This window comes from Shewanella zhuhaiensis (genome assembly GCF_022484835.1).
Lineage (GTDB): Bacteria > Pseudomonadota > Gammaproteobacteria > Enterobacterales > Shewanellaceae > Shewanella > Shewanella khirikhana.
On record NZ_JAKUDL010000002.1, the window covers coordinates 57,672 to 288,357 of the forward strand.

Consider the following 230,686-nt stretch of genomic DNA (forward strand, 5'->3'; position numbering starts at 1 on the left):
GCTGGTGGTCGAGCAGGGAAGTGAGTTCATTCATGGGGAAACCTCAGGCCGTGTTTGCAAAAATTTGGCGAATACAGATTACAAATTTTAAATGCAAAAAGCCGGCCACTGTTGAGTGACCGGCCGCAACCCGATGCCAAAGAAGGCTTATGCGTCTTGGTCGAGATCCTGCATTTCTTTTTCGAAGCGGGCGATATTGGCAGCCAGCTTCTCAGGATCGATTTTGTAGCGGCCTTCGGCGATAGCCTGCTTGATTTCGGCCACTTTCTTCTGGTCGACTTCAGGCAGCGATGCCAGCTTGGACTGGACACTTTGCAGTTGCTGGGCCTGACTGGTGATCACGAAAGAGTCTGCTTTTTGCGGCACCTGAGCCTGCGCAGTTTGTGCGGCAGAAGCCTGGGCACTGCGGGCGCTGGTCAGTGGGCTTGCGGTGTTGCCGACACGGTTGGCGGCGGCATTATTTTTGGGTAATTCGATGGCCATCGGGGGCTCCAGTGTTACGGATTCGGGTTTCTTAGCACTCTTATCGGCCGTAGCCAGCAAAGCTTTAGGGTATTTTACATTTTGACTTCCACTTCGCCAACGCCGATGACAGTGGCTTCCAACACCTTGTTTGAGTTGGTGTTTCTGATGCGAATTCGGTCACCTTCGTTACCATCCGCCAAGGCTTCGCCCAAGGTTTTTATCTCAAAGCTCGCAGTTTTTGCATAAATCGATACCGCATCGCCTTTGCAGACAAAACACAGATTGGCGGCAAAAATTGGCGAGTCCTGTGCAATACGGCGTTTGACCCGGGTGCCCAGCAACTGACCTGTATCGGCAAATTGCTGGCCGCGCAGCACGGTTTTATCAACATAGCGCACTTCAACGGCGGCTTCATCGAGCAAATCGCCACTTGCCAGGGGCCGTTTGGCCACCACCACGGGAAAGAGGATTTCGGCTCTTACCGAGAGAAACATTTGCCAGGGGTAGTCGAGATCCGGGCTGGTGCAGCTGATGCGTACGGTATTGTTGCGGGAGATGGGTCTGTCGCTGGCCAGGCGCGCACTGACGGGCCCCTCACAGCGGGGCAGGTTGACCCGGCTGTCGAGGCTTTGGGCCTGGATGCTTATCTTGGCTCCGGCCGGGGCGTCAATTTTTTTGGCAACCGCCTCTTCAGCCGCCGCGGCGATGGCCGATAAGTTGGGTTGTTGTGGGATCTGTGTAGCCGATGCCCCAGTTACCCATAAAAGGCTTGCCAAAAATTGTGCTAACTTTACTTTCATAATGAACAGACTAGCGTGTCACGCCAGAATACACCTATACTTTCTGTCAGGGCCGGACCACCTTTGTACAAGCTTGCTGGCATGGCTGTCAGAAGATTGACGAAGTTGGGGCACAGGTTGTCGGTGACAATTCGAAAGCAAGTTACATGCCTATGCTCCGCGGAGCCCGGGGCGCCATTCAATCAAGACAACTAAGGCGAAGTTATGTCGAGCATTCTTGAGTCAGTCAACAAGCGTACCCAACTGGTGGGACAAAACCGTCTGGAGTTGCTGCTGTTCAAATTGAACGGGCGTCAGCGTTTCGGGATCAACGTATTCAAGGTAAAAGAAGTCCTGCAGTGCCCCCCTTTGACCGGTCTGCCCAAACTCAATCCTTATGTGCGGGGCGTTGCCCACATCCGTGGCTCGACCATTTCGGTTATCGACTTAAGTGCGGCAACCGGTGGCCGCCCCATCGAGAACACCCAAAACTGCTTCATTATTATTTCTGAGTACAACCGCAGTGTGCAGGGCTTTTTGGTGAGCTCGGTCGAGCGCATCATCAACATGAATTGGGAAGCCATTATGCCGCCACCACAGGGGGCCGGGCGCTATTCCTACCTGACTGCGGTAACCGAGATTGAAGGCGAGCTGGTAGAAATTCTCGATGTGGAAAAAATCCTCGATGAAATCAGCCCGGTTAAGACCTCGATTTCTGAAGATGTGGACGCCACGCTGACCATCGACCGTGAGCAGCACTTCCACATTATGGTGATCGACGACTCTGCTGTAGCCCGCAAGCAAATTATCCGTTCACTGACTTCCCTTGAGCTGCAAATCGATACCGCCAAAGACGGTCGTGAAGCCCTGGAGAAGCTCAAAGCCATTGCCAGTGAAGTGAATAATGTGGCCGACGAAATCCCGCTGATCATCTCAGATATCGAGATGCCGGAGATGGATGGTTATACCCTGACGGCAGAAATTCGTGATGACCCCAAGCTCAAAGACATCAAGGTGATTTTGCACACCTCCCTTAGCGGCGTATTTAACCAGGCCATGGTGCAAAAGGTGGGCGCGAATGACTTTATTGCCAAGTTCAACCCTGATGAATTGGCAGCAGCGGTGAACAAACACCTGAGCTTATAACTGTGATGGCATTCCCCTTGGGTGGGGTTATACTCCACCAAGGGAGCTTGTGTTCCCTCAGGTGATAATGTATAAAGCAGCGCTTGTTTTTGGGGAATAAAATCAGAAGGTTAACAGGATGTTGCGTTAATCTTCTCCACTAAGTGCAGGATGGGATACAGTGTCGGACAAATCACTGGCTGAAGCGGAATATAATCAATTCAGGTTGTTCCTTGAGCAACACAGCGGCATAGTGCTTGGCGAAAACAAGCAGTATCTGGTCCGCAGCCGCCTGGCGCCTCTGATGGGCAAATACAACCTGCCATCCCTGTCTGAAGTGGTTAAGCATTCAATGAAACCCACCGAGCGGCAATTGCGTGCCGAGGTGATTGATGCCATGACCACCAACGAGACCCTTTGGTTTCGTGATAAGTACCCCTTCGAATTGCTCGGCAATACCCTGTTGCCCGAATACGCCCGTCTCGGCCGGCCGTTGAAAATCTGGTCTGCCGCCTGTTCATCAGGGCAAGAACCTTACTCACTGGCCATGACCATCCTCGAGTTTCAGCAAAAGCGTCCGGGTGGACTGCCGGGGAGCGCCAGCATTCAGGCAACCGACTTGTCGCCCTCCATGCTGGAGCGCTGCAAACAGGCTGAATACGACAGCCTGGCGCTGGGGCGTGGTCTTTCCGATGAGCGCAAACGGGCGTTTTTCGACTCCTTGCCCAACGGCAACATGCGGGTAAAAGACAACGTACGCCGCATGGTGAGCTTCCGCGCTCACAACCTGCTGGAAAGCTATACCTTGCTCGGCAAGTTCGACATCATCTTTTGCCGCAATGTGCTTATCTATTTTGCCCCTGAGGCAAAGGCAAAAATCCTGCGGCAATTTGCTGCCGCCCTGAATCCCAAGGGCATACTGTTTCTGGGAGCATCCGAGTCGATTGCCGGTTTGACCGATGAATTTGACATGGTGCGCTGCAACCCTGGTATCTACTATCAGAAAAAGACTTGATGCAGTAACAATAAGATTTTTAAAAGAAAACCGACCTTTTATGGGTCGGTTTTTTTATGCCTGCAGCATAGTCTATGGCGTTATCCAATATTTGGCACATGAATTGCTTTTGTTTTGCCATTCAGGCGTAGGAGGCAATTTTATGGCGATCAGTTTTGATAAGGCTCTTGGGGTGCATCAGTACACCCTCGGGATCCGCGCAGAGCGGGCAGAAGTGCTGTCGAGCAATATCGCCAACGCCGATACGCCCCATTACAAAGCCAGAGACGTCAATTTCGCCGATGCCCTTGCCGCCGCGCGCAGCCAGCAGCGCAGTATGCAAATGGCCCAAACCAGCGAAGGACACTTTGACTTGCAAGCATTGAGCCGCCAGCACGTCCAGTACCGTGTACCCAATCAGCCAGATACCGGGGACGGCAACACAGTGGACATCCAGCAGGAGCAGGCCGCCTTTATGCAAAACGCCATCGAATACCAAATGTCACTGGGCTTCCTTGAAGGCAAGTTCAATGGCATGAAAAAGGCCCTCAAAGGAGATTAATCATGAGCTTATTCAATATCTTCAATGTGTCGGGCTCGGGGATGACTGCACAGTCGGTTCGCCTCAACACCACAGCCAGTAACATCGCTAATGCCGATTCAGTGTCCAGCAGCGTCGATAAGACTTACAAAGCGCGGCATCCGGTGTTTGAAGCCGAGCTTGCCAAGGCCAGTCAGCAGCAACAGGTGTCCCGCGGCGTGAATGTCAAAGGCATTGTTGAGAGCGATAAGCCGCTGCAAAAGGAATATAACCCCGATCATCCCATGGCCGATGCCGATGGCTTTATTTACAAACCCAATGTGAACGTGATGGAAGAAATGGCTGACATGATTTCTGCCTCCCGTTCGTACCAGATGAATGCCCAGGTGGCAGAGGCGGCAAAAAGCATGCTGATGCAAACCCTGAGAATGGGCAAATAATCCGGTGGCGCTAAGGAGGTAAGCCGTGAGTTTTCTTAACTCTATTAATCAGGCCGCGGCGGCACAGTCTACCCAGAGCACCGGCAACCCGTTTTTGGACGGCGTGCGGCTTCAAAGTAAAGAAGCGGTACCCGAGGCCAAAAAGCAGGAGCTGACCCAGGAAGACTTTTTTGCGCTCTTGTCGCAGCAGTTGTCGATGCAGGACCCGTTCAAGCCGGTGGAAAACGACCAGATGATTGCCCAGATGGCATCATTCTCGACCGTGGATGGTATTGCCAAGCTGAACGACCACATTGTGAATCTCAATACCGTGATGACTTCAAGCCAGGCGCTGCAGGCATCCGGGCTGGTAGGGCAGAAGGTGCTGATCCCGTCGTCTACCGGCCATGTGTCCAGTGAAGATCCAACCGTGAAAGGCGTGATAAGTACGCCGTCCAAGATAGAAAGCATCACGGTGCGAATTGAGGACTCTAAGGGCCAGCTGGTCACCACCTACACGGTGGACGGCAGCGAAGGCGGCAATATCGATGTGAACTGGGATGGACTGGATGCCGAAGGCAAGCCCGTTCCAGAAGGAAACTACACCATCAAGGCCAGTGGCAAGGTCGATGGCAAGGCAGAGGAATTGCCTGTTTCAACCTATGCCCATGTGTCCAGCGTGTCACTGGGAACCGCGGCAACCGGCGCTATCTTGAATTTACGTGGCGTTGGTGGGATCAAACTATCGGATGTTCTGGCGGTAGCTGAAGGCTGAACCAGAATCAGGGGATTAGAGAGGTAACTGACTTATGTCTTTCAATATCGCACTCAGCGGCATCGCAGCCGCCCAGAAAGATCTGAACACCACGGCCAACAACATCGCCAACGTGAACACAACGGGCTTTAAAGAGTCCCGTGCCGAGTTTGCCGATGTGTATGCGGCGTCCATTTTCGCCAACAGCAAAACCCAGGTGGGTGGCGGTGTAACCACTACCCAGGTGGCGCAGCAGTTCCATCAGGGCAGCTTGCAGTTCACCAGTAATGCACTGGATATGGCCATTAGCGGCGGCGGCTTCTTTGTCACCTCTGCGGATCCATCCGCGCGCGACTACAGCTTTACCCGCGCTGGTGCCTTTAAGGTCGACAGCAACAATTACCTGGTGGATTCCTCCGGTAACTTCCTGCAAACCTTCCCGGTGGACAAGTTTGGTAACTCAACCTCGGTGAGCTTGACTACCACCCGTCCGGTGCAAATTCCTGACACCGCTGGTAGCCCTGTCATGTCAGAGAACGTGGGTATCGCGATGAACCTGAATGCCGGTGAGAAGACCAAGGATCCTGCCGCATTCGATCCGGACGACCCAACCACCTTCAACAACTCGACTTCATCGACCATTTACGACTCCCTCGGTGAGCCACACATTCTGACCACCTATTTTGTGCGTCCGAACGATGGCGCCTATACAGGTGAGAACAACTGGGTAGCTTACTATGCACTCGATGGTCAGCCGGTTAACATGAGCGGCGCTGCCGGCTCATACCAGGTTGATACCAATGGCGATGGTACCCCCGATGGCACAGCCAATGCCCAAACCACCGGCGGCTGGACCGGAGCGGTACTGACCTTTAACAGCACTGGTACCTTCACCGGCACTGACCCGGCCATTATCACTACCGAAGCTCTTGGGATCGGCGGTGCCGGGATTCTGGGCCCGGGTGCCGATGGCAGCCAGACAATTACCATTAACTTTGCCAATCCTACCCAATATGCATCGGCCTTCGAAGTGACCGAGCTGACCCAGGACGGAACTACCGTGGGCCGCCTGACCAACGTGGAAGTAGGTGAAGATGGTTTGATTAAAGCCGCGTACAGCAACGGCAGCACTGTGCCATTGGGCCGTGTTGCGCTGGTGCGCTTCCCCAACGAGCAGGGCCTGACTCAGGTAGGGAATACCTCCTGGAAAGAAAGCCTGGCATCGGGTACCGCTTTGGCCGGTGAGGCCAACAGTGGCACCTTCGGTTCCATTCGCTCAGCGGCGCTGGAGCAATCCAACGTGGATTTGACCACCGAGCTGGTTGACCTGATTTCAGCCCAGCGCAACTTCCAGGCCAACAGTCGGACCCTGGAAGTGAACAATACCCTGCAGCAAACTATTCTGCAGATCCGCTAAGCCAAATCCCCCTTTATTGCCGCCTTCGGGCGGCAATTTTTTGCCTGTGTTTTACCTTTCCGCAAGCCCAGTTTTCTTTGTTCCCGCCAATTCAAACGCTTAGTGGCCAATTTCTTGGCACGTAGTTTGCTTTTAAGCCGTTATGCTAATTCTTTGACGGAGCCCAGCGTGGACAAGTTTCTCTATATCGCCATGAGCGGTGCCAAGCAAAACCTCAATTCGCTGGCGGTGCGGGCCAATAACCTGGCCAACGCCAACACCGACGGTTTCAAGGCCGATTTGGAGCAGTCCCGTGCCATGCAGGCCTTCGGTGAAGGCTTGCCAACCCGGGTGTTTTCCATGACAGAAAACCCGCAGGCGAGCTTCCGTCACGGTCCGATTAACGCCACTGCCCGGGATCTGGATGTTGCCGTGAAAGGTGATGGTTGGATAGCCGTGGAAGATGCCGACGGCAATGAGGCTTACACCCGCGCAGGCAGCCTGAAATTTGACGAAACCGGCCTGCTGACCAACTCACAGGGACGACCTGTGATGGGTGATGCCGGCCCCATAGTGCTGCCGCTGCCCATCGACAAGGTGGAAATCGCCCAGGATGGCACCATTACTGTCCGGCCACAGGGCGCTACTGCCGAAGTGGTGGAAGAGGTGGCCCGTATCAAGCTGGTTAATCCCGGCAATCAAAACCTGATGCGCGGTGACGATGGCCTGTTCCGTCTGATGGATGGCACCACTGCACCGCTCGATGAAGCCGTGGCACTCGAAAGCCGCGCCGTGGAAGGCAGCAACGTTAACCCCGTCGAAGAGATGGTGGCCCTGATTGATATCCAGCGGCAATTTGAGCTGCAGGTAAAAATGATGAAAACCGCAGAAGAAAACGATAAGGCTTCTGCTCAACTCGTACGCATTGGCTAAGGAGACAGGATTATGCATCCCGCATTATGGATCAGTAAAACTGGCTTAGATGCACAGCAAACGGATATCGCCGTGATATCCAACAACGTCGCCAACGCCAGTACCGTCGGCTACAAAAAAAGCCGCGCCGTGTTCGAAGATTTGCTTTACCAAACAGTGAATCAGGCCGGTGGTATCAGCGCCTCCAACACCAAGCTGCCCAATGGTCTGAACATTGGCGCCGGTACCAAGGTGGTGGCCACCCAGAAAATGTTTACCCAGGGCAACATGCTCACTACCGACAATGCACTGGATCTGATGATTGAAGGTCCGGGCTTTTTCGAAGTGCAGCTGCCCGATGGCACCACCGCCTACACCCGTAACGGTCAGTTCTCGTTGGATGACACCGGCCAGATTGTGACCCCAGGCTCAGGCTATGTGCTGCAACCTGCCATCACCATTCCGGACAACGCCACCAGTATTACCGTATCGGCAGAGGGTGAAGTGTCGGTGAAAACCCCCGGCGCCGCCGAAAATCAGGTGGTTGGCCAGCTGACTATTTCAGACTTTATCAATCCGTCCGGCCTCGACCCCATCGGGCAGAACCTGTATCTGGAAACCGGTGCCAGCGGCACCCCCATTCAGGGTACTGCTTCGCTGGATGGCCTGGGTGCCATTCGTCAGGGGGCGCTTGAAACCTCCAACGTGAACGTGACCGAGGAACTGGTCAATCTTATCGAAAGTCAACGCATCTACGAGATGAACTCCAAGGTTATCTCTGCAGTGGATCAGATGCTGGCTTACGTGAACCAGAATCTGTAAGGAGTCTTGGCCATGTTTAGGACCTTGCTGCTTGGCGCTGCGTTGGTACTGGCCGGTTGTGCCAGCACCGACAAAAAGCCCATCCCCGACGACCCCTATTTCGCACCTGTCTATCCCGAAGAGGCGCCGGTGGCTCTGGAGCCAACGGGTTCCATCTTCATGGACTCTCAGGCGGCAAGCCTCTACACGGACATTCGTGCCCACCGGGTGGGTGACATCATCACTGTGGTGCTGACCGAATCGACCCAGGCAAGTAAAAGTGCCAACAACGAGATTAAAAAGGGCTCGGATTTAACCCTCGACCCCATCACCGCCATGGGCGGCCCGATAACCATCAAGGGCAGCCCGATAGACCTTGGCTACAAGGACAGTATGAACACCAAACGTGAGGCCGATGCCGATCAGAGCAACAGCCTCAGGGGCAATATCTCGGCCCATGTGATGCAGGTGCTGGCCAACGGCAATCTGGTTATTCGCGGTGAAAAATGGATAAGCATCAACAATGGCGATGAGTTTATCCGCGTCACCGGGGTTATCCGTGCCCAGGACATTACCCCTGACAACACCATTCAATCGACCCGGGTGGCCAACGCGCGTATCCAGTACAGCGGCACCGGCACCTTTGCCAACTCCCAGAACGTCGGATGGCTCAGTCAGTTCTTCCTGAGCGACTGGTGGCCCTTCTAAGGAGCAGTATCATGAAGATTAGACTTCTGTTGGCGGTGGCCCTGATGGCCATGGTGGTTCCGGCCAAGGCCGAACGTATTAAAGACATAGCTGCAGTGCAGGGTGTGCGCAGCAACCAGCTGATTGGTTATGGTCTGGTGGTGGGTCTGCCGGGCACCGGTGAAAAAGCAAGCTATACCGAGCAAACCTTTACCACCATGCTGAAAAATTTCGGCATCAACCTGCCATCCAACGTTAAACCCAAAATCAAGAACGTAGCGGTAGTGGCGGTGCATGCCGACATGCCCCCCTTTATCAAGCCTGGCCAGACCCTGGATGTGACTGTCTCCAGCATAGGTGAAGCTAAGAGCCTGCGTGGCGGTACCCTGCTGCAAACCTTCCTCAAAGGGGTGGATGGCAATATTTATGCGATTGCTCAGGGCAGCATGGTCGTAAGTGGCTTCAGCGCCGAGGGGCTGGACGGCTCCAAGGTTATCCAGAACACACCCACAGTGGGCCGTATTCCCAACGGTGCCCTGGTTGAACGTGCTGTGCCATCGGCCTTTGCCAACGGCGATTTTCTGACATTCAACCTGCACCGTGCGGACTTTTCCACCGCCAAGCGCATGGCCGATGCCATCAATGATTTACTTGGTCCGGACATGGCACGTGCCCTGGATGCGGCGTCTATTCAGGTGTATGCCCCGCGGGATGCCTCGCAGCGGGTTTCCTTTCTGGCAACCCTGGAAAATATTGAAGTGGAGCCTGCGGATGAGTCGGCCAAGATAATCGTTAACTCCCGCACCGGCACTATTGTGGTGGGGCAGAACGTCAAGTTGCTGCCGGCCGCGGTGACTCACGGTGGCCTGACCGTCACCATCGCCGAGAATCAACAGGTTTCTCAGCCCAATGCGCTGGCTGGCGGCGATACCGTGGTGACCGATCAGAGCACTATCGATGTGGCGCAGGACAACCGCCGGATGTTCCTCTTTAACCCCGGCACCAGCCTGGATGAGTTGGTTCGGGCGGTCAATATGGTGGGTGCGGCCCCTTCGGACGTACTGGCCATCCTTGAGGCGCTAAAGATGGCAGGCGCCTTGCATGGTGAGCTTATCGTTATCTGATTTTTGTCGGAAAATTGGCAAACCACCATGGAAAAGCTGTCAAACGCATCCCATTTCCTCGACATCGGTGGCCTGGACAAATTACGTGCCCAGGCCAAGGCCGATGACAAGGCGGCACTGAAAGAAGTCGCCAAGCAATTCGAGGGCATCTTCGTGCAGATGCTGATGAAAAGCATGCGCGATGCCAATGCGGTATTCCAGTCCGATAGCCCCTTCAACAGCCAGTACACCAAGTTTTACGAGGAAATGCGCGATCAGCAGATGGCGGTCGATATGTCACAAAAGGGCATATTGGGACTGGCCGATCTGATGGTGCAGCAGCTGTCTCCCAAGGACAGCCCCATTACGCCAGCCTCGATACTGGGCGGTGACAAACGCTTTGCCATGGGGGACGCCCCCATGATGCTGCGCCGTGAAACCGCTGAAAATGCAGGCGATACACATGATTTGACCAAGGCCCGGGCGGCAATTGAAAAGGATGCTGGGCGGCAAGCGCTTGCCTCCGCAATGCCCCTCGATGCCGCCCTGGTGGGGTTCCACGAGGCACCACAGCTGAACAATGCGGCAGTGGCTGCTTTCGATGATTTGGTTGCCGGCCGCGCCACTGCCTCTGAGCAGCTTGCCAGAGAGCGTGACAATGTTCGCTTCAACGACCGTAAAGAGTTTATCCGTACCCTGATGCCTCTGGCCGAAGCCGCTGCCAAGCGCTTGGGTACTCAGCCGGAAGTGCTGATTGCCCAGTCGGCACTGGAAACAGGTTGGGGCCAGAAGCTTATTCGCCGCCCCGATGGCAGCAGCGGCAATAACCTGTTCAACATCAAGGCCGACAAGCGTTGGCAAGGTGAGAAAGCTGCGGTGAACACCCTCGAATTTGAGCAGGGCGTGGCCGTGAAACAGCGTGCCGACTTCCGGGTTTACGACACCCTGGAGCAAAGTTTCGGCGACTTTGTTGAGTTTCTTAAGCGCACCGAGCGCTACAGCGAGGCCCTGAGTCAGGCCGCCAGACCCGCCGCCTTTGTGCAGGGTCTGCAGAATGCGGGCTACGCCACCGACCCCCAATATGCCGATAAGGTGATGAGGGTGATGCAGGCGGTGAGTTCTGAACTCAAAGCCATGGCCCTTGGCAACTAACCCTGAGAGGCGCAGATAACCATGAGCATTGATTTATTAAATATCGCCCGAACCGGGGTGCTGGCATCTCAGGCCCAGCTTGGGGTTACCAGTAACAACATTGCCAACGTGAATACCGAGGGCTACAACCGTCAGGTCGCGACCCAGGCAACTCACTTATCCCAGCGCTCCGGCAACAGCTTTTATGGCACGGGTACCTATGTCTCGAGCGTAAAGCGGGTGTACAACGAGTACGCTGCCCGCGAGCTGCGCATCGGTCAGACCGCCAAGGGCGCTGCCGAAGTCACCCACACCAAGATGAGTGAACTGGACCAGCTGTTCTCACAGATTGGCAAAGCCGTGCCTCAGTCGCTGAACGACCTTTTCTCCAACATCAACAGCCTGGCGGACTTGCCCGGCGATTTGGGGATCCGCGGTGGGGTATTAAGCTCTGCATCGCAAATGGCCAGCGCTATCAATGAGATGCAGCGTCAGCTCGAAGGGCAAATGAAACAGACCCACGAGCAAATTGACGCCATCACAACCCGTATCAATGAAATCAGTACCGAGCTTGCCAATATCAACCGCGAGCTGATGAAAACCATGGGCGAGGACATGCAACTGCTGGACAAGCAGGATGCGCTGATCATGGAGCTGAGCCAGTACGCCCAGGTGAATGTGATCCCGCTGGAAAACGGTGCCAAGAGCATTATGCTTGGCGGCGCCGTGATGCTGGTGTCATCCGAAGTGGCCATGAGTATGGGAACGGCCAAGGGCGACCCATACTCCGATGAGCTGAGGCTCACTGCCACTTCAGGATCCTCTACGCTGGTGGTGGACCCATCCAAGCTGGGCGGCCAGCTGTCGGCACTGTTTGAGTTTCGCGATAAAACCCTGATCCCGGCTGAAAATGAGCTGGGACAACTGGCGCTTGGGATCACCAATGCCTTCAATGAGGCGCAAAAAGCCGGTTTTGATATGAACGGCGAGATTGGCGGCGACCTGTTTTTGGATATCAACGACCCTCTGATTGCCCAGAGCCGGGTAGGGTCTTACTCCACCAACACAGGGACGGCGGCGCTGAGCGTCAACGTGGATGATGTTGGTGCACTGTCTGGCAGTGCCTATGAGCTTAAATACACAGCCCCCGGCACCTATGAGCTGACCGACACTATTACGGGAGTGGTGACGCCACTGACTTTGAGCGGCACCACCCTGACCGGCGGCGATGGCTTCTCCATCAATATTGACGCCGGTGCGTTGGCTGACGGCGATCGTTTCCAGATAAGACCCACCTCCGGCGCTGCAGCGCAGATGTCTGTCGTAATGACCGACCCGAAAGGCATTGCCGCCGCCGCACCCAAGGTGAGCGCCGATGCGGCCAACTCTGGCAATACCTCGGTCAAAGTTACCAGCATCGATAACCGCGCCGCGGCCAATTTCCCGGTCACCGGCAGTGAGCTGACCTTCAGCATCAACACAGGTGCCAATACCTATGATGTGACCGACGCCAGCGGCGCTGTGATTGCCACCGGGGTGGCTTACACGCCGCCTTCAATCAGTGCCTACGGTTTTACCTTTGAGGTGACCTCAAGCGGCGCCGCCACCGACAGCTTTACCTTCGATTTAAGCTACGCCGAAGGTGACAACAACAACGCTCTGGCCATGGCTGAAATGGCCGACGACAAGTTGATGAACGGCGGAAAGTCGACCCTGATTGACGTGTTTGAAAACACCAAGCAGGACATAGGCTCGCGCACCAAGGCCGCCGAAGTCAGGGTTGGCTCTGCTGAGGCGATTTATCAGCAGGCTTACAGCCGGGTGCAGGAAGTGTCCGGGGTGAACCTGGATGAAGAAGCCGCCAACCTGCTGCGTTTTCAACAGTCGTATCAGGCATCGGCCCGGATCATGACCACCGCCCAACAAATCTTTGACACCCTGTTCGCCTCGGTGCGTTAAGAGGATTGAGTGATGCGTATTTCTACCTCGCAAATGTTCACCCAGAACACCAACAACATTCTGCAAAAGCAGACTGATACCGCGAAACTGCTGGAACAGCTGTCCAGCGGCAAGAAGGTGAATACCTCTGGCGACGATCCTGTGGCGGCGCTGGGGATTGACAACCTTAACCAGCAGCAGGCGCTGGTGGATCAGTTTTTAAAGAATATCGATTACGCCAAAAACCACCTGGGCATTACCGAGAGCAAACTCGGCAGCGCCGAGGAGTTGGTCATGGGGCTGCGTGAACAGATCCTGCGTGGCGTTAACGGCGGACTTTCGCCAACAGAGCGGCAAATGATTGCCGATGAAATGCGCGGCAGCCTCGAAGAACTGCTGAACATTGCCAATACCCGCGATGAATCCGGCAATTACATGTTTGCCGGTTACAAAACCGACACCCCACCTTTTGCCTTCGATAACGCCGGCAATATGGTCTACAGCGGCGATTCCGGCGTACGTGATGCCATGATTTCCCGCGGCATCTCCATGGGCACCAATATTCCGGGCGATATGGCCTTTATGAAGGTGCCAAATGGGCTTGGTGATTATGCCGTCAATTATTTGTCGACCCAGGTGGGGGAGTTCAAGGTGCAGAGTGCGGCCATTGCCAATCCTGCCACCCATGTGGAAGACACCTATACCTTTAATTTTATTGATAATGGTGCTGGCGGCGTGAACCTGGAAGTGCGCGACAGCGCCAGTACGCTGGTGACCACCGTCAATAACTTCGACGCCAGCAATCCCGTGAGTTTCAACGGCATTGAGGTGAAGCTCGAGGGCACGCCCGCTGCCGGCGACAGCTTCAGCATGGCGCCACAGGCCGAAGTCAATATTTTCGAGACTATTAACAAGGCTATCGCCCTGATTGAGGACGATACACGCGTTAATTCTCCTGCGGGTATAGCCGAGTTGGCACAACTTTTGAATAACACTGATAGCGGATTGAATCAGCTCAGCACCGCCAGAAGCGTGGCAGGCAACAGTCTCAAGAGCCTTGAGAGTTACGCCGGACGACACGCCGAAGAGCAGGTCGTCAATACCTCGGCGCTGTCACTGCTGGAAGATCTGGATTACGCGTCCGCGATTACGGAGTTTGAGAAGCAACAGCTTGCCCTGAATGCCGTATCGAACGTGTTTAGCAGAGTGGGTTCTGTGTCGCTGTTTGACTATCTGTAACAGATGCACTGCCACTCACTGGAAGCAACTTTGTTAACTAAATTAGCCAAGCTCCAAGCCTTGGCGGTAACACTAGGAAGAGGAACTCAACATGGCTATTACTGTTAATACCAATGTGACCTCCATGAAGGCCCAGAAGAACCTGAACATGTCCAGTGGTCAGTTGGCGACTTCTATGGAGCGTCTGTCATCCGGTCTGCGCATCAACAGCGCCAAAGACGATGCTGCCGGTCTGGCGATTTCTAACCGCCTGAACAGCCAGGTGCGTGGTCTGGAAGTGGGCATGCGTAATGCCAACGACGGTATCTCCATCGCCCAGATTGCTGAAGGTGCGATGCAGGAACAGACCAACATGCTGCAGCGTATGCGTGACCTGTCTATCCAGGCAGAAAACGGCGCCAACAGCACCGACGACCTGCAGGCACTGCAGGATGAAATCAACCAGCTGATTTCTGAAATCACCGCTATTGGTAACTCTACCGCTTTCGGTAACACCAAGCTGATGACAGGTGACTTCTCTGCAGGTAAGAAATTCCAGGTAGGTCACCAGGAAGGCGAAGACGTGACTATCACTGTAAAAGAGAACAACTCAGCCTCTTTGTCTGTGAACTCCATTACCGTGATGACCTCAGCTGGCCGCGACTCGTCTCTGGCTCGTATCGATACTGCCATCAAGACCATCGATACCCAGCGCGCAGCCCTCGGTGCGGTACAAAACCGTCTGGCCCACAACATCAGCAACAGTGCCAACACCCAGGCCAACGTTGCCGATGCAAAGAGCCGTATCGTGGACGTGGACTTCGCTAAAGAAACCTCAGCCATGACCAAGAACCAGGTACTGCAACAAACCGGTTCGGCCATGTTGGCTCAGGCAAACCAGTTGCCGCAGGTTGCCCTGTCTCTGCTGGGTTAATAACGACAGGCATCAGAATGCGACGATGCCTGCCAGGCGGCAAAAAATTGCCGCAGGTCAGGCTAGTCGCGCTGTTTTTTTCGACAGCAAAATGTTGACTAAAAAAGAAAAATAAAAAATCTGCAGAATTTTTCAAAAAAGCCCTAAAGGATAAAAAGACGCTGCCGCTAAATATACTGTAACGAGTATGACCGCCTGGCTGAACAAGACAGGCTAGTCCTGAGCCAGGTAACCAAGAGGAATCGATCATGGCCATTACAGTAAACACCAACGTCACTTCAATGAAGGCACAAAAGAACCTGACTTTGTCTAACCGTGATCTGGCAACCTCCATGGAGCGTCTGTCCTCAGGTCTGCGGATCAACAGTGCCAAAGACGACGCGGCAGGTCTCGCCATCTCCAACCGCCTGAACAGCCAGGTACGTGGTTTGGAAGTGGGTATGCGTAACGCTAACGATGCTATCTCCATCGCCCAGATTTCTGAAGGTGCGATGCAGGAGCAAACCAACATGCTGCAGCGTATGCGTGACCTGGCTATCCAATCTGAAAACGGTGCCAACAGCTCAGCTGACTTGCAGGCTCTGAAAGACGAGATGGACCAGCTGGCGACCGAAATTACCGCTATCGGTAACACCACAGCCTTCGGTAACACCAAGCTGATGACCGGTACTTTCTCTGCCGGTAAGAAGTTCCAGGTAGGTCACCAGGATGGCGAAGATGTGACCATCACTGTGAAGAAGAACGATGCCACCACTTTGTCTGTGAATTCGCTGACTGTTCTGACCTCTGCCGGTCGTAACTCAGCCCTGGGCAAGATTGACGCGGCTATCAAGAACATCGATACCCAGCGCGCTTCCCTCGGTGCTATCCAGAACCGTCTGGCGCACAACATCAGCAACAGTGCCAACACCCAGGCCAACGTTGCCGACGCCAAGAGCCGTATCGTGGATGTGGACTTCGCCAAAGAAACCTCAGCCATGACCAAGAGCCAGGTACTGCAGCAGACAGGTTCTGCCATGCTGGCCCAGGCTAACCAACTGCCTCAGATTGCCCTGTCTCTGCTGTAATAACAGGCACTTGACGAGGAGGCGGGGGAGGTTCGGAGACGGATCTCCCTTTGCCGTATCTGAGGCGCTTGCCAAGATGTCATACTGTATGACAGCTGGAAGAGCGATTGGTGAGAGGTGAGGTATGGATATTGCATTAGCTGGCGCACAGTCGCCACAGCAGCAACAGCAAAGAGCTGAGCTTGCCGCAACTTCTGTCAAACCTTTGGCTCCAAAGGATGCGGAGCTTAAGCGACAGGATTTGGCACAGCCGGTAGACGGCGCTCAGAAAGCTAACGCTAAGGCTCAGGAAGAAGAGCGAAAAGCGAAGCAGGAAGAGCTCAATTCTCTGGCCGACGATATGTCGAGTATGATGTCCTTTATGCGTAAGGGCCTGGCGTTTCGCGTTGACGATAAGTCCGGCGAACCTGTGGTCAGTGTGTTGGACGTAGATTCGGGAGATGTCATCAGACAGATCCCCAGTGAAGAAGCACTCAAGCTTGCCCAGAAACTCACAGAGGTCACTGGCCTTTTGATGAAAACCGAGGCTTGAGAGCGATGTAAATAGAGGTTGTTATGGCATTAACTGCAACAGGTATTGGTTCCAATCTGCCGATTAACGACATGGTTTCGGCCATTGTTAACGCAGAGAAGACCCCGAAAGAGGCGCTGTTCAATCGGACAGAAGACACCATCAATGCCAAGGTTTCTGCCATAGGCACCTTAAAGAGCGAACTGGCCAAGTTTCAGGATGCCCTGAAAAAACTGCAAAAGGGCAGTGAGCTCAGTATTCGAAAGGTCAATACCGGCGACAGCCAGTATTTTAAAGCCACCGCCGACAAGTTTGCCCAAAATGGCACCTACGCCATCAAGGTAGAGCAGCTTGCCTATGCCCATAAAGTGGCAGGTACCAACACCGCCGCTGCCACCGATACAGTTGGTGAAGGTAGACTCGATTTTACCATCAATGGTGAGAGCTTTGGTGTCGATGTTGACGCTGCCGACGACCTCAATGCCATTGCCAAAAAAATCAATGATGCCAGCGACAACAAAGGTGTAGTCGCGACTGTTATCACCAGCGATGCTGGCAGCCGTCTGGTGTTTTCCTCTGAAGAAACCGGTACGGCCAACCAAATCAGCGTCACCGCAACCGACACCACAGGCACAGGGCTGAACGACATGTTCAATGGTGCCAGCCTGTCTGAGCTGCAGCCGGCTCAGGACGCCATTCTCTACGTTGATAACCAGAAAATCACCTCTGCCAGTAACGAAGTTAAAGGCGCCATTACCGGTGTTACCCTGGAGCTGACCAAAGCCGATGTGGGTGAGGTTGGAACCCTGACAATCAGTCAGGACGATGAAGCGGTAAAAGAGAATATTACCGGCTTTGTCGATGCCTACAATGCGCTGCTTGACTCCATTAACAAGCTCTCATCGTACGATGCCGACAAGAAAAAGGCAGCGGCGCTGCAGGGCGACTCGATGATCCGCTCACTTGAATCGCAGCTTCGCAAGATGATCAGCGAACGGGTTGATGTGGGCGGTAAAACCGTGGCCCTGTATGACATGGGCATCAAAACCGACAAATATGGCAAGCTGGAAATCGACAGCACCAAACTGGACAAAGCCATTTCTGAAGATATGGCGTCTCTGGAAGGGCTGTTTTCCACCGAAGATACCGGCCTTGCCAATCGCCTGTCTGATCTTGCCAACACCTATACCAAGGCTGGCGGCGTCATCAGCACCCGCAACGACACCTATAACAGTGAAAAGCAGCGCCTTGACGATCAACGTGAGGCATTCAGCCGTAAAATGGCGTCTCTGGAAGCCAGGCTGTTTAAGCAATTCAATAATATGGACCTTGTGGTCGCCAGCCTCAACCAACAAACCAATGGCCTGATTGACCGGTTGAATTCGCTCCCTGGCGTAATTAAGAGCTAAACTTAAGGACGAGGCATGACACAGGCAATCCGAGAGATTAACTCGCAGCTTCAGACACTGTTTGCGGCATTGGAAAACATCACGGCAGAAGATGAGCGTTGTGACGACTTGGTATCACAATTGCAAGAGACCATCGTCAAGCGTCAATTTTTATTGCAGAACCTGACCGATGCCGATGGTGGGGCCGACAAAGCCTTTCTGGAAGCACAGTTAATGCTTAGCCAGCGTTTTATGACGCAGGCCAGGGCACTGAAGGATCATCGGCAGCAAATTTTGCATGCCAGCAGTAAAAGTAAACGTCAACTCAATGTTTACAGAACAATCGATGCAAATAGGTAGGTACATATGAGAGGGTCACTGCAATCATATCGTAAGGTTTCGCTGGAAAGTGAAATTGCCGTTGCTTCCCCCCATCGTATCATTCAGATGATGTTTGCCGGTGCGCTGGAGCGTCTGGCACAAAGCCGTTATGCCATCGAGCAAAACGATTTGGAAAGCAAGGGTGTGTTTATCAATAAGGCCATCGGCATCATTACCGGGTTGTCCAACAGCCTGAATATGGAAGCCGGTGGGGAAATCGCCCGCAATCTGAACGAGCTTTACGATTTTATGCTGCGCAGAATAAGCGAGGCCAACCTCAACAATGACCCTCAGGCCATTGACGATGTGATGGCGGTGTTGCGGACCATCAAAGAGGGTTGGGATGCTATTCCCGCTGACCAACACCATCTGACGTCACACAGCGAAGCTGTTTGATTTTTGAGCAAAAAATACGCATAAAAAGAGGCGCACCCGGTGCGCCTTTTTTGACTCTAGCCAGAGAATTGACCAAAAGGGTCGGAACAGAGGGAAAATTGGTCTAGAATCAGAACCAAAAGAGTTTATTGTAAAGCAGAGACTTGCTTCTCGATTGCCGATAATACAATATTCGACATGGTGTGAATGACCGGCAGTTTTTCCCCGGAGTAACAGCATTGACGCCCTGTGAGCAACTAACACAAATAATTAATGCGATTCATTAGATATTCGAGCGTTACGGCCAACTGAATGATGCAGACAGACCAGAGAATCTTGCTTGTAGGAACCCAGACAGAGCGTTTGACCCGTCTTTCCTGCATTCTTGAATTTTTAGGCGAACAGCTGGTGTTCCAAGTCGCTTCCGGCGTGGAAGATCAGGTTAAAGAGACCCGCTTTCGGGCTCTGATTGCCGACCTTAACGAATTTCCCCTGGAAAAAGTCAAAGCCTTGGCTGCCCAGCTGCCGTGGCAGCCGATCCTGCTGCTTGGCGATATCGATACCGTCTCCGGTAACCTGATTGGTACCATAGAGGAGCCCTTCAACTATCCACAGCTGACCGAGCTTTTGCATTTCTGTCAGGTGTTTGGCCAGATGAAGCGCCCGGACGTACCTACCAGCGGTAACCAAACCAAGCTGTTCAGAAGCCTGGTAGGGCGCAGCGATGGCATCGTCAATGTACGTCACCTGATTAACCAGGTTGCGCCTTCTGACGCCACTGTGCTGGTGCTGGGGCAGTCCGGTACCGGTAAAGAGGTGGTGGCCCGCAATATTCACTACCTGTCTGAGCGCCGTGATGGCCCCTTTATTCCGGTTAACTGCGGCGCTATTCCACCCGAACTGCTTGAAAGTGAACTCTTTGGTCACGAAAAAGGCTCCTTTACCGGCGCCATCAGTGCCCGTAAAGGCCGGTTTGAGCTCGCCGAAGGTGGCACCCTGTTCCTCGATGAAATTGGCGACATGCCGCTTGCCATGCAGGTAAAACTGCTGCGGGTGCTGCAGGAGCGGGTTTTCGAGCGGGTAGGGGGCAGCAAGCCCATCCAGTCCAATGTGCGTGTGGTGGCAGCTACCCACAGAAATCTTGAAAAGATGATTGAAGAAAACGAGTTCCGTGAAGACCTCTTCTATCGCCTTAACGTATTCCCTATCGAAATGCCGGCGCTGTGCGAGCGTAAAGAAGATATTCCACTGCTGCTGCAGGAGCTGGTAAGCCGGGTCTTCAACGAAGGCCGTGGCAAGGTGCGCTTTACTCAGCGTGCCATTGAATCGCTTAAAGAACACGACTGGTCCGGTAACGTACGGGAACTGTCGAATCTGGTTGAGCGGCTGACAATCCTGTATCCGGGCGGCCTGGTTGACGTTAACGACTTGCCGGTTAAATATCGTCATATTGATGTGCCTGAATACTGTGTTGAAGTCAGTGAGGAAATGTTGGAGCGGGATGCACTGGCGTCGATTTTCAACGACGACGAGCCGGTTGAAATCCCCGAGACCCGTTTCCCCAGTGAGTTACCTCCGGAGGGGGTAAACCTGAAGGATCTGTTGGCAGAGCTTGAAATCGATATGATCCGTCAAGCACTGGAGCAGCAAGACAACGTTGTGGCCAGGGCGGCTGAAATGTTGGGAATACGCAGAACCACGCTTGTGGAAAAAATGCGTAAGTATGGAATGAGTAAGGATTAATCTCACACTTTAAGTAAAAGGATTTACGCCCCTTTCCCTTGGTGCCACTCTGGCACACTATCTGCATCCACCCCGTTAACAACGACTTTTTGACGGGGTGCGTATGTCAGCCAAAGCTTTAGCCAAGATTGCCGAATTTCCGCCGCAGGCTCGCCTGAAACAGGTGAACGCCGGCGTATCGGCGTCGTCTGAGCAAATGGCTCATATCCTCGAAGCCATGCCATCCGGCGTGGTCATTCTCAATGAAGAAGGCATAGTCACCCTGGCTAATCCGGTGGCGGCCTCCTTACTGGAGCGGCCGCTGGAAGGCGAGCGCTGGATCAATGTGATAAGCCGCGCCTTCTCACCTCAGGATGACGATGGCCACGAAGTGTCCCTTAAAAATGGTCGCCGGGTGAAGCTCGCGATTACGCCGCTGGAGCGCGGTCAGCTGATTGTGCTGACCGATTTGACCGAAACCCGGCTGCTGCAGCGCAATCTGGCGCACATGCAGCGATTGTCGGCGCTTGGCAAGATGGTGGCGACTCTGGCACATCAAATTCGTACGCCGCTCTCTGCCGCGCTGCTTTACGCCGCCAATCTTGGCAGTCCGCGCCTGAACAATGAGGCCCGGAGCAAGTTCCAGCAAAAGCTGGTGGACCGATTGAATGAGCTCGAGCGCCAGGTCAATGACATGCTGCTGATGGCACGCGGTAAGGTGGAAGCACCTATGGAGCCTATGGTGCTTGAGGATATTCTTGCGCCTGTGGTGGCCAGCTGTTCACCCATTGCCGAGTCCCGCGGCTGCGCAGTGAAATTGCAGGATGAAACCGGCGGTGTCTTGATGGCCGCAAGCCAGAGCGCGCTCAGCTCTGCCATCAATAATCTGGTGATGAATAGCCTCGAGGCCGGAGCCAAACACATTTTGCTCCACGGCAGCGTGCGCGATAACGCCTTGATGCTGGCGGTGGTGGACGATGGCAAGGGGCTGGAGTCCGGTACCGAGTCCCAGGTGATGGAGCCGTTTTTTACCACCAAAAGCCAGGGCACAGGCCTTGGACTGGCCGTGGTGCAAACCGTGGTACGCAACCACGGCGGCGAGCTCAAAATGCAGTGCGCGGCTAATCGTGGCTGCAGTGTCATGCTTAAATTTCCACTGATTACCCATGCCGAGGAGGTTCGCCATGGCTGAAGGCAAACTGTTGCTGGTTGAGGACGATGCCTCGTTGCGTGAGGCACTGCTCGACACCCTGATGTTGTCGCAGTTCGACTGCCAGGCGGCCGCCAGTGCAGAAGAGGCGATTATTGCACTCAAAGATCAGCGCTTTGATATGGTGATAAGCGACGTGCAGATGGAAGGTATCGGCGGCATGGGCCTGCTGGCTTACCTCAAACAACATCATCCCAAAATTCCGGTATTGTTGATGACGGCGTTCGCCACCATCGACAGCGCCGTCAGTGCCATTAAACTGGGCGCCGTGGACTACCTTGCCAAGCCCTTCGCCCCGGAAGTGCTGCTCAATCAGGTGACCCGTTACCTGCCACAAAACGCCGACAAGGGCGATCCTGTGGTGGCGGACGAGAAAAGCCTGGCGCTGCTGGCGCTGGCTGGCCGCGTGGCTAAATCCGATGCCTCTGTGATGATCCTCGGGCCATCCGGTTCGGGTAAAGAGGTGCTGGCACGCTATATCCACAACCACAGTCTACGGGCCGATGGGCCTTTTGTGGCAATTAACTGTGCCGCCATTCCAGAGAACATGCTCGAAGCCACCCTGTTTGGCTATGAAAAGGGCGCCTTTACCGGCGCCTATCAGGCCTGTCCGGGTAAGTTTGAGCAGGCCCAGGGTGGCACTTTGCTGCTGGATGAGATTTCAGAAATGGATCTGGGTCTGCAGGCTAAATTGCTGCGGGTGCTGCAAGAGCGTGAAGTCGAGCGTCTCGGTGGCCGCAAGACCATCAAGCTGGACGTGCGGGTATTGGCTACGTCTAACCGTGAACTTAAGGCCATGGCCGAGCGCGGTGATTTCCGCGAAGACCTGTACTATCGCATCAACGTATTTCCGCTGGCCTGGCCTGCGCTGAATCAACGCCCCAAAGATATTCTGCCACTGGCGCGCCACTTGCTTGGCCGCCATGCGGAAAAGCTCGGTACCTCAGTGCCTGAGCTGGATGAGTCGGCCTGTCGGCGCCTGCTGGCGCACCGCTGGCCGGGCAATGTGCGTGAACTCGATAACGTGGTGCAGCGGGCACTGATCTTGTCTGCCGGCGAGCTGATTTCGGCCCAGGACATCATTATTGACGCCATGGATGTGACCCAGATTGCCCAGGAAGAACCTGTGGCTCGCGCTGAGCCAGAGGGCCTTGGCGATGAGCTTAAGGCGCAGGAGCACGTGATTATTCTTGAAACCCTCAGTCAGTGCCGTGGCAGCCGCAAGCTGGTTGCCGAAAAGCTTGGCATAAGTGCCCGCACCCTGAGATACAAGATGGCCAGAATGCGGGAAATGGGCATTCAGCTGCCGGCTTAGGCGGTAAAATCAGCAAAAAAGCAGGCTTGGCCTGCTTTTTTTGTTTTTTGGCAAGCCTTTTGCTTTACACCTGTTACAGAGATTAATCCCGTCAAATTCATGGCGAAGGGAGCAGGATATGCAAATAGGTCCAACTTCATTTATGCAGGAAATGCAGGCACTGCGCAGCGAAATCAGCCCCCTCGGTGGCCAGGAGCTGCAACCCCTTCGTCAGGTGGGTAACACCAGCGGCGCCGATTTCGCCAGCTTATTGGCCCAGGCTGTGGGCCAGGTCAATGAACTGCAGCAAACCTCCTCAGGCCTTGCCACCCGCCTGGAAATGGGCGACACCCGCGTTACCCTTTCCGACACAGTGATTGCCCGCGAAAAAGCCAGTGTGGCTTTCGAAGCCACGGTGCAGGTGCGCAACAAGCTGGTGGAAGCCTACAAAGAAATCATGAGTATGCCCGTCTAAGTCGGCCATTGAAGGATAACCAACGTGAGCACTGATATGATTGTGAGCACCGACGACGGTATGAGCGGTGTACAACAGGAAAACAAGTCCGGCGTGTTGGGCGGCTTCGGCGGCACCGACATGATGCGCCAGATCACCATGATCCTCGCTCTGGCCATTTGTTTGGCGCTGGCGGTGTTTGTGATGATGTGGGCGCAGGAGCCTGAATACCGTCCGCTGGGTAAGTTTGAAGCCCAGGAGATGATCCAGGTGCTCGACGTACTCGATAAAAATAAGATCCCCTACAAGGTGGATTTTGATGTGCTGCGGGTGCCGGAAGACAAATACCAGGATATCCGTCTGCTGCTGAGTCGCGCCGGTGTCGATGCCGCTTCCGGCAGTGAGAAAGACTTCCTGACCCAGGACATGGGTTTTGGTGTCAGCCAGCGTATGGAGCAGGCGCGCCTGAAGCACAGCCAGGAGCAAAACCTCGCCCGTGCCATTGAAGAGCTTAAAAGCATCAGCCGCGCCAAGGTGATTCTGGCGCTGCCAAAAGAGAACGTGTTTGCCCGCAACAAGTCCAAGCCCAGCGCCACCGTGGTGGTGACAGTGCGCCGTGGCGGCCTCGGTCAGGAAGAAGTGGATGCCGTAGTGGACATAGTGGCTTCTGCGGTGCAGGGGCTTGAGCCTACCCGGGTGACAGTGACCGACTCCAACGGCCGCCTGCTCAATTCAGGTAGTCAGGATGGGGTTTCTGCCCGTGCCCGCCGTGAGCTTGAACTGGTAAAGCAAAAAGAAGCCGAATACCGCGCCAAGGTAGACGCTATTCTGATGCCCATCCTCGGGCCGGAAAACTTTACTTCCCAGGTGGATGTGACCATGGACTTTACCGCCGTGGAGCAAACCGCCAAACGTTTTAACCCTGATCTGCCCGCCGTTCGCAGTGAAATGACCCTGGAAACCCAGAGCACAGGTGAAGGCAGCATGGGGATCCCCGGCGCCCTGTCCAATCAGCCGCCGATGGAGTCGAACATTCCCCAGACTCTGAAAGAAGCGCAGGATCAACAGCAGGCCAACGGTAACTCTCACCGCGAAGCCACCCGTAACTATGAGCTAGACACCACCATCAGCCACACCCGTCAACAGATTGGCACAGTGCGCCGGGTGAGTGTGTCAGTAGCCGTGGATTTCAAGGCCGGCGATGCCAATGGCGAAGGTCAGGTGAGCCGCGTGCCCCGCACTGAGGCCGAGCTGGCCAATATCCGTCGTCTGCTTGAAGGCGCTGTGGGCTTTACTACTCAGCGCGGCGACAGCATCGAAGTGGTGACTGTGCCCTTTATGGATCAGCTTGTTGAAGAAATGCCCGAGCTGCCCATGTGGGAACAGCCCTGGTTCTGGAAGGCGATGAAGCTTGCATCCGGTTCGCTGGCGATTCTGGTGCTCATTCTGTTTGTGGTGCGGCCGCTGCTGAAGAAACTGCTGCTCGCCGACAAGGTAGACATGCCAGAAGATGGCCGTCTGGGGCATGAGCTGGCCGAAATTGAAGATCAGTTCGCCGCCGATACTCTGGGCATGCTCAACACCACCGAAGCCGAGTACAGTTATGCGGATGACGGCTCAATCCTTATCCCGAACCTGCATAAAGATGATGATATGATTAAGGCTATCCGCGCTCTGGTTGCCAACGAACCTGAGCTTTCCACTCAAGTCGTGAAGAATTGGTTGCAACAGGAAAATGGCTGAAAATAAAGAAAAATCTGAATCCGGGATCAAAGCAAGCGATCTGTCCGGCATTGAGAAAACCGCGATTCTGCTGCTGAGTCTCAGTGAAGCTGACGCCGCGTCGATTCTGAAACACCTCGAGCCCAAGCAGGTGCAGAAGGTGGGTATGGCCATGGCGGCGCTGGAAGACTTTGGGCAGGAAAAGGTGATCGCCGTCCATAAGCAGTTTTTGGATGATATTCAGAAGTTTTCCTCCATTGGCTTTAACAGCGAAGAGTTCGTGAGAAAGGCGCTGACCGCGGCGCTGGGTGAAGACAAGGCCGGCAACCTGATTGAGCAAATCATCATGGGCAGCGGTGCCAAGGGTCTTGACTCGCTCAAGTGGATGGATGCCCGTCAGGTGGCTTCTATTATTCAGAACGAACACCCACAAATTCAAACCATTGTGCTTTCTTATCTGGAGCCGGATCAGGCGGCGGAGATTTTCTCCCAGTTCCCTGAAAACACCCGTCTTGACCTCTTGATGCGTATCGCCAACCTCGAAGAGGTTCAACCGGCGGCATTGCAGGAGCTGAACGACATTATGGAGAAACAGTTTGCCGGTCAGGGCGGTGCCCAGGCGGCGAAGATGGGCGGTCTCAAGGCGGCAGCCAACATCATGAACTATCTGGATACTGCCATCGAAAGTCAGCTGATGGAAACCATGCGCGAAACCGACGAGGAAATGGCGCAGCAAATCCAGGATCTGATGTTTGTATTCGAAAACCTTATCGATGTGGACGACCGTGGTATTCAGGCCTTGCTGCGTGAAGTGCAGCAGGACGTACTGATGAAGGCCCTTAAAGGCGCCGACGATCAGCTCAAAGACAAAATCCTCGGCAATATGTCCAAACGGGCTGCCGAACTGCTGCGTGACGATCTTGAGGCCATGGGCCCTATCCGCATAAGCGAAGTTGAGCTGGCCCAGAAAGAAATTCTGTCCATTGCCAGACGCCTGTCTGACGCCGGTGAAATCATGCTCGGCGGTGGCGGCGGTGAAGAGTTCGTTTAATGACTGACACCAAGCGCCCCAAGACAGTCCTCAGAGGGGAAGAAAAGGACGAATTCAGCCATTGGCGCTTACCGGAGATGTCCGGTGATATGCCCAGGGCGCCGGAGAATATGCTTGGGCGTCGCCCCGGTGAAGTCTATGTGGCGCCCGAGGAGGAAGAGTTTCGTCCGCCGACCCTCGCTGAAATTGAGGCTATTCGTCAGGAAGCTGAACTTGAAGGTTTTGAAGCGGGAAAAGCTGACGGTTATGCCGAAGGGCTGGAAGCCGGACGCCTGCAGGGGCTCAAAGAAGGCCACGAAGAAGGCTTGCGTCAGGGCCAGGAGCAAGGGCTGTCTGAAGGCCTTGCCGAGGGCAAAGCCATGCTGGCCCGGTTTGAGTCGCTGCTTGGGCAGTTTTCGGCACCGCTTTCCCTGCTTGATAACGAAATTGAGCAGGAGCTGCTGGAGCTGTCGATGACACTCGCCAGGCAGATTTTGCTGCATGAGCTGAAAACCCACCCCGAACATATTCTGGCCGCCCTGCGTCAGGGCATCGACTGTCTGCCTGTGAAAGATCAACAAGTTAAAATTCGTCTGAATCCCGACGATTTAACGCTGGTCAATGGGCTTTATGAGCACAGCGAGCTTGAGCGCAAGCGCTGGGAGCTCGAATCGGATCCGCTGCTTGAGCGTGGTGAATTGGTGATTGACAGCCATCGCTCTCGGGTCGATATGCGTCTCGAAGAGCGAATTGCTGTCGCATTGGCGACGCCGGCCGAACGGCTCGAAGCCCTTGGACGTGATGCCAGGATCCAGCAGGAAAAACTGGCCCGCGATGAGGCGCCAACGGCTCAGGTGATGGCGGCAAGCGAGCCGCAGGATCAGATTGAACACAGCAGCGGCGCCGAACAAGCCAGCAACCGGGAGGGCGAAGATGATAGCCCGCAAACACCACCTGCTGAATAACTTAAAGCAGCTTAAACAAGCGCTGCCCATGTCGCATCCGGTCGCCGAAGGCCAGCTGGTGCGGGTGGTCGGGCTGACTCTGGAAGCCAGCGGTTGCCGTGCTCCGGTAGGCAGCCTGTGTGCCATCGATACCATTGGTGGCGAGCTGATTGCCGAAGTCATCGGCTTCGATGAACACCTTCTTTACCTGATGCCCATTGAAGAGCTCAAAGGGGTGCTGCCCGGTGCCCGGGTGCGGCCGCTTGGCGAGCAGGGCGGGATTGCCGTGGGTATGTCGCTGCTTGGCCGTGTGCTTGATGGCGGCGGTGAACCTTTGGATGGTCTTGGTCCCCTTGGCACTACAGATGTTGCCCCGCGCCATGGCCCAGCCATCAACCCCCTTGCCAGACGGCCAATCCACGAGCCCCTCGATGTGGGCATTCGTGCCATCAATGCCATGCTGACCGTAGGCAAAGGCCAGCGGATGGGATTGTTCGCCGGTTCCGGCGTGGGTAAGTCCGTGCTGCTTGGCATGATGACCCGCGGCACCACAGCGGATGTGATTGTGGTGGGCCTGGTTGGTGAACGTGGTCGCGAAGTAAAAGAATTTATTGAAGAAATTTTAGGTCCTGAAGGCCGTGCCCGCTCGGTGGTGGTGGCCGCGCCCGCCGATACCTCGCCGCTGATGCGTCTGCGTGCCTGTGAAACCTCCACCCGCATTGCCGAATACTTTCGCGATCTTGGCTTTAACGTATTGCTGCTGATGGATAGCCTGACCCGCTATGCGCAGGCCCAGCGGGAAATTGCCCTGGCCGTGGGTGAGCCGCCCGCCACCAAGGGTTACCCACCGTCAGTGTTTGCCAAGCTGCCAAGGCTTGTGGAACGTGCCGGAAATGGCGGTCCGGGTCAGGGCTCTATCACCGCCTTTTACACAGTGTTGACCGAGGGCGATGATTTGCAGGACCCGATTGCCGATGCGGCCAGGGCTATCCTCGATGGCCACATAGTGCTGTCGCGTACCCTCGCCGATTCGGGGCATTACCCTGCTATCGATATTGAAGCTTCCATCAGCCGTGTGGCGCCCATGGTGATTAGCCCGGCGCATCTTGAAGCCATGCGTAAGGTGAAGCAAACCTATTCGTTGTATCAGCAAAACCGTGATCTGATTTCCATCGGCGCCTATGCCCAGGGCAGTGATCCCCGCATCGACAACGCCATCAGGTTGCAGCCTGCCATGAACGCCTTCCTGCGTCAGGGAATGCGTGATGCCATCAGCATGGGTGACAGTGAAACCATGCTTGGCCAGCTTGCGGCCCAGTGCAGAGGGTAATCCATGGCACGCCCAGACCCATTACTCACCGTATTGAAATTGGCACAGGAAGCTGAAGAGCAAGCCGCGCTGGCGCTGCGCGCTGCGCAGTTGGACCTTGGCAAGCTGAAGCAGCAGCTCGATGCCCTCAATCATTATCGCCTCGACTATATGCGCCAGATAGCCGCCAAAGAAGGCACCAATATTGGTGCCAGCGCGTATCAACAGTTTCATCGGTTTATCAAGCAAATCGATCAGGCCATTGCCCAGCAGGTTCAGGCCGTGCAGGGCGCTGACAAGCAACTGGCACACAGGCGCCAAATCTGGATGGAGCGGCAACAAAAACGCAAGGCGGTTGAGTTGCTGCTTCAACACAAAGCCGATAAGCGCGAGGCAGTGGCGCTGCGTCAGGAGCAAAAACTGGCGGATGAATTTGCCATGCAGCAGTTTATCCGGCGCAGATCCTGAATCGATTGGCATGGCATTTGCTGTATTTTTGCCAAGTGAGTGAGATTTAAGCTAAACAGCATTGCAGATGGCACACACAGGCTTGCCATTCAATGCAGGGAGAGCCCTGATGCAACAAATCATGAATGTGCTTTTAAGCAGCCCTGAAGTTTCTCAGGGAGCATCAAAAGGTGCCCCAATGGGCGCCGACTCTACAGCTGAACGTGATGGAATGGATTTCGAATCTATCATCGCAAAAACAAATGCTTATGCTGAAAACCCTCGGGCAAAAGCAACCGGTCAAACCGCGGCGGAACAGTCGAAGGCGACCGGGGCTCAGGCACAGGCGCTTGGCAAGGCTGGCGATGCTGAAAGCGCGGATGATGTATCCAAGGTGCTTGCCCAAATCCAATTCTCCCGTCAGAGTGCCGATCCCGATGAGATTGCCGCCGACGGCGATTTGTTGCCGCAAGCGCTCGGCGAAGATGACATTCTGGCGCTGGTCATGCAGGCACTGACCGCCGATGGGCTTGGCAGTGATGACATCAAGGTCACAGACGACGTGGCAAATGACGCTGACGCCATCGCCACCGACAATTTGTTCGCACTCTTCAGCGATTTAATGAAAGGTGCCGATGCCGAGACACGGCAGCAACTGGCAGATTTACTCGGCGTAGAGGCTGATGCTTTGGCAAGCCTCGATGGCGAAGCCTTTGCAGCTTTGCTGCAAGCATCGCCGGCGCTGAAGGATGCGTTGGAGATGTTTGCTGCCGCCGGTTTGGATGAAGGTGTTTTTGGTAATCTGAGTCAAGCCACGTCAATGGCAACCCAGGTAAGCGCCTCGCCAGAGCAGGGCGCTGCCGCTCACATTAATGCAGACGGTGTAAGGGCGCTCAGTGCGCTGATTGCCGCTGCGCAAAAGGCGCCTGAGGGCACCCGGGGGCTGGAGATTGCCAAGAGCGCTGTGATGGCTGCACAGGGCAACCAAGCCGAGCCCACGGGTTCTGAGCTTGCCAGCTTGGCTGATGTTGAGCTTGCCGGATTGGCTGACGCTGACGGCGAGCCGATGCCAGGCTTGGATAGCAAACTCAAGGGCCGTGAAAACCTGCCACAGGCTTTGCTTGCCGACACGAAAACTGAACCTGCGAATACTCAGAAGGCCCAGAATCCTCTGCTTGCCGCCCTGGCGGATGCTGATAACCAGGCCGCTGCCGCCAATCTGCCGAAAGACAAAGCTGACGTTGCTGCCGCCGTGAAAGAGGCGCTGGCCATCTCATCTGCGCAGGGAACTGAAAACAGCGCCAAACTTATGCCGGAGCACAGGCTTTCTGGCCTTGAGCGCGTCGAAGCTCAGCCTGCGCAGGACACGGCCCCTCAGCAGGGATTTGAGCAGCGACTTACCCAACTGCAACGGGGAGACTTGAGTCAGGTGCAGCTGTCACTGCGTCACGGCAATGAGCGCCCTGTGACCACCGCCGACATGGTGGCAAGGTTTGCGCCTGTGATGAATGCGCAGCTGGTCGCCATGGTGCGCGATGGCGTACAGCAGGCAGAAATTCGCCTCGATCCGCCTGAGCTTGGTTCCTTGATGGTGCGTATTCAGGTTCAGGGCAGTGAAACCCAGGTGCAGTTCCATGTGAGTGCCGCACAAACCAAAGATGTGGTGGAGCAGGCACTGCCGCGCCTCAGGGAACTGCTGGCACAGCAGGGAATGGAGCTTACCGATGGTCAGGTGTCCCATGATAAACGGGGTAACGGCCAGTCGGGTGATGGTCGCAGCGCCGAAGAGCACTTTGCTGCCATGGATGAAATTCCAGCAGAAGAGTTACAATTAAGCGTAAATCAGACAACAAGTTATGCTTCGGGTATAGATTATTACGCCTAAGCAGGTAACCTATAGTCTTATCCGGAGTTGGCCGCGATGGCCTGTGACAGAAAGGAATAGCCGATGGCGGAAGAAGAATCTCTGCAACTTGAAGAAACCGGCGGCAAAAAGAGTAAAAAGCTGCTGTTTATCATTGTTGGCGTGGTCGTGGTTGCCGCCTTGGGTGTGGGAGGCTGGCTGTTTATGGGCTCGTCCGACCCGGCTCCCGCTGAAGGTGAAGTTGCCGCAGAAGGTCAGAGCACCGAAGCGGCCGAAGGCACCAATGCCCGTGAGGCATTCTATGTCGCCATGCCAAGACCGTTTTTATTTAATCTGCCCGGCCAGCCCCGCAGCCGTCTGGTGGAAATCAAGGTGCAGCTGATGGTGCGCGGCGCCGATGACGATGTGATGATCAAAAAGCATATCCCCTTGATTGAAGATGCGTTGCTGACCACCTTCAGCAGTGGTGACGTGCAAAAGCTTTCTACCCAGGCCGGTAAAGATGAGCTCAGACAGCTGGCGCTGCTCAACGTACAAAACACTCTGCAGCCGGTGACCGGTCGTAAGGTGGTCGAGAAAGTACTCTTTACCGGGTTTGTGATGCAATAGTGACAATTGTCCTTTGACAACAACTATATAAGGCAAAATTGTGACGGATTTACTTAGCCAAGACGAGATTGATGCGCTGCTTCACGGCGTAGACGATGTCGAAGAAGAAGAGGTCAGTGAAGCGGGGATAGCGGCCCGCAATTACGACTTTTCTTCTCAGGACAGGATCGTCCGTGGCCGTATGCCCACCCTCGAGATTGTGAACGAGCGTTTTGCCCGTCACCTGCGGATCAGCATGTTCAACATGATGCGCCGCGCGGCCGAGGTGTCCATCAACGGGGTGCAGATGCTCAAATTTGGTGAGTATGTGCATACCCTGTTTGTGCCAACCAGTTTGAATATGGTGCGTTTTCAGCCGCTTAAAGGTACTGCGCTGATCACCATGGAAGCCCGCTTGGTGTTTATTCTGGTGGACAACTTCTTTGGTGGCGACGGCCGTTTCCACGCCAAGATTGAAGGCCGAGAATTTACCCCCACTGAGCGTCGTATCGTTCAGCTGCTGTTGAAAATCATCTTCGAAGATTACAAAGATGCCTGGGCGCCGGTGATGGACGTCGAGTTCGAATACCTTGATGCCGAAGTGAACCCGGCGATGGCCAACATCGTCAGTCCCACCGAAGTGGTAGTGGTGAACTCGTTCCACATCGAAGTGGACGGTGGTGGCGGTGACTTCCACATCACTATGCCTTACTCGATGATAGAACCTATCCGTGAACTGCTTGATGCCGGTGTGCAGAGCGATAAGCAAGACACCGACATGCGCTGGTCGCAGGCACTGAAAGACGAAATCATGGACGTGGAAGTGGGCTTCGATGCCACCCTGGTTGAACATGAAATCAGCCTGCGGGATGTGATGGAACTCAGTGCCGGTGATGTGATCCCGGTGGAACTGCCAGAATTTGTGCTGATGAAAATTGAAGACTTGCCCACCTACCGCTGTAAGCTGGGTAAGTCGCGGGATCATCTGGCACTGAAGATTTGTGAAAAAATCCCTCGTCCTGAGACGGTAAAAACTGAATTGCAACTGGTGACCCGTAAGGGTAAAGCCCGAGATATCAATGACCTGTAAGGTGATGTGAGATGAGTACCGATGATGATTGGGCCGCAGCGATGGCCGAGCAGGCACTGGAAGAAGCCCAGGCCGCTGAATTTGAAGAACTGAAAGACGAAACCAAGCCGCTTTCCAGCGAAGAAGTCGCCAAGCTGGATACCATTATGGATATCCCTGTGACCATTTCCATGGAAGTGGGTCGCAGCTTTATCAGCATCCGTAACCTGCTGCAGCTCAACCAGGGCTCGGTGGTGGAGCTTGACCGTGTTGCCGGCGAGCCGCTGGATGTGATGGTCAACGGCACCCTTATCGCCCATGGTGAAGTGGTGGTGGTGAACGACAAGTTCGGTATTCGTCTGACCGACGTGATAAGCCAGACAGAGCGTATCAAAAAACTCAAATAAACCCAGAAGAGGGAGCCTGCGTGTCTTTAACCCTACTTTCAGTGGCCGCGACAACCTCACCCGGCGGCGCCGTCTCACAAGGCTATGCCAGTACGCTGGCCAGCATGGTTGGCGGCTTGATTTTGGTGCTGGTGGTGATTTTTGTGCTGGCCTATGTGGTCCGCAGGCTCAACCTGGTGCCCGCCAGTGGTGGTGTCATTAAAACTCTGGCCGCCAGTCCGCTTGGACAGCGTGAAAAGCTGGTGCTGGTTGAACTCGATGGTCAGCAGTACCTGCTGGGGGTGACGGCGCAGCAAGTCACCTTAATTGACAAGCTGGACGCCCCGGTCACCCTGCCGGAAGAAGGGTTTGCCCGCCGCCTGAAACTGGCTAAGGACAAACAGTCATGATGCGCCTTGCCCTGACTCTGATTGCCTTAATGACGCTTGCTGTTGCGCCTGCGATGGCAGCCGATGGCGTGCTCCCCGCCGTTACCGTTACCACCACTCCCGATGGTGGCACTCAATATTCGGTCACCCTGCAGATTTTAATGCTGATGACGGCGCTGAGCTTTCTGCCCGCCATGGTCATCATGCTCACTTCCTTTACCCGCATTATTGTGACGCTGTCGCTGCTGCGTCAGGCCATTGGCTTGCAGCAGGCGCCGTCCAACCAGGTGCTGATTGGCCTTAGTCTGTTTATGACCTTTTTCATCATGGCGCCTGTGTTCGATAAAATTTATGAGCAAGGGGTCAAACCCTACATGGATGAAACCCTGACCATAGATCAGGCGTTTGAGCGTGGTAAGGCACCACTGAAAGACTTTATGCTTGCCCAGGTGCGGATAACCGATCTGGAAACCTTCGTGAACATCGCAGGTTACGACAATATTAAAACCCCGGAGGAGGCGCCTATGTCGGTGCTGATCCCGGCCTTCATCACCAGTGAACTGAAAACTGCGTTCCAGATTGGCTTTATGCTGTTTGTGCCCTTTTTGGTGATTGATTTGGTAGTGGCCAGTATCCTGATGGCCATGGGTATGATGATGCTGTCGCCGATGATTGTGTCGCTGCCCTTTAAAATCATGTTGTTTGTGCTGGTGGATGGCTGGACCCTGGTAATGGGCACCCTGGCCAACAGCTTTGCGACCTGAGGCGCACCATGACTCCAGAAGCCCTGATTGATATCTTCCGTGAAGCCCTGGCCGTAATCGTAATGATGGTTTCGGTCATCATTGTGCCCGGGCTTATCGTGGGGCTGATTGTGGCCGTGTTTCAGGCGGCCACCTCTATTAACGAACAAACCTTAAGCTTCCTTCCCCGTTTGCTGGTGACCCTGTTCGGCCTGATGCTGGCCGGCCACTGGCTGGTGCGCACCATGATGGATTTCTTTATGGAGATGGTGCAGCTGATCCCACAGGTCGTTGGCTGATGGAAGTCTTACTCGATACGCTGATGGGTACCCTGAAGGCGTATCTGTGGCCGCTGTTTCGCATTTCCGCCATGTTCATGGTGATGCCGGTGTTCGGCGCCAATACCACCCCGGTGCGGGTTCGTTTGCTATTGTCCGTGGCGGTAACCTTTGCCATCAGTCCTATGTTGCCACCCATGCCCGAGGGCGAACTTTTCGCGTTAAGCTCGGTATTTGTCAGCGCTCAGCAAATTCTGATCGGCGTGGCCATGGGGATGGTTGCGCTGATGATGATGCAGATTTTTGTGCTCACCGGCCAAATCATAGGTATGCAAACCAGTTTGGGTTTCTCCTTTATGGTTGACCCGGGATCTGGGCAGCAAACCCCTGTATTGGGTAACTTTTTCCTGCTGCTGGCCACGCTGATTTTCCTTGCGGTGGATGGCCATCTTTTGATGATCCGTATGCTGGTGATGAGCTTCGATACCCTGCCTGTGTCCATCAGTGGCATCAGTATCGAAAACTATCGCGCGCTGGCGCTTTGGGGCAGCTACATGTTTGGCGCTGCGCTCACCATGTCGCTGTCGGCGATTGTGGCCTTGCTGCTTATTAACCTCTCTTTTGGGGTGATGACCCGCGCCGCGCCTCAGCTCAACATTTTCGCCATCGGTTTCCCGGTGGTGATGATTAGCGGCCTTTTCATTCTTTGGCTCACCCTGGCGCCTGTGATGTCCCACTTCCATGAAATCTGGGAAGCGGCACAGGTCTTGCTGTGTGATATCACCCATCTTCAGTGTCAGGTGAACTGACATGGCAGAGAACGATACCAGCCAGGAACGTACAGAGGAGCCCACAGGGAGGCGACTCGAACAGGCCCGGGAAAAAGGTCAGGTCGCCCGCTCCAAAGAACTTGGCACAGCTGCGGTATTGCTTGCTGCGGCCACCGGCTTTTTGATGATGGGCCCAAGCCTTGCCAAGGCGCTGCATAACGTGATGACCCTGGCCTTTAATCAAAGCCGTGAGCAGATCTTTGACACCAACTCCATGCTCAACATCTGGGCGCCGATTGCCAAAGAGTTGGTGCTGCCGGTGCTTGGTCTGGTGCTGGTGCTGGCGGCACTGGCCTTTGCCGGTAATATCGCCCTCGGCGGCATCACCTTCTCTAGCAATGGCATTCTTCCCAAGGGCAGTAAGATGAGCCCTATTGCCGGTTTTAAGCGGATGTTTGGGGTGCAGGCGCTGGTGGAACTCACCAAGGGGCTGGCCAAGTTCTCGGTGGTGGCGCTGGCAGCCTATGTGCTGCTGTCGTTTTATTTTATGGAGATTATTCAGCTCTCGGCGGAGCATCTGCCATCCAATGTTTACCATGCCCTCGATCTGCTGGTGTGGATGTTTCTGCTGCTGTGCTGCTCCATGCTGTTCATTGTGGTGATTGATGTGCCGTTTCAGATCTGGAACCACAAAAAACAGCTGAAAATGACCAAGCAGGAAGTTAAGGATGAATACAAGGACACCGAAGGTAAGCCTGAAGTAAAGGGCCGTATTCGGCAGATGCAACGTGAAATTGCCATGCGCCGTATGATGGCCGAGGTGCCCAAAGCCGATGTAATTGTGGTTAACCCAGAGCACTATGCAGTGGCGCTGAAATACGACGCCAAGCGTTCGCCAGCGCCGTTTGTGGTGGCCAAAGGCGTGGATACCGTAGCGTTCAAAATCCGTGAAATTGCCCGGGAATACGATGTGGCTATTGTATCGGCGCCGCCATTGGCGCGGGCGATTTACCACACCACCAAGCTTAACCAGCAGGTGCCCGATGGTCTCTTTACCGCAGTGGCGCAGGTGCTGGCGTATGTGTTCCAGCTAAGACAATACCGTAAAGGCCGCGGCCGTAAACCCACCCCCATCCCGCTTAACCAGCCTATTCCTGACGAGTTCAAATACTGAGCATTGAAGCGATTGTGTTCAGATCTTCCCTGATGTTGGCTTGGAACTTGCTATCCAGATGCAAAGCGTCAATTTTGGGTAGCGTCGAATGGATGTAATGGGCCAGCTTGGGCAGATTAAAAAGATAAAACCGGCAAATTTGCAGGGACTGGGCACACCAGCCCTGGTGCTTGCTGCCCTGGCAATGATTGTATTGCCCATGCCGGCGTTTTTGCTGGATATCCTGTTCTCGTTCAACATTGCCCTTGCGCTGGTGGTGCTGCTGGTAGCCATTTACACCAACAGGCCGCTGGATTTTGCTGCTTTCCCCACAGTGCTGTTGGTCGCTACCTTGCTGCGACTGGCGCTGAACGTCGCTTCTACCCGGGTGGTATTGCTTGAAGGCCACAATGGCGCCGACGCAGCCGGTAAAGTGATCGAAGCGTTCGGCTCGGTCGTGATTGGCGGCAACTATGCCGTGGGTCTGGTGGTGTTCTTAATCCTTATCATCATCAACTTTGCCGTAGTGACCAAGGGTGCTGGACGTATCTCCGAGGTGAGTGCCCGCTTCACCCTGGATGCCATGCCCGGCAAACAGATGGCCATCGATGCCGACCTTAACGCTGGTCTTATCAATCAGGAACAAGCCCGTACCCGCCGCGCCGAAGTGACCAAGGAAGCCGATTTCTACGGCGCCATGGACGGTGCGTCCAAGTTTGTGAAAGGTGACGCCATTGCCGGCATTTTGATTTTGGTGATCAACATCCTGGGCGGCTTCATTATCGGTATGGTGCAGCACGATCTGGATTTCTCCAGTGCCGTTGAAATCTACACCCTGCTGACCATAGGTGATGGTCTGGTTGCGCAAATCCCCGGCCTCTTGCTCTCGATTGCCGCGGCGCTGATGGTGACCCGCCAGAACGAAGAAGGTGACATGGGCGGCATGGTGATGAGTCAGATGTTTGACAATCCCAAGTCGCTGGCCATTGCAGCAGGGGTGCTGTTTGTTATGGGTATTGTGCCCGGCATGCCCCACATGGCGTTTCTGTCGTTTGCCCTGGCCACCGGAGCCGGTGCCTTTTTCCTCAATAAGCGCATCGAGAAGCGTAAAGCAGAAGCCCTGGAAGCAGCGGCCAGTGGCACTGTCGATAAACTGGATAATTCGCCCAAAGAGCTTGGCTGGGACGATGTGCGCCATGTAGACACCATAGGTCTTGAGGTGGGCTACCGCTTGATCCCATTGGTGGATAAAGGCCAGGGTGGTGAGCTGCTGTCCCGTATCAAGGGCGTACGCAAGAAGCTGTCGCAGGAACTTGGCTTTTTGGTGCCTGCGGTGCATATCCGTGACAATCTGGATTTGGCGCCCAGCACTTACCGGGTGTCACTGATGGGCGTGGTTGTAGGTGAAGCAGAAATCCGCCACGACTGCGAGCTTGCCATTAACCCAGGGCAGGTGTTCGGCCAGCTCGATGGCGTTGTGACCCGCGACCCGGCCTTCGGCCTTGAAGCGGTGTGGATTGCCCCTGAGCTGAAAGAACACGCCCAGACCCTGGGCTATACCGTGGTGGACGCCTCAACCGTGGTGGCAACCCATATCAGCCAGGTGCTGACCAATAATGCGTCCAAGCTGCTCGGCTACGAAGAAGTACAGCAGCTGATGGATATTCTCGCCAAGCATTCGCCCAAGCTGGTGGATGGTTTTATTCCCGATGTGATGTCCCTTGGCAACGTGGTGAAGGTGATGCAAAACCTGCTCAATGAAGGGGTATCGGTGCGGGATCTGCGCACTATAGTCCAGACACTGCTGGAATATGGTCCCAAGTCCAACGATACCGAAGTATTGACTGCGGCGGTACGTATTGCGCTTAAACGTATGATTGTTCAAGAAATCGCCGGCCCAGAGGCGGAGATCCCTGTCATAACTTTGGCGCCAGAGTTGGAACAGATGTTGCATCAGTCTATGCAGGCTTCCGGGGGCGACGGTCCCAACATCGAACCCGGATTGGCCGAGCGGATGCAACAGTCACTGGCTGACGCCGCTCAGCGGCAGGAAATGGTGGGGCAACCCGCTATCCTGCTGACCTCGGGAATGCTGCGCTCGACACTGTCGCGCTTTGTGAAATACACCATTCCCAACCTGAGGGTGATTTCCTACCAGGAAGTCCCCGATGAGAAGCAGATAAGAATTGTGTCAGCCGTGGGCCAGTAAGAGGGTAGTACAGTGAAAATCAAACGTTTTTTTGCAAAAGATATGCGCGCCGCTCTGGCCCAGGTCAAAGAAACCCTCGGCGCTGACGCCGTGATCATGTCCAACAAAAAAGTCACCGGTGGCATTGAGATTGTGGCTGCGGTGGATTACGACGAGCCCAAGCCGAACCTCGAGCAAAAGCCAGCCATGCCCAATCCGTTTGAGCAGGTTTCGGAAGATAAAGTCTCTTTGGGTGGCCGCCAGCCTGTGCGCGCCAGCCGTCAAAAAGTTAACGAAGCACCGGCCGATTCATTGCAGGCGCTGCTGGAGCGTCAACAAAGCCGCATGAATCAGCAAATGGGCCGTGTGGTGGAAGAAGATGATATGCCTGCCTGGGCCCGTGGCCTGGAAGCGCCCGCCGCGCCAAAGATGAAAGAGGCGCCCCGTCAGGCTACTTTTACCCCGGATGCGGACAAATCCCGCGCAGGTGGCCGCCAACAAATTGAGCTTGATGCCATGAAAGAAGAGCTGGCATCACTGCGTAATTTGCTGACTCATCAGGTTTCTTCTTTGATGATGGAGCAAAAAAAGCGCACCGATCCTGTGGGTGCCATGCTGGAAACCCGGCTGTTGGAGGCGGAGTTTTCACCTGCGGTCGCATCCAAGTTGGCTGGTCTCGCTCAGCACTATACACCGGCAGAGTTGGTGAAGGCATTGCCACAAAGCTTGGCAAATATGCTTGATAATCAAGGTGATGATATTGTTCGTCGCGGCGGTGTGGTGGCCTTTGTTGGTCCAACCGGCGTGGGTAAAACCACCTCGATTGCCAAAATTGCTGCCCGTTTTGCTGCGCATCACGGTGCCGATCAGGTGGCTTTAATCACCACAGATCATTATCGCATCGGAGCCTTTGAGCAATTGGCAACTTATGGCAAAATCATGGGATGTCCTGTGAAGCAAGCTCATGATCTCAATGAGTTGCAACAAATTCTTTATCAGCTGCGCAATCGCAAGCTAGTATTGATAGATACCGCAGGTATGGGCCAGCGAGATATGCGATTAGTTGAACAACTGGACAATTTGACAGCGAACAGTGCCTTGCCGATCCGCAGTTATCTGGTATTGTCAGCTACATCGCAGCGCCGGGTGCTTCAGGACGCCGTTAAGCACTTTAAGCGCATCCCTCTGTCGGGGGCTGTGCTGACCAAACTGGATGAATCCGTGTCTCTGGCAGGAGCACTGAGTATCCTTATTCAGAGTGGCCTGCCGCTGAGTTATGTAACCGACGGACAACGTGTGCCCGAGGATATGCAGGTGGCAGATACTCTGTCGCTGGCTAAGCAGGCGCTCGATGCCCTGAATGAACCTGAGTATCAGGGTATCGATAATAATTTATGGTCGGATAACACGACCTGTGCGTTTGAGTGAAGCTATGACCCGTGATCAAGCAAGCGGTTTACGTATGATGAATCAGCCATATAACGAAAAAGTAAAAGTCATTGCCGTCACTGGCGGCAAGGGTGGGGTAGGCAAAACCAGCGTTTCCATCAATACGGCTGTGGCTCTGGCAGAAAAGGGCAAGCGTGTGTTGGTGCTGGATGCTGACTTGGGTCTGGCCAACGTCGACGTCATGCTGGGGCTTCGCGCCGAGAAAAATCTTTCCCACGTGTTATCGGGCGATGCGGAGCTCGATGACATCATTCTCCGTGGTCCCAAGGGGATTGGTATAGTGCCAGCCACTTCCGGTACCCAGGCCATGGTGGAACTAACCTCTGCACAGCACGCCGGACTTATCCGCGCTTTCAGTGAAATGCGCACCCAGTTCGATGTACTGATTGTGGATACCGCAGCCGGTATCTCCGACATGGTACTGAGCTTCTCCCGCGCCGCACAGGATGTACTGGTGGTGGTGTGTGATGAGCCGACGTCTATCACAGATGCCTATGCCCTCATTAAGATCCTCAGCCGCGAACACGGTGTGTTCCGGTTCAAAATTGTTGCAAATATGGTGCGTAGTCTCCGGGAAGGTATGGAGTTATTTGCTAAACTCAGCAAGGTAACTGACCGCTTCCTGGATGTGGCACTGGAATTGGTTGCAACAATTCCCTTCGATGAAAACTTGCGAAAATCAGTACGTAAGCAAAAATTGATCGTAGAAGCCTATCCGAAGTCTCCAGCCGCGATTGCATATCACGGTTTGGCCAACAAGGTGCTGAGCTGGCCTATACCCCAGCAGCCCGGCGGTCATCTGGAGTTCTTCGTAGAGCGTCTGGTGCATCGTCCCGAGTATCAAGAGGACAGAGCGAGTGAATAAAGCCGCGGCGTATACCTCCATGGAGGATAAAACCTCCATCGTTGAACAGTACGCACCGCTGGTAAAAAGAATCGCGCACCATATGTTGGCCAGGCTGCCGGCATCCGTACAGTTGGACGACTTGCTCCAGGCAGGCATGATTGGCCTGCTGGAGGCCTCGACCAAGTTTGATGGTGGCAAAGGCGCCAAATTTGAAACCTTCGCCGGGATCCGCATTCGCGGCGCCATGCTGGATGAAATCCGCAAGGGCGACTGGGTGCCACGGTCAGTACACCGTAACCAGCGAAGGGTAGCCCAGGTCATTGATGAGTTAGAGCAGGAGCTGGGACGGGATGCCCGCGACAGCGAAATTGCCGAAAGACTTGATATGTCGCTGGATGAATACCATCATATTCTCAATGATGTTTCTGTAGGGAAAATCATAGGGATAGAAGATTTGGGCGTATCTCAGGATGTACTGGTTCCCGATGGGGAGCAAACAGACGACATCTATGACGATCTGGCGGGTAGCCAGTTTCAACAGGCCTTGGCAGATGCCATTCGCCAGTTGCCGGAGAGAGACGCATTGGTGTTATCGCTTTATTACGATGAAGCACTGAACTTAAAAGAAATAGGTGCCATTCTTGACGTCAGCGAGTCGCGGGTATGCCAGATCCACAGTCAGGCGATGCTCAGGCTCAAAGGCAAGCTCAAGCATTGGACACACGTATAATTCATTATCGAGCAGTTAGAGTGTCAGCTCACCGGAGGAAACCTTGGACAAGAATATGAAGATTCTTATCGTTGACGACTTTTCAACGATGAGACGTATCATCAAGAACTTGTTGCGAGACTTGGGATTCAATAACACCCAGGAAGCAGATGATGGCTCAACCGCCTTGCCAATGCTTCAGAAGGGCGATTTCGACTTTGTGGTTACCGATTGGAACATGCCCGGCATGCAGGGTATTGATTTGCTCAAGGCCATCCGCGCCGATGAGAGTCTGAAGCATATCCCTGTGCTGATGGTGACCGCCGAAGCCAAGCGTGAACAGATCATTGCTGCCGCTCAGGCTGGGGTAAATGGCTATGTAGTGAAGCCCTTTACCGCTGCGACACTGAAAGAGAAGCTGGATAAGATCTTCGAACGACTTGGTTGAGCAAGGATGAGCTATGCAGGCACAAACATCAGGGCTCATTAGTCTCGAACAGGCACAGGAACTCGTGACGCTGCTCAGCGGCGGCGAGCAGGAAAAAGCCGATTTGCTGATCCGCGAATTGGCGGCCCCCATTCAAAAGGAACTCTTTGACGAAGTCGGTAAACTGACTCGTCAGCTTCACAGCGCCCTGGTGGATTTTCAGCTCGACAGCCGCCTGGCGGAATTGGCCAGCGTCGATATTCCCGATGCCAAAGAGCGCCTCAATTATGTTATCGACATGACTGAGCAAGCCGCCAACAAGACCATGGATGCCGTGGAAGAGTGTCTGCCATTGGCCGATGCCTTAATCAACCATATTAAAACTGTCACACCAACTTGGGACAAACTGATGCGGCGTGACATTGAACTGACTGAATTCAAGAGCTTGTGCCACGACGTTCAGCAATTGATGACCCGTAGTGAACAAGACTCAGAGCGGCTGCGTGAGCTGCTCAATCAAATTTTGATGGCGCAGGACTTCCAGGATCTGACCGGACAAATGATCCGGCGAGTCATCGACTTGGTTCGGGAAGTTGAAAACAGCCTGGTCTCCATGTTGACCGTCTTTGGCGAGCAACCGGTAACAGAAATGACCCAGCGTACCAGCCCAAGCGTCAACACCATTGAAGCCGAAGGGCCGATTATGAACGCCGAGCTTCGTCAGGACGTGGTAACGGGTCAGGACGAAGTCGACGATCTGCTCTCCAGCCTGGGTTTCTGATAAGGAGTCAATTTAATGGCATTCGATGTTGATGAAGAGATTCTGCAGGACTTTCTGATTGAGGCCGGTGAGATTCTGGAGCTGTTGCAAGAGCAGTTGGTTGCCCTTGAAAACAACCCGGAAGACACAGATCTGCTCAACGCCATTTTCCGTGGCTTTCACACCGTAAAAGGTGGCGCTGGCTTCCTTAGCCTGGCGCCCATGGTGGATGTGTGCCACGAGTCGGAAAATACCTTCGATTTATTAAGAACGGGTAAGCGCCATGTCAGCGCCGAGCTGATGGATATCATCCTTCAGGCGGTCGATGCCATTAATACCATGTTCGCCCAGACCCAAGCCGGTCAGGAGCAGGAACCTGCATCGCCAGAGCTGCTGGATAAACTTAAGTTGCTGGCTTCGGGTGAGCCTTTGCCATCAGAAGGTGGCGCCAGCGAGCCCGACGCTGTTGAAGTGCCTGCAGAGCCCGAGCCTGAAATCCCGGGTGTTGACCTGTTTGATGCTCCCGCAGCAGGCGGCGATGATGTGCTTTTTGACGAAGCGCCCATTGCTGGCGTCGACTTATTCGATGAGCCAGCCGCCAGTGACGGTGGCATTGATGAAATAAACGAAGCCGAATTTGAAGCCTTGCTCGATGCCTTGCATGGCAGCGGTAAAGGCCCAAGCGTGGCAGACACAGCGCCCAAAGCGGCAAGCTCTGCACCTGCGGCTCCTGCTGCGGAGCCGGGCGGCGACGAAATTACCGACGATGAATTTGAAGCCCTGCTTGATGAGCTTCACGGCGCCGGAAAGTTCAAAGCCACCGAAGACAAAGCGCCTGCCAAGGTCGAGCCGAGTCCTGCTGATAACGTTGATACTGACGAAATCACCGATGACGAGTTCGAAAAGCTGCTTGATGAGCTGCACGGTAAAGGTGCTGGTCCCGGTGCGGAAACAGCTGCTGCGGCTGCGCCAGCAGCGCCGAAAGCCGCTGAAAAACCCGCTGCACCTAAAGCGCCGGCAGCGGCTGCCAAACCTGCCGCTGCGCCCAAAGCCGCGCCAGCGGCTGCGCCAAAACCTGTAGCAGCAGCGGAAAAACCTGCCGCACCGGCACCCGCCAAAGCGCCTGCACCTGCGGGTAACAGCGTGCCTCAGGGCGAAACCACGGTTCGGGTGGATACGGCGCGGCTCGATCAGATCATGAACATGGTCGGTGAGCTGGTACTGGTACGTAACCGCTTGGTGAGCCTTGGTGTCACCCGTGAAGATGAGGAAATGTCCAAGGCGCTCGCCAACCTGGATTTGGTCACAGCTGACCTGCAGGGCGCGGTAATGAAAACCCGCATGCAGCCCATCAAGAAGGTGTTTGGCCGTTTCCCCCGGGTTGTACGCGACCTGGCCCGTAGCCTCAACAAAGAAATTGACCTTATTCTGGTGGGTGAGGAAACCGACCTGGATAAAAACCTGGTGGAAGCTCTGGCCGATCCTTTGGTGCACCTTGTTCGTAACTCGGTTGACCACGGCATTGAGATGCCAGCAGATCGTGCTGCCAATGGCAAGCCCAGAACCGGTACCATCACCTTGTCTGCCAGTCAGGAAGGTGACCACATTCTTCTGAAAATTGAAGATGATGGCGCCGGTATGGATCCTGAAAAGCTTAAATCCATCGCCATCAGCCGTGGTGTGCTGGATGAAGACGCCGCCGCGCGTATGTCAGACCATGAAGCATACAATCTGATTTTCGCGCCCGGCTTCTCCACCAAGACCGAAATTTCCGACATTTCCGGCCGTGGTGTGGGCATGGACGTGGTGAAAACCCGTATCACGCAGCTCAACGGTACCGTGCATATTGACTCGGTAAAGGGCAAAGGCACCATCCTCGAGATTAAAGTGCCGTTGACCCTGGCGATTATGCCCACCCTGATGGTGGAAGTGGCCAAGCAGGTATTTGCCTTGCCATTGTCTAGTGTGAACGAGATTTTCCACTTGGATTTGACCAAAACCAATATCGTGGATGGTCAACTCACTGTGATTGTGCGCGAGAAGGCAGTGCCACTGTTTTATCTTGAAAACTGGCTGAGTCGCGTCAAACGTAACTTTAAGCATGGGGATAAAAAGCACGGGCATGTAGTTATTGTTCAGCTTGGCACCATGCAAATCGGCTTTGTGGTAGACGCCCTGATTGGTCAGGAAGAGGTGGTTATTAAGCCTCTGGGTGCATTGCTGCACGGTACTCCCGGCATGGCTGGCGCCACCATCACATCTGATGGCGGTATCGCACTGATTCTGGACGTGCCAGGCCTGCTTAAACACTATGCCAAAAGGAAATAAACGCGGCGAACGCATTTGGCAGGAACATAAATGACAATAAAAGTATTGGTCGTTGATGACTCAAGCTTTTTCCGTCGCAGGGTCAGCGAGATCATGAATCAGGACCCTGAGCTGGAAGTAGTCGCAACGGCAGCCAACGGCATGGAAGCCATCAGAATGGCACAGGAGCACAAGCCCCAGGTCATTACCATGGACATCGAAATGCCGGTAATGGACGGGATCACCGCCGTGAGAGAAATCATGGCCAAGGTTCCCACGCCAATTCTGATGTTTTCTTCGCTGACCCATGATGGGGCAAAAGCTACCCTGGACGCTCTGGATGCCGGGGCGCTCGACTTTTTGCCGAAACGTTTTGAAGACATAGCGACCAATAAGGATGAAGCCACCAAGCTGCTGCAGCAGCGGGTGAAGGCCTTGGGTAAGCGACGTGTGTTCAGACCGGTCACCTCAAGGCCTGCGGCGCCAGAACCCGTCGCAAGACCGACCCTTGGCTCACGGCCTCCGGCTCAGTTGCAGCCGCGTGCTGCGGCGCCTGCTCCGAGTGCACCCATTCGCGCCAGCGGTAAGAATTACCGACTGCTGGCCATAGGCACCTCCACAGGTGGACCGGTTGCACTGCAAAAGGTATTGACCCAGTTTCCGGCCAACTATCCGCTGCCGATATTGCTTATTCAGCATATGCCCGCAGCCTTTACTCCGGCGTTCGCACAGCGTCTTAACGGCTTGTGCCGGATCTCGGTAAAAGAAGCGGCCAATGGTGACGTACTGCAACCCGGCTGTGCCTATCTCGCACCCGGCGGCATGCAGATGATGATTGAAAAGTCCGGTGCCACCGGGCGGCTGAAAATCGTCGCTGGCAGCGCTGATATGAACTACAAACCCTGTGTTGACATCACCTTCGCATCTGCATCAAAAAGCTACGGCGGTGATGTGCTTGCTGTGGTGCTGACCGGCATGGGCGCCGACGGCCGTGAAGGGGCTCGAATGCTCAAGAATGTCGGCGCGACTATCTGGGCGCAGGATGAGGCCAGTTGTGTTGTGTATGGTATGCCTCAGGCTGTGACCGCAGCCGGGATTTCGACACAATCGATTTCCCTCGATAACATGGCGGACGCTATCTTAAAAGAGTCCGGCCGTGGCTGATAAAAGGGCTTCAATGCCCCTGTGGGGGCTGTTGTCGATTTTTTTGTTGGTGGTTATCTGTGCTGCGATGACCATTCTGTATCTGGATCTCAGGCACAAGTTTGCCAATTTGGAAGCCAAGAACAGAGAACTTGCGGCAAGCCAGGTGCTGCTGATGGTACCGGATGACCAGGCAGAAGCATTGGCAGCCTGGCTTGAGTCTCATCCACAGCAAACCGAGCAGTTGCTCAAGCGGGTTGAGACCAAAGCCAATGACGGGGCAAAAACAACCCCTGAAGCCAAGGCGGATGGCCCGTTGAAACCAGATACCGCCGTGCCCAATCAAGAGGCACTTCCCGATGCCTTGGTGCCAGAGGTCATTTCGGAAAACGATGATGGGGTAAAAGTGATAGTGCTGCCCCATGGTGGAATACGGGTTACCACCCGTGAAGAGAAAAACTGAATAACAATAACGAGTGCGCATCCGGGAGCCTGAGACTTGAAAGTCTGGACCATAGCAAACCAAAAAGGTGGCGTGGGTAAGACCACCACAGTAGCCAGCCTGGCAGGACTTCTTGCCAAGCAGGGCAAGCGAGTGCTGATGGTGGACACAGATCCCCATGCGTCCCTTGGATACTACCTGGGGATTGATTCCGAAGAAGTCCCCGGCTCGCTCTACGATGTCTTCGTCGACCATAAATCACTGACACGGGATCTTATCCGTCAGCACACAGTGCCAACACTGGTGGAAAACCTCGACCTCATTCCTGCCACCATGGCGCTGGCGACCCTCGACCGGGCGCTCGGCCATCAGGAGGGGATGGGGCTTGTGCTGCGTAATCTGCTCAAGTTGATGGAAGACGATTATGATGTCGCCTTGATTGACTGTCCGCCTGTACTGGGGGTGTTGATGGTCAATGCCCTGGCAGCCAGCCAACATATTGTTATTCCCGTTCAAACCGAGTTTCTGGCCATTAAGGGCCTGGATCGTATGATTAAAACTATGGAGCTGATGGGTCGCTCCAAAAATACCAAATACAGCTACACAGTGGTGCCGACCATGTACGACAGGCGCACCAAGGCGTCGCCTGCTGCGCTGGAAAAATTGGCGCAGCTCTATGGCGATACTTTATGGCCGGATGTGATCCCGGTTGATACCAAGTTTCGTGATGCCAGTCTTGCCCATTTACCTGCCTCTCACTACGCGCCGGGTTCACGTGGAATTAAGGCCTACGAGCGCCTGCTCGAGTTTCTGATGGCAGGGGAGTTTGACCATGTCAAAGTCCGTTGATGAGACAGTTGTCGACTTCTTTCGTTTGCTGCTGAGCGAGGAAACTGAGCCTGTCGGGCAGAACCCTGCCGCTTCCAAGCTTAAAGCAGGCACCGTAACAGATGGGCATGATGCTTCATCGCTGGTGACAGCCTCCAACCTTGAGGATGCCGCGCCAGCAGCCCTGAAAGCTGAAAAGACAGAGCCGGCACACAATCCCGCGGTGTCAGGCGCACCTGAAACTGCTAAGCGATTGGTACACACGTCTACACCAGTGGCAAGGGCCGAACCAGAGCTAAAAGCTGCGACAGAGATAAAAGCCTCGCCGCTACTTGCTACGCCCAAGATGGCGCCAAAGGCGACCGTCACGGATGCGACAGCCGGCACAGTCGATAAGGCTGTACTCGATAAGGCGGCGCTGGAGAAGCTGCTTGCGCCTGTGTTTGACACCAAAACGGCTACCCAAACCACGGCGCCGAAGGCAGATACTGCTGCTAACGCTGTGGTGGCGACAAAGGCGAAGGTAGAAATCTCAACGCCGGTTGAAGTGCAGCCAAAGGTTGAGGTTCCACCAGAGACTACGCCAGAGCAAAAGTTAGCGGCAGCACCGGTACCCGAAACTGAGGTGAGTTTACCTGTCAGTGACACGGATATCGGCGCCCCGGTATTGCAGACTCAAACCGGTGCCGCGCCGCCCAGTATTACAAAAGATTTGCAGGCAGAGCTCGATGATGAGTTTCAGGTACTATTCTTTAAGGTAGCGGGACTGACGCTTGCGGTGCCCTTGGTGAGTTTGGGCGGGATTGTGAAGGTTGATCGCATCAATCAAATCTTTGGCCGCCCCAACTGGTTTTTGGGGGTCCAGACCCACCGCGACTCCCAGCTGAACCTGGTGGACACCTGTGCGTGGGTTATGCCGGAAAAATACGACGAAGAACTGGCGCAAAGCGTAAATTATCAATATCTTGTATTATTAGAAGACAGTAACTGGGGATTGGCCTGTGAAACCTTGGTCAACTCAGTGCGGATTAAGCAATCCGAAGTCAACTGGCGAACCACCGCGGGGAAACGCCCCTGGCTTGCCGGTGTGGTAAAAGAGCAGATGTGCGGCATCTTGAATGTTCAGGCATTGATCCAGATGCTCAATGCGGGTTTAGGTTGTCAGGATCCTATTAACTGAGGTAGATATGACAGACTCAAGAAATGTGGCTGTAGCAGCCGGTAAGGATGACGCAGTATTACAGTGGGTAACCTTCAGGCTCGATAACGAGACCTACGGGATCAACGTAATGCAGGTGCAGGAAGTACTGCGTTACACCGAAATTGCACCGGTTCCTGGCGCTCCGCATTATGTTCTGGGGATCATTAACCTGCGCGGCAACGTGGTAACCGTTATCGATACCCGCTCCCGTTTTGGGTTGCAATCGTCTGAAGTGGATGATTCCACCCGTATTGTGATTATTGAGGCGGAAAAGCAGGTTATCGGTATTCTGGTCGACAGCGTGGCAGAAGTGGTTTACCTACGCCGCTCTGAAATCGACAACGCCCCCAACGTGGGCACCGAAGAGAGCGCCAAGTTTATCCAGGGTGTCAGCAACCGCGACAATGAGCTGCTGATCCTGGTGGATTTGGATAAACTGCTCTCTGACGAAGAGTGGGCAGAACTCTCTCAAATCTAAGGTGGTTTTGCGATAGGGCCGCCCCAATGGCGGCCTTTGGCGTATTTTAAGGAGTTGTAGCCTTCAATGGAAAATGGGTTTCTGATAGCTGCTCTTGTTTATGTTATCGCCTGTTTGGGATTGGTTTTGTTCCTGCAAAAGCAGCTTGGCAAACTCAGAACCAAGGTGGATGCGCTGGCGACCTTACTCAAAGAATCTGATAAGCAACGTGAAAGTGTTAAACGCGAGCTGCACGAACTCAGAAGTGGCACCATCGGCGTTGGCAAAAGGGTTCTTGAGCTTGAGAAAAAACTTGCCCAGCAAGACGCCCGCATTGATGAAACCCGTGAACAGGACCCTCAGGCAAGGCTATATACCCGTGCCATGAAGATGGTGTCTCTGGGGGCTGGGATTGATGAGTTGATGGCCGAATGCGAGCTCCCGAGAGCCGAAGCTGAGCTGTTATTGCGTCTTCACGGCAATCGCTGAAACATCACTCCTGGCCAGTTGCTGTGATTGCACCCTAAACACTTTTACAGCTCTTTGCCTAAGTTCTGCCGTTACTGGTCAATTAACTAAAAAAGCCGCAATAAGGCGGCTTTTTTAATGCAGCAAAACCTAAGCCGAAGCGCTTATTTTATGATGCAGTCTTGCCCATTCTTCCGGGTATCTGCCATCGAGCATATACACAAACGACAACAGCTCTGCTATCAGCACGAACAGTTCCCTTGGAATGGGTTCATCAAGCTCAAGGGTTGCCAAAAAATTCGCCAGCGCCGGGTCTTCGTGGACATGCACGCCACACTCTTTGGCTAGGGCGACAATCTCCTCTGCCAGCAGCGCCTCGCCCTTGGCGGTCACCCTGGGTGCACCGTCACCATCATATTGTAAGGCCACTGCAATTTTTTCATTTTGGCTCATAATCACCCCCGTAAATAATCACACCCGCAAATCGAAACTGAACTGTTCATCTGGCCGCAGGGAAGGGGGCACCTTGCCTTGTTGGCACTGAACTTGGCTAATGGTAAAACCCAGTGCCTGTAAGTGCTCACTCAGTATGGGGACAAAATTGCTGATCCTGCGTGTAAGCTGCGGCGCCGGGCTGATGAAGGTGACAGATAAGTCACTTTGACGCCGATTTACCTTTACCATCAGCTCACCTTCGGTAAGGGAGAATTTGAGTTTTAATTGCCAAAGGGATGCGCTGCTGTCGTCGGCGTTGCGGCGATTGTGCCTTTGGAAGAGGCCTTCAAGCGTTTGCTGTCGGTCGCCCAAAAGATAGGGCAGGGCAAAGTACCAGCCCGCTCTTTCACTGGATGCTGTCACCAGCTCGCGGCGACTGGTGGCAAGCTTGCTGATATCGTCAAGCAGTTCGTCAGAGGCCAATTGGGTTAAATCCTGGCTGCTGAGTCCCGCTTTTTTGGCAAGCAGCGAAATCCAGGTTTGTATCAGCGGGGTAAGTGGTTGCTCCTGCTTTAACGCCATACCACCAAGGAGTAACTGAAACACCATTGCAAGCGGCTGGGATTGAAACAGCTCGGCGATACTGAGAGGCTTTGGCAGCAGCGAACTGTTCGCGGCACTTTCGATAGCGCTTCGCATGGCGTCTGCGCCCATCAGTGCGTTGACCGGCAGCGGCTTTAACAGCGCGAGCAGGCGCCTTGCGGGCTCGAAGGTGCTGTGCTCTGTGGTGGTAGGATTTGCATCTGTTTGTGGCAAGAGTGCACCGGTTTTCTCCAACGCTGAGCTTAAGCGGTTTGCGGCTGTGTAAGTGCCCGCTTCGCGGCTTTGGCCTATTGTTGAGGTTATCGCTTCTGTGCCTGGTTGCTGTCCGGATGCATCTGTTGCGGTTCGTCCGGCAGCCGATGTGGCGAGCAGTTTCTTTTCCATGTTGACAAGAAGCGCCTGCGGTGTAGTTCGAAACCGGGCGTGCACTTCGCTGATTTGCGAAGAAATAGCCGTCAGAGAACTATCGTTTTGCGTAATCCGTGAGAGGGTTACCGGCAGTTCCTCGTCTATGGCATCGAGCAGTAACGAAAGTTCGCCGCCCCTGAGTCCAAGGCGCGCCCTGACGATACCGCTAGCTGCGCCTTTTGGCGCCGGAAACACCTGACCTGAATCAAATTTAAGCTTGCCAGCCTCTACCTTGGCGAGCCCCAGTAAATAACCCTGGCTGCCACGGGCCTGTGCAAGCAGCTTATGCCTGTCATTACCTGTTTTGGGAATGAGCGCCGCCAGTGCCGGCGGCAGCGGAAATGTGCCGGATTGGCCTACCCTGAACAGCACGGCATTGAGGTCGGTTGCAGACACTAACGCCTGCTGCGGTAAACGCAGTAGCAGCGGATGTTTCAGTAGCGCCTGCAGCTGCACACCATTAAGTGATTGAGTTATAGTAAAACTTGTGTTTGCGGTCTGCAGTGTGATGCCAGCGGCTGTACCGCTTATGGTCACTGGTATCGTGACCAATGACGAGCCGCCCGCGACATTACGGGGACCATGGGTAGCGGATAATGCTGGGATATCTGTCATTGTCAGGCTCATCTGCTTGCCGTGGGCAGTCATCAAATTTCACAAATTACTGATTGACCTTATCGTATGGGGAAGTATGCTTAGCCGTCAAAGCGAGGCAATACTTAAGGCTGAAGCCTGCTTTTCCGGGCCCTGTTATTCATATCGTCCGCCGAGCCGCTTTCTAAAGCCAATTCAGGCGAAGTAAACAGAGAGATTTATGAAGTTGAAATGGATTACCCTGCCACTGATGTTATTGGCGGGGTTCGCTCAGGCTGAGCAAACCGACAATACACCGCAGGAAATGGTTGAGGTTGTCTACAACGACCCCCGAGATCCGTTCGAAGGTTTCAACCGCGCCATGTGGGACCTTAACTACAATGTGCTGGACCGATACATCTATCGGCCTGTTGCCCACACCTATAAAGATTATGTGCCGCGGCCGGTAAAGTCGGGCGTGAACAATTTTGTGCGTAATCTTGAAGAGCCAAGTGCCTTGGTCAACAACACCCTGCAGGGTAAGTTTGGTTGGGCTGCCAACGCCGGTGGCCGCTTTGTGGTGAACTCCACGGTGGGGCTGCTTGGGGTAATTGATGTGGCAGATATGATGGGCATGCCACGCAAGCAGGATGACTTCAACGAAGTGCTGGGCTACTACGGCGTGCCAAACGGCCCATACTTTATGGCACCTTTTTTTGGGCCATATGTTACCCGCGAACTCGCGACCGATTGGGTCGATGGACTATACTTTCCTCTATCAGAGCTCACCATGTGGCAATCGGTGGTGAAATGGGGCCTCAAGAGCCTTCATACCCGTACCGAAGCCATTGATCAAGAGCGGCTTCTCGACAACGCTCTCGATCCTTACACCTTTGTCAAGGATGCCTATCTTCAGTATATGGATTACAAGGTGTATGATGGGAATGTCCCATCAAATCAAGATGATGATGAGCTGCTTGACGAATATTTGCAGGAGCTGGATTAGCAGCCTGAAACAGGCTCTCAACTGAGGTGATTTTCACCCGGCGCTATCAGCTCCCAGAGGGAAGTATATGGCGCTGAAAGACGTTTCTGTGTTGTTGGTTGAAGACGATCCTGTGTTTCGCAGGGTCGTCGCGTCATTTTTGGACAGTCGTGGCGCCATGGTCACCGAGGCGGACGACGGGGTTCAGGGGCTTGATTGGTTCCGGCGGCAAAACTTTGATGTGGTGCTGGCCGATTTGAGTATGCCCAATCTGGGTGGTCTTGATATGCTGCGGGAGATGTATCGGCTCGATCCCGCCATGCCTTCCATTGTTATTTCCGGCAATAACGTAATGGCCGATGTGGTCGAAGCACTGCGAATTGGTGCGTCAGACTATCTGGTTAAGCCGGTATCCGATCTCTATATCATCGAACAATCCATTCGCCAAAGCCTAGGCAATCAGGTGCAGCAGGGCAGTGAAATTCAGGATCTGGATGAGCTCTCTCGGGTTGAGCTTGAAGAAAATCTGAAGGTGCTCGAGCAAAATACCGAAGCTGCCAAACACATCCAAAAAGAGTTGTTTCCTGCATCCCAGGTGCTCTATCCCCAGGCTCGTATTGATTACAGCCTGTACAAGAACGATGGCATCAGCGCGTTTTTTATCGACTCCACCATGGCTGACAGTGAGCATTTGGTGTTTTACATGGCGCATTTTCATCCGGAAGATAACCGGGCTGCCTTTGCCAGTGTGCTGCTGCGAAGTTTTGTAAATCATAAGCTCAAGGCTTACCGCAACGGCGTGAGCAGTGCCGTGATTGAGCCCTATAACATGCTCAGCTATTTAAATGAGCGTATCGTAAAGTCTGGCCTCGAGATCACGGTTGATATTGTGTACGCCGCCATTGAGCTTAAGCACTTCCGGGCGTCTATTTCTCAGGCCGGGCATGGTTTGCGTTGTTACTTACGGAATGAAAAAGGATTATCGCCACTGGCGCTACCAGATGCGCTGCAACTCGGTTTACTCGACTGGGGCAAGCCAAGCAGTCAGTTTCGCTCGCTGCTGCCTGGAGAGAGCCTGTGCATCGCCACATCCGACCCAACTCACAGGGAGATGCTGCTGAACAACCGCTTCGAAGGACTGGTGTGCAGCGATGGAATACTGGCGGGGGGATATGTGCAGGCCAGTTTCAGCTGATTAGGCTCATATGCTCGGTGAGGTATTGATTGTTTTATCTCAGTTTTATCCCAAGCTCGATATTCGCTTGCGCATGCGTATAGCGGGATAAAACGCCAATCAAGTTTGACAGTATGTGTCAGCAGTGGGCCCAGATGAAATAAATCGCAGTATTGCGTTTGCGGCTGTCTTTTTAGATTCCGAGTCGCGATTGAACAAGAAGCCCAATTTAAACCAATAAAAAAGCCTCCCGATGGAGGCTTTTTTAATCCCGGCAAAAACTGCCGAATCAATATTAGCTGCGCTTCATCGCTTCATGCTCGCCTGTAACGGCAATTTCTTCTTCCAGCGCTTCTTCTTCGGTGTGATGAGTCTTGCTCTCAGCACCGTGCATCCAGTCAACCAGTTTGTCAGCCATGAAGTAAAGAATAACACCGGAAATGGCGGCGGTAATTGCGATACCAGCGAAGATAGACATGGCGTTGGCCAACTGCTCTTCTTTCTCACCGCCATGACCAATGAAGGAACCTACCACGCCAGCAATCTTGTTGGCTGCGGCGATAAACAGGAACCAGGCACCCATCATCAGCGATACGATACGCAGCGGAGCCAGTTTGGTCACCATAGACAGGCCGATAGGAGACAGACACAGTTCACCCATGGTGTGGAAGAAGTAGGCACCAACCAGCCACCACATGCTTGATTTGGCAGTTGGGTCACCGCCCATCTCAACAACGGCACCAATCATGAACAGGAAGCCGATACCCAGCAGGATAAGACCCAGGGCGAATTTAACCGGAGAGTTAGGCTCACGATCACCAAGACGAACCCAAATGGAAGCCACAACAGGGGCAAAAATTACAATGAACATGGCGTTCAGTGACTGGAACCAGGTAGTAGGTACTTCCCAGCTGCCAATCATACGGTCGGTAAAGTCGTTGGTGAACAGGTTCATCAGGCCGCCGGCCTGCTCGAAGCCTGCCCAGAAGATGATGGTGAACAGACCCATTACCATGATGACCTTGATGCGATCACGCTCAATTTTGGTCAGTGGCTCTTTACGTACCTGACCACGGGCTTCATCTTTTTGCTTTTCAAGCTTGGCAGCGGGCACAGTACCAATGTTGCCCAGCAGCTTTTGTGCGAACAGGAACTGGATAATCAGCGACAGCACCATACCGATACCGGCACAGATAAAGCCTGCCTGGAAGTTACCATCATAAGCCGTCACTACTGAGCCGACGATGATGCCGGAGAGGAATGCGCCTACGTTGATACCCATGTAGAAGATGGTGAAGGCGCCGTCACGGCGGTGATCGCCTTCCTGATACAGGTCACCCACCATGGTAGAGATGTTGGGCTTAAAGAGGCCGTTACCCAGAATAAGAACGCCCAAGCCCAGGTAGAAAACTTCAGTTTCCATGCCTTGAACCCATGCGTGTGGCGTACCCAGAATAAATTGACCAGCGGCCATCAGGGTACCACCAATCATGATGGCTTTACGTTGTCCGAGGAAGTTATCAGCGAGCCAGCCGCCGATAAGGGGGGTGAGATAAACCAGACCAGTGAAAGTACCGTAAAGAGAAATGGCATCGGCTTGACTCCAGCCCAGTCCGTGTCCGCCTTCGCTTTGTACTTTATCTACCAGATAGAGCACCAGAATGGCGCGCATGGCATAGTAACTGAATCGTTCCCAGAGTTCTGTGGTGAACAGGAGGAACAGCCCCTTAGGATGCCCGAGCATCGTACCTTGGGAATTTACGCTCATTAAGTCTTCCACCTTAAGCTTGTGATTGCCCGCAAGTATCGGTCTTGCAGAAAAATTAAACGATGCTTTCATTCCGGCTGGAAACACATTAGCTCAAGTGTTTGTGTTACTTGAAGTTTGTATGTCTCTTATTACCTGAAACGTTAAGGCACCTTTACGTGATTTTTATAATTACACCGACATTTGTCGGAATTTAGCCAAAAAGGCCACCTTTATATACCCTTTGAAGGCTGGATGTGTCAATTTTACCGGCGGTTCGCCGAGTTTAATTTAACCGATGGCGCCGGGTTTGGGGGCAATTGAACGATTGCTGAACAGACAATCTTGAGCGTTAAATTTTGGTTCAAAAGAAGGGTTGGTTTTGGTATGCTCTACGGCCGTGAAGGGACGTCACTCAACCGTAAAGAGACGACAGATGAAGGCTTGGTATCTCGTTTACTGTAAGCCCCGCAATGAAGCGCGGGCGCAGCAAAATCTCGCAATGCAAAACCTGGAAACTTATCTTCCGATGTATCGTCGGCAGGTGAGGACCAAGGGTGGTGAGGTTTCTGTCGCCGAATCTCCGTTATTTCCCAATTATCTGTTTCTGAATTTTGACCCCTCAGTCACCAGTGTCCGCAGTATCCATGCCACCCGCGGCGTAGCCCGTATCGTGGGCTGCCGTGAAGATATGACACCGGTGGAAGACTCACTTATTCGCGCCATTAAAAGGCGTGAACTGCAGCTCGAAAAGCTGCCTGAAGAAGTTGCATTGCGTTCCGGAGACAAGGTTAAATTCTGTGAAGGTCCTTTCACCGATTTGGAAGCCATCTTTCTTGAGCAGGATGGCCTTAAGCGCTGTTTGGTGTTGTTTGAGTTTATGGGACAGCAAAAGCAGCTTGATGTGGAACAGTCCAGCATTTCCCGTATATGTGCGTAAGCCCCCTCAAAGGTTGTAAGACATTTGCCATAGCAGCGTCTATAGTAGCTGTGGCTTTTGTCATTTTTATGGCTGGGAAAATTCAGTCAGTACAATTGGTTAGGGCTCACTGAAAGTTGGCGACAAAATCTTGTCACCAAAAGTGTTTAAAAATCGGACGCTTATCATGTTGTTTGGTCGTTTTTTCGACTGAAACACGACTGAACGTGGGGTAGAATCCCAAGGTTCGATAGTTTTTCGGCACAGAGATGAAACTGACTTTCACCTCTGTGCTTTATGAGTTGTGATATAGCCTCAAGCAAGTGCTTTGCATTAGGTGATTCACAACTCTCTGAAAATTCAAGATCTCGCATCGCGAGGGGCACGTTGGAAGCCGAAATCCATGGGCGGTAGCGTGCCTGAAGGGCAACGAACAGAATAGTTTCTGTTCGTTAGTGGACGCCGAAGCCCCTCTGGGGCGCCACGCGGACGGTAGCGTGGCTGAAGGGCGAGAATGGCGCAGCCATAAGCTCTCGAGCGAGAGGCATGGAGGCCGAACTGGCCCCTGTATATGATATGGACGTATTTGCGAACAGAACTGTTTCTGTTCGTTAGTGGACGCCGAAAATGATTGCCCGGAGCAATCACTAATAGCTTTAGCTGGCCCGGTGGGTGACATGCAGGACGCATGTCATAAGCCCCTCTGGGGCGCCATGCGGCTAGGTCGCGTGCCTGAATGTCACAGAACTGAAAAGTTCATGCTTGAGGTTGGGATAGCCTATTCCAACGCTAAAAATCTATTTCATTACGTTTAATCACCTAAAAACGGAGACATCTGGTGTTACAACAACTAAAACGACTGATGATTGCCAGCGTTGGTGCGCTGGTTTTGGTTGGGGGACCAAGCGCGGCGATAACTCCGTCACCGCAGATGATTGAACAGTTTAAAAACCTGCCCAAGTCTGAGCAGGAGCGTATTGCACGCCAGTACGGTATCGATCCGTCCATGCTTGGCGGTACTACCCAAGGTGGCAAAAGGCTGGAACAACCGGAGTTGATGTCTGAGCGACTGTCAGAACGGGGGTTGGACATCGAAGGTAAGACGAAAGCTAAAGACGACCAGGTAGATTTCTCACAGGATGCGTCAAAAGGCGAGCTTAAGCGTTTCGGATACGAACTGTTTGCCGGAGAGCCTTCCACTTTTGCGCCAGTTTCGGATGCGCCTGTACCTGCCGAATATCAAATTGGCCCGGGCGATACTCTCAATGTACAGCTCTACGGCAAAGAGAATAAGAATTTCAGCCTCACCGTTGGCCGTGACGGTACAGTGCAGTTCCCTGATTTAGGCCCCATTTCCTTGGTTGGCATGAGTTTCTCTGAAGCCCGTAGCCTGTTGCTGGATAAAATTGCCAAGTCGATGATTGGTATTCAGGCCAGCATCACCATGGGAGAGCTGCGCTCAATCCGAATTTTCGTTGCAGGTGATGCCTATAAGCCTGGCTCATACACGGTATCCAGCCTGTCAACTATTACCCAGGCGTTATTCGTTTCCGGCGGTATCAACGAGATTGGCTCGCTGCGTAACGTTCAGCTCAAGCGAAACGGTAAGCTGGTTGGTTCACTTGACCTTTACGATTTACTCCTTAAAGGTGATGCATCCAAAGACCTTCGTCTGCAGTCCGGTGACGTGGTGTTTATTCCTGCGGTTGGCGGCTTGGTGTCTGTTGACGGTGAAGTACGTCGCCCTGCCATTTATGAGCTTAAAAGGGGTGAGATTGTAAAAGATGTGGTCAGCATGGCAGCGGGACTCATGCCTGGTGCTTACCCCAAACAAAGTGTGCTTGAGCGTTTCGGCTCAGATGGTCTCAAAACACTCATCAATCTGGATTTAACTTCTGCCAAAGGTTTGTCTGTTTCTGCCAAGCCTGGAGACTACATCCGGGTTAAAAGCGCGTCAGCCCAATTCGATAATGCCATCACTGTCGTTGGTGCCGTAGTTCGCCCTGGTAAATATCAGTGGGCACAGGGTAAGCGCGTAAGTGACATTCTTCCTTCAATTTGGGGCGACTTAGAGGTTAACGCTGATCTTGACTTTGGCTTGGTTGTTCGCGAAGTCAATCAGTTCGGTGATATTGAGGTATTACAATTTGCCCCCGGACACGCAATCTCAACCCCTGCATCTTCTGAAAACCTTCAGCTTGCTGCCAGAGACAAAATTGTTATCTTCAGCTTCAGCGATGATACTCAAAACCGTTATGAGTTGAATCGTCTGGTAAAGAGCCGCGTGGCCAAGGTTAGTGAGCTTAAAGGTGACTCGCTTATCCAAGGGGATATCTTTAAAGCAGGTTTCAGTAGCATCAATCAGAAGAAGCTCAAGTCACGCACAGAATTGGCTGGGGTCGTAGTTGACCAGGATAAGGCAGAAGAAGAACAACTGGTTGCCGACGAAGTGGCAAAAATGCTGGCCAATTTGTTCGATGACCGCGACCTTATCCGCCTCTCCGGGGTGATGAGCCGTGAAGAATTGCTCTATCCAGTTGTTTCTAAGCTTACCAGTCAAAGCCGTGCAGGCCAGGGCGCAAAGCTTGTCTCTGTAGCCGGTCAGGTTCGTCACCCAGGTGTCTATCCGCTGAGTCAAAACGCATCGGTCAAATCGCTTGTAAAGGCCGCGGGTGGGCTTAAAGAAGGCGCATACACGGTACGTGCTGAGTTGAGTCGTACTAATATAGACGCGAATGGCTCTACTCTTGAGCATATCAACATCGATTTAGCAGCTGCTCTCTCGGGAGGAGAAGAGAACCTGGGCCTGCAAGGCCGAGACAGCCTTACTGTAATGACAACCCCTGAGTGGCAGGAAACTCAATCCGTAGAAATTCGCGGCGAAGTGAAGTTCCCAGGTGTTTACAGTATTCGCCGCGGTGAGACTCTGTCGGAAGTGATTGCAAGGGCGGGTGGGTATACCGATTTTGCCTACTTGCCTTCGGCGGTATTTGTGCGTGAGAGCGTGCGGAAGCAAGAGCAAATAGAAATTAAAAAGCTGGCTGACCAACTGCGCCGTGATCTGGCTACCCGTGGTGTTTCCAAAGATGGAAATGTTCTGAACTACAGCGAAGCTCAGTTAATGCTCAAAGACCTTGAGATGATTGAAGCTGTAGGCCGCCTTGTGGTGGATCTGCCGGCATTGTCTGTTGGCGTAACTGAAGCCGACATCCAACTCGAGCAGGATGACGTGCTCTATGTACCTTCAACTCGTCAAACCATTGCGGTGATGGGGGAAGTTCAGCATCCGACTTCTCATCGTTACAAAGATGGCATCACACTGCAGCAATACATAGCTATGTCAGGTGGAGCCCGTAAGCGTGCCGATGATGATCGTACTTATGTAATCAAAGCAAACGGTTCTGTAATGCTACCGAGAGGTTCATTCTGGTTCAGCGCCGAAGACGAGCTGATGGCTGGTGATACCATAATAGTGCCGCTGGATACTGAGTATAAAGATAACCTGACGCTATGGAGCCAGATTACTCAGATCATCTACAACACAGCAGTGGCAGTAGCAACGATTTCAGGGCTGTAACTCGTGAAGCGAGTTCAGGAACTAGGTTCTAGGACGCCTCTTAGAGGCGCTAGGACCTAGAATCTAAAACCTAAAGTCATAGGTATGAAATTCGAGAATCTTGACGTATGGAAGCGTGCATGCCGTTTATCTTGCTTTATCTATAAAGCACTTAAAGACTGTCGAGACTTTGGCCTTAGAGATCAGATGACACGTGCAGCAGTGTCTATTGCTTCAAATATTGCTGAGGGTGAAAAAAGAGAAACTCAGGCAGAGTCTGCAAGGTTTCTCTACTTTGCAAAGGGCTCTACAGGTGAACTTGTCACTCAGTTATATATTGCTATAGAGATCGGTGTTGTCGAGAAAGAATCAGGCTTGTTGCTAATAAAAGAAGCCAAGGAAATCTCTGCAATGATTGCAAGCTTGATAAAAATTCGAAAAGGCAGTGTGAAAGAAGATGCTGCTGATTACAATTTTAAACCTAGAACCTAGAACCTAGAACCTAGAACCTAGAACCTAGAACCTAGAACCTAGAACCTAGAACCTAGAACCTAGAACCTAGAACCTAAGAACATGACCAATCAAATTCAAAATCATCAAAACTACAGTGATGCCCAATTCCCGCAAATAGCGCGGGAAGACGAAATCGACTTACGCGAGCTTTTTTCTGTCATCTGGCAAGGCAAATGGCTCATCATCGCCATTACAGCACTATTTTCTATTGGCTCAGTAATCTTTGCCATCAATCAGCCCAATATTTATAAAGCTGACGCTTTGCTGGCACCTACAGAGGCAGAGCAGGGCAGTGGCGGTTTGGCCGCTCTCGCAGGCCAGTTTGGTGGCCTTGCCAGTATGGCGGGCATTAACCTCGGTGGCGGCGGAGGTGATAAAACTGATTTGGCAATACAGGTGATTAAGTCCCGTCAGTTCCTTGGCGACTTTATTCAAAAGCACCAGATACTGCCCGAGCTGATGGCTGTTGATGCCTGGAATATGGCCGATAATAGCCTGTCTTTCGACCCTGTACTTTATAACAGTGACACCAAATCCTGGGTAAGGGAAGTGAAAGCACCGTTAAAGCCTGAACCTTCAGTGCAAGAAGCCGCTAAGGAATTTTCGAAGATTTTATTTGTCAGCAAGGCCAAAGAAACTGGCATGATTACCGTATCTATTGAACACCAATCACCTTATATGGCCAAACAGTGGGTCGACTGGATTATTTCAGACATCAACCGTGTAATGAAAGAGCGTGATGTAGCCGAGGCCATGCGAAGCACTGAGTTTTTGAACAAGCAAATTGAACTGACTACTGTGGCAGATATCCGCGCGATTTTATATAAACTGATAGAAGAGCAGGCGAAAACCATTATGTTCGCCGAAGTGCGTGATGAATATGTATTTAAAACCTTGGACCCAGCCTTGGTACCCGAAGAAAAGGCCAAGCCGAAGAGAGCTCTGATTTGTGTATTGGGAACATTACTTGGTGGAATACTTGGCGTTGCTATTATATTAGTTCGGTTTGTATTTCGTAATGAATAACCTCGCACTTAGAACCTAGCTACTAGGTTAGTGCCTATTGGGGCCAGTTTGGCTAGTTAGGCGAAATCATGCAATTACATTGAGAATGTCAGTTTTGGCTTTCTCATTTTAACAAATATGTGTCTCAGACACAGAAAAAGTCTGAGATAAAACCCATGAATAATTTAAGTTAGGTATCGTAAATGAACCAGATTTTGCCATTGATTGGCCGTACTGATGCGTTGTTTACTCAAGATATTTACAGCCATGAAGTAGAACTGTCACGCATTGTTTCTGAGTCAAGTTTCCTGGTCATTGGCGGTGCTGGCTCAATTGGGCAAGCGGTAACTAAAGAAATTTTTAAACGTAATCCTAAGAAGTTGCATGTTGTTGATATCAGTGAAAACAATATGGTTGAGTTAGTTCGAGATATCCGCAGCTCATTTGGCTACATCGATGGTGATTTCCAGACATTTGCTTTAGACATTGGTTCTTTAGAGTACGACGCATTTATTAAAGCCGATGGTAAGTTTGATTATGTGCTGAATTTATCGGCGCTTAAGCATGTTAGAAGTGAAAAAGATCCTTATACATTGATGCGTATGATCGATGTCAACGTCCTTAATACAGACAAAACGATCCAACAGTCTATTGATGCTGGTGTGAAAAAATACTTCTGTGTCTCGACGGATAAAGCGGCAAACCCCGTCAATATGATGGGGGCGTCCAAACGCATTATGGAAATGTTCTTGATGCGTAAGAGTGAGCAAATTGCCATCTCAACTGCGCGTTTTGCTAACGTGGCCTTTTCTGATGGTTCACTGTTGCATGGTTTTAACCAACGTATCCAAAAAAATCAGCCGATTGTCGCACCAAACGATATCAAACGTTATTTTGTCACTCCTCAAGAATCGGGTGAGCTGTGTTTGATGTCGTGTATTTTTGGTGAAAATCGCGACATTTTCTTCCCGAAACTCAGTGAAGCATTGCATCTGATTACATTTGCAGACATTGCGGTGAAATACCTAAAGCAAAGAGGCTACGAGCCGCATTTATGCGCGGATGAAGATGAAGCGCGTGAACTCGCGAAAACGCTACCAGCACAAGGCAAATGGCCTTGTCTTTTCACCGAAAGTGATACAACGGGTGAAAAGGATTTCGAAGAGTTTTTCACTGATAAAGAAGTGCTTGATATGGCACGTTTTGAAAATTTGGGCATCATCAAAAATGAACCTCTGTATCAACCGGATCTGTTGAGTCTTTTTGAAGAACAAATTGCCCAAATGAAAGATCAACGAGCTTGGAGCAAAGAGCAGATTGTGGCGCTCTTCTTTACGATGATCCCTGACTTCGGTCATAAAGAAACGGGCAAATACCTCGATAGCAAGATGTAAGGGTGAAGAAGAATGAACGCACAGTTACTGGTTGAGTTTGTACGCGACCAATACCAAACCCAAGATTTTATTCCATTGCATGCCCCTACTTTTGCGGGCAATGAGAAAGCGTATGTAATGGAAACCATTGAAAGCACGTTTGTCTCCAGTGTCGGTAAGTTTGTCGATGAGTTTGAACGTAAAATGGAAGCGTTTACTGGTACTCCAAAGGCGGTGGCGACGGTCAACGGTACCGCCGCCTTGCACGCCGCCCTTTACATGGCAGGGGTTGAACGTGGTGATTTCGTGATCACACAAGCGCTGACGTTTGTTGCAACTTGCAATGCGCTTTATCACATGGGTGCCGAGCCGATTTTTGTGGATGTTTCTCCTGTAAGCTTGGGGCTTTGCCCTAAAGCGATGAGTGCTTTCTTAGAAGAGAATGCGCAAGTCACTGAGGCAGGTTGCATCCATAAGCAAACGGGCGGAAGAATCAAAGCCGTGGTGCCAATGCACACTTTTGGTCATCCGGTAGAATTGGATGAACTGGTTGCTGTTTGTTTGAAATGGAATATTTCGTTAGTCGAGGATGCTGCGGAAAGCCTAGGTTCGTTTTACAAGGGTAAGCACACAGGGACAATCGGTGATTTTGGCGCGGTGAGTTTCAACGGCAACAAAATCATTACAACAGGTGGTGGCGGTATGGTGCTTTGCGGGAGTGAAGAAGCGGGTAGACGCACTAAGCACGTGACTACGACAGCGAAAGTGCCGCACCCGTATGAGTTCTTCCATGATGAGCCAGGGTTTAACTACCGCATGCCGAACTTAAATGCGGCGCTGGGCTGCGCGCAGATGGAAGTGTTGGAAGGCTATCTGGCGCAAAAGCGCCAATTGGCACATCAATACCAAGCGTTTTTCGCCAGCAGCGATGTGACGTTTGTGGTCGAGCCAGAATACGCACAGTCAAACTACTGGCTCAACGCCATCATTTGCGCAGATACACAGCAGCGCAATGAACTGCTTGAGCAAACTAATGCCGCTGGCGTAATGACTCGCCCAATTTGGCAGTTAATGCACCGTTTACCAATGTTCGAACAAGCCCTGCGTGGGGATTTGACCCATTCAGAATTCATTGAAGCACACCTGATTAACTTACCGAGTACGCAGGTTGGCGCTTAGGTGAGGGAACGAACATGAGCGAAAATCAGAAAAAAGTCGCCGTTTTTACCGGAACAAGAGCAGAATATGGTCTGCTCTTTTGGCTTTTAAAAGACATCCAAGCCGATTCTGATCTTCAACTTCAATTGCTGGTATCTGGTATGCATTTATCGCCAGAGTTTGGTGAAACCTATCAGCAAATTGAGCGAGATGGTTTTCATATCGAAGAAAAAATCGAAATCCTGCTTTCCTCAGATTCAGCGGTAGGTACAGCTAAAAGCATGGGGCTGGGCGTACTGGGGTTTGCGGATGCTTTGGCAAGGCTTAAACCAGACGTACTGGTGATTCTTGGCGATCGTTTTGAAGCTTTGGCTGCGGCACAAACGGCCATGATTCTGCGTATTCCAGTGATTCATTTACATGGTGGGGAAATTACCGAGGGCGCGTATGACGACGCCATTCGTCATGCGATCACCAAGTTGAGCTATCTGCATGGTACTTCGACCGAAGCGTATCGTCAGCGCGTTATCCAGTTAGGGGAAGCACCGGAGCGTGTGAAAAATATCGGCGCTATTGGGCTTGACCACCTTAAACGCGCTCAGTTCATGAATGTGCCTGCTCTGGCGCAATCTCTCAACTTTGCTCTGACTCAGCGGTACTTCTTGGTGACCTACCATCCCGTTACCTTGGGTGAAGAAGCACCAGAAACCAGCTTTCAAGCGTTACTGGATGCACTGGATTCGTATCCTGAGCATCAAATTATTCTCACTTATCCGAATGCAGATGATGGTGGACGTCGTATCATCCCAATGCTTGAAGCGTATGCCGCCGCAAATCCCCAGCGTGTGCTTGCTGTTCCTTCTTTAGGGCAAGTGCGTTATCTCAGCGCGGTGAAACATGCTAGCGTTGTGATTGGCAACTCTTCCAGTGGCATTATTGAAGTGCCTGCTTTTGATGTACCGACGGTGAATATTGGCGTGCGTCAGCAAGGGCGTTTGGCCGCAAAAAGTGTCTTGCATTGCCGGGCATCTAAAGAAGAGATTGAACAAGCAATTCAAGCGGCCATTACCAGAGGCTATAAGGCTGACGGTGAAGTGATCGATAATCCTTATGGCCAAGGTGATAGCAGTGCGCAAGTGATTGCAATGATAAAATCACTTCATTTTGAACCTTGTAAGTCATTCTATGACTTACCCTTTGAACCGATTGAGTGAGGCAGCATGACTCTAATCATTGCAGAAGCGGGTGTGAACCATAATGGTGACGAAGCTTTGGCGTTTAAACTCGTCGACGCTGCGCATCAAGCTGGCGCCGATATTGTTAAGTTTCAAACCTTTAAAGCCAAAAACTTAGTTACAGAACAAGCTAAGCAAGCTGATTACCAAGTAGCGAATACAGGTAAGCAGGAGTCTCAACTTGCCATGTTAAGTCGCCTTGAACTTAGCTACGAAGTCCATCATCAGTTAGTAGCGTATTGTGGAAAATTGGGTATTGAATTTTTATCCACTGCTTTCGATATTGAAAGCCTTGAGTTTTTAGTAAATGATTTAAAACTCGCCCGATTAAAAATTCCTTCAGGTGAAATTACTAATGCCCCCTTGGTACTGCAACATGCGCGGACTGGCTGTGATTTAATAGTATCCACAGGTATGGCGACCCTGGCCGAGATAGAATCCGTTTTAGGTGTTATTGCGTTTGGTTATACTGCTCCCGTGGAAGCTCTGCCCTCGGTCGACGCATTTCAAGCCGCTTATTTTTCTGATGCAGGGAAAAAGGCACTTAGAGATAAAGTGACCGTTTTACATTGTACTACTGAATATCCAGCTCCGCTGGTCGATATTAATCTTCGCGCCATGGATACCTTAGCGTCTTCTTTTGGTTTGCCAGTCGGTTATTCAGATCACAGTGAAGGTATTGTTGTACCCATAGCGGCTGTTGCTCGTGGTGCTATCTTGATCGAAAAGCACTTTACGCTGGATAAAAATATGGAAGGGCCAGATCATAAAGCATCATTGGATCCACAAGAACTCAAAGCTATGGTTGACGCTATCCGCGCAGTAGAATTGACCTTGGGTGATGGTATTAAAGGACCAAGACCTTCTGAAATGAAAAATAAAGCCGCAGCGCGAAAGAGTATTGTTGCAGCTCGTGACATTGCAGCTGGTCAGATTATGAGCGCTGACGATCTGGCGGTTAAAAGGCCCGGTAGCGGGGTTAGTCCATATCAATTCTGGGAAATCCAAAACAAAACTGCTGCCAAAAGTTATAGAACTGGAGACTTAGTTTTTGAATAAAGCTGTTTTGGTGATAGGGGCTGGCGGCCACGCCGCTGTTGTGATTGACATTTTACGACAGCTCAACTGTACCGTACTGGGAATAGTGTCAAAAGAGCAACCAAAACCACTAGCGGTGTTTGAAGGCCTTACTTGGTATTCTTCAGATGATGACGTATTGTCCTTTGATAAGGATTCAGTATTGCTGGTGAATGCGATTGGTTCACTACCAGGACAGGAAGTACGGTTTAAAGTGCACCAGAAGTTTAAACAACACGGTTATAGTTTTATGACTCTGGTGTCACCTAAGGCTATTGTATCTGAATTCGCATTTTTAGCTGAAGGTGTTCAAGTAATGCCTGGATGTATCATCAATGCGAACGCTTCGATAGGTGTAGGAACTATCCTAAACTCTGGCTCTATAATCGAACATGATTGTGTGATTGGTAAGCATAATCACATTGCTCCAGGCGCAGTGTTAAGTGGTGCAGTCGATACCGGTGATTATGTTCATATATCCACCGGAGCAAGAGTTATTCAAGGTCTCCACATTGGTGAATGTACCCTTGTTGGCGCAGGAGCTACAGTCACAAAAAATCTAGATAGCAACAAAATTTTATACGTTGCTAGGCCATTTTTGCGATAAAGGATCTGTAAATGAGTTATGACTGGAAGGAAATTTTAATTAAACCTGAACAGCCTATTCTTGAAGCCCTGAGGAAGATAGACACAGGTTCACTTAGAACCGCACTAGTGGTTGACGATGCTTATCATTTGTTAGGGGTCGTAACAGATGGTGATGTTCGACGTGGGTTATTAAGAAATTTGAGTCTTTCTAGTCCAGTAAGTAGAGTAATGAATACTCAGCCCTGTACAGCTAAACTAGGGACTGCGCGGAAAGAACTTGTAAGGTATATGGAAGAAAAGCAATTACTTGCGATACCTTTACTCGACGGCGACACGGTAGCAGGTATAGAAACCTTACAAAGAGTTGGTCAGCAGGCTAAGTATAAAAACCCTGTTTTTTTAATGGCTGGAGGATTTGGCACAAGATTAAGGCCGTTAACGGATAATTGCCCTAAGCCGTTATTGAAAGTCGGCGACAAACCTATTTTGGAAATATTGTTGAATAGTTTTATCAAAGCAGGTTTTGAAAATTTCTATATTTCGACTCACTATATGCCTGAAATGATAAGAGACTATTTCGGCGATGGTTCAAAATGGAATATAAAAATAACATATGTGCATGAAGAGATCCCACTAGGTACAGGTGGTGCTTTAGGGTTATTACCGGATAGTGCGCCAAAATTACCATTGATTTTAATTAATGGCGACGTGTTGACCAATGTCGACTTTGAACGAGTTTTAGAGTTTCACAATAAGCATAGCTCTGCAGCGACTATGTGTGTGCGAGACTATGAATATCAAGTGCCGTTTGGTGTTATTAATGGTGACGGTAACAAAATCATCAGCATGGTCGAAAAACCAATTCAACGTTTTTTTGTCAATGCTGGTATTTATGTAGTTAGTCCGGAAGTTTGGCGTTCAGTTGAGCAGAATTTCAGGATAGATATGCCTTCGCTACTTGAACAATTTATTGATAAAAATGCAAATGTACTCATGTTTCCAATTCATGAATACTGGCTTGATATTGGTCGAATTGAAGATTACAACAGAGCTCAAACAGACGTTATGAATTTGGAGTTCTGAGATGAATTGTTATGCTGTTATTGGGATGGGTAGTATCGCCAAGCGCCATATTGCTAATCTAAAATTCTTACATCCAGAAGCTAAAATTTATTCAGTTTCTGCGAGTGGACGTAACAACGAAGTACCTGAATATGCAGATGCTGTTATTAGTTTGGATCAGTTGCTGGCAGAAAAACCAGTTTATGCCATTATTGCGTCGCCAGCACCTTACCATGTAACTACAGCTAAAATATTGATAGAAAAAGGTATACCTGTTCTTGTTGAAAAACCATTATCGGATAGCGTAAATGCATGTGATGAATTACTTGCCAGCATCCGAGAACTAGATGCAAATATGGTTTCGGTTGGCTATTGTTTGCGGTTTTTACCTTCAGCCCAAATCGTAAAACACTATCTGGATTCAGGTTCATTAGGCAATGTTTACAATATTGAATCTAATGTTGGGCAGTTTTTGCCTAGATGGCGTAAAGATAAAAATTATAGAGACTCTGTTTCAGCCCAAAAAGAACTTGGTGGCGGAGCCTTGCTAGAGCTCAGTCATGAGCTGGATTACCTATTTTGGTTTTTTGACGATTTGGAATTACAGCATAGTTGGCTGCGTACGACAGATGAGCTTGATTTAGGTGTTGAAGAAATAGCTGATCTGGTTCTTACAACCACATCTGGTACCTACATTTCAGTTCATCTTGATTTTATTCAAAAATCTACACAACGTAACTGTGAATTTATTGGTGAAAAAGGTAGATTGGTGTGGGATCTCATCGCAAACTCAGTCACATTATTTCATGCAACAGGAACTGAAACTTTGTATTCAGAACCGGAATACAATAAAAACGGTATGTATCTAGATATGTTGCAAGCTTTTGAAAACGTCAAAAATGCTGGCATATCACATCTAGCAACAGTTGAAACTGCTTCAAAGGTGGTCAAATTGATTGAGGATGCAAAACACTTTAATAAATCGGGAAGGATGGCGTGAGAACTATAGCATTCATCTTTGCAAGAGGGGGGTCAAAAGGGCTGCCTCAAAAAAACATCAAACCTCTAGATGGTAAGCCGCTTATCCAATATTCAATCGAAACAGCATTAGCTACAGCAGGTATTGAGCAAGTGTTTGTTTCCACTGACGACGTTGCGATAGCTTCTGTTGCGCGGGCTGTTGGTGCCGAAATTATTGAGCGTCCAGCAGAGCTTGCTACAGACACAAGTCCAGAATGGTTATCCTGGCGTCATGCTATTGACTACGTTCGAGCTAGTTATGGTGATTTTGATGTGTTTGTCAGCTTACCTGCCACTAGCCCGCTTCGTGATGAAACCGATATTAGTTCTGCCATAAAACAACTTTTAGATACTGGAGCCGATATCTGTATTTCCGTTACACCAGCAAATCGTAGTCCATATTTCAATATGGTGAAACAGAACGAGGATGGCTATGTGGAGTTAGTTAACAGGCCTACAACTGGTGTGTATAGAAGGCAAGATGCTCCTGAAGTTTTTGATATCACAACAGTAGTTTACGCCGCGAAACCTGAATTTGTTCTTGAAAAAAATGCGTTGTTTGATGGAAAAGTTACCAGTGTACTCGTTCCGAAAGACAGGGCTGTAGACATTGATGATATTTATGATTTCATGCTGGCAGAAGCGATAGTGAAGAGAAAATTAAATGATGCTTGAAGGAAAAAAAATAGTAGTGGCTGGTGCTGCAGGCTTACTGGGCGCTCAACTTGTCCATAAGCTGATACAGCAGGGCGCAGAGGTCATTGCAATCGATCGAGATCTAGCCAGTTTAAACGATAAGCTATCCAAGTCAGGAGTGGATATAAATAGCACAGCTTTGCAAAAATTTATATTGGACCTGTCTGAAGAGTCTGCTGTGATCAAATTTTTTGACTCGGCAGAGGGGATTACAGGAGCTGTTAATTGTTCTTATCCAAGAAACAAGAATTATGGTAAACACTTTTTTGAAGTTGCTCAGGCTGATTTTAATGAAAATATTTCTCTGAATCTTGGGTCTTCATTTTTATTTATGCAGCAATGTGCAAGATATTTTGAGCAACATCAGACAGAGTTTTCACTTGTCAATATATCTTCTGTTTATGGTGTCATCCCGCCAAAATTCAGTATTTACAACAACACCAAAATGACTATGCCAGTCGAATATGCCGCTATCAAGTCAGGTCTTATCCATTTGTCACGTTATGTGGCAAAATACGTCGCAAACAGTAAATTCAGAGTCAACCTAGTAAGTCCTGGCGGTATCTTCGACCATCAGCCTTACGATTTTCTTAAAGCCTATAAAGAGGAGACTCTAGGTAAAGGCATGTTGGACGTGTCTGATGTATTAGGGTCAATTGTTTTTCTACTTTCGTCGATGTCTGGTTTTGTTAATGGACAAAATATAATCGTTGATGATGGTTTCTCGATGTAATGGTGGTGGTACATATGGCTGATAAATTGAACGTAGCGATCATCGACTACGAGATGGGAAATGTGAAGTCGATCGAAAATGCGATTGCACATATTGGAGATTATAATGTTGTGATTACTGCCGATAGTAGTGTGATTTTAGCATCGGACATCATAATTTTACCTGGCGTAGGTGCTTTTCCTGATGCGATGAAAAAACTCTCTGAAAAGGGGTTGATCTCCGTGCTTGACAAAGCTGTGAGAGAGTTGAAAAAACCAACTATAGGTATTTGTCTTGGTATGCAGTTGTTGTTCGATGTTTCTGAAGAAAAGGAAATTACGAAGGGGCTAGGTTGGATTCCCGGTAGAGTAACTTATATGCATCCAGAGGGCAATTTAAGGGTTCCTCATATAGGTTGGAACTCTTTAATTTTGATGCCTGAGGATGTTATTTTTGATTATCTCCATACTGATAAAGACTTTTATTTCGTACACAGCCTTCACGTAGTGTGTGATGACCAGTACACCATGGCAAAGTTTGATTATGGGGGCATGATGACTGCTGCAGTGAGAAAAGATAACGTTGTAGGAATGCAGTTCCATCCTGAGAAAAGTCAGAAAAATGGTTTGCTAGCATTAAGTAGCTTCTTCAAATGGGCAAGTTCAATGGTTGGACAACGCAATGCTTAAAACGAGATTGATTCCTTGTATTATTACTAAAAATGATTTGGTTGTTCAAAGTTTTAACTTTAATAAGTATTTGCCCATAGGCAATGTAAAAACTGCGATTGAGTTTTTTGTCAATTGGGATGTTGATGAAATTGTTATTATCGATATCGATGCTACCAAAGAACTAAGAGCGCCTAATGTCGAATTAGTAACTTGGGCTGCTAAGGAGTGTTTCGTCCCTCTAACAGTTGGTGGAGGTATCAAAACATTAGAACATATCCAAAGCCTACTCAAAGCTGGTGCTGACAAAGTATGCATTAATTCTGTTGTGCGCAACGACCTTGGATTTATTACCGAGGCCTCAAAAATTTTCGGTGATCAGTGTATTACGGTATCTGTTGATGTAGCGAAAACTGACTCTGGTTATGCGGTGTATGATTATCTAAGCAAAACTGTGTGTGGTATTGCGCTGAAACATCATCTGCAAGAGATTGAAGCAGCCGGTGCGGGGGAGATCTTATTGAACTCGGTAGATCGCGACGGCAGTCGTATTGGTTATGACATTGAACTACTTAAAGAAGTTAGTTCTTCAGTTAATATTCCGGTTATCGCTTTAGGTGGTGTCGGCCGATTTGAGCATTTAGCTGATGCTGTCAATAAAGGTGGGTGCCAGGCTGTGGCAGCTGCGAACATTTTCCAGCACATGGAACACAGCACTATTGCAGCTAAAGCTCAAATGCGCAGTTCTGGGCTTAAAGTACGTTTGAGCTCCGAAGTAAAATATGAAGATTTTTCCTTGGATATCCTCGGACGGCCATTTTAAGGTGTTTGAAAAATGAAATTTTGTAACAGATGTTTGTATCCAGAAAATCATGCATTGAATTTGATTCTGGACGACCAAGGCGTGTGTAGTGGTTGCCGTGTCCATGAAGAAAAATATCAAATTGACTGGACAGTCAAAGAAAAAGAACTGGACGCTTTATTGTCTCAGTATAAAGGGCGAGCCGGAACATCTTATGACTGCGTCATCCCAGTTGTCGGGACTGGAGACGATTTTTTTGTCGTTGATCTAATAAAAAATAAGTATGGGTTAAATCCATTGCTTGTTACTTATAACACTCATTTCAGTACCAAAGTTGGTGTACGAAATCTAGCGCGTTTGATCACTGAACTGGACTGTGATCATATGATGTCTACAGTGGGACCCGACACCATCAAAGAGATAACCAAAATCACTTTGCAGAAGTTTGGCGATATGTACTGGCATGTTTTGGCAGGGAGTCAAACATTTCCGGTACAGGTAGCCACAAAGCTAGATATCCCATTAATTATCTGGGGTGTAAATGGTTGGTTGGATCAGGTGGGTATGTTTAGCCATCATGACCGTGTTGAGATGACAAAAAAAGTCAGAAAAGAACATGCGATGCGTTGTGTCGATGCGGAATCTTTAATTGGCGTTTCCGATAGAGTCACACACAAAGACCTACAGGCATTCACTTACCCTTCAGACGCTCAATTAGAGAAGTCCAGAGTTCGTGGTTTGTATATTGGTAACTATGTGTTTTGGGATTCTCAAAAACAAATAGAAAGTGCTATCAGCAAGTTTGGTTATGAGACCCATACCCAAGAACGTACATACAATACGTATGAATCAATTCATTGTTTCAATAATGCAAGCGTGCACGATTACGTTAAATATTTGAAATTTGGCTATGCCAAGGTTTCTGATCATGTCGCTCGTGATATACGCTTGAAGCGAATTAGTAAGTCTGAAGGCTTAGCACTGATAAAAAAATACATTGAAGTTAAACCTAAAGCGCTTGATTCTTTTCTAGATTGGGTTGGTTTGTCAGAAGAAGAATTTATTTCAATTGTTGACCAATTCCGTGATCCCTCTGCTTGGGAAAAAAATGAGGATGGCAGCTGGGTTTGTAAAGGTAGTGTTTTAGCGAATGAGATCAACCTAAAGACCGGTCAGGAACTTGAAGTAGTTGATCCTAGAGAATATAGGCTAACTGAGTTGCTTGAAGACCAATCATCATTCAATGACTACATTTTGTTAGGGCGGACTTATATGGATAAGCGCAACTATAAGGCTGTCGAGGGTTAAGATATGAAGTTTTGTTCAAATTGTGTTATGCCGGATACAAAGCCCGGAGTTTGGTTGGATGAGCGTGGTTTTTGTAACGCATGCCGCACTAAAGAAGTTAAAGCGACTATCGACTGGGATGCACGTTTTAAAGATCTTGAACTGATTGTTGAAGATATCAAAAAAGCTAATCATCCATTTTACGACTGTATTGTTGCTGTTAGTGGTGGCAAAGACAGTTGGTATCAGGCAGCTGTGCTAGCCGAACATTTTGGGTTGAAAGTACTCTGCGTAACACTCGCAGCGCACTTACCAACTACTGAGGGCATAGATAATTTAAATAATATGATCAAAGATCTGAACGTTGATCATATGAAAATTACCATCAAACCTAGTACCTTCAGAAAAATCCGTCAAAAATGCTTTTTACGCCAAGGTGAGCCTAATTGGGCTGAACACTGCGCAATGTTTTCAAGCGTTGTAAATACAGCTTTAATCTATGAAGTACCGCTTGTTGTTTGGGGGGAAGATATTGCCTTTGAATTCGGAGGTTTACAGCGTAGCGAGAGTAAGCCATCCGCTTTAGCCATCAACAAAAGCGATCTTGTCAAAGAGAAAACTGTATTTGATTGGCTCGATGATGATGTATCCGAACGAGATGTATTTTTCTACAAATATCCTGACTATAAAAAGCTTGAAGAAGCCGGTGTGCAAAGTATTTACTTGGGACACTTTGTGAAATGGTATGGTCGCCAGAATTATGAGTTTGTTCTGCCACGAGGATTTACAGGTCGGCGTGCTGGCCCGTTACCGGGCAATTACTTAGATTATGATAATATTGATGAGAAGCTTTGCGAAATAAACATATGGTTTAAGTATTTGAAATTCGGTTTCTGGCGCGCGACAGATCAAACTTGTTATGACATTTGGAATGATCGTCTTTCTCGTGAAGATGCTGTTAAGATTGTTAATAAACTACAAGATGAAAAGCCTTTTAACGATCTTGAAGATTTTTTAAACTTTCATATGATTACAAGTGAACAGTTTGATGAGACGGTAGAAAAATTTCGAAATAAGGAATTATGGGAGTTCGTTAATGGGCAGTGGAATCTGAAATTTTCTGTTGTGTAATTTATCATCATTGTTCAAGGTTATTATAAGTTAACCTTGAACAATAAGAGAAATAATATGAATGAATAAAGTACTGTTAGTTGGACTCAGCGTTTCATTTGCTCTATTTCTCGGTAGAGTATCTGGTTTCCTGAGAGATGTTATAGTAGCTTCTAGTTTTGGAATATCATTGAACGCTGATATGATAATCCTGTTGCTTACTATTCCTGATATTGTCGTTAATATATTAGTTGGGGGTGCTATTGGCTTAGTATTAATCCCAAGATTCAAGGGTCATAATTTTGATGATAGAAGTGCACTTTATATACAAGCTTTGCTTATCTCTTTTTTTGTTTTTTTAGCCATTAGTTTTTTTATATCGTTCTTTCCTACAACCTTGTTATCTTTGTTATCACCTGGAATTGTTAATGTGGTCAGCGAAGATTTTCTTCAGAGTCTTAACTTTGTTTTATACTCAATTCCATTAATAGTAATGTCAGGTGTAACTACAGCATTTTTGAATTCGAATGATAAATTTTTCGTAGCTGCATTGGGCACTCTTATTTTTAACGCCGTGGTAATACTTTTTATAATATTTTACTTTTACTTTGATTCTTATTTTGGTGTTATTAACTCTGTACTTATGTATGTTAGTATGGCTGTGATAGTTGCGGCATCTATAAGATTTCTACTTTTGTTTTACTATAGTAGACCAGATAGCTTTCATCTATCATCAGTTTTACGAACGGATTTGGTAGATAAAGAGTTGGCAAAGCAATACTCATTTTGTGTATTGGGTTGCGTAGCAACACTTAGCTTTCCTATATTGATAAGGGCATATATATCTTTGGATGGTGAAGGGTATTTGGCAATATCTAGCTTTGCTATGAAGCTGGTTGATTTACCGTTAGGCGTAGTATTAACAGTTTTTTCAATTGTATTCTTCCCTAAGCTATCTGAGACTTTGGAACCCCTACGTTTTTCGAATACATTTACTAATGTAACTTGTATAATCATTGCTATATCTATTGTTATCACACTAATATCATATAATTGCTCTACTTTCATCGTTGAGTTGGTTTACGGTAGAGGGAGTTTTACTCAAGAAGACATAAATACAGTTGCAATGTTTTTTAAGGTTTTTTCATTTTCGTTAGGACTACAAGGACTAATTAGTTTTATTATTGCTGCGTTTGCTGCTAAGAGGGATAACTCAACGCCATTATGGATATTAGCAATCAATATAGTTATTTGTATTGTCAGTATATATTTATTAGAACTTTCGTCGATAAATGCATTAATAGCTATGAATATTGGTTATTTGTCCATCGCAATTTCGTTGTTGGTCGTGTTGAATTTTAAACATTACGTAAAATTTTCCATTGTTGGAAAAGGTAACTTAATTATGTTATCAACTGCGTTTTTTACATCAGTGCTCTATAATTTTACGTTTAGTTATCAAGACTTTTCTTTCGTTTGGGTGTCTATTTTTACTGTAATATATATATCATTAAACCTTATTCCACTTTTACAATACGGGGTGCCAGGCTTGTATACGAGGTTAGTACGTGAATAGAATGAAGCTGATGCTAATAACAAATAGCCCACAAGTAGCTCAATTTGCTCAGAGCTGTGGAGTCGACAGAATATTTTTGGATTTGGAAAAAATAGGAAAATATGAGAGGCAGGGACATTTAGACACTGTTATTAGCGACCATTCATTGGAGGATGTCTCTAGATTACGCACGGTGTTAAGTAAATCTGAACTTTTAGTCAGAATTAACCCCATTCATGAGAATACTGAATACGAAATTGAATGCGTTTTGTCTTCAGGGGCTGACATAATAATGTTACCAATGTTTACTTCAGTCAGTGAAGTGAAATTTGTATCTGAGTTAATTGATAATAGGTGTCAGTTCATTCCGCTAGTTGAGACTGCAAAATCATCAAATTGTATCTTGGAAATCGCCAACGTTAAGGGCGTCACCGAGGTCTATATAGGTTTGAATGATTTACACCGAGATCTCGGTATGTCATTCATGTTTGAGCCATTAGCTACGGGGTTGTTGTCAGAGTTGGTTGAAAAAGTAAAACAATCTGGAAAACCATTCGGATTTGGGGGGATTGCGTGTATTGGACAAGGTGAACTACCTGCAGAGTTGGTTCTCTCTGAACACATAAGGCTTAATTCGTCTAGCGTTATTCTGGCAAGAGCTTTCCATAAGCGAGCGAAAAATATAGAAGAGTTAAGGGATGCCAATTTCGAATATAATTTATCTAGGCTCAGGGCCGAAGAACAAAAATTAAGAGGAGAGTCTCCAAGTGTTATTGATTTTTACAACGACCAGTTGATCTCTACTATTAATAGAATTGTGGGAAAAAACCTTGAAAAGAACATTTGATTTTTTTTGTGCGTTGTTAGCTATAATTATATTATTTCCTTTGTTAGTAATAGTTTCTATTTTGATAAAATTTGATGATTGCGGACCGATAATTTTTAGACAAAGTCGAGTAGGTAAAGGCGGTAAAGTTTTTCGAATATTTAAATTTAGAACGATGGTCGTTAATGCTGAATCTATAGGCTCTTATAGTACATCAATTGATGACCGAAGAATTACAAGGGTCGGCAGATTTCTGAGAAGGTCGAGTATCGATGAATTGCCTCAGTTATTTAACGTATTGTTCGGCGATATGAGTATCGTAGGACCGAGACCTAATGTAGAAGCTCAAGTCGAGTTATATCAAAAAGTTGATTGGGATAAAAGAAATTCGGTGATTCCAGGTATCACTGGGCTCTCCCAGTGTACCATCCGATCTTCTGGCAGCGAAAGGCAGCGACTAAAGTATGATCTTTTTTATGTTGAAAAAAGGAATTTCTATTTAGATTTGATCATTATTGCAAAAACAGTTAAGCAAGTAATTTTAAAGGGCGGCAATTAGAATGTGTGGTATTTTTGGGCATTTTTCGTTTAATGAAATAGAGATGGCAGAAGATACGATAAGGTCGATGGGAGATATTATCGATTATCGAGGCCCCGACGGCCAAGGAATATACTTTGGAGACAGAGTTGCCCTCGGGAATCAACGTCTTGCGATAATTGATATTGAAGGTGGGTCCCAACCTTTTTATTCCGATGATGGAAAAGTCGTAGTTGTTCAAAATGGTGAGATTTTTAATCACATCGAACTAGCTGAAGAATTGAGTAACACTAAGTTTAGCTGCAAAACTCATAGCGATACCGAAGTTATTTTGAATCTTTATCTTACATATGGCATAGACTTTGTTAGCCGGCTAAACGGTATGTTTGCGATAGCAATTTATGATGCTAGAATTGATGAGCTTTTTATTATCCGAGATAGAGTTGGAGAAAAGCCACTATATTACTATCAAGATGCGGATGACTTTATTTTTTCATCTGAAATCAAATCAATTCTTAATTTTCCTATAAAGCGAGAATTAGATTTACATGCATTGGATTGTTATCTGGCTTATAATTACGTTCCTGCGCCACTAACTATGTTTAAAGGCGTGATTCATATGCTTCCCGGCACCTATATTAAAGTATCTACCCACGGTTCAGAGAGTTATCAGTGGTGGAGTTTGGATGGTAGAACTCATGATAAAGTTACTGAGGAACAGTGGGTAGATCGCTTTAATGAAACAATAGATGATGCCGTAAGGTTGAGGTTAAGGTCTGACGTCCCTTTTGGCGCCTTTCTTTCAGGTGGCGTAGACTCTTCAACGGTTGTGGGTTTTATGGCTAAACATCTTGCCTACCCGGTCAAGACTTTTTCTATTGGTTTTAATGAAGACAAATATGATGAGTCCCCCTTTGCAATGGAAGCTGCCTTAAGATTTTCAACTGAGCATGAGTGCGAAAAAGTAAGTCCTAATTTGTTATCATACTGGGGCAAAGTAATATTCCATTGCGACCAACCACATGGAGATGTCTCATTTATTCCTACGTTCAAGGTAGCGGAATTAGCATCAAAGAAAGTCAAAATGGTCTTAACCGGAGATGGGGCCGATGAGTTATTTGCTGGTTATGATAAATACAGAGAGTTATTCGAATCTACCGATCCTAATCTGTCTGACGATGAGTTTTTTGATGCTTTTATAAACTCGCTGACGCTATTCAGCGAGGAATCAAGATCCAGGCTTTTAAACACTGCAACCCAGATAGATAACACCTTCGCTAACACTCGGGATCTAATCAGTCGTAGATTTTTTGAGCTAAATGATGACGATAGAATTAACAAAGTTCTCTATGTTGACACTATGTTACTCCTTAGTGGAAATAACTTGGTTAAGCCTGATAGGATGGGAATGGCCGTGTCTATAGAAAACAGATCCCCCTTTCTAGACTACAGGATGATAGAATTGGCATTTTCTATGCCAGGTTCAATGAAGTTAAATAATGGTGAAACTAAATATATTTATAAGAAAGCTGTAAGTCCTCTTATTGGTGAGGGTCTCGCATACAGGAAAAAGCAGATGTTTACCGTTCCTATAGGTGAATGGTTGAAATATGAACTTAAAGACATGGTATATGATTTGCTTCTATCTGATGAAGCTAAATCTCGAAATATTTTTGATTATAAATTTATTCTTTCAATGTATGAAGAACATTGTAAAGGGTTAAATAATTATACAAGGGAGATTCGAGCTTTAATGGCTCTTGAGGTCTGGTTTAGACAGTTTTTACCGGATTATCGGTATGAAGCTTAGTTGTCATTTGGAAAAGCATAGACTCTGCTCTATGCTTTTTTGTATTGTTTATGTAACTTTGGCAGGTTCTTTGAATGTCACGATGTTTGAGGATGTTTACAATGATGGTTTTTACTCACAAGTAAGCTATGTATTCGCAAATTATAATACTGGTTCAATATTCTCTCCATTGTTTGTTATCCATTCTTTTCGCTTATTTGTAGTTTTTCCATTCTATTTAGCTTACATAAATGGTTGGTCTGGTTATTCGGAGGCCCTAATTTATCTTGTTTATATGCTCCCTCTATTTTTGGCTAAAGATAGGGTGATCGTTTTCTCAGGTTTGTTATTGTTATTTTTTCCTTTGCTGCTTAGTTACCGAACCGTTCTAGGGATGCTTGGCTTAGGGTATCTTTATATATGTTTGTTTTTTGACAAAGGAAGATATTTTTTACTTATATTTTCTGCGCTTCTTGCTAATCTTAGTTCTGGAATTGTTGTGGGGTGGATATTCGGTGTAATGAGCTCTTTTAAGTATTTGAAAAGAAATTACCCTTTAATTATACCTGTTTTTATTGTTATGTTGATAGGCTTTCTAGGCTCCTTGGTTCACAAATACGAATTTATGTTCAGTTCAGCCGGTTCTGTCTCTAACGGTAGTTTTTTTGAAAGAAGTACATTCTATGTAGCTATAGAGCATCAGCAATATAGTAGACTCTTTATTTATAGTATTGTGACTATTGCTCTTTTATTCGTTGTACTATCCGGTGCATGCAGTTCTAGATTTTCTAATAGAGCGACTTTATTCTTCTTTGGAGGAATGCCGCTGATTTTTTTCGAGGGGGTAGGACTAATCTCTTATGCTCTGTGTCTTTTAATAGTTTTGGTTCGTGCGTTTGGGAATATATTTAGGAGAATCATGTGAATAAAGAGAGATATTATTCTTTAGATTATTTTAGAGGGCTTATGGCACTTTCTATCATGATTTTCCATTATTTGTCATGGCAGGGGGTAGAGTTAGCGAATTCAAGTTTAATAGGAAAGTTAGGAGTTTATGCTGTCGCCGTATTTTATATTTTAAGTGGAATGAGTTTAGGTGTTGTTTATCTTCGTCATAGTTCTTTTGTAATAAAAGATTTTTATTTAAAAAGGATTCTAAGAATATGGCCTCTTTATTTTTTTGCTGTGATAGTAACCATCTTTTATAAACTAGTTCAAAGTGTGATCCTCGGCGAGCAACTTCATTTGGATACAGTTGAGGTTCTTCTGAATGTTACGCTGCTCTTCGGCTTTTTTTCACCAGATAGTTATGTTCCAATTGGGGGGTGGTCTATAGGTAATGAAATGGTTTTTTATTTTCTCTTCCCATTAATTGTGCTACTCATTCAGAATCGGCTTTACAAAGCTCTATGGTTTTTATATTGTTCGTCTTTCGTAATATTTTTATATTATGCTCTTTCTCTCATAGAGCACGCAGGTAATATTTCTGAAACTTGGCATTTGTATGTTCATCCCGCAAATCATTTCTTCCTTTTCTTTTCGGGAGTTCTTATTGGTCATTATATAAGGCCCTCAGCAAGCGAAAGCCCTAGAATTTATTGGCTTACACTTGTGTCCTTTTTTTTCGTTTTTACCTTTTATCCAGTCGATATCGGTAAGTCGGAGTTGCTCGGAGGGTGGGGAAGAGTATTTTTGACTTCTTTAGTTTGTTTGTTTTTGCTTATTTACTATTATGTGAACCCAATTCTGTCTGGGTGGTCTCATCGTATTTTATCTTGGCTAGGCGATCATTGTTACTCCATATACATACTTCATCCTTTGGTGTATTTTCCTGTGGATTTTTTGCTTGGAGAAAACTTTAGTGCGGTATCGATATTTTGTGTTGCTTCATTCTCTACATTTCTTGTTTGTTTCCTTTCTTTTAAGTACATCGAGAAGCCATTTTTGAGACTAGGCTTTCGGTAGTTTAAGGTTTTGTGGTTGGATTATATATGGTTAAAAAAAACAAGGTTTTCCTTATTGCTTATGGCGGTGGACACATTAAGATGTTACTTCCAATTATTCGGCGACTTAGGTCGGAAGCTAATATTGAATTAGTAGTATTCGGATTGACTACTGCTTTGGCAGTATTGGATTCAGAAGGCGTTGACTACATTTCGTATTCCGATTTCTCAACCGATGACCACATCGCCCTAGGTAAACAGTTACTCGCTGGGGCCCAGCTAAGTTCCGCAATTCCAGAATATGAATCTTTCGCCTACCATGGAGTTAATTTTTCTGAGCTTAAAAATAACCATGGGACAGCTGCTTGGGATATCTGGATGGATAAGGGACGACAGTCCTTTTATCCAATAGAGTTTTTCAAAAGTGTTTTGAAGGACCTTTCACCTGACCTTGTTTTGGCTACTAATTCACCTCGTTCAGAAAAGGCTGCTCTTGACGCAGCGGCGTTTCTTGGAATATCTTCCATTTGTATGGTGGATATGTTTGCTCTGCAAGAGGCTGCATGGATTTGTAAACCAAACTACGCTACCAAAATCTGCGTTTTAAATGATTCAGTTAAGGATTTTTTTGTTAAAAATGGATGCGATTTCTCCAGGGTTGTTGTTACAGGGAACCCTGCTTTTGATGCGGTATACGACGAGCGTTATTTTGATAAAGGTCGAGAGCTTCGTAGCGTTCATGGCTTGAGCTCTAGTGATGTTCTGATACTTTATGCTTCTCAGCCTGAGCCCGTGATGCATCCTTTTTGTAATCGAGTCGGTGAACCAGATTTACCCAGAAATATAGAACATTATCTTAGGGACTATGTTCGAGATAAACAGGGTGTGTATTTGGCTGTGAGGTATCATCCAAGTGAAAACGTGCAGTTCATTTCGTCTGAAAACGTAATATATAGCAAGAAAATCGACGAGCTATATTCGATAGTCCACGCATCTGATGTAGTCGTAGTCACTGCCTCTACCGTCGGACTTGAAGCTAGTTTAGTAGGAAAGCAAGTTATTTCAGTGGATTGTTCTATTTTCACAGAAGATGCGCCTTTTAGTAAAATGGGTATTTCAAAAGGCGCGAGTAGTATAGAGGCTCTTGGTCAATTGCTTGATGAACAAATCAATTTTTTTTCTAGGCCAGAAGAACACAATTTTATTCACGGCTGCAAGGACGCTACAGGTGCAGTTTGTGCTGAGATCTATAAGATTTTAAATCTACGAAAATAATAACAGTCTGGTTCTTAGCTAAATGCCTTAATGTAATAGGTGGATTTTCCGATTTATTTGTACCTGTTTCATATTTTCCCACGTTCGTGTATCTTCTTTCTTATGTGAGTCTAAGGATTACAATCTATGGCCTTTCTACAACTCTTGTTTTCTCTAAATCGACTTCAAAAGCGCATTGTGAGTGTGGTCCTAGACTCTCTGTTTTTGGTCCTCTCATTTTGGTCCGCATTGATAATGAGACTTGACACATTCGATGTCTTTTCGATTGGTCAGTATTGGTTATTGGTCACATTTGTGTGCCCATTAAGTATTATCGCATTTATTAAACTTGGTTTATACCGAGCAGTATTGCGGTATTTAAGCTACCAAGCTTTGACCGCTGTTTCCATAGGTATTTTTATAAGCACTATAGCTATGTTAGCCTTAGCTTACGTTCTACAAGTGGATCTCCCTCGCACGGTACCCTTTATTTATTCAGTATTCGCACTTGTACTTGTCGGCGGGTCCCGTGCCATGATGAGATCAATGGTAGGTAGCGGTATTAACCGGCGCGGCGAGCCAGTAATCATATATGGTGCTGGAGTGAGCGGAAGGCAAACCGCAATGGCTCTTGCTCAAAGCCACGAGTACCATCCGTTTGCCTTTGTTGACGACGATGAAACCCTACATGGCACCGTCATTCAGGGGCTGCATGTGCATTCGCCATCCATTATCAGAAAGCTCATTAAGCAAAAGCAGGCGACCCGGGTGTTGCTGGCCATGCCAAGCGCAAGCCGCGCCCGCCGCCAGCAGATATTGCAAACGCTTGAGCCTTTGTCGGTAAAAGTGATGACTTTGCCTGCCATGGCCGATTTGGTCAGTGGTAATAAGCTTTTCAGTGACGTAAAAGAAGTTGAGATTGAGGACTTGCTTGGCCGCGACTCGGTTGCGCCTCGAACTGATTTGATGCAAGCCAATATCACCGGCAAGGTGGTGATGGTGACAGGCGCTGGTGGCTCGATTGGGTCGGAGCTTTGCCGGCAAATCATCCGCCTTTCACCCAGCAAACTGGTGCTGTTTGAACTGTCTGAATTCGGGCTTTATTCAATCGAGCGTGAGCTGCAGGCCATCAAGCATGAACTTGGCCTGAAAGTTGATATTTTCCCGATGATGGGCTCAGTACAGCGTCAAAACCGGGTTCAGGCGGTGATGGACGCCTTTAAGGTTCAAACCGTTTACCACGCTGCGGCATATAAGCACGTGCCTTTGGTAGAGCACAACGTGGTTGAAGGGGTTCGCAACAACGTATTTGGCACCCTTTATACCGCCGAGGCAGCGATTGCGGCCGGGGTCGAAACCTTTGTGCTGATTTCAACCGATAAAGCGGTGCGGCCTACCAACGTGATGGGCACCACCAAGCGGATGGCGGAGTTGGTATTGCAGGCGTTTTCTAAAAAGCAAAGTGCAACTCGCTTTTGTATGGTGCGCTTTGGTAATGTGCTTGGCTCCAGTGGTTCGGTTGTACCGCTGTTTCGCAAACAAATTGCCAATGGTGGCCCGGTTACTGTGACTCATCTGGAGATCACCCGCTTTTTCATGACCATCCCTGAAGCATCTCAGCTCGTTATTCAGGCTGGGGCTATGGGCAAGGGCGGCGATGTGTTCGTGCTGGATATGGGGCAGTCGATTAAGATTGTTGATTTGGCACGTAAAATGATTAGGCTGTCAGGCTTTGAGGTGAAGGATGACCTTAACCCTGATGGTGATATCGAGATCCAGTTCAGCGGCCTGCGCCCCGGCGAAAAGCTTTATGAAGAGCTGCTCATTGGTGACAACGTTGAAGGTACAGGACACGAGCGCATTATGACCGCGAGCGAAGTCTTTTTGACCTGGGATGAGCTTGAAGTGGTGCTTGATAAACTCGATATGGCCTGTCATGCGTTCGACCACGAGACCATTCGTGAGTTATTGCTTAAAGCGCCCACCGGCTTTAATCCCACAGACGGGATTTGCGATCTGGTGTGGTTGAATAAACAGAACGACCTGACCGCTACCAACCTCGAGTCAAATCTGGTGGCGATAAAAGGCGCATCGTAGTGCACCACTGCGTGGCGCCATAACGGCCTGCGGGCTTTCAGAACGCCACTTCGTGGCTACAGAACGGCCTGCGGCCTACGGGACGCCGCTTCGCCGCTACAGAGCGCCCGCGCTGCGGGCTTATGGAATCGAGCAGCAAGACTCTCGGCTTTCGGCTTTCTGCTTTCTCCGTACGCGCGACTGCATGGACGGAGGGCTTGGAACAACGCATGAGCTGTTATCGAGCGTTCGGTGAGTGAGCTTGCGTACGTTCGGTATTCGCAGAACCTAGAACCTAGAACCTAGAACCTAGAACCTAGAACCTAACACCTATGTTTCTTGTTTTAATCGTTTTTCGGCCGGGCATGCCCGGCTTTTGTTTTTCTGGGGAATCCGTTTATGGGAAGAGAATCGTCAAGGAAGTATTTTGGCACCGATGGTGTTCGCGGCAGGGTAGGTGAGTTTCCGATAACGCCCGATTTTGCACTTAAACTTGGTTGGGCGGCCGGGACTGTGATGGCTGCCTCCGGTACCAAAGAAGTGATTATCGGTAAGGATACGCGCCTGAGCGGCTATATGCTCGAGTCTGCCATGGAGGCGGGTTTTTGTGCCGCCGGTGTAAACGTGGCATTGACCGGGCCGTTGCCTAAGCCTGCTATCGCGTATCTGACCTCGACCTTTCGCGCCGATGCCGGGGTGGTGATAAGTGCTTCACATAATCCGTTTTACGATAATGGCATTAAGTTTTTCTCAAAAACCGGCACCAAGCTTAATGATGCGCAGGAGCTTGAGATTGAGCGCTTGTTGGTTGATGCAATAGAGAACCAGGCCATGGTTTGTGTTGACCCGGCAAAACTTGGCAAGGTGCGCCGTATCGAGGACGCCGCAGGCCGCTATATTGAATTTTGTAAGGGCACCTTCCCGAATACGTTGTCACTCGATGGCCTGACTCTGGTAGTAGACAGTGCCAATGGCGCGGCCTATCACATTGCCAAAAAGGTGTATCAGGAGCTGGGCGCCCGCGTTATCAGCATTAACGACAAGCCCGATGGCGTAAACATTAACGATCACTGCGGTGCAACCCACATGGACAGCCTGCAAACGGCCGTGATGCTGCACGAAGCGGATTTGGGTATTGCGCTTGATGGTGATGCCGACCGCCTGATGATGGTCGACAGCAGTGGCGCTGTTGTTGATGGTGACGAGCTTTTGTACATACTTGCCAAGTCAGCAAAGGCGCGTAACGAAGCCTTTGGTGGTGTGGTGGGTACCCTGATGTCAAACCTTGGCTTTGAGCAGGCACTGACTGGGCTTGGCATTCCATTCAAGCGCGCCAAGGTTGGCGACCGTTACGTAGTGGAACTTTTGAAAGAAACCGGCTGGCGCCTTGGCGGTGAAAACTCGGGCCATATTTTAACGCTCGACTTTGCTACTACCGGTGATGCCATTGTTGCCTCATTGCAGGTGCTGCGCGCCTTGCTTGAGTCGGGCCAGACCATAGCGCAGGCGCGTGCCGGATTGGTGATGTTCCCGCAGGTGCTGATTAATGTACGCTTAACTGGCGATGCAGCAGTAGCCCTCGAGCATCCGTCAGTTAAAGATGCCGTTGCCACTGCAACGTTTGAGCTCGGTCAAAGTGGACGGGTCCTACTGCGTAAGTCCGGTACCGAACCACTTATTCGGGTAATGGTAGAGGCCAAAGAGGCTGTGAAAGCCAATCAATATGCCGAGCTTATTGCCAATGCGGTTAAGGCAGCTGGCGAGGCCAGCTGACAGAGCGCCCGCGCAGCGGGCGTACAGAACGGCCTGCGGCTGCCGAGCGCCCTATGGGCTTTTAGAACGCCTCTTCGTGGCTACAGAATACAGAACGGCCAGCGGCCTACAGAGCGCCCGCAATGCGGGCTTCTGGAATCTGGAAGGGTGAAACACGCTCTGCAGTTTCTGTAGCGCGCGACTGCATGGACGCAGGAGTTAGGAAGTAGGATAACGCAGGAGTAGTTATCGAGCGTTTGGTGAGTGAGCTAGCGAACGTTCACTATAGGCAGAACCTAGAACCTAGAACCTAGAACCTAGAACCTAGAACCTAGAACCTAGAACCTAGTACCTAGAACCTAGAATTTAAAAGAGTAGCCTTCTGCATTTATGAGGTTGTCCATGAACATTCTTGTCACCGGTGGCTGCGGTTTTATCGGCTCAGCGCTTATCCGGTATTTAATCAAGAATACTGCCCACACGGTGGTGAACGTCGATAAGCTGACCTATGCAGCTAATTTGAGTTCGCTTGCCGAAGTGGCCGATAACAGCAGATACCGGCTCGAAGTTGTTGATATAGTTAATTATGCTGAACTTGAAAGGATATTTGCAGCCTTTCAGCCCGATGCGGTAATGCATTTAGCGGCGGAGTCCCATGTCGACCGTTCTATCTCCGGCCCCGCTGACTTTATTCAAACAAACATAGTGGGCACCTTTACCTTGCTCGAAGTGGCCCGAGCGTATTGGACTGGGCTTGATGACATGCGCAAGGCGGCTTTTCGCTTCCACCATATCTCCACCGATGAGGTCTATGGTGATTTGCCCCATCCGGATGAGTTTAGCCGCGAGATTGCGCTTGACTCGGGGCCCGTGACGGGGGAGCCGAATGCCGACACCCAGAATCCGTATCCCGAATTGCCCTTATTTACAGAAACCACGCCCTATGCGCCCAGTAGTCCCTATTCGGCTTCTAAAGCCGCTAGCGATCATCTGGTGCGGGCCTGGCATCGCACTTATGGTATGCCGGTGGTGCTAAGCAATTGCTCTAATAACTATGGTCCTCATCAGTATCCGGAAAAGCTCATACCGCTGGTGATCCTGAACGCATTGCAAGGCAAACCGTTGCCTGTATACGGCAAGGGCGATCAAATTCGCGACTGGCTGTATGTGGACGATCATGTCCGGGCGCTCTATAGGGTCTTGACCCACGGAAACGTGGGCGAAACTTATAACATCGGCGGCCACAACGAAAAGCAAAACCTCGATGTGGTGCATACGATTTGTGACCTTTTGGACGAGATGGTGCCAAAGGCGGGCTCCTATCGTGAGCAAATTACCTATGTGGCGGACAGGCCCGGCCACGATCGTCGCTATGCCATCGATGCCAGCAAGATGAGTACGATGTTGGATTGGCAGCCACAAGAGACTTTTGAATCAGGCATTCGCAAGACAGTGCAGTGGTATCTGGATAATGAGCAGTGGGCCAACAACGTTAAGAGTGGCGTCTACCAAAACTGGATTGAGCAGCAATACGGAGCAAAGCGTTAATGAAAGGAATTATTCTCGCTGGTGGCTCGGGTACGCGGCTTTATCCCATCACGATGGGAGTCTCTAAGCAGCTTCTTCCGGTTTACGATAAGCCAATGATTTACTATCCATTATCGGTATTAATGCTGGCCGGAATTTGTGAGGTTCTGATTATCACCACTCCAGAAGACCAAGCAGGTTTTCAGCGTCTACTTGGTGATGGCAGCCAATTCGGTATCACGCTGCAATATGCCTTGCAGCCAAGCCCCGATGGTCTTGCCCAAGCCTTCATCATAGGTGAAGCCTTTATTGGTAACGATTCTGTATGCCTCGTTCTTGGCGATAATATATTTTATGGCCAAAGTTTTTCGCGCCAGTTGCACGACGCCGCGCGCTCTGAGGGTGCTACGGTATTTGCCTACCATGTGACTAACCCCCAGCGGTTTGGTGTGGTCGAGTTTGACAGCGCCGGCCGCGCTGTCAGCATCGAAGAGAAGCCTTTGTCGCCCAAATCTCACTATGCAGTTACGGGGCTGTATTTTTATGATAATCAGGTGATTGAGATAGCCAAATCCCTCACACCCTCGGCCCGGGGTGAGCTTGAAATCACCGACATCAATAATGCCTATCTGACAAGGGGTCAGCTTAATGTCAGTTTGCTCGGACGGGGATTTGCCTGGCTTGATACCGGCACCCATGATGCGCTGATGGAAGCCGGGCATTTCGTGCAAACCATCGAAAAGCGCCAGGGGCTCAAGATTGCCTGTCTCGAAGAAATTGCCTATCGGCAGGGTTGGATAAGCGCCGAGCAGATGAAAGAGCAGGCATCGGCGCTAAGCCATAGCGGCTATGGTGAGTATCTGTTGCAGTTACTGACGTTTGAGCCACAGCCCATCAGGGGGAGCTCGTCTTTGGAGGCTGCAGTTATGCCTACCAATACGGCGAGTGATGATTAGTCCATGAAAGTAGCGATTTTTGGCGCAACTGGCCAGGTGGGGCGGGCGCTCAAGGCGTGTAAACCATCGACCTGCCAGCTTTTGACACCCACGAAAGCCGAGGTGGATTTTTTGCGCCCCGAGTCCTTGTTTGGGTATATAAAAGACCATAAACCGGCGCTTATTATCAACTGCGCCGCCTACACAGCCGTTGATAAGGCTGAATCCGAGCAAGCTATCTGCAGGGTGATAAACGCAGATGCCTGTGGGCATCTTGCCCGCGCCGCCGCTGAAATTAATGCAGCAATTATTCATCTTTCTACCGATTATGTGTTTGATGGGCATCTTAGTCGCCCTTATCGCGAGGATGATGAGCCTGCGCCCTTGTCTGTGTATGGGCAAAGCAAGTGGCAAGGTGAGCAGCTGATTGCAGCCCATGCTGAGCGACATCTGATTGTGCGAACCTCCTGGATTTTTGACGGGCAGGGTAAAAATTTCGTCAATACCATGCTCTCACTTGCCGCCATTAAGCCTGAGCTTAGGATTGTAAGTGACCAACTTGGCGCGCCGACTCCGGCATCGTCCCTGGCGCTGGCGATATGGCAGCTTGCGCTGCGTGCCCAGCAAAGCGACTGCCCTTGGGGAACCTATCATTTTAGCGGTGCGCCTTTTATCAGTTGGTACGGGTTTGCCAAGGCCATTTTTTCTGAGGCGCAGCGCCTTGGTGTGATTAAGCCCAGTCCAGCGCTGATACCCATCAGCGCCGCTGAATTTGGCGCTGCGGCACTTCGGCCCGCCAATTCGCGGCTTGATTGCGCTAAAATCGACGCAACTTTTGCAATAAAGTCCGCCGATTGGCGTTTGGCGTTAACCGGGATGCTTGAATCAAAAGCCCGTCAGGCAGAGTAGTGAGGCGGCTTGGGTTCATGCTCAGGCCAGTGTTCAGTCCAGTGTTCAGGCAAGTGTTCAGGTCAGGGTTCAATTAAGTGTTCAGGTTAATGCGCTGGTTAATGTTCAGGTTAATAGTGTTGAGTGGTAGGAGCGTGTCATGCAGGTGTTAGCCACCGCGATAGCAGAGGTTAAGCTTATCATCCCCAAGGTATTCAGGGACGAGCGGGGCTATTTTTTGGAGTCCTTTCAACAGCAGCGGTTTGCCGAATCGGTTGCGCCCGTGGATTTTGTGCAGGATAACCTGTCGCATTCGGTCAAGGGGTCGCTTCGCGGGTTGCACTGGCAGGAGCAGCATCCTCAGGATAAGTTGATATCGGTCCTGCAGGGCGAAATCTTTGATGTCGCGGTGGATATCCGCAAAGGCTCGCCTACCTATGGCAAGTGGGTTGGAGAGGTTCTGTCCAGTGATAACCATAAGCAGATTTTTATCCCTAAAGGCTTTGCCCACGGTTTTTATGTGCTTTCAGAAACGGCCTTGGTGAGCTACAAATGCAGCGACTTTTATCATCCAGCATCCGAGCGTTGTATCCGCTGGGATGACCCTGTGCTTGCCATAGACTGGCCGCTTTCAAGGTCGCCGCTTATTTCAGAGAAAGACAATTTGGGTATGGCTTTCGTGGATTTGTAAGCTGTCCTCTCATTAATTCCCGCCTGAATTTCATTTTTATCCTGTTTGTCATATGCTTGCTGCAAATGGTATGGCATGCTTTTGCCGTGTGCGTACGTTAAATGTTCGGAGCAAGGATGAAGGTAACCGTATTTGGTGTTGGCTATGTTGGCCTGGTGCAGGGTGCTGTGCTGGCTGAAGTGGGCCACGACGTGCTGTGCGTTGATATAGATGAAGCCAAAATCATCGGGCTGCAGCAGGGGCATATTCCCATCTATGAGCCGGGGCTTGAGACTCTGGTGAAAGAGCAGATGGCGCAGCATCGCCTGACCTTTACCACAGATACTCAGGCCGGTGTTAATCACGGCGAGGTGATTTTTATCGCCGTGGGTACACCACCTGATGAAGATGGCAGCGCCGATTTGGTTCACGTGCTTGGGGTAGCCAAGGACATAGGCCTGCATATGTTTGACCCCAAAATTGTGGTGAACAAGAGCACAGTGCCGGTTGGAACCGCTGATAGGGTGCGGGATGCCATTGCAGCCGAACTTGCCTCGCGGGATCTGAATATTTGCATCGAAGTGGTGTCGAACCCTGAGTTCTTAAAAGAGGGGGCGGCGCTGGATGATTGTCGCCGCCCTGACCGCATTATTGTCGGTACCCACAGCGATGAAGTGGAAGAGGTGATGCGTGAACTCTACGCGCCTTTTAACCGCAGTCGCGACCGCATGCTGTTTATGGATGTACGCAGCGCCGAACTCACCAAGTACGCTGCCAACTGCATGTTGGCGACCAAAATCTCCTTTATGAACGAGATGGCTAATATTGCCGAGCATCTCGGTGCCGATATTGAAATGGTGCGCAAGGGCATAGGCTCAGATCCGCGCATCGGCTATCAGTTTATCTATCCTGGCTGCGGTTACGGCGGCTCCTGTTTCCCGAAAGATGTGAAAGCGCTGGTGAAAACATCCGAAAAAATCGGTGTTGATGCACGGGTGCTGAAATCGGTTGAAGCGGTAAATCATCAGCAAAAACAGCGTTTACCTGAACTGGTGAAGCAGCACTTTGGTGACGATCTCACCGGGCTGGTATTTGCGCTATGGGGGCTGTCTTTCAAGCCTCAAACCGATGACATGCGTGAGGCGCCAAGCCGGGTGGTCATTGAAGCGATTATCGCGGCCGGTGGCACTGTGCAGGCATTCGACCCTGAAGCCATGACAGAAGCCCAGCGCATTTACGGTGTACGTGACGAGCTTAAGCTGCTGGGCACCAAGGAAGCGGCCCTCAGCGGCGCCGATGGTCTTATTGTTTGTACCGAGTGGCTGAGTTTCAGAGCGCCTGATTTCAGCGAAATCAAACGCCTTTTGAAGCAGCCGGTGATTTTCGATGGCCGCAACCTGTACGATCCGGCCCGGCTTGAGGCCAAGGGCATTGCCTATTACGGCATTGGCCGCGGCCGCTCGGTTAAGCATGCCGATGTGCGCAAGGTACTCGGATGCAAGGTACTCTGATGCAAGGTACTCTGATGCAAGGTACTCTGATGCAAGGTACTCTGATGATTGATGGCCGTGTAAGGGGAATTAAGTGAGTCACTCCGGCACAGTATTGGTAACGGGCGCTGCTGGCTTTATTGGCGCCGCGGCATGCAAAAGGCTGCTTGCCGAAGGGCATAGGGTTTATGGCATCGATAATCTTAACGATTACTACGATGTCTCGTTAAAGCAGGCGCGCCTCGCCGGGCTTGAAGCGCATGCTGAATTTCAGTTTCAGCGGATGGAGCTGGCTGACCGCAGCGCGATAGCAACACTTTTCGATACTTTAAAGCCTGATTGGGTGTTGCATCTTGGTGCTCAGGCCGGGGTGCGTTACTCCATCGACAATCCCCACGCGTACGCCGATGCCAATTTGGTGGGGCACCTCAACATTCTCGAAGGGTGCCGCCAAAGCGGAGTAAAGCATCTGGTGTATGCTTCATCAAGCTCCGTGTATGGGCTGAATAAAAAGCTGCCCTTCGCAACGACTGATTCGGTCGACCACCCCATTTCCCTCTATGCGGCCACCAAAAAAGCCAATGAGCTGATGTCCCACAGCTATGCCCATCTTTACGGTGTACCTTGCACCGGCTTGAGGTTCTTTACCGTCTATGGCCCTTGGGGCAGGCCGGATATGGCACCCATGCTGTTTGCCAGAGCAATTATGGCGGGAGAGCCCATCAAGGTGTTTAATCAGGGCGATATGAGCCGCGACTTTACCTTTATCGACGACATCATTGAAGGCGTGGTGGGTGTGTTGCCGCTGCCGCCGCAGGTATCGCCAGCTTGGTCGGTGGAAAGCGGCAAAAGCTCGGAAAGTTCAGCGCCATTCCGGGTACTGAATATCGGCCACGGCAGCCCTGTGTCTTTGATGCACTTTATTGAAACCCTTGAAAATGCCCTTGGCCGTAAGGCCATCAAGCAGTTTTTACCGATGCAGGATGGCGATGTGAAAGCCACCTGGGCCGATACCGAAGACTTATTTGCTATCACGGGCGTGCGCCCGAAGGTCGCAATTGAAGAGGGGGTAAAGGCCTTTGCCGACTGGTATCTTGGCTTCTACCATCCCTGACTATCAGTGTTAAACAAAAACGCGCCTTCGGGCGCGTTTTTGTTTATTGCCCACAGCGTTATGGCTGTTTGCCAAGGCGATAGTGGTCAGCAAGGGCGCCCGTGATGCGTTTGCCTTCACGGTCCAGCATAAACAGCTGATTTTCACCTACCTGATACCAGGCGCCGCTTTCAAGTTGGATAGCGCCGCCGCTGGTGTTCCAGCTGAAACTGCCACGCTCTTCAAATACCTTGGGCTCGGCTCCGGCTTCCTGCTCACCCAGATACTGAGTCTCGAGCAGATAAGTGCCATCACCATTGAGTACCAGGCGGGTGCTTATGCCTTCACAGCTGGCGCAGGGAAGCACGCCTTCATAGCTGCCGGGCCAGTCCAGGGAGGTGCGGCTGCTGTCACCAACTGGCAGGGCTTCTGCGCTGTTTGGTGTTTCGATCGAGACCGCAGGCCCTGGCGGAGTGTCTTGTTGCTGTTGAGCAGGGGGCTGCTCTTGAGCTGAAGGCTCTTTTGTCGCTGAAGGCTCTGAGCAAGCGCCAAGCGCCAGTGGCAGGAGGGCAATCCACAGTGTCTGTTTAAACGCTTTCATCTTAACGCCTTGATAACAGTATTTATTTCAAGGGTTCAGCTTAAGCTATCACTGGGGTGGCTGCAACCGACCTCAGGTTGATTTTCCGCTGTAGTCAGCCCAAGTTCAGTTTCGATAATCGCAAAGGGGTCAGCCAGTGGCTCTTGCCAATAGAGCTGCCTGTGGTGGTGGCGCAGCTCGGCCGAGCTGGCTCTGGTGAGGCAGTCCTGTTGCTGCAGCAGTGCAATCAGCTCATCCGGGGTGTGCACCACGGGGCCGGGGGGCTCCAGCGCATCGGCGAAATGATAGGCATTGCGGCAGCACTGCCTGTATTCGGCTTCATCGAACCGATAAAACGCCAGCGGCACGTCAAACAGCAGTGCATCGATATAAAGCGATGAATAGTCGCTGATAAGCAAGGATAGCTCGGGCAGTAAATCGTACACATCTTCCCGGCTGCTGATGTCCACTATTTGCGGGTGCGACGGCAGTTTGATGCCTTTTTTTACATCGTTGGGGTGTAAACGCAGCAGCAGTGTGGCGTTCAATCGCTCAAGGATGGGGGCAAGCGTTGCCGCCGGCAGCAGCGTATCCAGCCCATGTTTTGTGCCGCCATCGCGCCAGGAGGGTGCGTAGAGAATAAGCCTTGGGCGCCAGCTGGCAGGCCGTGCAGGTTTGGCCGTTGGATAGCGCTGATAAAAGGCGCTTCTTGGGTAAGCTGCGAGCTTTATGTCACTTTCTGCCAGCCTGAATGCCGAGGCAAAGCATGCTCTTACCGGCTCGCTTGGCGCCAACATCAGATCTGGCCTTAAGTATTCCTGATGGTACTTGAGCCGTTTCAACAGCCCATAAGGGGGCTGAAAGCGCTCGGCCATGGGGCCTGTGGTTATATCAAATTCAATCGCTTTCATCGGCGAGCCGTGCCACAGATTTATCCTGCGGGCACCTTTTCCAAGCCATTGATTAATATCGCCAACATAGGCGCTGTACAGGTAAGTGCCTGCGGTCAGCGCGTGCCAGATCCCCTTAAGTGACCAGCGCTCTGCGGCATGAAGACCCTGTTCGTTTAACCTTGCAGCCAGTTCGCTGTCACCGGTTATCCAGATAACCTTAAGCTGCTGTAGCATCGACAGGTGCAAATACAGGTATTTACTGTTATCGGTAAAACGATTTTGGTATGCGCCGACGCACACTTTACCCGCTTGTCTTGGGAACAGGCCGCTTAAGCCGTAGAGCAGTTTGCAAAGCAGCCTGGCACCATAAAAAGTCAGTGTTTTTACCCCGAAACCTGCCATATCCAGCCTCCCGAATCCTTTTGCGTACCGATTTCAGCTCACAGATGAGGCGCCCCCAAACTGGCGCGGATCTCGGTGGTGGACACATATTCGGTGCGGGGCAGGTACAGGACTCTACACAGGGCTGAGAGATGGTCGAACTTGCCCTGCCAGTCATCGCCCATGGCAAATACGTCCACGCCATAGCCACTGATATCCCGGACTTTTTGGTCCCAATGGGTTTCGGGAATGACCATTGAAACAAAGCGGCAGGCGGCAACAATTTCGGCCCGCTGCTGATAGCTGAAAAACGCCGCCTTGCCTTTGATGGCATTGAACTCGTCGGTAGATACGCCAACAATCAGCCGGTCTCCCAGCGCTGCCAGACGGGCAAACAGGCGCACATGGCCGTAATGGAATAAATCGTAGGTGCCGTAGGTGATGATGGTAGTCATGGTAAGGCTCCTTATTGGGCTCGGTGGCCTGAATTCATATGGCTGTCATTGGCCGTCTCAAGCGGCTGCCGGCCTGCATGGGCAAACTGGATATCTGCGGTAAGGGGTTGTGGTTCCAACAGGGCTGACATCTCTGCCTCCCCGGCTTTATGCGCCGGGTTTAGCGATGCTTTCAGGTGCAGATACAGCCATTGCCACAGGCGTTTTGCCCGCCCGAGTCCGGAAAGCGCAGCAAACTCCTGATTGACCAGCAGTTGCTCTTCTGCTGGCGCATCCGCCAGCAGGCCAAGTTGCAGCGGGCCAAAGAGACCGGGCTTTTGCTCCGGCTGGTGTTTTGAGCCGGTTTGACGGGGCAGCTTGATAGGTTTGGCCTTGCCAGCAGGGCTGGCTGATGCCAGCGCAGACTGGGAGACATTCGCGGGACCAAGCAGGGTGGTTGCTCCCCGCAGCAGTTGTGAGATACTCGGCAGCGGTGCAGGCAAACTTAGCTGCAGCGCCCGTGCCGTCAGCGCTGCCAGCGGCCACAGTGGCAACAGGCCAAGCAGGGTCAGGCCCGTCAGGGTGCTTTGAATAGATGCTCTTTCCTGCCGGACGCGGCGACTGTCCCCCAGCAGGGCTGGGTCGAATACGTCAATGGCGCCGCCACTCACCGGGTCGATAAGCAGGCCGCGGGAGACAATTTTGTTTTTAAGATACAAGCCCTTGCCAAGGGCTGAGTCGGCGAGGATCAGGCTGTCGTTGATGACCACATCCCGGGCGGCAATCATCCCATCACCGAGCACATTGATGCCCTCCAGACGCACGCTGGCATCCAGCGAGCAGTCATCGCCGATAATCCCAAAACCCTGCTGAAAGTGCAGCCCTGGCACCCGGCTGTGGGCGCCAACATAAAAGGGGAAAGATGCATTGCCCGATGGGCGGCGGGCGCCTCTGGGACTAAGGCCGGTAAATCGGCCCATGGCGAGCAGGCGACTGGTATCCATCAAGGCGCTTAAGTCCTCAAAGTGGCTGCAATGGCCGTGCAGCACTTCCACGATGCTGTTGCTGTCTGGTCGCGGCATTTTCAATGGCCAGGCAAGCTGGGTAAGCGCCAGTGGACTGGGCTGGCCACACCAAAGCCCGGGGGAGCGGCGGTCGAGCCTTGGGATGAGCCGCTCGGCGCCCAGGCGATGGGCGAAGGCCAGATAGCCTTTGATGCAGGGACTTCTCAGGATATCGCCGCGCACAAACAGATACTGGCTGTCGTCATCAAGCCCCAGTCGTGGCAGCAATCTGGCGGGGGACTCCTGCGGGTGGGACAAGAAATAGCTCACCTGTAAATCCCAGCGCTTGCCATCGCCGATAAGCGCCTCAATGGCATCCGCCATCGGCCCTACTATCAGCCTTACCTTATGAATTCCTGCCTCTTTTAAGTCGTCAAGGGTGTACTCAAGCAGCGCCCGATTGGCCACGGGCAGCAGTGCAGGGCAGTAGTGATCGTGCAGGGGCTTGAGTTCCCGGCCATGGCGATTGGCAAAAACAATGGCTTCCATAATCGGCTCCTCAGTAAGCGCCGCGGGCTGTCAGCACCGCCGGAATAGTTTTGGCCAGCAGGCACACATCTGCCCACAGGCTCTGGGTGTGGATGTACTCCAGATCCAGCTCAACCTGGGTGTCGAAGGGGATATCCGAGCGGCCGGATACCTGCCAGATACAGGTGATCCCCGGCTTGACCGCCAGGCGCTGGCGGGCATTGGCGGGGTACTGCTCGACTTCCCTTGGTAGCGCCGGGCGGGGGCCCACCAGCGACATATCGCCTTTGAGCACATTCCAAAGCTGAGGCAGCTCATCAATGGAGGCCTTACGGATAAAGCGGCCCACCAGGGTAATACGCGGATCGCGGCGCATCTTGAACAGCACGCCGCCGCTCATCTCGTTATTGTTTTGCAGGGCGGCGAGCCTGGCTTCAGAATCCAAATACATGGAGCGAAACTTCCACATGGTGAAAGGGCGGTTGCCAGCACCGGCGCGGGTTTGGCTGTAGAGTACCGCCCCCGGGCTTTCGAGACGTATCGCCAGCGCCACCAGTAAAAACAGCGGGGTAAGCAGCAACAGTGCCAGGCTGCTGACAAGGATATCCAGACTGCGTTTGCCAATGCGGCCACAAAGCAGGCGCAGTTGATGGGGGCGATGGCTCTGGACTTTGCCTGCCTGCCAGCCAAGCTGGGGCAGCGGGGTTTGTGGTTTGGGGGCCTGCTGCAATCGGCGGCGCTCGGCCAGCACCCGCAGTAAAAACAGCGGATTGCCAATCAGATAGCGGCGCCACATCCGCGCAGGCTCCTGTATCAGGCGCCATACCCATTCAAAACCAAGTTGGCGCAGCCATTGGGGGGCTCTTGGAATACGGCCCGAGTAAAAGTCGAACAAACCGCCCACACCCAAGGCAACGCCCACGTTGAGCTGTTTGGCGAAGCTCGCTATCCAGCGCTCCTGCAGCGGCGCTCCCATACCGACCAAAAGCACGGCGGCGCCGCTTTGATTGATTTGCTCAATAACCTTCGGCCAGTCATCTGATTCAACAAAGCCGTGGTGCACGCCGCTGACGGTCAGAGAAGGATATTGCTGCTGCATCTTTTTCGCCGCTGCATCGGCTACCCCCGGGGCGCCGCCAAGGAGAAAGAGGCTCAATCCTTCCTGTGCAAGGCGCTGGCACAGCAGAGGGAACAGATCGGTGCCGTTAAGATTGTCCCGCAGGCCCTGGCCGGTGAGATGGCAGGCAAGGCGCACGCCCATGCCGTCGGCAAACACGCCATCGCAATTGCCCAATAACGCACGGTACTCGGTGTCTTTGGCGGCAATGTTGAGGCAATCGGTATTGATAAAGGCGTAGTGCTCTGGCTTGGCTGTGGCCCTGGCTTTATCGGTAAATTTGTTATTGGAATTGACTCTGGCGCCGGCTTTGATGGCAATCTGGCTGATAAGGCCTGGCATCGACAGGTTGTCTATTCCAATGCCAAACAGCGATACCCGCCGCATGCCCGGATGAACCCGAGGAACCAGCAGCAGGCACAAAAGCGCCCGGCCAAGGCCCATCAGATAAGCGGTGGCGCTGGCATGAAGCCTTTTCAGCTCAGTGCTGTCGTCCTGATAACCAAGCCCCATACGCCGCAGCACATCCTCAAGGGCAATAACCCCGGGCCAGGCGCGATATTGGCCATAGCGCATTCCCTGGTACTGCAATGGGCCGCCGAGGAGGGCAAGTCCGCCGCAAGGCACCCACAGCAGCTCACTCATGGCTGGCAGCAGACCGTCGCCGCGAACCCGCAGTACCGACATAGGCCGGTAATTGGCACCAACCAAATGAATGCGTTCCAGTGCCTGCTCACCTTTGAGTAACCGATAACAGCAAAGCATAAGCAGCGGCAGGAAAATCAGCGCCAACACTGTGATGACCAGCAGCCCATCGATGATACGGCACAGCGCTTTGGGTCTGCTGGGGATAGTCAGGGGTGTTCTTGCGGCCATGGTATGTCCTCCCTAGTGTCACAGGAGAGATAGCACATGGCATGCCATATTTTATTTCCTTTATATTCAGCTGGTTATGATGTTTTGTTGGCGCGATAATGCAATTTGCGATGCGGCTTGCAAAATGAAAAACGCCCGGAATGCGGGCGTGCGAAAGACGAAACCGAGCGCTGGCTCGTGGCTTTAAGGCCTGGTCTTGATGGGATGTCAGGCGGCCAGCAGTGCGGGCAGCCTGAACTCCATCGGCTTTAAAGCAGCGAGCTTTGGACCCCATCGGCACGGATCCGCCGCTGCTGCTGCCAGCCAACCAGCGCCTGGCCGAGGCGTTCGCACTGGGAATACAGGCTGGTGGGCAACAGCCATTGCAGATAGGCAGCCGCCACTGTGCACAGGGTGCGGCCGGTTTCATGGGTGAGGATGCCGGGGGCGGTGACAAGCGCCTTATTACACAGCTTCACCGCCATGGCGCCATCCCCCAGGCGGATAGCCTGCCGTGCCAGATAACGCAGCTGATAACCTCTGGCATGGCGCTCATGACGTTTCAGCAGTTTGGGGGCAAACCGGCGGGCTTTTTCGACCATTTTTTCCCAGCTTTCCAGCTGCTTGAGCAGATTGGCCGACAAACCACCATGGTTGAGGCGATAGAAGGTCAGCGGCTCGGGGATCCCTTCCATTTTCCAACTGGTGGTGGCGAGGATCCGCAGCCAGCATTCGATATCTTCCGATTGGCGGAAATTCTCATCGAAGTAGCAGGAGTAGTCTTCGCTGTGATTGAGTGCCTGAAAGCGAATGTCCGTTAAGGTTTCCCGCCTCAGAACCGGCGCCGAGCCGTTGCCCACCGGGTTACGGCAAAGCAGGTGCGCCGGAGTGATATTGGTCAGCTGTGGCATCTGATAGCAATGTATGGGCTGGCCCAGATAATCGATAAAACTCGAACGGCTGAAGCTTATCCCCACCGCAGGGTTTGCATCCAAATGGTTGATATGCAGCCGCAATTTGTCTGGGTGCCAGCGATCGTCCGAGTCCAGAAACGCCACATAGCGACCTATGGCATGGCGCACGCCGGTATTGCGCGCCGCCGCGAGCCCCTTGTTGTGGGGGTGGTTGACGATGCGAATACGGTGATCGCGAAATGTCTGGCACAGCAGCAGGCTGCGATCGGTGGAGCAGTCGTTGACTATGATGAGCTCCCAGTGAAGAAAGCTTTGATCCAGTACCGACTGAATGGCCTCTTTTACAAAGGCTTGCACGTTATACACGGGCATTACGACTGAGACTCTGGGGGTCATGGTGTACCTCCTCGCTGGGGGCAGATGATGGGGATGAATTGGCAAAGGCATTGTGTTGCCGGCACTGTTGCTTACCGCTTTGAACACGGCAGCGGCGGCTGGCATAGAGCGCCATCAATGGCATGCCAAGGCCATAAATACTGAGCACTGTGGCTGCCACCGCCAGCAGGGAAAACTGCACCGCCAGCACAAGCCCGGCACACAGCAAGGCACTGAATAACAGATTCATCAGCAAGTTTTCCCGAGTCAGACCACGGGAGAGCAGCAATTGGCTTGCCGCTTCGCCCAGAGGTCGGCACAGACCCGACAGGCACAGCAGCACAAAAATCGGCAGGGCACCGGCATCCACCCAGTGGCTGCCATACAGCAGTGGCACATACCAGGGGGCAAGCAGGCACTGCAGCGCAATCAAAGGGCTGGTGAGCAGGGATACCGTCATCAGTCCGCCGACAAAGCTCACCCGCTCCTGGGGCTTTTGGCTGCAAAGTCGGCTGTAAAAGGCGGTACCAAAACTTTGAATGATGCCCATGGTGATCCCAAGTGCGGCATTGCTGGCAAAAAAGTACACCCCAAGCGCAGGCAGCCCCAGAAAAGCCCCCACCAGCAGCGCATCCAGGCTCGTGCGAAGGGCGCCAACAAAATCGGCAAGGCCGGTTTGCAGGCCGGACTCCCACAGGCTGCTGATGCCAGGCTGTGTTGAAAACCTGGTTGTTGAAAACCTGGTTGTTGAAACTAGGGCCGTTGGCTCCTGGCTGTTGCGGCGGTGGATGGCGGCCCACACCAGGGTCGACAGTACCTTGGGCACTATGATTGCCCACAGACCCAGCCCCATCAGCGCCAGCGCTATGGTCATCAGGCCATCGGCAATGGTTTGCCACAGCAGGGCGCTGCCGAGCACCCGCATTCGGTTGGCCCTTTGGTTAACGGCGGCGTGAAGCATGCCAAGTGGCATTAACAAGTAGCTTGTTGCCATGAGTATCATCGGCCCCGGCAAAGAAGAGTCCTGAAAATACAAGGCGACGGGGAGGCTGAGTAAGCTCATGGCAACGAAGGCGAGAACGCAGGCCAGACGATTGAGCACAGTTGCCGCCCGCAGGTGGCGGCCAAGGTCGGTATCGTCCATGGGGATCAGTCTGGCGCTGGAAATACGGCGGATAAGGGTCGCTATCAGCTCAAAGCTGGTGAGTATGATGGCGGCCTGACCGAACACTTCCGGAGTGAGCATGCGGGCAAGTAAGATACTGCCAAGCAGCCGCACACAGCGGCCCAATACCTGGGCGCTGCCAAGCCACATCATACCGCCCAGCATGGCACTGACTGCACCTGAGCCCGCCCGGCTGTTGGCAGCATGGTCAAGCGACTGAGTGCGGTGATTTACTGTGGCTCTGGCACTGGCTGACACATTGGCATTGGCATTGGCGCGGGCCCTTTGGCGTGTTGGCATCGCGGTGCTCCTATAGCTGTTTGCTTATCCTGAAAACCTTGATTCACGTTGACTAATCAGGAATCGTGCCAGTCAGAAAGTATTTTGTAACCATCTGTTATTCATTGATTATTTCTGTTTGTTGCCCGAGGCGATACGGGCGTTTTGCATTTTGCGAACGGCTTTGCCACAGTCGAGATGCGCTCTGCCAATCAGCATCAGCGCGGGCCAAAAGAGGTAGGAGAGGATCTCGAGGTTCTCGCCGAAGGTGTACAGAAACAGCATCAGCAGCAGTGACAGTCCAAGCCTCGCCGATGGCAATCGGCTGACATGGGGCAGCAGGTGCAAAAAGCTGGCACCAAATGCAAACCCAAGGGCGATGGCGCCCGCCAGGCCTTTAACAAACAAGAGTCCGTACCAGGTGTGATGGGAGCCGATGGGCATGTACTCCACCATGTGCGGACCGCGCTCCACTATGCCGTGACCCCAGACGATGGCTTCGTTCCACCAGCGCTCAAGCGCAATATCCCCGAGGGCCTGCCTGACCCGGGTAGAGCCAGCGCGGGCGGCCTTGACCGCCTGCATTCCCGCCTCGGCCCGCTCGATGATGACGCCGCCGACGCAGCCCGCCAGCATCATGCCGGGGGCCGCAAGCAGATAGACCCAGGGATGGCGAAAGCTTGCCAGCAGTAGCCTAAGGCCCATAACCAGCACCACGCAGGCGATAGCGAGCCGGGATTGGGACAAGAGGATCATCAGGATGCTGCCGGCCAGGCCCCAGCGACGATAGCCTGTGTTTTTCTCTTCCAGCGCACAGATGAAGTACAGATTCCCCATCAGCCCAAGCGCGGGTGCCCAGGGGGTAAACAGGCGCCAGCGCGGGGTGTGGCTGCCGGGGTCGATTTCATAGAGACTGACGCTGAAAAACTCCGGCCCCGGGCCACCAATCAGCTGGGTGGGGGAGACCCACAGGGTTTGTGGCAGATGCAGCAGCCACGCCAGTACAAACAGTGGCATTAACAGCACTGCCTGTTTGCACACCAGGCAGCAGGCGCGAAAAATCACTTCCGGGCGCACCGGCAATGCTGCGGCCAACATAAACAGCGCCATCAGGGCCCAGCCCTTGGCCCAGCCGATGGAAGATTTAATCAGTTTGGCAGTGCCAAGCTCCATGGTGAGGTGGCCTATCACCAGCGCCAGCAGCATGACCACCATGGCCAGTGCCCAGGCATACAGCGGCCAGCTCAGCGGCTTGTCATGCTTTGGCTGGCTGAGCTTGCGCCGCACAAGGCGGGCCAGCAGCACCCAGCCGAGCACAGGCGCCAGCAGATACAGACCGCCCAGCAGCCAAACGACAAAGGTGAGGCTGATGGCCCGATAAATCAGGCGCTCATCAGCAGTTTGTGCAATATGGGTTTGCGGATCCATAACAGGCTCAGTCCGGCAATGATGCTGATAGAGGCCGCGATGCCGCCAACCAAAATCAGCAGCGGCCCCACGGGATCGGGTTGTTTGGGCATTTGTGGCGCAGCCATCAGTTGCAGCATGGGGTAGGCGGCATAAATGTCGGCCTTGCCCACATCCATTCTGGCGGCGGCCGAGGTGAATACGGCGGTGGCCAGCTGATGCTCGCGGTTCAAATCTTCAAGCCTGGCGGCGTCTTTCTTGCTGGCTTCGAGGCGGGTTTCCCACGCGCTTATCTCGTCACTTAAGGTCTCAAGCTCCCGGCGTTTGCCATCGGTTTCGGTGGCGAGGCTTATCAGCTGCTGCATCAGCTGCGCGCGGCCATCCATATCGTCCGCCGAGAGCATCAGCATCCGCGACACATCGCAGTGACCAAGCAGTTCGGTGCAGCGGCGTTTCAGCCCCTGGCGGACGCTGGCCGCTTCGGCGCTGAGGGTTTGCATTTGTGGATGGCGCGGCCCCAGGCGACCGCCAAGTTCGGTCAGGCTGGCACCAAGACGGGTGTCTGACATCAAGAGTGCCTGAAACAGCTGATCGTTTTTGAGTTTGAGCAGGGCGGCGGCCTCAGTGACATCCAGCCCCAGATGGCGCTCAAGCGTTGCCAGACTGGCATCGAGACCGCGCACCTGAGACTCAATGCCGGTGCGGCTTTGGCGCAACCTTTCGGTGGTCAGCGCCAGCTCTTTGAACTGGTCGAGCGACACCAGACCGCGCTCGGACTGATACATCAAAATCCGCTGCTGGCTTTCACTGACCTTGGCGGCAAAGCCATCGAGCCCCTGACGCACACCGGCTTCGCGCTGGGCAATCTCATCCAGCCTCAGGGTCGACAGTGTTTGCTGCAGGCTTTGATACAGTGCCCAGGCCCTGGCATTGGCAAGCTGCGGTGTGGCGCCGACACTGGCAAACTCCATCAGCCCGGTTTGGCTGGGAAGCTTGAGTTTGGGTTTGCCAAAGGCGCCTACTGACTCTTTCAGCTGCTCGGCCGCCAGCATTAGTACCGGGTCTGATAGCACAATGGCTTTGTAGTTTTCCCTTGGGTCGATAGCCGATGACAGATACGGGGAACTGGTGGAGGCGCTCGCCTGACCGAGACTGTCGAGACTCACCATAGCGCCTGCGCCGCTGCCGGGCAGGATCAGGGTCCAGCGGCTGACGTACTTGGCGGGGGTGAGCCACATCAGCAGTGCAACCAGACACCAGATCAGCGCCAGGCTGTAAAAGCCGGTTTTGAAGTAGAGTTTGCGGCGCGCCGCCGGGGTGAGGCGGGAGCCTTCCACTGCGGCCCGTTTTAGCCAAAGAAGTTGCCGCGCATGGGGCTGAGAGCGTTTCATGGTTGTCTCCTACAGCAGTCCGGCCAGGGTGAGTGGCAGCAGCAGATCGCTGAAAGTGCGTGCCAGTTCGCGCATATTGGTGACCGAGGAGTCATAACAGGCAATGCCATCACCGGGCAGCAGCACAGGATTCATCTCCGGCCGCCAGGCCTCTTTGAGCAGCCCGTCCAGAGAGCGCTCGACCACCTCGGTTTGGTCGGTGAGCGGGTTTTGGGTCACCAGCAGTACCTGACGACTGGCATTGCTGGTTTGGGCGCCGCCGACGCAGTTGGCGGCAATGGCGCCGGCCAGCAGGCGGGTGCCGTAGGGGAAGCGGGTCGCTTCTCTGTCTACCGCCGATTGGCTGTTGCTGCTGGCAGGCTGGGTGAGGTTGGAGATAAACACCCGAATGCCGGGTACGGTGATTTGCGATGGTCGCACCAGGGTTTCATCAAACTGTTTGCTGCTGGGGACATGGATACGATCGCCTGCCTGCAGCAGCCACTCGGGCACCCGTTCGCCGCTTAAGGTGCCACTGATATCGAGCTCGACTTGTGCATTGCCGCGTGTCAGCAGGATACGGCTGGGGTTGGCATCGGGGCGAATGCCACCGCTGGCGCGAAGGGCGGCGGCAATAGTGCGCTTTTCCCCCAAGTCACCGCTTTGCGACTCGCCGGGATCCATCCGCTCAGGCCTTTGGTTAATCAGGTGCTGCCCGGGCTCAAATACGGCGCCGGACACCAGCACTTCAATCGGTGCCCAGCTAACGGGGCGCACGCTGACCCGCACGGCAGTTGGCAGCATCAGTTGCTCATCCACAATGGCTTGGTGGATGGCGCGCTCAAGCTGTTGCAGATGGCGTCCGGCGGCATTGATGGGTGGCAAAAAGTTAAGGTACACAAAACCATCGGCATTGATTTCCACTTCATCGCTGAACTCGGGGCCATTGAGCACCATTACCGACAGCCGGTCCCCCACAGAAAAGCGGGGATTGGATAGACCCGGGGTTAAGTCCCGCAGCCCCGCCTCGGCAGTTGCCGCGCTGGCAGCTATTGTGCCGTCAACCTGTTCAGTGCGTGGGTGAGTGAGGTTGCTCGTGTGAACCAAGCTGCCAGGCGTTGCTGCGACAGTGCGAACATAAGGCGTGGCAGGCCCATAAAAGTGGCACTCGTTCGGATTGCAGCCTCTATGACCAAGGGAAGGCGTGGTACAGGCCGTCAGCAAACCGCTGGCAGCCAGCAGAGCGCAGAGGCTAAATCGCAGCGCGCAGAAATGTGCCCACAGGAAGCAGCGCCGTGGCGTGGCAACCATTGGGGCATGAACGGCGATGGCGGTTTTAACTGGCTGGGTTGCTGCTTTCATGGCGCTGTCTCCCTGCTGCTGGCGGCTTTACTGGTTGCTGCTGAGCATGCCGACAAGCGGCGTACCAGTACCGGTTAACGCTTTGGTCAGTGCTCGGCGCTGACGTAGCGGATAGCGGCCTGACGATCTTCATAGATATCGAAAATCTGATGCAGCCGGGTCAGCTCAATCAGCGCCCGCACCCCATCGGTGGGGCCAAGTAGTACCACGTCACCGGAAAGTTCTTTGGCGCGTTTGTACACGCTGACCAGCACCGACAGGCCGCTGGAGTCCATGTAGCGCACCTGGGTTAAATCCAGCACCAGGCTGGTGGCACCGGCATCCATGTGCTTGAGCAGCGCCGTTCTGTGGGTGGGGGTTTGGGCCATGACCATTTCGCTTGGCAGTGTGATCAGGCTGGCGTGGCCGCCGGGCAGTGGACTGAATTTCATGGTGTGCTCCTGGAGGGGCTTGCCCCGATTATCAAAGACCTCTTAGCCTGAGCAGGAGTTGTGCCAAAAAATTAATGCATAAATAACATATAGATACGAAGTTTGTCTGGCGTGCTTTATTGGGATTTGCGTTTTGCTTTTGCAAAATGCAACACGCCGGGAAGCCCCGGCGTGTGTGTTGGCATCAGTGCCTCAGTAGACTGAGGCGCAAGTGAGTGCCGCTGATGGCATGCTGAAAGTTAACCTTGTCCATCCAGTTGTAGAGGATCCACAGGCCGCGGCCGTTTTCGCCGTCCCGTTCGGGGCAGTGGCTGGGCATGGCGAGCTCGGGGGACACAGATGGGTCGAGTAAATCCACTGTCAGGCAGTCGTGGCTGCAATGGATAATCAGGATCACCTTATCCAGCGGGCTTTTGCCATGGTGCAGCACATTGCCGACCGCCTCGAGCACGCAGGTGATGAGTTTGAAGCGCTGTTTGGGATGCACATTGTTTTGCAACAAGAATTGCTCCAGTTCCAAAAACAACTGATTTTGCTCCCAAAGATGCTGGTTGAGATTAAGCTGCAGACTGTTCATGGGACCTCCCGTCGGGGTTGGATTGCGCCGGGGCGCACAGCAGCATCAGCGATACATCATCCTGAAACACGCCCCCTTGCCACAGGTGAATGGCATGGTAAAGGTGTGAAATCAGAGCACTGTGACTGAGCTGCGCGCCTGAGTGGGCGAGGCGCACCAGTCTGCCATGACCAAAGCGGCCATGGTTGGCGTGCAGACTCTCGTAGGCGCCGTCGGAAAACAGCAGCAAACGATCGCCGCCATTAAGCTGAAGTTCAATGTTGGGGTATTGGCTGGCATCCATAATCCCAAGCGGAAAGCCTGCCGCAGCCAAAGCCGTGTCGACGACCTGATCGCAGTCTTCGCCCTGACTGTTCCTGCGCAGCAGGATGGGCGCCGGATGGCCCGCGCTGGCAAGGCTCAGCTGGCCACTTTGGGTATTCAGTTTGCCAATCAGTGCGGTGGCGTACTGGCCCTGTTCGCCGGGGTCAACAAAGCCCTGATTGAGCATCGACATCAGCCCTGCGGGCGTTTGTCCGTGCCAGTCACAGCGACAGGGCGAGAGCATCATCGCCAATGAAAATGCCTGCATCGCGGCGGCGCTGCCGTGCCCGGCAACATCAATCAGGTAAAAACCAAGGTTTTGCTCATCGAGACGGATGATATTGAACAAATCCCCTGCCAACATGCTGGCGCTGGCAAAGCGGCTCAGGCAATGCCAGCCGTTGATATCTTCCATTGGTGCAGGCAGCAGTGATTGCTGCAGCAGCGCGGCCTGGTGCAAGTCGGCCTGCAGCTGTTGATTGGCAGCAGAGACCTCGGTAATGGCGCGCTCCAGCGCCGCATTTTGTCTCGCCAGGGCTTGATTGAGCTCAATCAGCCGCACCGCTGCCAGCAGCCGCACCCTCAGTACCGCCGGTGCAAAGGGTTTGGGCAGGTAGTCATCGGCGCCAGATTCAATGCCCTGAATAAGAAAGCCGGTATCGGCATTAGCGGTCAGCATCAGCACATAGGGCGGTTGTGGGCGCGATTTTATAATGTGGCAAAGCTCTGGCCCAGACATGCCGGGCATGCGCCAGTCGCTTACCACCAGGTCAATATGATGCTCGTTCAGCCGCTCGAGCGCCTCTTCTGCCGATGCGCTCTCTATCACTTCAAAGCCCTGCTGATGCAGCAGCTCTGCGATATAAAAGCGTTCGCTGGCGGTGTCTTCCACCAGCAGCACTTTGATGCTGACGGCTGTATGAGCGGCGTTGATTGTCATCCCCATGATGTTTGCTCCCTCATGTCGTAGCTGTTCCCGATTGCCAGGCGCCTGAGGTTGCCCGTTTTGCTGCGGTGGCCTCGACGCTTTCAGGGTTAAGCGAAGGCCATGCCAGTGTGGATATTGTTTTTTCTATCAGAAGATTAGCGCGCTCCTTTCGTAAGAAACGTGCGGAATGCTGTGCGGTTTTTTGCAAAATGCAACGGCGTCTACCATAGTCAATCCAAGGCGCTGGCAGGGCGAATGGGGGTAAGAATGAGCACAGGGATCCGCGATAGCATGCACAGGCTGGCAAGACGCTTGTTAAGCGCAAAGCACGGCCTGCTGCTTGCGTTATGCCTCGGTTGGGCCGCTATGGGGCTGGCGGCTGAGGCTACTGCCCCAACGGAGCCTGCACTGCCTGGCGAGCTTGTGTTTGGCATAGTGCCGCAGCAGTCAGCCAGCACCCTGGCGCGGCTGTGGGCACCGCTGCTGGCAAGGCTGTCCAAAGACACTGGTATTCGACTGAGATTTGCCACTGCCCCGGATATTCCGGAGTTTGAGCGGCGTTTGGCGGCGGGCGAATACGATGTGGCCTACATGAATCCCTTTCACTACGTGGTACTTCACGACAAGGTGGGTTACCGCGCCCTGGTCAAAGAGGCCGACAAGCGCCTGAAGGGCATTTTGGTGGTGGCAAAAGAGTCTCCCATCGCATCCCTCGATGAGATTAACGGGCTGGAACTTGCGCTGCCGGCGCCTGCGGCCTTTGCAGCCAGCGTGTTGCCCCGCGCAACCCTCAGGCAAATGGGCATTGAGGCCAATTATCGCTATGTAGGCTCCCACGACTCTGTGTATCTGGCGGTATCCAGAGGATTTTTTGCCGTGGGCGGCGGCGTGATGCGCACGCTTAAAGCTCAGGCGCCTGAGGTGCAGGACAAGCTGCGCATTCTGTGGCAAACCCCGGGACACACGCCCCACGCGTTTGCGGCGCTGCCATCGGTGACTGATGCCGCTTCGCTAAAACTTATCAGCGCTTTTGAAGCCTTGAGCGGCGATGATGAAGGCAAGGCCATGTTGTCGGCACTCGGATTTGGTGCGCTAAAGCAGGCCAAGGACAGTGACTGGGATGATATCCGCGCCCTGAAGCTTGGTGAGCTGCCGCAAACCGGCGCCGATGCTACCGTCAATTCCCCCGCTGACACGCCAGGGCTCTAGTCATGTCCTTTCGGCTGAAAACCATCCTTGGCATCGCCCTGATTGAAGGGGTGCTGCTGCTCTTGCTGGTGTATACCAGCGTCGATTACCTGCGAAAGTCCAATGAGGCCGAAATCCTCAAGCGCGCCCAAAGTACGGCGGTGTTGCTGGCGGCTGCGGCCAAGGATGCGGTGCTGAGCACAGATCTGTCGACCCTCGAAGCCCTGGTAGATGAAGTGGCCCGCGAAACCCAGGTGCGTTACGTCGAAATTTATGGCGACGAGCGGGTACTGGTGTCCCGCGGTGATTTAACCGGCCACCAAGAAGCCTATGATGATGAGGCGGCAAGGCACGATCTGGTGGCGGTTGAGGCGTCCATTACTGAGTCGGGCTATCACTTCGGTAAGGTGGAAATAGGCCTCGATACCCTGGCATTATCCTCCTTTATCAAGGACGCATCGCTGCGGATTTTATCCATTGCGGCGCTCGAAATGGTGCTGGTGGCGCTGTTTTCCTGGGGGCTTGGTTATTTGCTGAGTCGCAACCTGCTGCAGCTCAGGGATGCCAGCGCCGGTCTGCTAAGCGGCGACCCCCACGTACCGCTACCGGTGCGTGGCAACGACGAAATTGCCCGGACGGCGCAGGCGTTCAACGAGATGGTGCAGCGGGTTGAGCAGCGCACCTCGGCACTGGAGGAGGCCAACACCCGTCTGGCTGCAATTTTGGAAACTGCTACCGATGGCTATGTGCTGATGGATACCCAGGGCGTGCTCAAGGAAGTGAACCCCGCTGTCAGCCGCCTGTTTGGCTATGATGCCAGTGAGCTGATTGGTGCAAACGTGGCCGTGCTGATGCCTGCGGACATTGCCAGGTTGCACCAGTCTTATCTCGACCGTTTTCTTGCCGAAGGCGATGCCAGGGTGCTGGGCTCGGGTCGTGAGGTGGTTGCCCGGCGTAAAAATGGTGAGGAATTTCCCATTGAGCTGCATGTCAGTTTGATAGAAATGGCCGGTGAGCGACTGTTTCTTGGTTTGATTGAAGATTTGTCGGAAGAGAAGCGCCACGAGGCTGAAATCAAACGCAATGAGTCGATTTTGGTGGCCACACTGGATGCCAGCCGCGATGCCTTTGTAACCATAGATATGGCGGGAAGGGTGCAGGAGTTTAACGATGCCGCCACCCAGATGTTTGGTTATCGCCGTGAAGAGGCCCTTGGCGAACTGCTGGAAGAGCTGATTATTCCCCTTGAATATCAGGCGGGCCACAGGGCCGGGCTTGAGCACTTTAAGGCGACCGGTGAAGGGCCGGTGCTGAATCGGCAGGTGGAGCTGTCGGCCTGTCGCAAAGACGGCAGCGTGCTGCCGGTGGAGCTGACGGTGATCCCGGTGAAGCTCGATGATGAGATGCTGTTTGCGTCTTTTTTGCGGGATATCTCTGAGCGTAAACAGCGCGAAAATGAGCTTAAAGCGGCCAAAATTCAGGCCGAGGCGGGCAGTAAGGCCAAGTCCCGCTTCCTTGCCACCATGAGCCATGAAATCCGCTCGCCTTTGAATGCGGTGCTTGGCAGCGTGACCTTGCTGCTGGAATCCGGCCTTGGCAAGGAGCAGCGGCTGTACGCCAACACAGCGCGGGAAGCGGGCACGGCGCTGCTGTCCACCATCAACGATATTCTGGATTTTTCCAAAATCGAAGCCGGGCAAATGGTGCTGGAGCAGCGCAGTTTCGAGCCTGACAAGCTGGTGGCACAGGTGCTGCAAATCCTGGCGCCCAAGGCGCAGGAAAAGGGCATTCAGCTCGCCAGCTTTATTAACCGCAATGTGCCCCAGCATCTGATTGGTGATGGTCAGCGTCTGCGCCAGGTGCTGCACAATCTGGTGGACAACGCCATCAAGTTTTCCAGCCGCGGCACTGTGTCGGTGCAAATGTGGATCCCGGACAATCATCAGGAGCGGGTACAGCTGTGTTTTCGGGTGCAGGATCAGGGCATTGGCATGTCGCGGCGGGCCCAAAAGAAACTCTTCAGCGAATTCTCTCAGGTGCACGACGGCAGTAACACCAGTTACAAGGGCAGTGGCCTCGGTCTTGCCATTTGTGCCGAGCTATTGAAGATGATGGACGGCGGCATTGAGGTGGAAAGCACCCCGGGCGTCGGCACCTGCTTCAGCGGCCATGCAACCCTAGCAATTTCGGAAGAAGAAACCATTCATTTCTGGCATCTGCCGGAGCACCCCAGGGTGCTGTTGCTGTATCCGGTAGAAGAGGTGGCCAGCCTTATCAAAAAGCAATATGCCCAGTATGGGGTGGAATGTCTCTGGATTGGCAATGTGACTGATTTTCAGGACATCGCCCGGGTCAGCGGCCGCTTTATGCTGATCATGATTGATGATTCCTGCCTGATGAGCCTGGATGCGCGCCAATGTCGGCTGCTGCGCGAAGGCTACCTGTTCGAAGATGGCAACATGGTGGCACTGGTGGCCGGGGTGCGGCCGGAGGTGCAATCCATGCTCGATGCGCTTGGCATCAAGCATCAGGTGAATAAACCACTGAGCCGCGCCATGTTGCTGGAACTGATTTCCACCATGCCCGATGAAGATGCCGGCAGTAAGCTTATCAAGCCAGACTTCAGCCACCTGGACGGCAAGACAGTGCTGCTGGCAGAAGACAGCCCGGCCAATCAGCTGGTGGCCCGCAGTCTGCTGGAGCGGGAGGGAATGCGGGTGGATGTGGCCAACAATGGCCAGGAAGCCTGCGCTATGGCGCTTGATGGCAGCTACGACCTTATCCTGATGGATGTGCGTATGCCCATTAAAGATGGCCTGCAGGCCAGCAAAGAGATACTGGCTGTGCGCCCCGATTACACTATTCTGGCGATGACCGCCAACGTGTTCAAAGAAGAGCTGGACGCCTGTATTGAAGCAGGGATGAAGGATGTGATCCCCAAACCCATCAGCCGTGATGAGCTGCTTAAACGGCTGGCGGGTTGGCTGCCGACGGAGGCGGCGGTTGACGTCACGGAACCCGATATCGACCTGAGCACGCTTTTGAATGAAAAAGTGATAACCGAGCTTGAAGACGCCCTTGGCCATCAGAGTGTTGCCCGCATGGTGCAGGTTTTCTGGCAGGAGACCGAGGCCCGGCTTGAAACCATGGAGCAACGCTGGCAAGAGGGCGACCTTCGCCGCCTCGAAGATGAAGCCCACACGTTAAAAAGCAGTTCAGGCTCCTTTGGTGCCCAAACCTTGTATGAGCGGGTACGGGTTCTGGAAGAAAAGGCCCGCAGTGGCAAGCCGGAGGGGATCCGCCCGCTGATGGATGAAATCCGCACGCTTGCCGCGCACACCTTCGATGCCATGGCGGCACGGTTTAAGTAAGTCAAGGGGGTATTCAATGAGTTTCAATGCCTTACTGGTTGAAGACAGTCAGTCACTGGGGGCGCTTTACAGTGAGTACCTGCGCGCCGAAGGTGGGCGGGTTACCCATGTGCATTTTGGTGAAGACGCGCTGGCTGAGCTTGAACGTGAAAAACCCGACTTATTGTTTCTCGATATCAAGCTGCCGGATATGTCGGGGATGGATATTCTGGAGCGGGTCGCTGCCGATTGCCCGTCGGTGACCGTTATCATGATGACGGCCCACGGCACCATTGACATTGCTGTGGATGCCATGCGCCTCGGAGCATTCGATTTTTTGGTCAAGCCCTTCGATGCCAAGCGGCTTGGGATCACAGTGCGTAATGCACTTAAACAGCGGGAATTGCTGCAACTGGTCAGCCGCTATGAAAAAAGTCTGCCCACTGCCAATTTTTGCGGTTTTATCGGTGAGTCTTTGGCCATGCAGGCGGTGTATCGCACCCTGGAGAACGTGGCAGACAGCAAGGCTTCGGTATTTATCACAGGGGAGAGCGGTACCGGCAAAGAGGTTTGTGCCCAGGCCATTCACAGTCTTGGCAGGCGCAAAGAGGGGCCCTTTATAGCCCTCAACTGCGCCTCCATTCCGCGGGAGCTGATGGAAAGCGAGATATTCGGCCACGTGAAAGGTGCCTTTACCGGCGCTACCAGCGGACGTCAGGGGGCCGCCGGCCGGGCCCATGGTGGCACCTTGTTTTTGGATGAAATCTGCGAGATGGATTTGGATTTGCAGGCCAAGCTGCTCAGGTTTATTCAAACCGGCGTTTATACCCCGGTGGGCGGCGGCAAAGAAGAAACCGTGGATGTGCGTTTTGTGGCGGCGACCAACCGCCATCCCTGGCAGGAGGTGAAGGCCGGGCGGTTTCGGGAAGACTTGTATTATCGGCTCTACGTGATCCCGGTGGAGTTGCCACCGCTGCGCTCCCGCGGCAAAGATGTGCAGCTGCTGGCCAAAAAGCTGCTGAAAGAATACAGCCGTGAAGAGGGGAAGGCATTTAAGAGTATGTCGGCCGATTGCATGCGGCTGCTGAGCTCTTATGCCTGGCCTGGTAATGTACGGCAATTGCAAAATGTGATGCGTCAGATGGTGGTGCTCAATCAGGGTGATACACTGACCGAGGCCATGTTGCCGGAGTTTGTCCGCGGCGGTCATGACAAACCAAGATTGGTGGCTCCCGTGGCTCCCGCAGAGCCGAGCCACTTTCAGGACCAAGGGCACTGGCGCGACCCTGACGACCATGTGCCGCCTGATGCTCATGGGTATGGGGCGCAGTCACTCTCTGGCGATGACGCATTGGCCAGTCACAGTGGCACTCACTCCCACTCCCACATTGGTTCTGGCGAGTCAGCAGAGAGGATAAAGCCGCTGTGGCTGGCCGAAAAAGAGATTATTGAGCAGGCCATTGAAGCCTGCGAAGGCAATATTCCCAAAGCCGCCGCGCTTTTGGATATCAGCGCCTCTACTATTTATCGCAAGCGTCAGGCATGGGAGGAAGCCCAGCAGGCCTGAGATGGAGAAAAGATGCAGTTCCCGGTCGATACCCACAGCCACACAGTGGCTTCAACTCACGCCTACAGCACCATTCACGATTATCTGGCGGTGGCCAAACAGAAGGGCATTACCCTCTTTGCCACCACAGATCACGGCCCGTCGATGAAGGATGCGCCGCACTTTTGGCATTTTGTGAATTTACGGGTGCTGCCCAGAGTGTGGGATGGGGTGGGAATTCTGCGGGGTATCGAAGCCAACATCATGAATGTAAAGGGCGAAATCGACTATTTCGGCGAGTATCTGTCTGAGCTGGATCTGGTGCAGGCGGGCTTTCATGAGCCTGTATTTGCCCCAAGCGATAAACTGACCCACACCAAAGCTATGATTGCCACCATGGAGTCGGGGTTGGTGGATATCATTACCCACCCGGGAAATCCGGCATATCCAATTGATATTGAAGCTGTTGTTTCCGCCGCCAAGGCCTGCAACGTGGCGCTGGAAATCAATAACTCCTCCTTTACCGCATCGCGCAAGGGCAGCGAAGAAAATTGCTTGGCCATTGCCCGTATGGCCGCCAAACTGGACGCCCAATTGGTGATGGGCTCCGACTCCCATGTTGCCTTTGATTTGGGCGGCTTTGATAACGCCCTTGCGATAGTCGATGGCGCGCTTTACCCAAGGGAGCGGCTGCTCAACCGCTCGCCGATGGCGCTGCTGCGCTTTTTACAGCAGCGAGGCCATCAAACCCTCGACTCGCTCATCGACCATTTCAGCGCAGCATGAACGAGGGGCTTTAGTTTATATCTTTTTTTAAAGGCCTTTAGTAATCAGCTGGTAAACTCCAGGTTGATGTTAAAAGCGCCGTTCGTAACGCACTGCTGCGAACGGGCTCCAGTCGTTGCCGTTTACCGCGGGGTACTCGCTGTAGGCGAGTGAGGCTTCCAGCAACAGCTCGCCACCTTCAAAGGGCATCCGATACTGGCTTTCCAGCTGATAAACCCGCTCATAGCGGCCGGGAGACTGCGGATTGCCGCCGGGGGCGCCGGTGTCGGTGCCGTCCACATTGAGCCTTAACCAGCGAGCCTTGGTGATGAGTTTCTCACCACCGGCTAAATGGGTCACGGCGCCCAGCACCAGCGCTTCGGTGTCGTTATCGTAGCTGCTTCCGAGGCTTCGGCCGTAGTAGCGATAGCCCGAGCGATAAAATCCGTGCTCATACATGCAGTTGTAATAGTTTGGGTCGGGGCTGCAGGCCGCCTTGGTGTCTGAATATTCCACAAATACCAGGGTGTTCAAGCCATCAAGATACAGGTCAACACCGCCGAGGTTGGATGCGTTGATAAGCTGTTTTTTTCCGTGATGGAAGTCTTCGTGGATACGCTCGTAATAGAGGCCCACAGGCGTGCCGAACAGGTTGGCTGAATAGCGAAAATCGTAACCAGCCAGCATATTTTCCTGACCGTTTTCCACTTCACTCTCGCTTTTGCCGCCGTTGAACAGGCCATTCCACCAGTCCTTGAGGCTATTGCCATAACCTTCGCCGCCCCATTGCATGGCCCAGGAGGCGCCCAGTTCCAGATTGGACAAGGGCTTGATAGTGGCGCGCGCTGCCCAGTGGCGCGCATCGGGAACGTGTCGCTCGCTCTCCATTTGGCTGAATGCGGTGGTAAAGGTCCAGGGGCCGAGCCATTCGAGCAGCGGCAGGTCAATGGCTGCTGAATTGTCCCGGGTCAGACTGATTCCGGGCATGGGGCGGGCGTTGGTGGTTTGGATAAGGCCTGTGTCCCAGCCCGGGCCCCAATACTTGGGGATGCTGCCAGCCGCCAACACCCAATTGCCAATGCGCAGGGCGCCAAAGCTGTCATCGAGGCGGGCCTGATTGCCTTCATCTGTGCTCTCGTGCCAGCTGCCGGCAAGTTGCACTATGCCCCAATCGTTTTGTGCCTGCAGCATGGCAGTGGCCGAGGCTTTATCAATCTGGGTATCTCCAAAGCCGCGAAAACGGCGCTCATCGCTGGCAAGACCGAATTTACCCTCCATGCTCACAGCTGGCTTGGCCTTGGCAAGGGCCGCCTGAACCCTGAGCAGGGCATCACGATTGGCATTGCTGAGGCTGATCGGGTCGGCTGCCTGCAGGTCTTTTTCAACAGCTGACCACATCAGCGGGTAGGTGAGTACCGGGGCGGTTATTACGCCGCTGTCGGCCAGACGCTGAATATCGGCCCTGAGCGCCAGGTCATCCGGTGAAATCCACCAGTCGGCAAGTGCCAGGCCAGGCAGCGAGGCGCAAACCAGCGCTAAAACGCGAAGCGGCCGTACCGGGTTTGCTCGGGCGGTAAAGGAGCCTGAGAAAACAGAGCGAGAGAAAAAGGGGCGAGCAGCAAAACGGCGATTGAGTTGTGTCATGGAGAAACTGCCAGGCTGAATTAAGCGAGTGAAAACCGGATGAAAAACCGCATTCTACGGCGGGGCCAGCCAATGGCAATCACAACCGCCTGGTAGCGCCCGGCTTGTGAATACGAATGCACAGCTGTTAGCGGCTCTTTTCTGAAATCCGGTGCTGCCTTAGTATCTTTGGCACTGAATTTAACGAATTTGTTATTATTTCCTGCGCTTCGGCAGTGGCATAATTGCCGTTTTTGCCCAGCCCAACGACAATGGGCCACAAAATGCAGGAGGATGTATGACATTGGTGGCATTGGATAAGCAGACACTGGCGACCCTGGGGCTGATTGCCCGCAAGGCCGGTGACGCCATTATGACCGTGTATGGCGAAGGGCAGGTAGCTGTTACCCAAAAAAGCGATGACAGCCCGGTTACGGCGGCGGATCTTGCCAGTCACAGGGTGATTGTTGATGAGCTGACTCACGCATTTCCCGCCACCCCAGTGCTTTCTGAAGAAGAGGTTATCGATTGGGAAACCCGCCGTCACTGGCAGGAGTATTTCCTGATTGACCCGCTGGATGGCACCAAGGAATTCATCAAACGCAATGGCGAGTTTACCGTCAACATTGCCCTTATCCGTGACGGCATTGCCGTGGCAGGTGTTGTGTATGCGCCGGTACTGGACAGCTGCTATCTGGGCGCAAAAGGTGTTGGCGCCTGGCTTGAACGTGAAGGCGATACTGAGGCGCTCACAGGCACTTCGACCAAGCGCGTATCCCCCATAGTGGTGGGCAGCCGTTCTCATCAGTCTGCTGAGATGGCCGGATATTTGGCCGAACTTGGCGACCATGAACTGCTCAGCGTCGGCAGCTCACTTAAATTTTGTATGCTCGCCGAAGGGCGGGCGGATTTGTACCCCCGCTTGGGGCCCACCAGTGAGTGGGACACGGCGGCAGCACAGGCGGTGCTGGAAAGCGCAGGGGGCAAGGTGGTGGTGTTTGGTGACAAACGGCCACTGGATTACAACAGCAAAGCAGATATCCTCAATCCCTGGTTTATGGCTACTGCGCCGGGGTGGGACAGCAATTAACAGCCAAGGCTGAGGTGGAGAAAGCAGATGATGCGAATGGGGGTGGATCTCGGTGGCACCAAGATTGAACTGGTGGCATTGGGTGAAGATGGCAGTGAACTGTTTCGCAAGCGTATTGCAACGCCAAGGGAGTATCAGGGAACCCTGAACGCCATAGTGACCTTGGTGAATGAGGCCGAGGCCGCCGTGGGCTGCGAAGGCACGCTGGGGATTGGGATCCCCGGCGTGATTTCCCCGTACACAGGGCTTGTGAAAAACGCCAACTCCACCTGGATCAATGGCCATCCACTTGACCGAGACCTTGGCAAAATCCTGAGCCGTGAAGTCCGGGTTGCCAACGATGCCAACTGTTTTGCCGTATCTGAAGCCGTGGATGGCGCAGCGGCCGGCAAGGGCATGGTGTTTGGTGCTATTCTCGGCACCGGCTGCGGCGCCGGTCTGGCGCTCCATGGCCGGGTACATGGCGGCGGCAATGGCATCGGCGGCGAATGGGGACACAACCCGCTGCCCTGGATGCGTGCTGACGAGTTCAACTCTACCCAGTGCTTCTGTGGCAACAAAGATTGCATCGAAACCTTCGTTTCAGGCACCGGCTTTGTGCGCGATTACAGGGCCCATGGCGGCAGCGCTGACACCGGCGTTGACATTATGGCGCTGGTGGATGCCGGTGATAAGCTCGCCAATGAAGCGTTCGATCGCTATCTTGACCGCCTGGCGCGCGCCTTTGCCCATGTGATCAATATCTTGGACCCGGACGCCATAGTGCTTGGTGGCGGCATGTCCAATGTGCAGGCGATTTACAGCCGTTTGCCGGACATTCTGCCCAAGTATGTGCTGGGCCGTGAGTGCCGCACCCCTGTGGTACAAAACCTCTACGGCTGCTCATCCGGCGTGCGTGGTGCCGCCTGGTTGTGGGAGAAGCGCTGAACCTCAATTGAGGCAATGCCTGTAGCCGCATCGGACTGATGCGGCGTTACGTTTTTAATAGCCTTCATCTCATCCCTTGGGTAAGCTCTTGTTTCATCATTTTTAGCAAGCGCTTACCCATGTTCTGGCTTAAAAAAATCCTCTCATTGCTGATCATGCCCATTCCGGCCTTGGTGCTGCTGTTGCTGCTGGCCCTGTGTCTGTGGCGAAGACGTGTGCTGGCAAAATCTCTGGTCACCAGCGCGTTGATTACGTTGGTGTTTCTATCTTCATCCTTTGGCAGTCGCCTGCTGGTTTCGCCGCTCGAGAGTCGTTTTTCGGCCACATCACAGCCCATATCAGGGCCCTGTGTGGTGGCTGTGCTGGGCTCGGGTCATGAAGACGACATCCACGGCAGCGCGGTGCAGCAGTTGTCGACCATAGCGCTGGCAAGGCTCAGCGAAGGCGTGCGGCAGCTGTCTTTGGGGCAGGAGTGTACTTTGGTGGTCAGTGGCTTCAGCGGCGGCCTGAATACCCGTCTCCATGCCGAGGTGATGCGGGCGGCGGCCATCGAGCTTGGTGTCGATGAGAGCCGAATAATTGCTTTGCCGCAGCCACGGGACACCCTGGAAGAAGCCCGTCAAATCAAGGCGCTGGGGATTGACAAGTTGAGGCTGGTGACGTCGGCCGCCCATATGGCGCGCGCCATGGCTATGTTTGCCCATGAAGGTGTTATCGCGGAAGCGGCGCCCACCGACTTTACTGCCAGGCGTTCATATTGGTGGCGCTTAAGTGCCCGCGAACTGTATAACTCGCAAATGGCCATCCACGAATACGTAGGTATGTTGTGGTTTTCCCTAAGGTATTAAAGGTAACACTACCGGATCTATGATGACTGACCCGCAATCCAAGGATGCCGCAGTGGCATCCACCGAGCCCCAGGTGTCTCTTGAACCCCTGATAATAGTGCCCGCCAGTAAGCGCAACGGCATCACGCTGACACTTATCAGCGCCCTGCTGTTTTGTGCGGCCCTGTGTGTGTTCCTGTTTGCCAAAACCTTGTTTGGTTTGGGGATAGTGCTGTTTGCGCTGGGCTCAGTGGGGCTTATCCTCGGCTACGCCAAGGTGTCTCAGCCGCCGGAGTCGGTGCGGTGCGATAGCAGCGGCTTTTACTATTTTCATCGCCGTGGCCGCTATGCGCTGGCTTGGGACAATATTGCCCGTATCGATGTACCCAGAGTAAGTCAGGGTCTCGACAGTCTGGACTTGCCCTTTATCGGTGTCAAGCTTAAGCGCATTAATCCACTGTTGGATGTGATCTCCCCAAGGCTTGCCACAGGGCTTTTGTCTGAACAGCGGCCGCTGCTGATGACAGCGGCGGCCCAGGACGAGGCGCTGGAGACCCTGGAGACTCAGCTCGGCGCCGAGTTTACGCCCCTAATCACCGATGGCGAGCGCTACCGCGGCGTGCTGGCCATGTTCGGTCACAGGACCCTTATTCTGGATAAGCACCTTGGGTATCATCTGTTTATTCCTGCTGATGCCCTGGATGATGAACCCATGGTGGTTGCAAGAAGACTCAGGGCCTATAAATCAGCATGGCTGCAGAGGCTGGAAAGCTAAAAAAAGGGGGCCTTACGGCCCCCAATTAATTGCAGAGATAAGTTGGGCTTTGCAGGGTAGCCCTGAAGGTGCCCTCTTAGTGAGAGGCCTCCGCGTGCACCTTGTCGATACCATAGGCTTTGCCTTCTGCGTGACAGGTAGCACAGCTTTCTACCGGCAGATTGGCGGTGGTTGCAGGCTCGCCCTGAACGTAGGCTCCGTTGCTCTTGAAGTGGGCCATGGCGGCACCGTCTGAGTGCTCGTGGCAGGTACGGCATGCTTCAGCCACTGGAGTGATATACTCTTCAGCAGTGGTGCTGACCTTGATGGCACGCTTGCCGGAGGTCAGGCCTCCATCGTTGGCGAAGAACTTGGCGTTGTCCTGGTGACAGGCAAAGCAGTCGGTGGCCACACCTGGATAACCTTGCAGTTCCATGTTCTTGTCAAGATAGATGGCCGGTACGCCGCGGCGTGCATCCCAGTTACCGCTGTGGAAGCGGTGTGCCACAGTGAACAGATCGCGCTGGCTGAAGGTGATATCGGTAATGGTTTCGAAGATACGGTTGCCATCGGCATCCACTTCGCCGGTATCGTACTCAACAGGGTGACCTGAACGGCCTGCCAGGGTGTTGTGACAGTTCATACACTGGGTAAATTCGGTCACACCGTGGGTGCCTTTCACGTGGGTCAGGTTTTGGTGACAGCTATTACACTTGGCTTCATCTATGGTGATCCGGGCAGGGTCGTCCATACGTGCCAGCACTGTGGCACCGGCTGGGTCGTCCAGGTTGAAGTAAGTGATAGGGGCTGCGTTGGCCAAACCATGGTCTGCGCCAAAGTCCAGACCTTCGATGGCTTCGCCGAGTGCATCGCGACATTTCACGATGGCGCCATCGTTGGCACAAAGCTGAATTTCACCTGTGACATAGATGGTGCCGGTGAGTTTGGTTTCATCAAAGGCCTTGCTCACTGTCAGTACACCACCGGACAACACAGGGCTGTCGGTGACTTTCAGGTTCAAATCGCCGTTTACAAATCCACCGGCATTCACATTACCAATCAGCAGCGGACGTGAGGTGCTGGTCATGTAGTCGGTAAGTACTGTGCCATCGGCGACAGGCGCCCCATTCATGGTGATCTTGGCGCTGACGGTCAGAGTCTTCATACCATCACCGGGGGTAGGGTCGGTGACGGTGGCGCTTTGAGGTTCCACTTTAAACAGCTCGGCGTATTCAGCGCGTTTACCCACATTGTGTGCCATGGCGGGGCTTAAACTGCCACTGCCGTGACAGGATTTACACTGGGTATCGTCGGCCTGGGCTAGGTCGAAGTCGGAGTGACCGTCACCGGTTTCAAAGTTCACGTTGATGTGACAGCCCACGCAGGCCTGACGGTAGATATTGTCAGTCCAGGAAGGGCCATTGTTGTGACAGCTGGTACATTCGCTCAGCTCACCAGGGAAGCCCAGTTCACCGAAGTATTCTTTGGCTTCACCAGAGAGGAAGTCGCTGATGTGATGCCCTGCGTGGATGCGGTGCACCATGGGGCCAAAGTCAAACAGCCAACCCTCGGCCAGTTGCGCTTCATCGGGTTGATTATCTGGGTTGTGGCAGGCCACGCAGTTTTCAACGCTTTGGTAGTTGTGGTGTGCTTCAATCTTGGCGATACGGCCATCCACATTACCGTGACAGCTGATACAAGCGGCATCTGAGACTGTGTCTTTTCCGGTCGCTTCGACGATGGCACCTGTGGCAGGCACATAGTCGAGCCTGTCTGACAGGACTTTATCTGGTACCGAAACACCGGCACTGTCTTTGATGTTGTACGCCCTCAGGAACAAACGGTGAGTGGCATTCAAATCATCGCTGGCATTCATGATGGGGGCTGCCCCGTCGTGGGTCCAGGTGCCTGTGTAGGTGCCGGGTTCATTGGCATCTTCTACCATCAAACAGGCGTTACCGGTGCGTCCACGGGATGTGTAAGTGCCGGTCAGGGTACAGTACATGGAGGAGCCCAGATCCTGCACCATGGCGTTATTCACCCACTCCAGCGGTGCGCCGCTGCCACTGCTGTTTGCGTTCAGAGTCAGTGAATACAGCGAGACCATGTCCAGCCCGGAGAATGGTACGGTTTTGCCCTGGGCGGTTTTACCCATGGCTTTGAACTTGATGGCAAATTCGCCAGAGCCCGCCACGTTGATTTCGGCAGGCAGGATTTCGAAAGTGACATCTGCGGCGGTTTCAGCGGTGTTGACGACTGAACCGGCAGGAGCGCCGGGTGTGCCAGGGGTTCCGGGAATTCCGGGGGCGCCTGGGGTACCGGGTGCGCCGTCCTGACCATCACTACCGTCGCCGCAGGCGGTAATGGTCAGGGCACTGAGGAGTGCTATCGTCAGCAGAGATCTATTGTAGTTTTTCATCATCGCGTCCCTTTATAGCCCTAAGACTGCTGTTGCAGTACTTCCACTATAGGACGTTCGATGTATATATAAAGTGGTAGTTGCGAGCTTGTTTCAAATGTGTGAAACAGGTATTTAATCTCTGAATTGCGAATTTCGAGTTTGGGAATTGGCAATTTCAAATACTGAAATTTACCTCGGCGATCTCCGTTTCCAATCCCAGTGTCAGGCCGATAATCCGCAGCATTTTTTGGCGAACTTCCGGGCCATAGCGGCGGTGATGCGCAGGCTTTTCAACGAGATACAGCCCAGGAATGGCTATGCCGGTGTGGAGTCTGTCCAGCTCACGGGCACCGAGACGGCGAAGCTTCACTTCCGGGAGGGCTTCCACCAGGCGGGTTTCCAGCGGTGACGCAAATGACAGACTGCCCTGGGTTAGCAGGTGGGCGTACCATTCTTCTTTGTCGGATACCCGCACCACCCGGGGTGGGGTGAGTCCTTCCCGGTGGCAGAAGAGTTCCAGCGGATCTACCCTGTCATTGAAGCCTGGATGATTCATGCACAAAAACGGGTACTCGCAGATCTGTTCAAGATGAATGTCATCGAGCTGCCACACCGGATGGTTTGAGGCGCCGACGAGGCACAGACCTGGGGTGTCGCACAGACGCTCGAAACTGAGGTCGTTATGGGGCTCAGGTGCCAGCGCCAGCCCCAAATCCAGATCCCCGGCGTGGATGCGATCGGCGGTGTCATTTTGCCACAGGTGCAGGGTGACATCGGGCGCCAGACTGCGCTGACGGTTAAATTCCAGCGCCAGGGTTGTCATCAGTCCCGAGCTGACCGCAAGGTTATACACAGGGTTACTTTGGCGATGAAATGCCTGATGGTCTTTTAAGCGCAGCGACAGCGAGGTGATGCTATCGGTCAGTTCGCGGATAGCGGGGTAGAGCTGCTCTGCCAGAGGCGTGGGTTTCAATCCTTGCTGGCGACGATAAAACAGCTCATCGGCAAATATTAGCCTCAGGCTCGCCAGTGCCCGGCTGACTTTGGGGGCGGAGACATCCAACTGACGGGCTGCGCTGTTGGCGTGGCCGGTTTCAAAAATGGCGCGAAACAGCAGCAGTGAAAAAATGTCCAGCTCGGCGAGTTGTTTATCCAGTGGCTTATTCATGGCTCAGGCTATCGCAAAGTGATGCTATTGAGCCTAACAAATAATCTGATGTGTGCCTTGATGGATATCATATTTTTAACAAAATGATAACCACCATCTCCAAAGTTGCAGCGCCAAAGCTGCAGTGATCAAATCGCAACGCCGAACTGGCAGACCTGAAACTGGCCTGACCGAGATTAGAAAACAAAAAACGCGGCCCGTGCCGCGTTTTACTGGTGTGTTTGCCGGGTTCTCGCCCGGTTTAGCCCTGCTTCAACAGCACAGGCTCTTCATCATTTGCTTCCAGCAACTCGCCTGAGAGGCTGTCGCGGGTACGGATCCCGATAAACTGTCCACCTTCAAAGATTTCCATGCTATCGCACTTTACTTCACCTTCCACAGTGCCGCCGTTGGCAATGGTGAGTTTGGTGCATTGCAGCTTGCCTTTGAACAGGCCAGAAACCTTCAGCTCGTTACAGTGGAGAACGCCGTCGACCACGCCATCGGGTTCAATGGTGACTTTGGCCAGCGCATGAATGGTACCGAGCAGCTCGCCGCCGATGAGTGCATCCCCCTCAAAACGGGTCTCGCCACTTAAGCGGGTACCGGGGGAAATAAAAGTCAGGCCAGCCTGGGATTTATTATTTTTTCCAAACATAGTTCAGGGATATGAGTAGTCTGTTTGACTGATGTTAACCTTGTTTTGCGGCCCTGCAAACCACTAAGTTTTGGCACTGGCGTCAGAAATTTGGCTTGCTGTGCCATTGCGTCTGCTGGGTCGCGGCTTTATCGCATCGCCACCGGTGTTTTTCGCCGCGTTGGGAACACATGGAGGAGTGCACCTTTGTGCTTGCTGCGGTTATTCGCCACCGCGTTTGATACTGATGGCATCGGCCGGGCAGGGGGCGACACAGGCGCCGCAGCCGGTACAGGCATCCAGGCTAAGCTGTGGTGCCGGAGCTTTACCTACTGCTGGGGTGAAATTGATAGCGCGCTCGTCGCAGGCATCTTTGCAGCTCTGGCACCAAATCCCACGCTCAGCGAGGCAAGCGTTGGATATCTCTGCTTTTAAATCCCATGCGGGTGACTTTTCGGCATCAAACAGCGGCTCTTTGCAGACTTCATGGCAGCGGCCGCAAAAGGTGCACTCGGCATCTTTGAAACTCACCTCGGGAAAGCCGCCTTCGCCTTTGATTAAAATATGGGTTTCGCAGGCTGCCAGGCAGTCACCGCAGCGGGTACACACATCGGTAAAGTCGACGCCTTCTCGCAAAAATGGGGGGCGCAGTGCGGTATCTTTTCGGCGGCTAAAAAGCCGTCTTCTACTCAGGTTGATGTTTTCGCTCATATTTTTAGTTTTAAGCCCATCCAGAATGCTGGCCCCGCTGATAGTCTGGGACCCCTGACAAGTGCCAGGAGCCCGGATTGGTGCCGGTTACTTGTAGCCGTTGGGATTGGCAGACTGCCAGCGCCAACTGCTTTGGGCCATATCGTCTACATTGAGGTTCGCCTGCCAGCCAAGCTCGTCGCGGGCTTTGTCCGGATTGGCGTAACAGGCGGCGATATCACCGGGGCGGCGCGGCGCAATTTGGTAGGGCACCGGCTTACCGGAGGCTTTCTCAAATGCTTTGACCATGTCGAGCACGCTGTAACCCTGGCCTGTGCCCAGGTTGTAGGTGACAAGCCCTGGCGACGTTTTTAGTTTATCCAGCGCCTTTAAATGCCCGATGGCAAGGTCAACCACGTGGATGTAGTCGCGCACACCTGTGCCGTCGTGGGTGGGATAGTCATCGCCGAATACCGCCAGCTTTTCCCGTTTCCCCACGGCCACCTGGCTGATAAAGGGCATCAGGTTGTTGGGAATGTCGTTGGGATCTTCGCCGATGAGACCACTTTCGTGGGCGCCCACCGGATTAAAGTAGCGCAGGCGGGCGATATTCCAGCTTGGGTCAGAATGATGCAGATCCGCAAGGATATGCTCCACCATCAACTTGGACTGGCCGTAGGGATTGGTGGCCCCGGTGGGGAAATCTTCGGTAATCGGCAGGCTGGCAGGGTCGCCATATACGGTGGCAGAGGATGAAAACACCAGGTGCTTTACCCCAAACTCAGCCATGACCTGACATAGCACTAGAGTGCCGGTGACATTGTTTTCATAGTAGCGCAGCGGCTGGGCGACAGATTCTCCCACCGCCTTGAAGCCGGCAAAGTGGATAACGGCTTCGATGTCGTTGTCCATAAAGATTTTTTTCAGCAGCGCTTTATCGAGAATGTCGCCCTGAACGAAGGGCACTTCGATGCCGGTGATCTGCTCAACCCTGGTGAGTGCTTCCACGCAGGAGTTGGACAGGTTATCCAGCACCAGCACATCGGCGCCGATTTTTTGCAATTCCACCACTGTGTGGCTGCCGATATAGCCAGCACCGCCGGTCACAAGAATGGTCATGTTAGTTAAGTCCTTTCGCTAATTGCTTTAAGTACTTGGCAAATTCTTTCCCAAGCTCGGGATGACGCAGGGCATATTCGACGTTGGCCTGCATATAGCCGTGCTTGTTGCCACAGTCGTGGCTCTTGCCCACCATACCATAGGCGTTCACCGTCACCGACTCCATCAGCATCGCAATGGCATCGGTAAGCTGGATTTCATCACCGGCACCGGCGGGGGTGCGGCCAAGCAGAGGCCAGATTTCCTTTGGCAGCACATAGCGGCCCACAACGGCGAGGTTTGAAGGTGCCTGGTCGACGGCGGGTTTTTCCACCAACGCCGACAGTGGAGCACTGTCGCCGCCCTTGAGGCTGACGCCATTGATATCGGCGATGCCGTATTGATTTACCATCTCATGGGGCACTTCTTCCACCATGATTTGGCCGGTATCGGTTTCATCGAAATACTTCACCATGGCCGCAAGGTTATCGGTGGCGAGGTTACTTTTGGCGTCATCGATAATGACATCAGGCAGCAGCACCGCAAAGGGCTCATCGCCTACCACAGGGCGGGCACACAGGATGGCGTGTCCAAGGCCCTTAGCCTGGGCCTGACGAACGCTGATAACAGTCACATCTTTCGGGCAGATGGCCTGAACTTCGTCTAGGAGCTGACGCTTTACCCGGCGCTCAAGCTGGGCTTCGAGCTCAAAACTGGTATCGAAATGGTTTTCGATGGAGTTTTTACTGGCATGGGTTACCAGCACGATTTCCTTGATGCCGGCGGCAATGGCTTCGCTGACCACGTATTGGATCAGTGGCTTATCTACCACAGGCAGCATTTCTTTGGGAATAGCCTTGGTGGCGGGGAGCATACGGGTGCCGAGACCGGCAACCGGGATCACGGCCTTGCGGATTTTGGACTCTTTCATGGTCATCCTTAATGGGTTTCATAGGCGATTTTTGCCCTGGCCTTCCTCGGCCCCGGCACGCTGAATATCCACTTATTGTAATGGAGCCTTTGTGAAAAACCATTGACTTCCTGGCTGTTTAACGAAATTTTTCATCTGTTTGCTTAATCGGGAATCTATCGTCTGGGTTCGGGATTTTGGATGTGCCGAACCGGCGATTTGAGTTATTGCTCTGTTTCTTGCTTGTAATAAAAGCTTTACAAAAATACCTGCCACAGCGCAGCGGAATAAAACGTGAGGCAGTTAACAAAAATTGGCCCTTGGAACACTATTGGGGGGTCGCAGTTAACGTGAAGTGAAACACGAGATGAGTACAGAGTATGTTGCCCGAAAGCCGGATGCGAATGGTTTTATCGCCTATCCGGAACAGGAAAATGAGATTTGGGCAGAGCTTTATGCGCGCCAAGCGGTGAATCTGCCAGGGCGTGCCTGCCAGGAATATCTGGATGGACTGGAGAAGCTTGGTCTGCCTACCGACCGGATCCCGCAGCTTGCTGAAGTAGACAACATCCTGCTGGATGCCACCGGCTGGAAAACCGCCGCCGTGCCGGCACTGATTTCCTTTGAGCGCTTTTTTGAGCTGCTGGCCAATCGCCAGTTTCCCGTGGCTACCTTTATCCGCAGCCGCGAAGAGTTCGATTATCTGCAAGAGCCGGATATTTTCCACGAGATTTTTGGTCACTGTCCCTTGCTGACCAACCAAGCGTTTGCCAACTTCTCCCACGCTTATGGCAAGCTAGGTCTGGCTGCCACCAAGGAAGAGCGGGTGTTTCTCGCCAGGCTCTACTGGTTTACCGTGGAATTTGGCTTGCTCAAGAGCAAAGAGGGTGAGCGGCGCATTTATGGTGGCGGCATTTTGAGCTCCCCCGGTGAGACCCTCTATGCCTTCAGCGATACGCCGCTGCGTAAACCCTTCGATTTGGTGGATGTGCTGCGCACGCCTTACCGAATTGATATTATGCAGCCTGTGTATTTTGAAATTGAAAACATTGATTTTCTTGATGAGATTGCCCGTATGGACATTATGCAATCCATCACCAAGGCCCGTGCTTTGGGGCTGCATGCCCCGCTGTATGAGCCCAAAGCCAAAGCCGTTTGAACGATAAGAATAAAGGAGCAGTAATGAGTGAATTAGCATCCATGAAGTGCGAAGCCTGTCAGGCTGATGCCCCCAAAGTCACCGATGCCGAGCTGGCTGAGCTTATCCGGATGATCCCCGACTGGACTGTGCAGGTGCGCGATGGCGTGATGCAGCTGGAGCGGGTCTACAAATTCAAGAACTTCAAGCTGGCGATGGCATTTTCCAACAAGCTTGCCGATCTCGCCGAAGAAGAATTCCACCACCCAGGTATTTTCACCGAGTGGGGCAAGGTGACTGTGACCTGGTGGTCTCATTCTATTAAAGGCCTGCACCGTAACGACTTTATCATGGCAGCCAAGACAGACCAGTTACTCGACTAAGTCTTAATTAAAATAAATCAGCACTTTACGTAATGTGGAGTGCTGATTTTTTTATGTCTGAATCTTTGTTCTGTAAACAAGACTTGCCACTTTAACCAATACCTTCTACCGTATAGCGCCAGGTACTCTTGCAAGGTCATGGACGCCAATCGGGTGATGTGGCCTTTACTCCCAAAAACAACACAACAAAGGGATACATGCAGATATGCGTTTGGAAGTGAGCTGTCAGGACAGGGTAGGTCTTGCCAAGGACATCCTTATCGTACTTGAAAAGTACGGTATTAACCTGCTTGCCATCGATGCCAGTAACCGTGGTTTTCTGTATTTCCAGTTCGCTGAGGTGAGTTTCGATACCTTAAGCGCGCTGATGCCGCAAATTCGTAAGGTCGAGAGTGTGCACGATGTGCGTACCGTGGCCTTTATGCCGTCCGAGCAGGAGCATTACGCGCTCAAAACCCTGCTCCGAACCCTGCCTGACTCCGTATTCTCCCTTGATGTGAAGGGGCGCATTCGTATTGTGAACGAATCGGCGCTGATGACTTTGGGCATGCAGGAACATGAAGTGGTGGAAGAGCCGCTCAATCACTGGGTGCAGGGCTTTAACTTTGGCCGCTGGCTCAGTGAAGCTCAGGTGCTGGCCCAAGCGACCCGGGTACAGATTGGTCAGAACGAATACCTGGCCGAAATGCTGCCTATTTATCTGCCCGATGAGAATGACAAAAGCATTCTGGCCGGCGCCGTAGTGTCGCTAAAATCCCCGGCTCGGGTGGGTAAGCAGTTCAATGCACTGCAAAATCAGACCGCCGGTTTTGAGAACGTACTGGCTGTCAGTGACAAGATGAAAGAAGTGCTCAAGCAGGCCAGACGAATGGCCCAGCTGGATGCACCTTTGCTTATCACAGGCGAGACCGGCACCGGCAAAGAGCTGATGGCCCGTGCCTGCCACGATGCCAGCATGCGCCGTGAACACCCCTTTATTGCCATTAACTGTGCCGCCTTGCCCGACAGCGCCGCCGAAGAAGAGCTGTTTGGCTTTGTCCGCGATGGTCAAATCATTAAGCGTGGCCTGTTTGAAGAAGCCAAGGGCGGCACCGTGTTTTTGGACGAAATTGCCGAGATGTCCAAGGCGGCACAGGTCAAGCTGTTGCGTCTGCTTACCGAAGGCTCCTTCAGGCGTATCGGCGGTGATGAAGAGGTGAGGGCGGATGTGCGTATTATCTGCTCCAGCCAAAAGAACCTGGCCGAACTTTGCCAATTGGGCGAGTTTCGTGAGGACCTGTACTACCGCATCCACGTGCTGTCGTTCCACCTGCCGTCGCTGCGTGAGCGTAAAGTAGACATTATCCCGCTCACCGAGATGTTCCTTGAGCACTACAGCCAGCAGCTTTCCAGCCCAATGCGCAGAATATCCCCAAGCTGTCGTGACCATCTGCTGACCTATGCCTGGCCCGGCAACGTACGTCAGCTTAAAAATGCGGTGTTTCGTGCCGTATCCATGTGGGATGGTTCGGCGGAGCTTACGGTGGAGCAGCTTAAACTGCCATCTTACGCCGAAGGCTTTGGTTATTTCGATAATCAATTCGAAGGTACTCTGGATGAGGCCATGCGCCAGTTTGAATCCAGCTTGCTGCGACGTCTGTATCCGGCCTACCCCAGCACCCGCCAGCTTGCGAAAAAGCTTGGGGTCAGCCACACCGCCATTGCCAACAAGCTTCGCGAGTACAAGATAAGCAAGAAGCGCTGAGCCAGGGCTGTAAATGGAATTTGCCAGCCGGCGGTGCAAAATTGCAGCAGCGATGAATGGCGAAACCCGCCCCGTGGGGGCGGGATGATAACTGTATTAATATGTTTACAAATGGCGACGATCCCGCGCGAACTGTGATTTTGGTCACGCTATTTTAAATGGCCGCGCCTTGGGGTATTTGTTACGCCAAGCAAGGCCGCCCCCGTTGGGTTGGCGGCCGTTCGAGGACAGGAGCAGAGAATGAAATTAGCCACATATAACAATGGTCGCCGTGATGGTCAGCTGATGCTGGTCAGTCGCTGCCTGACCAAGGCCGTTGCAGTACCCGCCATTGCCCACACCATGCAGCAACTGCTGGATGCCTGGGATCTGCTGAGCCCTCAACTGACAGAGCTGTACGACGCCCTGAACGATGGTCAGCTGGAAAACACCCTTGAGTTCGATGAAACCAAGTGTTTGTCGCCATTTCCCCGTGCCTTTCAATGGGCCGATGGCAGTGCTTATGTGAACCACGTTGAATTGGTGCGCAAAGCCCGTGGCGCCGATATGCCGGAAACCTTCTGGACCGATCCGCTGTTTTATCAGGGTGGTTCCGACAGCTTTATTCCACCGCGCAGCAACATTGAACTTGGCAGCGAAGACTGGGGTATCGACTTCGAATCTGAAATTGCCGTCGTCACTGACGATGTGCCCATGGGCGTGAGCACCGATAACGCCGCCAAGCACATCAAACTGCTGATGCTGGTGAACGACGTGTCGCTGCGTAACCTGATCCCGGGTGAACTCGCCAAAGGTTTTGGTTTCTTTCAGTCCAAGCCATCCAGCAGCTTCTCGCCAGTGGCTGTGACCCCGGATGAGCTGGGTGACAGATGGCAGGACAGCAAGGTGCACCTGCCACTGATCACTCACCTGAACGGTGAACTCTTTGGTAAGCCCAATGCCGGCGTGGACATGACCTTCAACTTCAGCCAGCTGGTGGCGCATGTGGCCAAGACCCGCCCCATTGGCGCCGGTGCCATTATTGGCTCAGGTACCATCTCCAACTATGACCGCAGTGCCGGTTCCAGCTGTCTGGCTGAAAAGCGCATGCTGGAAGTGATTGCTGATGGTAAGCCAAGCACCCCATTTATGCGCTTTGGCGATCGCGTGCGTATCGAGATGCTCGACGATAAAGGCGACAGCATTTTCGGCGCAATCGATCAGCAGGTAGTAGAATACAAGGGCTGAGTCCCTTAATGGCGTTGAAACGGGGCATTGGCCCCGTTTTTTATGGCTGACACATTGGCTTGGCACTATGGCGTTTTATGTCATGGACCGCCCAGGGAGAATAACAATGAAATTATACGGATACTGGCGCTCCAGCGCCGCCTATCGGGTGCGCATTGCGCTTAATCTCAAAGGCATTGAGGTTGAGCAGCACTCAGTGCATCTGGTGAAAAATGGTGGTGAGCAGCACGCCCGAGATTATGTTGCCCTGAACCCGCAACATCTGGTACCCAGTCTGGAGCTGGACGATGGCACTGTGCTGACCCAATCACTGGCCATTATGGAGTATCTGGAAGAGTGCGGCCAAGGGATGACATTACTGCCTGAGTCCACCATCGATAAGGCCCTGGTGCGCGCCATGTGCCTGGCAGTTGCCTGTGAGGTACACCCACTCAATAACCTAAGGGTCTTACAGTATTTAAGCACCGATATGGCCTTGTCCGATGAGGTGAAAAACGCCTGGTATCACCACTGGATCCACGAAGGATTTGCAGCAATTGAGAAAATGCTTGCCCGCCACAGTGGCAAGTATTGTTTTGGCGATTCTCCCACTCTCGCAGATGCCTGCTTAATTCCACAGGTATATAACGCACGCCGATTTAATGTGCCTTTGGATAATTATCCGAATATTGTTCGCATAGATAAGCACTGTAATTCGACCCAGGCTTTTATCGATGCACTGCCGGAAAATCAACCGGACGCACAGTGATATGTTTAGAAAAAAGGCGGCTTAAGCCGCCTTTTTCATATATATCAGCTTTAACTATGTGTGGGATTAATTTTGTTTGTTAAATAATTTCTTTTTAAATGTTATCAAAATGTTTTTAAGGTGTTTTATTTGTGGTTTTGGTAATAAGTTGAAATAAAATTGTTTCAAGCTTGGCATGTGATTTACTTTAATGGTTTGCTATTGTTGGTTTGTGGTTAATATTCAATATAAACAGTAAGTTACTTATTGATTCTCGAATCCTTATTACAGGATGTTGTGCTTTAAATGCCGGATATTGCGTTAAATCTGTCTATATCGGGTAAATGTGTGGTTAACGCCTGGTTTTCATTTGTTTCATTGCGTGATACATGTCACGCCTCCGAGATAAAAACGTAATCAGAACAGTGCTCGGAATAGCATTTAAGTGGTTTTTGGTCGTCTTCGGCTAAAAATGCGCCTGAATGCGTTTGACATGCAAACAACTACAAGGAAGCGAGAAAGTGAAAACCAAAATCGCCTTGGCCATTTCTATGGCTCTGCTCAGCGGTGCTGCCTCTTCGCAGACCGTCTCTTCTGCATCGGGAGAAATGGCGCTGTCCGATGTGCTTAAACAGTTCAGCGGACGTAATCATAGTGCCGACTCGGCGCATCCCAAGTTTATCCCTGAAGCAGGGCTTGGCAATGAAGTTCATACCTACATAGTGCGCCTTACTGATAAAGCCGTTGCCAATTACAACGGTGACATCCAGGGATTTAAAGCGACCAGCCCACAGTTTTCCCGCGCCAAAGGTGACGTCAATAACACCAAGCTGAATGTGCGCAAGCCCGAAGTACGCGCCTATGCCAGTTTCCTGAAAGCAAAACAGGATAACTTTGTCTTAAAAGCCAAGGCATCAACCGGTGATGACGTCGAATTTGTGACCAGCTTCCAATACGCCTTCAACGGTGTGTCGATGCGGATGACCCAGGCACAGGCGCAAAAGTTGGCTCAGCTGCCGGAAGTGGCCTTTATCGAGCGTGAAAAGCTTGAGCAAATGGAAACCGATGCCAGCCAGGCACTGATTGGTTCACCCAAGGTATGGGATGGCAGTGCCACCGGTACCAAAGCCATGGGTGAAGGCGTGATTGTGGGGATTATCGACTCAGGTATTAACACAGATCATCCATCTTTTGCCGATGTGGGGGGGGACGGTTACGATCACACCAACCCATGGGGACAAGGGGTATACGTGGGTGACTGCGCCGCCGATTTTGCCGGAATGTGTAACGACAAGCTGATTGGTGTTCACAGCTATCCGGAAATCACTAAAAACTATGATGATTTGGACGTGTTCGGTCCAACTCCGCCGGCTAAAAATGGCGAGGACTATGGTGGTCACGGCTCCCACGTTGCCAGCACAGCTGCAGGTAACATCCTCAAAGATGTACCCTTCGTTGAAGGTGAAGTGGATAAGCTCGTCGGTGACGGTACTGAGACTGGTCTTAAATTTGAGCAGATTTCAGGTGTCGCACCGCACGCCAACATTGTGGCGTACCAGATCTGTAACCCCGGTAACACCGGGGATACCTACAGTGGCTGCCCCACTTCTGCCACGCTGAAGGCCCTTGATGATGCCATCAAAGAAGGGGTGGATGTACTTAACTATTCCATCAGCGGTGGTGGTCATCCATGGCGTAGCGCTGCTGAGCTTGGCTTCCTGGCTGCCCGCAATGCCGGTATTTTTGTGGCCGCCGCTGCCGGTAACACCCGCTCCAACATCAAGCAGGTACCGTACACCACGCCCAAGCATGCCCCTTGGTATACCTCAGTGGCCAACTCTACCCATGGCCGTGATATCGCTCAGCAAATGATGCTGGGTGACACCAAGTTCGACTTTACACCATCCGGCCCAGGTTTGACCGAGACAGTGAGCGGCAATCTGGTGTATGCCGGTGCCGTTGATGCAGCCAACTTCCAGGGCTGTAATGCCTTTGCTGCCGATGTATTCAAAGACAAAATTGCTCTGATTAAGCGTGGCAGCTGTGCTTTCGTAGACAAGATTAGCCATGCGGTAGCTGCCGGCGCCAAAGCCGTGGTTATCTTTAACAGCGATGGCTCAGGCAATGCCCGTTTTGGCATGGCCGGGGTGGAAGACATCAAGGTTCCGGCAATCGGTATTGGTAATGCCGATGGCCTGGAAATTGTAAAGCTGCTTGACGCCAACCCAGCACTGACGTTAACCATTGACCCGGCGCTGGCTATCAAAGAAAAGCCGGCGGATATTTTATCCGCGTCATCATTGCTCGGCCCCAATGGCTCTATTGATGTGATGGTGCCTTATGTCGCAGCCCCAGGTTCAGACATCTACGCCGCCTACGCCGATGAGCAGTACGGCCATGATAAAACCGGTACCGATCCTGCCGATTTCACCTTGATGTCAGGCACTTCGATGGCAAGTCCTCACGTTGCCGGCGCCGGCGCCTTGCTGAAATCTCTGCATAAAGATTGGACCCCAGACAATATCCGTTCTGCCTTGATGCTGACCGCCACCGGCGCTCAGGCGATGAAGAAGGCCGACGGCACTACTGTGGCTGACCCATTCGATGTGGGGGCAGGTCGTATTCGGGTGGATTTGGCCGCCAAAACCGGTCTTATCATGGATGAGTCTGCGCTGAACTATGAAATTGCCAACCCGGATACCGGTGGCGATCCACGCAAGCTCAACCTGCCATCTATGCAGGACAGCAAGTGCGTAAACAGCTGCAGCTGGAGTCGTAAAGTCACCGCCACAGCCGATGGTGAATGGAGCGCAGCAGTTGATAAAGTGGTTGGTGATGTCGCCTATACTGTTGAGCCGGCAAGCTTTACTCTGAAAAAGGGTGAAAGTCAGCTTATTACTGTGACTGCCGATGTGACCAAGCTCGGCGATGACTGGGGCTTTGCCAACCTGAAACTGAGCTCATCAGCCCATCCAGTGGCTGCCATGCCCGTGGTTGTTAAGGCCGCTAAGCGTAATTTGCCATCACTTATCACAGTCAACGCTACCCGCAGTGCCGATGAGATGAATATTTCTGGCCTGAAAGCGCTTGATTTGCCTGATGTTAAATCGGCTTCTGCCGGTATTGCACTGGCCGAAACGCTGGAGTCCAAACTGGCGGAAGACAGCACCAATGGCAAGCCATTCGACGATTTCGATCAGGTAGACGTGTTTAAGTTCCCGGTTCCGGCAGGTTCGCTCTATTTTACGGCTTCCATTGCTTACACCACTTCGCCAGATCTCGATGTCTACGTACTCTACAACGATGGCAGCGGCTTTAGCATTGTGGCCAGTTCGGCCCGTGCGGGTTCAGAAGAGTCAGTGCTCGTGAGTAACCCCGCTGCCGGTGATTACTACGTCGTGGTGCAAAACTACGAGGCATCCGTCGCCGGAGCAAAAGATACTTATGGTCTTAAGCACCTGACCCTGAGCAATGAAGCAAGCGATAACTTCAATGTGACTCTGAGTGGTGATAACAAGGATTTCGACCTGAATCTGGCGTGGGATCTTGATGTATTGCCAGGTGATGATGGCTTGGCAGTGGTAATGCTGCAAACCTCTGATACCAAAGTTGCGACCGTCAACCTGCCGGTGATCTTTACCCGGGTAGCCGATGACGTGACTCCACCGGCGCAGACCAAGGTCAATGGTCTGGTGGAGCCCGGCGAAGCTATCAAGGTAGTCAACAGCATTGCTGCCAACAAGACTCAGGAAACCCGTACCTACCTGTTGAGTGCCTCTATTCCTGCGGGTCATGAAGTGGCGAACATCAGCCACGATGGTAAGCAGGAAGGCCAGAGCATAAACTGGAGCGTTGATATGGCTTCAGGTCAGGAAGCACAGGATGTGAGTTTCGACCTGATCCCCCGTAAGGCCAGTAAAGCCAACGAACTGGTGCTGACCAACAAGGTCGACAACGCGACGGCCAAGCTTATCAGCGACAGCTATAGCTTCGATGTACCTGAAGTGAAGCCGGTAGCTCGTGTTGGTGCTCCTGCGGCTATTCTGGAAGGAAGCAATCTGACTCTGGATGGTAGCCTGTCTACTGATGCCAACGGCGACGGTCTCACTTACAAGTGGACTCAGCTCGGCGGTAAGTCAGTGTCTGTCGCCAAAGATCAGGCGGTGCTTAAGTTTAAAGCACCGGAAGCCAATGGTGGCAGTGAAGTTATTTCCTTCAACCTGACTGTGACTGATACTCAGGGCAACAGCGATTCGACTCTGGTGTCTGTATCTATTACTGACAATCCACACAAGGGTGGCTCTCTGGGTTGGCTGGCATTGCTGCTGGCACCGGTAGCCTTCCTGCGTCGTCGGATGAAGTAATCAACACCCATAGCAAAAAGCCCGGCATTAGCCGGGCTTTTTTTATGTGCAATTGACAGCGGGCTACTGATTTTCCAGCAAAAACTCTACAAAACTGCGGTCTGCTTTTCCGACCGGACGTTTCTTTTTCCAGGCGATATGCAAATCGAGGAACATGCGTGGATTGAATGAGCGCTTCTCGATGCCGTCTTTGTCGGTAATCACCATGTCCAGCACACTGGTAATGGCAAACCCCTGAGAAACAAGCTGTTTAATCAGGTTAATCAGGTTGGTTTCGAAAGCAATATTTGGACTGATGGCCAGCGCTCTGGCCTGGGACAACAGCCACTCGCGGTGAAAATAGCCCGGTTTGAACATCACCAGCTCATGAGCCAAAAAGTCTTCCAGGGTAACGCTTGGGTGCTGGGCGAGGGGATGGTCGCTGCCAAGCGCCACCACCATTTCTTCGGTAAGCAGCAGACAGGAGTCAAATTCGGGCCGTAAATCACCGGCGGTGATGATGGCAATATCCACCTCTTCCTGCTCAAGCATTCTGAGCGCATCACGGGTGCCACCTTCAAACAGACTGAGCTTTACGCCGGGATAGCGGTGGCGAAAGGCCATCAACCGGGAGGGCAAATAGAATGAGCCGAGCATGCCCGGCACAGCTATCCTGACTTCGCCCTCACTGAGGCTTGCCATGGCGCGAATTTGCGCCTTGGCCTGATGCAGCTGATTGACTATCAAGCGGGCGTGCCCAAGCAGTGCTTCGCCTTCGGCGGTGAGCCTGATCCCCCGGTCGCTCATGCCCTGAGTACGATTCAGTAAGGTGACTTCCAGCTCCTGCTCCAGCTTTTTAATGCTTTGGCTGAGTGCCGGTTGCGCCAACCCCAGCCGTTTGGCTGCGCGGGTGAAACTGCCTGCGTCGCAGACGGCAATCAAATGAGACAGCTGCTTGATGTCCATAGGTGGTGGCTCGTCTTAAATATAAAAATTATCAATAAATGAATTACATATATCTATTATCGTTATGTTATGGCTTGCGCTAGCCTGAAGCAATCCTGGAAGTTGCATTTTGGCTGGAGTTGCGGTGTCGGGCAGAATTTCAAGGGCAAATGCCAAAAGACTTATCCATGGCCTGGCGCTGGCCTCGGTGGTGGTGTACATCAACCTTTATCTGATGCAGGGTATGTTGCCGATGTTGGCTGAGCAGTTTGCTGTTGCCGGTGGCGAGGCTACCTTGATTTTATCTGTGACCAGCTTTTCGCTGGCGCTGTCGCTGCTTGGCTATGCGCTCTTGTCCGACAGTATCGGCCGCTATCAACCGCTTATTGTCAGTCTGTGGCTGCTGGCACTGTCGAATCCGCTGATGCTGCTGATTGACAGCTGGCATGGCATTTTGGGGCTGAGGTTGGTTCAGGGGATTTTGCTGGCGGCGGTGCCCGCTATTGCCATGGCGTTTATGCGCGAGTCTTTACCGCTGTCCGCGCTAATGAAGGCTGGAGCCTTTTATATTGCGGCCAACAGTTTTGGCGGAATTGTCGGGCGAATTCTGGGTGGCCTGATGGCCGAGTACCTGAGCTGGCAAGGCGCCGCGCTGCTGCTGACCGCAGTAACTTTGGTATCGGTTGGCCTCAGTCATTATCTGTTATCCCCCTTTGGCCAGAGTCATCAGGGGAAAGCTGCGACGAGCACCGCGAATGCAGAGAAGGGCAACGCGAAAGCCACGAACGGCAAGGCCGAGCGCCCGTCAGCTCAAATACCGGCGTCGAGTGCCTGGCAAGGCTTTGCCATGCACCTTGCCAACCCTCAGCTGCGACTATTTTATCTGCTTGGCGGTCTGGCATTTATGGTGATGGTCAATCAGTTCAGCTTTATTCAGCTGCACTTGCTCGAGGCGCCGTTTCACTGGAGCCGTTTCGGGGTAACGCTGATTTTCCTGTGCTACCTCAGTGGCACCCTGTGCGCTTATCGCTCCGGCACCCTGGTAGCCCGCTTCGGAGTGGCATCAGTGGTGTTGGTGTCGCTTGCGATGATGGTGACAGGCAGCCTCATCACCCTGTTTGATACCACACAGGCCATTGTCGGTGGCTTCTTGCTGAGCGCCGCAGGCTTTTTCCTTATCCATGCCTGTTGCAACAGCCAGGTCGCGCTCAGAGCCACAGGTCACAGGGCCAAGGCATCGGCACTTTATCTTTGTGCCTATTACCTTGGTGCATCCCTTGGTGGCCCTTTCCTGATGCCATTTTGGCACCATGGGCAGTGGCCAGCAGTGGTGTTTGGCTCACTGCTGCTGTTGGCACTGGCTGGCGTGGTGGCCCTCAAGCTGTTGCCCGCTGGTACCTTGTCAGCACGCTCGGCTCATCTTCGTGGGTTCAAATTTCGTCGGGGCTGTCATTAAGGTAGTGTTTACGGTCAAGCTCGTACTTGCGCATCTTGTCGTAAAGGGTTTTTCGCGGCAGTTCCAACTGCTCCATGGTGAGCTTGATGGAGCCGCGATTGTGGGACAGAGCTTCTTCAATCAGTACCCGCTCGAAAAACTCGACCCGCTGACTTAACGACATCCCCGAATGCAGCTGCGCCGCGCCGCCAAGACTGGCAGCAAAAGCTGATTCGGCCCCCAGCAGCACGTAGCGCTCGGCCAGATTGCGAAGCTCACGCACATTGCCGGGCCAGTCGTGGGCGGCCATGCGGGCATGATGCTCGGCGCTGGGGTAAATCAGCTCCTTGTGGTAGCGGGCCGATGCCACCCGGGCAAAGTGCAAAAACAGCAGCGGAATGTCTTCTCTGCGCTCACGCAGCGGCGGAATGGGGATGGTCACCAGATTGAGCCGATACAGCAAATCCTGACGAAACTCGCCAGTGTCGCACAACTGCTTTAAATCTACCTTGGTGGCGGCAACGACCCGAATATCCAGCGCAATTGACTTATTGGAGCCAAGACGCTCTACTTTTCTGTCTTCCAGTACCCGCAGCAATTTCACCTGCAACGACAGCGGCGTTGACTCAATCTCATCCAAAAACAGGGTACCACCATTGGCAAATTCGAACTTGCCGACCCGGGCTTTATCGATGCCGGTAAAGGCGCCGGCTTCTGCGCCGAAAAGCTCGCTTTCTATCAGGTTTTCCGGAATCGCGCCGCAGTTAATGGCCACAAAGTTGGCCTGATGGCGCGGGCTGTGGTCGTGCAGACAGCGGGCAACCAGCTCTTTGCCGGTGCCGGTTTCGCCCTCAATCAGTACATCGGCCGGGGTGCTGAGCACCATGTCTATCAGATTTCTAAGCCGAACTATGCCCGGGCTGTTACCCAGGATCCTAGGCCCGGGAATGGCGTGAGCCTCCAACGCCTTTTTCAGATTACGGTTTTCCAGAGTCAGGGCACGCTTTTCCAGCGCCCGTTTGACCACATCCAGCATATGTTCGTTATTGAATGGCTTTTCCAGAAAATCATAGGCGCCTTGCTTTAACGCATTGACGGCCATGGCAATATCACCAAAACCTGTCAGCAATACCACCGGCAGACTGGCATCGATGGCGTTGCATTTGCCGAGCAGCGAAATGCCATCCATGGATGGCATATTAACGTCGCTGACTACCACGCCGGGCCAGTCGCGACTGATAAGGGTGGCCGCCTGACGCGGGTCTGTGGTGGCCAGGGCGCGAATGCCCTCAAGCTCAAATAACTGCACCAGCACTGTGCCGATATGTGGCTCGTCATCGACGATAAGTACCTGGATGCCATCAAGATTATCAAGACTCATATTGTGCCTTCTCTGGGCTGTAAGCGGGCAGGGCGATATCGAAAATGGCGCCGCCTTCGGGGGCATTGGAGACGCGAATGTCCCCCTGCATGGATTCAATCATGCGGCGGGAAATCGACAGTCCAAGGCCCAGTCCCTGCCGCTCACTGGTGGTGTAATAGGGTTCGAATATTTTTTCCATCAGGCTGTCGCGCACGCCGGGGCCAGAATCCTGAATGCGAATAAGCAGTGGATCGCCTTCAATCAGACTGATGTGCAGCCGTTTATGCTCACTTTGGGCCATGGCGGTCAGGGCGTTGCTGATAAGGTTAACCAGCACCTGCTGCAAGCGGGTGCCGTCGCACCACACCCTGAGATCGTCGCGATCGGCGCTGACACTCAGTGCCACCTGCTGTTTGTCGATTTCTGGCTGCACTATGGTCAGGGCCTGCGCCAGACATTCATCCAGCGCCACCGCCCGATCCTTACCCTGACTTTTACGGGTGAAGCTTTTGAATTGGCCGACAATTTCGGCCATGCGGTCGGTGAGTTCAAGAATGATGGCCAGATTCTCGCGGGCCCGCTGTGGCATGTCCCGCTCAAGGAAGGTCTGGGTGTTCTGGGTGTAACTGCGAATCGCGGCAAGTGGCTGATTAAGCTCATGGTTAATACTTGCTGACAGGCTGCCCACCACGGTGAGCTTGGCTGCTTGAATAAGCTCATCCTGGGTGTCTTTCAATTGGGTGTTGGCCGCTTGCAGCTCGGCGGTGCGCTCTTCAACCCGCCGCTCAAGCTCATCCCTGGATTGCTGCATCCTGGCAAGGCTGCGACGGCGCTCGAATTGCAGCAGGGTAAACAGCAGCAGCAGGCCATAGCAGGTAGCCGCAAGCAGCAACACCTGATACAGGGCGGCGTAGACCTCGCCCAAAGGGCTAAGCACATGTACCCGCCAGCCGGCCTTTGTCATCAAAATCGCGGTATCCAGATAATCTGCCGCGTCTGCGCCTTTGCCGATACGATAGGTGCTGAGCGCTTTGCCAACGCCGCGGTAGGCAGGATGTATGGCAAGTTCGTTGATTTGCCGCTTGGCGTAACGTTTGCTGGCATTAAGTGCATATTGCTTGCTTTGGGTCAGCGGCGTGAGTGAGGTGAGGCGCCATTCGGGCCGGTTGGAGGCAAAGACGATGTCGTCTGGGTCTGTGATAATAAAATCGTACTGGCCCGCCTGGGCGACCCCGGCGGCCTGGGTTTCGATATCGGTCAAATCCAGCTTCACCACAATGGCGCCGAGCACGCCGCCTTTATCCAGCACCGGAAACGAGAAGTAAAAGCCGCGCCGGTTGGAGGCTGTGCCCACGGCGTAGTAGCTGCCCTGACCACCGGCAATAGCCTCGGTGAAATACGGGCGGAAGGAGTAGTCCTGGCCGACAAACGAATAGGGCTGTTGCCAGTTGCTGGCTGCCACGGCTACGCCCAGGGCGTCGATAAGGTAGATGTCTGATGCCTCGGTGATGTGGCGCAGCTCTTCCAGATACAGATTCAGGCGGCTGATTTTCTCCTGATTGCGCTGATCCAGCAGCGCATCGGCCAGCATAGGGTTGGTGGAGAGTACATGGGGGATGGTTTCAAAGCGCAGCAGCAGGCTGTCGAGCAAACTCACCAGTTCACTGAGCTGTTTTTGTGAGTTTTCAGACAGCTCGGCCATGCCACTGCGGATATGCCATGACCAGGTGAGGTAAAGCACCAGCAGCAGGCCAACAAGCACCAATGCTGTGTTTTTCAAACGTCGTTTTACCGTGGGCGTCAGCGGCATTTATCCCAATCTCAAATAGAAAAAGCCATAGTAAATCTATGGCTTAGGCTCGCTCAAAATGGGGCAGGGATCAAGCCTTGCCCCATGGATGTTTAAAAGCCTTTCAGGCTGTCCAGGTATTCGGGCAGGAACAGGCTGATTTGCGGCACATAAGTGATAAGCACCAAAAAGCCCAGCAGCAGAAGCAGCCATGGCAGACAGGCGTGAATAACCCAGCCGATGCTGCGCCCGGTAATGCCCGCCGTCACAAACAGGTTAAGCCCCACCGGCGGCGTTAACATGCCGATTTCCATGTTCACCACCATGATGATCCCAAGGTGAATAGGGTCAATGCCAAGCTGCACCGCAATCGGGAACAAGATGGGCGCCATAATCAGCAGAATTGCCGAAGGTTCCATAAAGTTACCCGCAGCCAACAGCAGCAGGTTCACAATGATCAGGAAGCCCCAGGGCGGCAGACCCCAGCCAACAATGGTTTCAGCAATCAGGTGCGGAATGCGCTCTGTGGTCAACACGTGGGCAAACAGCATGGCGTTGGCGATGATAAACAGCAGCATAATGCTGACCTTGGCACCGTCGCGCACCACGTTGCGCACTTCTTTATCGGTTGGGGTTTTAATCAGCCCCAGCACCACATGCAGCAGGTTGCGGCCAATGGCGGCAATAATGGCTTCACCTTCTTTCCGCCAAGGCACGTTTTTCAGCGGGCCAATGTCGCGATAACCAAACACGGCTACGAGGTAGGCATACACGCACGCCACGGCCGCAGCCTCGGTGGGGCTGGCCACACCGCCATAAATCGAGCCAAGCACGATGAAAATCAATGCCAGACCACCCATGGCTTTAGCGCTGGAAAGTGACAGTGCCTTGATGCCGGGGAAGGGGCGTGATGGCAGGTTTTTGATGCGTGCCACAATATAAATGGCGAGCATCAGCAGCATACCCATCATCAAGCCGGGAATAAGACCTGCCATAAACATGCGGGCGGCCGATACTTCTGTGGCTGCGGCGTACACCAGCATCACAATTGAGGGCGGAATAAGAATGCCCAGAGTGCCCGAAGTGGTGATAACCCCGGCGGCGAACTTTTGCGGATAGCCGGCGCGTACCATGCCGACAATCACGATTGAGCCGATGGCCGCTACTGTGGCAGGAGACGAACCTGACACCGCCGCAAACAGCATACAGGCCATCACGGACGCCATGGCAAGACCGCCGCGAATGTGGCCAACGCTGTCCATGGCAAAGTCGATGATGCGTCTTGCCACGCCGCCGGTGGACAAAAACGCCGACGATAGAATAAAGAAGGGGATCGCGAGCAGGGTGTAGTGCTCCGAAGTGGCCTCATAGAGCTTGAGGGCGACCGATGCCAGCGAGTCATTGGAAAACAGCAGGATGGTCAACATGCTGGAGAAGCCAAGGGCGATGGCTATCGGCATGCCCAGCAGCATGCACACCAGCAGGGTCAAAAACAGGGTGGCTATGGTCATGACTTGGCTCCGTCATTGTTATTGTTGTCGGCTTCCGGGCTGCCATCGGCCAGATGCATGCTTTCTTTGGCTTCATCGTGGAAACTGAAGCCCACTGAGGCACCGCGGAAAATGGCAACGGCCAGTTCGATAAAGCGCCAGGTCAGCATGGCGAAGCCGATAATCAGAATACTTTGACTGATCCACAGGGGAATGGCCGGATCTTCTGGGTCGATACGCATCACGTCCCAGGCAAAGTCTTCGCTCATGTGCTTCATCAGGGCGGCGGGCACATCGAGATCTTCCATGCCAATACCAATCTGATAAATCTGCGACAGATAATCCCAGCTGCCCTTAAGGAACATGGCGCAGTAGGCCAGACAAATGGTGACAGCAATCAGTGCGGTGATCCGGCGGGGACCCTGGGGCAGCTTCTTGACGAAGGCATCCACACCAATGTGCGCGCCTACCTTGATGCCGTAAGACATGCCAAAGAGTACAAACCAACCACAGATGGTCAGTGTCAGCTCCTGGATCCACAAAAAGCCGGTGTTGAAAAAGAAGCGGGCAATCACCTCGACAAACACCAGCAGTGTCATCATGGTGATGAGAAGGTTGAGAAAACCTTCTTCTATGTAACCTAAAATACGAGAAATCACGAAAGCTCTCCCCGGGATTTTTGTACCATCCTTGGTCAATCATCGTCCCTGGTGATAAAGGCAGCTTGGGGCGCAGGCGCCCCAGTCAATGTCAGGGTTTGTTGGCGGCTTCGGCAGCGTCAATCAGATCTTTGCCGATTTTGTCTTCAAACTTGGCCCAAACCGGACGCATGGCATTCACCCAGGCCTGGCGCTGGGCTGGCGTCAGGGTGACCAATTCAACACGCTTGGAATCGAGAATAAGCTGACGGTCTTCATCGGCTTTCTTCAGCGCCAGTTCGTTACCCAGGGCAATGGCTTCGTCCAGCGACTGCTTGATAACGTCACGCTTGTCTTTTGGCAGGCTCTTCCAGAAGGTGTCAGAGGTCACCACCATATAGTCGAGCACGCCGTGGTTGCTTTCGGTGATATGGGTTTGTACTTCAAAGAATTTCTTTGAATAGATGTTTGACCAGGTGTTTTCCTGACCGTCAATGGCGCGGGTTTGCAGCAGGGTGAACACTTCGGAAAATGGCTTTTTCACCGGGATGGCACCCACCACTTCAAACTGAGCGGCAATCACATCCGATGGCATAATGCGGAACTTCTTGCCCTGGGCATCGGTTGGCAGTGACAGCGGGTTGTTGGCGGAAAACTGCTTCATACCATTGTGCAGGTAACCCAGGCCAACCACGCCTTTGCGGCTCATGGAGTTCAGCAGTTTCTGACCGGCCTCACTCTGCTGGAAGCGATCAACTGCGGCCATGTCTTCAAACAGGAATGGTAAATCAAAGATTTGCAGTTTCTTGGTGTAACGCTCGAACTTTGACAGCGACGGGGCAACCAGTTGCACGTCGTTCAGCAGCAGGGCCGCCAGTTCGTTGTTATCGCCAAAAAGCTGTGAATTGGGGAACACGCTGACCTTGTATTCACCGGGCAGGCGGGTCTCAACCAGCTCTTTGAATTTCAGTGCCATCTGGCCCTTGGGGGTATTTTCGGCCACGACGTGGGAGAACTTGATTTCCACCGGCTCGGCGGCGGCACCGAGGCTCAGACCGAGCAGGGCGGCAGCCAGGCTGGTTTTGCCAAACAAGGCGAGAGATTGCAGGGGTGAGCGTTTGTTCTGTTTCATTGTTGAATTCCCTTGGTTCGTTATAGGTGTTTTTTCCGTTTCCCGAAGGTTGGGATACCGCGTTGTTTTCCCTCGAGGTCTATATAGTTATAGGCAAAGACCAGGCCAAAGTGTTTAACAATGAGTTAACTCGTTGGTAATGAAAGGGTTGCGAATGTGATCTGGCGCAAGGGTGTGGATGCTGTGTGTGAGCGGCCGCTCACTGTTTTGCGGGCGATGGGTGGATTCCCGCCTATTTTGCTGCCCGATGGAGTCGTTTGCGTTGGCCGGCGCAAGTTGGGGTGATGGGGTAAGCTCTTTATATAAGGCGGTTATTTGGGCGGCGACAGGTGTTTGAGTACCGCATCACTTGGCAGCAGTTCCAAATGACCACGTTCATCGAAGTACCAGCCATTGATAAAACCCTTCTGGCGCATGGCCATCAGGTTTTGCATGACTTCCCGCGCCTCGCGCTGGGCCGTGTCCTGATCGCAGCCATGCAGGCGCTTTAAATAGGCGGCGATGCTGTCCAGTGACGCAGATTGACTGACATTGGCCATCGGCTTTTTCCTGTGTTTGCTCACAGCAAGCATAGGATAAAAGCACGCTGTTCTCTAAATGCTGCTCATTCTTTTGTTCTATAAGCTCATGCCCTTTGATGCTCGAAAGGCTTAACCGGACGAAAGTTAGCCGAAAAGGGGGAAATTGACGCTGGAAGCGACCGTCGTGGCAAAGACTGCTGCGCCGATTTTCCATCGGCAACAGACACTGATAGAATAGTAAAATTTCGTCCACACAAGGCCCAAGTGGCCCTTCGTTTTATAGGCAAATGTCTCATATGACCGTTAAAACCCGTTTTGCTCCCAGCCCAACCGGATTCCTGCACGTTGGTGGCGCCCGTACCGCACTGTATTCCTGGCTGCATGCCCGTGCCAATCAGGGCGAGTTCGTGCTGCGTATTGAAGATACCGACCTTGAGCGCTCTACCCAGGAGGCGGTGGACGCCATTCTGGAAGGTATGGAGTGGCTCAACCTGAACTGGGATGAGGGTCCTTACTATCAGACCAAGCGTTTTGACCGTTACAACGAAATCATCGACGGTATGCTGAAAAACGGTACCGCCTACAAATGCTATTGCTCCAAAGAGCGTCTGGAAGCCGTGCGTGAAAAGCAGGCGGCCAAGGGTGAGCGTCAGAAGTACGATGGTTGCTGCCGCGGCGCGGCGCCTCGCGCTGAAGGTGAACCACATGTGGTGCGCTTTTTGAACCCACAGGGCGGCAGTGTGGTGTTTGACGATCAGGTTCGTGGTCGTATCGAAATCGCCAATGAAGAGCTGGATGACCTTATCATTCGCCGCACCGATGGCAGCCCTACCTATAACTTTTGCGTAGTGATTGATGACTGGGATATGGGCATCACCCACGTGATCCGCGGTGAAGACCATATCAATAACACCCCACGTCAGATCAACATCCTCAAAGCGCTGGGTGCACCTGTGCCTGAGTATGGTCATGTGTCCATGATCCTGGGTGATGATGGCGCCAAGCTGTCCAAGCGCCACGGCGCTGTGAGCGTAATGCAGTACCGTGATGACGGCTATCTGCCGGAAGCATTGCTCAATTATCTGGTGCGTCTGGGTTGGTCCCATGGCGATCAGGAGATCTTCTCCCGCGAAGAGATGATTGAGTTTTTCAATGTACACGACATCAATAAAGCCGCTTCTGCCTTTAACAGTGAAAAGCTGTTGTGGCTGAACCAGCACTATATTAAGTCGCTTGACCCTGAATATGTGGCTACCCACCTTGAGTGGCACATGAAGGATCAGAGCATTGATACCAGCAATGGTCCAGCCCTTGCTGCTGTGGTGACGGCTTTGTCTGAGCGCGCCAAGACTCTGAAAGAGCTGGCTGCCTCCAGCCGCTACTTCTATGAGGACTTTGAAGAGTTTGATGCCGACCAAGCCAAGAAGCATCTGCGTGGTGTTGCGCTTGAGCCGCTCAAGCTGGTGCAGCAGAAACTGGCTGCGCTGACCGAATGGAACCGTGAAGCTATTCACCAAGCCATTGAAGATACTGCCACTGAGCTGGAAGTGGGAATGGGGAAAGTGGGTATGCCACTGCGTGTAGCCGTGACCGGGGCAGGGCAGTCACCTGCACTGGATATCACCCTGGAACTCATCGGAAAGGCCCGTTCTGAGCAAAGAATCTCCAAAGCGGTTGATTTTGTAGCAGATAGGATAAATTCCTAAAAAAGGCGTTGACACATTTTGGTGTGCTGCATAGAATGCGCCACGCAGTCGAGACACGGTGTCAGCAACGCTGGCAGCACACTCAAATGCAGTAAGAGAAGCAAGGGGCTATAGCTCAGCTGGGAGAGCGCTTGCATGGCATGCAAGAGGTCCGCGGTTCGATCCCGCGTAGCTCCACCAAGTTTCTCTGTCCGGGGTCCCCTTCGTCTAGAGGCCTAGGACACCGCCCTTTCACGGCGGTAACAGGGGTTCGAATCCCCTAGGGGATGCCAATTTTTTGTTCTAAAGCCCTCGGGCGGTGGGACACCGCGCTATCTCGGATGGCACGGCGGTATCCAGTGGATGCCAATTTTCGCTGAGTTTCGTAAAACCAGTGCTCGTCACCGAGGATAACAGTGGTCCGGGGTCCCCTTCGTCTAGAGGCCTAGGACACCGCCCTTTCACGGCGGTAACAGGGGTTCGAATCCCCTAGGGGATGCCATCGTCTAGAGGCCTAGGACACCGCCCTTTCACGGCGGTAACAGGGGTTCGAATCCCCTAGGGGATGCCACATTTTCTTGTTCTAAAGCCTTAGGGCGGTGGGGCACCGCGCTATCTCGGATGGCACGGCGGTATCCAATGGATGCCACATTTTCTGAAGTTTTTGCTTATTCAGTGAAGATTTCGGGGCTATAGCTCAGCTGGGAGAGCGCTTGCATGGCATGCAAGAGGTCCGCGGTTCGATCCCGCGTAGCTCCACCAAATACCAAACCACCCAATCGGGTGGTTTTTTCTTTTTAGGCTTTCAGGGCTGGCAGTCTGGCCGGCGTTTTCTTTCCGGATTTTGTTTTCTCGCGGTATCTAAGCTTATCCCAATCTGGAGCGTATCCCAATCTGGACCTATCCATCGCCTGCCAGGTCGCTTCTGCTTTGCAAAGTCACCTGATCAGTCACTCGCCTGCTACTCAATCGATTATTACTGCCAGCGATGATAAAAATGATTGGTGGCACATCCGCTTGTACACCAATCCCAAAAGGAAGCAAAAGAAGCAAAATAAAAATAAAAACAGCGGGTAATAAAAAAGCTCAGCCAAGGCTGAGCTTTTTTATCGAAGTTTTGTTACTCGGTGCCGAGGAAACCGCCAGTCTGATGTGCCCACAGCTGGGCGTAAATCCCGCCGTGTGCGACCAGCTCTTTGTGGCTGCCTTGTTCAACGATTTTGCCGTTATCGAGCACGATAAGGCGGTCCATGGCGGCGATGGTCGACAGTCGGTGGGCAATGGCAATCACGGTTTTACCTTCCATCAGTTGATACAGGCTTTCCTGAATCGCCGCTTCCACTTCCGAGTCGAGCGCCGAGGTGGCCTCATCCAAAATCAGAATGGGCGCGTCTTTCAAAAGCACCCGGGCAATGGCAATGCGCTGGCGCTGACCGCCAGAAAGCTTCACACCACGCTCGCCCACCATGGCGTCCAAACCGTGGTTGCCTGATGGGTCACTTAGCTGCTCAATAAACTCCCGCGCCTGAGCCCGGTCGATGGCATTGTTAAGCTCTTCTTCGCTGGCATCGGGACGACCATAAAGGATGTTCTCGCGAATAGTACGGTGCAGCAGCGAAGTATCCTGGGTCACCATGCCAATGTGGGCCCGCAGCGAATCCTGAGTAACTTCCTGAATCGCTTGATTATCGATACGGATTTCGCCTTTCTCAACATCGTAAAAGCGCATCAGCAGGTTCACCAGAGTCGACTTACCGGCGCCGGAGCGACCAACCAGGCCCACTTTCTCGCCCGGGCGGATATTGAGCTCCAGCCCTTCAATCACGCCGCTGCCTTCACCATAGTGGAAGCTCACGCCCTGATAGTGGATTTCCCCTTTGCTGACCTGCAGCGCCTTGGCATTGGGGGCGTCCATAATTTGCGTGGGCTTGGAGAGGGTGTTCATACCATCCACCACTGTGCCAATATTTTCAAACAGCGAGCTTACCTCCCACATGATCCATTGACTCATGCCGTTGAGGCGCAGCGCCAGACTGACTGCAATGGCAATGGCGCCAATGGTGATGGCTTGCTCGGTCCAAAGCGCAATCGCAATTGCCGCCACGGCAAAGACCAGCACATAGTTGATGATTTGCACGCTGACATTGAGCCCGGTCACCAGGCGCATTTGGCGGTACACGGTATCCAAAAAGCCGCCCATGGCGTCGCGGGCATAATCCGCTTCACGCTGGGTGTGGGAAAACAGTTTCACGGTGGAAATATTGGTGTAGCTGTCAACAATGCGTCCGGTCATGGTGGAACGCGCATCCGCCTGCTCGGTAGAGACGCGTTTCAGCCGTGGAATAAAGTAAATTTGCAGGCCAATGTAGATCCCAAGCCATACCAACATCGGGATCATCAGCCGCCAGTCACTGCTGGCAATGATGACCAGCATCGAGGTGAAATACACAAGAATGTACACGGCCACATCGAGCAGCTTCATCACGGTTTCCCGCACTGCCAGCGCTGACTGCATCACCTTGGTCGCAATGCGCCCGGCAAATTCATTTTGATAAAAACCAATGCTTTGCTTCAATAAATAGCGGTGTGCAAGCCAGCGAATAGACATGGGGTAATTGCCCAGCAAGCTTTGGTAGGCAATCAGCGCGTGCAGCAGCACCAAAATAGGAATGGCGACAAGTACCAGCAGGGTCATTCCAAGCAGATAAGCGCCTTCATCCTGAAGCAGGCTACCGGGGTCTTTATTGGCAAGCCAATCAACTAATTGCCCCATAAATCCGAATAAGGACACTTCGAGCATGGCGAGGATAGCGGTGAGCACCGACATGCAAATTAACGGAATTTCAAAGCTTTTGGTGTAATGACGACAAAAAGCAAACAGGGTTGACGGTGGCTGCGAAGCATCCGATTCGGGCAGGGCAGTGGTCCAGCGCTCGAACAGTCGAAACAGGGTTTTCATTGGCAATGTCTTAATAGATAACGAGTTGCATTTACTGATGGCACAGCATATCGCAAATACCGGCAGTGTGTTGCTTTTTCAGTGACTGATATTGAGGGCCGATTTCCGCTGGTTGGGGCAGGGCGACTGCGGTAGAGTGAAGCCATTCCGCTAATAGCGCCACAACCAAAGCGCAAACGCTAAGGACAGACCATGTCTTTGCCCCTGCCGAGTCCCGAAACCTGCCAGCGTGCCCGCTTAAGTCGCGATACGCGCTTCGATGGGCTGTTTTTTACCGGTGTATTTTCCACCGGGATCTACTGCCGTCCTGTGTGTCCGGCGCCGTCGCCCAAAGAAGAAAACGTGCGTTACTTCGCGACAGCGCAGGCTGCAGCGGCGGCCGGATTACGCCCCTGTCTGCGCTGCCGTCCAGAATCCGCGCCGGGCTCTGCCCCCTGGCGTGGTACGGCAACCACCTTAAACCGTGCCATGGCGCTGATAGACGCAGGTGCCCTGAATGCGAGGGATAGTGACGGCGCCGCAGCCATGGAGGCGCTGGCGGCGAGGCTGGGGGTGGGCAGCCGCTACTTACGTAAGCTGTTTCAGGAGCAACTGGGGATGTCACCCAAGGCCTATGGCGACTATCGGCGTTTGTTGCTCGCCAAGGCGTTGCTGCATCAAACAGAGTTGTCTATTACCGATGTCGCCTTTGCCGCAGGGTATGGCTCACTGCGCCGCTTCAATGAAGTGTTCAAAGCGGCGCTGAACCTGACCCCAGGGCAGGTGCGGACATCTTCGCGCTCGAGCAAACAGGCCAGTCGGCCAAGCGAAGGGCTGTGTCTGATGTTGGGCTTCAGGCCACCCTATGATTTTATGGCGCTGAGACAGTTTTTTATGGCTCGGGCCATTGAAGGCGCCGAGTGGTTTGTAAGCACAGATGGCACGCCTTGCTATGGCCGTACGCTGCGTATTGAAGGTGAAGCAGGCTGGTTTGAGGCGAGCCTTGTTGCAAAAAAGCATGCGCTGAATGTACACATCTATCCCGGCAAAGACAGCGCCAGGCTCAGCCGGTGGCTCGCGGAAATCAAGCGGATACTCGATATCGATGCCAATCTGCCACTGATTGGTGAGCATATGGCTGCGCTGCTGCGCCGGGTGGCTACCTGTGACTTTGCTTCCGGGGAGCTTCATGCACCACTGCCAGTGATGCCACTGCCCGGTGCCGGGAGCTTTTTCGAGGCAAGTTGCCGGGCAGTACTTGGGCAACAGGTAAGCCTGGTGCAGGCCACCCAACTATTGAATCGGTTGGTAGACGAAACCTCGGGGTATGTTGATCTTGGCGGCCGCCGCTGTCGGGTGTTTCCTGAGCCCGGCGCTGTTGAGCGTGGGAGCCTTGAAAGCCTGAAAATGCCCGGCGCCCGCAAACTTGCGCTGCAGGCACTGGCGGCGGCATTCAGGGATGCTGAGCCGAGCGCGGAAGCGCTGCTGGCGGTGAAAGGCATAGGCCCATGGACCGTCAGCTACGCGCGAATGCGCGGTTTATCTGAGCCGGATGTGCTGCTGACCGGGGATCTGGTGGTGCGTCAGCGCCTGGCTGCACTGGGGATAGCGACACAGGCTGTTGCGGCGCAGGATGCGCTTGTCAAAGGTGCATCTCCCTGGGGCAGCTACTTAACCCTGGCGCTGTGGCATCTGGATTTAACATGCCAACCACAGCAGCAAAACAGCTCGGACAAATAGCAGCGGCGCGCTGTGTCAGTCAAATAAGGCCATCAGCTCGCCAATATTTTGAAAAGGATAAGCATATGACAACCAAGCAAACCAGGCTCACCTTTGCCACTCCGGCGCCCTGCGTGGCCCTGTGCGAGCTTCAATCACCGGTGGGTTCCTTGTGGCTGGGAGCCAGTGCGACAGGGCTGATGCATCTGGTTGCATCGCCAACGCTCACGGCAGAGCAGGGCGCCTGTGCAGGCAGCATCGAGGCTGCACAGGCGCATTTGCACGCAGCCTGTGCGCAGCTTGGTGACTACTTTGCCGGCAACCTTGACACTTTTGAGTTGACGCTGGCACCGAAGGGCACTGATTTTCAGCGCGATGTCTGGCGGGCGCTGGCGGCCATTCCATTTGGTGAAACCTGTAGCTACAGCGACATTGCCAACCGCATCGCACGCCCCAAGGCTGTCAGAGCCGTCGGCGCTGCCAATGGCGCTAACCCCATCGCCATCATAGTGCCCTGCCACCGGGTGATAGGCAAAGGCGGCAGCTTAACCGGTTATGCCTGGGGTCTTGAGATGAAATCCAGCCTGTTGTCGCTCGAATCCCGCCAATTGGCGTTTTAACGCACGCTATTGGAAAAAATACTGCGCTCTATCAAATCCCCTCCGCTGTCCAATCTGGCATAATGGCCCCATTACACCTGACGGGGATTACGATGAAACACCTGTATTGGATGGTTGACGGGGTGCTGGCAGGACGCTGCGGCCCTTGCTTTGAGCCCTGGGATCTGGGCGAACTGAAACAGGCCGGTATTGGTGCCCTGGTGTCGTTTTCCGACGACATTGGCGATCCGGCTGCGCTGCCGGCGGCGGGTATTGCCCATCTACACCGGCCACTGCCGCGCAATGTGCCTCCGCGGGATGAAGACCTGCAGCTTTACACTCAGGTGATACAGGAAAGCCTTAACTGGATTGATACCTGGGAGGCCAAATCTGTGCCCGTGCTGGTGCACTGTGCCCTGGGTAACGACAGAACCGGCCTGTTGCTGGCGGCCTACATGATGCGCCGCGGCGCAGCGCCTGTGCATGCGGTCAGTCAGGTGCGAAGCTTGCGGGAACAGGCGTTTTCTGCCGATGGCTGGGATCAATTGGTGTACGATGTGTTATATTCGTTGCAAGATTAATCCAATTGATATTGAAAGGAATTCAAACTCATGCCCCGGCCTTCTGCCCGTCGCTCTTTCTGGCTGATGCTCTTTGGCTGCATGACCCTTGGCGGCTGCGCCAGCCTGCCGGAACTCAAGGATGTGGAAAAATCCATTAAGCTGACCTCGCCCGAGGACAGCTTAATTGCCGGTTATCTGGCCGAGCCGCTGTCTCAGCATCCGGGTCAAAGCGCGGTGTTGCCGCTGTTTGATGGTCTGGATGCCATGGTGGCCCGATTGGCATTGATCCAGTCGGCGAGCAGCAGTATCGACCTGCAATATTATATTTTCCGTAATGATGACACCGGACGGCTGCTCGCCTGGCAGCTGATGGAAGCGGCCGAGCGCGGCGTGCGGGTACGTTTGCTGTTGGACGACACCGCCAGTGCCAACATTGACTATCAGCTGGCCGTGATGTCCAGCCACCCCAATATCGGCGTTCGCCTGTATAACCCGTCTGCACATCGCAGCCTGCGCGCTTTGTCGTTTATGGGTGACTTCGCCCGTATGAATCATCGAATGCACAATAAGTCGCTGACGGTGGATAACCGCCTGAGTGTGGTGGGCGGTCGTAATATCGGCAATGAGTATTTCTCCAACGACGAAGCGGTGGAATTTGGCGATCTGGATTTGCTGATGGCCGGGCCTGTGGTGGATGAAGTCTCGGATCAGTTTGACCGCTACTGGAATGCCGCCAGCAGTTATCCGGTGGAGGCATTCTCAAGCCTGGAGAACGCCAAAGATGAGCTTGCCGCAGCCTACAGCAACATAGATACCCAAAAGGCGAAGCTTGAAGAACATCCTTATATTCAAAGACTCACCAAGTCGCCATTGCTTCGGCACATGGCAGACAACCGCATAGGCTGGTTTTGGGGCCAGGCGACTGTGTTTGCCGATCCGCCCGATAAGCATCAGGGCCAGGCCGATGAGTGGATGATTAAGCCGCTGCTTGAGGCTTTTGCTGACGTTAAGCAGCGACTGGTGATCTTCTCCCCTTATTTTGTCCCCACCGACAATGGCGTCAAGCTGCTTAATGACATGGCGGCACGGGGTATTGAAGTGATTGTGATCACCAATAGCCTCGCCGCCACCGACGTGCTGGCGGTGCATTCGGGTTATCAAGGCTATCGCGAGGCGCTGCTTCGCGGCGGCGTTACCCTGTATGAAGTCAAAGCCACTGGCCGCAAGCCCAGTCATTCCTGGAAGGGCAGTTCCCGCTCCAGTCTGCATGCCAAAAGCTTTTTGTTCGACGACCAGGCGCTGTTTGTTGGCTCGTTTAATTTCGACCCCCGCTCGGCCTGGCTCAACACCGAGATGGGCGTATGGGTTGACCAGAGTGAACTCAATCAGCAGATGCTGGCCTGGCTGCCGACATTTCTTGGCAAAAACACCTATAAGGTGAGCCTGGCTGATGATGGTTTGCAGTGGCAGGATTTAAAAACCGGCCAGATACTTTATGCTGAGCCTCAGGCTGGCTTCTGGCGCCGTTTTATGGCCGATGTGCTGTCGCTGCTGCCACTGGAGTCTCAGTTGTAGGCGTGCAGCAGCACCGTTGTGATGATGCGTTGTTGCGGGGTGGCATTAGCCAGTCCAAATGCCGCCAGATGGCGGCAGATGTGAAGGGGAGTTATGAAAAGTAAAGCCAATCAGTCTCAGGGGTTACTGTTATTTCATCTTAGCCGCCGGCAGCTGTTTGCCATGGGCACCCTTAAAATCCGTGAACTGGTGCCTTACACCCACTTAAACGCCTTACCTCAGTCCCATCCGGCGGTGTTGGGTACGGCCACAGTGCGGGGCCATACCATTTCAGTTATTGATATGGCTGCGGCTGTGGGCTACCCGCCGATAAGCGAAGAAGAAAAGCAAAAGAGCTTTATCATCATTACCGACTGCCAGCGGATGGTGATTGGCTTTTTGGTGCGTGGCATCGACAAGATTATTGAGTGCAACTGGCGCGACATTCTGCCGCCACCGGATAACCTCGGCCGGAATGCTTTCCTCACCGGTGTGACCCGCTATCAGGATGCCCTGGTGCAGCTGCTGGATGTGGAGTTGCTGCTGTCGAAAATTTTCCCCATCAAGGAAGACAGGCGCATTGGTATTTTGACCGATGTGCAGCGCGAGCAGCTTAAACCCATGAATATTTTGCTGGTGGACGACTCCAAAGTTGCCAGAAAGCAGCTGTCGGATGCGCTGGATGCCATCAATATTCACTATCAGGTGGCGTCCAATGGCCGCGATGCGCTGGAAATTATGACTCAGAACGCCGAGGCCCGGCATCCGGTGGATATTCTGGTAAGCGACATCGAAATGCCCGGGCTCGATGGTTACGAGCTGGCATTTGAGGTGAAAAACGATAACCGGCTGGCATCGGCTTACATTATTTTGCACACCTCACTTTCCAGCGAAATCAGTGTCAGTCAGGCACGGCAGGTTGGGGCAGATGAAGCCCTGACCAAGTTTGATGCCCAGGAGCTGATTTCCGCGATGCTGCGCGGCGTTGAAAGTAAAGCCCAACTGGCGAATGCCTGAGTGGTGGATTTCTGAGCTTGAGACACTGTTAAAGCCCCAGCCATCCTCACAGCCATGGTTGAGGCGAGAGCTACAATCGCGGGCGCTGACGCGGTTAGGCTCAGCAGATGTTGAGTGAATGCAAGTAAAATGCAACGCCGGGGTATCCCAACCCGACTCAGGCGGGTCTTTATCAGGCCTTTGCTGGACAAAGTTGCTCAGTTTCGATAAAACCCAAAGCCAGGCACTGAGCTTTCCAACATATCAGCGCCATTCTGCCGTCAAGGTACATAACGATAATAACGACAGGTCAAGTCATGAGTACTGAAAAATCATTGCTGGCAAACGTTGCCGGTGGCAGCCTGGTGCTGCAAATTTTTGTGGGGATCCTCGCCGGTGGCGCACTTGCAGCTTACAGTCCGTCGACGGCCAATCAGGTCGCTTTCCTTGGTGACCTTTTCGTCAGTGCGCTTAAGGCCATAGCCCCTGTGCTGGTGTTTGTGCTGGTGGCTGCGTCTATTGCCAATCAGCAAACCGGTTCACAGACCAATATGCGCCCCATTGTTGTGCTGTACTTGATTGGCACCTTTGCGGCGGCACTTACCGCGGTACTGATGAGTTTTGCCTTCCCAACCAGCCTGATTTTGATTGATGCCGCCTCCGGCTCCAATCCGCCACAGGGGATCAGCGAAGTATTGAACACTCTGCTGTTCAAGCTGGTGGATAACCCGGTGAATGCGCTTATCAATGCCAACTATATCGGCATTCTGGCCTGGGGTGTGGGGCTGGGTGTGGTGTTGCGTCACGCCAGTGCTGCTACCAAAACCGTGCTGCATGATGTGAGCCACGGGGTATCCCAGCTGGTGCGTTTTATCATTCGTTTGGCGCCCATTGGTATTTTCGGTCTGGTGGCTGCAACCTTTGCTCAAACCGGATTCGAGGCGCTCACTGCCTATGCCCGACTGCTAGGTGTATTGCTGGGAGCCATGGCGGTTATCGCCTTTGTGGTCAATCCGCTGATTGTGTTTCTGAAAATTCGTCGTAACCCTTATCCGCTGGTATTCAAGTGCCTGCGCGAAAGTGGCGTGACGGCCTTTTTCACCCGCTCAAGCGCGGCCAACATTCCGGTGAATATGGCGCTGTGCGAGCGCTTGAAGCTGCATGAAGATACCTATTCGGTGTCTATTCCCCTTGGTGCCACCATTAACATGGCAGGCGCTGCCATCACCATCACAGTGCTGACGCTGGCGGCGGTGCATACCCTCGGGATTGAGGTGGATTTGGCCACGGCGCTGCTGCTCAGTGTGATTGCTGCAGTATCGGCTTGCGGCGCCTCTGGCGTTGCCGGTGGTTCCTTACTGCTGATCCCGCTGGCCTGTTCGCTCTTTGGTATTTCCAACGATGTTGCCATGCAGGTGGTGGCGGTAGGCTTTACCATTGGTGTCATTCAGGACAGTGCCGAGACTGCGCTGAACAGCTCCACCGACGTGCTTTTTACCGCAGCAGCCTGTGAAGCGGCGGAGCGTAAACAAGCCAGTTAATTGCCTCCGGCTTTGCATATCGCTGAAAAAGCGGCAGTATTAAATTACTGCCGTTTTTTTATTGGCACAGCAGACGAGAAATCAGGAGGTAAGTATGCGGCTCGTCGATTTTACCGCGCTGGACAGTACGCGAGACTGGTACAGCGTGACGGACTCGCTGATGGGAGGCCAGTCCCGTGCACAATTACTGACATCGCCCAAGGGCCATGGATTGTTCACCGGTCTCGTCTCGCTCGCCAATGGGGGCGGATTTGCCTCTGTATATCTGGACTTTGAGCCTAAGGATGTCAGCGCCTATTTGGGGGTAGAGCTTGAGATTGAAGCGCCACAGCGGCTGTTTAAGGTCAATCTTAAGGACGTGGCTTGCGGCGACCGGCACGTGTATCAGGCGATGCTGGGGGAGGTGCACAGCGAGCAGCGTCATTGGCGTCGCTATCGGATCCCATTCAATCACTTTGTGGCCATGCGCCGCGGCTTGACGGCCATGGCGCCGCCGCTTGACCGTTTTCAGGTTTGTGGTTTTGGTCTGGTGGCCGGCGATGGTGTGGAAGGGGAGTTCAGCCTCGCCATCAGAAGTATCTCCTTTTACAAGCATTAATCCAAAGCGTGTCAGGCAGGCTCCGCCGTGTGGGGCCTGTTTTTGGCCAGCGGCAGTGCGTGTGGCGCTGCCGATTGGCGGTTTCTTTTTGCCTAGCATAGCTTCTGCCAAGAACAATCCCATCTATCAAAAAGCACACGACTGCGACTTTGCCGTGACCGAGGCGCGCTGGCGTTTTTGCTTTACGCGGCAGCGTCGAAAATTTACGCATAAATAGTGATATTGCTCGCGTTTTTATTTTCCAGCTGAGTTACACTTCCCGCAAACAGAGAACGGAAATTAAAGTGGTTGTTTATCACAGGTTTTTATCCGTATCTTCACCTAATTTTAACGATTTACGCTGGTTTAACGGAGAAAAGAGTCAATGGCAACTATGCTGAATGCAGCAGAGGTTTTTGGAATGTTTGCTGCTGCGCAAATTATGCATAGGGATTCAACCGTGTCTGCATTTGAAAAGCGTCGGCGCCTGTCCGGGCGGGAGGCAGAAATGAGTGTACGTGAGCTGATGGGACGTTGGGTTGACGAAAGACCCGATCAAGGTGACAGTCTGACTCTGTATAAAGAGGATGGCCGGATTTTTTTGGAAACCTGGTTCAGTGACGGCTGCCACAGCCGTGATGAGATGCGTCTGACCGAAACCGATTCCGGCCTTAAGCTTGAAGATCTTGGTGGTAACTTCTTCGGTGAGTATTTTATGGTAACTCAGGCCGGACTTGAGTTCTGTAACCATCGCGGCAGCTATTACACTGCACCAGCCCGCGACGAAGTGCTGGTTGCTTAAGGCTTGCGCGAGCTGCTGGCTTGAGCCTTAGGGACTCAAGCCGCAAAGCAAGAATTATCGCCACTGCGCGTGATTGTTATAAAGCGCAGCATTGATTTTCTGTGATAACTGCGCAGTGTCTATTCAGCGCTTAGTTTCTTCAGCGCAGTGTTTATCCGGCAAAATATTAAAACGGTGCTGTATTAAAACGGCGCTGGGCTCTCAAACTGCATCGGCTTGTTTGACCAGGGGTGACTGAATTCCAGTCTCTGGGCATGCAGACACAGCCGCTCTCTGGCACTTTCCACCGTGCCGTCTCCAAACGCCATTTCCCTGCCGTAAAACTCATCGCCCAGAATGGGGTGACCTAAAGCCAGCATGTGCACCCGCAGCTGATGGGTCCGGCCGGTTTCCGGCATCAATGCCACCAGGGTTGAGTTGTCACGTCGCTCCAGCACCTTGAAATGGGTTACCGCAGGGCGGCCTTCCGCCTTATCGACCTTCTGCCACGGCGGATTACTTCTGTCTTTGCCAAGGGGCAGATCTATGGTGCCTTCATCCAGTGCCATTTCCCCTGCCACCTCGGCTAGATACAGCTTGCCGGTTTGGCGGTTCTGAAATTGGGTCTTCAGGTTGGATTCGGCTTTTTTGCTGCGGGCAAATACCATGATGCCCGAGGTGGCGCAGTCCAGACGGTGTACCAGAATTGCATCCGGGTAAAGCTGACACAGGCGGGTTATCGCACTGTCGTGGGTATGGGCGGCCATGCCGGGATTGGACAGTAGCCCCGAGGGTTTATTGATGATGATAATGTCACGGTCGATATAGCGAATATCGAGCCAGGGCACGGACGGGGGGCGGTAGTCAAAAATCTCCATCACGCCTCCTTCACTGGCGCACACGAATCAAGTGGGCGCATTCTACGAAGTTTCCACGACTATTGCAGCAGTTCGGTCAGCAAAAGCCGGGCTCTGAGCGCTGGTTCTGTGCTGACGCCGCGGGTAACAAAGCGCACCTGCCCCTTGGCGTCCACCACAAACAGGGATGGAAATCCGCTGACCCCAAAGTGGTGACTGAGGGCGCCATCGTCATTCAGAGCATCAAAGCCATAACCCTTTGCCTCGAGAAACGCCTTGACCTCGGCATCGCTGCCCGAATCGACCGCAATCGCCAGCACCGGATAATCGGCGCTTATACTGGCAACGGCGGGGGAGGTGAGCTTGCAGGCGCCGCACCACTTCGCGAAAAAGTACACCAGGGTAGCCTTACCGGATGCGGATGGCAGGCTGAGGCTGCTGCCATTCACCCCTTTGGCGGCAATCACAGGCGCGGCATCTTTCAACATATCTTTTTGAAAGTATAGGGATATGCCATAAAAAAGACCGATGGCAATCAGGGCTTCGACCATCAGTCGTTTGGCTTTGCTGCGGGGTTTGGGCGTATCCGTCATTTACAGATATTGCTCCGGGGTAGTGCGGGCAAGGCGTCTGGCATAGGCCATCAGCTGCGGATACAGGGTGCGAAAGGCAATTTCGAGCTCAATATCCAGCTCCTCAATCACCTGCTCGGCGCCGTTGAATATTTCGGGATGGGATAAGCGGCTTCGCACGCCGTTGATGGCGGCGTTGATGCCCTGACGGTGGGCGTAGCTGCCAAACCAGTCTTCGGCCTGCATTTTGGGGGCGATGGCGGCGAGTTTCTCCGGCAGTTCCTGGCAGTCCAGCAGTTGGGAATACGCCAAGCGGCAAAACTCTGCCAATGGCTGGTGATGGTATTCTTCCCAGTCGCGGGCGAGGCGATGGTCAAAACCGAGATCAATCAGGATAGGGGCTGCACGGCTTAAGTGTTTGGGGAACTTGCCGAGCATTTCTTTAAAAATCTCATGCTCGTCCGTGATCTTGTCGATTTGTCGGTGGAGCCACAGCCCCTGTTGCAGCGCCTTGGGGAAGCGCTCAACCGGCCCCTTGGCAAAGTCGCCGGCGAGGTTAGCCGCCAGACTGGTACCACTGATGTCGGCCAGGTGCAGGTGTGCAAGAAAGTTCATAATTTGTACTTGGATTGACTCGGGGGTTCAAGGTATCATGCGCGCCGATGTCTAGGGAACCCATAAAATGCAACCATGGCCAAAGAGCCAGGGGGAACCCTTAAGGATGTGACATCAGCACCCTGAGTAATTGAGCACCTTGAGGAATCACGGACGATGTGGAATTGGTTCACGAAAGTCTTTGGCATCAAAAAGTCCCCCCAGCGCAGAAAGGTTCAGTTCGATATCCCATTCGAACAATTAGATAATCAACCCGGCGCAAAATCTGTCGAACAGCAAACCAAGGGTAATAAGCCAGTACCCAAGGATCCTTGATCTTACCTGGCTCAGCCCCTAGACTACGCGCGTCTTTTTTGGCCACGGCGTGAGAGTAGTAGATGCGAGTTGCTGATTTTACCTTTGATCTTCCTGATGAATTAATTGCGCGCTATCCGATGGCGGAGCGCACTGCCTCCCGTTTGCTGCATCTGGAAGGCAATAGCGGTGCCCTGGCCGATCGCCAGTTTACCGATATCCTGGGGTTGATTGAGCCTGGCGACCTGATGATTTTCAATAACACCCGGGTTATTCCGGCGCGTCTGTTTGGCCAGAAGGCCAGTGGCGGCAAGCTGGAAATCCTGGTGGAGCGCATGCTGGATGATAAACGCATTCTGGCCCATGTGCGTTCATCCAAATCCCCCAAGCCAGGCGCCGAGATCATCCTCGATGGCGGCTTTAAGATGACGATGGATGCCCGTCACGATGCCTTATTTGAGCTGTCGCTCAAAGACGATAAAACCATCCTCGAAGTGCTGGAAGCCGTGGGACACATGCCGCTGCCGCCTTATATCGACCGCCCCGATGAAGATGCTGACAAAGAGCGCTATCAGACTGTCTATAACGAGCGTCCCGGCGCCGTAGCAGCCCCGACGGCAGGTCTGCACTTTGACGAAACCATTCTTGACGCCCTGAAAGCCAAAGGTGTGGACATGGCGTTTGTGACCTTGCACGTGGGTGCAGGTACCTTCCAGCCAGTGCGGGTCGACAATGTGCTTGAGCACAAGATGCACTCCGAGTGGGCCGAAGTGCCAGCCGAGGTGGTAGAGAAAATCCGTGCCACCAAGGCGGCGGGTAAGCGGGTCATTGCCGTGGGTACTACCTCGGTGCGTTCTCTGGAGAGTGCCGCCAAAGCCAGCGAAGGCGAATTGCAGCCCTTCTGCGGTGATACCGATATCTTTATCTTCCCCGGTTTCGAGTTCAAAGTGGTCGATGCCATGGTGACCAATTTCCACCTGCCGGAGTCGACACTTATCATGCTGGTGAGCGCCTTTGCCGGCTTCGATGAGGTGATTGGCGCCTATCGCCACGCGGTTGAACAAAAATACCGCTTTTTCAGTTATGGCGATGCCATGTTTGTGACTAAAAAAGCCCCCTAAAGGCATTTTTTGCTTTAAAATGCCTGCCCAACCTTCTGGTTGGGCTTTTTTTTGGTGGCGGCGCCTTGAAGGGACATGCCGCCACCCCCATGTGAGTTGAATCGGCCATTTGGGCCCAAATGCAGTCAGACTGTTTCTCTGACGAGGTCATTATGAAATTTGAATTGATTACTACCCAGGGGCGCGCCCGTCGCGGCAGACTGGTTTTCGAACGTGGCACAGTGGAAACCCCGGCCTTTATGCCTGTGGGCACCTACGGCACTGTTAAAGGCATGACCCCTGAAGAAGTGCGTGCCACCGGCGCCGATATTTTGCTTGGCAACACCTTCCACCTGTGGCTGCGCCCCGGTGAAGAGATCATGCGCAAGCACGGCGATCTGCATGACTTTATGAACTGGCAGCGTCCTATTCTCACCGACTCGGGCGGTTTTCAGGTATTCAGCCTCGGCGATATCCGTAAGATCACCGAAGAAGGGGTGCATTTCCGCTCGCCCATCAACGGCGAAAAGATTTTTATGGATGCCGAAAAGTCGATGCAAATCCAGCATTCACTCGGTTCCGATGTAGTGATGATTTTTGATGAGTGCACGCCTTATCCGGCGACGTACGATGAAGCACGCAAGTCCATGCAGATGTCACTGCGCTGGGCTCAGCGTTCACGGGATGAGTTCGACCGCCTCGAAAACCCCAACTCACTGTTTGGGATTATTCAGGGCAGCGTGTACGAAGACTTGCGTGACGAGAGCCTCAAGGGGCTGCTCGAAATTGGTTTTGACGGCTATGCCGTCGGTGGTCTGGCGGTGGGTGAGCCCAAAGCAGACATGCATCGAGTACTTGAGCATGTGTGCCCGCAAATTCCTGCTGACAAACCACGCTATCTGATGGGGGTAGGTAAGCCGGAGGATCTGGTTGAAGGCGTACGTCGAGGCGTTGACATGTTTGACTGTGTTATGCCAACCCGTAATGCCCGCAACGGCCACCTGTTTACCAGTGAAGGCGTTATCAAGATCCGCAATGCGCGGCATCGCGACGACACTTCACCGCTGGACGCCAAGTGTGATTGCTATACCTGCACTAACTATTCCCGTGCATATTTGCATCACCTGGATCGTTGTAACGAAATCTTGGGAGCCCGTCTCAACACCATCCACAACCTGCGTTATTACCAAAGGTTGATGGAGGGTTTGCGCGGCGCCATCGAGACAGGTACATTAGACGCCTTTGTTGAGGACTTCTATACCAGTCAAGGGCGCGAAGTTCCTGAGCTAAAAGACTAACAATCAAGCAATAAGAAGAGAAATCTATGTTCATTTCAAACGCGTATGCCAATGCAGCAGGTGCCGCTCCCCAGGGCGGTGGTACCATGGAACTTGTGATCATGCTCGGCCTGTTCGGTCTGATTTTCTACTTCATGATCTTCCGTCCTCAATCCAAGCGCGTCAAAGAGCACAAAAACCTGATGTCCTCCCTCTCCAAGGGTGACGAAGTGCTGACCAGCGGCGGTATCCTCGGCAAAATCGCCAAGATCTCCGAAGACAGCGACTACGTTGTGCTGGCGCTGAACGACAGCACCAACATCACCATTAAAAAGGACTATATTGCGGCGGTATTGCCTAAAGGCTCTATCCAGTCCCTGTAAGCCAAGAGGGCTAAAGGCGTGCTAAATAAATACCCAATGTGGAAGAACATCATGGTGGTGCTGGTCATCGCCATTGGTGGCTTCTATGCGCTGCCCAACCTGTTCGGCGAAGATCATGCCGTACAGGTGGTGGCAACCCGTGGTGCCGAGGTGACAGCGACGACCCAGTCGAACGTGACCGAGGCCCTGACTGCCAAAGGTATTGGCGTTAAGCGTTCCGAGTTGGAAAACGGCCAGTTGCTGGTTCGTGTTGCCAACGCCGAAGATCAGCTGACTGCCAAGGAAACCATTGCTGAGCTGCTGGGCGACAAATACACAGTTGCCCTGAACCTGGCGCCTGCTACTCCTGAGTGGCTGGAATCCGTCGGTGGCAGCCCGATGAAACTCGGTCTTGACCTTCGCGGCGGTGTGCACTTCCTGATGGAAGTGGACATGGGCGAAGCCATCCGCAAGATGGAAGAAGCCAAGATTGCTGATTTCCGTGGTCAGCTTCGGGAAGAGCGCATTCGCTATGCCGGCGTGCATCGCACTGTGCGTGGCATTGAGATCAAGTTCCGTGACGCCGAAACTGTGGGTCAGGCCGAGCGTTTCCTCAAAAGCCGCAGCAACGACATGGTGTTTTCTGACATCTCCAGTGGTAAAAACTACGTACTGCTGGCGGTTATGAGCGAGGCATACCTCAAGCAAATCAAAGAGGAAGCCCTGCAGCAGAACATCACCACCATTCGTAACCGTGTGAACGAGCTGGGTGTAGCCGAGCCTGTGGTGCAGCGTCAGGGTGCCGAGCGCATCATCGTTGAGCTGCCTGGTGTGCAGGACACTGCCCGTGCCAAGGAAATCCTGGGTGCGACAGCCTCGATTGAATTCCACATGGTAGATGAAAAAGCCGATGTGGCTGCAGCCAGTAATGGCCGTGTGCCAGCCGGCAGCGAGCTGTATCAGCGCCGCGAAGGTGGTCCGGTTGTACTGAAGAAAGAAGTGATGCTCACCGGTGACCATATCACCGGCGCCCAGCCTTCGTTCGACGAATACAGCCGTCCACAGGTTGCCATTCAGCTGGATGCCAAGGGCGGGGAAATCTTCTCCAACGTCACCAAGGACAACATCGGCAAGCCGATGGCGACCCTGTTCATTGAGTACAAGGACAGCGGTGAGCGTAACCCAGACGGCAGCGTAAAAATGCGTAAAATCGAGGAAGTTATCTCGGTTGCTACCATTCAGGCACGCCTTGGCCGTAACTTTGTTATCACGGGTCTGACCCACAGCGAGTCGCAGAATCTGGCACTGTTGCTGCGTGCCGGTGCCCTGATTGCCCCTGTGTCCATCGTGGAAGAACGCACCATTGGTCCAAGCCTGGGTGCGGAAAACATCGAAAATGGTCTGCAGGCAATGATTTGGGGTATGGCTGTGGTACTGGCATTTATGCTGGTGTACTACCGTGCCTTCGGTGTGATTGCCAACCTGGCGCTGTGTGCCAACCTCATCATGGTGGTGGGTGTGATGTCCATGATCCCTGGTGCGGTACTGACCCTGCCGGGTATTGCCGGTATGGTGCTGACAGTGGGTATGGCCGTTGACGGTAACGTGCTGATTTACGAGCGTATTCGTGAAGAGCTTCGTGCCGGTCGCAGCGTGCAGCAGGCCATCCACGAAGGTTACGGCAACGCCTTGTCGACCATTGCCGACGCCAACATCACCACCTTTATTACCGCGCTTATTCTGTTTGCCGTGGGTACTGGTGCGGTGAAAGGCTTCGCCGTGACCCTGATGATTGGTATCGCTACTTCTATGTTCACGGCCATCGTGGGCACCCGCGCGATTGTTAACGCCCTCTGGGGTGGCAAGCGCGTGAAGAAACTGTCGATTTGAGGGAGCCAATACCATGTTTCAGCTTTTAGATATCAAGGGCTCCATCAACTTCCTCAAGCACGCGCTGCCCATCAGCATCCTGTCTGCCATTTTGGTGGTGGGTTCGCTGGTGTCGCTGGCTACCCGTGGCATTAACTGGGGCCTGGATTTTACCGGTGGTACCGTGGTGGAGATGGAATTCTCCAAACCAGCCAACCTGGAGACGCTGCGTAACAACCTGGCCGAGCCTGAAGTTGCCGGCGCCGTGGTACAGAACTTCGGTTCAAGCCGCGACGTGCTGGTGCGTCTGCAGGTACGTGAAGGCGTGAAGAGTGACGATCAGGTTCGTGTGGTTATGGCCGAAGCCATGAAGCTCGATCCGGACGTTGCCCAGAAGCGGGTGGAATTCGTCGGTCCGCAGGTAGGTAAGGAATTGGCAGAGCAGGGCGGCCTCGCAGTACTGGTGGCGCTTATCTGTATCCTTATTTACGTGTCGTTCCGCTTCGAGTGGCGTCTCGCCGCAGGCTCGGTGGCCGCACTGGCCCACGACGTTATCGTGACCCTGGGTGTATTCTCCTTACTGCAGCTCGAGTTTGACCTCACCGTACTGGCGGGTCTCTTGACGGTAGTGGGTTACTCACTCAACGATACCATCGTAGTGTTCGACCGTATCCGTGAGAACTTCCTCAAGATGCGTAAGGGCAGTCCGGAAGAAGTGGTTAACACCTCTATCACCCAGACCATGAGCCGTACGATTATCACCACGGGCACAACGCTGATCACCGTTGTGGCACTGTTCCTCAAGGGCGGTACCCTTATTCACGGCTTCGCCACGGCGCTGCTGCTGGGTATTGTGGTGGGTACCTACTCGTCCATCTATGTGGCGAGTTACCTGGCCATTCGCCTCGGTATTAACCGTGAGCACATGATGCCTGTGGAAGTGGAAAAAGAAGGCGCCGATCAGCCTTCCATCATGCCCTGAGGCTGATGTCCTGTGAAAGACCACCCTTAGGGGTGGTTTTTTTATGGCTGACTTTTGCCGACACCGAACAGCATGTTTTAAAAATGTTAACAATGACACATTTTCAGCGCTCGATTTTCAAGCAGTTTGCCGTTAGCATGGGCTGACCCCGGCCGTAGCGCCGCGGGCGACAATTACAAGAGACAGCAGTGGTTGTAGGAAAGTCCGATGGAAGAAAGAAAATGTTTGCTGGCCGGTGGCAATTTGCTGCAGGCGCATACCTGGAAGGGATTACTGCAGGCTTGTGGCATTCAGGTGGAGCTTAGGGGCGAAGCGCTCCTTGGCGGCGTGGGTGAATTGCCGGTGGATCTGCAGAATGTCGAGCTGTGGGTGAATGAGTCCGAGCTTAAAATGGCCCAGAGTCAGCTCGAAAGCCTAGCCTGCGACCGACCCCAGTGGCAATGCATCAACTGCCATGAGATGAACGAAGACAGCTTCGAGCTCTGTTGGCAATGCAGTGCCGAGCGCAGTGAAGCCCACAACTGATGGAATTATGCTGACTTGTGAAGCGCTTGGCGTCACACTACACTGGACGCAAACAGCATCATAAGGAATTAAAAATGCAGCATAATCCAGGATTTCTTGCCTTGGTTGAGTCTGTGCTTCCCAAGGTGACCGAGCTTTCCATCGAAGACTATCAGGCCGACGACAGTTGGCAGCTGCTCGATGTGCGTGAAGATCATGAATGGCTGGTCAATCATCTCCCCGGCGCAAAACATTTGGGCCGCGGCATTCTGGAGCGGGACGTCGAAACCCGTTTCCCCGATAAAGACACCCCGTTACTGCTATACTGCGGCGGCGGTTATCGCTCGGCACTGGCCTGCTACAACCTGCAGCTGATGGGATACACCCGGGTGGCGTCACTCATTGGTGGCTACAAGGCCTGGGTGGCGCGCAACCTGCCGCTGGTCAACGAATAGGGCCTGTCATGCAGTATTTCCCGCTTTTTATTGATACCCACGAGTTACCGGTACTGGTGGTGGGCGGCGGCGATGTGGCTGCCCGCAAGCTTGAGCTTTTATGCCGAACCTATGCCAGGGTCAGGGTGATTGCCCTTGAGGCCTGTGATGAGGTGAGGGCACTCGGAGCCGCCGGTAAAATTGATCTCAGCGAACGGGCCGTCAGCGACGAGGATATCCGTGACGTGCAGCTTGCTTACCTCGCCACCAACGACGAGGCGCTCAATGTGCGTTTGGCGGCGGTCGCCCGCAGCCGCGGTATTCTGGCCAATGTTGTGGATAATCCGGCTCATTGCCGCTTTATCACACCCTCTATCGTCGATCGGGGCCGACTGGTCGTGGCTATCAGCACCGCCGGCGCCGCGCCTGTGTTTGCCCGGGACATCCGTGCCCGGCTGGAAGCCTGGCTGCCCCCCTCGCTGGCGCCGCTGTTTGACTTTATTGCCGAGCGTCGGGTGCAGGTGCAAAACCGCCTTGACAGCGTGCCGGAGCGGCGCCGCTTTTGGGAGCGTTTTTTTACCCTCAATGGCGATAGATTTGATGGCAACACCCAGGATCATTTCGACGATGCATTTGAGAACATAGGCGCGCAGGGTGAGCTTCTGCTGATTGATGAAGACACTTCGCCACGACTGCTGCCGATTGCCGCCATGGCGATGTTGCAGCGTCTTGATTGCATCGCCAGCAATTTAACTGTGCCTTTGGAGCTCAATGAGCTGCTGCGCCGCGACGCAGACCGAGCTGCCCAACCTGCCATCGGTGAGCTCGAGCATTGGTTGGCGAGTGGCAAGCGGGTGCTGGTGTATGCCGGTGCGGCCGACATCAAGGCGCTGCGGGCGCATTTTCCCCAAGCCAGGCATTTAAGGGCCGGTGCGCTTTAACGCACGGCGCAGGGCCGATGACGCTCAAATCCGATATTCACAAGCTTACCCTGTCCATTACCGACCTTGGCCGCAGCTATGTGGCCGAGCATAAGCTTACTGTGGCCTGCCACCCGTCCGAAACCGAGCAGCGGCTGATGCTGCGGCTTATCGCCTTTGCCTTGAATGCATCGCCCACAGTTAAATTTGTCGGTGAGCTTTGCAATCAGGATGAACCAGAGCTGTGTGAGGCGGGACTCGATGGCCAGTACCGTCTGTGGGTGGAGTTTGGCCTTGCCGATGAAAAGCGTATCAAACGCGCCTGCCACCGCGCTGACAGGGTGTTGGTGTGTGCTTACGGAGGTCAGGATTTGGCGCTGTGGTGGAAGCAGCATCAGGGTAAATATACCCGCATCGGCCACCTTCAGGTGCTTGCCTTTGACAACCAGCAGCTTGATGCGCTGTTGCCCTTTGTGGAGCGTGGTATGCACCTTGCCATCACCATTGATGAAGAAGGCAGTTTGCTTATCTCAAATGGCCTGCTGGATATGAATTTACAGCCAAAGCTGCTTAAACCCTGGGGCTTGGATTAACGCATTTAAGCCTTTGGCGTATTGCCAGACTAAATGCGTAAAGCCAAGCCTTTAGCGAAAATCCAAGCCATTCAAGTAAATAAAAAAGGAGCCCAATGGCTCCTTTTTCTATGGGTTAACAGATTACTGGAAAGACAGCTTCCAGGAATCGATGTAGCCGGTGTCGCGGCGGGCGCTGTCAACAGCCTTCAGCTTCCAGGTACCCTGAGACTCGATACCTGAGGTGTTCACTGTGTAGGTCTTGTTGATGTTGTCAGTGCCTGAGCCTGTGTTGTCGTGCAGCACGGCAACCTGGCCATTGGGGGCAATCAACTCAACCTGCAGATCACCTATGTAGGTGTGAATGATGTTCACTTCCACGGTCACAGTGCCTGAATCACCTGTGCGGGTCACGTTGATTGGGCTGGTGATCCCGGCGGTGCTGTTGTCCGGAATGTTGTAGTTGTCGGTGTTGGTGTAGCTCACAGGACCTGTAGTACCACCGCCATTGCCGCCACCATTGTTGTCGGTGTAGCTGGCAACCAGGTTCACACCGCTGAAGGCGCTGTAACCCTGAACCATCACATAGTAAGTACCTGCCTGTGCGTTGGCGATTGGGCAAGACTCGGCGTTACCGCCTTTCCATGGACGGCAGTCGTAGCTGCTGGTGGTTGGCGCTGCGCCGTACTGAACGTACAGGTCGGCATCACCGCTGCCACCGCTCATGGCGAAGTTCAGATCAGTGGCACCGGCTGGCACGTCGATATAGAAGTGCAGCTCGTCACCCTTGGCACCGCTGAGGTTGGACTTGGCTACGCCATTGGTCATTTCAGCGTCTGAGCCGCCATTTCCGCCACCGCCATTGGTTGGGCCGTCACAGGAAGCGTCCAGATACTCTTTGGCAGCCACAGCATCCACCAGACCGTAACCGGTTCTGTCGTCACGGCCGGCTACATCCAGATCTTCAGCAGTCGCACGCAGGGCGGCACGGACCTGAGCGGCGCTACACTCTGGGTGATAGCTCCACACCAGAGTCGCTACGCCGGACACGTGTGGAGTCGCCATAGAAGTACCGTTGTAGTACTCGTAGTCTTTGCCGCCTTCGTTGGAGACGGTAACCGAAGAGCCTACACGGCCACGCAGCGCCAGACCGGTGGCACGGTCAACAGATACAGACACCTTGGTCAGCTCGCTGTTGGTGTCGACCACGAAGGGGTTTTGCAGGCCTGGCAGGTCGCTGTTGGAGTAAACGATGGTGGCTGAGGCACCGGCGTTTTGACAGGCCTTGGCTGCGTTGATTTCAGGATAGCTTGAACCCTGATTGCCGATACGTTCAACCAGACACACTTTGCCGGTCATGTTCCCGCAGTTGAATACGCCGCCTGACACGCTACATTCGGCCAGAGTGGCAGTCACAGTGCCGTTGATTGGGGCTGGCGCATAGCTGGTGCCAGATTTCACCAAACGGTTGTGCGGCACAACGCCGTTGTCAAAGTAAGACTGACCGCCGATCACTATATCGGCCAGACGGCCTTCGCCGCGGGTCACGGTAGACAGAATGGCTTCACCCGGACCAGATACTTCCACCTGGTTGGTGTACTGGGAGAAAGCTGCATGGTGCTTAGTGCTGTCCACTGCGGCAACAGACACTACGCTGTCGTAGGACGCTGGGTAGCTGTGGGTGTTGTCGCCATCGTTACCGGCAGCGGCAATCAGCAGTACGCCGTTGTTGTAGTGAGCGGCAAGGGCATTGCGCTCAGTGGTGCTGGAGCTTGCGCCGCCCAGCGACATGGAAACCACGTTGGCACCGTTGGCCACACAGGTGTCGATGGCGCTGACCAGACCGGATGAGTAGCCCCAACCAGACTCGTTAAATACCTTGATCACGTGGATGTTGGCGTTGCGGTTAGGCAGTACACCCACCACGCCTTCGCCGTTGGCGATGGCGGCAATGGTACCGGCAACGTGAGTGCCGTGGGCATTGTTGTTGCCAGGCTCAAACCAGTTGCCAGTGCCTGAGTTGTTGGTTCCGGTAACATTGTTGCCGGACAGATCAGGGTGACCACGATCGTAACCTGAGTCGATGATACAGATGGTGCGGTTGCCGCTTAAGTTGTCTGCCAGCTGGGTGGCGCCCACGAAGGTTTGACCCCATGGCGTGGTTTCAGACAGCAGGCGACGTGGTACGTCTTCTTCAACAAATTCAACGTCGGCACGGGCGCGCAGGGCCTTGATGCCCTGATTGTCCAGCTTCACTGTATAAGCGTTGCTGCGGCCAATACGCTTCATTTCTTTGGCGCTGGCAGCGTTCAGGGCGCGGTGATGGCCAAATACCTCGTGGGTACGTGGCTGGTACTGCATGCTGTTGATGCTGTCTTGGGCGCTGAACAGTTCGGCGGCGGCGTTATTTTTGAACTTAACCACATAACGCTTTGGCAGAGGTGAGTGATCACCATCGGCAAACATGCCGTTGGCAGGAGCTGCGTGGACACCGGCTGAAATAGCCAGTGCCAGGGTTGATAAACCCAGGGCGAAAGTTTTTGTGTTTTTGCTTGTCATACTCGTCTTCCGTGTTGCAAGAGGCAGAACATATCGTTGTTATTAAGCGTCCGTTCGGTATAACTGCGAAAAAATCCGTTTTTCGGCAGTGAATGTATCCAGCAGTGACACAGTTGTAAATGATATGTAAACGGAATGGCGTGTTGCAGCTATGATACAGGTCAGAGCTGTTGTTTGAATTTATATTCACATTAGGCCGATCATATTCAAGTTTGCCTTATGGATGTGAATCATTATTCGCGGGACTGAATGAGGCTTGTATCGAGGTCAGAAAGGCACTTCAGCAGAGGTGTTTCAGCTATAGCATTAAAATTATTAAAGATTTATTTCTCTTATTCTTATTGGGAATAAGTTATGCGAATGCTTGTGGTTCAATGGTGTTTTATAGTGCTGGATGCGTAAAACTGCATAAAAGCGCCATTTTTATGGCTGAGTCAATTGGATACCGCTTGCTGTGCGGCCTGTGCATTTTCATTTATGCAACAAAAAAGGCACCCGAAGGTGCCTTTTTGAATCATCGCCTGCCCATTATTTGGACTTGGTGGCGTTTTCAGTCGAAGCCAGTGTTTCATAGGCTCCGCCGTTGTATGTATTGCTGTAACCGTCGGCTATCAGGGCGTCGTTGGCAACACCGCTGCGGCGGCCGCTGCGACAGTAGAGTACAACCTGAGTGTCTTTGGCGATACCGCGGGCGGCAAATTCGGCGCTGATCTGCTCGAAGGGGATGTTAATGGCGCCTTCGAGGTGTCCGGCGGCAAACTCATCCGGCGTACGCACATCCACTACCATGGCACCCTGATGAATACGCTCCCAGGCGGCCTGGGGGTCTTTATCAGCTGCCACAGCAGTATTTGATGCCACAAGTAAGGTGGCAGTCAGCAGGGCAATATGCCAGATTTTGGCCAGTATCTTCACGGTATCTCCTTGATTATTATTTGAGTTATTGCGCCTATTGTTTGAGCTTACAAAGCTCAGCCTCCGATTTTACCCCCATTTTGCGCATCAACATGGCAGCGGGGCAGAATCCGGTAAAGGCACTTTGGAACAGATTAGCGCCGACAAACACGGTAAGCCAGACAAAATTGTGGTTCACCCAGGCGGTGAGGGCCAGTGACAAGAGCACCATAAAACCGGCAAAAGCCATGATAGAACGTTCGAGTGACATAATTTCTTCTCCCAATAGCAGTGATTAGTGGGTCTCATAGCCGTGCCGCATAAAGGCATAATAGAGCACGGGGATGACGACCAGCGTCAAAATGGTTGATATAAAGATCCCGAAAATCAAACTGATAGCCAGACCGTTGAAAATCGGATCGTCCAGAATAAACAGCGCACCTATCATGGCGGCAAGCGCCGTCAGCATGATGGGCTTGGCCCGCACCGCGCCCGAGTGGATAACCGCCTGAGCAAAGGGGACACCGCGGTCAACTTCCTGATTAATAAAGTCGACCAGCAAAATCGAGTTGCGGACAATAATCCCCGCCAGCGCAATCATGCCAATCATGGAGGTGGCGGTGAACTGTGCCCCAAGCAGGGCATGGCCCGGCATTACCCCAATCACGGTCAGCGGAATGGGCGCCATGATGATGAGCGGCACCAGATAAGAGCGGAACTGAGCCACCACCAACAGGTAAATCGCAATCATGCCCACCGTATAGGCGATACCCATGTCGCGGAAGGTTTCGTAAGTGACTTTCCACTCGCCATCCCACAGCACGGCCACTTCGGTCAGCCCTGAGGGTTGAACCACATAATGCTGGGCGTAGCCCATCTCCTCGCTGTCTGTGATGGTGCCGGCCATCTCGAACATACCGTAGAGCGGGCTGTCCAGTGGGCCTGCCATATCTGCCACCACCATCACCATGGGGATGAGGTTTTTGTGGATGATGGGCGCATCAATCACCCCTTTACGGATAGTTACCAGTTCAGATACTGCTACCTGACCGCGGCTGCCGGGCAGAGTCATACCCATGATGGCATCCAGATCCAGTTTGCTGGCTTCTTCAAGCTGCAAACGGATAGGCACAGGGCGAGAGCGATTGTCGATGTGCAGCACGCTCACATCCTTGCCGCCCACTGAGGTGGCCACCAGATCCACAATCGAGCCATAGGGCACCCCAAGAAGTGCGGCTTTGCTGCGATCGATAAGCACCTGCCACTTTTGCTGGGCGGCCGGCAGGAAGATGTCCATATCGACCACATCTTCTGTGGTTTCAAATACACCCAACACCTTGCGGGCCGCTTCCTGACGCAGCTGCTCATTCGGGCCATACACCTCGGCCACAATCGGCGACCACACCGGCGGGCCGGGGGGCACTTCCACCACCTTGACGTTGGCGTTGAAACGGCGGCCAATCTCCTGCAGTGGTCCACGCACCGCCAGCGCAATGCTGTGGCTGTCGCGGCTGCGGTGTTTCTTGTCCACCAGATTCACCTGAATATCGCCAAGCTCAGGGCTTGAGCGCAGGAAGTAGTGACGTACCAGGCCGTTAAAGTTCATCGGCGCGGCTGTGCCTGCGTAGAGCTGCATATGCTGCACTTCTTCCACGCTGGCAAGCTCATCAGCCAGTGCGTGCAGCACCTTGAGGTTTTCTTCAAAGGTGGTGCCCTCCGGCATATCCACCATCACCTGGAACTCTGACTTATTGTCAAAGGGCAGCATCTTCAGCACCACCGCCTGCAGCGCAGGCAGGGCCACGGCAACCATGATAAGACCCACAATTCCCAGCCCCAGACCGAGGCGTGCCTTGCGGCCTTCATCGCCGCCAAGGAAGGGGCCAATCAGGCGGGTGAACAGGCGTACCATGCGCGGATCTTCACCGCCATGGGCACCGGCGTCATTCGCCGATTCACCATGGTGCTCATGGGATTTGAGCAGCTTGCGACTGAGCCAGGGCGTGAGCACAAAGGCCACTGCCAATGAAATCAGCATACCCATGCTGGCGTTGATGGGAATGGGGCTCATATAGGGGCCCATCAGGCCTGATACAAACGCCATCGGCAGCAGGGCGGCAATCACGGTAAAGGTCGCCAGAATTGTCGGGCCACCCACTTCATCCACGGCCACGGGAATAAGCTCCTTCATCGAGGTCTTGCCCATGGCCATATGGCGGTGAATGTTTTCCACCACCACAATGGCGTCGTCCACCAGAATGCCGATGGAGAAGATAAGCGCGAACAGGGACACCCGGTTTAAGGTAAAGCCCCAGGCCCAGCTGGCAAACAAGGTCAGCGCCAGGGTGATGATAATCGCAATGCCCACCACCAGGGCTTCACGCATCCCCATGGTAAAGAGCACCAGAACCACCACGGCTGCGGTAGCAAAAATCAATTTAAAAATCAGCGTGTTTGATTTATCTGCGGCGGTTTCGCCATAGTTGCGCGACACAGTGGCGTGCACATCGGCCGGCAGCAGGGTGTTTTCCAGCACCGCCAGACGTGCAATCACATCATCGGCAACGTCTACCGCGTTCATGCCGCTTTGTTTACCAATGGCGATGGTGACCGCAGGATAGCTGCCGTCTTTATTTACATGTTGCACCTGGGCGCGGGGCAGGTCGCTTTTCAGGCTCACTTCGGCCAGATCTGCCAGATACACAGGCTCGCTGTGGCCACCGGCGCCGCTGCGAACCGCCACCACCAGATCGCGCACATCATCGACACTGCGCAGGAACTGGCCGGTCTGCACCTTGATTTCCTGATTGTCCTGCACCAGTGGCATGGGCATGGAAATCTGATTGTTGCCCATCAGCGCCTGATTAATATCGGCATAACTGAGGCCATGGGCCGACAGGGCGGCCGGGTCGATGCGCACATTGAGAACCAACTCATGTTGTCCGAGGGTGTAGATCTCGCGGGTGCCGGGAATGCGCTTAAGCTCGGTTTCCAGCCCACGGGCAACATGAGTCAGTTGTTCTGGGGTTGTCTGTTTCGATTCTGACCACAGCGTCAGGCTGACAATGGGCACGTCATCAATACCACGGGGCTTGATTAATGGCTCACCAACGCCTGCGCCGCTGGGCAGTTTGTCGAGGTTGGAATAAATCTGATTGTAGAGCGCCACTATGGCGTCGTTGCGTTTTACCCCAACTTCAAAGATGGCAATGATAAGGGCACCATCAGGCTGAGAGAATGAGTAAAGGGTATCTATGCCTTTGATTTCAGAGATAACCTGCTCGGCAGGCAGGGTCACCAAATGTTCCACCTCCGCCGGAGTGGCACCGGGGAAGGGGATAAACACGTCGGCGAAGGTCACATCGATTTGTGGCTCTTCTTCTTTGGGGGTGATCATTACCGCGAACAGGCCTAAAAGCAGCGCCAGCAGCGCCAGCAGTGGCGTGATGGCACTGGCCTGAAATGCGCTGGCGATACGGCCCGAGATCCCGAGTGCAGCTTTGTTTGAGTCAGTCATGGCTCATCCTCAACATCAGTGGGCTTTAACGGCGTAGCCATCAATGGCAATGATGTCGCCATCGCTGAGGCCAGAGAGAATCGAGATCTTTTCGCCCTGAACCTTGCCGGTACGAACCTGAGTCAGTACAGGCTTGTCGCCGTGCATCAGGTAAACGGCACTGAGTTCGCCGCGCTTAACCAGCGCAGAGGCTGGCACCAGCAGCATGGGGCGTTTGCCCTGCACAAAGCTGGCCTTGGCCCAGCTGCCCGGCTGTACCTGGGTGCCCTGCGGCAGGTCGATACGCACCTGATAGCTGTGGCTCTGGGGCGAGGCGAAACTGAAGATGGTCAGCGCATCTGAATCCAGAGTGCGGCCATCGGCCAGGGTGACACTCACTTTGGGATTGGCTTTCAGACCGTCGAGATAACGGCCGGGCACCTGCATCACGGCGCGCATATGTTCGGTGCCAAACCCTGACAGCAGCGGCTGACCGGGGTTAACTGTTTCACCCAATTCGATATGACGTTCGGTGAGCACGCCGGCGAAGGGGGCATAAACAGTGGTGTAGCTTAAGGATTCACGGGCTCGCACTATGGCGGCATTGGCGGCAGTGACAGCCTGCTCGCTGCTTTTGGCACGGGCAATGGCTTCATCCAGGCTGCCCTTGGAGATAGCGCCCTTGGGAAACAGGTCCTGATAGCGTTTTAAGGTGGCCTGGGCCTCGGTATTGACTGCAATGGCGCGGGCGTAGTCGGCTTCGGCGGCGGCCAGCGATGCCCCTTGCTCCTTGCTGGTGATCTCCAGCAGCGCAGCACCGGCAGGCACCTGGTCATTGACATCGAAGTGGATTTTCACGATACGGCCCGAGGTTTGGGCTGATACGGTGGCGGCCTTGACCGGTTCAATCAGGGCGTCCAGAGTCAGCAGCTGGTCTTCCTCAGTGTGTAGCACCTTGATAGTTTGGCCGGCAGCGGCACCCAGGCTCAGGGCAAGTAAAGAAGCGCCCATGAGCAGTTTGAAAGAGGTCATAACAAAGCTCCCAAAAGTTCCATGAGAAAATTCTAATGAAAAGTTCAGTGCTCGGCAATCATTTCATTAGAAAAATTTCATGTATCGTGATCAGGGTAATAAAAACAAAGGGAAGCCAGTGGCTTCCCTTGTCTGAAAATCAGTCTGTTAAATAATAGGTCACGGTACTGACCACCCGCACCTTTTTGATTTGCGGTGAATTGCTGTCCCGGTCCGAAATAATAAACTGGCCCTGGCTGGCGGTTTTGATTTTGCCGAGGCTGGAGCTTGAGTCCTTGGCGAACTTCTCAGCCACTTCACGGGCATTTTGCGTTGCTTCCTGCACCATGGCGGGTTTGATGCTGTTCAGTTCGGTGTAGAGAAATTCCGGCCGGCTTTCGTATTCATTACCGCCAATGGCAATGCCATCCCGGGCGAGGGCGGCAATTTGCTTACGGGCTTCGAGCAGCGCCGATACCTTGGTGGTGTAGAGCGAGACAGTCACCTTGGCGGCGTAGCGGAATTTCAGATTGGGATCGCTGTAGCCCTGGGCGGTTCTGTCTTCGATGGCGGGCAGGGAGAGGGTGATTTCATCATCGCCAAAGCCCTGTTTTTTAAGGAAGGCCACGACTTTGTTGGTTTTGGTTTCCACAGTGTCGTACAGCCGTGGCAGGTCGTTGTCGACTTCGGTAAAGCGAATAGGCCAGATGGCGACGTTGGCCATCACTTCCTGCTCAGCCAGCCCTTTTACGCTGACCGTGCGCTCCATGGCCTTCAGGTTTTGGGCGGTGTCCTTGATACTGATGCCAAGAAAACCCAGGCCGGCCGCCACAGAGACGCCCAGCAGCAAGGCTGGCAGTGATAGACTTCTTTCCATAGGTAAGTTCCTGCGGTAATTACAGAATTTACCCAAGAATACGTGAAATACTGCCGCCTTGCATCAGCAAAGGGCATGACCTCAGTCGGTGTCACTCATTTGCCAGAGTTCTACCTTGTTACCGTCGGGGTCGATAAACCAGCCAAAGCGGCCAAACTCGGTGTCTTCCCGCTGCGGCAGCACATTGGCACCGCCGGCTGCGGCCTGAGTCAGCACGCCTTCGAGGTCGTCCACCACCAGATTGAACATAAAGTCGTGTTTGGAGGGGGCGAAATAGTCGCTGGACTCATCGAAGGGACTCCAGACGCTGTAGCTGCTTTTGGGCAGGTCGGTGGCGCGAAAGGCGCAGCCTCCCCAGTGTTCCACCGGCAGGCCGAGATGGGTCTTGTACCATTCTGCCAGCGCCTGCGGGTTTGGGCTTTTAAAGAAAACGCCCCCCAATCCAATCACCTTTGCCATGTGTTTTCCCCTGTTTGGGCAATGTCTGCCTGATTAAAGGGTAGGCGACAGTGGCGATGGATACAAAAAAGCCGCGACAGGCGCGGCTCTTTTTTCAGTGCAGCTATCAGAACTTATAAGAGTACTGCATAGAGTAGTAAGTGGCGTTGGAGCGGGTGTGCGCCACTACGTCGCCAACGATGGCGCTGGTTTCCAGTACTTCAACATCTTCACCGCGAATGAAGGCCACACCAAAGTCGATGGTGGACTTGGCGCTGAGGTTGTAGCTGGCACCCAGGGTGTACCAGTTACGGTCTGAATCCGGGATAGAGATAGAGCTGATTTCGTTTACTACGCCCTTGTCGTGCATGTAACCGGCACGCAGAGTCCAGGCATCGGACAGCGTGTAAGTACCGCCGACACTGAACAGCCAGGAATCATCCCAGGCATAGTGCTTCAGCTGTGAAGAAGGAATGCTGACATCGCCCAGACGGCCATCTTCGAGGGTGATTTCTTTAAAGTCGCCCCAGGTGGTCAGCTGCGCGGTGTAGTGCATGGCAAACTTCTCGGTCAGCTGGTGAAAGCCGGCAACCTGGAAGATATCCGGCAGCGGGATAACAATTTCATCGTAGTTGGCAGCAGCGCCGGCCTGAGGCACGAACTGGCTGACGTCGCCGCTGGCTTTAAACTCAGGGCTGAAGCGATAGCTCATACCGATACGGTTGTCGGCGTTGAACTCGTACACAGCGCCCACAATGCCGCCCACGGCCCAGCCGTCAGCATCCACGTTCACCAGGTTGACGTTGGTCATGCCAACGTTTGGTACAGGCAGCTGGCCTTCACGGGTCAGTTTGCCTTCGCCGTAAATCAGGTCGATTCCGGCGCCCAGGCTCAGCTGGTCGTTTACACGGTAAGAGACACTGGCGTTGAGGTTCATGGTGACAACTTCGGTGTTGCCCAGCAGATCAACCGGTGCAGGGATGGTGCCCATACCTGGGATGGTCACCACATTGTTGGCCAGTGCGCCCACGTCGGTACCGGTGCCGAAGTTGGAGAAAGCCGCCACACCAAAGGCCCATTTATCATTGATGGGGTTGATGTAGTAGAAATTAGGGATGATTTTGGCTTCAGCGGCCGCATCTTCGGAGCCGAAACACACAGGAGAGCCGTTCAGGCACACGTCTTTTACGGTGACGTCGATATCTGCGTAGGTCACGCCCATGGACAGGGCGGCGCTGTCAAACAGGGCCATGGCAGCTGGGTTACGTGACAATACTGAGGCGTTGTCGGCAATCACGGCATCACCGGCGAAGGCACGGCCAACACCTGTAGCTGAATGGCTGTTAAGCTGGAAACCGGCAGCCATGGTCTGGGTGCTGGCCAGGGCAACGGCGGCGGCAAGCAGTGTCTTGTTGAAGTACTTCATCGTCTCTTCTCTTTTTTGTGGTCATGCCGCAGGCAAAAGGGCCTGTCGGTAAAAATTAACTTGGCATCTTAGGAGTATGACTGTACCGCAACAAGTCCGACCAGAGCTTTTGCTTTAGTTAAAATCTGTTAAAAATCAGTTAATTTATATGACTTCTTGATAAGCGAATTACTGATGGTGGCGTTTATCTGTTTCACTGGGCTGGCCAGTTGGCGGGGATTTGTGACAAGTTGAATGTGGAAGGTTGTTTAGTTAAGCATTTACCAAATTAGCTTGGTTTGGATACAAAGGGTTACAGTTTTCAGACAATAAAAAAGCGTACAGGTGTACGCTTTTTTATCTTTCGGGACTTAGCGCATAGGGTTTGGCAATGGCTTATATCCCCGTGACCTTATCTGGACTGTGCTGATTGAAGCCGCTGGTTAAAGCCGCTGTTTGAAGTCATCAAAGGCGCTGGTGACTTGCTCGTCCACTTTTGCCAGCTTGCTGAACACCACCCCAGCCAGGGTAGCAAACACAAAACCCGGCAGAATTTCATACAGGTCGAAGATGTCACCACTGAGCTGTTTCCACACCACAACGGTAACGGCACCTGTGATGATGGTCGCGATGGCGCCGGTTTTGCTGTAATCGCGCCAGAACAGCGACAGCAGAACCACAGGGCCAAAGGCGGCACCAAAACCTGCCCAGGCGTAGCTCACCAATCCAAGAACGCTGCTTTCGCGGTCAAGGGCAACGACCCCGGCAATCACAGCAATCGCCAGTACCCCAAAGCGGCCAACCAGCATCAGTTCTTTATCCTTGGCCTCGGGACGGAACTTGCGATAGAAGTCTTCTGTCACCACACTTGAGCACACCAGCAGTTGGGAGTCGATGGTGCTCATGATCGCCGACAAAATGGCCGCTATCAGCAGACCGGCAATCCAGGGATTAAAAGCGACCTGGGCCAGATGGATAAACACGGTTTCGGCGTTTTGCAGTGGCTCGTTGGCAAAGTACAGGCTACCGGCAAGCCCTGTGGCCAGCGCGCCCATCAATGACACTATCATCCAGCTCATGGCAATACGGCGGGAAACCGGCAGATGATCAGGGCGCTCAATTGCCATAAAACGCGACAGAATATGTGGCTGACCAAAGTAACCAAGGCCCCAGGCCATCAGCGAAATGACCCCAAGCAGAGTGGTGTTTTCACTGATAAGCGACAGCATCTCGGGGGAGAGCGAGTCAATGCTGGCATGGCTGTCGGTGTTGGAAAAAATCGCCATGGGCACAATCAGCAGGGCAATCAGCATCAGACAGCCCTGGAAAAAGTCGGTCCAGCTTACCGCAAAGAAGCCGCCCACAAAGGTGTATCCGACGATAATGGCCGAGCCAATTACCAGCGCTGCGGTGTAGTCGAGGCCAAACACTTTCTCGAACAGGATAGCGCCACCCACCATGCCGGACGAGGCATAAAAGGTGAAGAACACCAGGATAGTGAGGGCTGACACAAACCGCAGTACACCGGCTTTGTCGTGGAAGCGCTTTTCAAAAAAGTCAGGCAAGGTCAGGGCATTGTCTGCCAACTGGGTGTAAATCCGCAGCCTTTTGGCCACAAACAGCCAGTTAAGCCAGGCGCCAAGCACCAGACCTATGCCAATCCAGGCTTCACCCAGACCGCCCATGTAAACGGCCCCTGGCAAACCCAGCAGCAACCAGCCGGACATGTCGGATGCGCCTACGCTCAGAGCGGTCACCCCCGGGCCCATTTTACGGCCACCAAGAATGTAATCGTCGACGGAATCTGTGGCCTTAAAGGCCCAAAAACCTATCCCCATCATCAGGACCAGATAGCCCACAAAAGTAACCAGAATCGGTGTATCTATGCTCATGCTGTGTTAACCGTCAGTTTTTATTTGAATTATGTTTTTCCAATCCGAAGGCAGTAAGCTACCCCAGGTCAAAATAAGCGTGGTTCGAGAACAAATCGGATTGGTGAAGGCATGCTATCAGAAGTTTGCGCGGGATCCCAATATGGACCCAAATAGCGACGCTAATCTGACCAGTCCCCCGGAAAAGGGACTCATCAGATCAGCGGATATGACAGAAATGAAATCGAGTTAGATAAAGCTTTGCCGAATTTCTTTCTTGGCGGCTTCCAGTGCTGAGGCCTGTTCACCGACCAGCAACATAAAGGCTTCGTCGGTTTTAAAGCCAAGCCCCTGATAGTGATTGTCGGCAAACTGCTCATCGAGCTGCATCCGCTCTTCCAGCGGCACAATAAACAGGGTGACCTTGCCCTCGGCGCCTTCCAGCACCAGATGCAGGCTGCGCACGCCCTGAAAATCGCAGTAGGCCTTGTACACCACCCGGCCGGGGGCCGTGTTGAAATGAGCCTGCTCCAGACCGCGGATGCTCACCAGGCTGGCATTGAGATCCCCAAGCGCCACATCACTTTCACTCTTTAACGCCTTGGTTTCGTGGTACACGTGGGCGAGGGCATGTTCGCCCAAATCCACCGGTCCCAGGCGCAGCAGGCTGAAACTCAGGCCAAAGGCAAAGGCGATGGAGGCAGCCATCGCCACCATAAAGGTGGTGCGTCTGCGGCTTTGGTGGTGCTGAGTTAGCTGCTGACGCAGCAGCAGTTTCTCGGCCAAATCTTCAGGTACATCCACTTTCATGGCTTTTTCCAGGCGCCGGTCAAGACTCTTTAAGTCATTGACAAAGGCGTCCCGGCCTTCAGCTTCACCCATGGCCTTCAAAAATTCAGGATCCTGACTCTGGGGCTCGCCATAGGCCCGGCGGCGAAACTCAAGTTCATCCATTTGATTGACCTCGGAATTCGGGTTGTTCGAGCGCTTCTTTAAGCTGGTTTCTGGCTCTGAAGAGGCGCGTCATCACGGTATTTCGGTTCAGCTCGAGCAATTCGGCAATTTCATCACCACTGAAACCACCAATTACCTGCAACACCAAAGGTTCGCGGTATTCGGGCTCAAGTTTGGCGATTTGCCGTCTCAGCCAATAATGTTCGGTTTCATCCTCGGTGCTCTGGCTGATGGCATCTTCCAGGGCGTCCTGCTCGATGTCGCTGTAATCAAACTGCTTACGCTCGAAGCGGCGGGCATTTTCGCGGCGAAGAATGGTGATAAGCCACGCCTTGGCAGCCTTGTCATCCTTGAGGGAATCCAATGACTTCCAGGCACGCAAAAAGGTTTCCTGCGTGATATCTTCGGCCACGTGTTTATCGCCGCAAAGCCAGTAGGCGTAGCGGTACACATCGGCATGCAGAGCCCTGACCAGGCTGTCGTAACGTCGTTGTTTGTTCAGCATGTCAGAGTTGACCGACTCGGGTGCGAATTTCTTTCGCATCTTGGAAAACATTTTTTATCCCCAGTCCAATAGCCAGCCTCCCGGGCGGGAGGCTGGATGCCCCGGCCGCATGATGAGCTATTCGGGTTACTCATCTGCGGCCTGACATATTCAGTGTAGCATTGCGGATTTTACCCCGGCGTGCAATGGCACGCCTCGCAAAACTCTCTACGGATTTAGGGACTTGAGTGCGGTATCTGGGGTTTTGGCAGGGGCCTGATGCAGCGCCTTGAGAGCCTGTAGCAAGGGCGCGCCATCGATGGCACCCTGCTGTTTGCCATAAAGCGCCCGCTGAATGGCATCGAGCGCTGCGGCGAGCTGCGGCGACAGGGATTTGGCTTTTTCCAGGGTGACGTTATCGCCGGTTTGAGCTGAGAGATACGCCAGGGTCATATTCAGCATGGCCTTGCCATCACCGGCGGCGCAGGCCTGCTCGAGGGCTCCTTTGGCGGCGCTTTGCGGCGCTGCTTTCAGGGTTTCTTTCTGGCTCGCAGGCTGGCGCTTACGGCTGCTGAACCAACCGGCTGCGGTGGCAAGCCAGCCCAGCGCAAAAAAGGCGGCGAGCCATGGCCAGAAACCGGCATCGGTTTGTACTGTCACCGGACCTGGCTGCGGCAGCACCGCCGTTTGCGGCATCACGCCGGTAACCCGGATGGTGCGGGCCGGAATAACCGCCACTTCGCGCTTTTTAAGATGCGGGTTCCACCAGGGCACTTCGATGGCCGGTAACTCGAAGGTGCCGACTTCATTGGGCACTATGGCTTCGGTGAGCCTTAACTGAACTACCAACTGTTCGTCCCGCAGGAAGGTTTGAACTTCGGGTTTTTCGGGGTAGGTTTTAAGCTCTGCGGGCAGCACACTCGCCAATGACGGCAGGCTGGTTTCGTCGGCATTGGACGCCAGCAGCGTTAGGGTGCGGGTAATGGGGGTGCCAAGGGCAAACTCTTCCACATCCTCGGGGAATTCTTCTTTCAGGGCCACTACATCAGCCACAAACCAGTTGCCCTGCCAGCTTTCCGGCTTGCCTTTAACCGACAGCTGTTGTTCTTTACCGGTTGCTCGCATTGGCCGGCTTTCGTTGAAGCTGAACATGCCGCCATTGCCGCGAACCGGCACCAGCACATCCCCTTCAAATACCGGTGGCTTGACGATGAGTGGGCCTGCTTTGTCAGGGGTGATGCCATACACACGTTCAATCACCCGGAAACGGCGGCCATTGACGATATCCATCGACTCTTTGTCTTCGCCAAGCTGTTTTATCCGCGCGCCTTCTATGGCCGGAACCGACAGATCGCCGCGCTGCAGATCCACCGCCAGGAACAGTTTGACCTTGTACAGCGCCATCTGCCCCAAATACACCTGGGATTGCTGCAACTCGGAAGTCACAAACAGAGTGCTGGAAGTGCGGTCGACGCTTTCCCGCTCGCTTACGGTAAGTGAGATAGGATTTGACGACACCCCATCGATTCGGAAGGCCGGGATTTGCAAGGTGCCTGTACTGCGGGGTGTCAGTAAAATCTGCCAGCGGGTTTCCTTGTGGCTGTCGAAATTCACGATGCGTGTCGAGCGGCTCATGCTGGTGCGGCCCACCAGAAAGTTGCGCATCAGGCCTGAAGTGTCGAGACGGCTGGCTTCCACCTCATCGTCGGCGACTATGGTAAGCACCAGGCTTTCGTCGCGGCCTACGGGGTTTTTATCGACGGAGGCATCGAGGCGACTCAGTGCCCAGCTGTGGCTTGTGACTGTCAGCAGAAAAAGGCCTGTTAGAAGCTGTTTTACCACTTTTCTTTTTCCTTTCTGTGATCGCCGCGGGCACGGCGGATCTGATATTCCAGTTGCATCTTGTTGCGAAGCAGTACCGCTGGGTCATCGTTCACGGCTTTGAGGGCTCGCATCATTTCCGGCGGCAAATCAGACTCATTGATACTGGGGTCGACCACAGCTACCTCAGCCTGCTCGCCCTGGCTATCGTCCTGTTTGTCACCCAGCGACGCGCTTTGGGCAGCTTGCTGATTGTCGTCCGCCTCGGCGGCCTGATTGGCTTCGAGTCCCTGACCCGCTGCCTGCTGAGGCTGTTGTGCGTCTTTTTGCTGCGCGGCCTGGGCTGCGTCGGCATTCATGGGCGCATCCTGCTTGGCCTGGTCGTTATTGGCGTTATCCGCCCCGGGATCAGCCGATTCGGTCGACGTGTCTGACGGTTCAGGTGCAGGATCAGCGGAAGCGTCGTGCTGCTGTTTGGCATCGCCACTGGTTTTTTTGCCGTTGTCCTGCTGATTGCCGGCTTGATTGTCCCCGGACTGATTATCAGCCTGGGATGAGCCTTGCTGATCGCTGCCATTTTGCTGTTCGGAACTGTTTTGCTGGTTCTGATCACCCTGATTTTGCTCGCCAGACTGATTTTGTTCCTGGCTTTGAGACTCTTCTTTATTTTGATCTTTGTTGTCCTGGTTCTCGCCATTGTCATTCTGCTGCTGTTGCTTTTGCTGCTCGGCCAGCGCCTCTGCAAGCGCCTCTGCCAGCGCCTGGTTTTGTTTGGCGGCGGCAAGGTTGGGGTCCTTTTTCAGCGCCTCGGCGTAACGGTTGGCGGCATCGTCATATTTCCCAAGTTGCATCAACGCATTGCCCTGGTTATACAGGCCTGTGGCGGATTGGTCTTTGTTAAAACCATCGAGCGCCGCTTGGTAATTGCCGGCGCGGTAATCGGCGGCGGCCTTCCAGTCTTGGCGTTCGAAGCCAGAGGCTGCATCTTTAAAGTTGCCATCTTTAAAGGCGTCCATGGCACTTTGATCGCGGGTTTGCCAAATGCTGGCTTCGGCGCTTGGCGGCATTGCAGGCAGCAGGGCACACAGCAGCAGGGCACCGAGGATGCCGCGGCGGAAACTGACAAGCGCCGGCAGAAGCAGCAGCAGCGCAATGTAGGGCCCCAAATCCTGCCAGCTGTCGCCGCTAAGCTCGGTTTCCTTGGCGTCGCCTTCACGGTCAAGCCAGCTCACCAGGTGCTTTACATCGCTGCCATCGAGGCCCGCCGGCAGCCAAATACCGCGCTTATCACTGGCAAGTTTGGCGAGAACAGCGGCGTCCAGCCTTGGCATAACCAGCTCATCGTCATTGCCACGTACCAGCTTGCCGTCCGGCAGCTTCATCGGCGCGCCCTGGGCGGTACCGAATCCATAGACGGTGAGACGCAGCTTACTGTCTTTCAGCGCCCGGCGAATATCGGCAGCATCCACTTCATCCAGGCCATCAGTCATCAAAATAATGTCACCGCCAGGGTGACCGCCGTGCACCAGCAAATCACGGGCGAGGGTAACACCTTCGGCGGGGGACGACCCCAAAAGCGGCATGATATCCGGGCTAAGTGATGGCAGGAGGTTCAGCAAGGTGCTTTTGTCACGGGTAAGCGGGCTGATGACAAAGGCATCACCGGCATAGGCAATCAGGCCGGTATCGCCTTCCGGCAGCGCCTCAATCAGGTCGGTCGCCCTGAACTTGGCCTGAGTCACGCGGTTTGGCACCAGATCGGTGGCAAACATGGACACCGACATGTCCATTACCAGCACCCGGCCGCCACCGGCACTGAAGACCGGCATGGGTTCTTTTTTAAATGCCGGACCTGCGAGGGCGAGGGCGGCAATAAACCAGCTTGCTGCAAGCAGCCACAGCCCTTTACTGGCCTTGATGCGGTTGTCACCGGCCATTAACAGTCCCGCCAGATGGGGGGCTATGTAGCCCTGCCAGGCCGATACGGCGGCGCGGCGGCGCCATAAGAAATACAGCAGCAGCGCAAGTGGAATAAGGGCAAGCAGCCACTGCGGGCGAATAAAGTGGATCATCCTCTCCCCCTGGTTTGGCTGGTGCGTGCCAGAAAGCCAGCGCTGGACAGTGCACTCAGCAGGCTGAGCAGCAGCGCTGCGGCGAGTGGATAGTAAAAGAGTTCCTTTTTCGGCCGGTAAGTTTGCACATCACGGGCAACAGGCTGCAACTTGTCGATTTCCTGATAGATGCTTTCAAGCTCGCTGCTTGAGCGGGCACGGAAATAGCGGCCGTGGGTTACCTCGGCAATGCGTTCAAGCTGGGCTTCGTCCATATCCACTGAAGGGTTGCTTCGGTCGCGGCCAGCTCCACGGCGCACTGACACATCCGCGCCCACGCCAACGGTGTAAATGGTGACCTTGCGTTCGGCGGCAATGGCGGCAGCGGCATCGGGGTCTATATTGCCGGCGTTGTTGGTGCCATCGGTGAGCAGCACTAATACTCTGTTACTTTCTTCAAGGTTTTCAAAACGTTTTACTGCAAGTGCTATGGCTTCACCTATGGCCGTTTGGCGGCCAACCAGACCCACCCGGGCTTCCCGTAAAAAGGTTGCCACCGAGCGTCTGTCCAGGGTCAGCGGCGATTGCAGGTAGGCGTGATCGGCAAACAGGATTAAGCCGATGCGATCGCCCGCGCGCCGCTCGATAAAGTCGCCCACCACCTTTTGTACCAGGGTAAAACGGTCAACGATGCGGCCATCGAGTTCCATATCGGAAAACTCCATTGAGCCTGAAAGGTCAACGGCCACCATCAAATCCCGTCCCTGGCTTGGCAGCTCAATGGGCTCGCCAAGCCACTGCGGCCGGGCAACGGCGAGCAATAACGCAGCCCACATCAGGTATTGCAGATAGCGTTTGCGGCCAGCGCTGTTCGGACTTTGGCTAACCGACAATGCGCTGCTGCCGGGCAGATGCAGATGACCTGAAATGCCGGGCTGTTTGGCGGGGCGGATAAGCAGCGGCAAAGGCAGCAGCAGTAATATCCATGGCAGGGCGAGGGTCAGCATGGTTAAGCGCCCCCCGATTGACTGAGATTGGCTTTTTGGCCATGTGGCATTTGGCTGCCGCTCTGGTTAATGGCCGCCTTTGCCGTTTGCGGCAATGCAATCAGCCACTGTTCTGTCAGTGCTTTCAAGGCCTCTGCATCGGCTTTGGCCATGGGCGCTGGTTGATAGGCGCTTTGCTGTAACAGACTGAAGTTGCCCTGGGCATAGCCTGGCAGTCGCTGGTTCAAAAAGTCGGTCCAGGCTGCACCTGTGAGCGACGCGACCTCGGCGCGGGGAAAATAGCTTAATGCAGCACGCTTTAACAGGGCGCTCAGCTCAAGGGCAAACTGCTCTGATGCGGGAGAGAGCGAGCCAAGCAGCGACAGCGCCTCATCCCTTGGCCGGAGCCAGGCCTGCCTGGCGGCGCGGCGTTTACGCCAAAACCAGATAGCCATGGCCAGTATCAACACCAAGAGCAGCGCCGCTGCCCATACCCAGGGCGCGGGCGGCCAGGCGGGCACCTCGGGTGGCAACACTATGTCTTTCATTTGAGCCAACATCGGATTGGCCTGGGGTGAGGCGTTCGTATCCATGGCAGTTAACGCAAGTTATCCAGTTGATTTGCCAGCGGCTCGCCGGCATCGACAGTTTTCAGGTTGACCCCAAGGCGGCTCATCATGGCACGAAAATGGGCGCTGTTTGCCTGTTGCCCATGCAGCCAGGCATCGTATCCACGCCTGTCGAGCACTCGCTCTACGCCGGATTCTCTCACCGGCAGGCTGAAGTTGGCTGGCAGCGCAATGCGGCCTTCACGCAGGGGGTCGGTTATCAAAAAGGCGCCCAGCTCGCAGTGACGCTTAAGGTCCAGCAGCGGCCCGAGGCAGGCATCGCTGAAGCCGGCACCGTCGGACAGAATCCAGATAAGTGAGCCGGGTTTGGCGATGCGCCCAAGACGCTGGCAGGCCCGCAGCAGGTGGTCAGGCTCCCGCGGTGCCTGACTGAACTGCGACAGCTGGTGGTCGTGCACCTTGGTCAGGGCACTGATGAGTGCCAGCATACCCGCTTTGCGACTCTTGGGCTTGAGCTCAAGGTGTTCATGCTCACTGGCAATCAGGGCGCCGACCCTGTCGCCATGATTGGCGGCGCGCCAACCCAGGGTGGCTGCAAGGTGGCAAAGCTGCACGGCCTGCAGCATCAGGGTGGAGCCAAAATACAGGCTGTGGCTTAAGTCCAGCAGCAGTATGACCGGGCGCTCGCGCTCTTCAACAAACAGCTTGGTGTGGGTCTTGCCGGTGCGGGCCGTGACCCGCCAGTCGATGGTACGGACATCATCGCCCTTCTGGTACTGACGAACCTCGGCAAACTCCATTCCGCGGCCCTTGATTTTACTGGCGCGATGTCCGGCCATGCCAGCGCGTGCCTGACTGCGCACATCGGGTAGGGCTCGGGCCAGCTCCTGGCAGGCGAGTAGCTCCGGGGTATCCAGATGCACGCCATCGGCAAAGAGCGGCATGGCCTTTATTGGACGCGCTGAGGCTTTAACGGCTTGGCTTGGCATCAAGGCACGGCAACCTGGGTGAGAATATGTGCTATCACGTCATCGGCACTGATGCCTTCGGCCTGGGCGCGGAAGCTCAGCAACAAACGATGTCGCAGTACATTGGGTGCGACCGCCTGAATGTCTTCCGGTGACACGAAGTCGCGGCCATCCAGCCAGGCCCTGGCTCTGGCACAGCGCTCCAGTGCCTGACTGGCACGGGGGCTCACGCCATAGTCGAGCCAGTTGCCAAGCTCTTCACTGTATTTATGACCCTGACGGGTGGCCATCACCAAATCGACAATATAGTGCTCAAGCGGCTCGGCCAAATACAGCTCCAGCGCCTCGGTGCGGGCCTCGAAAATATCGGCCTGGGCGATAGGGGTTATCTGTGGCAATTCACCACTGAGCGCCTCATTGCGCGATAGCTTGAGAATTTGCCGTTCGGTATCGGCATCCGGGTAATCCAGATTCAGGTGCATCAGGAAGCGGTCGAGCTGCGCTTCCGGCAACGGATAAGTGCCTTCGTTTTCGAGCGGGTTTTGAGTCGCCATCACCAAAAAGAACTTGGGCAGCTTATAACTTGTCTTACCCACAGTAACCTGACCTTCGGCCATGGCCTCCAGCAGTGCCGACTGTACCTTGGCCGGCGCACGGTTAATTTCATCCGCCAGAATAAGGTTGTGGAATATGGGGCCTGACTCAAACTCAAAGGTGCCGGTCTGGGCACGGTAGATGTCGGTACCGGTCAAATCCGCAGGCAGCAGATCCGGCGTAAACTGTATGCGGTGGAAATCGCCCTCAACCCCGTCGCACAGCGCCTTGACCGCGCGGGTCTTGGCGAGGCCCGGCGGGCCTTCAACCAGCAGGTGGCCATTTGCGACCAGGGCAATCAGCAGGTTTTCCGTGAGCACCGGCTGACCGATGATCAGGGTGTTGAGGTATTTCCTTAAGGCTTGAAATCGGCTCAAAGGCATGATGCTACTCGATTTATTCTATTGATTAGCTTGAGACATTCCCTATGGTAAAAAATTCCCTGCCACCTTGGCTAGAGGTAAAAATGCAAACAGCTGTTTAAAACCCGGTGACAAGAAGTTAGAATCAGGTCACACTTTAATGGTCAGACCTGTTGTTTGCAGTTCAGGTCAACAAGGAAATGAGCAGCTCGGGACAGCGGCCCGATGCGGATAATAAAGAGGGTGACAAATGAGTGACAGACAGCAGGTAACCAACGCCCGTGGCGAACGTATCGCCATTGTAGCGGGCCTTCGTACCCCCTTTGCCAAGCAGGCGACCGCCTTTCACGGTGTGTCGGCGCTGGACATGGGTAAGATGGTGGTAAATGAACTCCTTAGCCGCAGCGAGCTTGATCCCAAGCTGGTCGAGCAGCTGGTGTATGGCCAGGTGGTACAGATGCCTGCCGCCCCCAACATCGCCCGTGAAATTGTGCTGGGTACCGGCATGGACGTGTCCACCGATGCTTACAGTGTTACCCGCGCCTGTGCCACCAGTTTCCAATCCACAGTGAATATTGCCGAAAGCATCATGACCGGCAACATCGAAGTGGGTATTGCTGGCGGCGCCGATTCATCCTCTGTGCTGCCAATCGGGGTGTCGAAAAAGCTTGCCCATGCGCTGGTTGATTTGACCAAAGCCCGTACCTTCGGCCAGAAACTGGCGATTTTCCGCCGTTTGGGCCTTAAAGATTTGCTGCCGGTGCCGCCCGCAGTTGCTGAATACTCTACGGGTTTGTCTATGGGGCAGACCGCCGAGCAAATGGCGAAAAGCCATGGGATCAGCCGCGCCGATCAGGATGCACTGGCACACCGCTCACACTCCCTTGCGGCCGAAACCTGGGCTTCAGGCGTGTTGCGTGACGAAGTGATGGTGGCCCATGTGCCGCCATACAAGAGCTTTATTGAGCAGGACAACAACATCCGCGCCAACTCAGAGCTTGAGTCTTACGCCAAGCTGCGTCCCGTGTTTGACCGCAAACACGGCACAGTGACTGCCGCCAACAGTACCCCGTTGACCGACGGCGCCTCTGCCATTCTGCTGATGAGTGAAGGCAAGGCCAAAGCTCTGGGTTATACCCCAATCGGCTACATCAAGAGTTACGCTTTTGCTGCCATCGATGTGTGGGAAGACATGCTGATGGGCCCATCTTACGCCACCCCGCTGGCACTTAAGCGCGCCGGTATGCAGCTTGAAGATCTGACTCTGATTGAAATGCACGAGGCCTTTGCCGCCCAGGCGCTGGCCAACATGAAGATGTTTGCCTCGAAAAAGTTTGCCGAAGAAAAACTCGGTCAGAGCCGTGCCATCGGTGACATCGACATGACCCGCTTTAACGTGCTCGGTGGCTCAATTGCTTACGGCCACCCCTTTGCCGCCACCGGCGCCCGTTTGATCACCCAGATGTGTAACGAACTTAAGCGTCGCGGCGGCGGTACCGGTTTGACTACGGCCTGTGCGGCCGGTGGTTTGGGCGCGGCAATGATCCTGGAAGTGGAGTAACGGACAATGGAAAAGACCTTTAACCTGACTCGCCGCGACGACGGCATTGCCCTGCTGACCATGGACGTGCCGGGCGAAACCATGAATACCTTAAAAGCGCAATTTGCCCCCGAGATCACTGCTATTTTGCAGGAGATCAAAGCAGATAGCAGCATTAAGGGCCTGGTGCTTATTTCCGGTAAAGCCGACTCCTTTGTGGCGGGCGCCGATATTTCCATGCTGGATGCCTGTCAAACCGCAGAAGATGCAAGATTACTGTCCCGTCAGGGTCACCATGTATTTGCCGAACTTGAAGGTCTGTCTATTCCGGTAGTTGCAGCTATCCACGGTGCCTGTCTCGGTGGTGGCCTCGAGCTGGCGCTGGCCTGTCATCAGCGGGTTTGCAGTGACAGCAGCAAAACCATGTTGGGTGTACCTGAGGTACAACTGGGTCTGCTGCCGGGCGGCGGTGGCACCCAACGTCTGCCACGTCTTGTGGGTATCGCCAAGGCGCTGGATTTGATGCTGACTGGTAAGCAGGTGCGTCCCAAGCAGGCCATTAAGATGGGCCTGGTGGATGATGTGGTGCCTGAATCTATTTTGCTCGAAACCGCCATTAAGATGGCCGGGGCGGGTAAAAAGACCCGTAAGCCGCAAAAGACCTCACTGGTAACCAAGCTGCTGGAAGGCACCCCTGTGGGCCGTAACATTATGTTCGATCAGGCCAGCAAGCAGGTAACGAAGAAGACCCAGGGTAACTATCCTGCGCCATTCAAGATTATCGATTGTGTCCGTGAAGGCATGGCTAGCGGCATGGACAAGGGGCTGGAGCTGGAAGCAGCGCACTTTGGTACGCTGGTGGCAACCCCCGAGTCTGCCGCGCTGCGCTCTATTTTCTTTGCAACGACCGAAATGAAAAAAGAAACCGGTGCCGGTGAGGCCAAGCCACGCAAGGTGGCCAAAGCCGTGGTGCTGGGTGGCGGTCTGATGGGCGGCGGAATTGCCTCTGTGACCACCACCAAGGCCAAGGTGCCGGTGCGGGTGAAAGACATCAGCGAGAAGGGGCTGTCCAATGCGCTTGGCTATGCTTATTCGCTGCTGGACAAGGGCGTTAAGCGCCGTCATATGACACCGGCTCAGCGTGACAAGCTGATGTCATTGATGACCACAACCACCGAATATCGCGGCGTAAAAGATGCCGATATCGTGGTTGAGGCGGTGTTTGAAGACTTGAACCTCAAGCATCAGATGGTGCGCGATATCGAGAAAGAGTGTGGCGAGCACACCATTTTTGCGTCAAACACCTCGTCGCTGCCTATTACCCAAATTGCCGAGGCTGCGAGCCGGCCGGAAAATGTGATTGGTCTGCATTACTTCTCTCCGGTGGAAAAAATGCCGCTGGTGGAAGTGATTGCGCACGAGAAAACCTCACCCGAGACCATTGCAACCACAGTCTCCTTTGCCCGCAAGCAGGGTAAAACGCCGATTGTGGTAAAAGACTGTGCCGGTTTTTATGTGAACCGTATTCTGGCGCTGTACATGAACGAAGCAGCGCAGTTGCTGCTGGAAGGTCAGCCGGTTGAGCATCTGGATAAGGCGCTGGTGAAGTTTGGCTTCCCGGTGGGTCCAATGACATTGCTCGATGAAGTGGGCATTGATGTGGGCGCCAAGATTTCACCGATTCTTGAGAAGGAGCTTGGTGAGCGCTTCAAAGCTCCGGCCGCCTTTGACAAGCTGATGGCCGACGATCGCAAGGGCCGTAAGAACGGCAAGGGTTTCTACCTCTATGGCAAAGCGGCCAAGAAAGGCAAGAAGGTGGATGAGAGTGTTTACGGGGTGCTGGGTTTGGTACCCGGCAGTGCCAAAGAAGCCGGCGAGATTGCCGAGCGCTGCGTAGTACAGATGCTCAATGAAGCGGTGCGCTGTCTGGAAGAGGGCATTATTGCGTCGCCCCGTGACGGTGATATTGGCGCCATCTTCGGTATCGGCTTCCCACCTTTCCTGGGAGGTCCTTTCCGCTACATGGATACCTTGGGTGCCGCCAAAATGGTGAGCCTGCTTGAAGGCTATCAGGCGAAGTATGGCGAGCGTTTTGCGCCCACTGAATTGCTTAAATCCATGGCGGCTGACGGTAAACGTTTTTACGGGTAAGCGTGCCTTTTGATTAAAAAAGCGGCAATTAAATGCCGCTTTTTTATTGCCATGAGGAAAAAAATTGCCTGAAAAATGTTCGAATGTAGCGCCGTGATAAGGTAAACTCAGCGGCTCTTTTGCAAGACATTATGTGCAGGATGCGCCCGGTTAGACGTTGAGGTGATAGATGTTGATATTACTTATCCTGTTGATGAGTGTCGGTTCTGCCTGGTATTTGGGGTTGATGGCGTTTTCCCAGGGAATGCCGGTGAAGCGCTGGGCATTTGTCGGCGCTTTGATTGGCCCTGCGGGTTATCCGCTTTTTACCACCCACAAGCGCCTGAATGAGCGCAGGGCGGGGCGCCTGTCCGGCAACGGCTTTTGGTGCTGAAATCCTCTTAAACGACAAAGGGAGCCGATTGGCTCCCTTTGTCTTTGGTCATGGCAAACTCAGTTCCACCAGCCCTTGGCGTTTACGACCTGCAGTTCGGTGATACCTTTCGGCAGTGCCACCTTCTTACGTTCCTGCTTGGCCAGTCCCAGTGCTTTCATGATTGAATCAAACATAACCTAATCTCCCTTGATAGCGCCGCTGATTAAGCGGTTTGGCTGTAGCGGATGTTTGGTACGCCAGCGGTTTCGGTGTAACGGATGTTGGGTACACCGGCAGTTTGGACGTCGCTGTAGCGGATGTTAGGTACGCCAGCGGTTTCGGTGTAACGGATGTTGGGCACACCGGCAGTTTGGACGTCGCTGTAGCGGATGTTAGGTACGCCAGCGGTTTCTGTGTAACGGATGTTGGGCACACCGGCAGTTTGGACGTCGCTGTAGCGGATGTTAGGTACGCCAGCGGTTTCGCTGTAACGGATGTTGGGTACACCGGCAGTTTGGACTTCGCTGTAGCGGATGTTAGGTACGCCAGCGGTTTCGGTGTAACGGATGTTGGGCACACCGGCAGTTTGGACGTCGCTGTAGCGGATGTTAGGTACGCCAGCGGTTTCGGTGTAACGGATGTTGGGTACACCGGCAGTTTGGACATCGGTGTAACGGATGTTGGGTACACCGGCAGTTTGGACATCGCTGTAACGGATGTTGGGTACACCGGCAGTTTGGACATCGCTGTAACGGATGTTTGGCACGCCGGCAGTTTGGGCGTCGGTATAGCGAATGTTCGGTACGCCAGCGGTAGCAGAACTTACATTGTTAGCGGCAGCAACAGCGACAGTAATCAGGGCAACAGTTGTCAGAATTCCTTTGATCATTTTTATATTCTCTCAGTTGGTTGTTTAAATGTTGACGCTGAGAGAGATGATGCAGGTGTTGTGCCAAAGTTGCCTTGGTTACTGTTTTAATTACCTTTGGTTGTATTTTTGCGCAAGAAATTCGGCCAGATCCTGACGCAGTAATTCGGCAAACTCCTGTTCAGGAACGGCTTTGCTGTATATATAACCTTGAATTTCCTCGCATTTTAGTGCGCGAAGAATATTGAGCTGTGACGGAACTTCCACGCCTTCACCAACCACGGTCAGTCCCATGTTGTGGGCGATGGTGATGATGGAATCCACCATCTTCAGATCCCGGTCAGACTTGTCGATGTCATCCACAAATGCCTTGTCAATTTTCAGGGTATGGATGGGGAAGCGTTTCAGGTACGACAGCGACGAATAACCGGTACCAAAGTCGTCCAGCGCCAGGCTTACCCCCATCTTGGCCAGCTGCTGCATGACTTTGATGGCTTTCTCAGGCTGCTTGATGACGGTGCCTTCGGTGATTTCCAGCTCCAGATTGCCGGCTGGCAGTTGAGTGAGTCGTAAAATTGACTCGATACGCTGCTGCAGATCGGGAAGGGCAAACTGACGTGACGACAAATTGACAGCCACCCGGCCATCGAATATCCCTTGCTCACGCCACTTCTGAGCAGCAAAGCAGGCTTTGCGCATCACCAGATCGCCGATTTCTACAATCAGACCGGTTTCCTCCGCCAGGGGAATAAACTCGGAAGGTGGAATGAGACCGTGCACCGGGTGCACCAGCCGTACCAGCGCCTCCATACCGGCCATGCGGGAGCTGCGCAGATCAATTTTGGGTTGGTAGTAGACTTCAAACAGATCGTCTCTTAAGCCTTCGCGGATGAGGTTTTCCACCTCCAGTTGCCTCATGGCATTGCGGTTAAGGGATTCAGAATAGAACTGATAACGGTTACCGCCTGCCGATTTTGCGTGGTACATGGCGATATCGGCTTTACGCAGCAGCGCCTGCTCATTTTGCTCATCTTCCGGATAGAGCACGATACCAATACTGACGCCCACGACCAGCTTTTCACCCGCGAGTTCGAATGGCGCCACAAAGGCATCCACCACCCCTTTGGCGATAGCAGCAGAGCTGCCGATGTCCGGCTCTTTGTCGATAAGAATGGCAAATTCATCGCCGCCCAGGCGGTATAAGCTGGTGTGGGCAGGCAGGGCGCCGGACATGCGCCGTGAGACCATCAGCAGCAACTCATCACCAATTTGGTGGCCGAGTGAGTCGTTGATCTTTTTAAAGTTATCCAAATCCAACACCATAAGGGTGTGGTGGGTATCTTTCTTAACCAGGTTACTCAGCGACACCTGCAGGTTTGAGCGGTTCGGCAGCCCTGTCAGTAAATCATTGTTGGTGAGCTTTCTAAGCTCCTCTTCCTGCATCTTACGGCGGGAAATATCAGAAAACACCCCAACAAAATGGCTCAGGGTACCCTGTTCATCATAAATAGCATCGATAGTGAGCTCCATCAGGAACGTAGAATTGTCGCCACGTTTAGATTCAACCTCAGCACTCCAGCGGCCCTGCTGGCGCAAAATGATCCGCACCTGCTCAGAGTACACATCCGGATAACAGGCAAAATGCAGCACTGTGCCAATAAAGCTGTCTCTGTCGAGCATACAGATGTCACAGCAGGCTTCGTTTACTTCCACAAAACGGAAGTCATTATCGAGAATGAACATGCCTTCGGAGATGTTCTCGATAGCCCGTTCGAACAGCTTGAGTTGTTCTTCTGCTTGTTTGAAATTGTTGATGTTTTTGATAGTGCCTGTCATACGCAGGGCATTATCACTGTCGTCCCGTTCTACAATTTTGGCTCGGTCGAGGATCCAGACCCAGTGCCCATCTTTACCTTTCACCCGATATGCAGCTTCGAAGTGATCAGTCTCGCCGTAGAAGTGGCGATTAAGCGCTTCGCGTACTCTTTCCTGATCCTGAGGATGAATGTTGCTTTCTTCATCACCACGGCCTGAACGATGACCGTCCTTGGGAAACTCCAGCGAGCCCCAGATGTTGGAGCGGTAGATTTTGCCGGTTTCTATATCCCAGTCCCACATTTCATCCCCGCTGCCCCAGAGGGACAGTTTCAGACGCTCTTCACTGATAGCTATCTGTCGCTGCACTTCCCGGCGGCGCAGAATCCCCTTCATGATGGTGATGGAGACGACAATCACCATCAGTGCGTAGGCCAATTTGGCTTCTCTGGACATCCACCATGGTGGAGTAACTACTAAATTTAACGACTTTACTGGGCCTGTGAACTGAGATAATTGATCGACAGCATAGACCTCAAAAGTGTAATTTCCAGGAGAAAGGTTTGTATAAGTGGCGTGCCTGTTAGATTTAGATGGGATCCAGTCATCAGAAAGCCCCTGCAACCTGTAAAAATACTCGACAGAACCATCATTTACCTTTGGAGTTGAAAATTCCAAAGTCAGAGGGTAGTCAGAGTATTTTACTTTCACTTCATTGGAGTGATTGATTGCTTTTTCTAAAAACTCCGAGCCAATTTTTACTGTTGAGTTAAATATTAAAAGATCATCAAGTGATGTTTCCAAATTACGGCTTACGTAGTCAAGGTATTTTTTGAGGGTTTGAGGTTGGAGAACGGATACACCGTTAACGCCACCAAACAATATACCATCGTTAAAATACCCGATCCCTTGATTGTTGTATTCTTCCTGGCTTCCATTTTTAGAGGATAATTTGAATGTGTTATTGCCACTCTTAATCCAAATTTCACCAATGGACGACGCGTAAATGCTATTATCTACAATTTTAAGGCTGTAAACTGGTTTTTCAGTTTTAAATGTCTGAGTTATGGAGTTGTCAGCCTTACTTATTTGATAGACACCGTTACCGGTTCCGAAGTATATAAAGCTGTCATGTTCATATACAGAGTATACCATTTCACCTTGGAATATTTCCCTTTGGTAATCTTTTCCAACCTCGGTGAGTCCATCTTGATGTGCTAAATAGTAAATGCCATCAACACCGGCAACTTGAAAAATCGGGCTCTTTAAAGTGAGTGGCACAGTCTCAGTTTTGTAGTTGTCACTCAATTTTATTTTAAGTAATTCAAAAGATTGAGTTCCAGCAACTACGACATTGTTCTTTTCGTCATAATTAAGTGTGTAGGAAGGCTTGCTACTAATAACTATGGGCTTCTGATCTAAATTGGCTAGGTTGTAGAGGTATACACCTTTCTCTGACGCCACTACAAGCTCGTTATTTTCGGTCAAAAGTGCTGTCTTGAAGCCGCCAATTGTAGTATCGACTCTCAACAATTCATCAAGGCTAATATCTAATATCTTCAAAATAGGTGAATCGTCGCTGATTACCGTTTTATTAGAGTAGGTATTTATCGACCAAATGTTTCCATCTATACCTTTAAGCTTCTTTACAATATTGCTTTCTGTATCTATGGATATAAAGCCACGATTTGTATCAGTAATAATTTTTTTGTTTTTAGTTGCAAATAATTCAGGTTTTAGTAAATGGTTGCTCTCATCAATTACACCATAATGTTGCGGATAGAGAATAAAGTTGCTGACGCTAAGTACATTTCCTTGAAGGATTACTCTGTTATCTGAATAACTGACAGCATCCTTTAATTCTTCATACTCGTAGGTATTTCCAAACTCATCAATCTTTACAAGAGTCGATTTTGTATCTATTAATAATGAATTAGAGGCTTTTTCTATGCTAATAGCGTTATTCGCAAAGATGGAGCATTCATTGAAATTTAGAGAGCACTTAATAACAGAGCCGTCTTGGTTTCTAACAAAATAGTGATTGTTAAAATCAACAATCTTTTTTATGTAATGGAAATTTTTATTGGTAAACTCACTGACTTTTTCAATGTGTTTATTAAACTCAATTAAACTGTTGTCAGTACCAATGAGTAATCTATTGCCAACCCTATTTATTGACCATATTGGTTTGTTTTTTATACTGGTTTCATGAAAGTTCTCAAATAGTTCGTCATAGAAGAATAGACCTTTATCTGTCCCAATGTACAGATCCCCATCTTCAGTATACAAGCTCAAAATAAATGAGCTTGTTAACCCAGACTCTTTACTCGAGTAAAAATTTTTGAACTCCTTGCCATTAAATCGATTCAAGCCGCTCAAGGTGCCAAGCCATATATAGCCGTCATCATCTTCCGCAATCGCTGTTACCGTATTTTGCGATAGCCCATCTGACACCCCATAAGTAGTGGTGTTGATAGTCAACTTTGCTTCAGTAGCGTGACTGAACTCCGTTGTCGTATTGGTATGAGACGCCGCTTGATTAGAAAACAGGCACAATGAAAAGCAGATGATGGCAAGGGCTTTTTGCATATGTTGTTGTAGGTTTTTATGCAGGAACAGTTGCACTTAAGTGTTATCCCACTCTTTCAGAAAGTGACTGATTTGTCAAAAGGGTTGAGAATAATTTTTCTTTACACGCCAGTCAGATGCGCAAAAAGCACCCGGGTGGTTCAGTGCTGCAACAGCAGCGCCTGGATCTGATGTCGCGTTTTTTCAGCATGTCGTGCTGCCAATAGGTGATTCTCAGGTAGGCTGTGCGTCAAAATCGTCTCAGAGACTGAATTTCTCTGACTGAAGTTTGAAAGTCCGCAGATCGGTTATCATTCGTTCGGATGTCAGCGCGTCCAGGTGACGATGCTGCTCTCCGGTGCTGAACATCACCAGTCGATCGCAGTGTTTGGTGCGCATTTTCTGCATCATGAATTTAATCAAATCGGCTCGGGTGAGCTTTTCGATTTCGGCCACCACCAGTTCGCGCTGATTAAAACCATAGTCCTTATTCCCAATACTGACCCAATAGCGCTGGCCACGGGTTTTGAGATTGGCATCGTGCTCCATAACCTGGTTAATCAAGCCAAGTTTGGTCGCTTCCCATTGCTCCTTGGTAATTTGCATGACCGCATAGCTGAAGTCGGCAATGAACTCATCTATTGCTTCGAGTAATTGCAGCGGTCCGGCGGAAGGGGACTGAATATAAAAAATCATCCCTGGGTGCCGGTTCAGTGGCAAATAGCCTGTGCCTACCATATAGCCCAGTTGTTGTTCGGTGCGCAGTTCGTGGAAGAAGGTGGATGACATTGTGTGGTTCATCAGCGCAAACAATGCCATTTTCTCGGGCGTGGCAGACGGGGACTGATAGTAAACGATGATGGCGCTGTCCTGGTGGTTGATAGAAAGCTCTCTCAGAACTGTGCCCTTGCCGGCGAGGTTGACAAGCTCACGGGCCGACTCGCCGCTGGGGGTGGAAACCAGCGACAGTATATGGCTGAGCCGCTCGGCCAAGGCCTTGGCTTCATCGGTTAGCCAGTCGCCATATACCAGGCCTTCAAGATAAATCTTTTCATAAAAGGCGCGTACGTGGTCGTGCAGGTCTTCCAGGGTGCATTCTTCCAGCATCTGAGCCATCCGCAGTGGCTCATAGGAGCGTCGCTGCAGGGTTACCGTAAGGCTGGTAAAGAGTTGCGAAATGGGCTTGGCCTGGGCGGCATTATACCAGCTGCGAAGCAGTTGCCGCTTGGTGACATCAAAGCGCTCCTGGGTAAAGTTGCGTTCGCGGGCCTTGTTAATAAGCAGCGCCAGCAGGGTTTCCTGATTACCGGTAAAACCACTTAAATGCAGGGTCAGCCCACCCTGGTGCGGGTAGATGTTGTAATTAAGACCTGCTACCTCGGCTGGATAGGTGTATTCGGTGAGGTAGTCGAGCAGCATTTCCACATAAAGTCGGGTCAGCGCTGCAGTGCGTGGGTCTGCGCTGGCATGGTCTGAGTCCAGCGATAAAAACAGGTGCCCCTTGGGAACCTTGAATTCATCATCCTTTTTATGCCACAGCCGGTAACCAGCCGCTTCGGCCACCACCACAGGTACCTCAGACTGGCTTTTGTCCGGTCTGGCCTGCGCATCATCCACAATGAAGGGGTTGGGCTCCGGCAGGGTGAGGGCATCAATGTCACCGGTTGGTGTCCAACGCGCCCGCTCTTCGTCTGTGAGTTTTCGCACCAGATAGGGCGTGTGGTACCAATCGGCCTGGGTGTTGGTATCCAGCTCCTGACACACCAGCTGTACCCGCAGATTATCCAGACTCATCTGCTCAAGCAGCCCCGCACACTCGCCAATGTCGAGCCCGTCCATGCGGTAATCGCCGAACATCAGGTCGTCCACACCGTAGTGATGCATGTTAATGGACAAATGGCTGGCCAAATCCATCGCCTTAATCTGTTCCTGATAGCGAAAGGCGAGTCTCAGCAGGCTGGCACGCTCTCGATAACGCCAGTCTTCCAGTCCCGTTTGCTTGATAAGTTCAAGGTATTCAAAGGTCAGGCGAATAATTTCATCCAGCTTGCCAAGGCCACGATCAGTAAGCTGAAAACTGATGTTGTAGTCTTTAAAGTTGTAGCCATTTACGCCGCCACCGGCAGAAATCTGATTTACCCAGCCTTTTTCTTTGAGCACGGCCTGCAGACTGCCCTGGCTTTCGTTGCCGAGTAAATGGCTTAAAAAGGTCAGCGGTTTACGGCGGTACAGGTTATCGATGCCGGGTAGCGGGAAAGTCAGGGTCAGCCGCTTTTGCTCTTTCAGCGGGATTGCCTGCACCCACACGCCCAGCTCGGCCTCAGTATAAAGTGGCTCAGTGGGGTAATGTTTGACGATGGCGCCGTTGGCAATGGCGCTGAAATAGGTGCGCGCCTGCGCTTCAAGAGTATCCAGCGACTCTGGCGACACCAGGCACAGGGTCATCAGGTTGGCGCTGTAATGGGCGCGGTAAAACGCCAGCAGCTCTTCACGTACTGCGTCCTGATCGCCTGCCAGGGTTTCAAGATTACCGACCGAAAACTTGCTGAACGGGTGTTTTGGGTTCACGGTTTCCTTATGAACCTGATACACCCGGCGCACATCGTCTTTCAGTTTCAGGCTGTATTCCGACTCAATGGCCTGACGTTCTCTATCGACCAGTTCGCGGTTAAACAGCGGTGCAATAAAAAACTGGCTGAAGCGGCTTAAGGATTCCTCAAAGGCATCGGCATTGATGGTGAAGAAAAAATTGGTGTGCTCGGTGCCGGTCCAGGCGTTGTTGCTGCCGCCATGTTGGTTGATAAAGGCATGATATTCGCCGGGATCAGGATAGGCTTCGGTGCCCAAAAACAGCATATGCTCAAGGAAGTGCGCCATGCCGGGCCTGTGCGCCGGGTCGTCGAAATGGCCCACATTGACTGCCATGGAGGCTGCGGCCTGGCTCGCCTGATGGTCAGACACCAAAAGCACCCTGAGCGCGTTATCCAGCTCAAGGTAACGATATAGACGGTGATCGTTTGGACTGGTGACGGGTTTCTGGTTGACCGGCAAGGCGAGTCTCCAAAGTCGAGGAATCGTTATATATTGATAGCCAGACAGGTTTTTGGCAAACAATCCGTGGGCTTGTCGACTAAAGATTAACGCTTTTTCAGTTTGTCACATCATGAATTCGGGCTACAATTGGCGCGAAATAACACAGAGGGCGGCGAAAGAAGTATGCAGCTATTTTTGATGAGGCACGGTGAGGCAGGCTATCAGGCACTGTCGGACAGAGACAGAACCCTTACCGACACCGGACGTTACCATACCAGCGTTATGAGTAACTTCCTTACCCGTCTTGTCAGCGAGTTCGATTTGGTTCTGGTCAGCCCCTATCTGCGTGCCCAGCAGACCTGGCAGGAGCTGGCGACCCATTTCCCCGAGCCGCGTAAGTGGATGACACTGGATGATTTAACGCCATCTGCCGATCCCGCTACTGCCGCCAGTCTGGTGGTAGCCTATGCCGAGCAATACAAAGCCGATAAGGTGTTGGTGATTGCCCACATGCCGCTGCTCGGTTACATGGTCAGTGAGCTGGTGCGTGGCACCGAGCCGCCACTGTTTGCCACTTCCGGTGTGTGTTTGCTGGATAAACACGGTGAACAGTGCCATCAGGTGTGGATGCACAACCCCCATACCATCAATTGAACCCATTCAATAAAAAAGCAGCCATCTGGCTGCTTTTTTTGTGCTTTTAACATGGCTTCAGCGTCGATGGGGTAGGTCGCCTAAATCCACCAGTACCAGCAGCGCTGCATCACCGCCCCATTCTTTGGGCGCCTGATGGAAGGCCAGTACCTGCGGATGCTGCGCAAGCCACAGAGGTAACTGCTGCTTGAGCACCCCGGTGCCATAGCCATGCATCACACTCACGCACTGGCACTGCTCGCGGATAGCCGCTTCAACCAGAGCCGCCAGCTCCAGCTTGGCCTCGGTTTGACGCATACCGTGCAAGTCCAAAATCAGATCCGGCACATAATCGCCCCGGCGCAAACGTTTGAGTACCAGATAATCGGCATGGTCGGCACGCCAGCGCATCGGGCCTTCGGTCGGCAAAAGTGGCTGAAAGGTATCTGAAAAATAATGGGAAGCCGCCAGTTTCGGCGCCTGCTCATCGAGCTCGGCGCGGGTCTTTACCGGGGTGCCAAAGTGCTTTTTATCCTGAGTCAGCGGACGAATGCCGTCGACCAGCGCCTGAAACTCCTCCAGGCCTTCTTGGGAGATAATCTTGGTCATGGCGCTATTTTATTGAATCCTGTGCCAAGTGAACAGAGTTCAGTTACAATGCCCGCAAACCATATCGCTGGAGCCTGTTTTGGATAAGATATTTGTTGATGAAGCGGTCACCGAGCTTCGCACCATTGGAGATATGCTGCGCTGGGCCGTGAGCCGTTTTAACGATGCCAAGGTCTATTATGGCCACGGTACCGACAACGCCTGGGACGAGGCAGTTGCCTTGGTATTCCATGCGCTGCACCTGCCCGACGATCTGGGCCGTGAAGTCATCAACGCCAACCTCACCAGCAGCGAAAAACACAAGATTGTTGAGCTGATTATCCGCCGGGTGCGTGAGCGCCTGCCAGTGCCTTATCTGACCAACCGCGCCTTCTTTGCCGGGCTCGAATTCTACGTGGATGAGCGGGTGTTGGTACCACGTTCGCCCATTGCTGAAATGATTGAAAACCGTTTTGGTCCATGGCTTTACAACAAGCCAGTTGGTCGCATTCTCGATTTGTGTACCGGCAGTGGCTGTATCGCCATCGCCTGTGCCCACACCTTCGAAGAAGCTGAAGTGGACGCGCTGGATATCAGTGAAGATGCGCTGGATGTGGCGCAAATCAACGTGGAATCCCACGAACTGATTGAGCGGGTGTTCCCGATGCAGTCGGATTTGTTCTCGGCCATTCCCAAGGGCCCGCAATACGATTTGATTGTCTCCAACCCGCCTTATGTGGATGAAGAAGATATCGGCGATATGCCGGATGAGTACCACCATGAGCCGGCTATTGGTCTTGCCTCTGGCCGCGATGGCCTGGACATCACCAAGCGCATCCTGGCCAATGCCGCCGACTACCTGACGCCATCGGGCATCCTGGTGGTGGAAGTGGGCAACTCCATGGTGCATCTAATGGAACAGTTCCCAGAAGTGCCTTTCACCTGGGTCAGCTTCGAGCGGGGTGGCGATGGAGTCTTTGTGCTCACCCGCGATCAGCTAGTTGAAAATGAATCACTGTTCGCCATCTATAAAGATAGGGAATAATGGGGCGGCCTCGGTAGCGCCGGGGCAAGCCACTGAGGTTACAGATTAATCAGACAAGAGGATACGCGCGCGGATGTCGGGGAACAGCATAGGTCAGAATTTCGTGGTTACTACCTTTGGCGAGAGCCATGGGGTGGCGCTCGGTTGCATTATCGATGGTTGCCCTCCGGGCCTCGAGCTTACCGAAGCCGATATGCAGCATGATCTCGACCGCCGCCGCCCGGGCACTTCCCGCTATACCACGGCGCGCCGTGAGCCGGACGAAGTGCGTATTCTGTCGGGTGTTTTCGAAGGCAAAACCACAGGTACTTCCATTGGTCTGATTATCGAAAACACCGATCAGCGCAGCCAGGATTATAGCAATATCAAAGACCTGTTCCGCCCTGGCCACGCCGATTACACCTATCAGCAAAAGTACGGCCTGCGCGATTACCGCGGCGGTGGCCGTTCGTCCGCCCGTGAAACCGCCATGCGGGTTGCTGCCGGTGCCGTGGCGAAAAAGTACCTCAAAGCCGTTCACGGAATTGAGATCTACGGTTTCCTGTCGCAACTTGGGCCCATTGAGGCTGAGCACATCGACCGCGACCAGATTGAGCAAAATGCCTTTTTCTTCCCCGACGCCAGCAAGCTTGAAGCGCTGGATGAATATATGCGCGAGCTGAAAAAATCCGGCGACTCCATCGGTGCCAAGGTCAGCGTGATTGCCACCAATGTACCAGTGGGCCTGGGTGAGCCTGTGTTTGACCGTCTCGATGCCGACATCGCCCATGCGCTGATGGGTATCAATGCCGTGAAGGGCGTGGAAATAGGCGATGGTTTCGCTGTAGTGACCCAAAAGGGCTCCGAGCATCGTGATTTGATGTCACCCGAGGGCTTTGCCAGCAACCATGCCGGCGGCGTGCTTGGCGGCATTTCCTCCGGCCAGCCGATTGTGGCGCACATGGCGCTTAAGCCAACGTCCAGTATCAGTATTCCCGGCGAGAGCATGACAGTGCAGGGCAATACTGCTGAAGTGGTTACCAAGGGCCGTCACGACCCCTGCGTGGGCATTCGCGCCGTGCCTATTGCCGAGGCCATGTTGGCGATTGTATTGATGGATCATCTGCTCAGACACCGTGCTCAGAATCAGTACGTGCACAGCGAAACCCCTGTGCTGGGGATGCGCTCTTAAGGAAAGCCGTGTTCAAGACGTCACCCATGAGCGCCGAGGTTCAGCTACGCTGGCTCGGCGCCTGTTATTTCTTCTTCTTTGCCATTCTTGGCGTCATGGTGCCTTACCTTGGCGTCTTCTTCGAATCCCGCGGCTTTAACGCCACTGAAATCGGCTCTCTGCTTGCCATTCTTATGGCCACCCGCATCATTGCGCCTAATCTGTGGGCCATAGTTGCCGACAAAACCGGGATGCGCAGTGAGCTGATTAAAATCGGTGCAGGTGCGGGTGCACTTACCTATTTAAGTTTCTTCCATCCGGGCGCCTTCTGGTACATGGTGGTCAGCCTCACTGTGTATACCTTTTTCTGGAATGCGATTTTGGCGCAGCTTGAGGTGATAACCCTGGAGACCCTTGGTGATAAGCCGCAGCGCTATGGCATCATCAGAAGCTTTGGCAGTTTGGGTTACATTGTACTGGTGGTGGCCGCCGGCTTTGCCATAGGTCACTGGGGCCCGGAAGTGTTGCCTTACATCGGCATGGGCCTCTTTGCCGGTATGCTGGCGGCCTGTTTACCGCTGCCTGCCAATCGGGTGAAGCTAAGCCGGGATACGCCCAAGGTGAAAGTCAAACTGGCCGGCCCCATCGGCTGGTTTCTATTGTCGGCCATCTTGCTGCAAATGAGCGCCGGACCTTTTTACGGCTTTTTCGTGCTGTATTTGAAAGATGCCGGCTACAGCGAGGCGACAGCCGGTCTCTTTGTGGCCCTCGGAGTCATTGCCGAAATCGTCATGTTTATGCTCGCGCCGAGGCTACTTGGCAAATACGGTATCAAGCCACTGCTGTTTATCAGCATTTTATTTACCGCATTTCGCTGGTTGATGATGGCTTGGGGCGTTGAGAGTCTCTTCTGGTTGTCGCTGAGTCAGCTGTTGCATGCCTTTACCTTTGGCTTAGTGCATGCCGCCTCTATTCAGTTTATTCACCAACAGTTTGATGTGAGCCGCCGCAGCACAGGGCAGGCGCTCTATGCCAGTCTCAGCTTCGGTGTTGGCGGGGCGCTGGGGACCTGGGCCTGCGGCCTGGTCTACAGCTATAACCCAAGCCTTTGCTGGGTGCTGGCAGCCGCTTTTGCCTTTGTGGCGGCACTGCTTGTGTTGCCTTTGCCGGGACGTAGAGTCGAAACGGCAGCCGTTTAAAGACAAGTTAGAACAGAATAAGAAGTACCCACAAAAAGAGGAACACCATGGCCAGTAAGTTCAGATTGGGCCTCATTATTAACCCGCTGGCGGGGCTTGGCGGCAGCGTTGCCCTTAAAGGCAGTGACGGCGTGGCCGAAGAAGCGCTTGCCCGAGGCGCCGAGCCGAAGGCACATTTGCGGATGCGCACGGCGCTTGAGCAGGTGCTGCCCTATAAAGCGCGGTTTATTGTTCATACCGCAGCAGGCAGCATGGGTGAAGACCTGTGCCGTGAACTCGGCTTCGAGATACAGGTGCACTATCAACCCAAAGGCGAGCAAACCACGGCGAAGGATACCCGTGAGGCAGTAAAAGCCTTGGCCAGTGAGACCCTGGATATGCTGCTTTTTGCCGGTGGCGATGGCACCGCCCGTGACGTCTTTGCCGAAGTGGATGAGCAGCAGGTGGTGCTTGGCGTGCCGGCCGGAGTGAAAATCCATTCGGGTGTCTATGGTATTACCCCCAAGGCCTCGGGGCTGGTGCTCAAGATGCTGATGCAGGGCGAATTGGTGTCGCTGATGAGCGCCGATGTGATGGATATCGACGAAGAGGCCTTTCGTCAGGGCACTGTGCGGGCCCGCCGTTTTGGTGAGATGCTGGTTCCGGCCGAGCCACGCTATGTGCAGGCAGTGAAGATGGGCGGCAAGGAAGTCGATGAGCTGGTGCTTGCCGATATTGCCGCCGAAATCGCCTCTGAGATGGACGACAGCCTCTATATCATGGGCTCCGGCAGCACTGTTGCGGCCGTGATGGAAGAACTTGGGCTCGATAATACCCTGCTTGGGGTGGATCTGGTTCAGGACCGTACGCTTATCGCCTCGGATCTGACCGCTCAGCAGTTGCTTGAGCAAACCGAAAATCAGCCACTTAAGCTGGTTATCACCCTCATTGGTGGCCAGGGGCATATCCTTGGCCGTGGCAATCAGCAGTTGTCACCGGCGCTTATTCGGCGGGTGGGTAAAGAAAATATTTTGATTGTTGCCACCAAAACCAAGCTGAAAGCCCTTGAAGGGCGACCGCTTATCGTGGATAGTGGCGACCCAGAACTGGACCAGGCCTTGACTGGTTATTATCGGGTAGTGACAGGCTACCGCGACTATGTGATGTATCAGGTCGCAAATCCGACGGAGTAACAGATGTTTGAGAAATACGACACCGCCCTGGATAACTGGATTGAGGGCATAGTAGCGAGCGGCGATGATGATGCCTTGTTCGCCAGCGGCTATTTGCAGGGCCACTTTGCCGTGGCATTGGCAGAACTTGAAACCGAAGGCGGCATCGATAACTCGCTGTTGGACGGCAAGATGGAAAAGTGCCTTGAAACCGCCCGTGGTGAGCTGTCCGACGCCGACTACGCGCTGGTAGAAGCCGCCTGGGCTCAGCTGCGCGGCCAGTTTTAACTGTCAAAGCCTCCAGGCATTGAAGACCGAGCCGCCAGGCATGGAAGACACAGTCGCCGGGTATCAAACACCAAGTCGCTTGGCATCAAATACTTGGCCATCAAATACTTGGCATCAAATACGAAAAAGGCAGGTTCAACCTGCCTTTTTGCTTTTCGTAACTAAGCTGTTGTAAGTCCAGTGCTGTTGTCAGTCCAGCGCCTTGCCTTTTTTAAGCTTCCTGAGCCACATACGATTGGGGTTTAACGCATCCATCACGGCGCGCTCCAGCACTGGCACAGTGCCTGATAGGCTGTCTGCCAGGCACTCCGCAATCAGCGGGCCGCTGGATAAACCCCGCGAGCCGAGGCCTGAGAAGATATAGAGCCCGGGATGCACAGGCGCAGCGTGGCTTTGCCAGTATTGAGCCCCCTTGGGACCATGGCCAACGGCTTGATATTGCGCCTGAATTTCTGCCACATCGGGCGCGGCGCCCGCCATCGGCAGATGATCGCGGCTTACCATCCGAATACCTGCGCGGGCGCTTTGGCCGCTGATATCCAAATCCTTCACCCAGTCTTTGCCGGGATAACTTTCCTGCATCTTGTGCAGGTTTTCCTGCTGCTCCTGCTCGCGATACTCGACGGAAGTGTCACTGCGCACATAGCTTGCGCCCATGCAGTGGCTGCCGCCGTCAGTGGGCGTAAAGTAGCCGTGGGCGCAGAGCACGGTTTTAAGCAGCCCAAGTTTGCCTTGGGTGGGCACATGGCTTACCTGACCACGAAAAGGCGCCAGTTGCAGCACCTGGGTTTGGGCAAGTTCCGTTATCCTGTGGCCGGTGGCCAGCACCAGAACCTTGGTATCAATGTCACCTGCCGGAGTGCACAGGCGCCAGCCATCACAGGTTTGCTCAATCGTGCTGATATTCACATCAAAATGGCACTCAAGCCCCAGAACTTTGGCTTCTGCAATGGCGGCCTCACAGAGTTTGGCCGGTGACACCCAGCCGCCGTGGGGGTAATAGATGCCGCCCTTATCGATGGCCACACCGGCGATGTGATTTGCCTCTTGGGCATCGACCCGCCTGGCGACTTCTTTGGGCCAGGTTCTTCCCAAAAGTTTTTCGATGCGCTCAGCGGCGCGCTCATCATGGCCGGTTTGCAGCACGCCACAAAAATCGAAGGGCAGGGGATGATGAGCCAGGGACTCCACAAAGCGTTTGGCATACAAAAAGGCCGGTACAAACAGCCGGGTCAGCGCATCGTCCTCTGGTGTCAGCAGCGGGTAAATGGCGCCCTGACGATTCCCCGAGGCGCCCATGCCGGGTGCAGCCTCGGCGCAGTAAAGCCTGACCTTATGGCCACGGCAAAGCAGCGACAGCGCAAGGCTGGCTCCAGCCACCCCAGCGCCGACAATGCTGATATCTTTTGGTTTGAAAGGGGGCTTAATGGGACGCTCTATTGGCATGTCTTGCCTGGTATCGCCAATCAGTATGCTGCCTTGGTGCATGAGATTAAGCGCTGTCTGCTCAAATGGCCCGCTGGGGCGAATAAGCACATCAACACTGGCTTTATCGAAGGTCGCGAGTGTGGCGGCTTTGTTTTGCTCACAAAGGTAAAAGTCGAGCCAGCAGCTGTCATCAAGATGAAACCTTTGTCCGCCTTTAATGTGGCTCGCGGCCATGGCAAAGGACGAGAGCGGATGGCCGGCATCCATAGCAAGGGCGTTAAGCTCTGCCTCATCTTTTAGCAGCATGATGATCTGCAATGGCTTTTTAGCCGTATGCTGTATGCTGGTGCTTGAGGCTGCGCTGATACTGTCATTCTGGAGAGTGGCAGTGTGGATGTCAGCAAAGGGCGTATTTGTTCGCACGGCCGCGAGCAGCCACTGCCAAAGCGGCGGCTCAGGCAGCGCCTCAAACAGCACAACACAGGGGCCTTCAGGCAGGGGCAGTGATGATGGCAAGGCCATATCGATGGCAAAAAACTCGGGCATGGGGCTAAAAAAATTTACTCGATGTCGCGAAATTGGCATTATTTTACCGCCCTTTATGGAAAGCTGACCACTTAAAAGCGCCAAAGGGGATACTATTGGCGCACTAAAATTGGTACTCCCAGTACGGAATGGATAGTAAAACATGAAAAGAGTCGTTATCACCGGCATTGGCATCGTTTCCAGTATCGGTAACAACAAACAAGAAGTGACCGAATCACTCAAGGCCGGACGCAGCGGTATTACCCATTCCGCTCAGTTTGAAGAGATGCAGCTTCGCAGCCACGTTTGGGGCAATATCAAGCTGGATCCCGCTGAGCACATCGACAGAAAGGCGCTGCGCTTTATGGGTGATGCGGCAGCTTATGCCTATCTCGCCATGCAGGAAGCCATCAGCGATGCCAACCTGACTGAAGAACAATATTCCAATCCCCGCGTGGGCCTGGTGGTGGGTACCGGCGGTGCCTCATCTTCCAACCAGGTGCAGGCGGCCGACACCCTGCGTGAAAAGGGTGTGAAGCGCGTAGGCCCATACATTGTGCCGCGTATCATGGCTTCTACTGCCTCTGCTTGTTTGGCAACCCCATTCAAAATCAAAGGCTTCAACTACTCAATCAGCTCTGCCTGTGCCACCTCTGCCCACTGTATCGGTCACGCTGCCGAGCTTATCCAAATGGGTAAGCAGGACATGGTATTCGCCGGTGGCGCCGAAGAGCTGGACTGGACCCTGACCATGGGCTTCGACGCCATGGGCGCGCTGTCTACCAAGTACAACGAAACCCCAGAAAAAGCCTCACGCACCTATGATGCAGACCGCGACGGTTTTGTTATCTCCGGTGGCGGCGGTATCGTGATTGTTGAAGAGCTGGAGCACGCGCTGGCCCGCGGCGCCAAGATCTACGCCGAAGTTATCGGTTATGGTGCCTCTTCAGACGGTTACGACATGGTAGCCCCAAGCGGCGAAGGCGCCATGCGCTGTATGCAGATGGCCCTGGCAGATGTTGATACCCCAATCGACTACATCAACACCCACGGTACTTCTACTCCGGTTGGTGATGTGCGCGAGCTCGAAGCCATCCGCGAAGTGTTTGCCAGTAACGTGCCTCCCATCGCTTCAACCAAATCACTCACTGGCCACGCGCTGGGCGCAGCTGGTGTGCATGAAGCCATCTACAGCTTGCTGATGCTGGAAAACGGCTTTATTGCTGCCTCCGCCAACGTAGAAAACGTTGATCCACAAGCGGCTGACATGCCGATTGTGACCGAATACCGCGATGCTGAGCTCACCACAGTAATGAGCAACAGCTTCGGTTTCGGCGGCACCAACGCCACACTGGTGATGCGTAAGTACCGCTAAGCGGCCGCGTCAGACATATTTGCGAGCACAGTTTTCGCAAAATCAAAAGGGAAGCCAGGCTTCCCTTTTTTATTGTCTGTTACAATGCGCGCCATGCAGCAACAGGAGCTTTGCAGATGAAAATCCTTGCCGATGAAAATATGCCCTATGTGGACGCGCTCTTTGGGGAGCTTGGCGACATCCACTTTGTTAATGGCCGCAGTTTAACTGCGGAGCAGGTCGCCGATGCAGACGTGCTGCTGGTGCGCTCGGTCACCAAAGTGAATGCGGCGCTGCTTGCACAAAATCAGCGGCTTAAATTTGTCGGCAGCGCCACCATAGGCACAGATCATGTTGATAAGGCCTTGCTGGGGAGTCTGGGCATTCCTTTTGCCAATGCGCCGGGCTGCAACGCCACTGCTGTGGGTGAATATGCGTTTATCGCCATGATGGAACTCGCCAGCCGCTATAACGAGCAGCTTAAAGAAAAGAAAGTCGCCATTGTCGGTGCGGGCAACACAGGCTCGGCCCTGAGTCGTTGTCTGGATGCCTACGGCGTTGAATATCGGCTCTGCGACCCATTGCTGGCCAAGTCCGGCGATGCCAGAGCGTTTCATAACCTTGATGAGCTGATAGCCTGGGCGGATGTAGTCAGCCTGCATGTGCCGCTTACCAAAGAGGGCGAGCATGCTACCTGGTATCTTTTTGACGAAAAACGCTTAAATGCGCTCAAGCCAAACGCCTGGCTGCTTAACTGCTGCCGCGGCGAAGTGATAGATAACCGGGCGCTGATCAAAGTGAAAACCAGCCGTACTGACATTAAGTTGGTGCTGGATGTGTGGGAAGGGGAGCCAAGCCCCATGATTGAGCTGGTGCCTTTGGCCGACATCGCCACTCCGCACATTGCCGGATACAGTCTCGAAGGTAAGGCCCGCGGCACCTTTATGCTGTATCAGGCGCTGTGTCGTGAGCTTGGCGTAAACGCCGACAAGAGCCTGGACACCTTGCTGCCGCCGTTTCGTTTGGCTTCGGTTTGCTTGCAGTCAGTGCCCGATGAAAAGGCGCTGCTGAGTCTGTGTCGCAGCGTATATGACCTGCGGGATGACGACTGGCAATTCCGCCAAAGTGGCACCGATAGCCTGGGTTTTGACAATATGAGAAAAAATCACCAACACAGGCGAGAATTCAGTGCCCTTAAGCTGGAAAACGTCATGGGATCTGAGGTAGATTGGTTATCCTTTTTAGGTTTTTCTAACGTCGGTTGAGTATTATGTCGCAGGAATTTAATGTCGTTGTATTGGGTGCATCGGGCGCCGTGGGTCAGACTATGATCGAGATCCTCGAAGAGCGTAATTTCCCCGTTGCCAATCTTTTCCCTCTGGCCAGCGCCCGCAGCGCCGGTGATACCGTGACCTTCCATGGTAAACAGGTGGAAATTCTTGACGTTGAAACCTTCGACTGGTCCCAGGCGCAAATTGGTTTCTTCTCAGCCGGTGGTGATGTATCTGCCAAGTGGGCGCCAATTGCCGCCGACAATGGCTGCGTGGTTATCGACAATACCTCCCACTTCCGTTATGACCTGGATATTCCGCTGGTTGTGCCGGAAGTGAACCCGGAGGCCATTGCCGACTTCCGTACCCGCAATATCATTGCCAACCCTAACTGCTCTACCATCCAGATGCTGGTTGCGCTGAAGCCGATTTACGATGCTTACGGTATCGATAGAATCAACGTGTGTACCTATCAATCGGTATCCGGTACCGGCAAGAAGGCCATCGAAGAGCTGGCCGGTCAGTGTGCCAAGTTGCTGCAGGGCCTGCCGGTAGAGCCAAGCGTTTATCCAAAGCAGATTGCCTTTAACGTGCTGCCACACATCGATAAATTCCAGGATAACGGCTACACCAAGGAAGAAATGAAGATGGTGTGGGAAACCCGCAAAATCTTCGGTGATGACTCGATTCTGGTGAACCCAACGGCGGTGCGTGTACCTGTGTTTTATGGTCACTCAGAAGCGGTACACATCGAAACCCGTGACCCTGTGGATGCAGAAACTGTAAAAGCGCTGCTGCGTGATGCCCCTGGCGTAGTGCTGTTTGAAGACGATGATGACTATCCAACCGCAGTGACCGATGGCGCTGGCCAGGATCCTGTGTACGTTGGCCGTGTGCGTAACGACATCTCTCACCCCAATGGGATCAACCTTTGGGTGGTGTCTGACAACATCCGTAAAGGCGCCGCCCTGAACAGTGTTCAGATTGGTGAAATTCTCATCCGCGACTACCTGTAAAACAGCCCGAAGTCGCTGAGATTGTTGAAAAAGCCCGCAACGCGCGGGCTTTTTTTGTTTTGCAAATGTGAACAGTAGCAGGGCATGGATTTCTGGTTTATAGTAATCTCAATAAATACAATTGCCTAAAGCAAGTCGTCACCGGGCGAACCTTGAGCGCTTGAAAGGGAATAATTGATGAACTTTCGTACCTCCTATCTCGCAGGCATTTTGGCCTCATTAATGGCCGTTGCTGCCATTCCCCTGTTCAGTGAAGTTGAAGCCGCCGAGCCGCTAAAAATAACAGGTCCAGATGGACAAAGCCGCGAAGCCAACCAGCGTCAGTATGGACCCACTACTCCCCAGGACACCTTCTGGAGTATTGCTCAAAAAGTCAGACCCGACAGCAGTGTTAGTGTTTATCAGGTGATGGCAGCCATTTACGATGCCAACCCTCACGCATTCAGCGGCGCCAACTACAACACCCTCGAAAAGGGCATGATCCTGCTTATTCCATCCAGGGAAGTCATGCTGTCTATCCCCAAGAGCATGGCGCAGCAGCGTGCTGAATCCCAGGACAAGGCTTGGCGCACCGGCAAAGTGGAAACCAAACCGGCAACCAAGCCTGCAGCAGTCAAAACCGACACACCAAAAACCGAAACAGTTAAAGCCGAGCCGCCAAAGGCAGAGCCCGCTCCGGTTACCGTGCCTCAGATTGACCCCAAGCTGGTGGAAGAAAATCAGGCGTTATCCTCTGAAATCAGCCGCTTAACCGAAGCTCTTGGCGTTCGCAATAATGATATCGAGGCGCTCACCGCGCAGGTCAATCAACTGACCGAAGAAGTGCAGGGCCTGAATGAATCGCTTGCCCAGCTCAAAGAGCAAAACGAGCAGCTGAAAGCCGAAAACAAAGAACTTAAACAAGCGCAGGCTCTCGCCGAAGTCGAGGCCAATAAGCCCGACGATATGTGGCGCAACCTGATGGATAACCCGCTGCTGCTGGTGCTGGGCGCTGTTATTCCTGCGCTGTTGGTGCTGCTGCTGGTGTGGATGTTCCTGCGCCGACGCTCTAAGGGTGACGCCCCCGCCACCATGACAGAAACCGCAGTGGCCACTGCAGCCACCGCGGCCGTTGCCACTGCTGCCACCGCAGCTGTGATGGCCGATGAGCCAAGCGCCGATGAAATGGCGGTTCATCTGGATTCCGGTGACGAAGATGAATCCCTTGACGCCTTGCTCGACTTGGACAATGTTGACCTCAAGCCTGAAGCTGAATTGGAAGGCGAGGATCTGGTGGTTGAGTCGGCCGAGAGCGATGATTTTGCCGACGATGGCCAGTCACTGGATGACCTGTGGGCCGAAGCCATGGGCGAGCAGTCTGATATCGAAGACGTAATGTCGACCGATCCTGCCGATTTGATGGCTGAGCTGGAAATGCCTGCTGAAACTGCCGACTCGGAAGATCTGGACGCCCTGATGGGTGAGCTGGATGCTGACATCGCCGCCAAAGACGCCTCCAGCGACGATGACCTCGATGCGTTGATGGCGGGTTTTGATAGCCCAGAGCCAGAAGCCGAAGCTGAGGCCTCAACAGAGACTCAGGCGGAAGACGATCTCGATGCCCTGATGGCCGGTTTCGATATGGCGGAGGAAAGTGCAGAAGAAAGTGCAGAAGCTGCTGTTCCTGCTGAGCCTGAAATTGACGCCGATGCCATTGCTGCCGAACTTGAAGCCGAGCTTGGTGCCGATGCCGCCACTGTGGATGCCGAAGAGGATTTGGATGCGTTGCTGGCAGGTTTTGACGCCCCGGCAGAGACAGAAACTGTTACTGAAGCAGCTAAAGACGATTTAAGTGACGCTATCGCAGCAGAGCTGGACACTGAACTCGACGCCGAGGCCGATACCGAAGAAGATTTGGACGCGCTGCTGGCAGGTTTCGACGCCCCGGCAGAGACAGAAATAGCCACTGAAGCTGCTGAAAACGATTTGAGCGATGCCATCGCTGCTGAGCTTGACGCTGAACTCGATGCCGAGGCAGAGACTGAAGAAGACCTGGATGCACTGCTGGCAGGATTCGATGCGCCAGCGCAAACCGAGACAACTTCTGAAACAGTTGCGGAAGACGATTTATCTGACGCCATTGCCGCTGAACTTGATGCTGAGCTAGACGCAGAGACTGAAGACGATTTGGATGCGCTGCTGGCAAGCTTTGATGCGCCGGCAGAAGCCGCTGCTGCGACTGTCCCAGATACTGGCTCAGAGACAGGCACCGACGACCTCAGTGATGCCATTGCCTCCGAGCTCGATTTGGACAGCGAGCTTGATACAGGCAGCGCTGAAGCCGAAGAAGATACCGATCTCGATGCCTTGCTGGCATCTTTCGATGCCCCCGACGAGGTTGCTGGCACCGATGAGGACATTGCCGCCGGTCTTGGCGATGAATTGCCGCTGAGCGATGCAGACGATGATTTGGATTCGCTGCTGGCAGGTTTTGAGTCCGATACTAATGATATTGCAGGCGATATCGCTGCCGATGATGCAGACGATGGATTGTCTGCCGCGGATGTAGCTCTGGCCGGTGCCGCGTTGGCAGGTGCTGGTGCAGCTGTGGCCAAATCGGATAAGTCTGACAGCAAGGCGCCGCTGGAATTTAGCTCGTCAGCCCCTAAAGATCCTGTAGCTGTCTCTGCCAGGGACTCCGGTTTCTTTGACGATCTCAAGGCTAACAAGGGCTCGAACGTACTCGAGTGGGAACCCTCCAAACCCGATGCCGATGCCACAGTTGATGTCAGTGATGACGATCTGCTGTCAGCCTTTGCCGCCCAGGGCGATGATGGTGACGACGAGTTTATGCTGGATGTGGACGAGCAGCACAGCATGACAGTGGATGAAGCCCTGGCGGCACTGGATGCCAGTGAAAAGTCCAAACGGCAGGCCAAGGTGGTCATGGATAACGATTTAAGCAGCTTCCAGAAGGAAAATGGCTTTATCGATATCGACAAGCTGCTCAACGATGCCGATGACAGCGAGCCTGAGCCTTATCGCGAGCTGGACATGGATATCGGCGAGGTGAACAGCCTGATTGGTGATACCGCCATGGTTGACGTGGATGATGAGGAAAACTCAGTCAACGCCAAACTGGATCTGGCCCGTGCCTACATCGAAATTGACGATAAAGACAGCGCCCGAGCGCTGCTAAAAGAAGTGGAAATGGACGGTAATGACCGCCAGAAGGCCGAAGCGGCTGAGCTTCTGGGCGAAATAGGTTAAGCGGATATCAGCAAGTAAGCGGCGCCCTGTGCGCCGCTTTTTTATGCCCGTTTTATACCGGCTTTATGGTAATATCGCCGCGCTTTATCGATTTTGACCGGCAGGATATTTGAAAGATGCGCATTGCTTTGGGGATTGAGTACGACGGCAGCAAATTTTATGGTTGGCAACGCCAGGCCGAGGTGAACTCGGTGCAGGCTGAGCTTGAGCGGGCATTGTCCATCGTTGCCAACGAACCCATCGAGGTACAATGTGCCGGACGTACCGACGCAGGCGTGCATGCCACCGGCCAGGTGGTGCATTTCGACACCAATGCGGTGCGAAAAGAAGGCGCCTGGACCCTGGGGGTAAACGTGCATTTGCCCGACGATATCGCCGTGCGCTGGGCTATGCCAGTGAGCGATGATTTCCACGCCCGTTTTTCTGCTACCGCCCGCCGTTATCGTTACGTGATTTTCAATCACAATTTCCGCCCTGGCATTTTGCGCAAGGGCGTCAGTCACTACCACGGCGATATCGATGTCGAGCGCATGCATGAGGCCGCCCAGGCGCTCTTGGGTGAACGTGACTTTACCAGTTTTCGTGCCATAGGTTGCCAGTCCAACACCCCGTTTCGCAATGTGCACAAGGTGAGCGTCAGCCGCCATGGCATGTATATAGTGGTGGATATTCAGGCCAATGCGTTCCTGCATCATATGGTGCGCAACATTGTTGGCTCCCTGCTGGAGATTGGCCTCGGGAACCAGCCGCTGGATTGGATGGCAACCCTGCTTGAACTCAAAGACAGAAACCAGGCGGCCGCAACGGCCAAACCCCACGGTCTGTATCTGGTGGACGTGACCTACCCGGAAAGCTTTGGCTTGCCAAAGCTTGCGCTGGGGCCACTGTTTATGCCCGACTAATAGGTTTCCGCTTCTCAGCAACTGATACAGGAAAGGAGTCTTGATGACGCAGCACACAGTTTCGGCGCCGCCAAAAGGCGCCTCTCTCAACGACTGGCTCGACTACCTGCTGGCCATTCATCCCAAAGAAATCGATATGGGCCTTGCCCGGGTGAGTGAGGTCGCAAGCCGCCTTCGGGTGAAGTCGCTGCCTGGTACTTTGGTTATCACAGTGGCGGGCACCAATGGCAAAGGCAGCACCTGCGCCATGCTGGAGAACATTCTGCGCGGCGCCGGACTTAAGGTGGGCGTCTACAGCTCGCCCCATATCCTCAAATACAACGAGCGTATTCGCATCGATGGCAAGGACGCAGACGACCAAGCGATCCTGAAGGCGTTTGATGCCATTGAGACCGCCAGAGGCGAGATTTCGCTGACCTTCTTTGAATTTGCCACCCTCACCGGGCTTTTGCTGTTCAAACAGGCCGGGCTTGATGTGGCGATTTTGGAAGTCGGCTTGGGGGGCAGGCTCGATGCCACCAACCTGATTGATGCCGATATTGCGGTGCTCACCTCCATCGATTTGGATCATAAAGAATATCTGGGCGACACCCGCGAATTGGTTGGCCGTGAAAAGGCAGGAATTTTCCGCGCAGCCCGGCCTGCGGTGGTGGGCGAACCAGACCTGCCTGCAACCGTCAATGAAGTGGCCGACAATCTCGGTGCGCACTTGTACCGGGTAGGGCAGGAGTTTTCCTACCAGCGCTCGTCCGATAGCTGGAGCTATAAGGGCAAGTCGCGCTCGCTTAAGCAGATGCCGCTGCCGCAATTGCCGCTGCCCAATGCTGCCACTGTAATTGCCACCATCGAAGCTGTGGGCGAGCGTTTTGAGATCAGTGACCGGCAGTTGGTCGATGGTATTGTGACGGCACGCCTGGCCGGCAGACTTGAGCAAATCAGCGACTCGCCACTGATCATTGCCGATGTGGCCCACAATCCCCATGCGGCCCGTTTTTTAAAGCAGGAGCTGTCGCGCTGGCCCGGCAAGCGGGTACTGGCGCTTTGCGGCATGTTAAAAGACAAAGACTTCGGCGCTGTGCTCAGTGAACTTAACCCTGTTGTGGCTCACTGGTATCTGGTGAGTTTGGGCGGCGAGCGGGGGGCCAGTGCCTCTGCGCTGGCGGCCAGTTTGCCATCCGGCGCGGTATTTGACACATTCGATGAGATAGCGGACGCCAAAGCGGCCATTATCGCGGACGCAGGGGAAACGGATGTGGTAATTGTGTTCGGTTCTTTTTACACTGTATCCGGATTTAAATCATTAGCTTAAAGGGAAGCCGTTTTGTCCAGTCAGTTTCAGAATCGCTTGGTCGGCACCATAGTGCTGGTAGCTCTGGGGGTTATCTTCCTGCCAGACCTGCTTGATGGCAAAAAAGATAAGGTGCAGGAGGAGTTTGCCGAAATTCCGCTGCGGCCGGAATCCCGGGTGGTCAACGCACCGGAAGAAAGTTTTGCCGTTGAGGAGCTGGCACCACTGGATTTGGGCGAAAGCCGTGAAGCCACTGAGCAGGCTGACACCAGCGCAGGGCAGGATGAAAGCCTGAAACAGGTGCAGGCAAATGAGGACAAGCCTCAGACTGCCGCCGCTGAGAATGCAACCAAGCCAGACAGCCGCTCTGAGACAAAAGCAGAGGCCAAAACTGAAGCTAAAGTAGACAGCAAGCCACCGGCTGGCGCAGCTGAAACCAAGCCAGCGCCCAAGCCTGTGGTGAAAGCCGAGCCAAAGTCTGAGCCCAAAGCTGCGCAGCAAGCCGCCTGGACATTGCAGCTCGGTGCGTTCAGCAATGCCGCCAACGTGGATGCCTTGGTGAAAAAGCTGCGCAAAGCCGGATTCAAGGCCTATACGTTGCCTTCCAAACCCGTGGATGGCAGCCTGACCAAGGTGTTTGTGGGGCCGGATGTGTCCCAGGCCAAGGTTGAGCGTCTCAAAGTTGAAGTCAAAGCCCTGACCAAGCTCGACGGCAAGGTCCTGTCTTACAATCCGCTTGAGCAGTAGCGCGCGACTTACGTAGCAACACCACAATTGAGCCGCAGCAACACCACAGTTGAACCGCAGCGAGCCACCCCCTTGGGATTTATTTTGACCTTGGGGGTGAGAAACTGCTCGCGCTCTGGTAGAATCGCGCCGATTCAGAAACCCAACCGGAAAACAGCCTTCCATGGTTTGGATTGATTACGCCATTATTTTTGTCATCGGACTGTCCACCCTTATCAGTCTGATCCGCGGCTTCGCTAAAGAAGCCATGTCCCTGCTGGTGTGGTTCGCCGCCTTTTTTGTCGCCAGCCAATTCTATGAAGATCTCGCCGTTCACCTGACACAGATGCAGGATGAAATGCTCCGTAACGGCGTTGCCATTGCTATTCTTTTTGTGACCACCCTGATTTTGGGCGCCCTGGTGAACTACATCCTCGGGCAGCTGGTGGCTAAGACCGGATTATCGGGTACCGACAGACTATTAGGTCTGTGTTTCGGTGCCCTGCGCGGCGCCTTGATTGTCAGTGCGCTGCTGTTTTTTATGGATGCCTTTACCGGCGCTCCCAACACGGTTTGGTGGAAGGAGTCCAGGCTGGTGCCGGAATTCGGAGTTGTGATCCAGTGGTTCTTCCACTACCTGGAAAACACCTCAAGCTTTGTACCCAAATTATAAAAAATATACACAACAGAACATCTTAAAAGAGGACACTCTCCCATGTGTGGTATCGTCGGAATCGTTGGCCATTCCTCGGTTAATCAGACCATCTATGACGCACTGACAGTGCTGCAACATCGTGGTCAGGATGCAGCCGGAATTGTCACAGTAGACAATGATGCATTCAGGCTCAGAAAGGCTAATGGCCTGGTGCGTGATGTGTTTGAGCCCAAACATATGCAGCGCCTGCAGGGCAACGCCGGTATCGGCCATGTGCGTTATCCCACCGCCGGTAGCTCAAGCTCCTCTGAAGCCCAACCTTTCTATGTAAACTCTCCTTTCGGTATTTCTCTGGCTCACAACGGTAACCTGACCAACACTCAGGAACTGGCTGCCCGCCTGAAGCAGCAACGTCGCCATGTGAACACCACTTCTGACTCAGAAATCCTGTTGAACCTGCTGGCCGATGAGCTGCAGCAGGTGCAGTCTGAGCACCTGAGCGCCGATCAGGTATTTGATGCCGTGGCCAAGGTGCACGCCCAAACCCGCGGCGCTTATGCCGTGACCGCCATGATTGTGAACGAAGGTCTGGTGGCGTTTCGCGACCCCAATGGTATTCGTCCGCTGGTGCTGGGTAAGCATGAAACCGCCAAGGGCACTGAGTATATGGTGGCCTCTGAGAGTGTGGCGCTGGACGCTGTTGGCTTTGAAGTGATGCGCGACGTAGCACCTGGCGAAGCCGTGTATATCACCCTCGATGGTCAGCTGTTTACCCGCCAGTGCGCTGAAACGCCGGTGTATTCGCCCTGTATCTTTGAGTTTGTGTACTTTGCCCGTCCAGACTCCACCATCGACAAGGTCTCTGTTTACGCCAGCCGCGTTAACATGGGCGCCAAGCTCGGTGAGAAAATCAAGAAAGAGTGGTTCGATAACGACATCGACGTGGTGATCCCAATCCCTGAGACTTCCTGCGATATCGCGCTGGAAATCGCCCGGGTGATGGACCTGCCGTATCGTCAGGGGTTCGTGAAGAACCGCTACATCGGCCGTACCTTTATCATGCCCGGTCAGCAGGAGCGTAAGAAGTCGGTTCGCCGTAAACTGAACGCCATCAATGCTGAATTCAAGGGTAAGAATGTACTGCTGGTGGACGACTCCATTGTACGTGGCACCACCTCTGAGCAAATCATCGAAATGGCCCGTGAAGCCGGTGCCAAAAAGGTGTACTTTGCTTCAGCCGCCCCTGAAATCCGTTTCCCCAACGTCTATGGCATCGACATGCCGACCTCGAACGAGCTGATTGCCCATGGCCGTGATGTTGATGAAATCGCCAAGCTGATTGGTGCCGATGGCATCATCTTCCAGGATCTGACCGATCTGGTAGAAGCTGTGCGGATGGAAAACCCGGAAATCAAGCGCTTCGAGACTTCGGTATTCGACGGCGATTACATCACAGGTGATGTGACTCAGGGTTATCTGGATCACCTGACCCAAATGCGCAACGACGATGCCAAGGCCAATCGCAACCGCGATATCGGCACCAATCTCGAGCTGCACAACGTAGGTCACCCTTAAGCCGCAAACGGCCCATTAAAAAACCAGCGCCTGGCGCTGGTTTTTTGTTTGGATCATCAGCTCCAAATGGCAATGGCAAAACAGCCAAGCCAGACCCCAAACAGTCCAGTCAGCGTGAGGCGCCCCGGCGAGCGCACATGCCAGCACTCTTTGCCGATGCAAATAAGTGGAAACAGCACCAGCGGCCAATATTGGGCCGGCAGGCAGATGATGGCAGCGAGCATCAGCAGCGCCGAGCACAGCAGCCACTGGTGAGTAATTACAGACAGTTTGGAATACATCTTGGGTCCAGGCGGTGAGCAGGTGCTGCTATTTTGCAACTTGTTGAGAATCGTTCTCAATAAAATTTACATACAATCGTTATCTTCGGCGTAAATCTACCCATTTGATCAGCGGCATGTTTGCGCCGCAGCGGGATTTTCGCTACATTTACTGTAAATTCATCCAGTGTTTTAAGCCGTCGCATTCGCCATGATCCTGTATATCGCCGAAAAACCCAGTTTGGGCCGTGCCATAGCCGATGTATTACCCAAGCCCCATAAAAAGGGTGATGGCTACATTGAGCTTGGCAATGGCGACTGTGTGACCTGGTGTATTGGTCATCTGCTGGAGCAAGCCGAGCCGGATGCCTATTCTCCTGAGTTTAAACAGTGGCAACTGGCACATTTACCGATCATCCCTGAAGTGTGGCAGCTCACGCCCAGAAGCTCGGCCAAATCCCAGCTGGCGGTGGTAAAACGCCTGATCAAGCAGGCCAGCGGCCTGGTTCATGCCGGCGATCCGGATCGTGAAGGGCAGTTGCTGGTGGATGAAGTGCTATCCCATGCCAAGGTGCCCGTCACCAAACTCGCTGCCACCCAGCGGCTGCTTATCTCCGACCTTAACCCCGACGCTGTGCGCCGGGCGCTTGGGCAGGTGCGCAGCAATAAAGAGTTTGTCCCACTCGCCACCTCGGCACTGGCCCGTAGCCGGGCTGACTGGCTGTATGGCCTGAATATGACCCGTGCTTACACCTTGCAGGGGCGCAAAGTGGGCTACAGCGGTGTGTTATCGGTCGGTCGCGTGCAGACGCCGCTATTGGGATTGGTTGTTCGTCGCGACCAAGAGATTGAGCATTTCACCCCAAAGGATCACTTCGAGGTGTTTGCCCATCTGGTGACGGAAAAAGGCGAGTACTTCAGCGCCAAATGGCAACCCAGCGAGGCCTGCCAGCCCTATATGGATGAAGAGGGCCGGGTGCTCTCCCGTCGCCTTGCCGAAACTGTGGTGACCCGTATTGGCGGTAAGCCAGCGCTCGTTACTGACGTCAGCAATAAAGATAAGAAGCTCGCGCCGCCTTTGCTGTATAGTCTGTCAGCGTTGCAGATTGATTGCGCCAAACGCTTTGGCATGAGTGCAAAAGAGGTACTGGATACGGCCCAGAGCCTGTATGAGCGCCATAAGCTTATCACCTACCCACGCTCTGATAGCCGCCATTTGCCCAAAGAACAACTGCAATTGGTCCCTGACGTCACCGCGGCTGTAATGGCCAATGCGCCGGAACTGACCCAAGGCGTGCCGGAGCCAGACTTGCGGCTGGTATCCAAAGCCTGGGATGATTCCAAGGTGGATGCCCACCATGCGATTGTACCTACCGGCAAGCGCATGGCATTGTCGAGCCTGAGTCAGCGTGAGCGCCAGCTTTATCAGCATATCGCCAGGCAGTATCTGGCACAGTTTTACCCCCACAGGCTGATGTCTGACAGCCAAATCAGCCTCACGATCGACGGCGGCAGTTTTGTTGCCAAAGCCTCGGTAGAGCGCGCCCCCGGCTGGCGGGTGCTGTTTCAGGGCGGCGCCAAAGACCCAGATGAAGCGCCTGATGATGCCAGTCAGAAAACGCCACTGCCAGTACTGAAAAAGGGCGATACCGCCCAATGCCAACATGGGGAATTATTGGCAAAGCAAACCCAGCCGCCGAAATACTTTACCGATGCAACCTTGCTAAGCGCTATGACGGGGATTGCCCGGTATGTCAGTTCGGCAGAGATCAAGAAAATCCTCAAAGACACCGATGGCCTTGGCACAGAAGCCACCCGCGCCGGGATCATTGAGCTGCTGTTTAAACGGGGCTTTTTGGCAAGGCAGGGGAAGAGTATTGTGTCAACGCCCGCCGGGCGAGGCTTGATAGCAAGCCTGCCGGAGGTGGCCACTACCGCGGACATGACGGCGCTGTGGGAGCGTCAGCTAAACGATATTTGCCAGAAGCAGCTTTCCTACCGTGGCTTTATGCAGCCGCTTATCACTGAGCTGCATGGACTCATTCAGGCGGCCGCCTCAACCTTGCCGGTGGCGTTAAGTGGAGTGAAGTCAGATAGCAAGCCATTCAAAAGGACGGCCAAAAAAGGCGCTTATCGCAAAGGCACGCCGCGGCGCACGGCAGCAAAGGGCACATCACCTAAGAGCGCCTCGGCAAAGCCCGGTTCCAGTGCCGGTACCAAGTCATCATCCAAGCGCAGCGCTCCGGCATAAAGCCCCCGAAGTTGAGTGCAATGGTATGAAGCCGTCGAAGTGCCACGGCATTAAGCCATTGCAGCGACGAGCGCCTTTAGAAGGTCAACCCAGCGCTGAGCTTTTGCATACCGTCAATGCAGGTCTAGCCCAAAGCCCCGCAGGGCGTGGCTTACAGCGGCATCTGCGACGTTACCTGCTTTTGAAATCAAAGAGATGCGAAGGACTAGGGCCATTCGCTGCGAACTGTGCCTTGCATCTATGCACTGTAAGCTCACGCAGAGCAAGCAGGGGACTTATTCGCACCTTCCCTAATAGTCTAACCAATAGGAATTGAACTGAGCACGCAAGGCGGCATAGCACTCAAGCTGCGCGGCCGCTTGCTTCGTCGGCAGCTTTCACTCCGACTGGCATCTGAGTCGGCTGGGTGCGAGTCGACGTCTGGTTCAGTCGACTTGCTGTTCACTCAAATAGACGTTCAGTCAAACAGACACTCAGTCAAACAGATGCTTGAGAGAATGGGCATTTGAGCGACTGGGTGTGTAGGTGACTGTGCATTAGGGCTGTTCGAGCCTGGCTTCTTAAGAGTCAGCGGCTGCGATACTGATTGCTGAGCGCGTCGTACTCGAAGCCTTGCAGTTTATTGTCGAGGGTCTGCTCTTCGAGGCCAAGCTCGTACAGCAGAGCCTGCTTGTCAGGGCAGTTGAGGCGCAGCTTTTCGTTCACTATACCCAGCAGAATTTCCGGGCTCAGCTGCTCAGGATTACGAATTTCCATGGCATGTCTCCTCGGTGATCCAGCTGTCAGTATCAGGCAAAAAAAAGAGTAAGCCAAGGTTTGGCTTACTCAACAGGAAAAGCGATAACCAAGATGGTTAACACAAACGCTCAATAGAGGAGGAACTCCACTGAGTGTGCCAATAAGCCCTTAAGTGAGGCTGAAATTGGCCGCTATTTCTTTATCGCAATATCTCTGTTCGATTGAGGGCGATAAGTCTGCTTAAAATCCGCTCACCGTCCATGCGAATACCGTTGTGCTCGTATTCCGATGTGAGCCAGTATTTGAGGTTGGCCACCTTGCGGGCGGTCTCCAGGCTGTAATCCATTTCCACAAACATATCTTCACTGTAGATTGCGGCGGCAACCGGTACCTTGTTTTGGGCGAGCTGGTCGATGTCGTACAACATGGGCCAGTCGTCTTTGGCCGCCAGCAGCTCGGCGCATTCCTTGAGTGGTTTTAGGTTGTCGAAGCAGTCAAACATCCAGGGGTAAATCATCTCGCCGGTGAGCAGCATAGGCGCACCTGAAGGCGCATCAAACTCTGAGTACTCGCAACGAATACGATGGGCGGCCCAGCGTGATGCCTGCTTTTGGCAGTAAATGGCTTCGTGCAGCAGCGAAAACAGTGGATTGGTGTTGTAGTCCAGCATTTGCATAAAGCGTTCGGTGAAAAGCGGATTAATCTTCACCCCTGAAGCTGTGTGCATCAAGGCCTGCTCCAGCAGGTAATACACGCCCTCTGGCCCATCTTCCATCCCCAGATGGATCCCAAGCAGTTGCAACATTTTTGGCTCAAGTCGCTGTCCACCCGGCAGCAGCACTTTTTCCGCCAGCAAGTGCTGGTGCAGCCTTTTAAGCAAGGTAGCGGCATCCGGGAAGCGGCGATGAAACTCAAGGTTTTTCTGCTTAACCCGCTTATATGTGGCCCGGTACACCTCATCGGCGCTTCGGCCAAGTGGCGGGATCCCTCCGGTGATATAGGCTTCTTTCAACCCTTCCGGGGCGGCGGACAGATAGCGCAGTACACAAAAGCCGCCAAAGCTTTGGCCAAGGATAGTCCAGGGTGAGTCCGGGCTCAGTTGTTTACGGATAGCCTCGGCGTCCCGCACTATGTTGTCGGCCCGAAAATGGCTTAAGTAGTCGGCTTGCTCGCTGGCTGACAGGTGCGCGAGGCTGGCGTAATTCACAGGTGTTGACAGCCCAGTGCCCCTTTGGTCGAGCAGCAGCACCCGATACTCCTCCAATGCCCGCTTCATCCAGCCGCTGTGACTCACAGGTCGCTGGGCAGCAAAGCCTGGGCCGCCCTGAAAATACACCAACCATGGCAGGTTGGCGTCTTGCTTGTCTTTACGAACCACGCTGCGGGCAAACACCTTAATATGGCCTTGATCCGGCGCCTTATAATTAAGCGGCAGCTCGAACTCCAGTTTGGTGGCGAGCATCTGGGGCAGGGCGTGATGTGACGGCATGTAAAAGGTCCCTAAATTGGTGGTGTTTGCGGATTGTATACAAAAGTTGTGGGGTCGCAAGGGATGAATGTGCGCAAAAGCCCCACCGAGATCAATTTGCGGCGCTTAAAACTGGCACACAATAGCAAGGATCCCTTATTCTAGCGCCAAAGCAAACCAGAGAATGCGACGATGAAATACCAGATCATTCCAGTGACGCCCTTCCAGCAAAATTGTACCCTCATTTGGTGTGAAAGCACCCGAAAAGCCGCCGTGGTTGACCCGGGCGGAAATCTCGAACGGATTTATGAGGCGTTGGAAAAACAAGGGGTTCAACTGGAAAAGATCCTGTTAACCCATGGGCACATTGACCATGTGGGCGGCGCAGCCAAATTGGCAAAAGAAACCGGTGTGGCCATTGAGGGCCCCCATATTGACGATGCTTTTTGGCTTGAGAATCTGCCGCGCCAGAGCCAGAACTTCGGCTTTGCCCATTGCGATGCGTTTGAGCCTGGTCGTTACCTCGCCGAGGGCGAGCGGGTTTCTGTGGGCGAATCTTTGCTGGAGGTGTTGCATTGTCCAGGGCACACGCCGGGGCACATTGTATTTTTTGATGCCGAGGCAAAGCTGGCTTTGGTTGGCGATGTGCTGTTTCGCGGCTCTATCGGCCGCACCGATTTCCCAGGCTCGGACCACCAGGCACTTATCCAATCGATTACCACCAAACTTTGGCCTCTTGGCCAGGATGTGGAGTTCATTCCTGGCCATGGTCCCATGTCGACCTTTGCCGAAGAGCGCACCCACAACCCCTTCGTCGCCGATCAACTGCTGGGATAAAATCTGTTGCACGGCGAGAGCTTGGCTCTCGCCACTCCTGCCGTTAGCCGTATTCTAAGCGGTTAAAAAATATGCGCGTTTGTCACAATTTCCTCCTACACTGAAAGCTGACACTAGAGTGGAATCTCGAGGGAATCATGAACGCGAAGAAGATGATGAGCCTGGTATTTGGTGCCATTGGGTTAACTGCCGTTATCACAGGGATACTGACTGCCATGGTGGACAGCCGTATCGACCGGCTGAATGACGCCGCACGGGTGCGCTATCTTTCCTATCAATTGGCCGACGAACTTCGGCAAAGTTCCGACGATCTGACCCGGCTTGCCCGTACTTACGCCATTACCGGCGATGAAAAGTACGAGCGCATGTATCTGGACATCCTCGCGATCCGCAATGGCGAAAAGCCCCGCCCCGAAAATTATCATCAAATCTATTGGGATTTGGTGCTCAATTACGGAGAAAAGCCCAAGCCTGACGGCAAGTTGCAGGCCATCAAATCCATGATGAAGGAGCTTGGCTTTTCCGATGAAGAGTTTGGCTACCTCGATGAAGCCCAGCGCAATTCAGATGCACTTGTAGGCCTTGAAGTGCGTGCCATGAACGCGGTTAAGGGGCTCTTTATTGACCCGAACAGCAAAAATTACACGGTGCAGGGCGAGCCCGATATGGCGCTGGCGCGGGAGCTTTTGCACAGCAATCAATACCATGCTGAAAAAGCGAAAATCATGGCCCCCATCGATAAGTTCTTTACCGCCCTTGACCGTCGTACCGGGGTCGAGTTTGAGTCTCAGTTAAGCAATCTGCATGCGGCCCTGATTTGGGCTCAAAGCGCGCTGGTGCTGATGATCCTGGTGGCCCTGGGGGGCTTCTATCTGGTTAAATCCAATATCGTCAGCCCTCTGGTCAAAACCTGCCGTCAGCTGGGTTCAATTCAAAAGGCCAAGGATCTGAGCCAGCGTATTTCGGTTAATGCCCAAGGGGAAATTGCTGAAATTGAAGCGCAAATCAACAGTTTCATTACCTCGCTCTCGGGGTCGCTGCAAAGCACAGACGCTATTGCCCGCGAAGTGGCAGAGCTGACCAACCAAACCCGGACGGCAGTACGTCAGTCGAGGGAGAATACCGATTCGGTCGCCCATGAGCTGGATACCAGTGCCAGCGCCATGGAGGAGATGACCGCCACCTTAAGTCATGTGAGTGAAAATACCCAGGACGCCGAAAGCCGCGCCGCTGAAAACGAAACCCACGTGACCCTCGGGCAGGAGACAGTGCATCAGGCCATGAAGGCCATGGATATTCTGGAAAGTGAGTTCAGTAACACCCAAAACGCCATGCAGCATCTGGTGAATGAAAGCTCGCAGGTGAGTAATGTGCTTGGGGTCATCAAGGCCATTGCCGAGCAGACCAACCTGCTGGCGCTGAATGCAGCCATTGAGGCTGCCCGTGCAGGCGAGCAGGGCCGAGGCTTTGCGGTGGTGGCCGATGAAGTACGCTCATTGGCGCAGCGCACCCAGGATTCCACCAAAGAAATTGACGATATTGTTGCCAGCTTACAAAGCCGTACCAGTCAGGTCAGTGGCTCAGTGACTCAGGCCGCGGGGATGATGCAAAAAGCCGGTGATGAGCTGAAACGTATCGTGTCTGTGTTTGAGGACATACGCCAAAGTACCGCTGCAATCCACGGCGTGAACACTCAGGTGGCCACATCAACCGAAGAGCAATCGCTTGTTTCCCGGGACATTGCCAACAGTCTGATGGTGATCCGTGATTCCTCCATGACGGTGAAACAGATCATCGATACCCTGGAAACAACTTGTTCTGAGCTGGATGGCAAAGCCAACAAGCTCAGAGAGCAAGCCGCCGAATACCGCTATTGATGTCATTCTCTGACCTGGTCTTAAAAAAGAATCACACTTTTTTGGGCCAGGTCAGCTTTTTGTAATTCACTTTCACTTATTGTTTGCCCCATAACATAAAGATAACGGGGTCAACACATGTACGAACGATTGCCTGTGGCACTCGCTGCCGGGCTATTAGCGGCGCTCTGGGTGCTGCTTTCCAGCCATTTCTCTTTGGTTACCTGGGTCGGCTTTATAGGTTGCAGTGCCTATTTCGCTCAGGGCAACCTCAGTCTCAGCGGCCTGGGTTCTACCCTGGCAACTACCTTGTCCGGGGTCTTCTGGGCCTGGCTTATCATCTATGGTGCTGACAAGCTCGATGTGGGAGCCGGCGCCGCCATCCTCACAGGTATTGTTACCGGCGCCATGTGCCTGCAGGCCCATAAACGCTTGCTTGCCTTTATTCCGGGTACCTTCCTGGGTTGCTGCTCGCTGTTTGCGTTAAATGGTGACTGGCAAGCTGCCGTACCCGCATTGGTGCTTGGCGCGCTGATGGGGCTGGGGATGAGCTGTCTGACAGGTCTGTTCAGCCGTTTGTTGCCGATGCCGCAACTCTCTGAAACCGAGTGATGTGCTAAACATGATGCACCTGGCGGTCGCCATCTATACTTAGCGGGCGACCTGAAACGCCGAGTGGCACAGGAGAAACCTTCGATGAAGCAGATAACATTCAGAAAAATAGACGCTTTTCTTATTAAGTTCAGTCTTAACGGTAAGTTTTGGCTCGTGTGTTCCATGGTGGCAGCCATTACAGCTGCGGTAGCGCTGGCAAACCATCAACTGCAGATAAAGGCCATTGAAGCTGCCAGTGCGGCCCAGGTGCAGGGGCAAGTGGATGCCTTTGCCGCCGTTGCCAATGCTGACGGGCTTAAAGGCGAGGCACTTGCTGGCTTTGCCTCAAAACATGGCTTGTCGATTGG

203 protein-coding genes and 5 tRNA genes (2 of these 208 only partly in view) are annotated in these 230,686 nt (G+C 53.2%); 146 read left to right on the forward strand and 62 right to left on the reverse strand.

Going from position 1 to position 230,686, the window contains the following annotated elements; translation table 11 throughout:
* The 3 genes from MJ923_RS05795 to flgA all read right to left on the reverse strand — a co-directional run.
* Positions 1-34, reverse strand: the start of a protein-coding gene (locus MJ923_RS05795; RefSeq protein ID WP_240590293.1) for a flagella synthesis protein FlgN. It extends 392 nt beyond the left edge of the window; 34 of the gene's 426 nt are visible here — the first part of the coding sequence; its start codon is at positions 32-34; the stop codon falls past the left edge of the window.
* Positions 35-147: 113 nt separating this feature from the next.
* Complete coding sequence (gene flgM / locus MJ923_RS05800) at positions 148-483, reverse strand: flagellar biosynthesis anti-sigma factor FlgM (protein ID WP_240590294.1); 336 nt, start codon at positions 481-483, stop codon at positions 148-150.
* Positions 484-557: 74 nt separating this feature from the next.
* Complete coding sequence (gene flgA / locus MJ923_RS05805) at positions 558-1,265, reverse strand: flagellar basal body P-ring formation chaperone FlgA (RefSeq protein WP_240590295.1); 708 nt, start codon at positions 1,263-1,265, stop codon at positions 558-560.
* 204 nt (positions 1,266-1,469) lie between these two features.
* On the opposite strand from flgA, the gene MJ923_RS05810 reads away from it, so the two are divergent.
* The 50 genes from MJ923_RS05810 (at position 1,470) to MJ923_RS06055 (ending at position 49,538) form a co-directional block, all read left to right on the forward strand.
* Positions 1,470-2,390: a chemotaxis protein CheV gene (locus MJ923_RS05810; RefSeq protein ID WP_240590296.1), complete on the forward strand. Its 921-nt coding sequence runs from the start codon at positions 1,470-1,472 to the stop codon at positions 2,388-2,390.
* 160 nt (positions 2,391-2,550) lie between these two features.
* Positions 2,551-3,384, forward strand: a complete 834-nt coding sequence (locus MJ923_RS05815) for a CheR family methyltransferase (protein WP_240590297.1) — start codon at positions 2,551-2,553, stop codon at positions 3,382-3,384.
* 142 nt (positions 3,385-3,526) lie between these two features.
* Positions 3,527-3,925, forward strand: a complete 399-nt coding sequence (gene flgB / locus MJ923_RS05820) for a flagellar basal body rod protein FlgB (RefSeq protein WP_126167475.1) — start codon at positions 3,527-3,529, stop codon at positions 3,923-3,925.
* A 2-nt stretch (positions 3,926-3,927) separates the two neighbouring features.
* Positions 3,928-4,344 carry a flagellar basal body rod protein FlgC gene (gene flgC / locus MJ923_RS05825; protein ID WP_126167474.1) on the forward strand — a complete coding sequence of 139 codons (417 nt, stop codon included), beginning with the start codon at positions 3,928-3,930 and terminating at the stop codon, positions 4,342-4,344.
* A gap of 25 nt (positions 4,345-4,369) precedes the next feature.
* Complete coding sequence (gene flgD, locus MJ923_RS05830; protein WP_240590298.1) at positions 4,370-5,098, forward strand: flagellar hook assembly protein FlgD; 729 nt, start codon at positions 4,370-4,372, stop codon at positions 5,096-5,098.
* Between the two features lie 34 nt (positions 5,099-5,132).
* Complete coding sequence (gene flgE, locus MJ923_RS05835; protein ID WP_240590299.1) at positions 5,133-6,494, forward strand: flagellar hook protein FlgE; 1,362 nt, start codon at positions 5,133-5,135, stop codon at positions 6,492-6,494.
* A 168-nt stretch (positions 6,495-6,662) separates the two neighbouring features.
* The gene (flgF, locus tag MJ923_RS05840; protein ID WP_240590300.1) at positions 6,663-7,406 is read left to right on the forward strand and encodes a flagellar basal-body rod protein FlgF; all 744 of its coding nucleotides are present in this window, start codon (positions 6,663-6,665) and stop codon (positions 7,404-7,406) included.
* Positions 7,407-7,418: 12 nt separating this feature from the next.
* Positions 7,419-8,207 (forward strand): flagellar basal-body rod protein FlgG, encoded by a 789-nt coding sequence (flgG, locus tag MJ923_RS05845; protein WP_126167470.1) that lies wholly within the window; start codon positions 7,419-7,421, stop codon positions 8,205-8,207.
* Positions 8,208-8,219: 12 nt separating this feature from the next.
* Positions 8,220-8,894, forward strand: coding sequence for a flagellar basal body L-ring protein FlgH (flgH, locus tag MJ923_RS05850; RefSeq protein WP_240590301.1), 675 nt, complete (start codon positions 8,220-8,222; stop codon positions 8,892-8,894).
* Between the two features lie 11 nt (positions 8,895-8,905).
* Entirely contained in the window at positions 8,906-9,997 is a 1,092-nt protein-coding gene (locus MJ923_RS05855; RefSeq protein WP_240590302.1) for a flagellar basal body P-ring protein FlgI, read from the forward strand.
* A 27-nt stretch (positions 9,998-10,024) separates the two neighbouring features.
* Entirely contained in the window at positions 10,025-11,128 is a 1,104-nt protein-coding gene (gene flgJ, locus MJ923_RS05860) for a flagellar assembly peptidoglycan hydrolase FlgJ (RefSeq protein ID WP_240590303.1), read from the forward strand.
* A gap of 21 nt (positions 11,129-11,149) precedes the next feature.
* Positions 11,150-13,066, forward strand: a complete 1,917-nt coding sequence (gene flgK / locus MJ923_RS05865; protein WP_240590304.1) for a flagellar hook-associated protein FlgK — start codon at positions 11,150-11,152, stop codon at positions 13,064-13,066.
* Between the two features lie 12 nt (positions 13,067-13,078).
* On the forward strand, positions 13,079-14,284 hold the full coding sequence (gene flgL / locus MJ923_RS05870) for a flagellar hook-associated protein FlgL (RefSeq protein ID WP_240590305.1): 1,206 nt from the start codon (positions 13,079-13,081) through the stop codon (positions 14,282-14,284).
* A 91-nt stretch (positions 14,285-14,375) separates the two neighbouring features.
* Positions 14,376-15,197: a flagellin N-terminal helical domain-containing protein gene (locus MJ923_RS05875; protein ID WP_126167464.1), complete on the forward strand. Its 822-nt coding sequence runs from the start codon at positions 14,376-14,378 to the stop codon at positions 15,195-15,197.
* A 248-nt stretch (positions 15,198-15,445) separates the two neighbouring features.
* Positions 15,446-16,264: a flagellin N-terminal helical domain-containing protein gene (locus MJ923_RS05880; RefSeq protein WP_240590306.1), complete on the forward strand. Its 819-nt coding sequence runs from the start codon at positions 15,446-15,448 to the stop codon at positions 16,262-16,264.
* 124 nt (positions 16,265-16,388) lie between these two features.
* Complete coding sequence (locus MJ923_RS05885) at positions 16,389-16,796, forward strand: flagellar protein FlaG (protein WP_240590307.1); 408 nt, start codon at positions 16,389-16,391, stop codon at positions 16,794-16,796.
* A 23-nt stretch (positions 16,797-16,819) separates the two neighbouring features.
* Positions 16,820-18,184, forward strand: a complete 1,365-nt coding sequence (gene fliD / locus MJ923_RS05890) for a flagellar filament capping protein FliD (RefSeq protein ID WP_240590308.1) — start codon at positions 16,820-16,822, stop codon at positions 18,182-18,184.
* A 15-nt stretch (positions 18,185-18,199) separates the two neighbouring features.
* Complete coding sequence (locus tag MJ923_RS05895) at positions 18,200-18,523, forward strand: hypothetical protein (RefSeq protein ID WP_240590309.1); 324 nt, start codon at positions 18,200-18,202, stop codon at positions 18,521-18,523.
* Between the two features lie 6 nt (positions 18,524-18,529).
* Positions 18,530-18,940 carry a flagellar export chaperone FliS gene (gene fliS / locus MJ923_RS05900; RefSeq protein WP_126167459.1) on the forward strand — a complete coding sequence of 137 codons (411 nt, stop codon included), beginning with the start codon at positions 18,530-18,532 and terminating at the stop codon, positions 18,938-18,940.
* 291 nt (positions 18,941-19,231) lie between these two features.
* On the forward strand, positions 19,232-20,662 hold the full coding sequence (locus tag MJ923_RS05905) for a sigma-54 dependent transcriptional regulator (protein ID WP_126167458.1): 1,431 nt from the start codon (positions 19,232-19,234) through the stop codon (positions 20,660-20,662).
* A gap of 103 nt (positions 20,663-20,765) precedes the next feature.
* Complete coding sequence (locus MJ923_RS05910; RefSeq protein WP_240590310.1) at positions 20,766-21,833, forward strand: sensor histidine kinase; 1,068 nt, start codon at positions 20,766-20,768, stop codon at positions 21,831-21,833.
* Entirely contained in the window at positions 21,826-23,166 is a 1,341-nt protein-coding gene (locus MJ923_RS05915; RefSeq protein ID WP_240590311.1) for a sigma-54-dependent transcriptional regulator, read from the forward strand. Before MJ923_RS05910 ends, MJ923_RS05915 begins: the two co-directional genes overlap by 8 nt.
* A gap of 118 nt (positions 23,167-23,284) precedes the next feature.
* On the forward strand, positions 23,285-23,620 hold the full coding sequence (gene fliE / locus MJ923_RS05920) for a flagellar hook-basal body complex protein FliE (RefSeq protein WP_126167455.1): 336 nt from the start codon (positions 23,285-23,287) through the stop codon (positions 23,618-23,620).
* 36 nt (positions 23,621-23,656) lie between these two features.
* Entirely contained in the window at positions 23,657-25,342 is a 1,686-nt protein-coding gene (gene fliF, locus MJ923_RS05925) for a flagellar basal-body MS-ring/collar protein FliF (protein ID WP_164551294.1), read from the forward strand.
* Positions 25,335-26,372 carry a flagellar motor switch protein FliG gene (gene fliG / locus MJ923_RS05930; protein ID WP_126167453.1) on the forward strand — a complete coding sequence of 346 codons (1,038 nt, stop codon included), beginning with the start codon at positions 25,335-25,337 and terminating at the stop codon, positions 26,370-26,372. Before fliF ends, fliG begins: the two co-directional genes overlap by 8 nt.
* Complete coding sequence (gene fliH / locus MJ923_RS05935; RefSeq protein WP_240590312.1) at positions 26,372-27,316, forward strand: flagellar assembly protein FliH; 945 nt, start codon at positions 26,372-26,374, stop codon at positions 27,314-27,316. Before fliG ends, fliH begins: the two co-directional genes overlap by 1 nt.
* Positions 27,285-28,625, forward strand: a complete 1,341-nt coding sequence (gene fliI / locus MJ923_RS05940) for a flagellar protein export ATPase FliI (protein WP_240590313.1) — start codon at positions 27,285-27,287, stop codon at positions 28,623-28,625. Before fliH ends, fliI begins: the two co-directional genes overlap by 32 nt.
* Positions 28,626-28,628: 3 nt before the next feature.
* Entirely contained in the window at positions 28,629-29,072 is a 444-nt protein-coding gene (gene fliJ / locus MJ923_RS05945; RefSeq protein WP_240590314.1) for a flagellar export protein FliJ, read from the forward strand.
* A gap of 109 nt (positions 29,073-29,181) precedes the next feature.
* Positions 29,182-30,936 carry a flagellar hook-length control protein FliK gene (locus MJ923_RS05950; RefSeq protein WP_240590315.1) on the forward strand — a complete coding sequence of 585 codons (1,755 nt, stop codon included), beginning with the start codon at positions 29,182-29,184 and terminating at the stop codon, positions 30,934-30,936.
* A 63-nt stretch (positions 30,937-30,999) separates the two neighbouring features.
* A complete protein-coding gene (gene fliL, locus MJ923_RS05955) occupies positions 31,000-31,524 on the forward strand; it encodes a flagellar basal body-associated protein FliL (RefSeq protein WP_240590316.1) in 525 nt (174 codons plus the stop codon).
* A gap of 40 nt (positions 31,525-31,564) precedes the next feature.
* Positions 31,565-32,593, forward strand: a complete 1,029-nt coding sequence (gene fliM, locus MJ923_RS05960; protein WP_126167447.1) for a flagellar motor switch protein FliM — start codon at positions 31,565-31,567, stop codon at positions 32,591-32,593.
* Positions 32,594-32,604: 11 nt separating this feature from the next.
* Positions 32,605-32,979, forward strand: a complete 375-nt coding sequence (gene fliN, locus MJ923_RS05965) for a flagellar motor switch protein FliN (protein WP_240590317.1) — start codon at positions 32,605-32,607, stop codon at positions 32,977-32,979.
* A 20-nt stretch (positions 32,980-32,999) separates the two neighbouring features.
* Positions 33,000-33,368, forward strand: a complete 369-nt coding sequence (gene fliO / locus MJ923_RS05970; protein ID WP_420854418.1) for a flagellar biosynthetic protein FliO — start codon at positions 33,000-33,002, stop codon at positions 33,366-33,368.
* Positions 33,365-34,111, forward strand: coding sequence for a flagellar type III secretion system pore protein FliP (gene fliP, locus MJ923_RS05975; RefSeq protein ID WP_240590318.1), 747 nt, complete (start codon positions 33,365-33,367; stop codon positions 34,109-34,111). Before fliO ends, fliP begins: the two co-directional genes overlap by 4 nt.
* A gap of 8 nt (positions 34,112-34,119) precedes the next feature.
* Positions 34,120-34,389 (forward strand): flagellar biosynthesis protein FliQ, encoded by a 270-nt coding sequence (gene fliQ / locus MJ923_RS05980; protein WP_126167444.1) that lies wholly within the window; start codon positions 34,120-34,122, stop codon positions 34,387-34,389.
* On the forward strand, positions 34,389-35,177 hold the full coding sequence (fliR, locus tag MJ923_RS05985) for a flagellar biosynthetic protein FliR (RefSeq protein WP_240590319.1): 789 nt from the start codon (positions 34,389-34,391) through the stop codon (positions 35,175-35,177). The genes fliQ and fliR overlap by 1 nt, the downstream gene beginning before the upstream one ends.
* 1 nt (position 35,178) lies before the next feature.
* Positions 35,179-36,312, forward strand: a complete 1,134-nt coding sequence (flhB, locus tag MJ923_RS05990) for a flagellar biosynthesis protein FlhB (RefSeq protein WP_240590320.1) — start codon at positions 35,179-35,181, stop codon at positions 36,310-36,312.
* An 88-nt stretch (positions 36,313-36,400) separates the two neighbouring features.
* Complete coding sequence (gene flhA, locus MJ923_RS05995) at positions 36,401-38,500, forward strand: flagellar biosynthesis protein FlhA (protein WP_240590321.1); 2,100 nt, start codon at positions 36,401-36,403, stop codon at positions 38,498-38,500.
* A gap of 12 nt (positions 38,501-38,512) precedes the next feature.
* On the forward strand, positions 38,513-39,907 hold the full coding sequence (gene flhF, locus MJ923_RS06000) for a flagellar biosynthesis GTPase FlhF (RefSeq protein ID WP_240590322.1): 1,395 nt from the start codon (positions 38,513-38,515) through the stop codon (positions 39,905-39,907).
* 4 nt (positions 39,908-39,911) lie between these two features.
* Positions 39,912-40,793, forward strand: a complete 882-nt coding sequence (locus tag MJ923_RS06005) for a MinD/ParA family protein (RefSeq protein WP_126167439.1) — start codon at positions 39,912-39,914, stop codon at positions 40,791-40,793.
* Positions 40,786-41,505 (forward strand): RNA polymerase sigma factor FliA, encoded by a 720-nt coding sequence (locus MJ923_RS06010; RefSeq protein WP_126167438.1) that lies wholly within the window; start codon positions 40,786-40,788, stop codon positions 41,503-41,505. Before MJ923_RS06005 ends, MJ923_RS06010 begins: the two co-directional genes overlap by 8 nt.
* Positions 41,506-41,548: 43 nt before the next feature.
* Complete coding sequence (gene cheY, locus MJ923_RS06015) at positions 41,549-41,932, forward strand: chemotaxis response regulator CheY (RefSeq protein ID WP_126167437.1); 384 nt, start codon at positions 41,549-41,551, stop codon at positions 41,930-41,932.
* A gap of 13 nt (positions 41,933-41,945) precedes the next feature.
* A complete protein-coding gene (locus tag MJ923_RS06020) occupies positions 41,946-42,692 on the forward strand; it encodes a protein phosphatase CheZ (protein WP_240590323.1) in 747 nt (248 codons plus the stop codon).
* Positions 42,693-42,707: 15 nt separating this feature from the next.
* On the forward strand, positions 42,708-44,999 hold the full coding sequence (locus MJ923_RS06025) for a chemotaxis protein CheA (RefSeq protein WP_240590324.1): 2,292 nt from the start codon (positions 42,708-42,710) through the stop codon (positions 44,997-44,999).
* A gap of 30 nt (positions 45,000-45,029) precedes the next feature.
* On the forward strand, positions 45,030-46,142 hold the full coding sequence (locus tag MJ923_RS06030) for a protein-glutamate methylesterase/protein-glutamine glutaminase (RefSeq protein ID WP_240590325.1): 1,113 nt from the start codon (positions 45,030-45,032) through the stop codon (positions 46,140-46,142).
* The gene (locus MJ923_RS06035) at positions 46,135-46,584 is read left to right on the forward strand and encodes a membrane anchored protein in chemotaxis locus (protein WP_240590326.1); all 450 of its coding nucleotides are present in this window, start codon (positions 46,135-46,137) and stop codon (positions 46,582-46,584) included. The genes MJ923_RS06030 and MJ923_RS06035 overlap by 8 nt, the downstream gene beginning before the upstream one ends.
* 36 nt (positions 46,585-46,620) lie before the next feature.
* Positions 46,621-47,412 (forward strand): ParA family protein, encoded by a 792-nt coding sequence (locus tag MJ923_RS06040; protein WP_240590327.1) that lies wholly within the window; start codon positions 46,621-46,623, stop codon positions 47,410-47,412.
* Positions 47,396-48,571, forward strand: coding sequence for a chemotaxis protein CheW (locus MJ923_RS06045; RefSeq protein WP_240590328.1), 1,176 nt, complete (start codon positions 47,396-47,398; stop codon positions 48,569-48,571). Before MJ923_RS06040 ends, MJ923_RS06045 begins: the two co-directional genes overlap by 17 nt.
* Before the next feature lie 7 nt (positions 48,572-48,578).
* A complete protein-coding gene (locus tag MJ923_RS06050; RefSeq protein WP_240590329.1) occupies positions 48,579-49,070 on the forward strand; it encodes a chemotaxis protein CheW in 492 nt (163 codons plus the stop codon).
* Between the two features lie 66 nt (positions 49,071-49,136).
* Entirely contained in the window at positions 49,137-49,538 is a 402-nt protein-coding gene (locus MJ923_RS06055; RefSeq protein WP_126167430.1) for a DUF2802 domain-containing protein, read from the forward strand.
* Between the two features lie 129 nt (positions 49,539-49,667).
* Here the strand turns inward: MJ923_RS06055 and MJ923_RS06060 are convergent, their stop codons facing one another.
* Together MJ923_RS06060 and MJ923_RS06065 are read right to left on the reverse strand one after the other, a co-directional pair.
* Positions 49,668-49,970 (reverse strand): EscU/YscU/HrcU family type III secretion system export apparatus switch protein, encoded by a 303-nt coding sequence (locus MJ923_RS06060; protein WP_240590330.1) that lies wholly within the window; start codon positions 49,968-49,970, stop codon positions 49,668-49,670.
* Between the two features lie 18 nt (positions 49,971-49,988).
* Entirely contained in the window at positions 49,989-51,359 is a 1,371-nt protein-coding gene (locus MJ923_RS06065; RefSeq protein ID WP_240590331.1) for a hypothetical protein, read from the reverse strand.
* 418 nt (positions 51,360-51,777) lie between these two features.
* Between MJ923_RS06065 and MJ923_RS06070 the strand changes: the two genes are divergently transcribed.
* Both MJ923_RS06070 and MJ923_RS06075 read left to right on the forward strand, forming a co-directional pair.
* Entirely contained in the window at positions 51,778-52,542 is a 765-nt protein-coding gene (locus MJ923_RS06070; protein WP_240590332.1) for an MlaA family lipoprotein, read from the forward strand.
* A gap of 67 nt (positions 52,543-52,609) precedes the next feature.
* A complete protein-coding gene (locus tag MJ923_RS06075; protein ID WP_240590333.1) occupies positions 52,610-53,716 on the forward strand; it encodes a response regulator in 1,107 nt (368 codons plus the stop codon).
* A gap of 274 nt (positions 53,717-53,990) precedes the next feature.
* On the opposite strand, the gene MJ923_RS06080 is transcribed toward MJ923_RS06075, so the two are convergent.
* Positions 53,991-55,463 carry a peptide MFS transporter gene (locus MJ923_RS06080; RefSeq protein WP_240590334.1) on the reverse strand — a complete coding sequence of 491 codons (1,473 nt, stop codon included), beginning with the start codon at positions 55,461-55,463 and terminating at the stop codon, positions 53,991-53,993.
* Positions 55,464-55,878: 415 nt separating this feature from the next.
* Here MJ923_RS06080 and rfaH point away from each other — a divergent pair, with 415 nt between their 5' ends.
* From rfaH to MJ923_RS06240, 32 genes are all read left to right on the forward strand, one after another.
* The gene (gene rfaH, locus MJ923_RS06085; RefSeq protein ID WP_240590335.1) at positions 55,879-56,382 is read left to right on the forward strand and encodes a transcription/translation regulatory transformer protein RfaH; all 504 of its coding nucleotides are present in this window, start codon (positions 55,879-55,881) and stop codon (positions 56,380-56,382) included.
* Positions 56,383-57,199: 817 nt separating this feature from the next.
* Positions 57,200-59,938, forward strand: coding sequence for an SLBB domain-containing protein (locus tag MJ923_RS06090; protein ID WP_240590336.1), 2,739 nt, complete (start codon positions 57,200-57,202; stop codon positions 59,936-59,938).
* A gap of 84 nt (positions 59,939-60,022) precedes the next feature.
* On the forward strand, positions 60,023-60,409 hold the full coding sequence (locus MJ923_RS06095) for a four helix bundle protein (RefSeq protein WP_240590337.1): 387 nt from the start codon (positions 60,023-60,025) through the stop codon (positions 60,407-60,409).
* A gap of 81 nt (positions 60,410-60,490) precedes the next feature.
* Positions 60,491-61,456, forward strand: a complete 966-nt coding sequence (locus MJ923_RS06100; RefSeq protein ID WP_240590338.1) for a Wzz/FepE/Etk N-terminal domain-containing protein — start codon at positions 60,491-60,493, stop codon at positions 61,454-61,456.
* Positions 61,457-61,638: 182 nt separating this feature from the next.
* Positions 61,639-62,829: a UDP-N-acetylglucosamine 4,6-dehydratase gene (locus MJ923_RS06105; protein WP_240590339.1), complete on the forward strand. Its 1,191-nt coding sequence runs from the start codon at positions 61,639-61,641 to the stop codon at positions 62,827-62,829.
* 12 nt (positions 62,830-62,841) lie between these two features.
* Positions 62,842-63,987, forward strand: coding sequence for a LegC family aminotransferase (locus MJ923_RS06110; protein WP_240590340.1), 1,146 nt, complete (start codon positions 62,842-62,844; stop codon positions 63,985-63,987).
* Between the two features lie 14 nt (positions 63,988-64,001).
* Complete coding sequence (gene neuC, locus MJ923_RS06115) at positions 64,002-65,180, forward strand: UDP-N-acetylglucosamine 2-epimerase (RefSeq protein ID WP_240590341.1); 1,179 nt, start codon at positions 64,002-64,004, stop codon at positions 65,178-65,180.
* A gap of 6 nt (positions 65,181-65,186) precedes the next feature.
* Positions 65,187-66,260 (forward strand): N-acetylneuraminate synthase, encoded by a 1,074-nt coding sequence (gene neuB / locus MJ923_RS06120; protein WP_240590342.1) that lies wholly within the window; start codon positions 65,187-65,189, stop codon positions 66,258-66,260.
* Positions 66,253-66,885 carry an acetyltransferase gene (locus MJ923_RS06125; RefSeq protein WP_240590343.1) on the forward strand — a complete coding sequence of 211 codons (633 nt, stop codon included), beginning with the start codon at positions 66,253-66,255 and terminating at the stop codon, positions 66,883-66,885. Before neuB ends, MJ923_RS06125 begins: the two co-directional genes overlap by 8 nt.
* An 11-nt stretch (positions 66,886-66,896) precedes the next feature.
* Positions 66,897-67,949 carry a nucleotidyltransferase family protein gene (locus MJ923_RS06130; RefSeq protein WP_240590344.1) on the forward strand — a complete coding sequence of 351 codons (1,053 nt, stop codon included), beginning with the start codon at positions 66,897-66,899 and terminating at the stop codon, positions 67,947-67,949.
* A gap of 1 nt (position 67,950) precedes the next feature.
* Complete coding sequence (locus tag MJ923_RS06135) at positions 67,951-68,928, forward strand: Gfo/Idh/MocA family protein (RefSeq protein WP_240590345.1); 978 nt, start codon at positions 67,951-67,953, stop codon at positions 68,926-68,928.
* Entirely contained in the window at positions 68,925-69,623 is a 699-nt protein-coding gene (locus MJ923_RS06140) for an acylneuraminate cytidylyltransferase family protein (protein ID WP_240590346.1), read from the forward strand. Before MJ923_RS06135 ends, MJ923_RS06140 begins: the two co-directional genes overlap by 4 nt.
* Complete coding sequence (locus MJ923_RS06145; protein WP_240590347.1) at positions 69,613-70,377, forward strand: oxidoreductase; 765 nt, start codon at positions 69,613-69,615, stop codon at positions 70,375-70,377. Before MJ923_RS06140 ends, MJ923_RS06145 begins: the two co-directional genes overlap by 11 nt.
* A gap of 14 nt (positions 70,378-70,391) precedes the next feature.
* The gene (gene hisH, locus MJ923_RS06150) at positions 70,392-71,045 is read left to right on the forward strand and encodes an imidazole glycerol phosphate synthase subunit HisH (RefSeq protein WP_240590348.1); all 654 of its coding nucleotides are present in this window, start codon (positions 70,392-70,394) and stop codon (positions 71,043-71,045) included.
* Complete coding sequence (locus MJ923_RS06155; RefSeq protein WP_240590349.1) at positions 71,038-71,847, forward strand: imidazole glycerol phosphate synthase cyclase subunit; 810 nt, start codon at positions 71,038-71,040, stop codon at positions 71,845-71,847. Before hisH ends, MJ923_RS06155 begins: the two co-directional genes overlap by 8 nt.
* A 12-nt stretch (positions 71,848-71,859) precedes the next feature.
* The gene (locus MJ923_RS06160) at positions 71,860-73,134 is read left to right on the forward strand and encodes an N-acetyl sugar amidotransferase (protein WP_240590350.1); all 1,275 of its coding nucleotides are present in this window, start codon (positions 71,860-71,862) and stop codon (positions 73,132-73,134) included.
* 3 nt (positions 73,135-73,137) lie between these two features.
* The gene (locus MJ923_RS06165; RefSeq protein WP_240590351.1) at positions 73,138-74,244 is read left to right on the forward strand and encodes an N-acetyl sugar amidotransferase; all 1,107 of its coding nucleotides are present in this window, start codon (positions 73,138-73,140) and stop codon (positions 74,242-74,244) included.
* A gap of 61 nt (positions 74,245-74,305) precedes the next feature.
* On the forward strand, positions 74,306-75,799 hold the full coding sequence (locus MJ923_RS06170) for a lipid II flippase MurJ (RefSeq protein WP_240590352.1): 1,494 nt from the start codon (positions 74,306-74,308) through the stop codon (positions 75,797-75,799).
* Between the two features lies 1 nt (position 75,800).
* Positions 75,801-76,625, forward strand: coding sequence for an aldolase/citrate lyase family protein (locus tag MJ923_RS06175; RefSeq protein WP_240590353.1), 825 nt, complete (start codon positions 75,801-75,803; stop codon positions 76,623-76,625).
* The gene (locus tag MJ923_RS06180; protein WP_240590354.1) at positions 76,609-77,163 is read left to right on the forward strand and encodes a sugar transferase; all 555 of its coding nucleotides are present in this window, start codon (positions 76,609-76,611) and stop codon (positions 77,161-77,163) included. Before MJ923_RS06175 ends, MJ923_RS06180 begins: the two co-directional genes overlap by 17 nt.
* A gap of 1 nt (position 77,164) precedes the next feature.
* Positions 77,165-78,952, forward strand: a complete 1,788-nt coding sequence (gene asnB / locus MJ923_RS06185) for an asparagine synthase (glutamine-hydrolyzing) (protein ID WP_276313009.1) — start codon at positions 77,165-77,167, stop codon at positions 78,950-78,952.
* The gene (locus MJ923_RS06190; RefSeq protein ID WP_240590356.1) at positions 78,942-79,856 is read left to right on the forward strand and encodes a hypothetical protein; all 915 of its coding nucleotides are present in this window, start codon (positions 78,942-78,944) and stop codon (positions 79,854-79,856) included. Before asnB ends, MJ923_RS06190 begins: the two co-directional genes overlap by 11 nt.
* Positions 79,853-80,896, forward strand: coding sequence for an acyltransferase family protein (locus tag MJ923_RS06195; RefSeq protein WP_240590357.1), 1,044 nt, complete (start codon positions 79,853-79,855; stop codon positions 80,894-80,896). Before MJ923_RS06190 ends, MJ923_RS06195 begins: the two co-directional genes overlap by 4 nt.
* 26 nt (positions 80,897-80,922) lie before the next feature.
* On the forward strand, positions 80,923-82,149 hold the full coding sequence (locus MJ923_RS06200) for a glycosyltransferase family protein (RefSeq protein WP_240590358.1): 1,227 nt from the start codon (positions 80,923-80,925) through the stop codon (positions 82,147-82,149).
* A 126-nt stretch (positions 82,150-82,275) separates the two neighbouring features.
* On the forward strand, positions 82,276-84,225 hold the full coding sequence (locus MJ923_RS06205; protein ID WP_240590359.1) for a polysaccharide biosynthesis protein: 1,950 nt from the start codon (positions 82,276-82,278) through the stop codon (positions 84,223-84,225).
* Positions 84,226-84,603: 378 nt separating this feature from the next.
* Complete coding sequence (gene glmM, locus MJ923_RS06210) at positions 84,604-85,977, forward strand: phosphoglucosamine mutase (protein ID WP_240590360.1); 1,374 nt, start codon at positions 84,604-84,606, stop codon at positions 85,975-85,977.
* A 381-nt stretch (positions 85,978-86,358) separates the two neighbouring features.
* A complete protein-coding gene (locus MJ923_RS06215; RefSeq protein ID WP_240590361.1) occupies positions 86,359-87,504 on the forward strand; it encodes a dTDP-glucose 4,6-dehydratase in 1,146 nt (381 codons plus the stop codon).
* Positions 87,504-88,439, forward strand: coding sequence for a glucose-1-phosphate thymidylyltransferase RfbA (gene rfbA, locus MJ923_RS06220; protein ID WP_240590362.1), 936 nt, complete (start codon positions 87,504-87,506; stop codon positions 88,437-88,439). The genes MJ923_RS06215 and rfbA overlap by 1 nt, the downstream gene beginning before the upstream one ends.
* A gap of 3 nt (positions 88,440-88,442) precedes the next feature.
* Positions 88,443-89,327 carry a dTDP-4-dehydrorhamnose reductase gene (rfbD, locus tag MJ923_RS06225; protein WP_240590363.1) on the forward strand — a complete coding sequence of 295 codons (885 nt, stop codon included), beginning with the start codon at positions 88,443-88,445 and terminating at the stop codon, positions 89,325-89,327.
* A 139-nt stretch (positions 89,328-89,466) separates the two neighbouring features.
* Positions 89,467-89,997 (forward strand): dTDP-4-dehydrorhamnose 3,5-epimerase, encoded by a 531-nt coding sequence (rfbC, locus tag MJ923_RS06230; protein ID WP_240590364.1) that lies wholly within the window; start codon positions 89,467-89,469, stop codon positions 89,995-89,997.
* Between the two features lie 116 nt (positions 89,998-90,113).
* Positions 90,114-91,487 carry a UDP-glucose dehydrogenase family protein gene (locus tag MJ923_RS06235; protein WP_240590365.1) on the forward strand — a complete coding sequence of 458 codons (1,374 nt, stop codon included), beginning with the start codon at positions 90,114-90,116 and terminating at the stop codon, positions 91,485-91,487.
* Between the two features lie 73 nt (positions 91,488-91,560).
* Positions 91,561-92,580, forward strand: coding sequence for an NAD-dependent epimerase (locus tag MJ923_RS06240; RefSeq protein WP_240590366.1), 1,020 nt, complete (start codon positions 91,561-91,563; stop codon positions 92,578-92,580).
* Positions 92,581-92,638: 58 nt separating this feature from the next.
* Here MJ923_RS06240 and MJ923_RS06245 read toward each other — a convergent pair whose 3' ends face one another.
* The 10 genes from MJ923_RS06245 to MJ923_RS06290 all read right to left on the reverse strand — a co-directional run bounded on the left by MJ923_RS06245 (position 92,639) and on the right by MJ923_RS06290 (position 104,968).
* Complete coding sequence (locus MJ923_RS06245; protein ID WP_240590367.1) at positions 92,639-93,160, reverse strand: copper resistance protein NlpE; 522 nt, start codon at positions 93,158-93,160, stop codon at positions 92,639-92,641.
* A gap of 35 nt (positions 93,161-93,195) precedes the next feature.
* The gene (locus MJ923_RS06250; protein WP_240590368.1) at positions 93,196-94,434 is read right to left on the reverse strand and encodes a CDP-glycerol glycerophosphotransferase family protein; all 1,239 of its coding nucleotides are present in this window, start codon (positions 94,432-94,434) and stop codon (positions 93,196-93,198) included.
* Between the two features lie 38 nt (positions 94,435-94,472).
* Complete coding sequence (locus MJ923_RS06255) at positions 94,473-94,868, reverse strand: adenylyltransferase/cytidyltransferase family protein (protein ID WP_240590369.1); 396 nt, start codon at positions 94,866-94,868, stop codon at positions 94,473-94,475.
* An 11-nt stretch (positions 94,869-94,879) separates the two neighbouring features.
* Positions 94,880-96,400, reverse strand: coding sequence for a sugar phosphate nucleotidyltransferase (locus MJ923_RS06260; protein WP_240590370.1), 1,521 nt, complete (start codon positions 96,398-96,400; stop codon positions 94,880-94,882).
* A 10-nt stretch (positions 96,401-96,410) separates the two neighbouring features.
* Complete coding sequence (locus tag MJ923_RS06265) at positions 96,411-98,372, reverse strand: WecB/TagA/CpsF family glycosyltransferase (RefSeq protein WP_240590371.1); 1,962 nt, start codon at positions 98,370-98,372, stop codon at positions 96,411-96,413.
* Positions 98,373-98,620: 248 nt separating this feature from the next.
* On the reverse strand, positions 98,621-99,661 hold the full coding sequence (locus MJ923_RS06270; RefSeq protein WP_240590372.1) for a glycosyltransferase family 2 protein: 1,041 nt from the start codon (positions 99,659-99,661) through the stop codon (positions 98,621-98,623).
* On the reverse strand, positions 99,624-101,105 hold the full coding sequence (locus MJ923_RS06275; RefSeq protein ID WP_240590373.1) for an oligosaccharide flippase family protein: 1,482 nt from the start codon (positions 101,103-101,105) through the stop codon (positions 99,624-99,626). Before MJ923_RS06275 ends, MJ923_RS06270 begins: the two co-directional genes overlap by 38 nt.
* 108 nt (positions 101,106-101,213) lie before the next feature.
* Positions 101,214-102,512, reverse strand: a complete 1,299-nt coding sequence (locus MJ923_RS06280; protein WP_240590374.1) for an O-antigen ligase domain-containing protein — start codon at positions 102,510-102,512, stop codon at positions 101,214-101,216.
* Complete coding sequence (locus tag MJ923_RS06285) at positions 102,467-103,882, reverse strand: GumC domain-containing protein (protein WP_240590375.1); 1,416 nt, start codon at positions 103,880-103,882, stop codon at positions 102,467-102,469. Before MJ923_RS06285 ends, MJ923_RS06280 begins: the two co-directional genes overlap by 46 nt.
* Before the next feature lie 9 nt (positions 103,883-103,891).
* Entirely contained in the window at positions 103,892-104,968 is a 1,077-nt protein-coding gene (locus MJ923_RS06290; RefSeq protein WP_240590376.1) for a polysaccharide biosynthesis/export family protein, read from the reverse strand.
* A gap of 81 nt (positions 104,969-105,049) precedes the next feature.
* On the opposite strand from MJ923_RS06290, the gene MJ923_RS06295 reads away from it, so the two are divergent.
* The gene (locus MJ923_RS06295) at positions 105,050-105,301 is read left to right on the forward strand and encodes a hypothetical protein (protein ID WP_240590377.1); all 252 of its coding nucleotides are present in this window, start codon (positions 105,050-105,052) and stop codon (positions 105,299-105,301) included.
* Positions 105,302-105,309: 8 nt separating this feature from the next.
* Here the strand turns inward: MJ923_RS06295 and MJ923_RS06300 are convergent, their stop codons facing one another.
* From MJ923_RS06300 to MJ923_RS06310, 3 genes are all read right to left on the reverse strand, one after another.
* Positions 105,310-105,654, reverse strand: a complete 345-nt coding sequence (locus tag MJ923_RS06300; protein WP_240590378.1) for an STAS domain-containing protein — start codon at positions 105,652-105,654, stop codon at positions 105,310-105,312.
* A 184-nt stretch (positions 105,655-105,838) separates the two neighbouring features.
* Positions 105,839-106,231, reverse strand: a complete 393-nt coding sequence (locus MJ923_RS06305; RefSeq protein ID WP_240590379.1) for an ATP-binding protein — start codon at positions 106,229-106,231, stop codon at positions 105,839-105,841.
* Positions 106,212-107,480 (reverse strand): PP2C family protein-serine/threonine phosphatase, encoded by a 1,269-nt coding sequence (locus MJ923_RS06310; RefSeq protein ID WP_240590380.1) that lies wholly within the window; start codon positions 107,478-107,480, stop codon positions 106,212-106,214. Before MJ923_RS06310 ends, MJ923_RS06305 begins: the two co-directional genes overlap by 20 nt.
* Positions 107,481-107,729: 249 nt before the next feature.
* Here MJ923_RS06310 and MJ923_RS06315 point away from each other — a divergent pair, with 249 nt between their 5' ends.
* From MJ923_RS06315 to MJ923_RS06330, 4 genes are read left to right on the forward strand one after another with little or no spacing between them, the layout of a single operon-like run.
* Positions 107,730-108,671 (forward strand): phosphate/phosphite/phosphonate ABC transporter substrate-binding protein, encoded by a 942-nt coding sequence (locus MJ923_RS06315; protein ID WP_240590381.1) that lies wholly within the window; start codon positions 107,730-107,732, stop codon positions 108,669-108,671.
* 2 nt (positions 108,672-108,673) lie between these two features.
* Positions 108,674-112,021 (forward strand): PAS domain S-box protein, encoded by a 3,348-nt coding sequence (locus MJ923_RS06320; protein ID WP_240590382.1) that lies wholly within the window; start codon positions 108,674-108,676, stop codon positions 112,019-112,021.
* A gap of 16 nt (positions 112,022-112,037) precedes the next feature.
* On the forward strand, positions 112,038-113,567 hold the full coding sequence (locus MJ923_RS06325; RefSeq protein WP_240590383.1) for a sigma-54-dependent transcriptional regulator: 1,530 nt from the start codon (positions 112,038-112,040) through the stop codon (positions 113,565-113,567).
* Between the two features lie 12 nt (positions 113,568-113,579).
* A complete protein-coding gene (locus MJ923_RS06330; protein WP_240590384.1) occupies positions 113,580-114,332 on the forward strand; it encodes a phosphatase in 753 nt (250 codons plus the stop codon).
* A 69-nt stretch (positions 114,333-114,401) separates the two neighbouring features.
* On the opposite strand, the gene MJ923_RS06335 is transcribed toward MJ923_RS06330, so the two are convergent.
* Entirely contained in the window at positions 114,402-115,955 is a 1,554-nt protein-coding gene (locus MJ923_RS06335) for a capsule assembly Wzi family protein (RefSeq protein ID WP_240590385.1), read from the reverse strand.
* Positions 115,956-116,232: 277 nt separating this feature from the next.
* On the opposite strand from MJ923_RS06335, the gene cysQ reads away from it, so the two are divergent.
* The 4 genes from cysQ (at position 116,233) to MJ923_RS06355 (ending at position 119,553) form a co-directional block, all read left to right on the forward strand.
* Positions 116,233-117,024: a 3'(2'),5'-bisphosphate nucleotidase CysQ gene (gene cysQ, locus MJ923_RS06340; RefSeq protein WP_240590386.1), complete on the forward strand. Its 792-nt coding sequence runs from the start codon at positions 116,233-116,235 to the stop codon at positions 117,022-117,024.
* Positions 117,025-117,051: 27 nt separating this feature from the next.
* Positions 117,052-117,951: a fructokinase gene (mak, locus tag MJ923_RS06345; protein ID WP_240590387.1), complete on the forward strand. Its 900-nt coding sequence runs from the start codon at positions 117,052-117,054 to the stop codon at positions 117,949-117,951.
* A gap of 119 nt (positions 117,952-118,070) precedes the next feature.
* Complete coding sequence (locus MJ923_RS06350; RefSeq protein WP_240590388.1) at positions 118,071-118,799, forward strand: YdcF family protein; 729 nt, start codon at positions 118,071-118,073, stop codon at positions 118,797-118,799.
* 22 nt (positions 118,800-118,821) lie between these two features.
* Positions 118,822-119,553, forward strand: a complete 732-nt coding sequence (locus tag MJ923_RS06355; protein ID WP_240590389.1) for a DUF2982 domain-containing protein — start codon at positions 118,822-118,824, stop codon at positions 119,551-119,553.
* Positions 119,554-119,629: 76 nt separating this feature from the next.
* Here the strand turns inward: MJ923_RS06355 and MJ923_RS06360 are convergent, their stop codons facing one another.
* The 6 genes from MJ923_RS06360 to galU form a co-directional block, all read right to left on the reverse strand.
* Positions 119,630-121,954 carry an OmcA/MtrC family decaheme c-type cytochrome gene (locus MJ923_RS06360; RefSeq protein ID WP_240590390.1) on the reverse strand — a complete coding sequence of 775 codons (2,325 nt, stop codon included), beginning with the start codon at positions 121,952-121,954 and terminating at the stop codon, positions 119,630-119,632.
* A gap of 154 nt (positions 121,955-122,108) precedes the next feature.
* The gene (locus MJ923_RS06365) at positions 122,109-123,101 is read right to left on the reverse strand and encodes a LysR family transcriptional regulator (RefSeq protein WP_240590391.1); all 993 of its coding nucleotides are present in this window, start codon (positions 123,099-123,101) and stop codon (positions 122,109-122,111) included.
* A 241-nt stretch (positions 123,102-123,342) separates the two neighbouring features.
* A complete protein-coding gene (locus MJ923_RS06370; protein ID WP_126167373.1) occupies positions 123,343-123,738 on the reverse strand; it encodes a bactofilin family protein in 396 nt (131 codons plus the stop codon).
* A 201-nt stretch (positions 123,739-123,939) separates the two neighbouring features.
* Complete coding sequence (gene napF, locus MJ923_RS06375; RefSeq protein ID WP_126167372.1) at positions 123,940-124,428, reverse strand: ferredoxin-type protein NapF; 489 nt, start codon at positions 124,426-124,428, stop codon at positions 123,940-123,942.
* Between the two features lie 87 nt (positions 124,429-124,515).
* On the reverse strand, positions 124,516-125,526 hold the full coding sequence (gene galE, locus MJ923_RS06380; protein ID WP_240590392.1) for a UDP-glucose 4-epimerase GalE: 1,011 nt from the start codon (positions 125,524-125,526) through the stop codon (positions 124,516-124,518).
* A 1-nt stretch (position 125,527) separates the two neighbouring features.
* Positions 125,528-126,436, reverse strand: a complete 909-nt coding sequence (gene galU / locus MJ923_RS06385; protein ID WP_240590393.1) for a UTP--glucose-1-phosphate uridylyltransferase GalU — start codon at positions 126,434-126,436, stop codon at positions 125,528-125,530.
* Between the two features lie 346 nt (positions 126,437-126,782).
* Here galU and phhA point away from each other — a divergent pair, with 346 nt between their 5' ends.
* From phhA to MJ923_RS06415, 6 genes are all read left to right on the forward strand, one after another.
* Complete coding sequence (phhA, locus tag MJ923_RS06390; RefSeq protein WP_240590394.1) at positions 126,783-127,574, forward strand: phenylalanine 4-monooxygenase; 792 nt, start codon at positions 126,783-126,785, stop codon at positions 127,572-127,574.
* A gap of 23 nt (positions 127,575-127,597) precedes the next feature.
* The gene (locus MJ923_RS06395; RefSeq protein WP_240590395.1) at positions 127,598-127,936 is read left to right on the forward strand and encodes a 4a-hydroxytetrahydrobiopterin dehydratase; all 339 of its coding nucleotides are present in this window, start codon (positions 127,598-127,600) and stop codon (positions 127,934-127,936) included.
* Positions 127,937-128,141: 205 nt separating this feature from the next.
* Positions 128,142-129,680, forward strand: a complete 1,539-nt coding sequence (gene tyrR / locus MJ923_RS06400; RefSeq protein ID WP_126167367.1) for a transcriptional regulator TyrR — start codon at positions 128,142-128,144, stop codon at positions 129,678-129,680.
* A 240-nt stretch (positions 129,681-129,920) separates the two neighbouring features.
* Positions 129,921-130,907, forward strand: a complete 987-nt coding sequence (locus tag MJ923_RS06405; protein WP_240590396.1) for a fumarylacetoacetate hydrolase family protein — start codon at positions 129,921-129,923, stop codon at positions 130,905-130,907.
* A 106-nt stretch (positions 130,908-131,013) separates the two neighbouring features.
* On the forward strand, positions 131,014-131,655 hold the full coding sequence (gene maiA / locus MJ923_RS06410) for a maleylacetoacetate isomerase (protein WP_240590397.1): 642 nt from the start codon (positions 131,014-131,016) through the stop codon (positions 131,653-131,655).
* 500 nt (positions 131,656-132,155) lie between these two features.
* Positions 132,156-135,998 carry a S8 family serine peptidase gene (locus MJ923_RS06415; protein ID WP_240590398.1) on the forward strand — a complete coding sequence of 1,281 codons (3,843 nt, stop codon included), beginning with the start codon at positions 132,156-132,158 and terminating at the stop codon, positions 135,996-135,998.
* Between the two features lie 63 nt (positions 135,999-136,061).
* On the opposite strand, the gene MJ923_RS06420 is transcribed toward MJ923_RS06415, so the two are convergent.
* A complete protein-coding gene (locus tag MJ923_RS06420; RefSeq protein WP_240590399.1) occupies positions 136,062-136,943 on the reverse strand; it encodes a LysR family transcriptional regulator in 882 nt (293 codons plus the stop codon).
* 124 nt (positions 136,944-137,067) lie between these two features.
* Between MJ923_RS06420 and MJ923_RS06425 the strand changes: the two genes are divergently transcribed.
* Positions 137,068-138,378: an MFS transporter gene (locus MJ923_RS06425; RefSeq protein ID WP_240590400.1), complete on the forward strand. Its 1,311-nt coding sequence runs from the start codon at positions 137,068-137,070 to the stop codon at positions 138,376-138,378.
* Here the strand turns inward: MJ923_RS06425 and MJ923_RS06430 are convergent.
* The 6 genes from MJ923_RS06430 to MJ923_RS06455 all read right to left on the reverse strand — a co-directional run bounded on the left by MJ923_RS06430 (position 138,353) and on the right by MJ923_RS06455 (position 145,308).
* The gene (locus MJ923_RS06430; protein ID WP_126167361.1) at positions 138,353-139,738 is read right to left on the reverse strand and encodes a sigma-54-dependent transcriptional regulator; all 1,386 of its coding nucleotides are present in this window, start codon (positions 139,736-139,738) and stop codon (positions 138,353-138,355) included. The genes MJ923_RS06425 and MJ923_RS06430 overlap by 26 nt on opposite strands.
* Positions 139,728-141,530, reverse strand: coding sequence for a sensor histidine kinase (locus tag MJ923_RS06435; RefSeq protein ID WP_240590401.1), 1,803 nt, complete (start codon positions 141,528-141,530; stop codon positions 139,728-139,730). Before MJ923_RS06435 ends, MJ923_RS06430 begins: the two co-directional genes overlap by 11 nt.
* A 92-nt stretch (positions 141,531-141,622) precedes the next feature.
* Positions 141,623-143,020 (reverse strand): TRAP transporter large permease, encoded by a 1,398-nt coding sequence (locus tag MJ923_RS06440; RefSeq protein ID WP_126167359.1) that lies wholly within the window; start codon positions 143,018-143,020, stop codon positions 141,623-141,625.
* A complete protein-coding gene (locus tag MJ923_RS06445; RefSeq protein WP_240590402.1) occupies positions 143,017-143,658 on the reverse strand; it encodes a TRAP transporter small permease in 642 nt (213 codons plus the stop codon). Before MJ923_RS06445 ends, MJ923_RS06440 begins: the two co-directional genes overlap by 4 nt.
* A 91-nt stretch (positions 143,659-143,749) precedes the next feature.
* Positions 143,750-144,769: a TRAP transporter substrate-binding protein gene (locus tag MJ923_RS06450; RefSeq protein WP_126167357.1), complete on the reverse strand. Its 1,020-nt coding sequence runs from the start codon at positions 144,767-144,769 to the stop codon at positions 143,750-143,752.
* Positions 144,770-145,080: 311 nt separating this feature from the next.
* A complete protein-coding gene (locus tag MJ923_RS06455; protein ID WP_240590403.1) occupies positions 145,081-145,308 on the reverse strand; it encodes a hypothetical protein in 228 nt (75 codons plus the stop codon).
* 278 nt (positions 145,309-145,586) lie between these two features.
* On the opposite strand from MJ923_RS06455, the gene gltX reads away from it, so the two are divergent.
* The 6 genes from gltX to MJ923_RS06485 all read left to right on the forward strand — a co-directional run bounded on the left by gltX (position 145,587) and on the right by MJ923_RS06485 (position 147,737).
* Complete coding sequence (gene gltX / locus MJ923_RS06460) at positions 145,587-146,996, forward strand: glutamate--tRNA ligase (RefSeq protein WP_240590404.1); 1,410 nt, start codon at positions 145,587-145,589, stop codon at positions 146,994-146,996.
* A gap of 104 nt (positions 146,997-147,100) precedes the next feature.
* Positions 147,101-147,176 (forward strand) — tRNA-Ala (locus MJ923_RS06465).
* 16 nt (positions 147,177-147,192) lie between these two features.
* Positions 147,193-147,268 (forward strand) — tRNA-Glu (locus MJ923_RS06470).
* Positions 147,269-147,401: 133 nt separating this feature from the next.
* Positions 147,402-147,477, forward strand: a tRNA-Glu gene (locus MJ923_RS06475).
* 1 nt (position 147,478) lies between these two features.
* Positions 147,479-147,546: transfer RNA gene (locus MJ923_RS06480), tRNA-Glu, on the forward strand.
* Positions 147,547-147,661: 115 nt separating this feature from the next.
* A tRNA-Ala gene (locus MJ923_RS06485) sits at positions 147,662-147,737 on the forward strand.
* Between the two features lie 358 nt (positions 147,738-148,095).
* Here the strand turns inward: MJ923_RS06485 and MJ923_RS06490 are convergent.
* Entirely contained in the window at positions 148,096-149,925 is a 1,830-nt protein-coding gene (locus MJ923_RS06490) for an ABC transporter ATP-binding protein (protein WP_240590866.1), read from the reverse strand.
* A gap of 201 nt (positions 149,926-150,126) precedes the next feature.
* On the opposite strand from MJ923_RS06490, the gene MJ923_RS06495 reads away from it, so the two are divergent.
* The 8 genes from MJ923_RS06495 to MJ923_RS06530 all read left to right on the forward strand — a co-directional run bounded on the left by MJ923_RS06495 (position 150,127) and on the right by MJ923_RS06530 (position 158,264).
* Complete coding sequence (locus MJ923_RS06495) at positions 150,127-151,653, forward strand: Ada metal-binding domain-containing protein (RefSeq protein ID WP_240590405.1); 1,527 nt, start codon at positions 150,127-150,129, stop codon at positions 151,651-151,653.
* Positions 151,654-151,718: 65 nt separating this feature from the next.
* Entirely contained in the window at positions 151,719-152,252 is a 534-nt protein-coding gene (locus MJ923_RS06500; RefSeq protein ID WP_276313010.1) for a methylated-DNA--[protein]-cysteine S-methyltransferase, read from the forward strand.
* 92 nt (positions 152,253-152,344) lie between these two features.
* Entirely contained in the window at positions 152,345-152,812 is a 468-nt protein-coding gene (locus MJ923_RS06505) for a dual specificity protein phosphatase family protein (protein ID WP_126167352.1), read from the forward strand.
* 30 nt (positions 152,813-152,842) lie between these two features.
* Complete coding sequence (locus tag MJ923_RS06510; RefSeq protein WP_126167351.1) at positions 152,843-154,369, forward strand: phospholipase D family protein; 1,527 nt, start codon at positions 152,843-152,845, stop codon at positions 154,367-154,369.
* Between the two features lie 93 nt (positions 154,370-154,462).
* The gene (locus tag MJ923_RS06515; protein WP_240590406.1) at positions 154,463-155,365 is read left to right on the forward strand and encodes a chemotaxis protein CheV; all 903 of its coding nucleotides are present in this window, start codon (positions 154,463-154,465) and stop codon (positions 155,363-155,365) included.
* A 296-nt stretch (positions 155,366-155,661) separates the two neighbouring features.
* Positions 155,662-156,885: a serine/threonine transporter SstT gene (gene sstT, locus MJ923_RS06520; RefSeq protein ID WP_240590407.1), complete on the forward strand. Its 1,224-nt coding sequence runs from the start codon at positions 155,662-155,664 to the stop codon at positions 156,883-156,885.
* Positions 156,886-156,979: 94 nt separating this feature from the next.
* Positions 156,980-157,483, forward strand: a complete 504-nt coding sequence (locus MJ923_RS06525; RefSeq protein WP_240590408.1) for a CIA30 family protein — start codon at positions 156,980-156,982, stop codon at positions 157,481-157,483.
* A gap of 487 nt (positions 157,484-157,970) precedes the next feature.
* On the forward strand, positions 157,971-158,264 hold the full coding sequence (locus MJ923_RS06530) for a hypothetical protein (RefSeq protein ID WP_240590409.1): 294 nt from the start codon (positions 157,971-157,973) through the stop codon (positions 158,262-158,264).
* Positions 158,265-158,446: 182 nt separating this feature from the next.
* Here the strand turns inward: MJ923_RS06530 and MJ923_RS06535 are convergent, their stop codons facing one another.
* From MJ923_RS06535 to MJ923_RS06545, 3 genes are read right to left on the reverse strand one after another with little or no spacing between them, the layout of a single operon-like run.
* Positions 158,447-159,121, reverse strand: a complete 675-nt coding sequence (locus tag MJ923_RS06535) for an RluA family pseudouridine synthase (RefSeq protein WP_240590410.1) — start codon at positions 159,119-159,121, stop codon at positions 158,447-158,449.
* A gap of 59 nt (positions 159,122-159,180) precedes the next feature.
* Positions 159,181-159,693, reverse strand: a complete 513-nt coding sequence (locus MJ923_RS06540) for a protein disulfide oxidoreductase (protein ID WP_240590411.1) — start codon at positions 159,691-159,693, stop codon at positions 159,181-159,183.
* Positions 159,694-160,287 (reverse strand): acyl carrier protein phosphodiesterase, encoded by a 594-nt coding sequence (locus MJ923_RS06545; RefSeq protein WP_240590412.1) that lies wholly within the window; start codon positions 160,285-160,287, stop codon positions 159,694-159,696.
* 377 nt (positions 160,288-160,664) lie between these two features.
* Here MJ923_RS06545 and queA point away from each other — a divergent pair, with 377 nt between their 5' ends.
* The 9 genes from queA to MJ923_RS06590 all read left to right on the forward strand — a co-directional run bounded on the left by queA (position 160,665) and on the right by MJ923_RS06590 (position 168,622).
* A complete protein-coding gene (gene queA / locus MJ923_RS06550) occupies positions 160,665-161,702 on the forward strand; it encodes a tRNA preQ1(34) S-adenosylmethionine ribosyltransferase-isomerase QueA (protein WP_240590413.1) in 1,038 nt (345 codons plus the stop codon).
* A gap of 152 nt (positions 161,703-161,854) precedes the next feature.
* Positions 161,855-162,979, forward strand: coding sequence for a tRNA guanosine(34) transglycosylase Tgt (tgt, locus tag MJ923_RS06555; protein WP_240590414.1), 1,125 nt, complete (start codon positions 161,855-161,857; stop codon positions 162,977-162,979).
* 26 nt (positions 162,980-163,005) lie between these two features.
* Positions 163,006-163,341, forward strand: coding sequence for a preprotein translocase subunit YajC (gene yajC / locus MJ923_RS06560; protein WP_126167341.1), 336 nt, complete (start codon positions 163,006-163,008; stop codon positions 163,339-163,341).
* Positions 163,342-163,359: 18 nt separating this feature from the next.
* Positions 163,360-165,210, forward strand: a complete 1,851-nt coding sequence (gene secD / locus MJ923_RS06565; protein ID WP_240590415.1) for a protein translocase subunit SecD — start codon at positions 163,360-163,362, stop codon at positions 165,208-165,210.
* 13 nt (positions 165,211-165,223) lie between these two features.
* Positions 165,224-166,171 carry a protein translocase subunit SecF gene (secF, locus tag MJ923_RS06570; RefSeq protein ID WP_240590416.1) on the forward strand — a complete coding sequence of 316 codons (948 nt, stop codon included), beginning with the start codon at positions 165,224-165,226 and terminating at the stop codon, positions 166,169-166,171.
* Between the two features lie 207 nt (positions 166,172-166,378).
* Entirely contained in the window at positions 166,379-166,696 is a 318-nt protein-coding gene (locus tag MJ923_RS06575) for a putative signal transducing protein (protein WP_240590417.1), read from the forward strand.
* 74 nt (positions 166,697-166,770) lie between these two features.
* Entirely contained in the window at positions 166,771-167,130 is a 360-nt protein-coding gene (locus MJ923_RS06580) for a rhodanese-like domain-containing protein (protein ID WP_126167337.1), read from the forward strand.
* Positions 167,131-167,138: 8 nt separating this feature from the next.
* Entirely contained in the window at positions 167,139-168,050 is a 912-nt protein-coding gene (locus MJ923_RS06585; RefSeq protein WP_240590418.1) for a precorrin-2 dehydrogenase/sirohydrochlorin ferrochelatase family protein, read from the forward strand.
* Positions 168,051-168,067: 17 nt separating this feature from the next.
* The gene (locus MJ923_RS06590; RefSeq protein WP_240590419.1) at positions 168,068-168,622 is read left to right on the forward strand and encodes a YaeQ family protein; all 555 of its coding nucleotides are present in this window, start codon (positions 168,068-168,070) and stop codon (positions 168,620-168,622) included.
* Positions 168,623-168,745: 123 nt separating this feature from the next.
* Here the strand turns inward: MJ923_RS06590 and MJ923_RS06595 are convergent, their stop codons facing one another.
* From MJ923_RS06595 to MJ923_RS06675, 17 genes are all read right to left on the reverse strand, one after another.
* On the reverse strand, positions 168,746-171,160 hold the full coding sequence (locus tag MJ923_RS06595) for a S8 family serine peptidase (protein ID WP_240590420.1): 2,415 nt from the start codon (positions 171,158-171,160) through the stop codon (positions 168,746-168,748).
* 528 nt (positions 171,161-171,688) lie between these two features.
* Positions 171,689-172,075, reverse strand: coding sequence for a rhodanese-like domain-containing protein (locus MJ923_RS06600; protein WP_420854419.1), 387 nt, complete (start codon positions 172,073-172,075; stop codon positions 171,689-171,691).
* Positions 172,076-172,109: 34 nt separating this feature from the next.
* Positions 172,110-172,325 (reverse strand): YgaP family membrane protein, encoded by a 216-nt coding sequence (locus MJ923_RS06605; protein WP_126167332.1) that lies wholly within the window; start codon positions 172,323-172,325, stop codon positions 172,110-172,112.
* 24 nt (positions 172,326-172,349) lie between these two features.
* Positions 172,350-175,571 (reverse strand): efflux RND transporter permease subunit, encoded by a 3,222-nt coding sequence (locus tag MJ923_RS06610; RefSeq protein WP_240590421.1) that lies wholly within the window; start codon positions 175,569-175,571, stop codon positions 172,350-172,352.
* Positions 175,572-175,586: 15 nt separating this feature from the next.
* Positions 175,587-176,582 (reverse strand): efflux RND transporter periplasmic adaptor subunit, encoded by a 996-nt coding sequence (locus MJ923_RS06615; protein ID WP_240590422.1) that lies wholly within the window; start codon positions 176,580-176,582, stop codon positions 175,587-175,589.
* A gap of 139 nt (positions 176,583-176,721) precedes the next feature.
* Positions 176,722-177,438 (reverse strand): SIMPL domain-containing protein, encoded by a 717-nt coding sequence (locus MJ923_RS06620; protein WP_240590423.1) that lies wholly within the window; start codon positions 177,436-177,438, stop codon positions 176,722-176,724.
* Between the two features lie 81 nt (positions 177,439-177,519).
* Positions 177,520-177,897 carry a VOC family protein gene (locus tag MJ923_RS06625; protein WP_240590424.1) on the reverse strand — a complete coding sequence of 126 codons (378 nt, stop codon included), beginning with the start codon at positions 177,895-177,897 and terminating at the stop codon, positions 177,520-177,522.
* A 106-nt stretch (positions 177,898-178,003) separates the two neighbouring features.
* Complete coding sequence (locus MJ923_RS06630) at positions 178,004-179,302, reverse strand: porin (RefSeq protein ID WP_240590425.1); 1,299 nt, start codon at positions 179,300-179,302, stop codon at positions 178,004-178,006.
* A gap of 422 nt (positions 179,303-179,724) precedes the next feature.
* The gene (gene putP / locus MJ923_RS06635; RefSeq protein ID WP_240590426.1) at positions 179,725-181,173 is read right to left on the reverse strand and encodes a sodium/proline symporter PutP; all 1,449 of its coding nucleotides are present in this window, start codon (positions 181,171-181,173) and stop codon (positions 179,725-179,727) included.
* 228 nt (positions 181,174-181,401) lie between these two features.
* A complete protein-coding gene (locus MJ923_RS06640) occupies positions 181,402-182,106 on the reverse strand; it encodes a DUF3379 domain-containing protein (protein ID WP_240590427.1) in 705 nt (234 codons plus the stop codon).
* Positions 182,099-182,662 (reverse strand): sigma-70 family RNA polymerase sigma factor, encoded by a 564-nt coding sequence (locus MJ923_RS06645; RefSeq protein WP_126167324.1) that lies wholly within the window; start codon positions 182,660-182,662, stop codon positions 182,099-182,101. The genes MJ923_RS06640 and MJ923_RS06645 overlap by 8 nt, the downstream gene beginning before the upstream one ends.
* A gap of 156 nt (positions 182,663-182,818) precedes the next feature.
* Positions 182,819-184,432 (reverse strand): BatD family protein, encoded by a 1,614-nt coding sequence (locus MJ923_RS06650; RefSeq protein ID WP_240590428.1) that lies wholly within the window; start codon positions 184,430-184,432, stop codon positions 182,819-182,821.
* Entirely contained in the window at positions 184,426-186,483 is a 2,058-nt protein-coding gene (locus tag MJ923_RS06655; RefSeq protein ID WP_240590429.1) for a vWA domain-containing protein, read from the reverse strand. Before MJ923_RS06655 ends, MJ923_RS06650 begins: the two co-directional genes overlap by 7 nt.
* Positions 186,480-187,469 (reverse strand): vWA domain-containing protein, encoded by a 990-nt coding sequence (locus MJ923_RS06660; RefSeq protein WP_240590430.1) that lies wholly within the window; start codon positions 187,467-187,469, stop codon positions 186,480-186,482. The genes MJ923_RS06655 and MJ923_RS06660 overlap by 4 nt, the downstream gene beginning before the upstream one ends.
* A 2-nt stretch (positions 187,470-187,471) precedes the next feature.
* Entirely contained in the window at positions 187,472-188,041 is a 570-nt protein-coding gene (locus MJ923_RS06665; protein WP_240590431.1) for a DUF4381 domain-containing protein, read from the reverse strand.
* 5 nt (positions 188,042-188,046) lie between these two features.
* Complete coding sequence (locus MJ923_RS06670) at positions 188,047-189,006, reverse strand: DUF58 domain-containing protein (RefSeq protein ID WP_240590432.1); 960 nt, start codon at positions 189,004-189,006, stop codon at positions 188,047-188,049.
* On the reverse strand, positions 189,006-189,962 hold the full coding sequence (locus MJ923_RS06675) for an AAA family ATPase (protein WP_126167318.1): 957 nt from the start codon (positions 189,960-189,962) through the stop codon (positions 189,006-189,008). The genes MJ923_RS06670 and MJ923_RS06675 overlap by 1 nt, the downstream gene beginning before the upstream one ends.
* Before the next feature lie 229 nt (positions 189,963-190,191).
* On the opposite strand from MJ923_RS06675, the gene fadI reads away from it, so the two are divergent.
* From fadI to MJ923_RS06690, 3 genes are all read left to right on the forward strand, one after another.
* Positions 190,192-191,502 (forward strand): acetyl-CoA C-acyltransferase FadI, encoded by a 1,311-nt coding sequence (gene fadI, locus MJ923_RS06680; protein ID WP_240590433.1) that lies wholly within the window; start codon positions 190,192-190,194, stop codon positions 191,500-191,502.
* Positions 191,503-191,508: 6 nt separating this feature from the next.
* Positions 191,509-193,632, forward strand: a complete 2,124-nt coding sequence (fadJ, locus tag MJ923_RS06685) for a fatty acid oxidation complex subunit alpha FadJ (protein WP_240590434.1) — start codon at positions 191,509-191,511, stop codon at positions 193,630-193,632.
* A gap of 169 nt (positions 193,633-193,801) precedes the next feature.
* Positions 193,802-194,005, forward strand: a complete 204-nt coding sequence (locus tag MJ923_RS06690) for a hypothetical protein (RefSeq protein ID WP_237158818.1) — start codon at positions 193,802-193,804, stop codon at positions 194,003-194,005.
* 205 nt (positions 194,006-194,210) lie between these two features.
* On the opposite strand, the gene MJ923_RS06695 is transcribed toward MJ923_RS06690, so the two are convergent.
* From MJ923_RS06695 to MJ923_RS06705, 3 genes are all read right to left on the reverse strand, one after another.
* Entirely contained in the window at positions 194,211-194,876 is a 666-nt protein-coding gene (locus MJ923_RS06695) for a hypothetical protein (protein ID WP_240590435.1), read from the reverse strand.
* Between the two features lie 90 nt (positions 194,877-194,966).
* Positions 194,967-199,259, reverse strand: a complete 4,293-nt coding sequence (locus tag MJ923_RS06700; RefSeq protein WP_276313033.1) for an EAL domain-containing protein — start codon at positions 199,257-199,259, stop codon at positions 194,967-194,969.
* Between the two features lie 240 nt (positions 199,260-199,499).
* Complete coding sequence (locus MJ923_RS06705) at positions 199,500-202,289, reverse strand: insulinase family protein (RefSeq protein WP_240590437.1); 2,790 nt, start codon at positions 202,287-202,289, stop codon at positions 199,500-199,502.
* Positions 202,290-202,454: 165 nt separating this feature from the next.
* Between MJ923_RS06705 and sixA the strand changes: the two genes are divergently transcribed.
* A complete protein-coding gene (gene sixA, locus MJ923_RS06710; RefSeq protein WP_240590438.1) occupies positions 202,455-202,925 on the forward strand; it encodes a phosphohistidine phosphatase SixA in 471 nt (156 codons plus the stop codon).
* Positions 202,926-202,982: 57 nt separating this feature from the next.
* Here the strand turns inward: sixA and smrB are convergent, their stop codons facing one another.
* Positions 202,983-203,513, reverse strand: a complete 531-nt coding sequence (gene smrB, locus MJ923_RS06715) for an endonuclease SmrB (protein WP_240590439.1) — start codon at positions 203,511-203,513, stop codon at positions 202,983-202,985.
* A gap of 79 nt (positions 203,514-203,592) precedes the next feature.
* Between smrB and prmB the strand changes: the two genes are divergently transcribed.
* The 5 genes from prmB to MJ923_RS06740 all read left to right on the forward strand — a co-directional run bounded on the left by prmB (position 203,593) and on the right by MJ923_RS06740 (position 208,325).
* On the forward strand, positions 203,593-204,537 hold the full coding sequence (gene prmB, locus MJ923_RS06720; protein WP_126167311.1) for a 50S ribosomal protein L3 N(5)-glutamine methyltransferase: 945 nt from the start codon (positions 203,593-203,595) through the stop codon (positions 204,535-204,537).
* A 73-nt stretch (positions 204,538-204,610) separates the two neighbouring features.
* Positions 204,611-205,708: a chorismate synthase gene (gene aroC, locus MJ923_RS06725; protein WP_240590440.1), complete on the forward strand. Its 1,098-nt coding sequence runs from the start codon at positions 204,611-204,613 to the stop codon at positions 205,706-205,708.
* Positions 205,709-205,734: 26 nt separating this feature from the next.
* Positions 205,735-206,886, forward strand: coding sequence for an MFS transporter (locus MJ923_RS06730; RefSeq protein ID WP_240590869.1), 1,152 nt, complete (start codon positions 205,735-205,737; stop codon positions 206,884-206,886).
* 47 nt (positions 206,887-206,933) lie between these two features.
* The gene (locus MJ923_RS06735; RefSeq protein ID WP_240590441.1) at positions 206,934-208,058 is read left to right on the forward strand and encodes an ATP-NAD kinase family protein; all 1,125 of its coding nucleotides are present in this window, start codon (positions 206,934-206,936) and stop codon (positions 208,056-208,058) included.
* 3 nt (positions 208,059-208,061) lie between these two features.
* Positions 208,062-208,325, forward strand: coding sequence for a YfcL family protein (locus MJ923_RS06740; protein WP_240590442.1), 264 nt, complete (start codon positions 208,062-208,064; stop codon positions 208,323-208,325).
* Positions 208,326-208,514: 189 nt separating this feature from the next.
* Here MJ923_RS06740 and mnmC1 read toward each other — a convergent pair whose 3' ends face one another.
* Entirely contained in the window at positions 208,515-210,299 is a 1,785-nt protein-coding gene (gene mnmC1 / locus MJ923_RS06745; RefSeq protein WP_240590443.1) for an FAD-dependent 5-carboxymethylaminomethyl-2-thiouridine(34) oxidoreductase MnmC1, read from the reverse strand.
* 142 nt (positions 210,300-210,441) lie between these two features.
* Between mnmC1 and fabB the strand changes: the two genes are divergently transcribed.
* From fabB to purF, 9 genes are all read left to right on the forward strand, one after another.
* Positions 210,442-211,653 (forward strand): beta-ketoacyl-ACP synthase I, encoded by a 1,212-nt coding sequence (gene fabB / locus MJ923_RS06750; protein WP_126167306.1) that lies wholly within the window; start codon positions 210,442-210,444, stop codon positions 211,651-211,653.
* A 116-nt stretch (positions 211,654-211,769) separates the two neighbouring features.
* Positions 211,770-212,897 (forward strand): 4-phosphoerythronate dehydrogenase, encoded by a 1,128-nt coding sequence (locus MJ923_RS06755; RefSeq protein ID WP_240590444.1) that lies wholly within the window; start codon positions 211,770-211,772, stop codon positions 212,895-212,897.
* Positions 212,898-212,902: 5 nt separating this feature from the next.
* The gene (locus MJ923_RS06760; RefSeq protein ID WP_126167304.1) at positions 212,903-213,919 is read left to right on the forward strand and encodes an aspartate-semialdehyde dehydrogenase; all 1,017 of its coding nucleotides are present in this window, start codon (positions 212,903-212,905) and stop codon (positions 213,917-213,919) included.
* 177 nt (positions 213,920-214,096) lie between these two features.
* Positions 214,097-217,168 (forward strand): FimV/HubP family polar landmark protein, encoded by a 3,072-nt coding sequence (locus MJ923_RS06765; RefSeq protein ID WP_240590445.1) that lies wholly within the window; start codon positions 214,097-214,099, stop codon positions 217,166-217,168.
* 116 nt (positions 217,169-217,284) lie between these two features.
* Positions 217,285-218,070: a tRNA pseudouridine(38-40) synthase TruA gene (gene truA, locus MJ923_RS06770; RefSeq protein ID WP_240590446.1), complete on the forward strand. Its 786-nt coding sequence runs from the start codon at positions 217,285-217,287 to the stop codon at positions 218,068-218,070.
* 43 nt (positions 218,071-218,113) lie between these two features.
* The gene (folC, locus tag MJ923_RS06775) at positions 218,114-219,379 is read left to right on the forward strand and encodes a bifunctional tetrahydrofolate synthase/dihydrofolate synthase (RefSeq protein ID WP_240590447.1); all 1,266 of its coding nucleotides are present in this window, start codon (positions 218,114-218,116) and stop codon (positions 219,377-219,379) included.
* Positions 219,380-219,391: 12 nt separating this feature from the next.
* Positions 219,392-220,105 carry a cell division protein DedD gene (gene dedD, locus MJ923_RS06780; RefSeq protein WP_240590448.1) on the forward strand — a complete coding sequence of 238 codons (714 nt, stop codon included), beginning with the start codon at positions 219,392-219,394 and terminating at the stop codon, positions 220,103-220,105.
* A gap of 163 nt (positions 220,106-220,268) precedes the next feature.
* A complete protein-coding gene (locus MJ923_RS06785; protein WP_240590449.1) occupies positions 220,269-220,757 on the forward strand; it encodes a CvpA family protein in 489 nt (162 codons plus the stop codon).
* A gap of 42 nt (positions 220,758-220,799) precedes the next feature.
* Positions 220,800-222,314 carry an amidophosphoribosyltransferase gene (gene purF, locus MJ923_RS06790; protein ID WP_126167298.1) on the forward strand — a complete coding sequence of 505 codons (1,515 nt, stop codon included), beginning with the start codon at positions 220,800-220,802 and terminating at the stop codon, positions 222,312-222,314.
* A gap of 56 nt (positions 222,315-222,370) precedes the next feature.
* Here purF and MJ923_RS06795 read toward each other — a convergent pair whose 3' ends face one another.
* Complete coding sequence (locus tag MJ923_RS06795; RefSeq protein WP_240590450.1) at positions 222,371-222,595, reverse strand: hypothetical protein; 225 nt, start codon at positions 222,593-222,595, stop codon at positions 222,371-222,373.
* 190 nt (positions 222,596-222,785) lie between these two features.
* Here MJ923_RS06795 and MJ923_RS06800 point away from each other — a divergent pair, with 190 nt between their 5' ends.
* Positions 222,786-224,825: a DNA topoisomerase III gene (locus MJ923_RS06800; protein ID WP_240590451.1), complete on the forward strand. Its 2,040-nt coding sequence runs from the start codon at positions 222,786-222,788 to the stop codon at positions 224,823-224,825.
* A gap of 567 nt (positions 224,826-225,392) precedes the next feature.
* Here MJ923_RS06800 and MJ923_RS06805 read toward each other — a convergent pair.
* Both MJ923_RS06805 and MJ923_RS06810 read right to left on the reverse strand, forming a co-directional pair.
* Positions 225,393-225,581: a DUF4250 domain-containing protein gene (locus MJ923_RS06805; protein WP_126167295.1), complete on the reverse strand. Its 189-nt coding sequence runs from the start codon at positions 225,579-225,581 to the stop codon at positions 225,393-225,395.
* A gap of 181 nt (positions 225,582-225,762) precedes the next feature.
* Positions 225,763-227,052: an alpha/beta fold hydrolase gene (locus tag MJ923_RS06810; RefSeq protein ID WP_240590452.1), complete on the reverse strand. Its 1,290-nt coding sequence runs from the start codon at positions 227,050-227,052 to the stop codon at positions 225,763-225,765.
* Between the two features lie 171 nt (positions 227,053-227,223).
* Here MJ923_RS06810 and MJ923_RS06815 point away from each other — a divergent pair, with 171 nt between their 5' ends.
* The 4 genes from MJ923_RS06815 to MJ923_RS06830 all read left to right on the forward strand — a co-directional run.
* Positions 227,224-227,868 (forward strand): MBL fold metallo-hydrolase, encoded by a 645-nt coding sequence (locus MJ923_RS06815; RefSeq protein ID WP_126167293.1) that lies wholly within the window; start codon positions 227,224-227,226, stop codon positions 227,866-227,868.
* A 137-nt stretch (positions 227,869-228,005) separates the two neighbouring features.
* A complete protein-coding gene (locus MJ923_RS06820; RefSeq protein WP_240590453.1) occupies positions 228,006-229,745 on the forward strand; it encodes a methyl-accepting chemotaxis protein in 1,740 nt (579 codons plus the stop codon).
* Positions 229,746-229,862: 117 nt separating this feature from the next.
* Positions 229,863-230,336: a DUF1097 domain-containing protein gene (locus MJ923_RS06825; RefSeq protein WP_240590454.1), complete on the forward strand. Its 474-nt coding sequence runs from the start codon at positions 229,863-229,865 to the stop codon at positions 230,334-230,336.
* Between the two features lie 84 nt (positions 230,337-230,420).
* On the forward strand, positions 230,421-230,686 hold the 5' portion of the coding sequence (locus tag MJ923_RS06830) for a methyl-accepting chemotaxis protein (protein ID WP_240590455.1). It continues 1,174 nt past the right edge of the window; only the first 266 of its 1,440 coding nucleotides appear in the window; the start codon lies at positions 230,421-230,423; the stop codon falls past the right edge of the window.

Bases quoted from the DNA above. Each gene is read 5' to 3' on its own strand.
- flgM (WP_240590294.1), bottom strand. From the start codon at position 483: ATGGCCATCGAATTACCCAAAAATAATGCCGCCGCCAACCGTGTCGGC.
- flgA (WP_240590295.1), bottom strand. From the start codon at position 1,265: ATGAAAGTAAAGTTAGCACAATTTTTGGCAAGCCTTTTATGGGTAACT.
- MJ923_RS05810 (WP_240590296.1), top strand. From the start codon at position 1,470: ATGTCGAGCATTCTTGAGTCAGTCAACAAGCGTACCCAACTGGTGGGA.
- flgB (WP_126167475.1), top strand. From the start codon at position 3,527: ATGGCGATCAGTTTTGATAAGGCTCTTGGGGTGCATCAGTACACCCTC.
- flgC (WP_126167474.1), top strand. From the start codon at position 3,928: ATGAGCTTATTCAATATCTTCAATGTGTCGGGCTCGGGGATGACTGCA.
- flgE (WP_240590299.1), top strand. From the start codon at position 5,133: ATGTCTTTCAATATCGCACTCAGCGGCATCGCAGCCGCCCAGAAAGAT.
- flgG (WP_126167470.1), top strand. From the start codon at position 7,419: ATGCATCCCGCATTATGGATCAGTAAAACTGGCTTAGATGCACAGCAA.
- flgH (WP_240590301.1), top strand. From the start codon at position 8,220: ATGTTTAGGACCTTGCTGCTTGGCGCTGCGTTGGTACTGGCCGGTTGT.
- MJ923_RS05855 (WP_240590302.1), top strand. From the start codon at position 8,906: ATGAAGATTAGACTTCTGTTGGCGGTGGCCCTGATGGCCATGGTGGTT.
- flgJ (WP_240590303.1), top strand. From the start codon at position 10,025: ATGGAAAAGCTGTCAAACGCATCCCATTTCCTCGACATCGGTGGCCTG.
- flgK (WP_240590304.1), top strand. From the start codon at position 11,150: ATGAGCATTGATTTATTAAATATCGCCCGAACCGGGGTGCTGGCATCT.
- flgL (WP_240590305.1), top strand. From the start codon at position 13,079: ATGCGTATTTCTACCTCGCAAATGTTCACCCAGAACACCAACAACATT.
- MJ923_RS05875 (WP_126167464.1), top strand. From the start codon at position 14,376: ATGGCTATTACTGTTAATACCAATGTGACCTCCATGAAGGCCCAGAAG.
- MJ923_RS05880 (WP_240590306.1), top strand. From the start codon at position 15,446: ATGGCCATTACAGTAAACACCAACGTCACTTCAATGAAGGCACAAAAG.
- MJ923_RS05885 (WP_240590307.1), top strand. From the start codon at position 16,389: ATGGATATTGCATTAGCTGGCGCACAGTCGCCACAGCAGCAACAGCAA.
- fliD (WP_240590308.1), top strand. From the start codon at position 16,820: ATGGCATTAACTGCAACAGGTATTGGTTCCAATCTGCCGATTAACGAC.
- MJ923_RS05895 (WP_240590309.1), top strand. From the start codon at position 18,200: ATGACACAGGCAATCCGAGAGATTAACTCGCAGCTTCAGACACTGTTT.
- fliS (WP_126167459.1), top strand. From the start codon at position 18,530: ATGAGAGGGTCACTGCAATCATATCGTAAGGTTTCGCTGGAAAGTGAA.
- MJ923_RS05905 (WP_126167458.1), top strand. From the start codon at position 19,232: ATGATGCAGACAGACCAGAGAATCTTGCTTGTAGGAACCCAGACAGAG.
- MJ923_RS05910 (WP_240590310.1), top strand. From the start codon at position 20,766: ATGTCAGCCAAAGCTTTAGCCAAGATTGCCGAATTTCCGCCGCAGGCT.
- MJ923_RS05915 (WP_240590311.1), top strand. From the start codon at position 21,826: ATGGCTGAAGGCAAACTGTTGCTGGTTGAGGACGATGCCTCGTTGCGT.
- fliE (WP_126167455.1), top strand. From the start codon at position 23,285: ATGCAAATAGGTCCAACTTCATTTATGCAGGAAATGCAGGCACTGCGC.
- fliF (WP_164551294.1), top strand. From the start codon at position 23,657: ATGATTGTGAGCACCGACGACGGTATGAGCGGTGTACAACAGGAAAAC.
- fliG (WP_126167453.1), top strand. From the start codon at position 25,335: ATGGCTGAAAATAAAGAAAAATCTGAATCCGGGATCAAAGCAAGCGAT.
- fliH (WP_240590312.1), top strand. From the start codon at position 26,372: ATGACTGACACCAAGCGCCCCAAGACAGTCCTCAGAGGGGAAGAAAAG.
- fliI (WP_240590313.1), top strand. From the start codon at position 27,285: ATGATAGCCCGCAAACACCACCTGCTGAATAACTTAAAGCAGCTTAAA.
- fliJ (WP_240590314.1), top strand. From the start codon at position 28,629: ATGGCACGCCCAGACCCATTACTCACCGTATTGAAATTGGCACAGGAA.
- MJ923_RS05950 (WP_240590315.1), top strand. From the start codon at position 29,182: ATGCAACAAATCATGAATGTGCTTTTAAGCAGCCCTGAAGTTTCTCAG.
- fliL (WP_240590316.1), top strand. From the start codon at position 31,000: ATGGCGGAAGAAGAATCTCTGCAACTTGAAGAAACCGGCGGCAAAAAG.
- fliN (WP_240590317.1), top strand. From the start codon at position 32,605: ATGAGTACCGATGATGATTGGGCCGCAGCGATGGCCGAGCAGGCACTG.
- fliP (WP_240590318.1), top strand. From the start codon at position 33,365: ATGATGCGCCTTGCCCTGACTCTGATTGCCTTAATGACGCTTGCTGTT.
- fliQ (WP_126167444.1), top strand. From the start codon at position 34,120: ATGACTCCAGAAGCCCTGATTGATATCTTCCGTGAAGCCCTGGCCGTA.
- fliR (WP_240590319.1), top strand. From the start codon at position 34,389: ATGGAAGTCTTACTCGATACGCTGATGGGTACCCTGAAGGCGTATCTG.
- flhB (WP_240590320.1), top strand. From the start codon at position 35,179: ATGGCAGAGAACGATACCAGCCAGGAACGTACAGAGGAGCCCACAGGG.
- flhA (WP_240590321.1), top strand. From the start codon at position 36,401: ATGGATGTAATGGGCCAGCTTGGGCAGATTAAAAAGATAAAACCGGCA.
- MJ923_RS06005 (WP_126167439.1), top strand. From the start codon at position 39,912: ATGACCCGTGATCAAGCAAGCGGTTTACGTATGATGAATCAGCCATAT.
- MJ923_RS06020 (WP_240590323.1), top strand. From the start codon at position 41,946: ATGCAGGCACAAACATCAGGGCTCATTAGTCTCGAACAGGCACAGGAA.
- MJ923_RS06025 (WP_240590324.1), top strand. From the start codon at position 42,708: ATGGCATTCGATGTTGATGAAGAGATTCTGCAGGACTTTCTGATTGAG.
- MJ923_RS06030 (WP_240590325.1), top strand. From the start codon at position 45,030: ATGACAATAAAAGTATTGGTCGTTGATGACTCAAGCTTTTTCCGTCGC.
- MJ923_RS06045 (WP_240590328.1), top strand. From the start codon at position 47,396: ATGTCAAAGTCCGTTGATGAGACAGTTGTCGACTTCTTTCGTTTGCTG.
- MJ923_RS06050 (WP_240590329.1), top strand. From the start codon at position 48,579: ATGACAGACTCAAGAAATGTGGCTGTAGCAGCCGGTAAGGATGACGCA.
- MJ923_RS06055 (WP_126167430.1), top strand. From the start codon at position 49,137: ATGGAAAATGGGTTTCTGATAGCTGCTCTTGTTTATGTTATCGCCTGT.
- MJ923_RS06060 (WP_240590330.1), bottom strand. From the start codon at position 49,970: ATGAGCCAAAATGAAAAAATTGCAGTGGCCTTACAATATGATGGTGAC.
- MJ923_RS06070 (WP_240590332.1), top strand. From the start codon at position 51,778: ATGAAGTTGAAATGGATTACCCTGCCACTGATGTTATTGGCGGGGTTC.
- MJ923_RS06075 (WP_240590333.1), top strand. From the start codon at position 52,610: ATGGCGCTGAAAGACGTTTCTGTGTTGTTGGTTGAAGACGATCCTGTG.
- MJ923_RS06080 (WP_240590334.1), bottom strand. From the start codon at position 55,463: ATGAGCGTAAATTCCCAAGGTACGATGCTCGGGCATCCTAAGGGGCTG.
- rfaH (WP_240590335.1), top strand. From the start codon at position 55,879: ATGAAGGCTTGGTATCTCGTTTACTGTAAGCCCCGCAATGAAGCGCGG.
- MJ923_RS06095 (WP_240590337.1), top strand. From the start codon at position 60,023: ATGAAATTCGAGAATCTTGACGTATGGAAGCGTGCATGCCGTTTATCT.
- MJ923_RS06100 (WP_240590338.1), top strand. From the start codon at position 60,491: ATGACCAATCAAATTCAAAATCATCAAAACTACAGTGATGCCCAATTC.
- MJ923_RS06105 (WP_240590339.1), top strand. From the start codon at position 61,639: ATGAACCAGATTTTGCCATTGATTGGCCGTACTGATGCGTTGTTTACT.
- MJ923_RS06110 (WP_240590340.1), top strand. From the start codon at position 62,842: ATGAACGCACAGTTACTGGTTGAGTTTGTACGCGACCAATACCAAACC.
- neuC (WP_240590341.1), top strand. From the start codon at position 64,002: ATGAGCGAAAATCAGAAAAAAGTCGCCGTTTTTACCGGAACAAGAGCA.
- neuB (WP_240590342.1), top strand. From the start codon at position 65,187: ATGACTCTAATCATTGCAGAAGCGGGTGTGAACCATAATGGTGACGAA.
- MJ923_RS06130 (WP_240590344.1), top strand. From the start codon at position 66,897: ATGAGTTATGACTGGAAGGAAATTTTAATTAAACCTGAACAGCCTATT.
- MJ923_RS06135 (WP_240590345.1), top strand. From the start codon at position 67,951: ATGAATTGTTATGCTGTTATTGGGATGGGTAGTATCGCCAAGCGCCAT.
- MJ923_RS06145 (WP_240590347.1), top strand. From the start codon at position 69,613: ATGATGCTTGAAGGAAAAAAAATAGTAGTGGCTGGTGCTGCAGGCTTA.
- hisH (WP_240590348.1), top strand. From the start codon at position 70,392: ATGGCTGATAAATTGAACGTAGCGATCATCGACTACGAGATGGGAAAT.
- MJ923_RS06155 (WP_240590349.1), top strand. From the start codon at position 71,038: ATGCTTAAAACGAGATTGATTCCTTGTATTATTACTAAAAATGATTTG.
- MJ923_RS06160 (WP_240590350.1), top strand. From the start codon at position 71,860: ATGAAATTTTGTAACAGATGTTTGTATCCAGAAAATCATGCATTGAAT.
- MJ923_RS06165 (WP_240590351.1), top strand. From the start codon at position 73,138: ATGAAGTTTTGTTCAAATTGTGTTATGCCGGATACAAAGCCCGGAGTT.
- MJ923_RS06170 (WP_240590352.1), top strand. From the start codon at position 74,306: ATGAATAAAGTACTGTTAGTTGGACTCAGCGTTTCATTTGCTCTATTT.
- MJ923_RS06175 (WP_240590353.1), top strand. From the start codon at position 75,801: ATGAAGCTGATGCTAATAACAAATAGCCCACAAGTAGCTCAATTTGCT.
- asnB (WP_276313009.1), top strand. From the start codon at position 77,165: ATGTGTGGTATTTTTGGGCATTTTTCGTTTAATGAAATAGAGATGGCA.
- MJ923_RS06190 (WP_240590356.1), top strand. From the start codon at position 78,942: ATGAAGCTTAGTTGTCATTTGGAAAAGCATAGACTCTGCTCTATGCTT.
- MJ923_RS06200 (WP_240590358.1), top strand. From the start codon at position 80,923: ATGGTTAAAAAAAACAAGGTTTTCCTTATTGCTTATGGCGGTGGACAC.
- MJ923_RS06205 (WP_240590359.1), top strand. From the start codon at position 82,276: ATGGCCTTTCTACAACTCTTGTTTTCTCTAAATCGACTTCAAAAGCGC.
- glmM (WP_240590360.1), top strand. From the start codon at position 84,604: ATGGGAAGAGAATCGTCAAGGAAGTATTTTGGCACCGATGGTGTTCGC.
- MJ923_RS06215 (WP_240590361.1), top strand. From the start codon at position 86,359: ATGAACATTCTTGTCACCGGTGGCTGCGGTTTTATCGGCTCAGCGCTT.
- rfbA (WP_240590362.1), top strand. From the start codon at position 87,504: ATGAAAGGAATTATTCTCGCTGGTGGCTCGGGTACGCGGCTTTATCCC.
- rfbD (WP_240590363.1), top strand. From the start codon at position 88,443: ATGAAAGTAGCGATTTTTGGCGCAACTGGCCAGGTGGGGCGGGCGCTC.
- rfbC (WP_240590364.1), top strand. From the start codon at position 89,467: ATGCAGGTGTTAGCCACCGCGATAGCAGAGGTTAAGCTTATCATCCCC.
- MJ923_RS06235 (WP_240590365.1), top strand. From the start codon at position 90,114: ATGAAGGTAACCGTATTTGGTGTTGGCTATGTTGGCCTGGTGCAGGGT.
- MJ923_RS06245 (WP_240590367.1), bottom strand. From the start codon at position 93,160: ATGAAAGCGTTTAAACAGACACTGTGGATTGCCCTCCTGCCACTGGCG.
- MJ923_RS06250 (WP_240590368.1), bottom strand. From the start codon at position 94,434: ATGGCAGGTTTCGGGGTAAAAACACTGACTTTTTATGGTGCCAGGCTG.
- MJ923_RS06255 (WP_240590369.1), bottom strand. From the start codon at position 94,868: ATGACTACCATCATCACCTACGGCACCTACGATTTATTCCATTACGGC.
- MJ923_RS06260 (WP_240590370.1), bottom strand. From the start codon at position 96,400: ATGGAAGCCATTGTTTTTGCCAATCGCCATGGCCGGGAACTCAAGCCC.
- MJ923_RS06265 (WP_240590371.1), bottom strand. From the start codon at position 98,372: ATGGCCGCAAGAACACCCCTGACTATCCCCAGCAGACCCAAAGCGCTG.
- MJ923_RS06270 (WP_240590372.1), bottom strand. From the start codon at position 99,661: ATGACCCCCAGAGTCTCAGTCGTAATGCCCGTGTATAACGTGCAAGCC.
- MJ923_RS06275 (WP_240590373.1), bottom strand. From the start codon at position 101,105: ATGCCAACACGCCAAAGGGCCCGCGCCAATGCCAATGCCAATGTGTCA.
- MJ923_RS06280 (WP_240590374.1), bottom strand. From the start codon at position 102,512: ATGGATCCGCAAACCCATATTGCACAAACTGCTGATGAGCGCCTGATT.
- MJ923_RS06285 (WP_240590375.1), bottom strand. From the start codon at position 103,882: ATGAAACGCTCTCAGCCCCATGCGCGGCAACTTCTTTGGCTAAAACGG.
- MJ923_RS06295 (WP_240590377.1), top strand. From the start codon at position 105,050: ATGACCAAGGGAAGGCGTGGTACAGGCCGTCAGCAAACCGCTGGCAGC.
- MJ923_RS06300 (WP_240590378.1), bottom strand. From the start codon at position 105,654: ATGAAATTCAGTCCACTGCCCGGCGGCCACGCCAGCCTGATCACACTG.
- MJ923_RS06305 (WP_240590379.1), bottom strand. From the start codon at position 106,231: ATGAACAGTCTGCAGCTTAATCTCAACCAGCATCTTTGGGAGCAAAAT.
- MJ923_RS06310 (WP_240590380.1), bottom strand. From the start codon at position 107,480: ATGGGGATGACAATCAACGCCGCTCATACAGCCGTCAGCATCAAAGTG.
- MJ923_RS06315 (WP_240590381.1), top strand. From the start codon at position 107,730: ATGAGCACAGGGATCCGCGATAGCATGCACAGGCTGGCAAGACGCTTG.
- MJ923_RS06320 (WP_240590382.1), top strand. From the start codon at position 108,674: ATGTCCTTTCGGCTGAAAACCATCCTTGGCATCGCCCTGATTGAAGGG.
- MJ923_RS06325 (WP_240590383.1), top strand. From the start codon at position 112,038: ATGAGTTTCAATGCCTTACTGGTTGAAGACAGTCAGTCACTGGGGGCG.
- MJ923_RS06330 (WP_240590384.1), top strand. From the start codon at position 113,580: ATGCAGTTCCCGGTCGATACCCACAGCCACACAGTGGCTTCAACTCAC.
- MJ923_RS06335 (WP_240590385.1), bottom strand. From the start codon at position 115,955: ATGACACAACTCAATCGCCGTTTTGCTGCTCGCCCCTTTTTCTCTCGC.
- cysQ (WP_240590386.1), top strand. From the start codon at position 116,233: ATGACATTGGTGGCATTGGATAAGCAGACACTGGCGACCCTGGGGCTG.
- mak (WP_240590387.1), top strand. From the start codon at position 117,052: ATGATGCGAATGGGGGTGGATCTCGGTGGCACCAAGATTGAACTGGTG.
- MJ923_RS06350 (WP_240590388.1), top strand. From the start codon at position 118,071: ATGTTCTGGCTTAAAAAAATCCTCTCATTGCTGATCATGCCCATTCCG.
- MJ923_RS06355 (WP_240590389.1), top strand. From the start codon at position 118,822: ATGACTGACCCGCAATCCAAGGATGCCGCAGTGGCATCCACCGAGCCC.
- MJ923_RS06360 (WP_240590390.1), bottom strand. From the start codon at position 121,954: ATGATGAAAAACTACAATAGATCTCTGCTGACGATAGCACTCCTCAGT.
- MJ923_RS06365 (WP_240590391.1), bottom strand. From the start codon at position 123,101: ATGAATAAGCCACTGGATAAACAACTCGCCGAGCTGGACATTTTTTCA.
- MJ923_RS06370 (WP_126167373.1), bottom strand. From the start codon at position 123,738: ATGTTTGGAAAAAATAATAAATCCCAGGCTGGCCTGACTTTTATTTCC.
- napF (WP_126167372.1), bottom strand. From the start codon at position 124,428: ATGAGCGAAAACATCAACCTGAGTAGAAGACGGCTTTTTAGCCGCCGA.
- galE (WP_240590392.1), bottom strand. From the start codon at position 125,526: ATGACCATTCTTGTGACCGGCGGTGCTGGCTATATCGGCAGCCACACA.
- galU (WP_240590393.1), bottom strand. From the start codon at position 126,436: ATGAAAGAGTCCAAAATCCGCAAGGCCGTGATCCCGGTTGCCGGTCTC.
- phhA (WP_240590394.1), top strand. From the start codon at position 126,783: ATGAGTACAGAGTATGTTGCCCGAAAGCCGGATGCGAATGGTTTTATC.
- MJ923_RS06395 (WP_240590395.1), top strand. From the start codon at position 127,598: ATGAGTGAATTAGCATCCATGAAGTGCGAAGCCTGTCAGGCTGATGCC.
- tyrR (WP_126167367.1), top strand. From the start codon at position 128,142: ATGCGTTTGGAAGTGAGCTGTCAGGACAGGGTAGGTCTTGCCAAGGAC.
- MJ923_RS06405 (WP_240590396.1), top strand. From the start codon at position 129,921: ATGAAATTAGCCACATATAACAATGGTCGCCGTGATGGTCAGCTGATG.
- maiA (WP_240590397.1), top strand. From the start codon at position 131,014: ATGAAATTATACGGATACTGGCGCTCCAGCGCCGCCTATCGGGTGCGC.
- MJ923_RS06420 (WP_240590399.1), bottom strand. From the start codon at position 136,943: ATGGACATCAAGCAGCTGTCTCATTTGATTGCCGTCTGCGACGCAGGC.
- MJ923_RS06430 (WP_126167361.1), bottom strand. From the start codon at position 139,738: ATGAGTCTTGATAATCTTGATGGCATCCAGGTACTTATCGTCGATGAC.
- MJ923_RS06435 (WP_240590401.1), bottom strand. From the start codon at position 141,530: ATGCCGCTGACGCCCACGGTAAAACGACGTTTGAAAAACACAGCATTG.
- MJ923_RS06440 (WP_126167359.1), bottom strand. From the start codon at position 143,020: ATGACCATAGCCACCCTGTTTTTGACCCTGCTGGTGTGCATGCTGCTG.
- MJ923_RS06450 (WP_126167357.1), bottom strand. From the start codon at position 144,769: ATGAAACAGAACAAACGCTCACCCCTGCAATCTCTCGCCTTGTTTGGC.
- MJ923_RS06455 (WP_240590403.1), bottom strand. From the start codon at position 145,308: ATGGCCAATGTCAGTCAATCTGCGTCACTGGACAGCATCGCCGCCTAT.
- gltX (WP_240590404.1), top strand. From the start codon at position 145,587: ATGACCGTTAAAACCCGTTTTGCTCCCAGCCCAACCGGATTCCTGCAC.
- MJ923_RS06495 (WP_240590405.1), top strand. From the start codon at position 150,127: ATGTCTTTGCCCCTGCCGAGTCCCGAAACCTGCCAGCGTGCCCGCTTA.
- MJ923_RS06500 (WP_276313010.1), top strand. From the start codon at position 151,719: ATGACAACCAAGCAAACCAGGCTCACCTTTGCCACTCCGGCGCCCTGC.
- MJ923_RS06505 (WP_126167352.1), top strand. From the start codon at position 152,345: ATGAAACACCTGTATTGGATGGTTGACGGGGTGCTGGCAGGACGCTGC.
- MJ923_RS06510 (WP_126167351.1), top strand. From the start codon at position 152,843: ATGCCCCGGCCTTCTGCCCGTCGCTCTTTCTGGCTGATGCTCTTTGGC.
- MJ923_RS06515 (WP_240590406.1), top strand. From the start codon at position 154,463: ATGAAAAGTAAAGCCAATCAGTCTCAGGGGTTACTGTTATTTCATCTT.
- sstT (WP_240590407.1), top strand. From the start codon at position 155,662: ATGAGTACTGAAAAATCATTGCTGGCAAACGTTGCCGGTGGCAGCCTG.
- MJ923_RS06525 (WP_240590408.1), top strand. From the start codon at position 156,980: ATGCGGCTCGTCGATTTTACCGCGCTGGACAGTACGCGAGACTGGTAC.
- MJ923_RS06530 (WP_240590409.1), top strand. From the start codon at position 157,971: ATGAGTGTACGTGAGCTGATGGGACGTTGGGTTGACGAAAGACCCGAT.
- MJ923_RS06535 (WP_240590410.1), bottom strand. From the start codon at position 159,121: ATGGAGATTTTTGACTACCGCCCCCCGTCCGTGCCCTGGCTCGATATT.
- MJ923_RS06540 (WP_240590411.1), bottom strand. From the start codon at position 159,693: ATGACGGATACGCCCAAACCCCGCAGCAAAGCCAAACGACTGATGGTC.
- MJ923_RS06545 (WP_240590412.1), bottom strand. From the start codon at position 160,287: ATGAACTTTCTTGCACACCTGCACCTGGCCGACATCAGTGGTACCAGT.
- queA (WP_240590413.1), top strand. From the start codon at position 160,665: ATGCGAGTTGCTGATTTTACCTTTGATCTTCCTGATGAATTAATTGCG.
- tgt (WP_240590414.1), top strand. From the start codon at position 161,855: ATGAAATTTGAATTGATTACTACCCAGGGGCGCGCCCGTCGCGGCAGA.
- yajC (WP_126167341.1), top strand. From the start codon at position 163,006: ATGTTCATTTCAAACGCGTATGCCAATGCAGCAGGTGCCGCTCCCCAG.
- secF (WP_240590416.1), top strand. From the start codon at position 165,224: ATGTTTCAGCTTTTAGATATCAAGGGCTCCATCAACTTCCTCAAGCAC.
- MJ923_RS06575 (WP_240590417.1), top strand. From the start codon at position 166,379: ATGGAAGAAAGAAAATGTTTGCTGGCCGGTGGCAATTTGCTGCAGGCG.
- MJ923_RS06580 (WP_126167337.1), top strand. From the start codon at position 166,771: ATGCAGCATAATCCAGGATTTCTTGCCTTGGTTGAGTCTGTGCTTCCC.
- MJ923_RS06585 (WP_240590418.1), top strand. From the start codon at position 167,139: ATGCAGTATTTCCCGCTTTTTATTGATACCCACGAGTTACCGGTACTG.
- MJ923_RS06590 (WP_240590419.1), top strand. From the start codon at position 168,068: ATGACGCTCAAATCCGATATTCACAAGCTTACCCTGTCCATTACCGAC.
- MJ923_RS06595 (WP_240590420.1), bottom strand. From the start codon at position 171,160: ATGACAAGCAAAAACACAAAAACTTTCGCCCTGGGTTTATCAACCCTG.
- MJ923_RS06605 (WP_126167332.1), bottom strand. From the start codon at position 172,325: ATGTCACTCGAACGTTCTATCATGGCTTTTGCCGGTTTTATGGTGCTC.
- MJ923_RS06610 (WP_240590421.1), bottom strand. From the start codon at position 175,571: ATGACTGACTCAAACAAAGCTGCACTCGGGATCTCGGGCCGTATCGCC.
- MJ923_RS06615 (WP_240590422.1), bottom strand. From the start codon at position 176,582: ATGACCTCTTTCAAACTGCTCATGGGCGCTTCTTTACTTGCCCTGAGC.
- MJ923_RS06620 (WP_240590423.1), bottom strand. From the start codon at position 177,438: ATGGAAAGAAGTCTATCACTGCCAGCCTTGCTGCTGGGCGTCTCTGTG.
- MJ923_RS06625 (WP_240590424.1), bottom strand. From the start codon at position 177,897: ATGGCAAAGGTGATTGGATTGGGGGGCGTTTTCTTTAAAAGCCCAAAC.
- MJ923_RS06630 (WP_240590425.1), bottom strand. From the start codon at position 179,302: ATGAAGTACTTCAACAAGACACTGCTTGCCGCCGCCGTTGCCCTGGCC.
- putP (WP_240590426.1), bottom strand. From the start codon at position 181,173: ATGAGCATAGATACACCGATTCTGGTTACTTTTGTGGGCTATCTGGTC.
- MJ923_RS06640 (WP_240590427.1), bottom strand. From the start codon at position 182,106: ATGGATGAACTTGAGTTTCGCCGCCGGGCCTATGGCGAGCCCCAGAGT.
- MJ923_RS06645 (WP_126167324.1), bottom strand. From the start codon at position 182,662: ATGTTTTCCAAGATGCGAAAGAAATTCGCACCCGAGTCGGTCAACTCT.
- MJ923_RS06655 (WP_240590429.1), bottom strand. From the start codon at position 186,483: ATGATCCACTTTATTCGCCCGCAGTGGCTGCTTGCCCTTATTCCACTT.
- MJ923_RS06660 (WP_240590430.1), bottom strand. From the start codon at position 187,469: ATGCTGACCCTCGCCCTGCCATGGATATTACTGCTGCTGCCTTTGCCG.
- MJ923_RS06665 (WP_240590431.1), bottom strand. From the start codon at position 188,041: ATGGATACGAACGCCTCACCCCAGGCCAATCCGATGTTGGCTCAAATG.
- MJ923_RS06670 (WP_240590432.1), bottom strand. From the start codon at position 189,006: ATGCCAAGCCAAGCCGTTAAAGCCTCAGCGCGTCCAATAAAGGCCATG.
- MJ923_RS06675 (WP_126167318.1), bottom strand. From the start codon at position 189,962: ATGCCTTTGAGCCGATTTCAAGCCTTAAGGAAATACCTCAACACCCTG.
- fadI (WP_240590433.1), top strand. From the start codon at position 190,192: ATGAGTGACAGACAGCAGGTAACCAACGCCCGTGGCGAACGTATCGCC.
- fadJ (WP_240590434.1), top strand. From the start codon at position 191,509: ATGGAAAAGACCTTTAACCTGACTCGCCGCGACGACGGCATTGCCCTG.
- MJ923_RS06690 (WP_237158818.1), top strand. From the start codon at position 193,802: ATGTTGATATTACTTATCCTGTTGATGAGTGTCGGTTCTGCCTGGTAT.
- MJ923_RS06695 (WP_240590435.1), bottom strand. From the start codon at position 194,876: ATGATCAAAGGAATTCTGACAACTGTTGCCCTGATTACTGTCGCTGTT.
- MJ923_RS06700 (WP_276313033.1), bottom strand. From the start codon at position 199,259: ATGCAAAAAGCCCTTGCCATCATCTGCTTTTCATTGTGCCTGTTTTCT.
- sixA (WP_240590438.1), top strand. From the start codon at position 202,455: ATGCAGCTATTTTTGATGAGGCACGGTGAGGCAGGCTATCAGGCACTG.
- smrB (WP_240590439.1), bottom strand. From the start codon at position 203,513: ATGACCAAGATTATCTCCCAAGAAGGCCTGGAGGAGTTTCAGGCGCTG.
- aroC (WP_240590440.1), top strand. From the start codon at position 204,611: ATGTCGGGGAACAGCATAGGTCAGAATTTCGTGGTTACTACCTTTGGC.
- MJ923_RS06730 (WP_240590869.1), top strand. From the start codon at position 205,735: ATGAGCGCCGAGGTTCAGCTACGCTGGCTCGGCGCCTGTTATTTCTTC.
- MJ923_RS06735 (WP_240590441.1), top strand. From the start codon at position 206,934: ATGGCCAGTAAGTTCAGATTGGGCCTCATTATTAACCCGCTGGCGGGG.
- MJ923_RS06740 (WP_240590442.1), top strand. From the start codon at position 208,062: ATGTTTGAGAAATACGACACCGCCCTGGATAACTGGATTGAGGGCATA.
- mnmC1 (WP_240590443.1), bottom strand. From the start codon at position 210,299: ATGCCCGAGTTTTTTGCCATCGATATGGCCTTGCCATCATCACTGCCC.
- fabB (WP_126167306.1), top strand. From the start codon at position 210,442: ATGAAAAGAGTCGTTATCACCGGCATTGGCATCGTTTCCAGTATCGGT.
- MJ923_RS06755 (WP_240590444.1), top strand. From the start codon at position 211,770: ATGAAAATCCTTGCCGATGAAAATATGCCCTATGTGGACGCGCTCTTT.
- MJ923_RS06760 (WP_126167304.1), top strand. From the start codon at position 212,903: ATGTCGCAGGAATTTAATGTCGTTGTATTGGGTGCATCGGGCGCCGTG.
- MJ923_RS06765 (WP_240590445.1), top strand. From the start codon at position 214,097: ATGAACTTTCGTACCTCCTATCTCGCAGGCATTTTGGCCTCATTAATG.
- truA (WP_240590446.1), top strand. From the start codon at position 217,285: ATGCGCATTGCTTTGGGGATTGAGTACGACGGCAGCAAATTTTATGGT.
- folC (WP_240590447.1), top strand. From the start codon at position 218,114: ATGACGCAGCACACAGTTTCGGCGCCGCCAAAAGGCGCCTCTCTCAAC.
- MJ923_RS06785 (WP_240590449.1), top strand. From the start codon at position 220,269: ATGGTTTGGATTGATTACGCCATTATTTTTGTCATCGGACTGTCCACC.
- purF (WP_126167298.1), top strand. From the start codon at position 220,800: ATGTGTGGTATCGTCGGAATCGTTGGCCATTCCTCGGTTAATCAGACC.
- MJ923_RS06795 (WP_240590450.1), bottom strand. From the start codon at position 222,595: ATGTATTCCAAACTGTCTGTAATTACTCACCAGTGGCTGCTGTGCTCG.
- MJ923_RS06800 (WP_240590451.1), top strand. From the start codon at position 222,786: ATGATCCTGTATATCGCCGAAAAACCCAGTTTGGGCCGTGCCATAGCC.
- MJ923_RS06805 (WP_126167295.1), bottom strand. From the start codon at position 225,581: ATGGAAATTCGTAATCCTGAGCAGCTGAGCCCGGAAATTCTGCTGGGT.
- MJ923_RS06810 (WP_240590452.1), bottom strand. From the start codon at position 227,052: ATGCCGTCACATCACGCCCTGCCCCAGATGCTCGCCACCAAACTGGAG.
- MJ923_RS06815 (WP_126167293.1), top strand. From the start codon at position 227,224: ATGAAATACCAGATCATTCCAGTGACGCCCTTCCAGCAAAATTGTACC.
- MJ923_RS06820 (WP_240590453.1), top strand. From the start codon at position 228,006: ATGAACGCGAAGAAGATGATGAGCCTGGTATTTGGTGCCATTGGGTTA.
- MJ923_RS06825 (WP_240590454.1), top strand. From the start codon at position 229,863: ATGTACGAACGATTGCCTGTGGCACTCGCTGCCGGGCTATTAGCGGCG.